The organism is Allobosea sp. BK604, assembly GCF_004341515.1.
Taxonomy (GTDB): Bacteria; Pseudomonadota; Alphaproteobacteria; order Rhizobiales; family Beijerinckiaceae; genus Allobosea.
The window spans coordinates 615450-842196 of the sequence record NZ_SLZF01000001.1 but is presented as its reverse complement, the minus strand read 5'-3'; the positions used below and the strand labels follow the sequence as shown (position 1 = coordinate 842196).

The window sequence follows — 226747 nt, the reverse complement described above, 5'->3', positions numbered from 1 at the left end:
GGTAGAGCACGAACTCGTCCTGCTGCGCCGGGTACTCCGTCGCCTCGCCGAAATCGCGGGCCTTCAGCGCCCTGTCGACCAGCGACATCGACATCGCCTTGCGCTCGCTATGGCCGAAGCAGAGCCCATAGCCACGGGTGAATTGCGGCGGCACGTCCTTCGAGCCGGCGAACTGGTTGACCATCTGGCATTCGGTCAAGGTGATCTCGCCGAGATCGACGGCGAAGCCGAGTTCCTCCGGCACGAATTCGACCGAGACCTCGCCGACACGGACCTCGCCGACGAACGGGTGGCTGTGGCCGTAGCCGCGCTGCACGGAATAGCCGAGGCCCAGCATGAAGCCCTCGTCGCCGCGCGCCATGGCCTGGAGCCGGACGTCGCGATCGGCAGGAAAGGAGACCGGCTCGCGGGTGAGATCGAAGGGACGCGGGTCGCCCTCGGGCGGGGTCTCGGGCTCCATCAGGCCTTCGGCGCCGAGAATGTCGGGCACGCGCGGCATGGAAGCGTCGAGCGGCTGTGCCGAAGGGCGGGCGCCATTCGGTGCGGCGGGAGCCGATGCCTCGTCCATCAGCGCGAAGTCGAAGAGGCGGTGGGTATAGTCATAGGTCGGCCCGAGCACCTGTCCGCCCGGCAGATCCTTGAAGGTCGCCGAGACCCGGCGGCGGATCGCCATTTTCGCCGTGTCGACCGGCTCGGACGAGCCGAAGCGCGGCAGGGTCGTGCGGTAGGCGCGCATCAGGAAGGCGGCCTCGATCGCATCGCCCTGCGACTGCTTCAGCGCCAGCGCCGCGAGATCGGGATCGTAGAGCGAGCCCTCGTTCATGACGCGGGCGCAGGCGAGCCCCATCTGCTCGCGGATCTGCGCCACCGCGAGTTCCGGCACGGCCTCATTGCCGCGGCGCGCCTCGGCGACGAGATCATGCGTGGCGAGGATGGCGGCCTCGCCGCCCTTGACCGCGACATACATCAGCGGGTCTCCACGATCTGGGTCGAGCGCGGCAGGCCGATGACGGCCTCGCCATGGCTCAGGATGACGTCGATTCCGAGCGGGTAGAGCTCGGCATTCTCAGTGAGCTCGGCCCAGAAGCCGGGGCGCAGACCGGTCGGGGCGATCTCGCGGCTTCCGGCGATGCCGGGGCCGGACAGGGTCACGCTGTCGCCACCGCCCAGGGCGGCGCATTGCACCAGCACGGTCGTGGAGCGGTCGGGGAACTGATCGGTGCCGGGGTTGAAATCGGCAAGGAGCGGGCTGGATGTCATGCCGTCGATCACCGCGAAGCTGGCCTGCGCCGGTTCGTCGACCAGGGCCGCGCCGCAATGGAAACGCAGCCAGGCGCCGGCCGGTCCGTCGCGCAGGGCAGGCGGCAGCCAGATCGGCGTTTCGTAATCGGCCAGCGTCAGCAGGGCGATGGCGGTGGCAGGCTCGAGGCCTTCCGGCGCGGCGAAGCCGGGCGCGACCTGCTGAACGAGGCCGGGCTCGGCCAGTGCATTCAGCAGCGCCCGGAAGGCGGCCTGCGACTGGAAGACCGGATCTGAAAAGCCGGGGGAGATCGTCACCTGCATCACTCGCCCCTGACCATGGTGAAGAAATCGACCTTGGTGGCAGCCGCCTTGCGCGAGGCGAGCTCGCGCGCCGCCTCCTGCCGCGCCGCCAGCTCGGCGATGCCGCCATGCAGCGGGCCGCTCTCGGCTTCGGTTTGCAGCAGCCCGTCGATCACCGCGGCGAGGCGCGCCTTGCGACCATCGCGGCCAAGGGCGTAGGAAAAGCCCATGGCACCATCAGCGAGTCGCACGACGCAGCGTGTCACCGTCGCCTCCCCGAGGTTGAAGCGGCGGCCGGCGCCGCCGGCGCGGCCCTCGACCATGACCGTGCCGGTTTCGGGCGCCTTGAGGATTTCATGGGACGGCACGTGACCGAGTCTGCTGGCAAGAACCTCGATCTCGCTGCGGGAGGCCCGGGCCAGCGTTGCCAGCCATCGCTGCCTGGTGGATGTTTCGCTCATCGAGACGCTCTCTGGTCAGGCTTAAAAGTCTAGACTAAGATAGGGGCGTTGACGGAAAAGGTCTATACATTTTGGATGAAATTTTGATGACGGATGCGACAGTCAGCGAGGCGGCGACGGCCTGGCGGCGCATTGCCGACGAGCTGGAGGCTGCGATCGGCCGCGGCGACTACCAGGAAGGCGCGACCTTGCCCTCCTCGCTGGCGCTGGCCGAGCGCTATGGCGTGCATCGGCATACCGTCCGCCAGGCCTTCCGGCATCTCGCCGACCGCGGCCTCGTCACCGTCTCGCGCGGGCGTGGCACGCAGGTGACGGCGCCGCGCTTTCCCTATCGCATTGGCCGGCGTGTCAGCATGCGCACCAATTTCGGCGCGGCCGGCATTTCCGTGGCGGGCTCGATGCTGGGGGCGGAGATCGTGCAGGGCGAGCCCGAGGCCTGCGCGGCGCTACGGCTCGAGACCGGCTCGCCGCTCTGGCAGATCGAGACGCTGAGCCTGGCCGGCGGCATTCCGGTCAGCACCGGCATCCATTTACTGCCGGTGGCGCGGTTCCCGAATTTCGACCAGGTGCTGGTCAAGGCCGGTTCGTCGATCACCGCGGCCTTCAAGGCGAGCGGCATCCCCGATTATGTGCGTCTCTCGACGCGGCTTTCGGCGCGGCTGGCGACCGAACGCGAGGCGCTGCTGCTGAAGGTCGAGCCGGGCGCGGCGGTGATGGTGTCGAAGGCCGTCGATGCGCTGCCGGACCTGACGCCGATCCATCTGATCGACGGCATTTTTGCCGGCGAGCGGATGGAGATGGTCGTAGAGCCGTTCGAGGACCGGTAGAGGCCGTTGCGAATTCTACTGGCGCGGCCGTCTGACGCGGTTGCCCGCGCTTCCGGTGCTCACGGACATTAGTCCGCTCCGCTCCGGTTCTCGACGACCAGGCCAGCCGACTCACGCCAGCGAATTCTCAATCGGCCTCTCAGACGGGCCGCCGTTCGGTCAGACGGCGCGCTTGCCGATGATGGCGAAGCGCAGCCTGTTCGAGATCAGGTCGATGACGCTGACCGCGACCAGCACGAGCAGGATGACGAAGGAGGCCTGCTGCCATTCGAGCGTGCGGATGGTCTCGGCCAGGTGCAGTCCGATGCCACCGGCGCCGACGATGCCGATGATGGTCGAAGAGCGGGTATTCGACTCGATGAAGTAGAGCACCTGGCTGGCGATGACCGGCAGGACCTGCGGGATCAGGCCGAAGCGGATCTCGTGCAGTTTGTTGCCGCCCGAGGAGGTGACGCCCTCGACCGCCTTCTTGTCGGCGGATTCGATCGCTTCGGAATAGAGCTTGCCGAAGGCGCCGAGATCGCTGGTCATGATCGCGAGCATGCCGGCGAAGGGGCCGAGACCCACGACATTGACCCAGATCAGCGCCCAGATCAGCGCATCGACGCCGCGCACCGTATCGAGCGAGCGCCGCGCCAGGAAATGCACGATGCGGTTGGCGACGACGTTCTTGGCGGCGAGGAAGCCGAGCGGGAAGGCCAGTATCGCCGCCAGGATGGTGCCGAGGAAGGCGATGGCGATGGTCTCGAACAGCGCCTTGACGAAGATGATGGCACGGGTGAGGGAGCCGGGATCGGGCGGCAGCATCAGCACGACGAATTTGCCGAGGCTGCTGAAGCCGTTGATGATGCGCCAGAAATCGAGCTCGAAAGTGGTCAGCGCGTAGACGAAGAGCGCGACCATGCCGGCGATGACGCCGATCGTGATGAGCTTGGTCTTGAGCGAGCCGTCGATCGCGCCCTGGTGCCGGGCGATCAGCTCGCTGCGCTCGGTGGTGGAGAGGGCGAGGCTCATTGGCGGTGCTCCAGGCTGAGCAGCGCGTGGCGCAGGCGCTCGGTGCCGTAATCGATCAGCATCACCGTGAGGATGATCAGGAACAGGATGGCGCTGACATCGGTGAAGTAGAACTTGCGGATGGCTTCGATCAGGTCCTGGCCGATGCCGCCGGCGCCGACGAAGCCCATGATCGAGGCGCCGCGGACGTTGATCTCGAAGCGCAGCAGCGCGTAGCTGGCGAAATTGGACAGGACCTGCGGCACCACGGCGAAACGGATGGTCTGCCACCAGGTCGCGCCGGTCGCGGTCATGCCGTCGACCGGCTTCATGTCGATATTCTCGACCACCTCGGAGAAGAGCTTGCCCATCGCGCCCATGGTGTGGATGGCGATGGCGAGCACGCCGGGCAGCGGGCCGAGGCCGAAGGCGATGACGAAGATCAGCGCGAAGACGATCTCCGGCACGGTGCGGCAGAATTCGAGGAAGCGCCGCGTGCCCCAGCGAACCCAGCCGGAGCCGAGATTGGCGGAGGCGGTGAAGCAGAGCAGGAAACCGCCGACGGCGCCGAGCAAGGTGCCGACATAGGCGATCAGCAGGGTCTGCCAGAGCAGCTTGAGCCAGCCGTTGAGGTTCCAGTACCATTCCTTCAGGTCGCTGAAGAAAGTCGCCGGGCGCAGCGTCGGCATGATCTCGAGAATATATTTCGGGAAGCGCCAGGCGTTCTCGGCGAACTTGGCCGGATCGACCTCGGCGCCATAGGCGGCGAGCAGGACACAGGCGATGAAGACCACGGCGCCGAGCAGCGTCTGGCGGCGCTTGGCCGCCATCTCGCGGCTGTAAGCCTCGGCGTGGCCGCGCAGGGTCGGGTCGTTATGGTCGATCGCGAGGGTCATGGACGGTCCGTCGCCGGGGAAATCTGTCAGCGGCGGGAGCGCCGCTCCCCGTCATGCTCGCCCTTGTGGCGAGCATCCACGTCTTGTGCCCGCGAGGGGCGAATACGTGGATGGTCGGGATGATCCTCGGGACAAGCCCGAGGACGACCATGACGGGCAGAGGGTGTGAAGTCTTACGAGGACTTCTTCTTGCGCAGTTCGTCGACGAACTTGTTCAGCTCGATGATCGGGTCGTAGGCCTTGTTGTCGACGGCGACGAGCGGGCCCTGCTTGCCTTCATAGATCTTGTCGAAAGCGGCCTTGTCCTTGGTCGCGATGTTGAGGACGGCGTCGCGGATCTTGGCGCGCAGAGCCTCGGGCAGGGTCGTGAGATACGCCATCGGCGAGTTCACGATCTGCTCGGACTTGTAGATGATGCGGAAGTCCTCGGCCTTGGCCATGTTCTTGCGGGCCATGCGCAGCAGGTTCGACTCCTGCTCGTCGTTCCACCAGTTGGCGGCGATGTCGACCGTGCCCTGCTGCAGGGCGATGATCGCGTTCTCGTGGCTTCCGGTATAGACGACCTTCGAGAAGAAGGACTCCGGATCGATCTTCATGCTGTTCAGCGCGAAGCGCGGCACATTGTTGCCCGAGGTCGAGTTCGGGTCGACGAGGCCGAGGTTCTTGCCCTTCAGGTCTTCGATCTTCTGGTAGGGCGAGTCCTTCTTCACGTAGAAGACCGAGTAGTAGCCCTTGGTGCCGTCGATGTTGGTCTCGATGGCGAAGGCGTCGATCTTGGCGCCGGTCATCAGGGCGCGGGCGAAGGAAGCGGGGCCGTACATGCCGATATGGATATTGCCGGCGCGCTGGCCCTCGATGATCGCCGCATAGTCATTGGCGATGCGCAGGGTGACCTTGGTGCCGAGCTCCTTCGAGAGGTAGTTGATGAAGGGGGTATAGCGCTCGACGACGCCCGAGGCGTTCTCGGCCGGGATGATCGCGAAGATCAGCTCCGGGTACTTGGCCTTCCAGTCTTCCTGGGCGAAAGCCGGGGCGGCGCTCGCGGCGAGGCCGGCGGCGGCCAGCTTGAGGGTATGGCGACGGGTCAGCATGGTCTGCTCCTTTGGATATGCTGCTAAACTTCAGGCTTAGGCGTTCCCGGCGGACTGCCCGCTCAGGTGACGTTCTGTTTGGCGCGCTTGGCCTCGGCCAGCGCGATCGCGTCGAGCGCATCGAGCGCCTCGGCGCCGGCATCCTTCGCCTCGATGCCGTAGAGCTCGGCCGCGACCTCGCGGGTAAGGGCCTGCGGCACGTCGTCGAACACGACCTTGCCGCCGGCCATGCCGATCAGCCGGTCGCAGTATTTCGCAGCGATATCGAGGTCGTGCAGGTTGCACATGACCGTGATCCCGTCCTCGCGATTGATGCGGAAGAGGGCGTCCATCACGACCTGGGTGTTGCGCGGGTCGAGCGAGGCGATCGGCTCGTCGGCGAGGATGATCTTGGGCTCCTGCACCAGGGCGCGGGCGATGGCGACGCGCTGCTGCTGGCCGCCCGAGAGCGTCTCGGCGCGCTGGGCGAGGAGATGGCCCATGTCGAGCCGCTCGAGCGCGGCGATGGCGCGGATCTTGTCGTCCTGTGAGAAGCTCTTGATCAGCGTCAACGGGACGGAGCGGTGGTTGAGACGGCCGAGCAGGACATTTGTCAGCACGTCGAGCCGGCCGACCAGGTTGAACTGCTGGAAGATCATCGCGGTGTCGCGGCGCCAGGCCCGCAGCGCCGCGCCCTTGAGGGCGGTGACGTCGCGTTCCTCGCAGATGATGCGTCCGTCGCTCGGCTCCGCCAGGCGGTTCAGCATGCGCAGCAAGGTTGATTTGCCGGCTCCAGAACGGCCGATGACGCCGATCATCTCGCCTTTCGGGATCGTCAGCGAGATGCTGTCCACGGCAGCCTTGCCGCCGAAGCGCTTGGTCAGGCCTTCGATACGCAGCATGAACGGTCTCTCGTCCGAAAATGACTAGGCCGACCAGTAGGCATGGCTGGTCGCTCTGTCCGAGGCTGTAACCTTAGCAGTGCGCAAAGCGGTATCGGCGGCAGATGACAGGGCAGTGACAGCAGCAACCAGCGCTTAACCATGAGGCTGCCGACGGAGCCGGAAACGCTCTGTTGACTCGTCCCGCGGGGCGGAGTCATAAAGAACAAAATAGGAACATATGGAGCTGGCGAGGTGAGCGAACAGGCCGTCACCGCGCTGCGGCGGAGCATTGCCGGGCTGGAGAGCGCGGCCTCGTCCCTGGGCGGGGAAGCGGCTTTCAGCCTCGGCCATGACGCCGCCGACGCGGCTTTGGGGCCCCTCAGGCGCCATGCGCTGCATGAGGTCATCGCGTCGCCGTCGCAGGCGCCGGCCGCCTCCGGCTTCATCGCCGGGCTGCTGGCGCGACTGGGACGGCGGCCGGTCGTCTGGCTGCGTCAGGATGCCGCCGGGGTGGAGGGAGGAGAACTGCATGCGCCGGGGCTCGCCGGTTTCGGGCTCGATCCGGCGCGGCTGCTTTCGGTGCGCGGGCGCGATGCGCTCGCCGTGCTGAAGGCGGCTCAGGATGCCTTTCCGCGCGGCAATGACCGGCGCTCCGGCATCGGCGCGGTGGTGATCGAGCTCAACGGCGCGCCGTCCTGCCTCGACCTCACCGCCAGCCGGCGACTGGTGCTGGCGGCGCGCGAGGCGGGGGTGACGGCGCTCCTGCTGCGGCTCGGGGACGGCATCGCGGCCAGTGCGGCGGTGACGCGCTGGGAGGTTTCGGCCGCGCCTTCGGCGGGCCGGGTGCGGGCGCATGGGCCGGGCCGGCCGAGCTTTGCGGTCACGGTCTCGCGCAACCGCCATGGGGCGACGGGGCGCTGGCTGATGGAGTGGGATAGTCATGCGTACAGCTTCCGCGAGCCGCTTCCTGTCGCTCTGGTTCCCACGCCTGCCCGTCGACCGGATCAGGCGCAGCCGGGGCGCATCCGCTCCGGCAACCTCGCAGAGGGGGCGTTCGCAGGAACTTGGCCCGCGGCAAGGAGGGTCTCCGGATGATCCTGGCCCTCTTGTTGTGGTGGGCAAGGAGAAGGGTGCCTTCCGCCTGACCTGCCTCGATGCGCGCGCCGAAGCGCTCGGTCTGGTCACGGGAAAGGCGCTTGCCGATGCGCGGGCAATGATCCCGCGCCTCGACGTGGTCGAGGAGGACCTCGTTGCCGACGCGGTCCTCCTCGGAGCCATCGCCGACTGGTGCGACCGCTATACGCCGCTGGTCGCGCTCGACGGCGGGGACGGGCTGCTGCTCGACATTTCCGGCTGCGCCCATCTCTTCGGCGGCGAGGCTGAACTGGGGCGCGACTGCCTGACAAGGCTGAAGCGGCAGGCTGTCACGGTCCGCGCAGCGATTGCCGGCACACCCGGCGCGGCCCGGGCCGTGGCGCGCTATGGGCGGGGCGGCATCGTCGCGCCTGGCGGGGAGGGGGAGGCGCTGCTGCCGCTGCCGGCGGCGGCGCTCGGCATCGCGGCGGCGCGCCAGCAGGGGCTCGCGCGCATGGGCCTCATCTCTATTGCCGATATCGAGACGCGACCGCGCGCGCCGCTCGCGGCTCGTTTCGGCGGCGATCTTCTGGACAGGCTGGACATGGCCATCGGCCGGCTGCCGGAGGCGGTTACGCCGCGCCGGCCGCTGCCGGACTGCATGGCGGAGCGGCGCTTCGCCGAGCCGCTGGCGCATGAGGCCGGCATCCGGCTGGCGCTCTCAGGGCTGGAGCAGAGTCTGTCGGAGATGCTGGAAGCGCGCGGCGAGGGCGCAAAGCTGTTCGAGGCGAGCTTCTTCCGAAGCGACGGCGCGGTGCGTCGCATCAATGTCGAGACCGGCATGCCGGTGCGCGAGCCGCGGGTGATCGACCGGCTCTTTGCCTTGAAGCTCGATGCGCTGGCCGACCCGCTCGATCCCGGCTTCGGCTTCGACCTGATCCGGCTCTCGGCCGGCGCGACCGGGCCGTTGCTGCCTGATCAGGCAGCGCTCGCGACCGGGAATGGCGATGATGTCGTGGATGAGATTGTGGCGGAGCGAGCCCTGGCCGAAGTCGCCAATGCACTCTCGGCCCGGCTCGGGCCGCAACGGGTGAGGCGGTTCCTGGCGCAGGACACACATGATCCGCTACGTGCCGCACTCTCTGTGCCGGCCCTGCGCTATGGCGAGATGATGGGGCTTGGCACTGCGCCGCCCTGGCCGGAACCTGTCGATCTGCCGGAACGGCCCTTGCGCCTGCTGACGCGGCCGGAGCCGATCGAGGTCCTGGCCGAGGTCCCGGACGGGCCGCCGACGCGTTTCCGCTGGCGCCGGGCCGTGCACGACGTCGCCAAGGCGGAGGGGCCAGAGCGGATCGCGGCCGAATGGTGGATTTCGACCGGCAGCCTCGCGCCCACGCGCGACTATTATCGTGTCGAGCAATCGGATGGACGGCGCTTCTGGCTCTATCGGGACGGGCTTTACGGGCCCGGAACCAGCCATCCGCCTTGGTTCATGCATGGGCTCTTCGCATGAGCGCGATCAACGACAACCAGGTGGCGACGCTCACAGTGGAGCAACCGGCGCGCTATGCCGAACTCGCGATAACCTCGAATTTCTCTTTCCTGCGCGGCGCCTCGCGGCCGGAGGAACTGGTCATTCGCGCCGCGGAACTCGGCCTGGCCGGGATCGGCATCGCCGACCGCAACTCGCTCGCCGGCGTGGTCCGTGCCCATGCGGCGATGCGCGAAGCCGGCATCGCCGAGACCGGGCTGAAATTCGCTGTCGGTGCCCGGCTGGTCTTTGCCGACGGCACGCCGGACCTGCTCGCCTATCCGCAGGACAAGGCGGCCTATGGCCGGCTCTGCCGGCTGCTCACCAAGGGCAAGATGAAAGTCGAGAAGAAGGGCGAGTGCATCCTCACCCTCGAGGATCTCGACGAATTCGCCGCGGGGCTGCTGCTGATCTTGATGCCGGAGCGGCGGCCGGAAGCCGAGATTACGGCGGCTCTCGCCAGCGTGACGGAGTTCGCTCGCGGCCAGCTCTGGCTCGGGGTCGACATGCCGCATCGCGGCGACGACCGGCGCCGCTGTGACCGGCTCGCCGTGCTCGCGGCCAAGGCGCACGTGCCCTGCATCGCCATCAACGACGTGCTCTACCATGTGCCTGAGCGACGGCCCTTGCAGGATGTGGTGAGCTGCATCCGCGAGCACGTGCCGATCGAGCGGGCCGGCCGCATGCTGGAGGCTCATGCCGAGCGCCATCTCAAGCCGGCGAGCGAGATGACAAGGCTGTTCAGGGATGCGCCGGAGATGGTGGCGGAGACGATCCGGTTTTTCGCACGCTGCCGGTTCTCGCTCGACGAGTTCCGCTACGAATATCCGGACGAGCCGGTGCCGGAGGGTCGTACGCCACAGGGGCATCTCGACCGATTGACCTGGGAAGGCGCGAAGGAGCGTTATCCCGAGGGCGTCCCGCATGACATCCAGGACCTCATCCGCAAGGAACTCGGGTTGATCGCGCGGCTTGGCTATGCGCGCTATTTCCTCACCGTCCACGATATCGTGCAGTTCGCCAAGACACGGGAGAAGCCGATCCTGTGCCAGGGGCGCGGCTCTGCCGCCAATTCCGCTGTCTGCTATTGCCTGGGCGTCACAGCGATCGACCCTCGGGAGGGCAATTCCCTGCTCGCCCGCTTCCTGTCCGAGGAACGCAAGGAGCCGCCGGATATCGACGTCGATTTTGAGCACGAGCGACGCGAGTTGGTCATGCAATATGTCTTCGAGCGCTACACGCGTGACCGCGCCGGCATCTGCGCCACGGTCATCTGCTACCGGCCGCGTAGCGCGATCCGCGAGGTCGGCAAGGCGCTTGGGCTCAGCGAGGATGTCACCGCCGCGCTCGCCAATACGGTCTGGGGCAGCTGGGGGGATGGTTTGCCGGAAAACCATGTCCGGCAGGCGGGGCTTGATCCGACGAATCCGATGATCATGCGGGCGGTGAAGCTGGCCACCGAGCTGATCGGCTTCCCGCGTCATCTTTCGCAGCATGTCGGCGGCTTCGTGCTGACGCGCGGGCGGCTCGACGAATGCGTGCCGATCGGCTGGGGGGGAATGAAGGACCGCAGCTTCATCGAATGGGACAAGGACGATATCGACGCGCTCGGGATGATGAAGGTCGATGTCCTGGCGCTGGGCATGCTGACCTGCATCCGCAAGGCCTTCGACATGATTGAGCAGCATACGGGCGAGCACTGGACGCTGGCGACGATCCCGCAGGAGCAGAAGTCAGTCTACGACATGCTTTGCCGAGCTGAGGCAATCGGTGTCTTCCAGGTCGAAAGCCGAGCCCAGATGAACATGCTGCCGCGGCTGAGGCCCCAGAAATTTTACGATCTCGTCATTGAAGTTGCGATTGTGCGGCCCGGGCCGATCCAGGGAGACATGGTGCATCCCTATTTACGGCGGCGAAACGGAGAACCCGTCCATTATCCCTCTCCCGCGCCTGAGCATGGGCCACGCGACGAACTGAAGAAGGTCCTGGAAAAGACGCTCGGCATTCCGCTTTTCCAGGAACAGGCGATGAGCATCGCCATGGCGGCGGCAAAATTCACCGACGACGAGGCCAATGGCTTGCGCCGCGCCATGGCGACGTTCCGCAATGTGGGCACCATCCACATGTTCGAGGAGAAGATGGTCGGGCGCATGATCGCGCGCGGTTATGATCCGGGCTTCGCCAGAGCCTGCTTCAGCCAGATCAAGGGCTTTGGCGAGTACGGCTTCCCGGAAAGCCACGCTGCCTCTTTCGCGCTTCTGGTCTACGCCTCGGCTTGGCTGAAGCATGAGCATCCCGCGGCCTTCAATGCGGCGCTGCTCAACTCGCAGCCAATGGGTTTCTATGCCCCGGCACAGATCATTCGCTCGGCACAGGATGCGGGCGTCGAGATCCTCCCGGCCGACATCAATCTCAGCGACCACGACAACACGCTTGAGCGGGGAGCGAATGGCAAGTTCGCGATCCGGCTGGGCTTCCGGCAGGTCGAGGGCATTTCGAAGGCACAGGGTGAGGCACTGACGGAGCGGCGCGGGCAGTCCTATGACAGCGTCGAGGCGCTGGCGCGGCGCTCGAAATTGCCGGCGCGGGCGCTGGTGGCGCTGGCCGATGCCGATGCCTTCGGCTCGCTCGGGCTCAGCCGGCGCGAGGCGCTCTGGCAGGTGCGGCGGCTGCCGGACGACAAGCCGCTGCCGCTTTTCGAGGCCAGCGACAGCGACGAGCTCGGCGCTGAGCCCAGGACCCTGCTGCCGCTGATGCAGGATTCAGAGCAGGTCGTGGCCGACTACCAGCATCTGCGCCTGTCGCTGAAAGGGCACCCGATGCAGTTCCTGCGCAGGCTTTTTGCCGGCGAGCGGGCCCTGACCTGCCAGGACCTGCTCGATGCGCGCGACGGCAGGCGCTGCCGGCTCGCCGGGATCATCACCGTGCGGCAGCGGCCGGGCAGCGCCAAGGGCGTGATGTTCATGACGCTGGAGGACGAGACCGGCATCGCCAATGCCGTGCTCTGGCCAAAAACCTTCGAGCGCTATCGTCGAGAGGCGATGGGCGCGCGGCTGGTGCTGCTCGAGGGGCGGCTGCAACGGAGCCCGGAAGGCATCGTCCATATGGTCGCCGAGCGGGTCGAGGACCGGACGCATGAGCTGGCGCGGCTCTCGGACGGGCTGTTGCAGCGGACATTGGCTGGGGTCGACGAGGCGCGCAGGCCGCTAACGGAAGGCCGGATGCCGCCGCGCCAGCACACGCATCCGCGCAATGTCAGGGTGCTGCCGAAGTCGCGGGATTTTCATTGAGCGCCTCGCCACTCCCGCATTGGAGCTTGGCGCCTAGCGCAATTTCGAGCGAAGTGGGCCCCCGTTCGTGTGAAGAAAATGCGATAAAACAAAAGCTTAGAGAATTTTTGCGATTTGAACAAACGCGGAAATGCTCTAGCCTCCGCGCAGCAGCAGCTCAACGCAGGAGCGCACATAGTCGCGGCGCTCCGCCACCGGAATCGCGTCCACGCCGAGCAGGCCGCGGATCTGGTGGAAGCCGCGGAGCATGCCGATGAACTGCTCCGCCATCACGCGCGCCTCGGCTTCGCCGAGCACCCTGGGCAATTCCTCACCCGATTGTGATCGTTGTGACAGCAACGTCGCCACGTCATCGATCATGCGCGCCGCACCGGCCTCATAGGCGGCGCGTCCCAATTCGGGAAAGCGGGCGGCGGCGTTCAGGACGAGCCGGTGCAGGTCGAGCGAGGCCGGGTGCAGCATCATCGCCAGCGCATCGTCGCCGAGCCGGATGAGGAGGTTGCGCAGGTCGGCGCCGTCCTTCTGGCGGGGCTGACGCAAGGGAATCGTCAGCTTTTCCGTCAATTCGACGCAAATTGCCTTGAACAGGGCTTCCTTGTCGGCAAAGTGGCTATAGATCGTCTGCTTGGAAACGCCGGCGCGATGGGCGATCTGGTCGAGGCTGGCACGCTCGAAACCCTCGGCCAGGAACATCTCGGAAGCAGCCTGGGTGATGGCGTGATGCTTGTCCGGGCGCGACTTCTCGGCCGGCATGCAACTTGCTTTGGCCGAAGCCGTTTCCGAACGCCGAACCTGGACCGTTTCCGTCATGTTTCCGCCTATGAAGCGGCCTATTAAAACTAGACCGTCCAGTCTTGTTCATATATCTAGTCTCGCCGCACCGGAGCGTCCAGTCTTATGAAGCGTCTCGTCCTTCTTCTCGTGATCGCCGGACTGGCAGGCGGAGGGTATTACGGCTACCGCAACTTCAAGGCGGCCCAGGTCTCCCCGGCGCGCGCCGCGACCAATCCGCAGGCTTCCGCCGTGCCCGTCGAGGTCGGCAAGATCGAGATCGCCAGCGTCAACGAAGAGGTCCAGGCGCTAGGCACGCTCGCTGCCGATGAATCGGTGGTGATCGCGCCGGAGATCGCCGGCCGCGTCGTCGCGCTCGGCTTCAAGGAAGGCGACCGCGTCCAGAAGGGCCAGGAGCTGGTCAAGCTCGACAAGGCCATCCTGGAAGCCGACCTGAAGCAGGCCGAGGCCGATGTCAGGCTGGCGCGCGACACGCATGAACGCAGCCGCTCGCTGGTGCAGCGCGGCTCGGGCACGCAGGTGGCGCTCGAACAGGCGACGGCGCAGCTCGCGGTCGCCGAGGCCCGGCTGCAGCTGTCGCAGTCGCGCCTGGCGCTGACCGCCATCGTCGCCCCCTTCACCGGCGTCGTCGGGCTGCGCTCGGTCGGCGTCGGCGACTATGTCCCGGCCGGCAAGGAGCTGATCACGCTGACCGCGATCGACCCGATCAAAGTCGATTTCCGCGTGCCTGAGCTGTTCCTGAGCAGCGTCAAGGTCGGCCAGACGATCGAGGTCAAGCTCGATGCCGTCCCAGACCGCACCTTCACCGGCCGGATCTTCGCAATCGACCCGGTGGTCGACATCAACGGCCGCGCCATCCGGCTGCGCGCGATGATCCCCAACAGCGATCTCGCGCTGAAGCCCGGCCTGTTCGCCCGCATCAACATCATCGTCAATCAGCGCGAGAAGGCGCTGATCGTGCCGGAGACGGCGGTGGTGCCAGATGGCATGAACAAGATGATCTACGTGGTTCAGGACGGAAAGGCCAAGCGCATGCCGGTCGAGCTCGGCAAGCGCATGCAAGGCAAGGTCGAGATCACCAAGGGCCTGAACCCGGCCATGCAGATCGTCACCACCGGCCAGATGCGCCTGCGCGACGGCGTCGCGGTCGCGATCAAGAACAGCCTACCGCCGGTGCAGACGAGCGCCACGGAATGAGCCTCTTCGCGCTCTTCGTCAAGCGGCCGGTCCTCTCGACCGTGCTGAGCCTGCTCGTGGTCCTGATCGGCTTCGTCTCCTATACGCGCCTGACGGTGCGCGAATATCCGAATATCGACGAGCCGATCGTCTCGGTGCAGACGGTCTATCGCGGCGCCAGCGCCGAGATCATCGAGACCCAGGTGACGCAGATCCTGGAGAACTCGATCGCCGGCATCGAAGGCATCGAGATCATCTCCTCGACCAGCCGGCAGGAGCGCAGCAACATTTCGGTGCGCTTCCGTCCGTCGGTGAACCCGGACGTGGCGGCTTCCGATGTGCGCGACCGCGTCAGCCGCGTGCGCGGCCGCATGCCGGATGAGATCGACGAGCCGATCATCGCCAAGGTCGAGGCCGATGCCCAGCCGATCCTCTACCTGTCGCTGACCAGCTCGCGCCACACTCCGCTCGAGCTGACCGATTTCGCCGACCGCTTCATCGCCGACCGTGTTCAGAACGTCACCGGCGTCGCCGAAGTCCGCATCATCGGCCAGCGGCAATACGCAATGCGCATCTGGCTCGATCGCGCCCGGATGGCGGCCTATGACGTCACCGTGCAGGAGATCGAGGCGGCGCTGGCCGCGCAGAATATCGAGATCCCGTCGGGCCGCATCGAGAGCAGTGACCGCGAGTTCACGGTGCTGTCGCAGACCAGCCTGAGCACGCCGGAGCAATTCCAGGAAATCGTCATCAAGGACGTCAGGGGCTTCCCGGTGAAGCTGAAGGACGTGGCGAAGGTCGGGCTCGGCGCGCGCGAGGAGCGCAACGCCGCCTGGTTCGCCAGCCGGCCCTCGGTCACGATCGGCATCGTCAAGCAGGCGACCGCGAATCCGCTCGACGTCTCCGAGGGCATCCGCGCCGCGCTGCCGGAGATCACCGAGGACCTGCCGGACGGCATGGGCATCGCCACCTCCTACGACACCTCGATCTTCATCGACCGCTCGATCCAGGCGGTCTATTCGACGATCGGCGAGGCGGTGGTTCTCGTCGTGCTGATCATCTTCATCTTCCTGCGCTCGGTGCGCGCGACGCTGATCCCGCTCGTCACCATTCCGGTCTCGCTGATCGGCGCCTTCGCGCTGATGTACATGCTCGGCTTCACCGTCAACACGCTGACGCTGCTTTCGATGGTGCTGGCGATCGGCCTCGTCGTCGACGACGCGATCGTCGTGCTCGAGAATGTACACCGCCATGTCGAGGACGGCATGCCGCCGACCAAGGCGGCGATCAAGGGCATCAACGAGATCGCCTTCGCCGTGGTGGCAATGACGCTGACACTGGTCGCCGTCTACGCACCGATGGCCTTCTCGACCGGCCGCACCGGCAAGCTCTTCATCGAATTCGCGCTGACGCTCGCTGGCGCGGTGCTCGTCTCGGGCTTCGTCGCGCTGACACTGACGCCGATGATGTGCGCCAAGCTGCTCAAGCACCACGACAAGCACAGCTGGCTCTACAACCTGCTGGAGCGCGGTTTCGACGGGTTGGCCCGCGGCTATCGCGCCTCGCTGCGCGGCGCACTGGCGATCCGCCCGGTCATCGTCCTGCTCGCGCTCTGCGTCGCCGGCTCGAGCTATTTCCTGTTCACCAACCTGCGCTCTGAGCTCGCTCCGGTCGAGGATCGCGGCACGATCAACGGCATCGGCGTCGCGCCCGAGGGGGCGACACTGAGCTTCACCGCCGACTATGCGCGGCAGGTCGAGAACTACTTCAGCAAGATTCCCGAGGTGGAGAGCTATCTCGTCATCGTCGGCTTCCCCGACGTGACGCGCGCCATCGCCTTCGCGCGGCTGAAGCCCTGGGAGCAACGCCACCGCAAGCAGCAGGACCTCGTTGCCGAGATCAACCGGGGCCTGTCGCAGATTCCCGGAATCCGGCTCTTCGCCATCAATCCGCCTTCGCTCGGCACGCCCGGCGGCGCCAACAGCAAACCAGTCGAGTTCGTGCTGCGCTCGTCGGAGCCCTATGCGCAGATCAAGGAATATGTCGATCTTGTCATCGCCGAGGCCTCGAAATCGCCGGCAATGACCAATCTCGAGAGCAATCTCATCCTCGACAAGCCGCAGATCAAAGTCTCCATCGACCGGCAACGCGCGTCGGATCTCGGCGTCGGCATCGACATCATCGGTCGCACGATGGAAACGCTGCTCGGCGGGCGGCAGGTGACGCGCTTCAACATGAACGGCGAGCAGTACGACGTCGTGCTGCAGGTCGCCGGTACCGATCGCGCGACGCCGCAGGCGCTGCAGTCGATCTATCTGCGTGGCCGCAACGGTGCGGTCGTCCAGCTCTCCAGCCTGGTGAACATTGAGGAAAATGTCGCGCCAAAGGAGCTGATCCGCTTCAACCAGCTGCGTTCGGCGACGATCACCGCCGTGCCTGCGCCCGGCTATTCGCTAGGCGACGGCCTCGCCGTTCTGGAGCAGGCTGCCGCCAAGATGCTGCCGAAGACGGTGCAGATCGACTATTCAGGCCAGAGCCGTGAGTTCAAGCAGTCCGGCGCCTCGATCTTCCTGGTCTTCCTGCTGGCGCTCGGCTTCATCTATCTCGTGCTCGCCGCGCAGTTCGAGAGCTTCGTCGACCCGATCGTGATCATGGTCTCGGTGCCGCTCTCGATCACCGGCGCTCTCGCCGCGCTCTATTACAGCGGCGGCACGCTCAACGTGTACAGCCAGATCGGTTTGATCACGCTGGTCGGCCTCATCACCAAGCACGGCATCCTCATCCTCGAATTCACCAACCAGCTGCGTGAAGAGGGACAGGAACTGCGCGAGGCGCTGATCAATGCGGCGGAGCTGCGGCTGCGGCCGATCCTGATGACCACGGGCGCGATGGTGCTCGGCGCCGTGCCGCTGGCGCTGGCGCATGGCGCCGGTGCGGAGAGCCGCTCGCAGATCGGCTGGGTCATCGTCGGCGGCATGACCTTCGGCACCTTGCTGACGCTTTACGTGGTGCCTGTGGTCTACACCTATCTCGCCCGCAAGCACCGGCCGGTGCATGGCGAGGACGAAGCGCACGGGCATGGCCACGCGCCCACACCGCATCCTGCCCCGGCGGAGTGATGCGCTGAGGCTTGTGAGCTGAGCGCGTCATCCTCGGGCGGAGTAAAGCGCAGTCCGGGGATCTCTTCCAGGACAAGTCACGGGTTCGGCCGTGAATATTTGCCTGCTGTCGTCATGGTCGCCCTTGTGGCGACCATCCACGTCTTCCCTCGAAGCACGGTGTTCAAGGGGCGGATGCTCTGGGCAGGCCCGAGCATGACGGAGGATCCGTGAGGGTGCCTTTGCGCCTTCGGCTCAGCGCCCCGTGCCCTATTGCAGCCGCACCGAGACGCTCTCGCTGGCGCCTGTCGCGTCGATCACCGAAATCCGGACAAAGCCCTTGCCGCTCGGTTGCCAGGCGGCTTCGCGCCGGCGCAGCGGCGGCGTCACCGGCGTGCCGTCGACCAGCCAGGTATAGGGCGGGGCGCCGCCATCGACCTTGAGGTTGAGCTCGGTCCTGCCATCGAGCGTCGAGGCGGCAAGGTCGATGCGCGCGCCCTCGGGCGGGAAGGCCAGCTTGAGGCCGGGCGTCGCCAGCGCGAGCAGCGTCTTCGGTACGTCCTGGCGGAGATGGCGCAGGGGCGGCGGCAGGTTCGACGTGCTCGCGACGATCGCGTTCGGCGGCTGCGGGAATGGCCGCGGATCGAGGCCGAGCCGGGAGAAGGCATCGAACAGGATCGGCGCGGCGCTGACGCGGCCGACGAGGCCGGGCACTGCGCCATTATCGGCACGGCCGACCCAGACACCGATCGTGTGCTTGCGGTCGTAGCCGACGGCCCAGGCATCACGGTAGCCATAGGAGGTGCCGGTCTTATAGGCGATGCGCCCGGGCACGGCGTTGAGCGGCGGCGGCGCGCCGAGCAAGGTGTCGGTGACGTACCAGGCCGCGACGGGATCGACGAGGCGGGGGGCCTCGCCGGTCGGGCCAGTGGCGGGCTTCACGCGCAGCGGCAGCATTTCGCCGCCGCGGGCAAGGCCGACATAGAGCCGGGTCAGGTCCTGCAAGGTGATGCCGAGGCCGCCGAGGCCGACGGCGAGGCCAGGCGCGCCGCCCTCCTTCGGCATGGCAATGCTGGCGCCGGCATCGCGCAGCCGCGACAGGAAGCGTTGCGGACCCAGCGAGGAGAGGACCTCGACGGCCGGCACGTTGAGCGAAAGCTGGAGCGCCTTGCGGGCCGAGACCATGCCCTGGAAGCCGAGATCGAAATTCTCGGGAACGTAGAGCCCGTAGCGAGCCGGCCGGTCCTCCAGCATCGTCTCGGGATGGGCGAGGCCGTTATCGAAGGCAAGCGCGTAGATGAAAGGTTTCAGCGCCGAGCCGGGCGAGCGCAGGGCGCGGGTCAGGTCGAGGGCGCCGGCGCGCTCGGCCGCGAAATAGTCGACGCCGCCAACCGAGGCGCGGACTTCGCCGGTGTCGTTGTCGACGGCGAGGATGGCGATCGAGACCTGGGGCGCGAGGCCGAGGCTGCGCTCGCGCGCGAGCTGCTCGAGATTGGCCTGCAGCCGGCCATCGAGCGTCAGCCTTTGGCTACGAAGCGCGGGCGCCTCGGCTACGACCTGCTCGGCGAGATGCGGGGCGAGCGCCGGAAAAGGCTTTCGTGCGCCAGGGATCGGCTCCTCGCGGGCGGCCGCGACCTCGTCCTTCGTGGCGAGGCCGGCGGCCTCGACGCGGGCGAGCACGCGGTCACGGGCCTTGCTCGCGGCCTCGACGGATCGGTCCGGCCGGCGCTGCTCGGGGGATTGCGGCAGGGCGACGAGAAGCGCGGCCTCGGCCGTGGAGAGCCGCTTCGGCTCCTTGCCGAAATAGGCGAAGCTGGCGGCGCGCACGCCTTCGAGATTGCCGCCGAAGGGGGCGAGCGTCAGGTAGAGGTCGAGGATCTCGTTCTTGCTGAAGCGGCGCTCCAATTCGACGGCGCGCACGGCCTGGCGCAGCTTGGCGGCAAGCGAGCGCTCCTCGCGCGGCTCCAGCAGACGGGCGACCTGCATGGTCAGGGTCGAGCCGCCGGAGACGATGCGCCCGCTCAGCAGCATCTGGCCGGCGGCGCGCAGCATGGCCCCAGGATCGATGCCGTGATGGCCGTCGAAGCGCTTGTCCTCGAAGGCCTTGAGCATGGCGAGATAGCGTGGGTCGACATCGTCGTGGCCGACCGGGAGCTTCCAGCGGCCGTCAGCGGTGAGGAAGGGGCGGAGGAGCTTGCCCTCGCGATCGAGAACCACGGTCGAGCGGTCGCGCGCGGCGGCGAAGTCGAGCGGCGGGAGCGTGGAAGCGTAGTAGGCGAGGGCCCCGGCAGCGGTTGCGCCGAGAGCGAGCGTGCTTCCGCCTGCGATGACGAGGCGCTGCCGCCAGATGCGCCTTCCTTCTCCCACCCATCTCGGGCTTGCCCGAGATGGGCAATCCCGAGTGTCAACCTCGGCAACAGCCGACTTTGACGCGGGAGAAGGCGGCTCCGCGGAGCGGAGACGGATGAAGGGTCGCGCGACCTTAGCCAAGACGGAGTTCGAAGCGAGGCGCAACCGGTCAAGGACAGCGCGACCCCTCACCCCAAGCCTCTCCCGCAGGGAGAGAGGGTGCTCGGCTGCGCCCGTCTCGTCGGATCGCGTCTTCACCTCTGGTTCTTGTCCTTACCTCGCCGAAGCGATGTCGACCGTGCCGAAGCCGGTGCGGCCGAAGCGATCCGGACGGTACATGTCCTCGATCACCGCAGCCGGCGCGACATAGCGGCCCGGCGAGACGGCCCGCACGATATAGCCGATCGTGAACACGCCCGGCTGGTTCGAGGAGCCGCTGCGCTCGAAGGCGGCGACATAGCGGTCGTCGCGCGCCTCGGTATGAACAGGGAACACCTCCTGCTTCAGCCAGGACAGGCCTTCGGTCGAGGCGCCTTCGGTGAGGTTGGCGTTCTCGATCTCGAGCCCGGCCGGCAGCGGGTCGACCAGCAGCAGGCGGCCGTAGCGGGCCGGGATCTCGGTCACGGTCAGCGCCACGACATAGCGCTCGTTCTGGCGCAGCCTGGCAGGATCGACCTTCTCGCCCTTCATCGAGTAAATCGTGCGCTCGACGCCAAAGCCCTGGTTCAGCGCCGGCTCGGGCGATGCCGGGATGCCGGAGACGGTGACCACGGCCTGGGCCGCGGCCGGACCGGGATTGGCGATGGTGAGGGGCTTGGCTTCCAGCGCCTCCTGCGAGAGCGTGCGGTAGAGCGCGCCCTTGCGCTCGGCGCCGTCGACCGTGAGCGTCATGCCCTCGGCCTCCTTGGTCATGGCCTGGGCGGCCAGCACCATCCACATGTTCTCCTGCGTCGAGGTGTAGCGCGAGGCGTTGCGGGCGCCCTCGACGATATTGGCGGCACGGCTGATATCGGCGCGCTCGCCATTGGCTTCGGCGATCAGTGCCAGCGCGCCGGTGCTGTCGCGCAGCCGCGAGCCGTAATCGGCGCGCGAGATGCCGTCGTCGCGGGTCTCCTGCAACTGGTTGAGCGCGCTCACGAAGGCAGCGCGGCCACGGCCGCGATCACCGAGCAGCGAGAGCGCCGCGCCGATCTGCGCGCGCGCCAGCGGCGAGGCGAAATCGGAGAGCTTGTTGTCGGCGAGATAGCGCAGGTCGCCCATCACCGGCCGGCCGTTGCGGGCGAGCACGTAGAGCGCATAGGCGATGCCGGAGGCCTCCTCCTTGTTGATCTCGGAGGTGTTGACGACCTGGTTGCGCAGCCGGTCGAGCGCCATGTTGAAGGCGATCTGCGGCACGGCGAACTGGCGCTCGCGGGCCCGGGTCAGGAAGTCGGTGACGAAGGCGTCGAGCCAGAGATCGTCGCCGCCGACGCTCCAGAGGCCGAAGGAGCCGTTGCCGCCCTGGCGAGCAAGCACGCGCTCGATCGCATTGGCGACGCGCTCGTCGGCATTGGAGTCGAGCGCCAGGCTCTCCATCGTGGCGAGCCGGTTGACATGGAGCAGCGGCAGCGCGCGGCTGACCGTCTGCTCGGTGCAGCCATAGGGGTAGCGGTCGAGCGCCTTCAGGATCGCCGGCACGTCGAGCGAGGCGAAGGGCGAGACCGAGACCGAGACCTGGCCGGAGCGCGGAACGAGATCCGCCATCAGATCGGCGGAGACGGTGAGCGCGCCGCCATTGCCGGGGATCGGCCGGACGACGCGACGCGCGATCGTGTTGGAGGAGGGCTGCACGCGCACGGCGAGGTTCTGCACCGTGGTAATGCCGTTCGGGCCGCTGACACGCACGTCGAACTCGGCGCGGCCGAGGCCGGCGGCGGTCACCGGGATGGTGAGCTGCGTCTTGGCGCCGGTCTGAAGGTTGAAGCTGCGGCGCGTCGCGTCGGCGGCGACGAGCACCGGACCCTTGACGTCGAGATCCACGGTATAGGTGCCGGGAGGGCCCTCGACATTGTCGATCTGCAGGTGAAAGCGGGACTGGTCGCCAATGGCGAGGAAGCGCGGCAGCGTCGCCTGCGCGACGATCTGGTCGCGGACGATGACATCGGCATTGGCATGACCGGTGCGGCCGGCCGACCAGGCCACGGCCATGACGCGGACCGAGCCGTTGAAGGCCGGCATGTCGAAATCGATCTTGGCCGTGCCATCCGGCCCGACCTTGACCACGCCGGAATAGCGCGCGAGCGGCTCCTGCGTCGGCTTCTCACCCGGGGTCGCGGCCGCACCGTCGCCGCCGGAGCGGATGGTGCCGCGCACGCCCTGCATGCCGTCGATCAGGTAGCCATAGAGGTCGCGCAGCTCATGGCCGAGCTGGCGCTGGCCGAAGAAATACTTGCCGGCATCCGGGCTTTCGTAGCGGGTCAGGTTGAGGATGCCGATATCGACGGCCGCGACCGTGACGAAAGCCTCCTCACCCGAGCGCGCGCCGGTGATCTTGACCGGCAGCGACAGCGTGGTGAGCGGACGCACCAGATTGGGCGCGCCGAGATCGACGCTGAGCGTGCGCTCGGCCTTGCCGATGGTGAACCAGGACAGGCCGATGGCGCGGCCGGGCAGCCTGTTGGCGGCAGTGTCCATCGGGCGATGAGCGAGCGCGACCAGATAGGCGCTGGCGCCCCATTCGGCCTTGACCGGGATCGAGGCGGTGGTGCCGTCGGCCGAGATATCGACGGTGCGGATCTCGTTGACGCGGTCGCTGATCACCGCGAGCGTCGCCTTGCCGCCGAAGCGCGGCGAGAGGCGCACCTGCATGGTGTCGCCGATGCCGTAGGACGGCTTGTCGAGCGCGACGTCGAGCACATCCGGCGTGTCGGCTGTCTTGTCGGTCTCGTAGCCGACCCAGAAGGAGACGCTGGTCTCGGTGGCGTCGCCACCGGTCGAGACGACGTCGAGCCGGTAATTGCCCCATTGCACCGGCGCGCTGATCTTGGCCGGAGCGGTCTCGCTGGTGGCGATCTCGCCATCGGACATGCGGCGGGTGGTATTCACGCCCTCATAGTTCCAGCGGCCGTCGCGGAAGAACCATTGATAGTTGCGCGTGACCTTGGAGAGCGTCCATTTCACGCCCTGGCGAGCGAGACGGCGGCCGTCGCCATTGGCCATGATCACGTCGAACGAGGCGTTCTGGCCGTTGCCGAGCGTGCTGTCGTCGAAGAGCTTCTTGACGCCGATGGCCGCGCCCTTGGGCACGATCGGCAAGGTGAGCGAGCGGGCGATGGCGCGTCCGCCGGGCTCGCCGACGCGCAGGGTGACCTCGACTTCGAGCGGGCGGTTGGCGTCGGGCTGCTGGATCGCGGCCGAGACCAGCGCCTTGCCCTGCGCATCGGTCTGCGTGCTCTCCTCGAGATCGGCCTGGACGGATTCGAAACTCTCGTCGGTGAGGCCGACCTGATAGCCGTCGAAGCCGGGAATGGCCGATTGCGCGGCGGCGCGGATCGTAGTCGTGCCGGTGACGTCGAGCTCGGAGCCCGGCGCGCCGTAGAGATAGCGGGCGGTGAGATCGATCTCGGCCGGCTCACCGGCCTGGAGCAGCGGCGCCTTGGGCGCGAGCGTCAGCTCGAGCCGCTCGGGCACGTAATCCTCGACGAGGAAAGAGGTCTCGCCGATGGCGGAGCCCTTCGGATCGGCATAGGCCTGGATGCGCCAGGTGCCGGTCTGCGCGCCCGAGAGCAGCGGGATCGAATAGGCGCGACCGCCGGCGCCCTGGTCCTCGACCTGGCGGCGGCGATACTCGACGCCGTCGGGCCGCTTGACGACGAGGGTCAAGGGCAGGCCGGTGACGGCTGTGGCCTTGGCGTCACGCAGCAGCGCGGTGAGGTAGACGGTCTCGCCGGAGCGGTAGACGCCGCGCTCGGTGTAGAGATAGGCGTCGAGCCCGCTCGGGGCGACGCGGCCCTGCACGCCGCGGTCGGAGAGGTCGAAGGCGGTCAGCTTCAGATCGAGGAAGCCGTAATCCTCACCTAGCGCGGCGGTGACCAGGCCGGGCGCGTTGCCGCCCTGGCCCTTGGCGAGGCCGGCATCGAAGCGGGCATAGCCGTTCGCATCGGAGCGGACGGTGGAGAGCACCTCGTTGTTACGGGCGATCAAGCGCAGCTCGGTATTGGCGAGCGGGCGGGCATCGGCGAGCGAACGCACCAACACATGCACGCCGTCAGGGCCGGTGAAGCTGGTCAGGCCGAGATCGGAGACGACGAACCACTGCGTCGCGCGGGTCGAGCCGTCATCGTAGGACTCGGTGTCGCTGTCGGAGGGGATCTGCGCCGCCGGGCCACCCGAGGGCTTGGCGAACATCACGTAGACGCCGGGCTGGAGCTTGCCGACCGCGTCCAGCACCGGGAAGGCGGTGATGACGTCCTTGTTCAGGTCGGGCTTCACATCCATCGTGCCCTTCCAGATGCTCTGGCCCTTGTCGGAGGCGATCTGGTTGGCGCTGTAGCTGCCGAGCTGGGTCAGGAAGTCCTCGGAATGGACCGAATTGATCAGGTTGCGGTCACCGATGCGCATGACCTCGAGGTCGAGCTTGGTGGTGTTGACCGAGACGACCGGGATGCCCTGCTGGCCGGTGCGCGGCAGCACGTAGTTCTTGCCGGTGAAGCGCACCGAGGGCGTGCGGTCGCGGACATAGACCTCGTAATCGGCAGGCTTCAGCAGCACCTCGTCGGGGATCGCCGAGGGCACGCCCTGGCGAATGACGAAGGCGTAGCGCTCGCCATGCCGGAGGCCGTCGACGCAGATCTGGCGGTCCTCGGCGCTCACGGCGAAATCGCCCTGGCCACCGGAAATGGCGACGTAAGGCGCGAAATCGACGCGGCCGCGGGAGAGCGGTTCGGAGAAGGTGAAGCAGGCGCGGGGCGTCGCCGAATCGGAATCGACATTGTTCGAGAGCAGGCGGAAGCCGCGCTTCTCGCGCAGGCTCTCATAGGCCGTGCGCAGCTGGGCATTGTCCTGGAGGTCGAGGCTGAGGCGGTAGGTGGTCAGCGCCGGGCGCCAAAGCTCGTTCTTCTCGAAGGTGCGGGCGAGCACGGCGAGCGAGGCGGCCTCGTCATTGCGGTTGGCCGAACGCTGATAGGCGAGATAGGCGGCAGTGATGGCACGCTCGCGCAATTCCCAGCGCTCGCGATAGTCGCGCGGCTCGATGGCGTTGGCGGCGCGCGCCATCAGGCGCCAGCCGGCGGCGCTGCCGGGCTCGGAGACGACGGCGGCATTGGCCTGGGGCAGGGCGGCGCGGGCATCGCCGCGGGCCATGGCCGCCTCACCGTCGCGCAGCGAGATCGCCGCGGGCCGGGGGGACGGGACGTCGCGCTTCAGCCTTTCCTCGAGCCGCTGGCCGTCGGCGGCGAGGTCGGTGCGGATATAGGCCTTCTGGGACAGGGCTGGCTGGGCCAGAGCCGGTGTTGCCGCCGAGAGTGCGAGACCGAAGAGCAGGGCGAGCCGGGCAAGAAAGGTCATGATCGTTCCCCCTTCGGTCAGTCAGGTAGCCTATCCTCGGGCCGTCGCGCGTCGCTGCGATGACGGCGCCGAGAATGCCGGCAGGCTATCGCGTCCCAGCGCAAGGTGGAAGGCCGGGAGCGAGGCGTCGTGCGCATGTCATCGCAGTTGCGGATGAGGCGCAGTTGACGCTCAATGCGGCGATCTTTCGGACGTTCCTTGCCGGCCTGGAGAAGACCCGATGGCGAATGCGCTCAGTTTCCGTCTGCGCTCCACGACGATGCGGTTTGCCGGCTTGGGATTGGCGGTGCCGCTGCTCGCAGCCAGCCTGCTGAGCGCTCAGGCGCAGGCTCCCGCCGCTCCCGCGCCGAATCCGCAGATGGTGGCGGCGCAGGCCGCTTTCGAGGCGCTGCCGGAGGCCGAGCGCCGGGCGATCCAGACCGACCTGATCTGGGCCGGCGCCTTCAACGGCGCGGTGAGCGGCTCCTTCGGGCCGCTGACCTTCCGGGGCATCAACACGATCAAGGCGGCCTCGAAGGGGACGTCGGACGGCATCCTCACCCCGGCCGAGCGCAAGGCGCTGGCGCAGCGCGCCGCAGCGGCGCGCGATGCCGCCGGCTTCCGGCTGATCGCCGACGAGCGCACCGGCGCGCGCATCGGCATCCCGATGAAGCTGCTGCCGAAGCGCGACGTCTCGCCAGGCGGTGGGCGCTGGCAGAGCGAGGATGGGCGCGTGACGCTCGACACCAACGCGACGCCGCCCGCAACCGATACGTTGGAGGCCCAGTTCGAGCGCGCGACCAGCGCCGCCGTGCAGGGCCGCAAGATCACCTACAAGCTGCTGCGGCCGGATTTCTTCGTCGTCACCGGCGAAACCGCGACCGGCAAGTTCTATCGCCGGCTCTCGTCGGGACCGGCCGGGCTGCGCGGCTTCACCATCGGCTATGACAAGGCGCTGACGCAGGCGGTCGATCCGCTGGTCATCGCGATCGCCGCGAGCTTCGATCCCTTCCCGACCGGGCCGATGCCGGCAGCGGGTACGGCCGTAGCCGGTCCCGCTCCGGCACAGGGCACGACCGCCGCGCCGCCGCCAGTCGCCGTCCGGGCGAGTGAGCGCTACGGCGCCGGCTTCGTGGTGGGGGATCGGCTGGTGCTGACCGCCAAGGCCGCGATCGAGCCGTGCAAGGCGGTCAATGTCGGCGGGCGGGCTGCCAAGCTGCGGGTCAAGGACGATGCCAGCGGCCTGGCGTTGCTCGATGTCGATGGTGTATCGGCGGCCGCGCCGGGCCTGCGCAGCGAGGCGCTGGGCGATCAGGCCGGGCTCGTGCTCGTCGCCTACGGCAATACGGGCGGCCAGCGCGCCGCGATGGCGCTGCCCGGTCAGGGCGTGAAGACAGGCTCAGGCACCGCCGTGTACGCGCCGCTTCAGCCCGGGCAGGTTGGCAGCCCGGCCTTCGATCGCCAGGGCCGGCTCGCCGGGCTGGTGACGGCCGATCCGTCCGACAAGTTCCTGGTCGCGGGCGTGGCGCCGCAGCGCGCCCATGCGATGGCCGACGGCGCGGCGATCGCGCCCTTCCTGAGCAAGGCCGGCGTGAGCCTGCCGACGGCGGCCGCGACCGTCGAGCTGAGCACCGGCGCCGTCGTCGACAAGGCCGGCAAGTCCGTGCTGCAAATTGTATGCACGCTGTGAACCGGAGCAGGATGCGAAAAAGTGGAAGCCGGCTCTTCGCAGGAATCCTGCTCTGATTTTAAGTGAGAGACGGATTCAGATTTCATCCGACTCTATCCGAAAAGCGCAGTTGTCTCAGCCGGTGCAATCGGCTCAGATGGTGCCGGACCGACAAGGGCGCCCCGCGCAGGCGGAGAAGCACCCGCGACCAAATCGATTGATCAGGGAGGTATGCAAGAATGTCTCGTATCATCACCAGACGTAACGTTCTGCAGGGCGCGGCTGCGGCCGGCGCCGCAGGGCTGATCGCCAAGCCGGCGATCGCGCAGGCGCAATGGCCGAGCCGGCCGGTGACGCTGATCTGCCCCTGGGGCGCGGGTGGCGGCACCGATGCGACGGCGCGAATCATCGCGCAGCTGCTCGAGAAGGAGCTCGGCCAGCCCTTCAACGTGGTGAACCGCACCGGCGGCTCGGGCGTCGTCGGCCATTCCGCCATCGCGACCGCGGCGCCGGACGGCTATACGATCGGCCTGCTCACGGTCGAGATCTCGATGATGCACCATCAGGGCCTGACCGACCTGACGCCGCGCAGCTATCAGCCGCTCGGCCTGATGAATGAGGATCCGCCGGGCGTGCAGGTCAGTGCGTCCAGCCCGCACAAGGACATCAAGGCGCTGGCCGAGGCGATCAAGGCTGCGCCTCCCGGCAAGCTCAAGGCGTCCGGCACCGGTCAGGGCGGCATCTGGCATCTGGCACTGGTCGGCTGGCTCGTCGCCATGGGCCTGAAGCCGGACCATGTCGCCTGGGTGCCGTCGAACGGCGCTGCGCCCGGCATGCAGGACCTCGCGGCCGGCGGCGTCGATATCGTCACCTGCTCGGTGCCGGAGGCGCGCGCCATGATCGATGCCGGCAAGGCCAAGTCGCTCGCCATCATGGCCTCCGAGCGCAACCCGCAGTTCAAGGACGTGCCGACGCTCAACGAGACGCTCGGGATCCATTACTCGGTCGGCGCCTGGCGCGGCATCGCCGGGCCGAAGAACCTGCCGGCCGACATGGCCAAGAAGCTCGAAACCTCGCTGAAGACCGCCTTCGACTCCAAGGAGTACAAGGACTTCATGAATTCGCGCGGCTTCGGCATGAAGTATGCCGACGCGGCCGGCTTCGGCAAGTTCATGGACGAGGGCGACGCCGCGATGGCGTCCGCGATGAAGGCGGCCGGCCTCGCCAAGGCCTGATCCGAGCTGACCTCGACACCGGAGCCGCCTTGCCGCGTCTCCGGTGTTTTCGTCTCTATCCCTATACCTAGACCAGTCGAGAGTTCGCCGTGACGCCACTCGCCGATCGCATCTCCGGTTCCTCCATTGCCCTGCTCGGAGCGGCCGCCTTTTTCTACGGATCGAAATTGCCGCCGGTGCCCGGCCAGCAGGTCGGTCCTTCCGCCTTCCCGATGGTCGTGGGCGCCGGGCTCATCCTGTGCGGCGGGCTGATCGTCTTCGGCATCGGCCGGCATTTCGAGGAGGTGGCCGAGGCCGATGTCGCCGAGCATTCGGCGCCGGAACTGCTCGAGCCCGTGCCGGCCTGGCGCAACTGGCTGGCGCTGGTGCCGCCGCTGCTGCTCTGCTTCTACGCGCTCGCCTCCGAGACGCTCGGCTTCCTGATCACGGCGGCGATCATGGTCTTCGTCGCCTCGACCGCCTTCGGCGCCAAGCCGAAGCTCTCGGTGCCGCTGGCGCTGATCGCGCCGTTCTGCGTCAACCTGATCTTCCTCAAGCTGCTCAGGGTGCCTCTGCCCAACGGGCTGCTGCCCTTCCCGTGGTGAGGCCAAGATGAACACCATCATCCAGGCCTTCGGGCTCGTCTTCGCCCCCGACGTGATGATCGCGATCATCGCCTCGGCCTTCTACGGACTGATCGTCGGCTCGCTGCCCGGCCTCTCGGCCACGATGGCGACGGCGCTGCTCGTGCCGGTGACCTTCTACCTCTCGCCGATCGCGGCGGTGGCGACGATCATCACGGCCTCGGCCATGGCGATCTTCTCAGGCGACATTCCGGGCTGCCTGCTGCGCATTCCCGGCACGCCGGCCTCGGCCGCCTATACCGATGAGGCCTATGCCATGACCCGCAAGGGTCAGGCCGAGACCGCGCTCGGCATCTGCCTGTGGTTCTCGGCGCTCGGCGGCATCGCCGGCACGCTCTCGCTGATGATCCTGGCGCCGGCGCTTGCCGAGATCGCGCTGTCCTTCTCGACCTACGAGAATTTCTGGCTCGCCATGCTCGGCCTGATGTGCGCGACGCTGGTGGCGCGCTCCTCGCCGATCAAGGCGATCGCCTCGATGCTGCTCGGCCTGCTGATCACCTGCATCGGCATTGACAATCCCGGCGGCGTCGCGCGCTTCACCCTCGGCTCGACCGACCTGCTCGGTGGCATCGAGCCGATCCCGGCCCTGGTCGGCGTCTTCGCGCTGGCCGAGGTGATGCGGGCGCTGACCGAGCGCGAGCCGCCGAAGCTGGAGCACCGCCGCCTCGGCTCGATCCTCAAGGGCCAGATCGAGCTGACCAAGCAATATCCCAAGCAGCAGATCCGCGGGAACATCATCGGTATCATCATCGGTGTGCTGCCCGGCGCCGGCGCCGACATGGCGGCCTGGGTCAGCTACGCCATGGCCAAGCGCTTCTCGAAGACGCCGGAGAAATTCGGCACCGGCCATCCGGAAGGTCTGATCGAGGCCGGCGCCTCCAACAACGCCTCGCTCGCCTCGGGCTGGGTGCCGGCGCTGCTCTTCGGCATTCCCGGCGACACGATCACCGCGATCGCGATCGGCGTACTCTACATGAAGGGGCTCAATCCCGGCCCGACCCTGTTCACCGACCAGGCGTCGAGCATGTACGCGCTCTACATCATCTTCATCCTCGGCAACATCATCATGATCCCGCTCGGCATCATCATGATCCGGCTGGCGAGCCGCATCGTCGGTGCGCCGCGCTCGGCGGTGATGCCGGTGATCATGGTGTTCTGCGCCGTCGGCGCCTTCGCCACCGCCGGCAACAACCTGTTCGCGGTCTGGTGCGTCGCCTTCTTCGGCGCCTTCGGCTACCTGATGGAGAAGAACGGCTATCCGGTCGCGGCCATGGTGCTCGGCATCGTCATGGGCACGATGGTGGAGCAGAGCTTCGTGACGTCGCTGATCAAGTCGGACGGCTCGCTGCTGCCCTTCTTCGACCGGCCGGTCTCCTCGGTCCTGGCGGCTATGACCTTTGCGGCGCTGCTCTGGCCGGTGTTCAGCTGGACGATGCAGAGGCTGCGCCGGCAGCGCGTAGCGGCGGCCTAGCCGTCGCCACCACCGTCATTGCGAGGAGCGCAGCGACGAAGCAATCCAGGGGGACTGGGTGCCCGGCCGCCCCTAGATTGCTTCGCGGAGCCTGTACTCGGGCTTGCCGAAGGCAAGACCCGGGTGCTCGCAATGACGTGGAGGCGTCAGCGGCGGGGTGCCGCTCCATCTCGTGCGCAGGGCAGTCCTTATCTCAGCGCTTGTTGAGGAAGGCGGCGAAGATCGCCTGCGCCTCGTCGGACAGGCGGCGCTCGGCGAAGTGCTTGGCCTCGACCATGATCGTCTCGGCCACGGTCGCCGCATTGCCGCGCTTCAGCAGCATCTTGGTCAAGGCAACCGATTGAGGCGGCAGGGCGGCGAGCGCGCTCGCCCGCTCCAGCGCCTTGGCGAGCGCGCCGCCCTCATCGGTGACGGCGTTGACGATGCCGGCCTCGAGCGCCTGACCCGGACCGAAGGGCTCGCCCAGCATCAACAGCTCGGCAGCACGCTTGGTGCCGGCGATCAGCGGCAGCAGGTAGCTCGATGCGCCCTCGGGGCAGAGGCCGAGCGTAACGAAGGGCAGGCGGAAGGTCGAGCCGCGCCCGGCATAGGCGAGGTCGCAATGCAGCAGCATCGTCGTGCCGATGCCGACCGCATAGCCCTCGATCGCGGCGACGATCGGCTTCGAGACCGTCGAGATCGTGTTCAGATAGGTGATGGCGATACTCGGTCCGTCGCCGGACGAGGCCTGGAAGCCCTTGATGTCGGCGCCGCTGGAGAAGCAGCCGGCCGCGCCGGTCAGCACGATGGCCTTGACGGTGGGATCGGCATCGGCGGCTTTCAGCGCCTCGATCAGCCCGGCATAGGTCGCGGCGTCGAGCGCGTTGCGGCGCTCAGGCCGGTTGATCGTGATCTGGGTGACGCCGGGCGCAGCGGTTTCGATCAGAACGGTCGTCATGCGGCTCTTGTCCTTGGCTGAACGTCTCATTGCCAGAAGTCTCATGAATCGCGCGTTCGGCAAGATCGAACTTCGCGCTTGTCGTCTGGCGCGATTGCGCGCATCGCGCTGCCATCGGTATCTATGTCCGCGCGGCAAGGCTTCTTGTCGCGGCGTGCAACAGCTTTCGCGGATTCCGCGCCGGCCGGCGTTCAGCGCGGGTTTCTGCGCCGCAGGCCACCTCATGCGTTACACCGCTTGCGCGTCTGCGCCTTGACACGGCGAGGGCCACGGCCTTCCTAGCGCCGGTCATTGGCTTGATATCGGGGACGACGCCTATGGAAACCGTCCGGCTCACCAATCGCGGCGCTGTTGCCATCGCGACGATCGACAACCCGCCGGTGAACGCACTCAGCGCCAATCTGCGCGCCGCCCTGCTGCAGGCGGTTACGAAAGCAGCGGCCGAGCCGGAGATCAGCGCCATCGTCATCGCCGCGGCCGGGCGTACTTTCGTCGCCGGCGCCGATATCAGCGAATTCGGCAAGCCGCCGGTCTCGCCGCTCCTGCCCGAATTGCTCGCTGCGATCGAGGCCAGCGCCAAGCCGGTCGTGGCAGCGGTCAACGGCGCGGCGCTCGGCGGCGGCCTGGAACTCGCGCTCGCCTGTCATGCGCGCGTCGCGGCTCCGGCCGCCAAACTCGGCCTGCCCGAGATCAGGCTCGGGCTGATTCCGGGCGCGGGTGGCACGCAGCGCCTGCCCCGTCTGATCGGCGGCGCCAAGGCCTTCGCAATGATGCTGAGCGGCGAATCCGTCTCGGCCGAGGAGGGCCTGGCGCTCGGCCTTGTGGACGGCGTCATCGCGGGAGACCTGCTCGATGCCGCCTGTGCCGTCGCGGAGATGCTCGCGGCCAATGGCAAGCCGGTTCCGATCAGCGCGAAGACCGACCGGCTGAATGCGGCCGAGCGCGGCGATTTCGAGCTCGTCGCCAAATCGGCGCTGGAGAAGGCGGCCGAGATGCCGAATGTCGCGGCGCTGGTCGAGTCCGTGCGCAACGCGTTCGACCTGCCTTTCGAGCAGGGGCTCGCGGCCGAGCGGGCACTCTTCGTCAAGCTGATCGCCGACGAGCGCTCGAAGGCGCTGCGCTATGTCTTCTTCGCCGAGCGCGAGGCGGCACGGGTGCCCGGCATCGATGCCAGCGTCAAGCCGCGTCCGCTGGCGCGGGCCGCGGTGATCGGCGCCGGCACGATGGGCGGCGGCATCGCGATGTGCTTCGCCAATGCCGGCATTCCGGTCACGCTGATCGAGACATCGCGGGACCTGGTCGAGAAGGGCTATGCCCGCGTCCGCGACACCTATGGCTTCTCGGTCAAGCGCGGCTCGCTGAGCGAGGCGGAGCGCGACGAGCGCATGGCGCTGATCGCGCCGGCCGTCGGGCTCCAGGCTGCGGCCGATGCCGATATCGTGGTCGAGGCGGCCTTCGAGGAGATGGGCGTCAAGCAGCAGATCTTCGGTGAGCTCGACAGGATCGCGAAGCCGGGCGTGATCCTGGCGACCAACACCTCCTATCTCGATATCGCGACGATCGCGGCTGCGACCTCGCGGCCCCAGGATGTGATCGGCCTGCATTTCTTCAGCCCGGCCAATGTCATGAAGCTCCTCGAGGTCGTGCGGCCGGCCGGCACGGCCGAAGATGTCGTCGCGACCGGGATCGCCCTCGGGCGCAAGCTCGGCAAGGTCGCGGTGGTGGTCGGCAATTGCTTCGGCTTCGTCGGCAATCGCATGCTGGCGCAGCGCACCCGCGCCGCGGAGCGGCTGTTGGTTGCCGGCGCCCTGCCGCATGAGGTCGATGCCGCTGTGACCGGTTTCGGCTTCAAGATGGGGCCCTTCGCCATGTCCGACCTCGCCGGTGGCGATATCAGCTGGCGGATGCGGAAATCGCTCGGACTGAAGGCCGCGGTGGCGGATGCGCTCTGCGAGGCCGGGCGCTTCGGCCAGAAGACCGGCAAGGGCTATTACCTCTATCCGGAAGGCGCCCGCGCCGGGCAGCGCGATCAGGAGGTCGAAGCGCTGATCGCGCGTATCTCGGCCGACCAGGGCGTGACGCGGCGTGCGTTCTCTGCCGACGAGATCGTGGCGCGGCTGTTGGACCCGATGGTCAACGAGGGCGCGCGCATCCTCGAAGAGGGCATCGCGGCGCGGCCGGGCGACATCGATATCGTCTGGCTCAACGGCTATAACTGGCCGGCCTGGCGCGGCGGGCCGATGCATTGGGCCGACACGGTCGGGCTCGCCACGATCGTGGGGCGGCTCGAGGCGCAGGCGGCCGAGACCGGCGATGCCTCCCTCGAACCGGCGCCGCTGCTGCGTCGACTGGCGGCCGAGGGCAAGGGCTTCTCCGACCTCAAGGCCAAGGCGGCGTGAGCCGGCGGCGCTGTTCCCAAGCGCCGGTTCAGTTCTATATGATAATCGACATTCAATAAGATATCGCAGGGACAAAACGCCCATGACCGAAGCCGTCATCGTCTCCACTGCCCGCACGCCGATCGGCAAGGCCCATCGCGGTGCCTTCAACCTGACGCGTGGGGCCGATCTCGCCGCTCATGCGATCAAGGCCGCCTATGGCAAGGCGGGGCTCGATCCGGCCGAGATCGAGGAGGTGGTGCTGGGCTGCGGCTATCCGGAGGCGGCGACGGGCGGCAATGTCGCGCGCCATTCGGCGCTGGTCGCGGGACTGCCGGTCGGCTCGTCCGGCGTCACGGTCAGCCGCTTCTGCGCCTCGGGCCTGGAGGCGATCGCGCATGCGGCTCGGCGGGTGGTGATGGACGGCGTGCCGGTCGCGGTCGGCGGCGGCGTCGAGTCGATCAGCCTGGTGCAGCCGGTGGTGCGGCGCGACCTCACGCAGAACAACTGGCTGATGAAACACAAGCCGTCGATCTACACGACGATGATCGAGACGGCGGACAATGTCGCCGAGCGCTACGGCATCTCGCGCGAGGCGCAGGACCAGTTCTCGCTGGAGAGCCAGCGCCGCACCGCATCGGCGCAGCAGCGCCAGCTGTTCGACGAGGAAATCGTGCCGATGAGTTCGGTCATGTCGGTGACCGACAAGGCGACCGGCGAGACGCGCCAGGAAGAGGTCACGCTCGCCAAGGACGAGGGTAACCGGCCCGACACCACACTGGAGGCGCTGCTCAAGCTCAAGCCGGTGCGCGGCGAGGACAAGTTCATCACCGCCGGCAATGCCAGCCAGCTCTCGGACGGCGCCTCGGCCTGCGTGGTTATGTCGGCCGACGAGGCCGCCAGGCGCGGGCTCTCGCCGCTTGGCGCCTTCCGCGGCTTCGCGGCGGCCGGCTGCGAGCCGGACGAGATGGGCATCGGCCCGGTCTTCGCCGTGCCGCGGCTGCTCGAGCGCAACGGGCTCACGGTCGGCGATATCGACCTCTGGGAGCTGAACGAGGCCTTCGCCTCGCAATCGATCTATTGCCGGGACACGCTTGGCATCGATCCGGAGAAGGTCAACGTCAATGGCGGGGCGATCGCGATCGGCCATCCGTTCGGCATGAGCGGGGCGCGGCTTGTCGGCCATGCCCTGCTCGAAGGCCGCCGCCGCAAGGCGCGCTACGCGGTCGTGACCATGTGCGTCGCGGGCGGCATGGGCTGCGCCGGATTGTTCGAGATCAACCAGGCCTGATTTCCGGCCCCGCGCTACTTGGCGCCGTAGAGAGGCCTTGTGCGCCTTGTTGCGGCGAAGTGTGCGGCTGGCTTTGCTTGTCATCTGCTGGCAACGTGCACTCGCTTTTCTGTAGCGACCCGATCCAGTCAGGAGGCGAGTTCGTGAGTTCCGGTCTGTTTGCTCTGCTTGACGACATTGCGGCCCTCGCCAAGGTGGCGGCGGCGTCGCTCGACGATGCCGCCGCGCAAGCCACCAAGGCCGGGGCCAAGGCGGCCGGCATCGTCATCGACGATGCGGCGGTGACACCGCGCTATGCCGTCGGCTTCGCGGCGGAGCGTGAATTGCCGATCATCGGCAAGATCGCGCTCGGCTCGCTCAAGAACAAGTTGCTCTTCCTGCTGCCGGGCGCGTTGATCCTGAGCCTGATCGCGCCCTGGGCGATCACGCCGCTCCTCATGATCGGCGGCGTCTATCTGTGCTACGAAGGCGCCGAAAAGGTTCTGGAACGCTTCCTGCCGCATCACGCGCATCATGACGACGATGCTCCGGGCGCGGCGGTTGATCCGAAGGCGCTGGAGAACGAGAAGGTCTCGGGTGCGATCAAGACCGACTTCATCCTCTCGGCCGAGATCATGGCGATTACGCTCGCCAGCGTCTCGGCCTCCTCGTTCTGGACGCAGGCGCTCGTACTCGCCATCGTCGGTATCGGCATGACCGCCTTCGTCTACGGCATTGTCGCGCTGATCGTGAAGGCCGACGATGCCGGCGTCGCGCTCGCCAACAACAACCGGCCGATGACGACCTTCTTCTATCTCGGCCGCAGCAAGGCGCTGGCCGCGCTCGGCACCGACCCGCGCATGCTCGATCGCTGGCTGAGCCCGCTGACCAAGCCGCTCGGGCGTGGGCTTGTCGTCGGCATGCCGGTCTTCCTGACCTTCCTCAGCGGCGTCGGTACGGCCGCCATGCTCTGGGTTGGCGGCGGCATCATCATCCACGGTTTCGAGGGCTATGGCTTCGGCTGGCTCGGACACCTGATCCATGACTGGGCTGCTGCCGTCGCCCATGGGGTCGCCATTCTGAGCGGACTGGTCGAATGGCTGGTCTCGGCGGCGCTCTCGGCCGTGGTCGGCCTGATGGTCGGCGCGGCCACCATCCTCGTGTTGCACTATGGCGTCTCGCCGATGGTGAAGCTGTTCAGGAAGAGCGCGCCGGCGGCTTTCGGCTTCGGCGCCGCGCTATCGGTGTTTGAGTTCGAGCGGCAGCTCCAGCTGCTGCTCTGACGCTTGGATCATCGGACCGGATTTCGTATCCGTTCCGATGATCCAGCTTCTCGTTTTCGCATCGGCTTTTCCGAAAACCGCAATCCACTTTTCGGGCCGATTTGCTAGTCCAGCCAGGTCGTGAAGCTCTCCACCGGCTCGCGCTCCGGCACGAGCCGGTTCGCCGGGGCGTTCCAGTCGGCATGGCCGAGCGCGATGCCGCAGACGACGATCTCCTCCTCGGGGATCGCGAGCTCGCTGCGCACGACCGGATGGAACTGGGCGAAGATCGCCTGCGGACAGCTGTCGAGTCCGTGGCCCTGGGCCGCGATCAGCAGGTTCTGGGTGAACATGCCGAGGTCGAGCCAGGAGCCGATCTCGAGCGAGCGGTCGATCGTCACCATCAGCGCGACCGGCGCGCCGAAGAAGCGCAGGTTATAGGCGACATGGCGCCTGGCGCCCTCGCGATCTCCCCTGGCCACGCCGATCAGGCCGTAGAGATCCCAGCCGACCTTGCGGCGGCGCGAGAGATAGGGCTCGGCGAAGCTCTTGGGATAGTAGCGGTATTCTTCTTCCGGCTTGAACTCCGGATCGTCGAGCGCCGCGAGCAGCGCAGTCTCGAGCCGCTCGCGGCTGTGCGGGCCGAGGACGCGCACCTTCCAGGGCTGCATATTGGTGCCGCTTGGCGCCTGCGCAGCAAGATCGAGCAGGCGTGAGACGAGATCCGGGTCGACGGGATCGGGCAGGAAGGCGCGGATGGCGCGCCGGCTGCGGATGGCCTGCTCGACTGCAGCCGCTGAGGGCGTCGTTGCTTCCATCCTCAGCCGCCCCGGCTCACGCCGCCTCGCGCGCCCGGAGGAAGGCCTCGTGCTCGCGGATCAGCTCGCCGTCGAGCGCCTTGGCGATCAGCTTGCGCGTATTGGCGATGCCGTAGATTGCGGCGAAGGAGCCGAAGCGCGGGCCCTGATCCTCGCCGAACATGACCTGGTAGATCGCCTTCCACCAATCGCCGCTGACGCCGGGGCGCTCGGGCGTCGCGCCCTTGGCGGCGAGGTTCTGGTAGCGCGGAATGGCGCGGGCGACGTCGAGCGCCGTGTCCTGCACCAGCTCCGGCGTGACCTCGGCGGGCAGCGCTGCCAGCGCCGCGTCGAGCGCGGTGAAGGCGGCCCGTTCGGTCTCGTCGGGTGCGCGGTAATTCTTCGCCGGCTTCACGAAGTCGCGGAAATAGGCGATGGCATAGCCGACCAGCGCATCGAGCCGCGGATGGGTCGCGGGCGAGATGCCGGGCGCATAGCGCTGCAGGAAGCCCCAGAGCACGCCCTTGTCTTCCGAATTCGCGACGGCGACCAGGTTCATCAGCAGCCCGAAGGTGACCTGCGTCTTGGCCGCGTTCTCGCCTTCGCCCGTGGCGATGACCTCCGGGGCCGGCGGCTCGCCATTGTGGATGTGCCAGACCGGGTTGCCGAGACGGTTCTTCCAGTCCTGGCGCTCATAGCCGCCGAGGAATTGCAGGTATTCGTCGATGGCGCGCGGAATGACGTCGAAATGCAGCTTCTTGGCCTCGCGCGGGCGCTGGAACATGTAGAGCGCCAGGCTTTCCGGCGGGCCGTAATCGAGCCATTCCTCGATGGTGAGGCCATTGCCCTTCGACTTCGAGATCTTCTGGCCCTGTTCGTCCAGGAAGAGTTCGTAGTTGAAGCCTTCCGGCGGCTGGGCGTCGAGCGCGCGCGCGATCGCGGAGGAGACCTTGACCGAGTCGATCAGGTCCTTGCCGGCCATCTCGTAATCGATACCGAGCGCGACCCAGCGCATCGCCCAGTCCGGCTTCCATTGCAGCTTGACGTTGCCGCCGGTGACCGGCGTCTCGAAGCGCTCGCCGGTCTCGGGATCGCTCCAGGTGATCGTGCCCTTCTCGACGTCGAGCTCGTCGATCGGCACCTGCATGACGATGCGGGTCTTCGGGTGGATCGGCAGGAAGGGGGAATAGGTCGCGGCCCGCTCCTCGCGCAGCGTCGGCAGCATGATCTTCATCACCGCATCGTAGCGGGTGAGGATCTTGAGCAAGGTCGCGTCGAACTCGCCGGCGCGGTAGCTGTCGGTCGAGGACTTGAACTCATAGTCGAAGCCGAACTGGTCGAGGAAGGCGCGCAGCCGGGCGTTGTTGTGGCGGCCGAACGAGTCATGGGTGCCGAACGGGTCCGGCACCTCGGTCAGCGGCTGGCCAAGATGCTTCGCCAAAAGCTCCTTGTTCGGGACGTTGTCCGGCACCTTGCGCAGCCCGTCGAGATCATCGGAGAAGGCGATCAGGCGGGTCGGGATCGTGTCGCCGGTCAGCACGCGGAAGGCATGGCGGACCATCGAGGTGCGGGCGACCTCGCCGAAGGTGCCGATATGCGGCAGGCCCGACGGGCCATAGCCGGTCTCGAACAGGATTTCCTTCTTGCCCGATTTCTCGATCCGGGCCACGAGCTTGCGTGCTTCCTCGAACGGCCAGGCGGCCGAACGCTGGGCGGCGTCCACGAGCGCGGGATCGAAAACGGGCATTTGGCTACAGGTCCTCGGATTTTCCCCAGATTAGGGAAAAGGGGCTTTCGCAGATCAATGCGGCCCACGTCAATGTTCGCGAGGGATGCGGCAGGATTGCGGTGGGGCCGTCCAGGCTCCATCGTCATGGTCGGGCCGGTCCCGACCACCCACGTCTGCGCTGCGCCATGGCAAGTCGCAACGCGGCAAGGCGTGGATGCTCGCCACAAGGGCGAGCATGACGGGGCGGCACGTCACTCGCGCATGGCCATCAGCGGGCGCGCATCGGCGGGACCGACGATCTCGCGCATTGCCACGATGGTGCGGAAGGCCTTCACGTTCGGATCGTCATGGAAGACCTGGCGGGCGAAGCGGTCATAGGCCTCCATGTCCGGCAGTTGCAGCAGCAGCACGAAATCGGCCTCGCCGGTGACGTACCAGGCTTGCCGGACCTCCGGACGAGCACGCGTCTTGCGGATGAAGGCGTCGAGCGCGACGGCGCTCTCGCGCTCGAGCGAGACCAGCACATGCAAGGTCAGCGGCAGGCCAAGCGCAGCGGGGCGCACCATCGCCCGGTCGGCGACGATGACGCCCTCGGCGCGCAGCCGGCGCAAGCGGCGCAGCACGGCGCTCTCGGAGAGGCCGATCTGCTCGGCCAGAAGCCGGGCCGGCATCTGGTTGTCCTGCTGGACCAGGACGAGCAAGGCATGGTCGAAACGATCGAGTGCAGCGGTTTTCGTCATGGCTGACGATGCTATGACGGAAACAGGCGTCTGCGCGATTAAATTCGGCGCCAACGGGCGTGCGATTTTAGGCAGGCTTTGCCCCATGACGATTCAGGCAAACCATTCTCCCGACCAGATCGCCGCGCTGCTGCAAGGCCTCTCGCCGCAATACGCGCAGACGCCTCTCCTCGACCTGCCAAGGCTCGCGGCCGAACTCGGTGTGGCCCAGGTGCTGGCCAAGAACGAGGCGCAGCGCGCGCTCGGCAGCTTCAAGTCACTCGGCGGCACCTATGCAGGCTTGCAGGCTCTGTCGCGCGCGATCGGGGGGAGCGTCGAGAGTTTGCTCGATCCGGCCCGGTCACGCGGGACATTACCGGCGCTGATCACGGCGAGTGCCGGCAATCACGGCCTCGCCGTCGCGGCTGCGGCGAAATTCGCCGGTGGGCCGGCGCGGATCTATCTCTATCCCGGCGTGCCCAAGGCGCGGGTCCGGCGCATCGAGGCGCAAGGCGCGGAGATCGTCTGGGTCGAGGGCACTTATGACGATGCGGTCGATCGTGCGGCTGCTGCGGCAAGGGCCGGCGAGGGCCTTCTGGTGGCGGATACCTCGGCCGATCCGGACGACCGGCCGGTGGCGGATATCGTCGCGGGCTATGGCGTGATGGCAGCGGAAATCCGGCGACAGGTCGGGGCCGGTGGTTCGTCGCGACCGACGCACCTCTTCGTTCAGGCGGGCGTTGGCGGCCTTGCAGCAGCCATGGCCGCCGGGCTCTCGGGCTGGCTGGCGGCGCCAGCGAAGATCGTGGTGGTCGAGCCCGCCGCAGCGGCTTGCGTCGCGGCGGCCCTGGCCGAGGGCGCTGTCGTCCGGATCGCGGGGACGCTCGACACCTCGGCCGGCATGCTGGCCTGCGGCGAGGCGAGTGCGCCGGCCCTGCGTCAACTTCAGGCGATCGGGGCGGAGGCGGTCGACGTCTCCGAGGCCGCGCTCAACGAGGCGGCGGCAGGGCTTGCGGCCGCCGGCGGCCCGGCCACCACGACCTCGGGCGCGACCGGCCTCGCCGGGCTGATGGCGGCGGCGCGCTCGCCGGGCTTGCGGGCACGCCTTGCGCTTTCGCCTGAGAGCCGCGTCCTCACGATCATCAGCGAGATGGCGCTGGACGACGCGCTGTAATGGACCTGATCTACCAGAGCCATTCGCCCTATGCCCGCAAGGTGCTGGTCTTCGCGCATGAGGCCGGGCTCGCCGGGCAGTTGCGCGTCATCCATCACGAGACCAGCCCGACCAGGCGCAACGACGCGGTCTTCGCGCTCAATCCACTTGGCAAGGTGCCGGTGCTGGTGCTGTCCGATGGTTTCGCTCTGATCGAATCCAGCGTGATCTGCGATTATCTCGGTGGGCTCGGCTCGAGGCGCCTTATCCCCGAGAGCGGCCATCCCCGCTGGTCGGCCTTGCGCCTGCAGGCTCTGGCGCAGGGGCTGTGCGATGCCGGGATCGCGCTGCGCTGGGAGACCGAGCGCCGGCCGGAGCCGCTGCGCTATCCGCCGCTGGCCGAGGGCCAGAAGGCCAAGCTGATCGAAGGCTATGATTTCATCGAGCGCGAGGCCGAGTTCGAGGGGCCGCTCGATATCGGCCAGATCGCGCTGGCGACGGCACTGGCCTGGCTGGAATTCCGCGGATTGCCGGGTTTCGCCGATGGGCGGCCGCGTCTGGCGCGCTGGTACCGCGAATTCTGCGAGCGGCCGTCGATGAAGGCGACGGCCTATGCCGGGCAGACGCATGATTGAGGGGAGAGCAATGGACCTGACAGCCCTGCACGAGGAGATGCGCAGCTGGCGGCATCATCTTCATGCCAATCCTGAGTTCGGTTTCGAGGAGAAGGGGACGGCCGCCTTCGTCGCCGCCAGGCTGCGCGAGTTCGGGCTGGAGGTGGCCGAGGGCGTCGGCGGCACCGGCGTGGTCGGCACGCTGAAGCGCGGCACGGGCAACCGGGCGATCGCCCTGCGCGCCGACATGGACGCGCTGCGCATCCCCGAGCAAGGCGAGCTGCCCTATCGCTCGCGCAATCCCGGCGTGATGCATGCCTGCGGCCATGACGGCCACACCGCGATGCTGCTTGGCGCGGCGAAGCTGCTCGCCGAGGAGGGCGGTTTCGACGGCACCGTGCGTTTCCTGTTCCAGCCCGCCGAGGAATGGGGCAGGGGCGCGCTCGCCATGCTCGACGATGGGCTGATGAGCCGCTTCCCGTTCGATGAGATCTACGGGCTGCACAATATGCCGGGCGTGCCGCTCGGGCATTTCGAGACCGCGCCGGGCCCGTTCATGTCGGCCGAGGACAATTTCGAGATCGTGCTCAAAGGACTCGGCGGCCACGCGGCCCGGCCGCAGGCGACGCGCGAGACATTGGTCGCGGCCTGTGCGCTGGTGATGGACCTGCAGACGATCGTGGCGCGCAGGATCGCGCCGACCGATATCGCGGTGGTCTCGGTGACGGAGCTTCTCACCGACGGCACGCGCAATGCCCTTCCGGGCACCGCGCGGGTGCTGGGCGATTGCCGGAGCTTCAAGGCCGAGGTGAGCGCCGAGATCGAGCAGCAGATGCGGCTCATCGCCGAAGGCGTGGCGCTGACCTATCGATGCGCGGTCGAGGTGACCTATACGCGCGAATTCGTGCCCCTGGTGAACGATGCCGAACTGACGCGCCATGCGCTTGCGGCCGCAGCCAAAGTGTTTCCGGTCGAGGCGATCCGGGCCGCGCGGGAGCCGGTGACGGCGTCAGAGGATTTCGCCCGCTTCCTCGATCATGTCCCGGGCTGCTTCGTCTATATCGGCAATGGCGAGGGATCGATGCCGCTGCATAATCCGCATTTCGACTTCAACGACGCGGCACTGCCGCATGGAATGGGCTTCCACGCGGCGATCGTGCGCGAGCGGCTGGCGGACTGAAGGACTGGAGATTCGCCGGCAGCCTGGAGTGACTTCGCTTTGGCGCGAGGGGCGGGTTACGCGCCCCTCGCACCGAAGCCGTGTTCAGTCGACCGAGACGATCTTGCCGTTGTCCCATTTGAACATGGCGAAGGCCGGAGAGGCGAGATCGCCATTCTTGTCGTAGGACAGCTTGCCGATCGCCGTCGTGACCTGCATGCCGGATTTCAGCGCCGTGCCGACCGCGGTCGCGCTGTCGGCCTTGCCAGCTTTCTCGATGCCGGCCTTGAGCACCTCGACGGCGGCATAGGCGTTGAGCGTGAAGGCTTCCGGCGGGATGCCCTTTTCCTTCAGCACTGCGACGGCCTCGGCCGAGTCGGGATTCTTCAGCGCGTCGGTCGCGTTGGTGAACAAGGTGCCGGCTGCGGTGTCGCCGCCGATCGCCCAGAACTCGGTATTGGACAGGCCCTCGCCGCCGATGATCGCGGCCTTGACGCCGGCGTCACGCAGTTGCCGGGAGAGGAGACCGCCCTCGGGGTGGTAGCCGCCGAAATAGATCAGGTCGACATTGCCGGACTTGAGCCTTGTGGTGATGGCCGAGAGGTCCTTCTCGCCGGGCGTCAGCGTCAGGTAGAGCACCTCGTTCAGGCCGCCGGCATTGATGCCCTTCTTGAAGGCGTCGGCGAGGCCTTTGCCGTAGGTGCCCTTGTCGTGGATGATGGCGATGCGCTTGTCCTTCAGGTTCTTCAGGACATAGTTGGCGGCGACCTCGGCCTGCTGGTCGTCGCGCCCGCAGGTGCGCAGGACGCTGGGCAGGCCGCGGGTGGTCAGCGCCGGCGTGGTCGCAGTCGGCGTCACCATCAGCACGCCGTTCTCGGCGAAGACGTCGGAGACCGGCATGGCGACGCCCGAGGTGACCGGACCGACGACGAAACGCACCTTCTCGCCGACCAGGAGATTGGCGGCTGAGACGCCCTGCTTGGGATCGCCGGCATCGTCGGCGAGCTTCAGCACGACCTTCTGGCCGAGGATGCCGCCCTTCTTGTTGATTGTGTCGACGGCCGCTTCGGCTCCGTTGCGCACCTGGTCGCCATAGGCTGCGATCGAGCCGGTCAGCGGCGCGACGAGGCCGATCACGATATCGGCGCGCGCAGCCGTCGCCGAGACGAGCAGGGCGGCAGCAAGCGCGGCGCCGACGGGGAATTTCAACGCGCTCATCTCAATCTCTCCTCCACTGGCACGCAGATCCGCGTGCGCTTCTTAAAGCGATGAGAGCAATCGACGACCTTGCCGCCGCGAACGGGCAGCGCCCTGCGCGGCACGCGCGTCGGATCGCTCGCGACCTGTATAGCGCGGCGGACCGGCGCGGGACATCGCGAGACGTGAATGGGAGATATCAAACTGCGAGATGATGAGCGGGCCGGACGCGCCGGCCACCACCGTCAGATCGCGGCGTCGACGATGCCGAATTTCTCGCGCAGCTGCTGGCGGTTCATGCAGGAGACGTCGTAGGTCACCTCGCGGCCCTTGAGCTCGAGCTGCTGACCGAGCTGCTTCGTCATCTTGCGGGTGACGTCGTCGATCCGCTCCTCGCAGGCCTCGAATGTGGTGAAAGAAGTCTCGTTGACCCTGGTCGTGGTGCAGGTGGGCTGTCCTGACACGCAAGCCAGGACAACCATGGTGAAGGCATCCATTCGTTCAGCCCTTCATTGCTACGATGCTGCTTTCCCCCAGCTCGGCGCAGCAATCCTAGCAAATCCCGGACCAATTTCATCAGTCGCTTGCGAGGTGCGACTGTATTTCCACCGTTGGTGTGGCGGGAGGGATACGGTCGGCGCCTCCGTTACTCGATGATATGGATGACGCGACGGGTCGAGGCTCGACGAGCACGACATTGTCGTTGGTGTAGACGTAACGATACCTGCTGACCGAGGGACCCCAGTCCGACGGGACGGGCGCGAGGTCGACATCTGGCGCGATAGTCGAGCCGATGGTGACCGTTCCTTGATGGCGTCCAGGCGGAACGAGAGACATTCGCGGCGTCGTGGCCCAGCTGCGCTAGGCCAGGCCCGCGCGAGCGCCTATCACCCGCGCGAGGGCCTATCAGAAGCCCGTCATCGAGGAGCCGCCAATGTCCACCTCCGCCGAGAGAAACAACTCGTCGAGCCGTGGCTCGTTGCCGAAGGGCGGCTTCAACGCGCTGGTGCCGGAGCTCGACGTCAGCGATATCGACATCAGCCTCGATTTCTGGTGCGGCCGGCTCGGCTTCGACATCGCCTATGACCGGCCGGCGGCGAAATTCGCCTATCTGCAGCGCGAGGGCGCGCAAATCATGCTCTGCCAGATCAACGGCCATTGGGAGGTCGGACCGTTGGAGCGTCCCTTTGGGCGCGGCATCAATTTCCAGTTCAAGGTCACGAGCCTGGCGCCCATTCTCGCGGCGCTGGCCGAGATCGGCTGGCCGCTGTTCCGCGAGCCCTATGAAGCCTAGTACCGCACCGGCGAGGACGGCGAGGGCGGCTCGCGCGAGTTCCTGGTGCAGGATCCGGACGGCTATCTGCTGCGCTTCGCCGAGGATATCGGCGAGCGCAGCGCGACCGGTTGATCCCTTCGAGGCTCCGGCGCTGCGCGCCGGAGCAGATGGCGGCCGGCGAAACGCCCGACGAGGCTATTCAGCCGGTACACCGCGGATGCCGTGCGTTGCCTGTGCCTGCACCTGGGCCCGGGCCACGACCCTGCGGCGCCAGGGCTTCAGCACGATGATCGCGAGCAGCGAGGCCGCGATATTCGCGCCGGCGGCGATCAGGAAGACGCCGTCCCAGGAATGGGCGGCCTCCTGGAGATAGTTCGCGAGCGGCACCAGCAGCGCGGCCGTGCCTTTTGCCGTGTAGAGCAGCCCGGCATTGGTCGCGGCGAATTTCGCGCCGAACGTGTCGGTGCAGGTCGCGGGGAAGAGCGAATAGATTTCACCCCAGGCGAAGAAGACGCAGCCCGAGAGCAGCACGAACCAGATCGGATCCGAGCCCCACAGGTAAAGCAGGAAGATGCCGAGCCCTTCCAGGCCGAAGGCGATGAACATCGTCTGCTCGCGTCCGATCCTGTCGGAGACCCAGCCGAAGAAGGGACGGGTGAAGCCGTTCAGGATGCGGTCCAGCGTGGCGGCGAAGGTGACCGTCGTCATGGTCAGGCCGAGAAGGGTGACGTCGATCTTGTCGATCTGCAGGTCGACCGCGATCGGCCTGAGATTGGCGGTGATCATCAGGCCGCCGGCGCCGACGGCGACGAACATTGCATACATCAGCCAGAAGATCGGCTGGCGCAGCACCTCCCCGGGAGCGTAGTCGCGGCGGCTCTGCACGTTCGTGCGCGTCACGGCCGGTGCCGGGACCTGGCCCGGCTTCGGCGCGAAGAGGAAGAGGGCCATGATGCAGATGACGATCGCCTGCCCGATGCCAAAATCGACGAAGGCCGTCTGATACCCGGATTCCGCGATCATCGACTGGATCGGCGCGACGGTGAGCGCCGAGCCGGCGCCGAAGCCGGCCGCGGTGAGGCCTGCGGCGAGGCCGCGCCTGTCCGGGAACCATTTCAGCGCATTGGCGACGCAGGTACCGTAGACAGCGCCGGCGCCGATGCCGGCGACGACCTGGCCGAGATAGAGCGCGTTCAGCGATCTGGCATAGCCGTTGATCAGCCAGCCTGCGCCGCAGAGCAGGCCGCCGAAGATGATGACGAGGCGGGGACCATACTGATCGACGAACCAGCCCTCGATCGGCACCAGCCAGGTCTCGAACAGCACGAACAGCGTGAAGGCCCATTGGATCGCGGCGCGATCCCAACCGAATTTCTGCTGGATATCGGGAACGAAGAAGGTCCAGCCATATTGGAGGTTGGCGATCATCACCATGCAGACGATGCCAATGAGCAGCTGCGTCCAGCGATAGGTATCGCTGACGCGGTGGCCGGGTTCTCCGGCCTGGAGCGCAATCGTCATGTTTCGTCCCTAAACGTTATAGCGGTTTGTGCGCCCCGCTTGAGCTTGAGTTGGTATCTGTGATGCCAGTGAACAAGCCGGCAAAGGTCCCGTCGCCGATACGCGTTCCAGCGTGACGTTCACGTCTTGGTGTGCGGGAGGTCTGCGCGCTGATACGCGCGAAGCCGCTAGAACGGGCTGACCGGAAAGAACCGCAAATACAGCCGGGCGTAGGTGCCGTCGTCCCAGAGCGTCTGGAGCGCATAGTCGATGGCACGGGTCAGCGCCGCGTCGTCCTTGCGCATCAGGAAGCTGACTCCCTCGCCGAAATAGCGGCTTTCGAGATAGGGGCCGCCGCTGAAGGCGAGCTCGTTGCCGCCGCGGCTGGCCACGAGCAGCGCCAGGGCGACGCCGTCGCCGAAGACATACTCGGCCTCGCCGCTGCGCAGCGCCGCGACGGCGGCGTTGAGATCGGGCGTCTCACGGCGCTGGGCGAAGGGCATCAGCCGCTCGAGAAAGGCCTGATGCGCGCTGCCGGCAACCACGGCGACGCGCTTGCCCTGCAGGCTGGCCGTATCGAGATCGGCGCGGGCATTGCCGCGAGTGGTGACGAAGCGAGCGGGCGAGCGGAAATAGAGATGGCTCGCGGCGAAGCGGGTACGGATCTGTGGTGTCACGTTCATCGCGGCCGCCAGGACGTCGCCGCGCGCCTCGGCGAGCGAATCGAGCAATGTATCGAAACGCCGAGCCTGGACCGTGCAGGTCCATAACAGCTTCTCACAAACGGCACGCGCCAGCTCGACCGAGAAGCCAGTCAGCGTGCCGTCCGGCGCAGTGAAATGCAGCGGCGGATAATCGTCGTCGGTGAGGAAGCGCACGACGCGTGGCGGCCCGGCATCCGGCTTGTCGAGCCTGATCCGCGGGTCCCAGAAATTGGGGATGGCGATGGATTGCGCCGCGGCCGCCACCGGAAAGAGGAGGCCGAGGCAGAACAGGTGGACGAGGACGGCCAGAGTATTTCCGCGTTTCTTCGAATCGCGAAAATTCTCCATCGTTTTGTTTTGACGCATTTTCCTCACGCGAACCGGTGTCCACTTCGCTCGAAAATGCTCAAGGCGCTTCATGGCCGCATCTCGCGCCAGAGCGGGCCGGGGATCAAGCCGGCATCGCCTCCGCCGTCGCGCGCGCGCCCTTCGCGAACAGGCTTTCGAGATGGCAGGCGACCGCCGAGGTGAAGGCGGCCTCGCGCGGCAGGTCGCTGCCGAAGATCGCCTCGATGCCGATCAGTCCCTGGCTCAGGGCCTGGGCATTGCGGCCGGCCGACGCGGCGATGCGGGCGAATTCGGCGGCGAGCGGATCGCGCACGTCGATCGCGGCGCCCTTCTCGTCAGTGCCGGTGGCGTAGCGCATCCAGGCGGCGACCCCGAGCGCGAGATGCTCAAAGGAGGCGCCGGCCTTGAGCCGGTCGCGGATCGTGCCGAGCAGGCGCTGCGGCAGCTTCTGCGAGCCGTCCATGGCGATCTGCCAGGTGCGGTGGCGAATCGCCGGATTGCGGAAGCGCACCAGCAGGGCGCGGGCATATTCGGCGAGATCGACGCCTTCAGGCGCCGGCACGGTCGGGATCACCTCGGACCAGAGCCCTTCGAGCATGCGCGACAGCACCGGGTCGGCGCTGGCCTCGGCGACCGTCTCGTGGCCGGAGAGATAGCCGAGATAAGCGAGGCAGGAATGGGCGCCGTTGAGCATGCGCAGCTTCATGAACTCGAAAGGCGCGACCTCCGAAACCATTTGCGCGCCGGCGACCTGCCAATCCGGCCGGCCGGAGACGAAGGTGTCCTGGATGGCCCATTGCCGGAAAGGCTCGCCGATGACCGGCGCCGCATCCTCCGCGCCGAGCAGCGAGGCGACCTCGGCGATGTCGGCGTCGGTGGTGGCGGGCACGATGCGGTCGACCATCGTCGCCGGGAAGGCGCCATTGGCCTCGATCCAGGCGGCGAGCCTGTCGTCGCGGAGCGCGGCGAAATCGCGGACCAGCCCGGCCAGCACCTTGCCGTTATGAGGGAGGTTGTCGCAGCTCAGCGCGGTGAAGGGGCCGAGTCCTTCGGCCATGCGCAGGCGCAAGGCGGCAACGAGCAGGCCGACGGCCGAGCGTGGCGCGGTCGGGTGCTCGAGATCGTGGATGATGTCGGGGTGGCTGTCCTTGAGCTTCCCGGTCGCCGGATCGTGGCAATAGCCCTTCTCGGTCACGGTCAGCGAGACGATCCTGGTCTCGGCGGCGGCAAGGCGGGCGATCAGCGCCGACGGGTTTTCGGGCGCTACGAGCACATCGAGAACCGAGCCGATGACACGCAGCTGCGGGCCCTCGGGCGCGCGCTTCAGAAAGGTGTAGAGCCCGTCCTGAGGCTTCAGCCGGTCGCGCTGGTCCGGCCGCTGCAAGCTGGCGCCGACGATGCCCCAGGCACCGAAAGCATGCTCCAGCGCGTCGTCGGTATATTCGGCGAGATGGGCGCGGGCGAAGGCGCCGAGACCGAGATGGACGATGCCGGGCTTCAGAGCGGCGCGGTCATAAGCCGGACGGCGGACCGAGGCGGGCAGGCCAGCGAGGCTCGTTGAGGACAATCTGGTCACGGGAACTCTCGACAGCCGGAGACGGGAGGATCAGGGCATAGGCCGGAGAGCGGGAGCCGGCAATGCCCTCGACAGGCCGCCGGCTCGGGTTGCTCCCTGGTGAGACCGGCTCGCGCCGGGCTCAGAGCTTGTAGGCTTCTTTCGCCAGGCGATAGGCGAGGTCGTGGGCGACCTCGGCGGCCTCGCCCTCCTCCAGCCGATGCTCGGCGACGAGCTTGGCGAGATAGGTGCAGTCGCAGCGGCGGGCGACGTCATGGCGCGCCGGGATCGAGAGATAGGCGCGGGTGTCGTCGTTGAAGCCGACCGTGTTGTAGAAGCCGGCCGTCTCGGTGCTCAGCTCGCGGAAGCGCAGCATCGCCTCGGGCGCATCGAGGAACCACCAGCCGGGCCCGAGGCGCAGGGCCGGGTAATGGCCGGCGAGCGGCGCGAGCTCGCGCGAATAGACGGTCTCATCGAGGGTGAAGGCGATGACCGTCAGGTTCGGCTCGTTGCCGACCGCGTCGAGCAGCGGCTTCAAAGCCGAGACGTAATCGGTCCGGCGCGGGATATCGGCGCCCATGTCGCGACCGAAGGTCTCGAACAGATAGGGGTTGTGGTTGCGATAGGAGCCGGGATGGATCTGCAGCACCAGCCCGTCATCGAGGCTCATCTTGGCCATCTCGGTCAGCATCTGGCCGCGGAAGAGGTCGGCATCCTCGGCCGAGAACTTGCCCTTCAGGATCTTGGCGAAGAGTTTTTCGCACTCGGCCTGGGTCAGGTTGGCGGTGCGGGCCGTCGGATGGCCGTGGTCGGAGGAGGTCGCCCCGCGCTCGATGAAATAGGCGCGGCGCTGGCGGTGAGCGGCGAGATAGCCGGTCCAGGTCGCGACATCCTCGCCGGTCAGCTGGCCGAACTGCTCGAGATTGCCGGCGAAGCCCTCGAACTCGGGATCGAGCACGCTGTCGGGCCGATAGGCGGTGACGACCTTGCCGCCCCAGCCGGAGGCGCGGGTCATGTCGTGCCATTTCAGGTCGTCGAGCGCGCCTTCGGTGGTCGAGATCGCCTCGATCTTGAAGCGCTCGAACAGGGCGCGCGGGCGCAGCTCCGGCGCGTCCAGCTTCTCGGCGATCCGGTCGTAGAGCTTGTCGGCATTCTCCGGCGAGAGCCGCTCGTTGATGCCGAAGATCGAGGAGAGCGAATGCTCGAACCAGAGCCGGGTCGGGGTGCCCCTGAACAGATACCAGTGCTTGGCGAAGAGGTTCCAGATCTTGCGCGGATCGCTCTCGACCTGGGCGCCGTCCTTGCGCGGGATGCCGAGCTGCTCGAGCTTGATGCCCTGCGAATAGAGCATGCGGAAGATGTAATGGTCCGGCTTGACGAAGAGCGTCGCCGGATCAGGGAAAGGCTTGTCCTCGGCATACCAGCGCGGGTCGGTATGGCCATGCGGCGAGATGATCGGCAGGTCGCGGATCGTGGCGTAGAGCCTGCGGGCGATGCCGCGCGTCACCGGGTCTGCGGGAAAAAGGCGATCATCATGCAGCAGCATCGGATTGGTCCCAACTGGAGGGTGTCCGACCTTAGGGACGGCAACCGGCAGGGTCAATATACTAATATACTAGTAAGGCAAGCGGCGGCGTGATAGCGCTATCGGGCGGCCGAGCTGATGATGCCGGCCGGAGCTCAGGACGAGGCCATGGCGATAGCCGAGCGGGACGAGAGCGGAGAGGGGCAGCGCCGCGAGCGACGTGCGCTGCCGGCCGCCCTCGCGCCGGCCGGGCGTGCGACGGCTGCCTCCTTCGTGCAGGACGAACTGCGCCGCGCGATTCTCGCGATGGAGCTGACACCGCGCACGCCGCTGATCGAGAAGGACTTGACGGCGCGCTTCGGCATCAGCCGCACGCCGGTGCGCGAGGCGCTGATCCGGCTGAAGGAGGAGGGGCTCGTCGAGATCTTCCCGCAATCCGGTACCTTCGTGGCGCGCATTCCGGCCGGTGCGATTCCAGAGGCCGTGTTCATCCGGCAAGCGCTGGAAGGTGCCGCTGTCGAGCTCGCGGCGCAGCGCGCGACCGAAGCCGATATCGCCCGGCTGGACGCGACGATCGCGCGTTCGCGCGATGCGCACCAGGCTGGCAACCAGGAAGGCTTTCACCTCGCGGATGAGGCCTTCCACGAGACGATCGCCGGCATTGCGGGCTTTCCCGGCGTGTGGCGGATCGCGCATGCAGCCAAGAGCCAGATCGACCGCTGCCGCCGCATGACCCTGCCAGTGCCCGGCCGCATGGAATCGGTGATCGGCGAGCATCTCGTCATCCTCGACGCGATGCGCCGGCGCGATGGCAAGGCGGCGGAAGCGGCGATGCGCCGGCATCTCGGCATGCTGCTGCCGGAACTCGCGACCATGCAGGCGCAGAATCCCGATTATTTCGTCTGATCGCCACCCCGTCATTGCGAGGAGGCGCAGCCGACGAAGCAATCCAAGGGGACATAGAGCGCTGCCGCCCCTGGATTGCTTCGCTGCGCTCGCAATGACGGGCGAGCGCTTTAAAGGGGCGGCGCATAGGCTTGCGCTCCGCCAGTCTCCCGCGCCATCTTGCGCCGCGAGGGCCAGGCTAGGAGCAACCGATGACGACGCGGCGCGATGTTCTTGCCGGAGCCGGCCTTGCCGCGCTCGCAGTCCAGCTGCCCGCCAGCGCCTTCGCCCAGGCCAAGGACAGCGTAATCATCGCGATGACGCTGGAGCCGCCGACACTCGACCCGACCTCGGGCGCGGCGCAGGCGATCCGCGAGGTGACGCTGCAGAATATTTTTGAGGGCCTGGTCAAGATGGACCGGACCGGCAAGCTCGTGCCTTGCCTGGCCGAGAGCTGGCAGATTGCGCCCGACAACGTCACCTACACGTTCAAGCTGCGCCAGAACGCGCGCTTCCATGACGGCACGCCGTTCACCTCGGAGCAGGTCAAGTTCTCGTTCGAGCGGGCGGTGGCGCCTGATTCGACCAACGCCCAGCGCCAGCTCTTTACGCCGATCGCCGAGATCGCGACGCCCGATCCGGCGACGGTGGTGATCAAGCTGAAGCAGCCGGCGGCTCTCTTCCTTTATGGGCTAGCCTGGGGCGATGCGGTCATCGTCGCCCAACAGAGTGCGGCCAACAACAAGACCAACCCGGTCGGCACCGGGCCGTTCAAGTTCGTGCGCTGGAACCGCGGCGACCGTCTCGAGCTCGAGCGCTTCGACGGCTATTGGGGTGAGAAGCCGGCGCTCGCCAAGGCGACCTGGCGCTTCATCGCCGATCCGCAGGCGCAGCTCGCCTCGTTGCTGGCGGGGGATGTCGACGCGCAGACCAATCTCGCCGCGCCGGAAGCGGTGGCGCAGCTCAAGGCCAATCCGAAGCTCAAGGTCACTTTCGGCAAGACCGAGGGCGAGGTCATCCTCGGCACCAACAATGCCAAGCCGCCGTTCAACGACCTGCGCGTGCGCCAGGCGATCGCGCATGTGCTCGACCGCAAGACGATCGCGCTCGGAGTCTACGGTTTCGATGTCGACCTGATCGGCAGCCATTTCTCGCCACTGCACCCCGCCTATATCGACCTGACCAATACCTATCCGGTCGATATTCCGAAGGCGAAGGCGCTGCTGGCACAGGCCGGCTTTCCGAACGGCTTCAACTGCACGCTCAAGCTGCCGCCGCCGGCCTATGCGCGGCGCTCCGGCGAGATCATCGCGGCGCTGCTGCAGCAGATCGGCATCAACGCATCGATCGAACCGCTCGAATTCCCGCAATGGCTCGAGCGCGTCTTCCGCGGCAAGGATTTCGACCTGACCGTGATCGCCCATACGGAGCCGCTCGATATCGGCATCTACGCCCGCGACGACTACTATTTCCAGTACAAGAACCCGGCCTTCAAGGAGCTGATGGCGAAGATCGACTCGACGCTCGACGAAGGCCAGCGCAACGAGCTCTACAAGGACGCCCAGCGCATCCTGGCACGTGACGCGGTCAATGGCTTCCTCTTCGTGCTGCCAAAGATCACGGTGACGGCGGCTGGGCTGGAGGGCGTCTGGACCGATTGGCCGCTGCCGATCACGCCGCTCGCCGAGGTGCGCTGGAAGTAGGTTTCGGAGCGCTCGCATGACCCTGCGTGCCGAGCCGGTCCTCCCGTCATGGTCGGGCTTGTCCCGGCCATCCACGGCTTCGCCTGTCGAGAACCGTGGCCGAGACGCGGATGCCCGCCGCAACGACGAGCATGACGGAGGAGCGCGGAGCGGCGCGACGCTCTTGGGCACGGGGCCGGCTGCGTGATTGCCTATATCCTGCGCCGTCTCTTCGCCCTTGCCGCCACCTTGGCGGGGGCGGCGCTGGTCATTTTCCTGATGCTGGAGATCCTGCCGGGCGACCCCGCGGCGGTGACGCTCGGGCTCAATGCCGCGCCCGAGGCGCTCGCGGCGCTGAGAGCTGAAATGGGGCTCGACCAGCCGGCGCCGATGCGCTTCCTGAGCTGGGTCGGTGGGCTGCTCACTGGCGATCTCGGCCTGAGCTACACCTATCGCGTGCCCGTGGCACAGCTCATCGGCGAACGCATGGCCGTGACCTTGCCCCTTGCCTTCATGGCGATCGCGCTGGCGACGCTGATCGGCGTGCCGCTCGGCATCCTTGCTGCCTCCCGACACGGCAGGCCGGAGGATGCGGCAGTGATGGTGTTCGCGCAGCTGGGCCTCGCCGTGCCGAATTTCTGGTTTGGCCTCCTGCTCGTGCTCGCCTTCGCGATCGGGCTCGGCTGGCTGCCGGCGGGAGGCTTTCCTGGCTGGCATGCCGGGTTCGCGCCGGCGCTGAAATCGCTGCTGATGCCGGCCTTTGCACTGGCCCTGCCGCAAGCAGCGATCCTGGCGCGGGTGACGCGCTCCGCCATGCTCGACACGCTGCAGGAGGATTTCGTCCGCACCGCCCGCGCCAAGGGGCTGGGCGAGCAGGTCACCATGCTACGCCACGCCCTGCGCAACGCGCTGATCCCGGTGGTCACCATCATGGGCCTGCAATTCTCGGTGCTGATCGCCGGTGCGATCATCATCGAGAATGTCTTCGCTCTTCCGGGGCTCGGTCGGCTCGTCTTCCAGTCGATCGCCCAGCATGACCTGATCGTGGTCAAGGACCTGGTCATGCTGTTCGCGGCCCTGGCGATCATCGTCAATTTCGCGGTCGAGTTGCTCTATGGGCTGATCGATCCCCGCCTGCGCGAGGCGTCATGACGGTGGCCGACGAGCCTGTGCGCACGAGGCGCTGGTGGCTGGGCGCCTCCTTCCTGATCGGCGCGGCGCTGACCGGACTGGTCGTCGCCGCGGCGATGGTCTCCTATGTCTGGACGCCCTATGCGCCGACGCAGATCGCGATACTCAACCGGCTGAAGCCGCCCTCTGCCGCGAACTGGTTCGGCACCGACCAGTTCGGTCGCGACGTCTTCTCGATGATCATGGTCGGCGCGCGCAACTCGCTGGCAGTGGGGCTGGGGGCGGTCGGCTTCGGCATGGTGGTCGGCACCACGCTCGGCCTCCTCGCCGCGATCAGGCGCGATGGCTGGCTCGACAACATCATCATGCGTGCGGCCGATTTCACTCATGCCTTCCCGGCCGTGCTGACCGCGATCATGATCACAGCGATCTACGGACCGGGGATGCTCAACGCGGTGATTGCGATCGGTGTGCTGAACCTGCCCTATTTCGCCAGGCTGGCGCGCGGCGTTGCGATCCAGATCTGGACGCGTGAATTCATCCAGGCCGCTCGTGCCGCGGGACTGACCAATTGGCAGATCACGCTGCGCCACGTCCTGCCCAATGTCGCTGGCGTGATCGTGGTGCAGGCGACGATCCAGTTCGCGCTGGCGATCCTGGCCGAGGCTGGGCTGTCCTATCTCGGGCTCGGCACCCAGCCGCCGAACCCGTCCTGGGGGCGCATGCTCAACGAGGCGCAGACCTTCATGGCGGCTCAGCCCTGGCTCGCGATCTTTCCCGGAGCGGCGATCGCGATCGCCGTGCTTGGCTTCAACCTGCTCGGCGACGGCCTGCGCGATGCGATCGATCCGCGCCTGCGGCGCAGCCGGTGATGTGAGATGCTGTTGAATGACGTTTGTTCTTGGCCCTCGTCATTGCGAGCGGAGCGAAGCGATCAGGAGCCGTCGCGCGAGCCTCCTGGATTGCTTCGTCGGCTTCGCCTCCTCGCAATGACGACGAGGCTGCCAAGATGAGGGCTGAGATTTGAGCCGAGGATATCGCCATGTCTGACGAGCTTGCCGATCTGAGCGCCGCGGAGTTGCTTGCCGCCTTCGCGGACAAGCGACTTTCGCCGGTCGCGGTGACGGAGGCGGTGATCGCGCGGATCGAGGCCTGCGAGCCGAGGCTCAACGCGCTCTATGCCTTCGATCCCGATGCGGCGCGGGCCATGGCCAAGGCGTCGGAGGCGCGCTGGCTCAGGGGCGAGGCGCTGCCGCTCGACGGCGTGCCCTGCACGATCAAGGAGAATATTGCGACCGAGGGGCTCGCCGTGCCGCTCGGAACGGCGGCGCGCGAGCATGTCGTCGCGGAGGAGGATGCGCCGCCGGCGCAGCGCCTGCGGGAAGCCGGCTGCGTCATCCTCGCGAAGACGACGATGCCGGATTACGGCATGCTCTCCTCCGGCCTCTCCAGCTTCCATCCGCTGACGCGCAATCCATGGGATCTCCGCAAGAACCCGGGAGGCTCATCGGCGGGCGCGGGCGCGGCCGGTGCCGCCGGCTACGGCCCCCTCCATATCGGCACCGATATCGGCGGCTCGATCCGGCTGCCGGCAGGCTGGTGCGGGCTCGTCGGGCTGAAGCCGAGCTTCGGACGCGTGCCGATCGACCCGACCTATTATGGCCGCGTCGCCGGGCCGATGACGCGGACCGTCGAGGACGCGGCGCTCATGATGCGGGAATTGTCCAAGCCCGATGCACGCGACGGCATGAGCCTGCCGCCGCAAGAAATCGATTGGCCGGCGCTCGACATCGACCTGGATGGCGTGAGGATCGGGCTGCTGCTCGATGCCGGGCTTGGGCTGGCGGTCGAGCCGCAGGTTCGCGCTGCGATCGAGGCCTCCGCGAATGCGTTCGAGATTGCGGGTGCCATCGTCGAGCCGGTGGCGCCGTTCCTGACGCGGGCGATGCTCGACGGGCTCGACGATTTCTGGCGCCAGCGCGCCTGGGCCGATATCGGGGCGTTGCCGCAGGAGCGTCAGGAGAAGGTGCTGCCCTATATCTTCGCCTGGGCAGAGGGCGGTCGAAACCTGGACGGTCTGCGCGTCTATCAGGGCCTGAGCCAGATGATGGCGATGCGCGATGCGGCGCTGAAGGCGATCGCTCCCTATGATTTCATGCTTTCGCCGGTCTCTCCGGTGGTGACCTATGCGGCGGAACTGGCCTCGCCGATCCATGATCCGGCGAGGCCATTCGAGCACATCGCTTTCACGGTTGCGGCCAACATGTCCGATCAGCCGGCGGTGTCGGTTCATGCGGGGCTGACGGCAGAGGGGCTGCCGATCGGCCTGCAGATCACCGGGCACCGCTTCGACGATCTCGGCGTGCTCCGCATGGCGAAGGCCTGGGAGCGCTTGCGCGGCAGCGGCGTGCCCTGGCCGCGTCTTTCATAACGGCTAGCGAGGAAGAGCTCATGGATCTGATGCTGAACGGCAAGCGCGCGCTCATCACCGGTGGCAGCAAGGGTATCGGCCGCGCCATCGCGCGGCAGCTGGCGCTGGAGGGCGTCGACCTCGTGATCGCCGCGCGTAGTGCCGGCGAGCTGGAAACGGCGGCGAGCGGGCTGGCGCGGGAGACCGGACGAAAGGTCGTCGGCCTGACCGTCGACACCAGCGATGACGCCTCGGTCAAAGCCGTGGTCGCAGGCACGGTCGCGGCGCTGGGCGGTCTCGACATCCTGGTCAACGCCGCCGCCAAGCCCGGCGGCCAGGCGCGGCCGCCGAAGCTGGCGGAGATCACCGACGCGCTGTTCTTCGACGACGTCAACGTCAAGGTGATGGGCTATCTGCGCATGGCGCGGGAGGCGGCGCCGCACATGGAAGCTGCCGGCTGGGGCCGGATCATCAATGTCAGCGGGCTCGCTGCGCGGCTGACCGGCTCGACCATCGGCTCGATCCGCAATGTCGCGGTGGCGGCGCTGACCAAGAACCTCGCTGACGAACTCGGCCCGAAGGGAATCAACGTCACCGTGGTCCATCCGGGCACTACCCGTACCGAGAAGACCCCATCGGTCGTGGCGGCGCGTGCGGCCGCCACGGGGAAGAGCGGAGAGGAGATCGAGCGGCGCATGGCCGCCAATGTCACGATCGGCCGGCTCGTCGACTCGGCCGAGGTCGCCGATATCGTCGCCTTCCTGGCCTCGCCGCGCAGCGTCGCGATCAATGGCGACGCCATCGCCTGCGGCGGCGGGGCGGCAGGCGCGATCCACTATTGAGGTCGGTCACGGAGCTTTCAAATGGAGCCCGGCCTCAATCGTCACTGCGAGCGCAGCGAAGCAATCTAGGGGCTGCCAAGCGCGCAGTCTTCCTGGATTGCTTCGTCGCTCCGCTCCTCGCAATGACGGACACAACTCAGAAGAGCGCAGTCGGCGCGAACTGCGCCAGCGCCATCACGATGAGGCCGAGCAGGCCGAGGCCGGCGCCGGTCCAGGCCAGCAGGGCCATGCCGGTGATGATCGCCGCGGAGGAGACGACGATGGCGATCTGGATCAGGCCCGAGGAGATGTCGAACTTGTCGTCGCGGGCGCCGGAGAGGTCGCGCTGGGCCTCGGCCGCCTTGGCGCGCGCCACCAGTTCCTTGCGGCCTTCGCCGGTTTCGGGCTCGGATTCGTAGCGCGCGACCGTTTTCTTCCAGTCGTCGACGCGCTTCTGCATGCGCTCGCGCGCGGCGGGATCGGAGACGGCGAGCATGGACACCTCCATCTCCTCGACGGCGGTGCGCAAGGTGGTGCTGCGGATGGTCTTGGCCTGGAAGAAGGCCCAGAGGTTCGACGCCTCGATATTGCGGGCGACGGAATCCTGCTCGGCGTTCTGGCCGAGAATCTCGGAGAAGGCCAGCATCAGCGCCAGCACGGCGATGAGCAGGGCAATCCGCTTGTTATTGCCGCCGGACGTCTCGGCGGCCTCTGCTGCTGGCGACGACATGATTCGCATCCCCCCGGAAAGTCGTGGGCGGGATGGCCGGACGGCATGACGAAATCAAGTCGATGCGAGATCACCGCGCGTCCAACCGGACGCCGAGCAGCGATCTGTCTTCGCTATCAATCCGATGTTCTAGCGCTGTGCCCGTGGATGGGCGGCGTCATAGGCTGCCATCAGCCTCGCCGAATCAATGCGGGTGTAGATCTGCGTCGTCGAGAGCGAGGCGTGGCCGAGCAGTTCCTGAATGGCGCGCAGATCGCCGCCGCGGCCGAGCAGATGCGTCGCGAAGGAATGGCGCAGGCTGTGAGGCGTTGCCGAGGAGGGCAGGCCGAGCGCGCCGCGCAGGCCCTCGACCGCGAGCTGGATGATGCGCGGCGAAAGCGGGCCGCCCTTGGCGCCGAGGAAAAGCGGCCCTTCCGGCGGCATTCGCCAGGGGCAGAGTCGGATATACTCGTCGATCGCCTCGATCACGACCGGCAGGACCGGGACCATGCGGGTCTTCTGGCCCTTGCCGATGACAGTCAGTGTGTCGCCGGCGTTTTTCGGCGCCTGGCCGCGGGACAGCGAGAGCGCCTCGGAGATACGCAGGCCGCTGCCATAGAGCAGCGAAAGCACGGCGGCGTCGCGGGCGAGGATCCAGGGCTCGCGCTCCTCACCGGCACGGATATCGGTCTGGGTGATCGCCTTGGCTGCCTTCGCCTCCAGCGGCCGCGGCAGCGACTTGCCGATGCGCGGTCCGCGCGTCGCGGCGAAAGCCGAGGCGGTGAATTTGCCGGTGCGCTCGCCGAAGCGGGCGAAGGAACGGAGCGCCGCGAGCTGGCGCATCAGGGTGCGGTTGCCGACGCCGTCGCGTCGGCGCTGGCCGAGGAAGGCGCGCAGGTCGAATGGTTTCAGCGCGGCGATATCGGCGAGGGCCGGTGCGCCGCCGAGATGGCCGCCGAGGAAGGCGGTGAACTGGCCGAGGTCGCGGCCATAGGCCTCCAGCGTCTTGGGCGAGAGACGGCGCTCGCTCGCCAGATGCGCGAGCCAGGCCTGGCGCAGGGTGTCGAAATCGGTCATCAGCGCGGAGATTCCTCGTCATGGTCGAGCCCGCCTCGTCATGGTCGGGCTTGTCCCGACCATCCACGCCTTCAGGCCGCGCATTCGCTGCTGCCGCCGCAAGACATGGATGCTCGCCACAAGGGCGAGCATGACGGCGTGACCTTAACACTCGCCGAATCGATGCTAGACACTGGCGCCATGAGCGACGAACAGGCGAGCGGGGAGGGCGGCGGCACGGTCGATGTGCTGATTCCGCTCGGGCTCGACCAGGCTTACAGCTATGCCGTGCCGCCAGGTCTCAGCCTGAAGCCGGGCGATGTCGTGCAGGTGCCGCTCGGCCCGCGCGAGACGGTCGGCGTGGTCTGGGAGATCGGCTCCGGCCGCGGCGGCAACCTGAAGCGCGTCAGCGGGCTCTACGACATGCCGCCGCTCGATCCGGCGCTGATGAAGCTGGTCGACTGGGTGTCCTGGTACACGCTCGCCGCCAAGGGCTCGGTGCTGGCGCTGGCGCTGAAGCGCCCGCCGGACGATACGCCCGAGCGACCGAAGCTCGGCGTCAGGCTGGTCGGTGCGCCGCCGGCGCGGATGACGCCGGCCCGGGCGCGCGCCATTGCCGCGGCCGAAGGCGGGCTGCTGATCGCGAAATCGGCGCTCGCGGAGGCGGCCTCGGTCAGCGCGGCGGTGATCGATTCGCTGGTCGATGCCGGCACTTTCAGCATCGAGGCGATGCCACGCGAGCAGATCGCGACGGCGCCCGATCCCGATTTCGCCCGGCCGGAGCTTTCCGAGGGGCAGGCGGAGGTCGCCGGTGCCTTGGCCGCTGCGGTGAGGGCGGCCGCCTATAACGTCACGCTGCTCGAGGGCGTCACCGGTTCGGGCAAGACCGAGGTCTATTTCGAGGCGGTCGCCGAGGCGATCAGGCTGGGGCGCCAGAGCCTGATCCTGATGCCGGAAATCGCGCTCACCGCGCAATTCATCGACCGGTTCGAGGCGCGCTTCGGCGTAAAGCCCGGCCTGTGGCATTCGGCCGTGACCGGGCGTCGGCGCGAGCGGCTGCAGGCCGCGATCGCGAGCGGCGAGGCGCGGGTCGTCGCGGGCGCGCGCTCGGCGCTGTTCCTGCCCTACAGGGATCTCGGCCTGATCGTTGTCGATGAGGAGCACGAGGCCGCCTACAAGCAGGAGGACGGCGTCAGCTATCATGCCCGCGACATGGCGGTGGTGCGCGGCAAGATCGAGAGCGCGCCGGTCATCCTCGCCTCGGCGACGCCCTCGCTCGAGACCCGCGTCAATGCCGAGCGCGGGCGCTACACACATCTGAAGCTGGAAGAGCGCTTCGGCGGGCGCGAATTGCCGGCGCTCGGGCTGATCGATCTCAGGCAGGACAAGCCGGAGCGCGGACGCTGGATCTCGCGCGGGCTGATCAAGGCGATCGAGACGAATCTGGAGGCGAAGGAGCAGTCGCTGCTCTTCCTCAACCGGCGCGGCTATGCGCCGCTGACGCTGTGCCGCGATTGCGGCCATCGTTTTCAGTGTCCGAACTGCACGGCCTGGCTGGTGGATCACCGGTTCCGCAGGGCCCTGGTCTGCCATCATTGCGGCCATGTCGAGCGCCGGCCGCAGGAATGCCCCGCCTGCCATGCACCGGAGAGCCTGACCGCCTGCGGACCGGGCGTCGAGCGCCTGGCCGAGGAGGTCGCGACGCTCTTTCCACAGGCGCGTTCGATCGTGCTGTCGAGCGATTTCCCTGGAGGTACCGAACGGCTGAAGCAGGAGCTGATGGCGGTGGCCGAGGGCGAATTCGACATCGTCGTCGGCACGCAGCTCGTCGCCAAGGGCCACAATTTCCCGGGCATGACGCTGGTCGGCGTGATCGATGCCGATCTCGGCCTGACCTCGGGTGATCCGCGTGCGGCCGAGCGCACCTTCCAGGTGCTGCGCCAGGTCACAGGCCGTGCAGGGCGGGGGGAGAAACCAGGTCGCGCCCTGCTCCAGACGCATGACCCTGGTCATCCCGTGCTGAAGGCGCTGATCTCGGGGGATCCGGAGCGGTTTTATGCCGCAGAGACCGCGGCGCGCGAGGCGGCGGGCTTGCCGCCCTTCGGCCGGCTGGCGGCGCTGATCGTATCCGGAAACACCCAGGCAGAGGCCGAAAGCCATGCCCGGGCCTTGGCGCGCTGCGCGGAAGCGCCGGGCGGAGTCATGGTGCTGGGGCCGGCGGAAGCGCCGCTCGCGGTGCTGCGCGGGCGCCATCGTATGCGTCTGATCGTGAAAACCAGCCGGGAGGTCAACCTGCAGGATTACCTGCGTAGCTGGCTGAAGCGGGCGCCGCGCGTGAAGGGTTCCGTGCGCGTCCAGGTCGATGTCGATCCGCAGAGCTTCCTTTGACGCGTTCCACAGGCGGGGAAATACGCCGCTTTGATGGCGATCTACGGATTGCGCCCCCCAAAACCACATGCTAGTGCACCGCCACATTCAGGCGTGGGGCCGCCTATAGGGCTCCTCGGCTGACGATACATCGCAGCGCCAGGACGATGCACTCCACCCTCGCTCCTGGGGGTCGCCGGTGCAGTCCTTTGAACGAGAGATGTCGAGCGTGGCTGAAGGCGGATCGGAACAGACGTTGGTGTCGGGCGTTGCCGGGCGCTATGCCACGGCCCTCTTCGAACTGGCCAGCGAGGCCAATGCCATCGACGCCGTCTCCGCCGACCTGAACAGCTTCAGCGCGATGATCGACGAGAGCGCCGATCTCAAGCGCCTGATCGAGAGCCCGGCCTTCTCCGCCGAGGAGCAGGTCGCGGCCATCAAGGCTCTGCTGTCGGCAGCGGGCATTTCCGGCATCGCCGGCAACTTCATCGGCTTCGTCGCCAGCAAGCGCCGCCTGTTCGCGCTGCCGGGCATGATCGCCGGCTTCCGGGCGCTCGTCGCCGAGGCCAAGGGCATTGTCAGCGCTCAGGTCACGGTCGCTGAGGAGCCCTCGGCCAAGCGCCTCGAGGAAATCCGCGCGACCCTCAAGGACGTCGCCGGCACGGATGTCGATGTCGCGATCAAGGTCGATCCGGCGATCATCGGCGGGCTCGTCGTCAAGATGGGCTCGCGCATGGTCGATGCGTCACTGAAAACCAAGCTCAATTCAATTCGTCTTGCCATGAAAGAGGTCGGCTGATGGAAATCCGCCCCGCTGAAATCTCCGCGATCCTGAAGGCTCAGATCAGCAATTTCGGGTCGGAAGCCTCCGTCACCGAAGTCGGTCAGGTTCTCTCCGTCGGCGACGGCATCGCCCGCGTCTACGGCCTCGACAAGGTCCAGGCCGGTGAGATGGTCGAGTTCGAGAGCGGCGTGCGCGGCATGGCGCTCAACCTCGAGAGCGACAATGTCGGCGTCGTCATCTTCGGCTCCGACCGCGAGATCAAGGAAGGCCAGACGGTCAAGCGCACCGGCGCGATCGTGGACGTTCCGGTCGGCAAGGAGCTGCTCGGCCGCGTCGTCGACGCGCTCGGCAACCCGATCGACGGCAAGGGCCCGATCAAGGCCAAGGCCCGCGCCCGCGTCGACGTCAAGGCGCCCGGCATCATTCCGCGCAAGTCGGTGCATGAGCCGATGGCGACGGGCCTCAAGGCGATCGACGCCCTGATCCCGATCGGCCGCGGCCAGCGCGAGCTGATCATCGGCGACCGCCAGACCGGCAAGACCGCCGTCGCGCTCGACACGATCCTGAACCAGAAGCCGCTGAACGAAGGCGATGACGAGAGCCAGAAGCTCTACTGCGTCTATGTCGCCGTCGGCCAGAAGCGCTCTACCGTCGCCCAGTTCGTGAAGGTGCTCGAGGAGCGCGGCGCGCTCGAATACTCGATCGTCATCGCGGCGACCGCCTCGGACGCCGCCCCGATGCAGTTCCTGGCCCCGTTCGCCGGCTGCGCCATGGGCGAGTATTTCCGCGACAACGGCATGCACGCCGTCATCATCTATGACGACCTGTCGAAGCAGGCCGTCGCCTACCGCCAGATGTCGCTGCTGCTGCGCCGCCCGCCGGGCCGTGAAGCCTATCCGGGCGACGTGTTCTATCTCCACTCCCGCCTGCTCGAGCGCGCCGCCAAGATGGGCGACGCCGCCGGCAAGGGCTCGCTGACGGCGCTGCCGGTCATCGAGACCCAGGCCAACGACGTCTCGGCCTACATCCCGACCAACGTCATCTCGATCACCGACGGCCAGATCTTCCTGGAGACGGACCTGTTCTACCAGGGCATCCGCCCGGCGGTGAACGTCGGTCTCTCGGTGTCGCGCGTCGGCTCCTCCGCCCAGACCAAGGCAACCAAGAAGGTCGCGGGCAAGATCAAGGGCGAACTCGCGCAGTATCGCGAGATGGCCGCCTTCGCCCAGTTCGGCTCGGATCTCGACGCCGTCACGCAGCGCCTGCTCAACCGCGGCGCCCGCCTGACCGAGCTGCTGAAGCAGGCGCAGTTCTCGCCGCTGAAGATGGAAGAGCAGGTCGTCGTGATCTATGCCGGCGTCAACGGCTATCTCGACCCGCTCCCGGTCAACAAGGTCCGCGCGTTCGAGGACGGCCTGCTCTCGCTGGTCCGCACCAAGCACGCCGACCTGCTGAACGAGATCGGCTCCTCGAAGGACCTTTCGGACGCGAATGCCGCGAAGCTGAAGAGCGTCGTCGAGGATTACGCCAAGGCGTTCGCCTGATCCGCAGGCGTCATGGTCGGGTCTGTCCCGACCATCCACGTCTTCGCAGCGAATGCGGCGGGCGTGGCAGGTGAGATCGAGGTTCAAGACGTGGATGGTCGACGCAAGGTCGACCATGACGGAGTGAGAGCGCCAGATGCCTTCTTTGAAGGACCTTAGAAACCGCATCGCCTCGGTGAAGGCGACGCAGAAGATCACCAAGGCCATGCAGATGGTCGCGGCCGCGAAGCTGCGCCGCGCCCAAGCCGCGGCCGAGGCGGCACGCCCCTATGCCGAGCGCATGGAACAGGTGCTGGCCAATCTCGCGGGCGGCGTCACCGGCAGCAGCGCGCCGAAGCTGATCGCCGGCACGGGCGCCGACAAGGTGCATCTGCTGGTGGTCTGCACGGCCGAGCGCGGCCTGTGCGGCGCCTTCAACTCGTCGATCGCCCGTCTGGCGCGCGACAAGGCGCTGGCGCTCAAGGCCGAAGGCAAGACGGTCAAGATCATCTGCGTCGGCAAGAAGGGCTATGACATCCTGCGCCGGCAGTTCAGCGCGGATATCATCGAGGTCGTCGATCTGCGCGGCTTCAAGCAGGTCGGCTTCGTCAATGCCGAGGCGATCGCGCAGAACATCCTCGCCCGCTTCAATGCCGGTGAGTTCGACGTCGCGACCCTATTCTTCTCGAAGTTCAGGTCGGTGATCTCGCAGATCCCGACGGCGCAGCAGATCATCCCGGCGCAGATCGAGGCGGGCACCGCCAAGAGTGAGTCGGTCTATGATTACGAGCCCGACGAGACCGAGATCCTCGAGACGCTGCTGCCGCGCAACCTGACCGTCCAGGTGCTGCGCGCCATCCTCGAGAATGCCGCCTCCGAGCAGGGCGCGCGCATGTCGGCGATGGACTCCGCCACGCGCAACGCCGGCGAAATGATCAAGAAGCAGACGCAGCTCTATAATCGCTCGCGTCAGGCGATGATCACCAAGGAACTCATCGAAATCATCTCCGGCGCGGAAGCGCTGTAACGCCTAGGCCTGCGGCGCCGTCGCCCGCAGGTCGTCCGAAACGCTTAAACGCGCATCCGAGGTTCGAACCATGGCCAAAGCCGCTACCAAGACCACCAAGACGAAGACCGACGAGAAGCCCGCCAACACCGGCACCGGCCGCGTCGCGCAGGTCATCGGCGCCGTCGTCGACGTGCAGTTCGACGGCGAGCTCCCTGAGATCCTCAACGCGCTTGAGACGCAGAACCTCGGCAACCGCCTGGTCCTCGAGGTCGCCCAGCATCTCGGCGAGAACACCGTCCGCACCATCGCGATGGACGCGACCGAAGGCCTGATCCGCGGCCAGGAGGTCACCGATACCGGCGCGCCGATCGCGGTTCCGGTCGGCGACGAGTGCCTGGGCCGCATCATGAACGTCATCGGCGAGCCGGTCGACGAGGCCGGCCCGATCCTGACCACCAATACCCGCGGCATCCACCAGCCGGCTCCGTCCTACGCTGAGCAGGCCACGGAAGCGCAGATCCTGGTCACCGGCATCAAGGTCGTCGACCTGCTGGCCCCCTACGCCAAGGGCGGTAAGATCGGCCTGTTCGGCGGCGCCGGCGTCGGCAAGACCGTGCTGATCATGGAGCTGATCAACAACGTCGCGAAGGCCCATGGCGGCTACTCGGTGTTCGCCGGCGTCGGCGAGCGCACCCGCGAGGGCAACGATCTCTATCACGAGATGATCGAGTCGGGCGTGAACAAGAAGGGCGGCGGCGAGGGTTCCAAGTGCGCCCTGGTCTACGGCCAGATGAACGAGCCTCCGGGCGCCCGCATGCGCGTCGCGCTGTCGGGCCTGACCGTCGCGGAAGATTTCCGCGACCGCGGCCAGGACGTGCTGTTCTTCGTCGACAACATCTTCCGCTTCACACAGGCCGGCTCGGAAGTGTCGGCTCTGCTGGGCCGCATTCCCTCGGCGGTGGGCTATCAGCCGACGCTCGCGACTGACATGGGCAACCTGCAGGAGCGCATCACCACAACCAACAAGGGCTCGATCACCTCGGTGCAGGCGATCTACGTGCCCGCAGACGACCTGACCGACCCGGCCCCGGCGACCTCCTTCGCCCACCTGGACGCCACGACCGTGCTGTCGCGCTCGATCGCGGAAAAGGGCATCTATCCGGCGGTCGATCCGCTCGACTCGACCTCGCGCATGCTGTCCGCCGCGATCGTCGGCGAGGAGCACTACGCCATCGCCCGTCAGGTCCAGCAGATCCTCCAGCGCTACAAGGCCCTGCAGGACATCATCGCGATCCTGGGCATGGACGAGCTCTCGGAAGAGGACAAGCTCACCGTCGCCCGCGCCCGCAAGATCGAGCGCTTCCTGTCGCAGCCGTTCTTTGTCGCCGAAGTCTTCACCGGCTCGCCGGGCAAGCTCGTCGCGCTCGAGGACACGATCAAGGGCTTCAAGGGCCTGGTCGAGGGCAAGTACGACCACCTGCCGGAGGCGGCCTTCTACATGGTCGGCTCGATCGACGAGGCGGTCGAGAAGGCTCAGCGCCTGGCCGCCGAGGCGGCGTAAGGCTTACAGCCACGCCTCTCGGGCTGCCGCAGGCGGAACTTCGGGGCGTAGCAAACGTCATTCTCGGGCTTGTCCCGAGAATCTCCGGACAAGAGAGCACTGGTCTCAGAGATGGTCGGGTCAAGCCCGACCATGACGAGCCTGGGAGAGATCGCCGATGGCCACCTTCAAATTCGAACTCGTCTCGCCGGAGAGCATCCTGTTCTCGGGTGAGGTCAACAGCGTGATCGTGCCGGCGGTCGAGGGCGAGATGACGGTTCTGGCCGGTCATGCCCCGGTCGTCGCGACGCTGAAGCCCGGCATTCTCGTGCTGATCAAGACCGATGCCAGCAATGGGAAGGAATTCTTCGTTTCCGGCGGCATCGTCGAGATCAACCCGACCGGCATGACGATCCTGGCCGAGCAGGCCAAGTTCATCGAAGATGTCGACACCGCAGTGCTCGATCAGGAAATCCTGACCGCCGAAACGCGCCTCGCGGCTGCGCCGGAGGACGAGAGCGAGCAGCGCCGCCTGCACGACCAGCTCGTACAGCTCAAGGAATTCCGCGCGGTCTTCGAAGAGCGCCGGGCGAACTGATCTCAGCCACCATCCGCTGTATTGAAAAGGCCGCGTGAGCGGCCCTTTTGCTGTTCGCGTCTCCACGAGAGACGGATCCGAGGGAACGCGTGGTCCGGGCTGACGCAACGGCGATCGCTGCGCGCTGCGCAAAGTTCCCTACTCATAAGATCCGTAGACGGCGGCGATACGCCTTGTAGTCTTCGCGTGACTGCATATCCGCGCGAGGTCGACATGAAAGCTTATCTCCACGCCGACGGGAATCATTTCGACATCTTGTGGAATGTGGACTGCTCCGTCGGAAAGGGCGGGCAGAACAATATCAGGACCGATGTGCTCTACATCCAGTGGTACTATCGGCTCGCCACGGACCAGGCGGAGACGCCGCCCGATCGCAAGGAGATCTACCGCCAGGTCGCGCTGAGCGGTGCCTGTACCGGCATGGATTCAGATCCGCTGGTTCGGGCGATCACGCTGCACCAGCGCTCGATCAACCATCCGCAGGTGGACGGACGCGTCAGCGTCGCGACCGGCAACGGCAAGCTCGGCGGCAGCGCCTTCTTCGTGCTTCGGCTGGGCGCGCGCATCGCGAACATGTATCCGGAGCTGTGGCCCCGACTCGACAAGATCCCGCATTGCCCGCTCGAGGTGGCCGGGGCCGTCAAACAGACGATCCCGCATGTCTGACGGACCGCCTCATTCCCCCATTGCGATCAGGCTGGCATTTCCGCCGGCGGCCGCAGTGTTGATCGTAACGGTCTGCTCGGTGGCGAAGCGGGCGAGGTAATGCGGGCCGCCGGCCTTGGGGCCGGTGCCGGAGAGGCCGTGGCCGCCAAAGGGCTGCACGCCGACGACCGCGCCGATGATGTTGCGGTTCACATAGACATTGCCGGTGGAGAGCCGCTCGGCGACGCGCTCGACCGTGGTCTCGATCCGCGAGTGGACGCCGAGCGTCAGGCCGTAGCCGGTCGCGTCGATCTGCTCGATCACCTTGTCGAGCTCGCCGGCCTTCCAGCGCACGACGTGCAGGATCGGTCCGAAATGCTCCTGGGTCAGGTCTGCGACCTTGTCGAGCCTGACGATATGTGGCGCGACATAGTTGCCGCTCAGGCCGGGCTCGGAGCCCGCCCATTCGAGCCGGCCGAGCTTGCGCATCGCCGCGACATGCGCGTCGAGCCGCTGCTTGGCGGGCGCGTCGATGACAGGGCCGACATGGACGTCGAGCGCGCGGGGATCGCCGAGCTTCAGTTCCTTGGCGGCGCCCGTGATCATCTCCAGCACCTTGTCGGCGACGTCCTCCTGCACGACGAGCAGACGTAGCGCCGAGCAGCGTTGGCCGGCGGAGCGGAAGGCGGAGGTCACGACATCGTCCGAGACCTGCTCGGGCAGGGCCGTCGCATCGACGATCATGGCGTTGAGGCCGCCGGTCTCGGCGATCAGCGGCACGATCGGGCCGTCCTTGGCGGCGAGCGTGCGATTAATGTTGCGCGCGGTCGCAGTCGAGCCGGTGAAGGCGACGCCGGCCACGGCGGGATGGGCGACGAGCCTGCCGCCGACATCGCCGCCGCCGGGCACGAGCTGCAGCGCGGTCACCGGTACGCCGGCCTCGTGCAGGAGCTTCACCGCGACGGTCGCGAGCAGCGGTGTCTGCGGCGCCGGCTTGGCGACGACGCTATTGCCGGCGACGAGGGCGGCGGCGACTTGCCCGGTGAAGATCGCGAGTGGGAAATTCCAGGGCGCGATGCAGAGGAAGGGGCCGCGGCCGCGCAGGATCAGCCGGTTCTCCTCACCGGTCGGGCCGGGCAGGACAAGCGGCGTGGCGAAATGCGCCTCGGCCTCGGCCGCGTAGTAGCGGCAGAAATCGACGGTCTCGCGCACTTCGGAAATCGCGTCGTCGAGCGTCTTGCCGGCCTCGGCCTGAAGCAGGGCGAGAAGCAGGCCGCGCCGCTCTTCCATCAGGTCGGCGGCCTTGCGCAGGGCGGCTGCGCGGCTGCGGGCCGGCGTCTCGCTCCAGGCGCGGAAGCCGGCCTTGGCGGCGAGCATGGCGCGGTCGGCCAGCGTCTCGTCGGCTTCGGCGACAGTGCCGATCTGCTTGCCGTCGATCGGCGAGAGGACCGGGCACGGCGGCTTGCCCTCCGGCTTGCCATCGATCAGCGCGGTTGCAGGTGGGAACGGCTTGCCCGCGGCAGTGGCGATCTCGGCCTCGAGTGCGGCGAGGCTCGCGGCATCGCCGAGCTCCGTGCCGGCCGAGTTCCGGCGGCTCGCGCCATACATGTCGGCGGGCAGCGGGATACGGCGATGGCGCGCGCCGGCAGGCGAGCCGATCAGATCGGCCGGCGGCACCAGCAATTGCGCGATCGGCACGTCGGGATCGCCGGAGACGCTGACGAAGGAGGAATTGGCGCCATTCTCGAGCAGGCGGCGCACGAGATAGGCGAGCAGGTCCTGATGGCCGCCGACCGGCGCATAGGTGCGGCAGGCAAAGCCGGCATTCTCGGTCAGAAGCTTTTCGTAAAGCGCCTCGCCCATGCCGTGCAGGCGCTGGAACTCGAAACCCTCGGCATTTCCCGCCATCTCGGCGACTGTGGCGACGGTGAGCGCGTTATGCGTGGCGAATTGCGGGATGATGCGCGGTCGTAGCGCCAGAAGCTGCCTGGCGCAGGCCTCGTAGTTCAGGTCGGTCATCGCCTTGCGGGTGAAGACCGGATAGTCGGGCAGGCCGCGCTCCTGGGCGCGTTTCAGCTCGGTATCCCAATAGGCGCCCTTGACGAGGCGGACCATCAGGCGCCGGTCATGGCTCTCGGCCAGCGCCGCGATATGATCGATCACCGCGGAGGCGCGCTTCTGATAGGCCTGGATGGCGAGGCCGAAACCGTCCCAACCGGCGAGCGAGGGATCGGCCATCACGGCGTCGATGACATCGAGCGAGAGTTCGAGCCGGTCTGCCTCCTCGGCATCGACGGTGAAGTTGAGATCGTAGGCCTTGGCCTTGCGCGCGAGATCGATGACCTTGGGAACGAGTTCGCTCAGCACGCGCTCATGGCTCGTGGCCTCGTAGCGCGGGTGCAGGGCCGAGAGCTTGACCGAGATGCCCGGCCGGTTCGGCAGCGGCTCGTTGCCGGCGGAGCGGCCGATGGCGTCGATCGCGGCGGTATAGGAGGCGAAATAGCGGTCGGCATCGGCCTGCGTGCGAGCGCCTTCGCCGAGCATGTCGAAGGAATAGCGGTAGAGCTTGCCGGAGCCGGAGCGGGCGCGCTTCAGCGCCTCCTCGATGGTCTGGCCGAGCACGAAATGATTGCCCATGACGCGCATCGCCTGGCGCGTCGCGGTGCGCACGGCGGGCAGGCCGAGACGCTTGGAGAGATTGCCGATGATGCTGGTCGGGGTCTCGCCGGGCTGGATGATGCGCGAGGTGATGCCGAGCGCCCAGGCCGAGGCCGAGACCAGGAAGGCGTCCGACTTGGATTCGTGATGGGCGAAATCACCCTGGCCGAGCTTGTCCTCGATCAACCGGTCGGCCGTGGCGGCATCGGGCACGCGCAGCAGCGCCTCGGCCAGCACCATCAGCGCCAGGCCCTCCTTGGTCGAGAGCGAATATTCGCGCAGCAATTCCTCGATGCCGCCCAGGCCGACCTTGCGGTTGCGGATCGCCTCGATCAGGCCGGTGGCACGCTGGTCGATCCGGGCTTTGGCAGCAGGCTCCCGCTTTGCAGCAGACAGCAGTCGACCGGCAATCGCGGCGTCATCCTCGGCATAGGGCGCGCGGAAGGCGGCCACTGGATGAGCGGCTGGGCGAGGGGCGGGGGCGGCCATGACGAGCTCCAGACGAGGAAGCGGGATGATCTGCAGAATCGTTCCGAGTTCGCGGGATATCAATAGGCATTTCAGCCCGTTTGGCGTAAGAGTCTCTACAGGAGTCTCAATCAATAGAGAATTATCCTGTGTTAGATCGCACCGACCGCCGCATCCTCTCGCTGCTGCAATCGGACGGCCGCATTGCCGGCGTCGAGCTTGCCGAGAAGGTCGGGTTGTCGCCGACCGCGACGGGCGAGCGGCTGAAGCGGCTCTCCCGCGACGGCTACATCACCGGCTATCGCGCCACGCTCGATCCGCTGAAGCTGGGCTTGAACCTGCTCGTCTTCGTCGAGGTCTATCTCGACAAGACGACGCCGGACGCGTTCGAGCGCTTCGCCAATTCCGTGAAGCGGGCGCCGGAGGTGCTGGAGTGCCATATGGTCGCAGGCGGTTTCGATTATCTGGTCAAGACCCGCGTCGCCGACATGAACGCCTATCGCCGTTTTCTCGGCGAAGTGCTGCTGGCGCTGCCGGCCGTGCGGGAAACGCGGACCTATGCGGTGATGGAGGAGGTCAAGACCGACGGGGCGCTGCCGCTCTGATAGGATCTACACTGATTTTGGAGCGCGTCGCGACGCGTTCAAGACCAGTACGGACCGTAGCCCTCGAAGCTGGCTTAATGCCGCGTTCATGTGGGTCCTGCATGATCTGCACCAGGCCCGTTCGAACGAAGGATGTTGCGTCCACTCGAGCGCATAAGCTTCTCGGCATGGGCCTTGCTGGGCTGGCGGCAGCCTCGCTGCCCACCCCGATCTTTTCGCCTGAGCCGAAGCCGGAGCTGTGATGTCTGCGCCGAATATCCAGAGAGCGAATGGCCCGCGCCGCTGGCTGCAACTGGTTGGCGCACTCATCGCCGCGATGCTCGGTCTCAGCGGCCTGCATTCGGCCTCGGCCCAGACGCCGGTGCGCTTCACGCTGGACTGGCGCTTCGAGGGTCCGGCCGCCCTGTTCCTGATGGCGCAGGAGAAGGGCTATTTCCAAGCCGAAGGGCTCGACGTCACCATCGATGCCGGCAACGGCTCGCGGGAGACGATCCCGCGCGTGGCCTCGGGCAATTACGACGCCGGCTTTGGCGATGTGAACACGCTCATCCGGTTTCGCGACGAGAATCCGAATATCGACATGAAGGCGGTGATGATGGTCTATGACCGCCCCGCTTTCTCCATCGTCGCCCGCAAGAGCCGCGGCGTCACCAACGATGTGAAATCGCTCGAAGGCAAGAAGATCGGCGCTCCGGCGCTGGACACGGCCTTTGCACAATGGCCGATCTTCAAGGCGGTCACCAAGCTCGACGACAGCAAGATCCGGCTGGAGAATGTCGGCTTCCCGGTGCGTGAGCCAATGCTCGCGGCGGGAGAGGTCGATGCCGTGTTCGGCTTCGCCCATTCCTCGTATATCACCCTCAAGTCGCGCGGCGTGCCAGCCGAGGACATCGTCACCATGCTGATGGCGGACTACGGCGTGGAACTCTACGGCAATGCCGTGATGGTCTCGCCAAAATTCCTGGCCGAGAAGCCGGATGCGGTGCGCGGGCTGCTGCGGGCGATCGCAAAGAGCATCAAGGCGGCGATTGCCGATCCCGATCTGGGCGCGAGGCTGGTGGTCCAGCGCAATGACATCGCCAGGCCCGAGGTCGAGGCCGAGCGGCTGAAGATGGCGATCGACCAGAATGTCATGACGCCCTGGGCCAAGGCCAATGGTCTCGGCGGAATCGATCCGGCGCGCTGGGCGCGGGCGCTTGACCAGCTCGCGCTGGCAGCCCCGTTCAGGGACAAGGAGAAGGCCGGCGCGGCCTTCACCGGCAGCTACCTGCCGGCTCCGGCCGAGCGCGGCTTCTGAGAACCCAGGGGCCGCGAGCGCTCGCTCGCGGCGAATGGCTGCAGGGCGGCAAGCGAATGGCGGGCGGCGAAGAGCGGTGCTAGAAGCGTGACGCTTTGACGACGGCGCCAGACCGTCCCCCGTATCACTCTCGCTTCAGACCCGATGCTGCCAGACTTGCGCGATTACGACAGCCTGCGCGCCGCGTTCCGCTGGCGGATTCCCGAGCGCTACAATATCGCCGCCGATGTCTGCGACCGCTGGGCCGAACACGAGCCTGAGCGGACCGCGATCATCGAGGTCGCACCTGGCCAGAGCGCGGCGCCGGTCACGTTCGGCACGCTGAAGGCACAGTCGAACAGGCTCGCCAATGCGTTGCGGGCACGCGGTATTCGTGCCGGTGACCGGGTCGCGATCCTGCTTCCGCAGGGGCGGGCGGTGCTGGTCTCGCATCTCGCCGCCTATAAGCTCGGTGCGATCGCCGTGCCGCTGGCGGCGCTGTTCGGCGTCGATGCGCTGGCCTATCGCCTCGGCGATTCCGGCGCCAGGGCGATCGTGACCAACGCTGCCGGCCTCGCCAAGCTGAGGCAGATTGCCGAATTGCCGCGCGAGTTGGAGCTGATCGTCTCGACCGACGGGGCCGATACCGGTGCCGAGGATTGGGAGCGCCTGCTCGCGGCGGCGAGCGCGGATTTCGCGCCAGTCGCGACCGGTCCCGACGATCAGGCGCTGATGATCTACACCTCCGGCACGACCGGCAATCCCAAGGGCGCCTTGCACGGCCATCGCGTCCTGCTGGGGCATTTGCCGGGCGTGCAAATGGTGCACGAGTTCCTGCCGCAGCCCGGCGACCTCGCCTGGACCCCGGCCGACTGGGCCTGGGCCGGCGGGCTGCTCAACATGCTCTTGCCGGCGCTGCATTTCGGCGTGCCGGTCGTGGCCTGGCCGCAAACGAAGTTTGATCCGGAGGCAGCTTTCGGGCTCATGGCCGAGCTCGGCATCCGCAATGCCTTCATCCCGCCGACGGCGCTGAGGATGCTGCGTGCGGTCGAGCGGCCGCGAGAGCGCTTCGCCCTCAAACTGCGCACCATCGCCTCGGCTGGCGAGGCGCTTGGCGCCGAGACGCTGGAATGGGGCCGGGAGGCGCTCGGCCTCACCATCAACGAGGCCTATGGCCAGACCGAGTGCAACCTCGTGCTCTCCTCCTGCGCCGCGATCGGCATCAGCCGGCCGGGCTATATCGGCAAGGCGACGCCCGGCCATGAGGTCGCGGTGATCAGGCCGGACGGCTCGCCCTGCGCGCCGGAGGAGGAAGGGCAGATCGCGATCCGGAGGCCGAACCCGGTGATGTTCCTCGGCTATTGGAACCGGCCCGAAGCGACGGCGGAGAAATTCATCGGCGACTGGATGACGACTGGCGACCAGGCGGTCAGTGATGCGCAGGGCTATGTCCATTTCGTCGGCCGCGACGACGACGTCATCACCTCCTCGGGCTATCGTATCGGCCCGGCCGAGATCGAGGATTGCCTGCTGCGGCATCGCGCAGTCGCGCTAGCGGCGGTGGTCGGCAAGCCGGATGCGCTGCGCACCGAGATCGTCAAGGCCTTCATCGTGCTGAAGCCGGGCATCTCGCCTTCGCCGGAGCTGGTCGGCGAGCTTCAGGACTTCGTGCGCCAGCGGCTTTCGGCCCATGAATATCCGCGCGAGATCGCCTTTCGCGAGGAGCTGCCGCTGACCACCACCGGCAAGATCATCCGCCGGCTACTGCGCGCCGAAGCCTGAGACCGCGCCAGCGCAGCGCGTCGCGAGCGCGCAAGGCGATGTGCTTCGGTGAGTGCTCGACCGCTGCGCTCAGCGTCAACGTGCCGATCGGCACCGACCCGTTTCCCGAAAACGCCTCTCCTCTGCGTCGCAGGATCTGGCGCGATGGCGTCGCCTGCTGCATCAGCGCCAGCAAAAGGCGCTCAGGCTCGAAGAGCGCATAGGCCTCGTCCTGCGTCGAGGTGTAGAGCCAGCTGCGCTGCGCCTTGCCGAGGATGATGGCGCCGGCGATCGGCCGCTCGTCCAGCATCAGCAGGCCGGTGCGGCATTGCCGGATGCGGGCGAGGCCGCGCGTCATCGCCCGGACGAAGCCGACCTCGCGTGTATCCTGCAAGGTCGCGCTGCGGGCGCGGGCGCGCGAGCCCGAGGCTTCGATCGCCAGCACGAGCTCGATCGCGTCGCGGATGTCGCTGCGCGCGCCGGCCTCGACCAGCGTGACCTTGCCTTCGCGGGCGAGCGCGTCGCGCAATGCGTTGGGATTGCCGGGTTCGGCGCGGCGCCGGGCGAGGGAGGGCGTGGCCGGTTCCGGCTTGAGCGGCAGGCCGAGCCGCTCGCTGCTGGCGCGCAGGGCTTGGGCGAAGGCGCCATCAAGGTCGATCGCACGCAGGATGAGGCCGCGCCTCGCCGGCTTGCGGGTCATGATCGCGTCGAGAACTGCGCCGCCGCGCTCGCGGTCGATCAGCGGTGCGCCGCTGAAGACGCGCGCGTCTGCAAGCGCGGTGAGCATGTCGGGGCCGAAGAGGCGGCCTTGCGGCAGGCAGGGCAGGAAGCCCATCAGCCGGCGTGCCGGGCTGGTCTCTCCGCCCTGCCAGACGAGGATGGCAGCGGCATCGCGGAAGGCGACGAGATGCTGCGCGGCCGCCAGCGCGAAATCGGGCTCGAAGAACGGATTGGGTTCGAGCGCGCGGGCGGCGAGATTGCTCCAGGCGGTCCTGATCTCCGCGCAGTCCAGAAGTGGCTTGAATTCGAGATGGAGCGGCCCGTCCGGTGCGGGAGCCGCAATCGAACCCGCAGGCAGCGGCGAGCTGCCGGCGCTCAAGCCTTTCAAAGCAACGATCCGGTTCATCCGACCCTGCCTGTTCGTGCTGGATCGTCCCGGTGCGGTTCCGTGCCAGTTTGGCAAGAGAACGGGTGCCGGTCGGGCGATCAGCCTTCAGGCTTCAAGATCGGGGCCAGGAGCGGCTGTCTCAAGCCATGGCGGGCTTGGCCGCCTGGCCGAGGAAGGCGGCCCAGAGTCGCTGGACCATGGTCTCGTCGAGATCCTTGACGATCAGGACGAGGCGCGAGCGCCGGTCGGCATCGGGCCAGCGCTCTAGCAGGAGGGGCTCGTGCAGGATCTGCTGCACGGCATGGACGAGGAGCGGCTGGTCGGGGTTCTCGCTGAGTGCGACCAACCCCTTCAGCCGAAGCAGCTTCGAGCCATGGGTCGAGCGCAGCAGCGTCCAGAACAGCTCGAAGCTCGCGAGATTGATCGGCGTCTCCGCGGTCAGCGCGAAGGCGCGGATGTTTTCATCATGGCGGTTGACGTCGTGCTGATGGTGGTGCGCGTGGCCATGGCCGTGATGGTGATGCCCATCATGCTGGTGCGCATGGTCATGCTCGTGATGGCCATGATCATGGCCGGGGCCGCCCAGGGCCTCGACGGCGAGCCAGTCCCTGACCGCTTCGGGCCTCTCGCCGAGATCGTAGAGCCCGGCGCTGATCAGGGTGTCCGCGGCGGCGTCCGGGCTGAGCAGCCTGATGCCGGGATTGAGCGCCGCCAGGCGCTGCCGCAGCGCCTCGGCCTGAGCGGGATCGTCGAGCAGGTCGGTCTTGGTCAGGACGATGCGGTCGGCGGTAATGACCTGCTTGCGCGCCTCCTCGTGCGCATCGAGCGTCGCCATGCCATTGACCGCGTCGACCAGCGTGACGACGCCGTCGAGCCGGAAGCGCAGGGCGAGATAAGGGTGGTTGATCAGGACGTTGAGGATGGGAGCCGGATCGGCGAGGCCGGTCGTCTCGATCACCACGCGCTTGAAGCGCGCGACGCGGCCGTTGTCGAGCCGGCGCAGCAGATCCTCGAGCGTGATGATCAGGTCGTCGCGGATGGTGCAGCACAGGCAGCCCGAGGCGAGCAGGATCATGTTCTCCTCGACACCCTCGATCAGCTGGTGGTCGAGGCCGATCTCGCCGAACTCGTTGACGATGACGAGCGTGTCGGACAACCCCGGGTCCTTGAGCAGGCGGTTCAGCAATGTCGTCTTGCCGGCGCCGAGGAAGCCGGTCAGCAAGGTGAGCGGGATCGGGGTAGGTTTCTCGGTCATGCGTCGCGCCGTCTTGGTCGGCGCTCAGCGCGCCCGATTTTGTTCTAATATTACATTGGCCATGATGGCGCCGACGACAAGGGCGCCGCCTGCATATTGCATCAGCCCGAGACGCTCGCCGAGGACCAGGGCGGCGATCAGCACCGAAAAGACCGGCTCGGCGCAGAACGCAAGTGCCGCCGGCCCGGGAGCGACGCGCGTCAGCGCCATGACCTGGAGCAGGAAGCCGAGCAGATAGCTGCCGGTCGTGATGGCGAAAGCGATCGGGGCCGCTGCGACCGCCTGCGGCGGCTGGAAGCCGGCGGCCAGCCAGAGGATCGCGATCGTGACCGGCAGGATCAGCAGATGCGTCCAGAACAGTTTTGGCGCGAGCGGCGTCGGCGCGCAGGCCGAGGCGGCGAAGAACTGCGCCGCCGCCAGCATGGCGGCGGCAAAGGCGAGAGCGAGGCCGCGCGGATCGAGACTGTCCAGGCTGGGACCGACCACGAGCGCGACGCCGAGGAAGGCGATGAGCGCGACGACGAGCCTGCCCGGGCTGAAGCGGGCGGGCATCAGCACGGATTCCGCGAGCACGATCAGCACCGGGTAGGTGTAGAACACCACTGCAGCGATGGTGACGGGTACGAAGGCGACCGAGGAGAGATAGGCCGAGCCGACCAGCGCGCTGGTCAGGCCGAAGGCGATCAGCGGCCTGACCTGGCCGGGTGGGATCTTCCAGGATACGCGCAGCACCGCAGCGGCGGCGATGACGAGCGCCAGCATGATGAAGACGCGGTAAAAGACCAGCAACGGGCCGCTCAGCCCGGCCTGGCCGGCGAGCTGGGCGCTGACGATGTTGCTGCCATAGGCAGCCGCCGAGGCGAGGGCGAGCGCGATGCCTTGCCGCCGTGCGGCGCTGTCGCCCCCCATGATCCGTCAGGCTCAGGCGTCGGTGTTCGGCTTGGCCTTGGGCTTCGGCGCCGGCTTGGCGGCGGGCTTTGCTGGCGGCTTGGCCGCGGCATGGCTCGGCTTGGCCTTGCTCTCGGCCTTGGCCTTGCCATCAGCCTTGGCCTTGGACGCCTCGGGCTTGGCGAGAAGCGGCCTGGCAGGGGAACGCGCCGCCTGCTTGATGCCGGCGGCTGCGCCGGGGCGCAGGCTGGTCGCGGTCGCGGCGCCGGGCTGGATCGCGCCCTGCAGTCGCAGCGGGCCGCGATCGGCCGTGCCGTTCGTCTGCGGCTGCTGATTATCCTCGGCGGCGCCGGTCGGGGCGAAGGCCCGGGTCGTGCCGGAGATGCTGCCATTGCTGGATGGCGTACGGGCCGAGGGGCTGGCGAAGAGGCCGGCCGCAACGGGGGCGCCCGGCGCGATCGTGGGTACTGCTCCGCGCGCCACCTGGGTGTCGGCCCGGTTGGCGACATTGGCGGCGAGCGGCGCCGTCGCCGAGCCGGGCGAGCGCCCGAAGGCGACCGGGATCGGCGCCACCTGGGCGCGCGGCCCGAGCGAGATACGGCCTGAGCTCGAGCGGCTCAGCATAGCGCCGGTCGCGGCCGGCTGCGCGCCGGCGATCGGAAAGCGGTCGGAGGTGCCTTCGGCATTGCCGCCAACGGCCTGAACGGCGGCGCTGGTGATTGGCCCGGCGGATTCGGCATCGTCGGCGAGCGGAGCGCCACCGCCCCGGCGACGGATATCGTCGCAGACGCTATAGGCCCGGCCGCCACTACCGGAGGGAAGGCTGGCGATCGTATAGCCGCTGCCGCCCCATTTCGAGAAACCGTCGTCGAGGAGCTGCGCCGCCTTGACCGTGCGTTCGGTCCCGGAGGCCGCGCCGAGCACGATGGCGATCAGCGTGCGGCCGCCGCGGTTCGCCACCGCCACGACATTGAAGCCTGATGGGCAGGTGAAGCCGGTCTTCATTCCGGTAATGCCGGAATAGCGGCCGACGAGCCCGTTGGTGTTGTGGATGATCTGCCGGCCGAGCTGAAGCGCGCCGATATTCCAGTAGCCCGCATATTCCGGGAAATCATGCATCAACGCCATGGCGAGCACGGCGAGGTCGCGGGCGCTGACCTGCTGGTTCGGGTCGTGCCAGCCATTGGGATTGGTGAAATGCGTGTCGCGCATGCCGAGCCGCTGGGCCTCGGCATTCATCATCGAGACGAAGGTCGGCACGTCGCCACCGACGCCCTCGGCCACGACATAGGCGATGTCGTTGGCCGATTTGACCATCATGATGCGCAGCGCGTTGTCGAGCGTGATCTCCTGGCCCGGCTTGATATAGACCTTCACGCGCGGCTGGCTGGCGGCGAGCTTCGAGGCCGGGATCGCGGTCTCGAGCCCGAGACGACCCTCGCGCACGGCTTTCAGCGCCAGGTAGATCGTCATCATCTTCGTCGTCGAGGCCGGGTGCCAGGCCTGGCTCGGATTCTCGCTCGAGAGCACTTCACCGCTATTGGCATCGACCACGAGACTGGTGCCCGCGAGCGCCGGAGCTGCGGCTGCAAGGCCAAGGGCAAGGGTGAAGGCGAAGCGGGATGCGATCATCGGGCGGGTCTTGAACCTGTCTTGGACGAGGGTTGAGGGTTCAACGCGACGCGTGCGGCATTTTCGAGACGGCGGGTTCGGCAACTCCGCCCGTTTGTGCATACCTACCCTTTGCTGAGCGATTTGCCTAGTCGGGCAGCCAGGTTCAAAAGCCGGGACAGTATTCGCAACCTCTGGACGCTCGCGTGGGCTTCACACTTTTCTGGATTCCGGCGACGATCCTCGCCGCCCTGCTGCAGACCGCGCGCAACCTGACCCAGCGCTCGCTGACCGATCTTATCGGCGTGATCGGCGCGACGCAGGTGCGGTTCCTGTTCGGCCTGCCCTTCGCATTGCTCTTCCTCGTGCTGGTCTGCATCGTCTCGGAACGGCTGCCCCCCGCGATCAGCCTTGCGACGCTCGGCGTCACCGCCTGGGGTGCCCTGACGCAGATCGCGGCGACGGCGCTGATGCTGGCCGCGATGCGCGAGCGTTCCTTCGCAGTGACCACGGCCTATACCAAGACAGAGCCGGTGCAGGTCGCGGTGTTCGGCGCGCTGTTGCTCGGGGATGCGCTGAGCTTCTGGAAATTCGTCGCGATCGTGGTGGCGACAGCCGGCGTCGTCGTGGTCTCGTGGAAGCCGGGCGAGAAATTGTCGCGGGCGGGCCTGCGCCCGGCCATGCTCGGCATCGGGGCAGGGGCTTTCTTCGCGCTTTCGGCGATCGGCTATCGCGGCGCCATCCAGATGTTGCCCGAAGGCAGTTTCGTCATGAAGGCGACGACGATCCTGGCGCTCGGCCTGTTCCTGCAGACGCTGCTCCTGATGGTCTACATGCTGATCGCCAACCGCAAGGCGCTGGTTTCGATCTTCAGGAACTGGCGGCCTTCACTCGCCGCCGGCTTCCTTGGCGCCGCGGCTTCGCAATTCTGGTTCATCGGCTTCTCGCTGACGACCGCGGCCAATGTGCGCACGCTCGGGCTGCTGGAGGTGCCGCTGGCGCAAATCGCCTCGCGCCGGATCTTCTCGGAAGGCACCAGCCGGCGCGAGCTCGCGGGCATGGCGATGATCGTCGGCGGGGTCGGGCTGCTGCTGATGCTGGCGATCTGATCGGCGGGTTCTCGCTTCCGCGCACGCCCGAAATGCGCGTCTCCCGCTTGCGAGATGGCCGTCGAACGCGCAAGTAAACGTGTAAACACACGACATGCGGAGAGAGACGTCATGAGCGCTGCGATCGTCGGCTGGGCCCATACGCCGTTCGGCAAGCAGGATGCGGAGACCATCGAAAGCCTGGTGGTGAAGGTCGCCACGGAGGCCATGGCCGATGCCGGGATCACCGCCGACCAGGTCGACGAGATCGTGCTCGGCCATTACAACGCCGGCTTCTCTGCCCAGGATTTCACCGCCTCGCTCGTGCTCCAGGCCGACCCGGCGCTGCGCTTCAAGCCGACCACCCGGGTCGAGAATGCCTGCGCCACCGGGTCGGCCGCGGTGCACCAGGGCGTGCGCGCCATCAAGGCGGGTGCGGCCAGGATCGTGCTCGTCGTCGGCGTCGAGCAGATGACCAAGACGCCGCCGGCCGATATCGGCAGGTTCCTGCTGAAAGCCTCCTACCTGCCGGAGGATGGCGAGACGCCCAACGGCTTCGCCGGCGTTTTCGGCAAGATCGCCTCGGCCTATTTCCAGCGCCATGGCGACCAGTCGGACGCGCTCGCGCTGATCGCGGCGAAGAACCACAAGAACGGCGTCGAGAACCCCTATGCCCAGATGCGCAAGGATCTCGGCTTCGCCTTCTGCCGCGAGGAGAGCGAGAAGAACCCCTATGTCGCCGGGCCGCTGAAGCGCACCGATTGCTCGCTGGTCTCGGACGGCGCCGCCGCGCTGGTGCTGGCCGACGAGGAGACGGCGCTCTCGATGCGCCGCGCCGTCGGCTTCCGCGGCATCGCCCATGTCCAGGATTTCCTGCCGATGTCGAAGCGCGACATCCTGAAGTTCGAGGGCGGAGCGCTCGCCTGGCAGAAGGCGCTGGCCGCAGCCGGAATCGTGCTGGAAGACCTCTCCTTCGTCGAGACGCATGACTGCTTCACCATTGCCGAACTGATCGAATACGAGGCGATGGGCCTGACCAAGCAGGGCGACGGCGCCCGCGCCATCAAGGAAGGCTGGACGCAGAAGGACGGCAAGCTGCCCGTCAATGTCTCCGGCGGCCTGAAGGCCAAGGGCCACCCGATCGGCGCGACCGGCGTCTCGATGCATGTGCTCAGCGCCATGCAGCTCACCGGCGAGGCGCCGGAAGGCATGCAGGTCAGGGATGCGCGCCTCGGCGGCATCTTCAACATGGGCGGGGCGGCGGTGGCGAATTACGTCTCGGTACTCGAGCGGATCAGATAGGCGCCCTTCACGTGATCGCCCTGTCGTGATCGTCTTTCTGGCACTGCTGCCGGCCTATATCCTGTCGATCTTCTATCGGTCGTTCCTGAGCGTCATCGCCAACCCGGTGATCGCGGATCTCGGGATCGGTCCGCGCGAGTTCGGCGTGCTGGGCGCGGCCTGGTTCATCACCTTCGCGCTGGCGCAGTTTCCGGTGGGCTGGGCGCTCGACCGGCTCGGCCCGCGCCGGACGGTGGCGGCGCTGATGGCGCTCGGCTCGGTCGGCGCGTTCCTGTTCGCGAACGCGACCAGCGCCTTCACCGGCACGCTGGCGATGGCGCTGATCGGCCTCGGCTGCGCACCGATCTTCATGTCCTCACTCTTCCTGTTCGCCCGCAACGAGGCACCGGCGCGTTTCGGGCTGCTGACCTCGATCTTCATCGGGCTGGGCTCGATCGGGAATCTCGTCGGGGCGGCGCCGCTCGCCATCGCCGCGGCGCATTTCGGCTGGCGCGGCGCCATGCTCGCCATGGCCGTGTGCTTTCTGCTCGCCACCGTGCTGGCGGCCGCCCTGGTGCGCGATCCGCCGCATGCCGAGGCTTCGTCCGGCAAGCAGGAAGGGCTGTGGCAGGGGCTGCGCAGCATCGCCCGGGTCAGGCCGCTCTGGCTGCTGGCGCCGATCACGCTGACCGGCTACGCCATCATCGCGACCGAGCGGGGATTATGGATCGCGCCCTTCATGAGCGCCGTCCACGCCTTCGACCCGATCAAGAGCGGCCATGTCGCGACAGTGATGGCGGTGGCGATGGTCGTCGGTGCCTTCGCCTATGGCGGGCTCGAGCAATGGGCGCGCCGCAGCAAGCCCCTAGTGCTCTGGGGCACGCTCCTGACCGGGCTCGCCTTCGCGGCGCTGGCGTTGAGGGGCGGCAGCGATCATGCCCATGCGATCGGTCTTTTTGCCCTGATCGGGGCGGCCGGCTTCACCTATGCCATCCTGATGGCGCATGCGAAACTGTTCTTCCCCGGGCATCTGATCGGCCGCGGGATGACCTTCGTCAATTTCCTGTTCATCGCCGGCGCTGCCGCGATCCAATACGGCTCGGGCTGGCTGATCGCTGCGCAGGGCGAGGCCGGGCTCGACAAGGCGGCGACCTTCGCCAACCTGCACTGGATCTTCGCGGCGTTGCTGCTGGCCTCGGCCGCCATCTATGCCTTCACGCCGGAACGTCCGGCACGGGGCTGAGACGCCTCAGGCCTCGCCGGGCGCCCTGGCCGCGATCGCGAGCGCATGGACGCGCTCGGCCAGTTCCTGCGCGAGGATGGTGTTGACCATGCGATGGCGCTCGACCCGGCTCTTGCCAGAGAAGGCGTCCGACACGATATCCACCCTGAAATGAGTCTCGCCGCCCTCGCGCCAGCCGCCATGGCCGTGATGCAGGTGCGACTCGTCGATCACGTCCAGCCGCTGTGGCGCAAGTGCCTCTTCCAGCTTCTTCGTGATTCTTTCAGCCATTGCGGTCATGATCGCGACACGGTCCTGATCGTCACTCGTCGGCCCGGCATGCTGCGTCGCACTTGCCGGTTTCGTTCCCGCGTCTCATAAACATTCGACCATGAACTTCAACTCGCCCCTTTTCGATCGCATCAGGATCGGCCCTTCCGAAGCGGAAGAGGTCACCGACAATGATGCGCCGCGCTGCGACCATGCCGGTTGCATCCGTGCGGGCGAATTCCGCGCGCCGATGGGCCGCGGCAAGGAGGGCCGCTTCTTCCGCTTCTGCCTGGAGCATGTGAAGGAGTACAACGCCTCCTATAACTATTTCGCCGGCATGAACGACGATGCCCTGCGCGACTACCAGAAGCAGGAGGAGATCGGCCATCGGCCGACCTGGAAGCTCGGCGTCAACTCCAAGGCGGCGCGCATGGCGCAGCGCGGGCGCGTCGGTCGCGGCGAGGCCGGGCCGGACGTGCAGGATGCGTTCAACATCTTCGGCGCGCGCACGGCGCAGCAGGCGGCACAGCCGCAGCCGCGCCACAGCGCGCTCGCCCGCAAGGCGCTGGACACGCTCGGCCTCGACGAGAATGCCGATTCCGCCGCGATCAAGGCGCGCTACAAGGAACTCGTGAAGCGCATGCATCCCGACGCCAATGGTGGCGACCGCTCGCGCGAGGCGGCCCTTCAGGAAATCCTCAAGGCCTATCAGCAGCTCAAGACCACAGGTCTGGTATAGGCCTTTAAGGCCGTCTTACCTGGTTGAGCCGAACCATTCCGCGCCTGAGGCGTTGTTCAGACATCCCGTTTCACCGATGGAGATGTCCGATGGATTGGAACCGCGTCGAAGGCAACTGGAAGCAGCTCAAGGGCAAGGTCAAGGAACAGTGGGGCAAGCTCACTGACGACGATCTCGATGTGATCGCCGGCAAGCGCGACCAGCTCGAGGGCAAGATCCAGGAGCGCTACGGCATCGCCAAGGACCAGGTCCGCTCCGATGTCGATACCTGGTACACCCGCCAGGACTGGAAACACTAGCAACCGGTGCGTTGCGTCGTGTACGGCCCCGTCAGCGCGAGCTGGCGGGGCTTTCGTTTGAGCCGCGTCGAGGACCTCAGGCTGCCGGGAAGGTTTGCGCGAACCAGTCCCGCCAGCGCGGCTCGCTCGCCGCCACGCGTGTCTCGGCATCGTCACCATAGAAGAACAGGCTGGCGCTGACATTCACCGCTTCGCCCATCCGGCAGGTGCTGACGAAGCCGACGCCCGGCCCCGGTTGATCGAGCCGCAGCAACACGAAACGCACCTTGCCGTCCTGGTGGACCTGCTCGACTGCGCCGGAGAGGGGCTCCGGCCCCGCCAGCGCACGCAGCTCCCCGACATTGGCGCCAGCGAGCCCCAGCCTGTCGACCAGCCGCATCCAGACTGCAAGGTGATCGTGCTCGGCCTTGGCCATGACCTGGAACGATGCGCCCTTCTGCCCACCGAAATGCTGCAAATAGATGCGAAGCACCGCAAAGAAGCCGGGCCAGCCGCTCTCGAATCCCTCCATCTGATCGTCCCATTCATCGGAGGACGAAAACAGCGAATGCACCATGCGAACCAGGCATTCGCCGCCGGAGCGGCTGGTGATGGTGATCTCGGTCGCAATCGGGGGCGCATCGCCGTTCCATTCCTTCTCGACATAGCCGAAGCGATGCGGCGGCTCCCAGGTCGTGACCTCGCCCGACGAGAACATGTCTTCCCCGAAGGCGAAGCGCAGCTTGCCGCCGACCCGCTCCTCGATCTGCGTCCGGGTGAACCAGGCGGTGTTGCCCGGCCCGGTCGCCACTGCCTGCCAGATCTGTTCCGGCGTGCCGGGTGCCAGGAATTCCATTTCGACCCAGCGTTTTCCGGTTCCGTCCTTCTTGATCGGCATCGTCTTCCTTTCAGGGTTGGGTTTCTGCGGGGGCTGGATAGGACGCGACGACGAGCCGGTGCGGCCGTCCGCCCGGCGTGGTCTCGTCGTGGTAGCGCGCGGCGAGCCCGGCGATCGCGTTCGCGAGATCGGTCGTGAAGGCGGCGCGCTCGGCCGGCGATCGGAAACGGATCACCGTGTCGAGCGAAAGCGTCGCCAGCCGCCTGTCTGTCAGCCGGGCCTTGGTCCATAGCGCGCCGACCTCGCGCACGATCCGCGCCGCGAGCGCGACCAGATAGCTCGCCGACAGCCGGTCACCCGCCCGCGCTGGGTCCGAGGCGAGCGGCCCGAGCGCTGCCGGCGAGACGACATAGGAGGTCGCGGTCGCGACCATGATCCGCTCCGTCAGGCCGCCCCAGTGGCGCTCCTCCGCCGGCTCGACGAGCTTGTGCTCCTCGAGCGCACGCAGGTGATAGTTCACCTTCTGGCGGCTGAGCCCGATCCGCGCTGCGAGCGCGGCGGCAGATGCCGGCTTCGCCAGTTCGGCCAGCAGGCGCCGCTTGATAGGGTCGAGCGCGAGCGCGGCGCGTTCGGGATCGTCGATGATATCGAGGTCGAGCATTGGGCAACTCTGCATTGACAAAAAAATTTGTCAATGCAGAGTTGCCAGTGCCGCGTTGAAGCGGTCGAAGTCCAAACGGGAGAAATCAGACCTTCGTCTTCGCCGCCAGCCCGGCGACGTCGCTGATGATGCCGTCCAGCGCAAAATCCTTGGGCGTATAGACCGCTGCGACGCCCATGTTCCTGAGCGCGTTCTCGTCGTCGGGCGGGATTATGCCGCCGACCACGACCGGCACATTCATGCCGGCGACGCGCAGGCGGGCGGTGACGTCGCGCACCAGCGGCAGATGCGAGCCGGAGAGGATGGAGAGGCCGATGATATCGGCCTCGGTCTCCCGCGCTTGCGTCACGATCTCCTCCGGGGTCTGGCGGATGCCGCCATAGTTCACCACCATGCCGGCGTCGCGGGCGCGCACGGCGATCTGCTCGGCGCCGTTCGAGTGTCCGTCGAGGCCCGGCTTGCCGACAAGGAAGCGCGGCGCGCGGCCGAGCTTTTCGGTGGCGCGGGCGACGGCGGCTTTGACCGTGGCGAGACCGGCATCGTCAGCGGCCTTGCCGGTATCGACGCCGGTCGGGGCGCGGTATTCGCCAAAGATCTCGCGCAGGGTCTGCGCCCATTCGCCGGTGGTGACGCCGGCCTTGGCGCAGGCGATCGAGGCCGGCATGACATTGCGCGCTTCCCTGGCGGCTGCAGAGAGCTCGGCCAATGCGGCCTCTGCTGCCTTCGTATCGCGAGCCGAGCGCCAGTCCTTGAGACGCGCGATCGCTTCCAACTCGACCGAATCCGGCACGGTGACGACCGCGCCTTCGCCGGCCGAAAGCGGGGAGGGCTCGCTATTGGTGAACTTGTTGACGCCGATCACGACCTGCTCGCCGCGCTCGATCGCCTCGATCCGGCGCGCGCCGTTCTCGACCAGCGCCTGCTTCATGTAGCCGCTCTCGACCGCGGCAAGCGCGCCGCCCATGGCGTCGATCCGCGCGAGTTCCTCGAGCGCCGCCGCCTTCAGCTCCTCGACCTTGGCGTCGATTTCGGTCGAGCCGTTGAAAATGTCGCCGAATTCGAGCAAGTCGGTCTCATAGGCCAGGACCTGCTGCATGCGCAGCGACCATTGCTGGTCGAAGGGGCGAGGCAGGCCGAGCGCCTCGTTCCAGGCCGGGAGCTGCACCGCGCGGGCGCGGGCCTTCTTCGAGAGGGTCACGGCCAGCATTTCGATCAGGATGCGGTAGACGTTGTTCTCCGGCTGCGGCTCGGTCAGGCCGAGCGAGTTGACCTGCACGCCATAGCGGAAGCGGCGCATTTGTTCGTCGGTGACGCCATACCTGCCTAGTGTGATCTCATCCCAGAGATCGACGAAAGCCCGCATCTTGCAGAGCTCGGTGATGAAGCGCATGCCGGCATTCACGAAGAAGGAGATGCGCCCGACAATGCCGGGGAACTCCGCCTCGCTCACCTCGGGCTGGGCCTTGATCGAGTCGAGCAGCGCGATCGCGGTCGCCAGCGCATAGGAAAGCTCCTGCACCGGCGAGGCGCCTGCCTCCTGCAAATGGTAGGAGCAGACATTGGTCGGGTTCCATTTCGGCAATTCGCGCGCCGTGAACACGACGATATCGGTGGTGAGTTGCATCGAGGGGCGCGGCGGGAAGACATAGGTGCCGCGCGACAGGTATTCCTTGACGAGATCGTTCTGGGTCGTGCCCTGCAGCACCTGGCGCGGCGCGCCCTGCTCGTCGGCGACGGCGATATAGAGCGAGAGCAGCCAGGCTGCCGTCGCGTTGATCGTCATCGACGTGTTCATCTGCGCCAGCGGAATCTGGTCGAACAGCGCCCGCATGTCGCCGAGATGGGAGATGGGAACGCCGACCTTGCCGACCTCGCCGCGCGAGAGCACGTGGCCGGGGTCATAGCCGGTCTGGGTCGGCAGATCGAAGGCGACGGAAAGGCCGGTCTGGCCTTTGGCGAGATTGGTCCGATAGAGCCGGTTGGACTCGGCCGCGTCGGAATGGCCGGCATAAGTCCGGAAGATCCAGGGCTTGTCGCGCGGCGGAGCCTCGCCGCGCTCACCCTGCTTACCGCCGGTCGGATCGATCGCGCTCATCGCCGCTCCCTGCCGTCCTCGCATACGCGCAATCTTAGTGTTGCACTGCAGCGAAGATAACGCCAGAGGCGCGGGGAAGTCGTGTCAGACGTTGGGATGAGGCGGCTTTCCTTATCCCCTTGCGGGCGAAGGCGCCCCGGAAGGGCGGACGAGGTGTCGCTCCGCCCCTGGATGTTGTTCGAGGTGCCGCGCGGTCATCGTCGCGCGACCCCTCATCCGTCCCGGCTTCGCCGAGCCACCGTCTCTCGCAAGCGGGGAAGGGCGAGAGAGCTACTCCGCCAGCTCGCGCATCACCTTGATCAGGTCGCTCTTGCCCTCGAAGCCGATGCCCGGCAGGTCCGGCATGGTGATGTAGCTGTTCTCGACGCGGACCGTGTCGGGGAAGCCGCCATAGGGCTGGAACAGGTCGGGATAGCTCTCGTTGCCGCCGAGGCCGAGGCCGGCGGCGATGTTGAGCGACATCTGGTGGCCGCCATGCGGCACGCAGCGATCCCAGCCCCAGCCGGCGACCTTCAGTGCAGCCAGCGTGCGCTGGTACTCGCAGAGCCCGTATGACAGGGCGCAATCGAACTGGAGCCAGTCGCGGTCCGGCCGCATGCCGCCATGGCGCAGCAGGTTGCGAGCGTCCTGGTGGCTGAACAGGTTCTCGCCCGTCGCCATCGGGCCGGGATAGAACTCGGCGAGGGCGGCCTGCAGCGCGTAGTCGAGCGGATCGCCAGCTTCCTCGTACCAGAACAGCGGATACTCGCGCAGCGCCTTGGCATAGGCGATGGCGGTCTCCAGGTCGAAGCGGCCATTGGCATCGACGGCGAGCTGCGCGTCCTTGCCGATCTCCTTCAGCACCGCCTCGATGCGGCGGCGATCCTCGGCGAGCGGGGCGCCACCGATCTTCATCTTCACGACGCGGTAGCCGCGGTCGAGATAGCTGCGCATCTCGGCGCGCAGCGCATCGTCATCCTTGCCGGGATAATAGTAGCCGCCGGCGGCGTAGACGAAGACGCGCGGATTGGCCTGAAGGCCATGGCGCTCGGCAAGCAGGCGGAAGAGCGGCTTGCCGGCGATCTTCGCCGTCGCGTCCCAGATCGCCATGTCGAGCGTGCCGACGGCGACCGAACGCTCGCCATGACCGCCCGGCTTCTCGTTCATCATCATCGCCGCCCAGGCGCGATCGGGATCGAGATTGTCGCCCGCGTCGTTGAGCAGGCTCTTGGCATCGGCTTCGAGCAGGCGCGGCGCGAAACGCTCGCGGATCAGCCCGCCCTGGCCGTAGCGGCCATTGGAGTTGAAGCCGTAGCCGACGACGCGGCGTCCGTCGCGCACCACATCCGTGACCACGGCGACGAGGCTCGTCGTCATCTTGGTGAAGTCGATATAGGCGTTGCGGATCGGCGAGGCGATCGGTTGGGTGATTTCGCGGACGTCGACGATGCGCATACGGAACTCCTCTGGATATGCGGCGCTTATGCCTTGCGAAAAGTTGTATGACAACTTTTTTGTGGAGGTTCAGCGCTAAGTTCCCGCAAGCGCCTGCCGGCCTGCGATATCCAACAAGCGGCAATGCCGCATGCAGGAGCTGCGGGTTTCGCTTGCGCCCGAGGCCCGATAGCGTGCGGACCCGATTGCAGCCAGGGTCGAGATGATGTCGTTTCAGAAACAGAGCCCGAAAGCGCGGCCGGCCTTTGCGCGCTGGATGTCCTCGGGCAACGACATCACCCAGCAATTCCTCTCGATCGGCGGACGCCCCGACATGGTCAGCCTCGCCGGCGGGTTACCGGCGGCCGAGCTCTATCCTGTCGCGGAGATCGCCCAGGCGAGCGAGCGTGCGCTCGCTCGCTTCGGCTCGGTCGCGCTGGAATACGGGCCCTGCGAAGGCCTGCCGGCCCTGCGCGAGGCGATCGCGGCGCGGATCTCGGCCAGCGCCGGGCGGCGCTTCGGTCCGGAGAACGTGCTGCTCACCACCGGCGCGATGCAGGGGCTCGACCTGCTCGGCAAGGCGCTGATCGATCCCGGCGATCTCATCGTCGCGCAGTTCCCGACCTATCTCGGTGCGCTCGATGCCTGGCGGCCGCGACAACCGCGCTATGAAAAGCTGGACTGGTCCTGCGAAGGACAGGGTTTCGAGGCGGCGCTGAGGCAGGCCAAGTTCGTCTATGCCGTGCCGAATTATTCGAACCCGACCGGCGTGCTCGTTCCGCAGCAGCAGCGGGCGGCCCTGCTCGACAAGGTGCTGGCGGCGGGAACCTGGCTGGTCGAGGACGATCCCTATCTGCCGCTCCAGCTCGATGGCGAGGCGGGGCCGAGCATCCTCGCGGCGCATGCCGCGAGCCATCCGGAAGGTCCCTATGACGGGCCGGTGGTCTATCTCGGCACCTTGTCGAAGAGCCTGGTGCCCGGGCTGCGCGTCGGCTGGGTCGTGGCGGAAGCCGGCATGATCGCGACGCTCGCGCTCGCCAAGCAATCGACCGATCTCAGCAGCAGCATGCTGACACAGGCCGTGGCGCTTGAACTGATCGAAGGCGGCTTTAAGGCCGGGCATATCCCGCAGATCGTCGCGACCTATCGCGACCGCCGTGACGCGCTCTGCGCCGCCGCGAGCCAGCATCTGGCCGAATGGTTCAGCTGGGAGATTCCGCCCGGCGGCATGTTCGTCTGGATGAAGGCGCGCTCGCCGGAGATCGACACGAACGCGCTTTATGCCTTCGCGCTGGAGGAGAAGGTCGCCTTCGTGCCGAGCAGCGTGTTCGATCCCGATGGCGGGCTGACCGACGCGATGCGGGTCAATTTCACCCGCTCCTCGCCGGAAGTCATCGTCGAGGGCGTGCGCCGGCTGGAGCGGGCGGTTAGGCGCTATCTTGCCGCGCGCCCCGGGCGGGCGGCCTGAACCCGCAGCTTGTCCGGACTGTCCCCGTCATGGTCGGGCTTGTCCTGACCAGCCACGTCTTCATCGTTCGAATGCGGTGTTCGAGACGTGGATGCTCGCCACAAGGGCGAGCATGACGGCCAGCTAATCTTCGACGAATAAGAATCTCATCAGAGGAAACGCCAATGCCGACTCGTTTGGACACGCCCCGCAACCAGCGCCTGCCTGCCGATCTCATCGATGCCTGGCGGGCAGTGCCGAGCTCGGTGATCGCCGATCAACTCGGCGGTGCCGGCCATGCCGATCCGCGCATCCGGCCGATCCGCCCCTTCGCGCCGGGGCAGCGCCTGACCGGCTCGGCCATCACCGCTTGGTGCGAGCCGGCCGATTACGGCCCGGTGCATCACGCGATCGCGGTGGCCGAAGCCGGGGACGTCGTGGTGGTCGCGGCCGACGGCCGGCGCGATGCGGCGATGATCGGCGATCTGCTCGGCGGCGCGGCGCGGCTGAAGGGCATTGTCGGCGTAGTCGTCGATGGCGCGGTGCGCGATATCGGGCCGGTCTCGCAATGGCCGGATTTTGTGATGTTCTCGCGCTGGGTGATGCCGCGCGGCCCGTCCTCGATGGAGCGTGGCATCGTCAACGGGCCGATCGTGTTCGGCGGCGTCGTCGTGAATCCCTATGATCTCGTCATCGGTGATGATGACGGGCTCGTTTTCGTGCCGCATGCGCTGGCCCAGACCAAGCTCGAGCCGAGCCTGACCCGGGTGCGCAACGAGGCCGAGTGGGAGAAGGTGCTGGCGAGCGGCAAGACGACGGTCGAGACCTTCAAGGTGCCGGCGATCGAGCCGCTCTGACGTTAGAGCATTTTCGAGCGAAGTGGACACCGGTTCGCGTGAAGAAAATGCGTCGAAACAAAGGGATAGAGAATTTCGCGATTCGGAGAAACGCGGAAATGCTCTGGCTGCTAGCCTCAACCCGCCATTGCGAGGAGCGTGAGCGACGAAGCAATCAAGGGGGACCTAGGGCATCGGTCCGAAAAGTGGGTTGCGGTTTTCGGGAAAAGCCGATGCGAAAACAAGGAGCTAGATCATCGGAGCGGATCCGATATCCGGTCCGATGATCTAGAGCGCTGCCGCCCCTGGATTGCTTTGCGGAGCCTGTACTCGGGCTTGCCGAAGGCAAGACCCGGGTGCTCGCAATGACGGTGATTACGCCGCGAGCGGACGCTCGCCGCGCAGGCCGGCAGCGTCGATCCGCTCGATCACGCCAGGCAGGTCGGCGAGGCTGTCGATCACATGGTCGGCGCCTGCGGCCTTGAGCCGCGCGGTCGCGTCCGCGCGCAAGCGCTCCTGCTCGGCCGGTGGCAAGGCTTGCCATTCCGAGAGCGACAGGCCGACGAGATTGCCGGAAACCGCGAGCCCGACCGTCCAGGTACCGGAGGCGACGCCCTCGGCTATGCCGGGCTCGGTATCGTCGACCTTCACCACCGCTCCGGGCGGGAAGACGCCGAGATCGGCGAAGGTGCGGTACATCATCAGCGGCGTCGGCCGGCCGGCGGCGAGATCGCCGGCGCAGACGAGGTTATCCGGCTGGTAGCCCTGTGCGGCGGCGACCGGCAGCAGCCGCTCCATGATCTCGCGCGTATAGCCGGTGGTCGAACCGATGCGGGCGCCGCGCCGGCGCAACAGCGCAATGGTCTCGGCCGCGGCCGGGATCAGCGTCGAGAAATCCGGATCGGTGACGACCGAGGCGTTGAGCGGCACGAACTGCTCGTAGATGGCATCGATCGCCGCTTCGTCGGGACTGCTGCCGCGCGCCTCGCGCCAGCGGGCGGCGATGCCGGGCTCCGCCATCAGCGCGGCGATATGGTCGCGCTTGGGCAGGCCCATCGGCACGCGCGCCTCGGCGACCGAGATCGCCACGCCGAAGCGATGGAAGACCTCGACGAAGGCGCCCATCGGTGCGCGCGAGCCGAAATCGACGACCGTGCCGGCCCAGTCGAGCACGACGGCCTTGATCGTCCGGAAAGGCGCATCGGTCTGCATGATCGTGGTCTCCGCTTTCGTCTCAGCCGAAGAGTTCTGCGATGGTTTCCTCGCCGATGGCGAAGGAGGTCGAGGCGCCCGTACCCGAGGTGACGATCACGAGCCGCACGCGCTCGGCCGGCGCCATCCGCAGCATCGGCCGGTCCGGCAGGCTGGCATAGGTGCCGAGCCAGCGCGCCGTGATCTCGGGACGAGAGCCGAGCACGGCCTCGTATTCGTCGAGCATCAGCTCGTCGACGGCATCGCTGGCGAACGGGTCTGGCGTCGCGGCGTAATGGTGGGAATCGCCGACGACCTGGGTGCCGTCGGCCGAGGCGACAGCGATGAGATGGATGCCGTTTTCGAGTTGCGCAGCCTGCTCGCTTTCGAGCCGTTTCCTCAACGCCGCGGCCTCCGGCAATTCGGCATAGCCGAGATAGCGCACCAGCGAGAGGTCCGACATCACGGAGCAGGGCAGGTTTTGGCCCGAGGCCGGCTTCACCCGCAACATCTGCAGCTTGCAGCGCGTCAGCCCGGGATAGGCCTCGCGCAATTGCGCGCCGAACAGCCCGCTGAAATCGTCGCCGGGGCAGACCACCACGGTCTCGGCCCGGATCGTCCCGCCGGAGGTCGCGACCATGGGCGGGGCGACCTCGTGCACCGTGCTCTGGCGCCGGAAGGCCACGCCCCAATCGCGTTCGAGATGGGCGGCGAGCCTGGGGATGGCGTCCTTCGATTCGACGCGCAGGTCGTGCGGGCTCCACAGGGCCGCCTCGTTCCGCCCGGCCAGGAAGGGAAAGCGCTCGCGCAGCGCCGCGCGCGAGACCAGCGCGCAGCCCTCGCCCATTTCGCTTGCGAGAAAGGCTTCGAGCACTGCCGTCGCCTCCGCTCGCCGGGAGGCCACGGCGAGGCCGCGATGCTCGATCCGGATGCCGGCCTTCGGTGCCACCTCGTCCCAGATTTGCGCCGAGCGCTTCGCCCGCTGCCAGGTCGCGCCGGCTTGCTGGCCGGTTACGGTGATGAAGCCGAAATTGCGGACCGAGGCGCCATTGGCCTGCGCATCGCGGTCGATGACGACGGTCTTCAAGCCACGCCGCACTCCAGCGAGGGCATGGGCGAGGCCGGCAATGCCGGCCCCGACAATGGCGAGATCGTAATCGGCGGCCAAGTCGATTCTCCTGTCGGGAGAAACCTAGCCGGCGATTGTGAAGGTTGAGCTGCGTCGTCTCAAGCCGCCTTCGCAACCGGCAGGTCGACCTTGGCGCGCAGCGTCACTGCGAAGGCCGCGGCGAAGAGGCAGAGCCCGCCGGCGATGAAGAAGGCCGGCAGGTAGCTCTCGTAGACCGTTCGGCTGAAGCCCGCGCCATAGGCGGCGAAGGCCGCGCCGAGCTGGTGGCCGGCGAAGACCCAGCCGAAGACGAGATTGGTCTTCTCGCCAAAGCGATCGGCCGCGAGCTTCACCGTCGGCGGTACGGTCGCGACCCAGTCGAGCCCGTAGAACACCGCGAAGAGCGAGAGGCCGTAGAAGGAGAAATCGGTGAAGGGCAGGTAGAGCAGCGAGAGGCCGCGCAAGCCATAGTACCAGAACAGCAGCCAGCGGCTGTCATAGCGGTCCGAGAGCCAGCCCGAACCGACCGTGCCGGCGAAATCGAAAATGCCGATGACCGCAAGGACGCCGGCCGCCGTCACCGCCGCCATGCCGTAATCGCCGCAAAGCGAGATGAAATGCGTCTGGACGAGGCCGTTGGTGCTGGCGCCGCAGACGAAGAAGGTGCCGAACAGCACCCAGAAGGTCCGCGAGGTCGAGGCTTCGCGCAGCGCGACGATGGGCGAGGCGAGCATGGTCAAAAGGCTCGCGGGCGTCGCCGGGGCCGGGACGATGCGGGTCTCGCCATAGGGCGCAAGGCCGACATCGGCCGGCCGGTCACGCATCAGGAGGAGCACGCCGATCGCGGCGACGGCGATCATCGCGAGAACGAAGACCATGGCATAGCGCCAGCCGACACGATCGGTCAGTTCGGCGAGCAGGGGGAGGAAGACGAGCTGGCCGGTTGCCGTGCTCGCCGTCAGCAGTCCGACGACGAGGCCGCGGCGATGGGTGAACCAGCGGGTCGCGACGGTGGCGCCGAGCACCATGGCGGTCATGCCGGTGCCGAGCCCGAGCACGACGCCCCAGAGCAGCATCAGGTGCCAGAGCTGCGTCATCGCGAAGGAGCCGAGCACGCTCAAAGCGATCAGGGTCAGGGCGACGCTGGCGACCGGGCGGACACCGAAGCGGTTCATGAACGCGGCGGCGAAGGGGCCCATCAGCCCGAAGAGGGCAAGGCGGATCGCCAGCGCCGAGGAGATTTCGGAGGTGGCCCAGCCGAACTCCTTCTGCAGCGGGCCGATCAGCACGCCCGGCGCGCCGACCGCGCCGGCAGTGACCAGCATGGTCAGGAAGGTGACGGCGGCGACGACCCAGCCATAATGGATGCCGCGACGGGCGAGGGCGGCGGCGAGGCCGGTCGGAGCCGGCGGCTCAAGCGTATCTGTCGGCATGCGAAGCTCCTGGTTGCGGGTATATGCCCGCATTTGGTGAAAATCAAAGCGAATCGAGCAGCGTGCGCAGGATCCGCATCGTGTCGGCGCCGAGCCGCTCGTCGAGCGTCTGCTGGGCGCCGTCCCAGAGCGGTGCGCCATCGTCGAGCACCTTCTGGCCGGCTTCTGTGATCTGGACCACGGCCTCGCGCTGATCCTTGCCGCGGCCGAGCGTCACCAGCCCGAGCTTCTCGATGACCCGGACATTGCGGCCGATGGTCGAGCGGTCGAGTTCGGTCAGGCGGCCGAGCTCGGTCAGCGTCACCGGCTCGGCGCGCTTGATCGTCCGCATCAGGCTGAACTGCGCGATGTTGACGCCGACCGGGGCCATCACCTCGTCATAGAAGGCGGCCATGCGGCGCGAGGCCGAGCGCAAGGTCGTGCAGATGCAGGGACTGGACATGGATGCGGGTATATGCCCGCATCAGAGAATTCGCAAGAGGGAAGCAGTGCTGCGCCAGCGTCATGCTCGCCCTTTTGGCGAGATCCATTGTCTTGGACTCCGCCCCTAGGACGAAAGGCGTGGATGGTCGGGACAAACCCGACTATGACGGAAATATCGGTGTGAAGACTAGTTTCGCCCGCCCGGCAGGCGGGGCAGGGGCATGAAGTCGACGCCTTCCTCATGCAGGAGACGAGTATCCTCGGCCGTCGCCTCGCCATAGATGGCGCGCTCGTCGGCTTCGCCATGATGAATCTTCAGCGCTTCCTCGGCGAAGCGCGGGCCGACATGCTCGGCAGTCTCGGTGACGTGCTTGTGCAGCGCCTCGAGCATCTGCCGGAAGGCGACCTCCTTCTCGCCCATCAGCGCCATCGGTGTCGCGGGCGCCGCCGCAGGAGCGCTGGGCGTTTCCGCCGCCGGCTCGGCCGGGCGCGGGCCGAGATCGGTGCGCGCGACGTTCGGCGCCATGATGGCGCGCTCGACCTTGGCGCTGTCGCAGATCGGGCAGGTCACCAAGCCGCGGGCGGATTGGTCCTCGAAGCTGGAGGAGGTCGCGAACCAGCTTTCGAATTCATGTGCGTTGTCGCAGACGAGGGCGTAGCGGATCATTCTGGCTTCAAACTCGATTTAGTCCCGGCAAATAATCTGCCCTCTCGCCTGCGCAAGGCTTACTCGGCCGCGTCGAGGCGCGACTTTTCGGCGCGATAGGCCGTAACCGGCGTCGGCTTCGTGTGCTGCATGGTCGGGATGCGCTGGCGCGCATCGGCGACGAGCGCAAGATCGATCTCGGCCAGGATCACGCCCGGTTCGGCCTGGGCCTCGGCAAGGACGCGGCCCCAGGGATCGACAATGATCGAATGGCCATAGGTCTCGCGGCCGTCCTCATGCGTCCCGGCCTGCGCGGCCGAGATCATGAAGGCGCCGTTCTCGATGGCGCGGGCCCGCTGCAGCACCTGCCAATGCGCCTCGCCGGTCTGGCGGGTGAAGCAGGCGGGAGCGGTCAGCATGACGGCGCCGGCTTCGGCCTCGGCCCGGTAGAGATAGGGGAAGCGGATATCATAGCAGATCGACAGGCCGACGAGGCCCCAGGGCGTCTCGACGACAGCCGCGCTCTCGCCGCCGGTATAGGTCGCCGATTCCCGCCATTTCTCGCCATTCGGCAGGTCGACATCGAAGAGGTGGATCTTGTCGTAGCGCGCCGCGATCTGCCCTTTCGGGTCGATCATATAGGCGCGATTGGCGACCTTCTCGCCGACCTTGACCGAGAGCGAGCCGATATGGAGCCAGATCTTCCGCTCGCGCGCCGCCTCGCGCAGCCCGGCGAGGACGATGTGCCTGTCTTCGGCCTCGACGACCTCGCGCAGGCGCGTGGTGCTGCGCTCGACCAGATTGGTCATTTCCGGTGTCTGCACGAACAGCGCGCCGGCCGTGGCCGCCTCGCGGATCATGCGGATGGCATCGTCGCGATTCTGCGCCTGGTCGCGCGTCGAGCGCATCTGGACGCAGGCCGCGGTGAAGCTGGTCGAGGTCATCATTTGGCTCCTTCTGCGCGGTCCGGGCGGTCCCAGTGGGCCGCTCGGAGGGATTCGCGCCGGTCTGTCTTTCGGCAAGTCCCCGGGGCGATAGCGGTTCCCGGTGTCCCGGAACCGGCCTCAGGCCGCGATCAGCAGCTTGTCGAGCTCGCCGCGTGCATCGAGCGCGTGCAGGTCGTCCGAACCGCCGACATGCGTCGCGCCAATGAAGATCTGCGGCACCGAGGTGCGGCCGCCAGCGCGCTCGGTCATGGCCTTGCGCAGGTCGGGCTTGCCGTCGACATCGATCTCCTCGAAGGCGATGCCCTTTTTCTTGAGAAGCGATTTGGCAGCGGTGCAATAGGGGCACCAGCTGGTGGTGTAGAGCGTGACCTGCGGCATGGTGAACTCGGCATCGTTACGTTGCACTGCAATCTAGTGTGCCGTCATGCATCCGTCACCACCCGGGCGAAAGTCAGCATGTCGACCTGCCTCGCGCCGGCCCGCAGCAGGGCGCGGGCGGCGGCGTTCGCGGTTGCCCCGGTCGTCAGGACATCGTCGACGAGCAGGATATGGCGGCCCTCGACCGTTGGCCTCATTGCTGGCAGGACCTTGAAGGCGCCCTGCAGGTTGTCGGCGCGTTGCGGCCGGGTCAGGCCGACCTGCTGCGTCGTGCGCTTGACGCGGGCCAGCGCCGTGGGGGCGAGCGTGACGCCGCTGTGCTTCGCCAGCACCTGCGCCAGCGCCGCCGCCTGGTTGAAGCGGCGGCTCCACAGCCTGGTGCGATGCATCGGAACGGGCACGATCAGATCGGCCTCGCCGAGCAATTCGTGGCCTGCTTGCGCCATCATCCGGCCAAGCGTCAGCGCGAGTTCCGTGCGGTCGCCGTATTTCAGCCGATGCACGAGCTCGCGCGCTGTCCCGTCGAAGCGGCAGACGGCGCGTGCCCGTGCGAAGACCGGCGGATCGGAGATAGCCGCGGGCGAGACCAGCCCGGCGCCGAGATCGACCTCGAAGGGCGTGCCGAGCCTTTCGCAATAGGGCCGTTCGATGAAACCGATACCGCTCCAGCAGCGTGCGCAGAGCGCCTGCGCCTGCGCTGTCGCGCCCTTGCAGGCGATGCAGCTCGGCGGATAGACGAGGCCGATCGCGCCATGCAGGCCGCGCCGGGACGCCGTGCGCAAGGCGCCGAGCCAGCGGCGTGGTGCAGAGGAGATTTTTCGACTTTCGATCTCCTCCGCAGTCATTTCATTCCGTTCCGGCCCGGCTTGGGAGAGGCCCGTTTTCTTCACGGGCAGTTGATATTTGTGCCCCTGTCATTCCGCAGCGCAACACCTATCTCGACCAGCGTCAGGAGCATGGCGGGAGCAGGTTTCGCGTGCTTTCATGCTCCAGCTTCATTTCCTCCGGCGCCTGCCGCGAGTTTCACAAGGACCATCCCGATGAGCCGTTCCGACGATCAAGCCGCCCTGCTGTTCGAGCCCTTCCAGCTCGGCGACATCGCGCTCAGCAACCGCGTCGTCATGGCGCCCCTGACGCGCAACCGCGCCACCCGCGGCAGCGACGCGCCGAACGCGCTCAATGTCGAATACTACCGGCAGCGCGCCGGAGCGGGCCTGATCATCAGCGAAGGCACCCAGATCTCGCAGCAGGGCCAGGGCTATGTCTGGACACCTGGCATCTACTCGTCCGAGCAGATCGCCGGCTGGAAGGCCGTGACCGACGCGGTGCATGCCGAGGGCGGCAAGATCATCGCGCAGATCTGGCATGTCGGGCGCGTCAGCCATGTCTCGCTGCAGCCGGGCAACCAGGCGCCGATCGCGCCTTCGGCAATCCCCGCCAACACCAAGACCTATATCGAGAACGGCTTCACCGAGGTGTCGCAGCCGCGCGAGCTCGCGCTCGAGGAGATTCCCGGCATCATCGGCGATTATGTGAAGGCGGCCGAGAACGCCAAGGCGGCCGGCTTCGACGGCATCGAGCTGCACGGCGCCCATGGCTACCTGCTCGACCAGTTCCTGCGCGACGGCTCGAACACCCGCAACGACATCTATGGTGGGCCGATCGAAAACCGCGTGCGGCTGGTGCTCGAAGTGGTCGACGCCGTCTCGAAGGTGTTCGGCAAGGGCCGCGTCGGCATCCGCATCTCGCCGGTGAGCCCGGCCAATGATGCGCGCGACAGCAATCCGCAGGCGCTTTTCCTCCACCTCGTGGAAAAGCTGAGCGAGGCCGGCATCGCCTTCATCCATGTCGTCGAGGGCGCGACGCGCGATGCGCGCGACTATCTCGAATTCGACTACGCGCCGCTGCGCAAGGCCTTCAAGGGCGCCTATATCGCCAATAACAGCCTGACCCGCGAGCTGGCGATTGAGGCGCTCGCCGAAAAGCGCGCCGATCTCGTCGCCTTCGGCCGGCTCTTCATCGCCAATCCGGACCTGGTCGAGCGCCTGCGCCGCGACGCACCGCTCAACACGCCGGATGTCGCGACCTTCTATGGCGGCGACGCCAAGGGCTATATCGACTATCCGTTCCTGACCGAGAAGGCGGCCTGAGCGGGGTGAAGGATACGCGGCGAGCAGCCGCACGCGCGGCCGGCGCCTTTTCGAGCGAGGCGGTTGCCGGCTCGCGCTAGGGACAATCGGGGGCGTCGGGACGGTTCGAGCCGCCCCGATCGGATCGATGTTCTCCCGGTCTGGAAGGGAGGGCGACAGCGTCGGCCTCCCACTCTTTTTGGCCCGGCAACGATTTTTGCGACAAAACAGTTGCGGTCGCGGGTAAGCCCGACTAAACAGCGCCTCTGCCGCGCTGCTCCCTTCGTCTAGCGGTCTAGGACGTCGCCCTCTCACGGCGAAAACAGGGGTTCGAGTCCCCTAGGGAGCGCCATCGGCCCGCTAAGCCCTTGAAGGGCTTAAACTCCCGGTAAATCAACGGTTTCCTTGGCTCCGCCGCCGGCCGATGCTTCGGCAACTCGGCATTCGTCTGCTGCACGGACATCCGGCGGTTCTGTCCTTTGCTTGGCTGTCCCCGTCAGAGTTGAATGCGCGCCACAATCGGACGATGAGTGGTGCATGCTGGATCTGAACGATTTCTTCTTTTTCGTGCAGGTGGTCGATCGGGGTGGGTTCACGGCTGCGGGCCGGACCTTGCGCGTTCCCAAATCGACACTGAGTCATCGCATTCAGCAGCTCGAAAGCAATCTCGGCGTCCGTCTGCTCAACCGGACCTCACGCCGCTTCGGCATGACCGATGCGGGTGAGGATTTCTACCGTCATGCGGTGGCGATGCTGCGGGAGGCCGAACTCGCCGAAACGGCAATCCGTCATCGGCTCACCGAGCCGACCGGCACGGTCCGGTGCACTGCCGGTATCGCGACGATGCAGTTCGCCATGTCCGACATCATCGCCGATTTCCTGGTGAAATATCCGAAAGTGAATGTCGTCGCACATGCCGCCAACCGGACGGTCGACATTGTCGGCGAGAACTACGACATCGCGATTCGCGCGCATTCCGAGCCGCTGCCCGATTCCAACCTGGTCCAGCGGACGCTCGCCCCCGCTCCTTGGTTCCTGTTCGCTGGCGCGGCTTATCTCGACGCAAACGGCGTGCCGGAGACGCCGCAGGATCTGGAAAGCCATGCTTCGCTTTTCATGATGAGGACGGGTGTGGCCCCGGTCTGGCGGCTTCGCCACGCCCGCGAGGCGCGAGACGAGATCGTCATGCCGCTGACCCCGAGATTGCTCGGCGACGACATGATCGGCCTCCAGCAGGCGGCGATCAAAGGCCTCGGCGTGGTGGCGCTGCCGGGCTATGTCTGCCGCTCGGCGGTCCGATCCGGCGCCTTGCGGCGCGTGCTGCCGGACTGGCTCGCCGGGGATTCCACGATCACCGCATTGATCCCTTATCGGCAGGGGCTGCTGCCATCCGTACGGGCCTTCCTCGATCATCTCGCCGCGGAATTCCCCAAGACGGTGCTGATGTAGATCGTCCACCAACCTGGACGCTAAGTCTCAATAGCGGCGACTTCTCGGCTGGTGGCTTGGCTCCTAGTTTGCGCTCCAACGAAGCGATCTGGAGCGAACGAGCCATGCCCAGCACTGCCAAGCTGACAAAAGCCGAGGCGGTCGCTGAAAGGCCCGGAGCGGCCGTTTCGGGCATTCCGGGCGTACCGGTCCGGCCGTAGCCCGACCTGATTCCCACCCAATCGAAATCCTTGCGCTGCGCGGCCCGGAGCACCGCGCGGACGGTCGAATCTTGCTCCGCAAAGCGGTGTCCCATGTCGAAGCCCAAGATCCTGATCGCCTTCTATTCCCGCAAAGGCTCCGGCGAGGCGCTCGCGCTCGCCATTGCCGAGGGCGCCCGCGCAGCCGACGCCGAAATCCGCCTGCGCCGCGCCCGCGAAGTGGTTGGCCCGGAAGCGATGGCGCTGGCGCCCGGCTGGGCCGAGGCGGCCGCGGCGATGAACGAGAGATATCCGGCGCCCACCCCTGATGACGCGGTCTGGGCCGATGCGATCGTGCTCGGCACGCCGACGCGATTCGGCAGCGTCGCCTCCGAGCTCAAGGCCTATATCGACGGGCTCGGCGGCGTCTGGTTTCAGGGCAAGCTCAACGGCAAGCTGGGCAGCGTCTTCGGCTCGAGCTCCTCGAAGCATGGCGGCAACGAGTCGACGCTCCTGTCACTCTACAATGTGCTCGCCCATCTCGGCCTGATCATCGTTCCCCTCGGCTATTCGCACCCGTCCCTGTCCAAGGCCGGCACCCCCTATGGCGCGACCTTCGTCTCGCAGAAGGACACGCAGAAGCCGGGTGAGGACGATCTCGCGGTGGCGCGCTACCAGGGCGAACGTGTCGCGACCATCGCAAGCCGGATGATCCCGTCAACCGCCGAAGCGGAACTCGTCGGCGCCTGAAGGCCGCTGATGACGGGGGACTGACGATGTCCCCCGCCAAAGGCGCTGCAATCACGACAGACGGCGGTCGCGAATATCGGCAATCCGCAGGCAGATTTCGTGATGATCGGCGAGCAGGTCCTGCAGGGGCGTCAGCTGACGAAAGGCGCGAAGGTCGAGCTCAGCTTCCAGCTCCACGCTCCATGCGTCGATCGCTTCGTCCGCGGCCGCGAGTTGGCCTTCGGAGGGCGCAGGGCCGACCTTGTGTCCCGCTTCTTCGGCGATGCGCAACGCGATCTGCTGGCGCAGATCCTGCTCGCGGCTGATGAGCGGCTCGAGCTCGTCAGTATATCTCGGCATCAACTCGCTCTGACTGTGAACGTCCGCTTGGTCCGCCCAGGATAGAGCATTTCCGCGTTTCCTCGAAACGCGGAAATGCTCTATCTCTTTGGTTTAACGCATTTTCTTCACGCGAACCGGTACCCACTTCGCTCGAAAATGCACTGGGACAAAGCGAGCTGAGCTTCGACGCCGACGCGCTTGCGCTGTTGCCTCGCCTACCAACCGAAGCCGCGCTAGTGCAGCGCGCCGTCCTTGCGCTTGCCGCCCTGCATGACCAGCCGCACGTCGCGCAGCCTGGCGAGATCGTCGAGCGGGTTGCCGCCGACGACGAGCACGTCGGCCGCCAGGCCGGGCGTCAGCGTTCCCAGCTTGTCCTCGACGCCCATCACCTTGGCGGCAAAGCCGGTCGAGGCGGTGATCGCCTCCAGCGGGCTCATGCCGCCTTCGTGCACCAGCGCGATTTCCAGCGGCTGGTCGTCGATGCGGGTGAAGCGCCAGCCCGCATCGGTGCCGGCGACGAAGGTGACGCCCGCCGCGCGCAGCTTGCGGAACTGGTCGAGATTTGTCGCGTGGGTCTTGGTCCAGCGCGCGAAGAAGGCTTCTTCCGTCGGGGTGAAGCTCGTCTTCGACGCTTTCTCGCGCATGATCGCGCCGCCGACGGCGAGCGTACTCGTCACGGGAATGCCCGACTTGGCCAGCTTGTCCGCGACGGCCGGATCATAGGACTGGTTGCCCTTGCCGTCGGTGATGAAGCCGGCATGCTCGATCTGGTCGAAGCCGGCCTCGATCACGTCGAGGATCGACTGGGCGCAGAGGCAATGCGCGGTGATCTTGCGGTCGGCGCGATGCGCCTCCTCGACCAGCACGGCGAGCTCGCGCTGCGTATAGGCCGGGTTCCAGGACTGGGTGCCGACGGTGCCGCCGCCGCTCGCCATCACCTTGATGAACTCGGCGCCAATCCTGACCATCTCGCGCACCTTGCGACGCAGCCCGTCCTCGCCATCGGCCTCGCCGCCGAAATACCAGGTATGGCCGCCTGTGATCGTGATCGGCTGGCCGCAGGCGATGACGCGCGCGCCCTCGCCATGGCCGAGCTGGAGCGCGCGGCGCACCGCGATCGAGGTCGAGCCGTAGGCGCCGACATCGCGCACCGTGGTGATGCCGGCCTTGAGCGCCTTGCCGACCGCAAGCGCCGAGGTCGCGACCAGCACGTTCTCGGGCTCGCGCATCGCCTCTTCGAGCAGTGAGCCGTCGCCCGGCAGGTTGAGATGGACATGGATGTCGATCAGGCCGGGCAGGATGGTGCAGCCGGTCATGTCGATCGTCTCGGCCTCGCCCTTGACCACGCCTTCGGGCACCTTGCCGGAATGGACCGAGGCGATCTTGCCGTCCTCGACGACGAGGATGGCGTCGCTCACCGGCGCGGCGCCGGTGCCGTCGATCAATCTGTCTGCCCGGATGAGCGTGGTCATGGCGAACTCCTGTCGTGGTCGGCAAGGCAGGCGGCCGCGATCAGCGCGCCCGGGAAAGCTGCTGTTGTCCTGCGAGGGGGCAAAGCCGCGCCGGGAGGCGTCCTCCCGGCGTGGACGAAGCGGGCGGTCAGTCCGCCAGCGAGGCGGCGCCGAGATATTCGTAGCCGCCGCCGATATAGGTGACGCCGGTCAGCTTCTTGCTGGTCATGACCAGGTCGATGTTCTGGCGCAGCGGCAGCATCACGGCCTGATCCATGATGATCTTCTGGATCTCGTGATAGATCTTCAGGCGCTTGTCGGGATCACGCTCGCGCTGGCCGTCCTGGAACAGGCCGGTCAGCTTCGGGTCGTTGAAATGGCTCCAGTTGAAATACTGGCCGGGCGTGAACCAGTTCGAGAGCGCATCCGGGTCGATGCCGACATATTGCAGCGGGGTCAGCGACATGTCGCCGTTGATGTTGGAGGCGAGCCAGGCCGGCGTCGCGAGCTGGGTGATGTTGGCTTCCATGCCGACCTTCTGCAGGTAGCCCTGGATCGCCTGCGCCAGCAGCGGGTAGGAGGTCGAGGTCGAGATAGCGGTGATGTTGAGCGAGAGCCGCTTGCCATCCTTCTCCCAGAAGCCGTCCTTCTTGGTCCAGCCGCCGTCCTTGAGCGTCGCCTCGGCCTTGGCCGGGTCGAACGGATACATGTCCTCGAGCGACTTGTCGTAGCCGATCATGCTCGGCTGCAGGGGCGTCAGGCTCGGGGGGAAGGCGCCGGCCTCGGCGAGCTGGATCACGCCCTTCTTGTCGACGGCGTACTGGATCGCCTTCCGCACGGCGAGGTCGTTGGTCGGGAACTTGCTGGCGTTGACCGGCGCGAAGATGCCGAGCCCGGTGATCGGTACCGGGATCGCGGTGAAGCGATCCATCTTCTGGAAGGTGTTCCAGTAGACGCCCGGCGTCTGCTGCATCATCTGCGACTGGCCGCTCTGGAACTGGTTCACGCGGGCCTGTGCGTTCGGCACGATCTGGAAGGTGATCTCGGCAATGTTCGGCGGGCCCTTATGGCCGACCGAGGCCGGGTTCCAGGCATAGGCCTCGTTGCGCTTGAGCACGAGGCTCTGGTTCGGCTGGTAGCTGACGAAGGCGAAGGGCCCGGTGCCGGTCGGGTGCAGGCCGATATCCTTGCCGTATTCGGCGAGCGCCTTGGGCGACTGCATGCCGAGATACGGCACGCCGAGCTGCGCCAGCAGCGGCGCATAGGGCGTCTCGCACTTGAACTCGACCGTGTACTTGGCCGTGGCGGTCGCGGTCTTGCATGGGCCGAGCAGGCTGAGCGCGACCTTGGCCTGGGTGTTCTTGTCGGTGATGTACTTGATGTTGGCGACGACGGACTCCGCGTCGAAGGGCGTGCCGTCATGGAACTTCACGTCCTCGCGCAGCGTGAAGGTGTAGGTCTTGCCGTCCTCGGAGATCGTCCACTTGGTCGCCAGAAGCGGCTCGACCTTGAAGTCCGGTGTCAGCCAGACCAGCGCGTCGAAGATATTGGCGAGCAGCGGGCCCTGATTGCGCGCGCCGGTCGTGACCGGGTCGAGCGTGTCGATCGGCTCGGCCCAGCCGACGACGAGCTTGGCGTTCTTGTTCTGGGCCTGCGCGCCGCCCGCGGCGAGCGCGAGCGCGCCGGCTGCCAGCACTGTCTTGATCAAGCGATGCTTTCGTCCTGCGGACATGTTGTTCTCCCCTTTTGAGACTGCGTTGCCGCGCTAACTATTTGTTTTGACGCATTTTCTTCACGCGAACCGGTGTCCACTTCGCTGGAAAATGCTCTAGAGGCGGTTCAAGGTCGGATCGAGCTCGTCCCTGAGCCCGTCGCCGATCAGGTTCACGCTGATCACGAAGAGGGACAGGAACAGGCCGGGGAAGACGGTGATCCACCAGGCCAGCATGATGTAGTTCTGGCCGTCGTTGAGGATCGCGCCGAGCTCGGGCCGCGGCGGCTGCACGCCGAGGCCGATGAAGCCCAGCGCCGTGATCCAGAGCGCGGCGATGCCGAGCCAGGTCGTCGTCAGCACGATGACGCCCGACATCACGTTGGGCAGGATGTGCTTGAAGATGATCCTGGCCGAGGAGGCGCCGGCGGCGGTCGCGGCCTCGACATAGGGCAGGTTGCGCACCTCGGCGGTCGCGCCCTCGACCAGCCTTGCGAAGATCGGCACCAGGATGGCGGCGATCGCGATGACGCCATTGGTCAGGCCGGGCCCGAGAATGGTCGTGACGGTCAGCGCCAGCAGGATGCCGGGGAAGGCGAGCAGGAGATCGATCAGCCGCATGATGCTGAAGCCGAGCGTCCCGCCGAAATAGCCGGCGACCAGGCCGAGCACGGTGCCGACGATCGCGCCGAGCACGACGACACTGATGCTCGCCAGGATGGTGGTGCGGGCGCCGAAGAGAACGCGCGCGAACAGGTCGCGGCCGAAAGCGTCGGTGCCCATCAGATGCACACCGCCCGGTGGCGTGAAGGTCGCCATCGGCTCCTGCGCCGTCGGGTCGAACGAGGTCAGCCACGGCGCGCTGAAGGCTGCGAGCACGAGCAGGATGAACAGCACGAGGCCGAGCGAGAGGCTGCGGTGCCTGAGGGCGCGGAGCACGGCCTTGCGCCGCGACCAGGCCGGGCGCGCGGTGCCGGCGATCTCGGCTGCGGTGGCGGGTGAGGTGATGTCCGACATCGTGCCAGGGTCCCGCTAGCGGCTGCCGACGCGCGGATCGAGCACGGGGTAGAGGATGTCGACGATGAAATTCGCGACGGCGTAGATCAGCGCGATCATCATGATCAGCGCCTGCACGGTGGTGTAGTCCTTGGCGAGGATGCCCTGGATCAGCAGCCGGCCGATGCCCGGCCGTGAGAACACCGTCTCGACGATGACCGAGCCGGAGAGCAACTGGCCGATCTGCAGGCCGGCAATGGTCAGGATCGGCAGCAGCGAGTTGCGCATCACGTGCCAGAGGAAGAGCTGGCCTTCGGGCACGCCCTTGGCGCGGGCCGTGGTCACGTGCTGCTGCGACAGCGCGTTGATGACGCTGGAGCGGACGAAGCGGGCGTTGAAGCCCATCGTGCCCAGCGCCAGCGTCACCGCCGGCAGCACGAGCCCCTTGAGCGAGGTGCCGCCGACCACGTCGAAGATCGGCCAGGTCACGGCGAAGGCGAGGATCAGCAGCAGGCCGAGCCAGAAGCTCGGGATCGACATGCACGCAAGCGCGAAGCCCATGCCGGCCGTGTCGGCGAGGCTGTTACGCTTCAGCGCCGCGAGCACACCGAGCGCGGTTCCGAAGGTCAGCGAGAGCGCGAGGGCCGCGAGCGTCAGCTGGGCCGTCGCCGGGAAGCTCGAGGCGATCAGCGAGGAGACGCTCTGCTGGCTGGCGTAGGAATAGCCGAAATCGCCGCGCAGCACATTGGCGATCCAGACGAAATACTGGGTGTAGAGCGGCTGGTTCAGGCCGAGCTGCTCGCGCAGCCGCTCGATCAGCGCCTTGTCGCCGGCGCTGGTGCCGAGCATGGCGATGACCGGGTCACCCGGGATCAGCCGGATGATCAGGAAGGCGACCACCGTGATGCCGAAGGTGAGGGCGACGATCGCGACGAGCCGCTTCAGGATGTAGCTGCTCATGGCCGGAGGGCTCGCAGACGGCTCGCGCGCCGCAAGCCCACTCCCCCTTTCGATGAGGAGGGCGAGATTTGGAGCGCGGGCTGACGAGGCAGCGTCGACATTGGCGGTTCGGTCTTCGCGGCTTAAAGTGTATTAGCGTACTATAACGCTTGCACCGCCATCCCGGCAGGTCAATGGGGAATCTCGTTCCAAATGGGACGAAATCACCGGCTGTTCGCGCCGGGCCCGAGCGTGTAGTTGCTGCGGCGGGTTGTGACACCGATAGCGAGTGGAAGGGTATGGATTTTCAGATAGATCGGTCCCTGCCGATCTCCATTCGCCAGCAGATCAAGGGCATGATCGAATACGGCATCGTCTGCGGCGATTTCGCCGCCGGCGAGATGCTGCCTTCCGTCCGCGATCTGGCGACGACGATCGGCGTCGCCCCGATGACGGTCAGCCAAGTCTATCGCGAGCTGAAAGGGCAGGGGCTGATCGAGACCCGCACCGGCGCCGGGACCATCGTCGCCGATGGACGGAACCGGCAGGCGGCGAACCAGGGCATGGCCGGGTTGCACAAGCGCATCGATGCGCTGATCGACGAGGCGATGGCGGCCGGCCTGCGTGCGTCCGATCTCGCTTCGCTGATCCATGCCCGCCTGGCTACGCGCACGCGCCTGGGGCGCGGCGCCAATATCGTCATGGTCGGCCTCTTCGTCGAGGCGACGGTCCGCTATGCCCGGGCCATCGCGACCCAGCTCGGCGCCGCGGCCACGGTCGAGGCGATGACGATCGACGCGATCCAGCGTGACGCGGCGGTGCGGGCACGGGCGGCCTCGGCCGATGTCGCGATCACCTTCGTCAATCGCCGTCGCGAGGTCGAGAGCCTCCTTCCAGGCGCGAAGGTGATGACGATCCGCTTCATTCCGTCGGAGGAGACCAGGCGGGCGCTCGCCTCGATCGAGCCGATGGCGAAGGTCGTGCTGGCGGCGCGGTTCTCGGAGTTCCTGCCGATCATGAAGGTCGGTGTCCGGCGCTTCGCGGCGCATGTCGCGCAGGTCGATGCCGTCCGGCTCGACCAGGAGGATTGCGCCGCCATTCTGGCGCAGGCCGATGTCCTGATCTTCGCCTCCGGCACGGAGATGGCGCTGGCGCAGGTCAGGCCGGGCGTTCCAACCATCGAATACAAGCACAGCCCGGACCCGGCGGATGTCGAGCGGCTGCTGGCGCCGCTGCTGCGGACCGATTGACGTCGTGAGCGTGGGGCCGGACCTTAGTGCCACGCGCCTGCTTTTGACGCGAGCCAAGCTTCGGCCCCTATGCTAGGTTCGCGCGGGCTCAAGCTCGGTCACCAGGAGGCGGTCGATGCCGACGCATCAAGCCATGGCTGCGCGCAAAGACCGCCAGCACAGCCGCTCACGATAGCTCGTTCACTGCCGCCGCGCCCGCAAGGCGGGTGGCGCGATGTTTCAGCTTGCCGCCGACCGGCGGTGACCCTGCGCCCTGCCCATGCCTGACTGATCCGCCGTCCTCAAGCACCCAACCCAAGGAGTTCGACATGAGCGATACTCAGGTGCGCAGCGAGACCGCCGACAAGGCTAAGGGAACCCGGACGAATGACCTTAAGCTCGAGGTTGTGAGCATTCCGGTTTCGGATGTCGATCGCGCCAAGCATTTCTATGGCGCTTTGGGGTGGAGGCTCGATGCGGATATTGCGGGCGAGAATTTCCGGGTCATCCAGGTCACGCCGCCGGGCTCGCCCTGCTCGGTCATTTTCGGCAAGGGGAACACGGTCGCCCCCTATCTCATCGTGTCCGATATCGAGGCGGCGCGGGCCGAACTCGCGGCTCTCGGCGCCGAGGTGAGCGAGGTCTACCATTACGCCGAGAACGGAGAGCGCCGCAGCGGGCGGGAGCCGGCACGGCGCAGCTACGCCTCCTGGGTCGCGTTCAAGGATCCGGACGGCAATGACTGGCTGCTCCAGGAGGTCACCAACCGCCTGCCCGGGCGCATCGACACGGGCGAGACGAGCTTCAGCTCGTCCAGGGATCTCGCGGCCACGCTCCGGCGCGCGGCAGCCGCGCATGGCGAACATGAGAAGCGAAACGGCGGCCAGCACGACGAGAACTGGCCGGACTGGTACGCCGAGTACATCGTCCGGGAGCAAGCGGGCCAACCCCTGCCGTCATAAGGCGGGCAGTTCGTCTGCCGCTGCCGGCCGGCGAGCACGATCCTTGCGCGTGAGCGTCGATGGGCATGCTCATCCACGCACACGCGCTTCGGGACTTGGTCTCTCGGGATCGCGACGGAATCGACGCGTGCCTCCGGCGCGAGGATAGTCGTCGTATCGCTCACCACGGGGCTCTTCGCCATGACCCAGGAATTCGACGCCATCGTCATCGGGGCCGGACAGGCCGGCCCGTCCCTCGCCGGGCGGCTGACCGCTGCCGGGATGAAGGCCGCGCTGATCGAGCGTAAGCTCTTCGGCGGCACCTGCGTCAATACCGGCTGCATGCCGACCAAGACGCTGGTCGCGAGCGCCTATGCCGCGCATCTTGCCCGGCGGGGCGCCGACTATGGCGTCGCCATCGAGAGCCCGATCAAGATCGACATGAAGCGGGTCAAGGCCCGGGCCGATACGGTCTCGACCAATGCCCGCACCGGCGTCGAAAAATGGCTGCGCGGCATGGACGGCCTGACCGTCATCGAAGGACATGCCCGCTTCGAGGGCCCGGATCTCGTGCGGGTCGGCGAGAGCCTGCTCAAGGCGCCGCGCATCTTCATCAATGTCGGCGGGCGCGCGAGCGTGCCGGACCTGCCGGGTGTCGGCGACGTCGCGTATCTCACCAACACCTCGATCCTGAAGCTCGACACCGTCCCGAAGCACCTGGTCGTCGTCGGCGGAAGCTATATCGGGCTCGAATTCGCGCAGATGTACCGGCGTTTCGGCGCGGAGGTCACGGTCATCGAGAAGGGGCCGAGGCTGGTCGCCCGCGAGGACGAGGATGTCTCCGAGGCGATCCGGCAGATCCTCGTCGACGAGGGCATCACCGTGCGCACCGATGCCGCCTGCATCGCGCTGGCGCCGCATGCGGATGGCGTGTCGGTCAGCGTGGATTGCGTATCGGGAGAGCCCGTCGCGGTCGGATCACATGTCCTGCTCGCGGTCGGACGGAGGCCCAATACGGACGAGCTCGGACTCGAGCAGGCGGGGGTCAAGCTGGATGGGCGCGGCTATATCACCGTGGATGACGGGCTCGCGACCAATGTTCCCGGCATCTGGGCGCTCGGCGATTGCAATGGCCGCGGCGCGTTCACCCATACGTCCTATAACGACTACGAGATAGTCGCCGCCAATCTGCTCGATGGCGAAAGCCGCCGGGTCGGCGACCGGATTCCCGCTTATGCGCTTTATGTCGATCCGCCGCTCGGCCGCGTCGGCCTGTCGGAGACGGAGGCGAGGAGGCTGGGCCGCGAGCTCCTGGTCTCGAAGCGCCCGATGACGCGGGTGGGGCGGGCAGTCGAGAGGGACGAGACCAAGGGCTTCATGAAAGTGGTCGCGGATGCGGAGACGAAGCAGATCCTCGGCGCCGCCATCCTGGGCGTCAGCGGCGACGAGGCGATCCACGGCATCCTCGACATGATGAACGCCCGCGCGGCCTATCCGGTCCTGCAATGGGCGGTGCCGATCCACCCGACCGTCTCCGAATTGATCCCCACGGTTCTCGGAGACCTGAAGCCGGCCGGATGATGTTCTTTCGGGCCTTGAAGGGGGCGTTCCGCGGTCAATGAGGCGCGAGCCGGGCTGCGCCGTTCGAGCGCAGCGTGTCCAGGCGGGGATCGGCATGCACCGGGCGGCGCCAGTTGACCATGGCGCTGGGGATCTCGACCTCGAACTGGCGCCGGCCGAGCAATGCGTTGGCGATGACGGCGCCGCGCCATGCCATCAGGCTGAGCTGCGGCTCGGCAATGCCATGGCTGATCAGGCCGGCATTCAGGGCGAAAATCCGGTTCGTGTCGGGGCCGTCCCAGGCGATGGCGAAATCGGCATCCGGCACGGGGCGGCCGGTGCGATCGACGGCGATGCGGCTGCTCAGCGGGGCGAGACAGTCCGGAAGCTCGTAGCGATAGCCGGTCGCCAGGATGACGATCTCGGCATGGCCGATCTCCATCATCCCATCCATGCCGTTGCGCATGATGAGCTGATAGCTGCCCTCGCGTGGCTCGGCATTGACGACATCGCGGTGCGGCAGGAGCTCGATCTCCGGGCCGGAACTTTCCAGGTGCCGCAGCACATAGAGCCGGCGATAGATCGCGGCGAGCGTCTCGCTCGAGACACCGTCGCCCGCGAGCTTCTCGCGCTCGACGATGGCGTGGCGGCGTGGCTCCGGCAAGTCGCGGAAGCTCTCGACATAGGGCGGCGTGAACAGCTCGTTGGTGAAGGGCGTCTCGTCGAGCGGCAGGAAATTGGGGCGCTGGCTGATCCAGGCGATCTGGCTCGGTGCGTCCTCTTTCGATCGGTTCAGCAGGTGGAGCAGGATCTCGGCGCCGCTCTGGCCGCCGCCGATCACCGCCACGCGCTTGCCGGCGCAGGCGCCAAGCCGGAACCGCGCCTGCGAGGAGTGGAAATGGTCATCCTCCCTCAGCCGGGCGGCGAAGGAAGGCAGCGCCGGCTTCAGCCCGACGCCGAGCGCGATGTTGCGGGCGCGCTGCTCGCGCGTGCCGCTGCGCAGGACGAAGCAGCGGCCATCGAAATCGACCGCGTCGATGCCGGTGCCGAAGCGCAGGGTCGGCAGGCCTTGCGCCGCCCAGGCGAGGTATTGCGCGAATTCCTGGCGCGGGATCGCGCCGAAATCGGCGTTGAGGAAATCATAGAAGCGCTTCTTCGCCACCAGGAAGGAGAGGAAGGTCCAGGGGCTCGATGGATGGGTGGCGCTGACCAGGTCCTTCAGGAAAGAGGTCTGCAGCGTCACATCCGGCAGCATCATGCCGGGATGCCAGTCGAACGCGGCCCGGCGCTCGAAGAACAGCGCCTCGACGCCCTCGGCCGCATCGAGATGCGCGGCGAGGCTGAGATTGAACGGGCCGATGCCGATGCCGGCGAGATCGAGCGGATGGTTGGTCATCATGGCTGAGCTCCGACGAGATTGCCCGCCGGTTCAGCGCTGGCGCGCTCGGCGAGATGAAGAGGGTTGTCGAGATCGGTTCCGAGGCTCGGCGCCGGCCGGCGGTTGGCGTCGCCATAGCCGATGGCCAGCCGCACCCGGTTGATGCAGATGCGCGGCACCTTGGCGGTGAACAGGTCGAACAGGGCGAAGCGTTCGCTCATGTCCGGATGGGCGCCCTGATAGCGCCGGAGGCTGCGAGCCAGTGCGGCGTAGAAGCGGATCTCGGGGAAGCCGTCATGCGCTTCCAGCGCATCCGAGAGGAAGCGCAGGACGCTGGCGAAATGACCGGTCTGGAGATGCTGCTGGAGATGCGCGGCAGGCCGGCGCAGCAGCACCGCCTTGATCTCCGCTCCAAGGTCCTCCGCCTCCGGAAAATCCCGGTCGACCAGGTCGGCATCGCCCTGCAAGTCCTTGAGGGCCACGCCTACGGGCGTGAATCCGTCGAGGACCAGCGTGACGTTCTGGCCATGGGCGATGAAGCCGACGCCGTAACAGCAGAGGAAGTGGTAGAGCGGCACCGCCACGGCATCGAAGAGCCGTTCCAGCCAGGCTTCATGCGAGAGGCCGGAGCGGGCGATGAGGGCGCTCACGATGGGCCGGCCGGCCGAAGTGGGCTTGGTCAGGGCGCCGAGCATCATGGCGCTCTGCCCGGGCTTCAGATGGGTCTCGATCGATTCACGCCAGATGACGCCGAGCATCTCGCGGAACTGGTAGGGCACGTCCTCGATCTGCTCGTAGAGCGGATGCGGATAGAAGGCACCGGCCGGCTCGCGCAACACGATGGCGGGCGCGAGGGCGGGGTCGGCCGCCGCCTTCTCCGCGAGCCAGGCCGAGAAGCGCGGCCCGATCGCCATGTACTTGCCGGGCACGCCGCGCCAGGCCGAGGTGTTGAGGATGGTGAGCGAGAGCTTGAGATGCAGCGCCTGCGGCGAGCGGGCATTGGCGAGGGTGCGCAGCGATTGCTGCGGCAGGTAGCCGTCGCCGAACAGGCCGAGGGGCAGGAGCCGGCCGGCGGCGATCTCGTTGGCGAATTGCGGCGCGATCATATGGTCCCATTGCCAGGGATGGATCGGCAGCAGCAGGTAGCCGGCGCGATCCATTCCGATTTGCCGGCAGGCCTCGGCGCAGGCGTCTTCGATCCGGCGCCGTTCGGCGGGGTCGAGCGAAGCGGAGAGGAGATCCTCCTCGGCGATGGCAGGATCATGTGAGAGGCGGCAGGCGTCGCGGGCGGCCGCGACCCAGAACGGCCTGAGCTCGGCCTGGAATTCCGGCGCATAGGCTTCGGCATCGGCAAGCCCCCAGCCGATGCGGCCCTTGGCGGCCGGCGCCTTGGGATGCCCGTCGAGATATTGCTGGAGCAAATGGTCGGGCAGGGCGATCAGCGCGTCCTCGCCGATCGTGGCGCTGATCGCCGCGACCCGCGCGTCGGAGAGGAGCGTGCTGGAAAGCTCCTTGATGTAGATCGCGAGCGTGTCGGGCTCGATCTCGAGCACTGCCCGGGCGTCGATCATGAAGCGGGCGACATCATCCACAGGCGCGGCAAGCGCCCCCTCCTGGCGGAACAGGCTCGCCGGCTCGACCGCGAGATTGCCCCAGATGCGCCGCTTCGCCTTGAAGCGGTAGCTGACGTCTTCAGCGAGCCGCAGCGTCCAGAGGCCGTTCCTATGGTCGGGTGCTTCGGGCTTCAGGCCTTCCTCGAAGGAAAGTTCAGCGATCGCCCGGGCGATCAGCGCCTGGTTGAGCTCGCGCCACAGCCTGGCCTCGACCGGCCGTCCGCCGGGCAGGGGGCCGAGGCTCACAGTGCGATCTCCCGGAAGAAGCGCTCGCGCTCGCAGCAGACCAGGGCGGCGCGCTTATGCGGGAAATCGAACTCCTTGACCTTCTCATAGGCCACATCCGCGCAATAGCTCAGCATCTTATGGTGCGAGGCGCGCGGCTCGCCGACGATGCGCTGCGTGCGCGGCTCATCGAGGAAGAGATAGTGGGTCAGCGAGCGGAACCAGGCCAGCGTCTTGGCCCGGCCGAGATGGTGGGGATTGCCGATCAGGCCATGCCAGCCCCGGTCGAAATCCTCCGGTTCGTAGTGGGGGCCGAGCCGATCCTCCTTGGCCCAGTAGAACTCGAAATAGCCGACGGGCTCCTCGTCGAAGCTGCCGATCACGCCGAAGAGATGCGGATCGGCCTCCTGTGCGGCGAGATAGCGATCGAGCTCCTCGCGGGATTGCGCCAGCTCCCAGAAGAAGGCGACGCGCGGCTGGTTCATCCAGTGATGGAACAGGTCGAGGTCGCGGCGGCGGTCGATCGTGCGCAGCGAGAGCGTCATGCCGAGATGCGGCAGCCAGCGCTTGTAGATCTCGCCATTCGGCTGTGCCGGCCGCAGCGGCGGCTGGCGATCGACCGGCCCGAGCCCGGAGCGGATCGCCGGATAAGCCACATGCCGGCCCGCCTGCCGCCAGAGCAGCGGGAGCTGGTAGAAGAGGCTGCGCGTGACGATGGCATCGGCGGCTCCTTCCGTCCCGCCGCTCTCGATCGACAGCCCGGCCAGGGCGGGCTTGCCGGCGAAGTCCGGAAGCTCCAGCCGCAACAAGGCCGAGCGGCTCTGGAATGCCGCCTCGATCAGAGCCGCGAGCACATCGGCCTCGGCCGGGTGGAGGCCGTCCGGCTGCGTGATGGCGAGGCGGCCCGACACCCCGTCAGCCGCGAGCGTGAGCTCCGCCTCGGCGGAAAGACCTTCACGGCCGGCAAGCCGCAGCCTGTCACCGTGACCGTCGATCTCGATGAGGAGCGGCGCATCGCCGCGAGCCGGGAAATGGCGACTGGTCGTCTGTGTCGCCAGCGGGGTGGCGCCGGCGGCGTCGATCTTCGGAGCGATCGTCATGACCGCGCTCCCGGGATCGGGTTCGGCAACTCGACATAGCCGGCGAGCGGGTCCGTCACATCGGTGTTTTCGTTGATGTTGCGGAAGCAGATCATGAAGTTGCCTTTGCTGACCAGGGTTGGCGAGGTGAGGAGGTAGTCGAGGCAAGTGCGGTCGCGGAGCGGCTGCGCGGCGAGCTCCGAGAGCGCGATGCGCAGGGCCGCGAGCAGGCGCTTCTCCGTGGCGAGGCGGGCGATCGCGAGCGCGCCGATGACCGAGAACACGCTGTTGACGATGAGGTAGTAGCCGGCGAGCCTGGCCGCGTAGCCGGTATCGAAGATATGCCCGGCCTCGAGCCGCACGTCGGGCGCCAGCTCGGAAAGGCTCGGCAGGAATTCGCGGACATAGCCGGTGCCCTGGCAGTCGCGGAAGTGCAGCCGGGCGGGCCAGCCGTCGTCGAGGCCGACGACGATATTCTGCTGATGCGCGCCGAAGAGGAGGCCGTAATCGGCCTGGACGCCAAGCAAGGGCATGGCGACGATCTGCAGGAAGCGCTCGAACCAGGGCAGGGCGATCTCTCCGGGATCGCTGCCCTCACGTGCAGCAATGCGCCTGACAATGGCTGCGAGCGCGCTCTCGCGGCCATCGGGGCCGATCTCGCACAGCCCGGCGAGCACTGCCGCCGAGGGGCTTTCCCCGCTGCCAAAAGGATTGTCGCGGAAGACGACGATAGTCGAGCGCAAGGGCGCGCCGTCCTCGTCGCGCAGGGCGAGATAGCCCGGCTCGCCCATGACCTTGAAGCTCGGGAATTGCGTCGCGATCCTCTGCCCAACCGCCCCGGCCAGCAGCTTGTCGATCTCGATCCCGCGCTCGCATTCATAGGGCTCGATGAGGCGCTGCGAATTGGTCAGCCGCAGGCTCAGCGACATCTTCAGCATCCAGGCGGCGTGCGGTGCGTAGATGCTGCGCAGCGACGAGGTCGCGTACCAGGGCGAGCCGGCCGGCCCGAGCGTGCGGATATGGCCAGCCTTCATCAGGCGCGCGATCGCCGGATCGAGCATGAGCCGCGAGGCCTGCCAGGGATGCATCGGCAACAGCACACGTCCGCTGGCCGCCTGGTCGCGAATGGCAGCTTCCATCACGGGGTCGTCGGTCGCTAGGCGGGCGGCCATCTCCGATGCCGCCAATTCGCGCGAACTGCCCTGCAGAACGATCTGCGGCGAGACCGACCACCAGTGCAGCGCAAAGCCCCGGCCGTATTCGCCTGCGAAGCGTCGCGAATCCTCCAGGGTGAATTCGTCGCGGCTGCGTGGTGTCGGGTGGACATTGTGGCCGAAGCGCAGCGCCTGTTCCGCTTCGATGAAGCTGGGATCGCGCCCGGAGAAAACGACCTCGTCAAGGGTGGGACGCTTCAGCGTGTCTTCGACATTCGCGAGGCTGTCGAGCGCGCGGCGCAGGAAGACGAGCGCCTTCGCGCCTGCATCCGGTCCGGCGATGTCCGGTTCCGACGCGACGAGGTTCGCCAATTCGGGAAAGCCGACGACGCGCACCGAGCCATCCGGGCCGATCTCGTAGAAGGGCGGGCGGATGCCGTGGCAACCGACCTGCGAGGCATGGGTCAGCGCCACGCGGATGTCGCGACCGGCCAGCGGTAACCTGAGAACCCGACGCGGCCGCGCAGAGTCCGAAGGCAATGCCACCTCACTCTCGATGGACCAGCCGCGCCATTCCCGCATCAGGCTGAGTAGAAATGCACGGGATGATACTCGCTCGGCGAGCTCAATCGTTCCCATTTTTGTCTCTAGCATCTCATTTTCTCGCCAGTTCGACAGAAGTAATATTCACAGTTATTTTTGAGGCATTCCAATCTATGCGAATTTATATTTATTAAAATCTGTGTCGTGCGATTGATTGACGGAATGAATATTCATAAATGGCTTTATGATGACGGTTTCTTTGGAGATTTGCGCATGAGAGGCAGAGAGGTGAGCGGGCTCTCGCTGATGGCAGCGACCGTCGGCTTCGGCCAATCGGCATTGCTGGCGCTGGTGCCGATCGTCTCGGACGCGACGGGCCTGGGGGCGCCGGCGATCGGCGCGATCGGCTTTCTCGGAGCGCTCGCCTTTCTCGTTGCCGCACCCGCCTGGGGCTATCGCGAGGGTCGGCTGCGTCGCCGTTTCATGCTGCTGGCCTGGCTGATGGCGGGCGCGCAGCTTCTCTTCCTGGGTGTGCTGGCGGCCGGCCCCATGCCGGCCGCCGCCGCTTTCGCGATGCTCGCACTCGCGCGCATCGTCTACAGCGCGGCCGCCGCCGGCGTGATGCCGCATGCGCAGGCGGCGGTCGTGCGGATGAGCACTCCGGAGAAGCGCCCTGCCGCCCTGGCCCGCCTCAGCGCCGGACTCGGCGTTGGCCGCGTTCTCGGTCCGCTCGTCACCTTGCCCGGTGCCGCTGGTCTCATGCCCGCGCTCGCGGCCATGGTGGCGATGCCGCTCATCCTGCTCGCCGCCCCAGACGTCGCGCCGGCCGAGAAAGGCGAGCAGAGCCAGCGGAAACGCGACCTCGCCCGCGCCGCCTTGCCGCTTCTGGCGATCGGTTTCGTCCTGACGCTCGGCTTCGGCCAGATCCAGATGGTGCTCGGCCTCTTCCTGCAGGCGCGCTTCGGACTTGACGTCCATGCCGCAGCCCGCTGGGGCGGGATAACCTATGCGCTGGTCGCCATCGGCATGATCGCCGTGCAGGTCGGCCTCGTGCCTCGCCTGGGAAACAAGCTCGCGCGAAACCTGCGGATCGGCCTCGGCGCCTTCGCTCTCGGAAGCGTCGCGATGGGCCTTGCGCCCTCGATCGCCATGCTCGTGTTCGGCGCCGTGATCGCCGGCGCCGGGATCGCGCTCGCGACGCCGGCCTATACGGCCTGGCTGGTCGATCGTGTTGCGCCACAGCAGCAGGCCGTTGCCGCAGGCTGGCTCGCCAGCCTGCACGTTCTTGGTCAGGGTGCTGGCGCGCTGACCGGCGGCTTCGCCTTCGCGCTCTCGCCGCAGACGCCCTTCATGCTTTGTGCTGCGCTCGGCATCGCAGTCATGCTGGTGCTGTCCGCTATCGGCCAGCCGCGCGGTCACGATGCCGCTCCATAGCTTCGCCGTGCGCCGCGAATGGAAGAAGACAGAAAAATCGCCAGCGGTAAGACTATCGTGCGCATGTTAATCCTCTCGTCTTCGTAAGTTCTCTTCTCTCGCAAGAAGGAGAGGGGAGGGCTTTCTTGATTAAATTTGGAAATATATCTGAATAATCTTCCAGTTTGAAATTGGTATAAATTACGATTCATGCCAATCTTCGTTGGGTGAGTCTTTGTCGGCATTGAATTTCATCGGACTTGTTTGCATAATCGGTCCGATGATTTCTTGGACGGATGCGAAGTGACTAGCGGACTCAGGCGCAGTGACCCAGAGGCGGCTCAACGACCTGCGCCGACGCCGCAGGCTTCGATGGCGCGCGAGGGCGGACCGGTCTGGCTCCTGTCCAGGGACATGCCGCAGTCCGATATCGACCTTCATGTCGATGGCAGGGCGGCGCGCCGCACGGTGTTCGACCGGACCAATCCGGCGCCGTTTGGCGCCGGGGCGATGCTGCGGCTCGAGCCGGATATTGGCCTCGTCTCGCTCTTCGCCCCGAGCGCCGCGGTTTCGCTGCCGCTGCCGGGCCTGATCGAGGAGGGCTCGGCCCTGCTGCTGCGCCCCGCCGATGGCGCGCTCGTCGTGACCCGCGGCAGCCGGCGTGCGATCGTGGGTGGGCGCGAGGCCATTCTGCTGACCGAGCTTGCAGGCATCGGCCTGTTGCCTGTTCAGATCAGCCGGCTCGATTGTCTCGTCATGCCCGCCGATGCGATTGGCGAGCGCGCCTGTGGGCATGCCGCGGAGCTGCGCGTGTTCGGCGCCGGCAACGACGCCCTGCAAATGCTCGGGAGCTATGGTGCGGCGCTCCTGCGCGGAATGGCGCCGGTCCGGACGCCCGAGCTTTGCGATCTGGCGCGACAGTTCATGTGCGGCCTCGTCAACATCATGTCACCCGAGAGCGCTCCCCCGGGCCAGCCCAGGCATCGTCCGGACGACCGGATGAGCGCCATCAAGTCGGACATCGAAGCCCGGTTGACGGAGCGAGGGCTCGGCGCGCGGCAGATCGCCGACCGGCACGGGATCAGCCTGCGCTATCTGCAAAAGCTGTTTGAGGACGAGCAGACGACCTTTTCGGAATTCGTGCTGCAGCGCAGGCTGGATCGCGCGCTGCGCCTGCTGCAATCAGCGGAGGCCTTCGAGACCAGCATCAGCGAAATCGCCTTCGGCGTCGGCTTCGGCGATCTCTCCTATTTCAACCGGTCGTTCCGGCGCCGCTTCGGTGCAGCGCCGCGTGAGATCAGGACAAGCCAGCGCGCCATCGTCTCGGCGCAGGCCTGACGCAATCGGAAAGTCGCAGCGCGGGAGCGCCGAATGGGGCTCCCGCTCTCTCCTATCGGATTGGCGACGTGGCCGCTCAGAAGGTTTCCGGCACGTACATCTCGGCCGGGACCGGCTTGCGCAGGTAGTCGGCGTGGCGGACACGCTCCGGCAGCTCGATTTCGGGCTTCGGAACGTCCTCATAGGGGATCTGGGCCAGCAGGTGCGAGATGCAGTTGAGGCGCGCCCGCTTCTTGTCGACCGCCTGCACGACCCACCAGGGCGCCTGCTCGGTATGGGTCCGCTCCAGCATCTCTTCCTTGGCGTGGGTGTAGTCCTCCCAGTGGACGCGGCTCTCCAGGTCCATCGGCGAGAGCTTCCACTGCTTCAGCGGATCGTTGATGCGCATCTGGAAGCGGAATTCCTGTTCCTCGTCGGTGATCGAGAACCAGTACTTGATCAAGATGATGCCGGAGCGCACGAGCATGTGCTCGAAATCCGGGGTCGAGCGGAAGAATTCCTCGAGCTCGTCCGGGGTGCAGAAGCCCATGACGCGCTCGACACCGGCGCGGTTGTACCAGCTGCGGTCGAACAGCACCATTTCGCCGGCGGTCGGCAGATGCGCCGCATAGCGCTGGAAATACCACTGGTTGCGCTCGCGCTCGGTCGGAGCGGGCAGGGCGACGACGCGGCAGACGCGCGGGTTGAGGCGCTGGGTGACGCGCTTGATCGCGCCGCCCTTGCCAGCGGAGTCGCGGCCCTCGAACAGGACGACGACCTTGAGCTTCTTGTACTGGATCCAGTCCTGCAGCCGGACGAGCTCATGCTGCAGGCGGAAGAGTTCGCGGAAATAGACCTTGCGATCCAGCGTGGCACCGGCGGGCTCCAGGCCCTGGGCGACGAGTTCGTCAAGCCGGTCCTCTTCGAGCTGCGTCTCCAGCTCTTCGTCGAAGCTATCGGCGATCTCGGCTTTGATGCGATCCAGATCGGGGGTCATAAAACCTGTCCTATTCAGTTGGCACTTGGTTGCAGGTCAAGCCTGGGCGTTGACGAGGTGGATGGCGGCCTGCGGCGTCAGCAGCTGCTGGGTGTGGCGCGCGATCATCAGCTCCTCGTTGGTGCGGATGATGAAAGCCCGGACCCGCGACCGATCGGACGAAATCACATCGGCGCCCTCCCGGTTGCGGTCGAGATCGAGCTCGATGCCGATCCATTCCATCGCTTCGAGCGCGGATTCACGGATCAGGCGCGAATTCTCGCCGATGCCTCCGCAGAAGACAATCGCATCGAGGCCGCCGAGCACGGCCGCCATGGCGCCGATCTCACGACGCAGCCGGAAGACGAAATAGTCGATCGCCTGCTTCGCGCGCGGATCGTCCGAGGCCTCCAGATCGCGCATGTCGTTGGAGATGCCGGAGAGGCCCTTCAGTCCGGAGGACTTGTAGAGCAGGTCCGAGATCGCCTTCGCGTCCATGCCCTTCTGGTCCATCAGATAGAGCAGGACGCCCGGATCGATCTGGCCCGGGCGCGTGCCCATCGGCAGGCCGTCAAGCGCGGAGAAACCCATGGTCGAGGCGATCGAATAGCCGTTGCGGATCGCGCACATCGAGGCACCGGAGCCGAGATGGCAGATAATGACCCGGCCCTTGGCGTGGAACGGCGCGATCTCGGCGAGGCGGCCGGTGACATATTCGTAGGACAGGCCATGGAAGCCGTAGCGCCGCACGCCCTCGTCATAGAGCGAGCGCGGCAGGGCGAAGGCGTCGTTGACGAAGGGATGGGCGCGGTGGAAGGCCGTGTCGAAACAGGCGACCTGCGGCACGCCGGGGAAGGCGACCTGCGCCGCCCGGATGCCGGAGAGATTGTGCGGCTGATGCAGCGGAGCGAGCGGGACGAAGCCGGTCAGCTGTTCCAGGATCTCGTCATCGACGAGTACCGGCGCCGAATAGGCCATGCCGCCATGAACCACGCGATGGCCGACGGCGGCGATCCTGGCCTGGGGGAACTGCCGCGCCAGCGCGTCGAGGACCGTGCTGAGCGCGCCATGGTGGTCGGCAACGAAGCGCTCGCCTTCGAGCGGATCGGAGAGCAGCTTCTGGCCCTTGCCGTCCTTCATCACGAAGTTCGGGTCGGTGCCGAGGCCGTCGATCATGCCGATCGCGACGCAGTCCAGCCTGGACGTCGCGAACAGGGCGAATTTCAGCGATGACGAGCCGGCATTGACGGTGAGGATGTGCTCGGACATTGCGCCTTACTCCGCTGCCTTGAGCAGAGGCTGGTAGGCCAGCGGCTCGCCATTCTGCCGCCAGTAATCGTAAAGCTGCGCCACCGCGCAGGAAGCCAGCCGCGCCTTGTCGTTATCGGCGCGCGAGGTGAGGATCACCGGCGCCTTCGCGCCGACGACGAGGCCGGCGGCCTCGGCCCGGGCAACGAAGGTGAGCTGCTTGGCGAGCATGTTGCCGGCTTCGAGGTTCGGCACGATCAGGACATCGGCCTGGCCGGCGACCGAGGAGACGATGCCCTTGGTGCGGGCCGCCTCGATATCGACGGCATTGTCCATGGCGAGCGGGCCGTCGACGAGCGCGCCGGTGATCTGGCCACGATCGGCCATCTTGGCGAGCGCGGCCGCCTCGAGCGTCGAGGGCATGTTGATGTTGACGGTCTCGACGGCGGCGAGGATGCCGACCTTCGGCTTGGCGAGCCCGCAGGCGATGGCGAGGTCGATCGCGTTCTGGACGATGTCGACCTTGGTCGTGAGGTCCGGCGCGATATTGATCGCCGCGTCCGAGATGAAGAGCAGGTTCGGCTTGGTCGGTGCGTCCATCACGAAGACATGGCTGATGCGCCGCGAGCCACGCAGGCCGCCATCCTTCTTGACGACCTGGCCGAGCAACTCGTCGGAATGGACATTGCCCTTCATCACCGCACGGGCCTCGCGGGCATGGACCATGGCGACGGCCTGCCTGGCCGCCTCGGAATGGTCGGCGATGTCGATCAGCCGCAGTGCCGAGATATCGGCGCCGGCAGCATCGGCCGCGCGCAGGATCTTGTCGCGCGAGCCGATCAGGATCGGCTCGATCAGGCCTTCGCGCATCGAGAGCACGGCGCCGCCGAGCGAGTTGGCATCGTCGGGGCAGACGATCGCGGTCGGCATAGGCGGCAGGCGGCGGCAGCGCGCGACCAGCGCGCCGAAATGATCATGTTGGTCGAGCAGGAGCAGCGGCAGCTCGCGCTTCTCCTGCACGATCGAATGCGTGGGGGCGCTGACCTCGGCAATGCCTTCGAGCACCAGCGTGCCGTCGGCCTTCTCGACCCGGGTCTCGAACACGGCGAGCGGCGCCTCACGCTTCTCGATGCAGCGCACCGAGACGGTGAGCCGGTCGCCCATCAGGGCGCGGCCGGGAAAGCGGAAGGTCTGGCCGTGATAGAGCGTGCCGGCGCCGGGCAGGATGGTGCCCAGCACCGAGGAGACGAGCGAGCCGACCCAGAGCGAGGGCGCTACGGTGTCGGACGCCCCGTCCTTGTCGAGATCGGCGCCCGGCATGTGCAGCGGGTTGGTGTTGCCCGAGACGTGAGCGAACACATAGAGGTCGTTGGCCGTGACCGGCCGCTCGACGCTTGCCGTTTGTCCGACGATGAGCTCGTCGAACGTCGTGTTGCGATGCGACAAAGCACTCATGGTTGCGCTCCTATACGGATCGTTGGCGCGGCCCCGGCTTATGCCGAGAGCCGCCCATCGTCATTGGCGGCCGGGGCGGCCTTGGCGCGGCGTCCGAGCATCGCCTCGAACTCGCGATAGAGCGCGAGGGCGTTCGGATGCATGGTCTCGATCGGCCCGGCGACCTTCATCACCAGATCCAGGGCGCGCTCGCGCTCTTTGGCCGTGTCGAGCAGCTTCGGCAGGCTGGCCTTGGCCTTTTCCGGCGCGAACTGCACGATCAGCGCCTGCTCATGGATGAGCCTGGAGCGCTTCTCCTCGTCCATTGTCGAGAAGGGCTTCTCGGTCGCGAAGATCTGGAGTTCGCGCTCGAGCCGCGAGCGGCGGACATAGCCGCGCGCCTGCGACAGGAGCTCGAGCATGCGGACCATACCCTCGGCCTCGCCACCCTGCTCGATATGGTCGAGCGCGGCGCGGATTTCCGGTAGCATCAGCAGGTTCTCGGCAGTGGTTTGATCGCGGCCGACCAGCCCGTTGGCGCCGATGGCGCGCATGAAGGGCGAGCCGTAGATGGCGTTGAAGGAGATTTCCTGCATCGCGTCGCGAAGGTCGCGGTAGAGATCGAGGTTCTGCTCGATCGCGTCCGACATCAGCCGCTCCATCGCGAGGAACGGATTGTCGGCCTTGACGGGCTGGCGCTTGGTCCGCGCCTGCTCGGCCAGCGCCTTGACCGATCCCAGCAGCGGGTTCTGATCGGAGAGCAGCGAGCGCTCCAGCCGCATCGGCCGGGTCTTGAAGAACTGCCTGGCAGTCTCGTCATTGACGATGGCGCGCACGAAGGGACGCATCAGGTTCTCGTAGACGGTCGCGCCGACCTCGGAGACCTTGGCCACGGCCGAGAACATCTCCTCGTCCTTGCGGCCATCGTCGAGCTTCATGATGTCTTCGACGGTGCGCGGCGCGAATTTGATGTGCAGCCGGTCGTCGCCCTGCTCCAGCTCCATCTCGTAGAGGCCGGGCGGCAGCGCCTCGATCGCGCGCATCGTGTCGGTGATCGCCTCATGCTCGCGTCCGGCGATCTTGGCGGAGACGAAGATGCCGAGATGGCCGATCGTATCGTGCAGCAGATAGACGATGCGCTGGCCGCGCGCCTTGATCTCGTTGACGTCGTGATAGGTGTCGGCGATCCAGTTCAGCGCCTGCTGCGGCGGGGTGATGTTGTCGCCATGCGAGGCGAAGACGATGATCGGCGAGCGGATATTCTTGAGGTCGATACGCTCGTCGCCGAAATAGGCGTGGCCATGGGCGAGGCGGTTGCCGACGAATAGGTTCTCGATGATCCAGCGGATCTCCTCTTCATTCATCATGAAGAAGCCGCCCCACCAACGCTCGAATTCGAGGAAGCGCTCGGCCTCGGTATCGACCTTCGAATACAGGCCGTAGAGCTTCTTCCAGTAGGTGTTGGCCGGATTCAGCGTCTCGAAATTCTGCACCAGCAGCGAGCCGTCGAAGACGCCGTTGCCGAGATCGGCCATCAGCATCGCCGGCCAGACGCCGCCGACGCGGCCGCCGGTATAGCGCATCGGGTTCTTGCCGGTCGTGCCGGCCCAATAGGCCATCGGGGCGCCGTTGATGGCGATCGGGCCGACCTTGTCGGGATGGGAGGCTGCGAGCAGCATGCAGCCCCAGCCACCCTGGCAATTGCCGATCACGACCGGCTTCTCGACATCGGGATGGCGGCGGCGGATCTCTTCGAGGAAGGCGGCCTCGGCGTCGCGGACATCGGCCAGAGTCTGGCCGGGCTCCGGCCATTGCCGGAAGATCACGAAATAGACGGCATGGCCTTCGTCGAACGCGTCGCCGACCTGGCTCTCGGGCTTGAAGCCGCCGATGCCGGCGCCATGGCCGGCGCGCGGGTCGACGATCATGAAGGGGCGGCGCTTGGGATCGATCGCGACGCCCTTCGGCGGCGTGATCACGACGAGCGAATAGTTGACCGGCCGCGGCAGGTCGCGACCGTCGATCACCAGTTCGTAGTCGAAGTCGAGAACGGGCGGGATATTGCCGTCCGCCTGCTCATTGAAGGCATTGCCACGCTGACGCAGGACGTCGAGGACGAGGGCGGTGCGCTGGCCGGCATCGGTCACGTAATCGGTCCAGGCCTGCCAGGGATTCAGGCCGGGCGCGAAGGTGAAGGCAGACGAGGCCTTGGCCGTGCGCTCGCTGGCGAGCGCGATCTGCTCATCCGCGATGCGGCGGGAATGGTCGAACCACAGGCGCGACAGCGCGGTCGCGTTCTCCAGGTTCATGGCGAGCGCGTCGTTTACTGCTTTCAGATCCATGGATGTCTCGCTCATGAAAGGCTCGAGGCCGATAACGCCCTTCACCGGAGCGCCCTGGACAGGACGACCGAGCCAGGATCCCTGGCATGGTCGGCTGCCGGCACGCCCAAGTCGCTGTGTTTGCACGAGATGCAGTGCCTCTCGCGCTGCGGCGCAATATCGAGGGCTCAAATGACGGGCTGATGAACAATTCTGAGCGGGCGAAACGTGCTCACGTGACGGTTCCGACACCGATGTGTCACAGCCGCGCAAAATAGATCGTCGAAATAGCCGGCTGCGCTGCCGTAAAGTCAGTGGCGGTGCGACCTTCCGAAGGGATTCCTCAATGTCGACCGGCATTTCTCGCATCGGCGTCGTCGGCGCCGGCACCATGGGCAACGGCATCGCCCAACTTTGCGCCTCCGCCGGTTACGCGGTCACGATGCGCGACCTGAAGCCGGAATTCCTCGATCGCGGCATGGCGACGATCGGCAAGAATCTCGAGCGCTTCGTCAGCAAGGGCAAGCTCAGCGCCGAGGAGCGCGAGGCCGCGCTCGGCCGGATCAAGCCGACCATCGAGATCGGCGATCTCGCCGAATGCGACCTCGTGATCGAGGCCGTGCTGGAGAATTACGAGATCAAGGCGACGCTGATCCGGGAACTCGACGCGATCTGCCGCGACGGTGCGATCCTGGCGACCAACACCTCCTCGATCTCGGTGACGAAGCTGGCGGCGACCTCGAAGGATCCGAGCCGCATCATCGGCATGCATTTCTTCAATCCGGTGCCGCTGATGCAGCTCGTCGAGATCATCCGGGCGCTGCAGACCAGCGACGCCACCTGCGATGCGATCGTCAAGCTGACCGAGTCGCTCGGCAAGACCGCGCATGTCTCGAAGGACAGCTACGGCTTCGTCGTCAATCGCGTGCTCGTGCCGATGATCAACGAAGCAATCAATTGCGTGCATGAAGGCGTCGCGCCGGCAGAGGATGTCGATGCGATGATGAAGCTCGGCGCCAACCATCCGATGGGGCCGCTGTCGCTCGCCGATCTCATCGGTCTCGACGTGGTGCGCAACATCATGGAGACGCTGCATGACGGATTCGACGATCCGAAATTCCGTCCGAGCCCGCTGCTGAAGCAGATGTGCGACGCGGGCTATCTCGGGCGCAAGTCGGGTCGCGGTTTCTTCGTCTACGCCAATTAGGCTCAAGACCGCCTTGAGCTGGTCCATGGCGCCGAAGTCGGCCCGATCGCGCAACGAAAGGTTGCGATCTGGCTGGTGCCCGGGCGCATAGGTATGAACTGCCTAACTTTTTGGAGGCAATAGCAATTCTGATTTGCTGAGAAATCGAGGTACTCGAGCCTCCGCCGGCAATTGCGTTCAACTTCCGTCTATTCGATAAAAATAATTGATTTTATTCAATAATAGCCGATTATCCGCACAGCGGATTGCCTCGATTTATTGATCGTAAACCGAGATTTGAGTGCTTGTCACTCCCGTGACGCAGTGCCGTCAAAATTTGTGCCGCCGGTAATCTGCGCAGGAGCAGGTCCGGATTTCATATGATAGAGTGAACACGTCTTTATCATTCAAGCTGGCGCGGGCGCTGCTCCGCCGGCTCGAAGGATTTTGGCACGTCTCTCCGGCCTCTGTGGGTTTCAACCTTGTCGCGCAGTATTGCTTCCACGTCCGCGCCTGCTGGCTCGATCGTCGGCTCAGCGCTCGCCTCCTGCCGCGGAGCGTTCATGGCGGTCGGATTGTTTTCCGGCATCATCAACGTGCTGATGCTGGCCGGCTCGTTCTACATGCTGCAGGTCTATGACCGGGTGCTCAGCTCGCGCAGCGTGCCGACGCTGATCGGGCTCTCGCTGCTGCTGCTCCTGGCCTATGCGCTGCAGGGCTTCCTCGATGCGGTCCGGGTCAAGATGCTGGCGCGGATCGGAGCACGGTTCGACGAACAGGTTTCGCCTGCAGCCTTCGCTGCGGCGCAGCGCCTGCCGCTACTCGGGCTGCGCTCCGAGCAGGTGCTGCAGCCGATCCGTGACCTCGATCAGATTCGCGGCTTCCTCGCCTCGCTGGGGCCGACGGCTCTGTTCGACATGCCGTGGATGCCGCTGTTCTTTGCCGGCTGTTTCCTGCTGCATCCCTGGCTCGGCTGGCTCGCAGTCGCGGGCGGCGTCGTCATCCTGATCCTGACCTATGTCAGCGAGCGCGGCAGCCGCGCGGCGAACAAGGCGCTGATGGCGAGCGGGACCGGCCGCCTGGCGCTGGCCGAAGCGGCACGGCGCAATGCCGAGGCGCTGACGGCGATGGGCATGGCGCCGGCCTTCCAGCGCAAATGGCACGAGATCAATCTGCGCCATGTCAGCGACTGGCTCGCGGGTTCGGATGCGGTGAGCGGCCTCGGCGCCTTCGCCAAGATCTTCCGGATGCTGCTGCAATCGGCCGTGCTCGGCCTCGGCGCCTACCTCGCCATGCACAACGAGATCTCGGGCGGTGCGATGATCGCCGCTTCGATCATGACCTCGCGGGCGCTCGCGCCGATCGAGATCGCGGTGGCACATTGGCGCGGCTTCGTCGCCGCCCGCGAAGGCGTCGCCCGGCTCAAGCAGATGCTCGATCTTCCGAGCTTCAACGAGCGCGAGCGCACCGCCCTGCCCATGCCGAAGCGCGATCTGACGGCGGATGGTCTGATCGTCGCTGCGCCCGGCCGCCAGGCGCCGATCCTGCAAGGCGTTTCGCTTCGGCTCCAAGCCGGCCAGGGGCTCGGCATCGTCGGGCCGAGCGCTTCGGGCAAGTCGACCTTGGTGCGATCGCTGGTCGGGGTCTGGCGTCCGCTCAAGGGCGAGGTCCGTCTCGACGGCGCAGCGCTCGAGCAATGGGGCCCGGCCGGGCTCGGCCGCCATATCGGCTACCTGCCCCAGGATATCGAGCTGTTCGATGGCACGGTGGCGGAGAATATCGCGCGCTTCCTGCCCGATGCCGCGGACGAGGCGGTCGTCGCGGCGGCACAGGCCGCTGGCGCGCATGAGCTGATCCTCAAGCTGGAAAATGGCTACGACACCCGCATCGGCGAGGGCGGCGCCTCGCTCTCCGGCGGCCAGCGCCAGCGCATCGGCCTGGCGCGGGCGCTCTATGGCGATCCGTTCCTCGTCGTGCTCGACGAGCCCAATTCCAATCTCGACCAGGATGGCGACGAGGCCCTGACGACGGCGGTCAAGGGCGTGCGGGCGCGCGACGGCATCGTCATCGTCGTGACCCATCGGCAGACCGCGATCGCTGGCGTCGACCAGATCGCGATGATGGCCGAGGGCCGCATCCAGGCGATGGGCCCGAAGGACGAGATCCTGCAGCGTATCGTCAAGCGGGGCGGCATGCCGAGCGTGCAGCGCCAGACGGTGGCGTCATGAGCGCGGCGGATGAAAGGCAGCCGGATTTCCGGCGTTCGCTGCGCAGCCTGACGCTGGCCGGGACGGCGGCGGCGGCGCTGTTCGCCGGGACCGTCGGGGTCTGGGCGGTGGCGACGACGCTGGCGGGCGCGGTCGTGGCATCCGGCCAGTTCGTCGTCGATGGCAATGTCAAGAAGATCCAGCACGCGACCGGTGGCATCGTCGGCGAGCTCAAGGTGCGCGAGGGCGACCGCGTCGAGCAGGACGCGGTGCTGATCCGGCTCGACGACACTGTCACCCGGGCCAATCTCCAGGTGCTGGTCAAGCAACTCGACGAGTTTTCCGCCCGGCGGGCGAGGCTCCAGGCCGAGCGCGACAAGCGCGACAGCGTGACCGTCGCGCCCGAGCTCGCAAGCCGGATGAGCGAGCCAGAGATCGCCGAACTGGTTGGCGCGGAGGCAAGCCTGTTCGAGGCACGCCGGGCCGCGCGCGACGGCCAGAAGGCGCAGCTCTCCAAGCGGGTCGGCCAGCTCCAGGACGAGATCGAGGGCTTGAAGGCGCAGCAGAGCGCGCTCGATCGCCAGGCGGTGCTGATCAGGGAAGAGCTCGGCGCCGTTCATGATCTCTACGCCAAGAACCTGGTCTCGCTGAACCGCAGGGCCGCGCTCGAACGCGAGACGGCGAGGCTTGACGGTCAGAAGGGACAGCTCATCGCCTCCGTCGCCCAGTCCGAAGGCAAGATCGCCGAGACGCAGCTGCAGATCATCCAGATCGACGACAGCCTGCGCGAGGAGGTGATGAAGGAGCTGCGCGAGATCCAGGGCAAGACCGCCGAGTTGAGCGAGCGCCGCATCGCCGCGGAGGACCAGCTCAAGCGCGTCGAGATCCGGGCGCCGAGTGCCGGCTTCGTGCATCAGCTCGCGGTCCACACCGTCGGCGGCGTGATCTCTCCGGCGGAGCCCGCCATGCTGATCGTGCCGGCCGAGGACAGCCTGCAGGTCGAGGCGCGGATCAATCCGCCCGATATCGACCAGGTCGCGCTCGGCCATGCGGCGCAGGTCAGGCTTCATGCCTTCAACCAGCGCACCACGCCGGAACTCACCGGAACGGTGACGCGCATTTCGGCCGATACCAGCCGCGACCAGCAGACCGGCGCGGCGTTCTACACGATCCGCATCACGGTTCCGCCGGTCGAGTTTGCCCGCCTCGCGCCGCATCGCGTCACGGCGGGCATGCTGGCCGATGTCTTCGTCCGGACCGAGGATCGGACCCCGCTCGAATACATCATCAAGCCGCTCAAGGATCAGATCGCCAAGGCGTTCAGGGAAAGGTGAGCCTCGCTGCCACGGGGCAGGGCCAATAGAGCATTTTCGAGCGAAGTGGATACCGGTTCGCGTGAAGAAAATGCGTCGAAACAAAGGGATAGAGCATTTTCGTGTTTCAGAGAAACGCGGAAATGCTCTACGTGCTCACGCCGCGCGCAGATCAGCCAGGAAGCGCGCGACGAGATCGCCGATCCTGCCCGCCGATGCCTCGACCTGGACGGCGGCGCCGTCGAGCTCGACCGACATCGAGGTGACCTCACCGATCGCGCTGCGCGCGGCCTGGGCCGATGAGAGGCCCTCCTGAGTCAGTGTCGCGACCTCGCGGGTGTTGACGGCCATCTGGCTGGTCGCGGCGAGCTGCTTCTTGACGGTCTGCGCGATCGAAGCGGCCGAATGCTCCAGCTGCGTGATCGTGCTGCTGATCGAGTCGACATGCATGACGCAGGATTCCGCTGCGGTCTGGACCTCGGCGATCTGCGAGGAAATCTCGGCGGCTGCCTTGCTCGTCTGGTCGGCAAGGCTCTTCACTTCTCCGGCGACGACGGCGAAGCCCCTGCCGGCATCGCCAGCCCGCGCCGCCTCGATCGTCGCGTTGAGCGCGAGCAGGTTGGTCTGGTTCGCGATCTCCTGGATCAGCGTCACGATCGAGCCGATCAGCCGCGCGGCATCGGCAAGGCCGGCAATGGCGGCCGTGACTTCCCTCGTGTCGACGACAGCCTGGCCGGTCATGGCGGCGGCCTCCTGCGATTCGCTCCTGACGAGGTCGAGCGCGCGCACCAGGTCCTGCGTCGCCTCAGCCGTACGGTCGATATGCTGGGAGCAATTGCGGGCGGCGTCCTCCGCGATCGTGGCCTCGTGCCCGGCGCGGCCGCTGCGATCGAGGTTGGCGGCGGCGCTGCCGCGCAGCATCGTGGCGGCGGTGCGCAGGCTTTCGGCGAGTGCGGCGACGCTGTCCTGGAAGGTGGTCGCGGCGAGATGGAGTTCGTTCTCGCGCCGCTTCAGGCCGGTCCGGCTGGCGCGCTGGTGGCAGGAGGTCGCGGCGATGGCGTCGCACAGGATCAGCCGGGCGATCGCGGCGCAGTCCTCGGCCGCTTTCCTGCCGCCGAAGCGGCGGCGCCGGCCGATCTCCTTGAAGAGCGGGTCGATCAGCCGCAGCGTCGTGGCGAGACGGGTGCGGATGCCGAGCATGTCGCCATATTCGGTCTCGGTCGCCCCGGTCATGTCCTTGATGTAGTCCTCGCCGAAGGAACCGCGGAAGACGAGCTGGAGATGCTTCTCCTCGGCCGCGACGATATCGTGCCGGTGGCGCTCGACATGCGGCTTCATGTCGGCGACGGAGCGTTCGAGATGGTCGCAATAATCGTGGCAGGCGGCGTTGGTCCTCGCCGTGACGATCGGCAGGAGCGTGCGCGCGATCTCCAGGGTGGCTTCGTCGACGGCGCAGGCTTGAAGAAGACGCTCCACCGCAGTGCCGGTGATGGCGACCGGGCGTGATTCGGGAGGGGTATGCGCCGGAGGCTGGCCCAAGAACCACGTCCCGTTGCTCGAGAAGCCAGCAGCGTCACATAAGAAGCTTAAGAAATTCACGCGGCTGCGCGGGCCGACAGCAGCCGCGCTACCTGCCCGTGACCGTCGTCGCGATATCGGTTCCCTCTTTCAGCGTCAGCGTGACCGGCGTGCGTTCGGCGATTTCGGCGAGCCGCGTGCGCTGCTCTTCCGAAAGTTCCCCGTGCAAATGGATGCTGCGGGTGATCTGCGAGCGCTTGTCCTGCTTGGCATGGTGCAGCTCGATATCGACCGCCGTCAGCCTCCAATCCTTCCGCTCGGCATACATGCGCAAGGTGATGGCAGTGCAGGAGCCAAGCGCCGCGAGCAGGAGATCATAGGGCGCCGGACCGGCATCCTGGCCGCCGAGTGCCTTCGGCTCGTCCGAGACGATGGTGCGTTCGCCGATCCTGATCGTGGTGGCGAAATTCGTCGTGCCGATATGCGCCGTCGCGCGAGCCATGGCGATCCTCCGATGCGAGCTGGAGCTTCGCGCCCCTGATGTGCTGGTGATCCTGCCGGTTCGGCGGCTGGACCGCCAGCCCCGCGCGCATGGCCGGGCCTCATGCCTTCGGCCAGCTTGCGCACCCCCTGCCGCCCGCTTCTATGCTGGGGGCAGCGACAGGAGGATGAGGCCATGACGAATGAAGCGGTCGGAGAGCACGGTCCGCGCTCGATCCGCACGCCGACCGGCCATCTGATGGTGCTGCGGCAGGGCGCGGATGTGCTGGCCGAGCTCGCGGATCTGGCCGAGCGCGAGGCCATCCCGAGCGCCAGCTTCGTTGGTATGGGCTTCCTGAGCGAGGTGACCTTCGGCTTCTACGATTTCGGCAAGAAGGCCTTCGATCCGAAGACCTTCCACAATGTCGAGCTCGCCAGCATGACCGGCACGATCGCCTGGCAGAACGGCAAGCCCTCGATCCATGCGCATGGCATCGTGGCCGGCGCCGATTTCGCCGGCGTCGGCGGTCATCTGCTCGGCCTCAAGGTCGGCACCGGCTCGCTCGAGATCACGATCGCCGTTCACGACACGCGGCTCGAACGCATCGTCGATCCCGGAATCAAGGCCAATATCCTGCAGCTTTGAGGCCTAGCTCCCCGTTTTGCACCGGCTTTTCCGAAAGCCGCAGGCCACTTTTCGGGCCGGCGCGCTAGAGCATTTCCGCGTTTCTTCGAATCGCGAAAATTCTCTATCTACTTGTTTTGACGCATTTTCTTCACGCGAACCGGTATCCACTTCGCTCGAAAATGCTCTAGCCGGGCTCGCCGGTGATCACGCCCTTACGCAGCAGGAAGCAGCCATAGGCGCGCGGATCGCCAGCCTGCACCACGGCGAAGCTCGCCTTGGCCGCCTTGTAGAAGGCGAAGCGCTCGATTCCGGCGGCGGGCGAGGGCTGACCGAGGGCCCGGTCGATCTCGGCCTGGGCCTCGACCTGGACGACGGGGATTTCGGCGGGATTGCCGACGACCTCCATGCGGCGGATCGGAGCCGGCTCGAAATCGTCGATCGGCAGCACTGAGAGGATGGCGCGGGCGGCTCGCGCGATGCTGAGACCGGGCAAGGTGATCAGCTTGCCGCTGGTCGTGGCGCGCGCGATCGTTTCGGCCGGGTGATTGGCATCGACCAGGGCGAGGTCGTCGCCATGGCCCATGGCCGCGAGCACCCAGAGCAGATCGGCGCTCAGCACCGGGTCGAGCCCCTTCAGCATGTCAGTTGCGTCCTCTGTACGAGAGATAGAAGCGGCGGGCATTGCCGCCCATGATCGCGGCGCGGTCGGCTTCCGGCAGATCGGCGATGAGTTCCTCGACGGTGCCGACCCAGCGTGCGTAGCCGGCGCGCAGCGTCAGCACCGGCCAGTCGCTGCCGAAGATCAGGCGGTCCGGACCGAAGCTGGCGAGGAGATGGTCGAAAACCGGGCGCAATGTCTCGATCGTCCAGTCCTCGTTCGCCTCGGTGGCGAGGCCGGAGAGCTTGCAGAAGACCTGCTGATGCGTCGCAACCGCGCTGATGTCCTGGCGCCAGGCAGAGATCTCGCCGCTGACGAGGTTCGGCTTGGCGGCGTGGTCGACGACGCAGGCGAGCGTGGGATGGCGTGCGAGCAGTACGCACAGCGGCTTCAGATGCTGCGGCCGCAGCAGCGCGTCGAAGGTGAGGCCATGGGCGATCAAGGCCGCGAAGGCCGGGGCGAGATCCGGCCGGGCCAGCCAGTCGGGATCGGCGATATCATGGACCATGGGGCGCAGGCCGACGAGCAGCGGGTCGGCGCTCAGTCTCGCGATGCGTTCGGCCGCGTCCGGCGCCTCGAACTCGCACCAGCCGACGACACCGGCGACGAAGGTCGTGCGTGCGGCGACGGCGAGCATGAACTCGGTTTCGGCCTCGGTCGGCGCGGCCTGGACCAGGATGGTGCGGTCGATCCGCTGCTCGGCGAGCAGGGGAGCGAGGTCCGCCGGGCCGAAATCGCGGTGGATCGGGCCGAGAGCCGGCGTCAGCCAGCCATAGTCGCCGCGTGCGAGCGTCCAGAAATGCTGGTGGGCGTCGATCCTCATTGCCGTCATGCCTCCCGCCTCATGTGCTTCCGAAATCGGTCCGCCTCGTCATCCCCTGCAAGCCGCGCTGCGGCGCCGCTCCGGGATCAATCGTAGACTGCCGAGCCCTACGATGGATCCCGGCGCTCCGCTACGCCGCGGCCGGGATGACGAGGGAGGGAAACGGCACGGTGACGATGTGATCAGTGGGCATGGAGGCGCATCCAGGCGAGTCTGCAATCACTATGTGCACGCCAACATGTTAGCTTGCAACCGGCTTGAAAGCAGATTAGCGTCACGCCCGAATTGAGCGGGTGGCCGGTCTCTGGAAGGATGGCTCTCGCCGACAAGCAACAGGCCCGAGAACGGGCCGTGGCCTCGAGTCCATTAGGGAGGACATCATGACCGATACGTTTCTGAAGCCGAGCCGGCGCGCGCTGTTGCGCGGGGCTGCTGCCCTGGGTGCCGCGGGAGCGATCGGCTCGCCGATGGTGCTGCGCGAGGCCCGCGCTCAGGCGCCGTTCAACTGGAAGCGCTTCTCCGGCACGACCATCGACGTGCTGCTGGTGAAGAACCCGCGCTCCGACCTGATGCAGGCGGCCGAGAAGGAGTTCACCGAACTCACCGGCATCAAGGTCTCGGCCGAGCAGGTGCCGGAGCAGCAGCAGCGCCAGAAGGCGGTGATCGAATTCGCCTCGGGCAAGCCGAGCTTCGACGTCAGCGGCATCTCGCTGCATGTCCAGAAGCGCATGGCCGCCAAGGGCAAATGGTTCGAGGATCTCCGGCCCTATATCGCCGATGCCTCGCTGACCGCGCCCGACTTCAATTTCGAAGACTTTGGCGCAGGCCCCGTGGCCTATGCCCGCCAGGCCGATGGAGCGCTGGATACGATCCCGTTCTTCGTCGACTACTGGATGATCTACTACAACAAGGAGCTCTTCGACGCGAAGGGCGTGGCCTATCCGAAGACGATGGACGAGATCGCCACCGTCGCGGCCAAGCTGCACGACCCGGCCAAGGGCATCGCGGGCTTCGTCTCGCGCGGCCTGAAGAACGCCAATGTCCCGGTCTGGACCAGCCTCGCGCTCGGCCAGGGCATCGAGACGGTCTCGCCCGAGGGCAAGCTCGTCACCGATACCCCGGAAGCGATCTGGGCAGGCGAGCTCTACAAGAAGCTCAACAAGGATACCGGCCCGACCGGCGCCGTCGGCTTCAACTGGAACGAATGCCAGACCACCTTCATGCAGGGCCGCGCCGCGATGTGGCTCGACGGCATCGGTTTCGCGACGCCGCTGGAGGATCCGTCCAAGTCGCGGATCGTCGGCAAGGTCGGCTACGGCATCACGCCGCCGGGACCGAAGGCGCATCATGCCGGCATGTTCGCCGACGGCATGGGCATCTCGCGGGGCTCGCAGAAGAAGCAGGCAGCCTGGCTCTATCTCCAGTTCATGACCAACAAGGCCAACCAGATCGCGATGCTGAAGGCGGGCGCCGGCGCGCCGGGCCGCTCCTCGGCCTATCTCGACAAGGAGACCATCGCCCAGTCGAAGTTCAGCCAGCAATATTTCGAGTGCCTGCTGGGCTCGGCCAAGATCGCGCGCGCCGGCCTGCCGCAGATCGTCCCTGTCACCGAGTTCCGCGACGTCTTCGGCGTGGCGCTGACCAATGCGATCGGCGGCGCCGATGTCGCGAGCGAGCTGAAGAAGGCGACCGAGACCTTCGCGCCGGTGCTCGTGAAGAGCGAGCAGGGCTGACGGGCCTTTCCCGTCATGGTCGGGCTTGTCCCGACCATCCACGCCTTCGTTGATCGAAGGCGGTGTTCAAGACGTGGATGCTCGGCACAAGGCCGAGCATGACGGAAACGTATCGAACGAAGCATAGAGCATGACCAGCACCACCGCCCTGCGAGCGGACCTCGCGACGCCAACGTCGCCGGCCCGACAATCAGCGGATTTCACGCCGCGCTACTGGCTGTTCTCGCTGCCGGCGGTGCTGGTCATTCTCGGCGTGATCGTCTTCCCGTGGGTGTTCACGCTCTACATGTCGACCCATGACTGGAAGATCGGCGGCGGGCCGGAATTCGTCGGCGCCCAGAACTATGCCGAACTCTTCCGCGATACCCGCTTCATCGAGTCGATGGGGCACACCGCCTATTTCACCATCCTGGCCGTGGTGCTGCCGATCCTGTTCGGCACGGCCGCCGCGCTGGTCTTCCATCGCGAATTCCCGTTCCGCGGGCTGCTGCGCACGATCTTCGTGATGCCGATGATGGCGACGCCGGTCGCGGTGGCGCTGGTCTGGACGATGATGTTCCACCCGCAGCTCGGCGTGCTGAACTACCTGCTCTCCCTGGTCGGCATCGGCCCGCAGCCCTGGGTCTACGATCCCAACACGGTGATCCCGACGCTGATCCTGGTCGAGGTCTGGCACTGGACGCCGCTGGTCATGCTGATCGTGCTCGGCGGCCTCGCCGGCCTGCCGCGCGAGCCCTATGAATCCGCGCTGATCGACGGCGCCAATGCCTGGCACATGTTCCGGCACATCACGCTGCCGCTGGTCTGGCCCTTCATCATGGTCGCGATCGTGATCCGGACCATCGACGCGCTGAAGGCCTTCGACACGATCTTCGTGATCACCCAGGGCGGGCCGGGCACGGCCTCGGAGACGCTGAACATCTTCCTCTACCTGCAGGCCTTCCAGTTCTACAAGATCGGCTACGCCTCGGCCGTCGTGGTGATCTTCTTCGTGATCATCATCATGCTCTCGCTGCTGCTGCTCTACGCGCGCCAGAAGTCGAAGTGGAACGCGTGATGAGGGGCGAACTTTCCATGCGGTCATTGCGAGGAGCACAGCGACGAAGCAATGCAGAGGCAGCCGGGCACCCAGTCGTCCTGGATTGCTTCGCTGCGCTCGGAATGACGGGGAGGGCCTGCGCATGAAGCGGCTCGCCTCCAAGATCGGCTTTGCGCTCTCGGTCTTCGTCCTGGTTTCGCCGGCCGTGCTCGTCTTCCTCTGGATGCTGTCGCTCTCGCTCAAGAACGAGCTCGACAACACCGCCTTCCCGCCGGTCTTCATCCCGGACCCGCCGACGTTGAAGAACTATCTCGACGTGTTCGAGAAGAACAACTTCGCGCTGTACCTCTGGAACTCGATCCTGGTCACCGGCGGTGCGGTCCTGATCGGGCTCGCGATAGGCGTGCCTGCCGGCTACGGCATCGCGCGTGGCAAGTCGGCCAAGTTCGCGATCCTGATCCTGATCGCACGCATGACGCCGGCGCTGTCCTACCTGATCCCGCTCTTCCTGCTGTTCCAGATGAGCGGGCTCGTCGGCACCATCACGGCACTGGTGATCACGCATCTCGTCATAACCATCCCGATCATCGTCTGGATCATGATCGGGTATTTCGAGAACGTCCCGATCGAACTCGAGGACGCGGCGCGGATCGACGGCGCCACGACCTGGCAGGCCTTCCGTCATGTCGCGCTGCCGCTGGCGCGGCCGGGCATCGTCGTCGGTGGCATCCTCGCCTTCATCTTCTCCTGGAACAACTTCATCTTCTCGGTCGTGCTCGGCGGCAAGAACAGCCGGACGCTGCCTTCGGCCGTCTACAATTCGCTGACCTTCGAGCAGATCTCCTGGGGGCCGCTCGCCGCCGCCGCGCTGCTCGTCACCTTGCCGGTGCTGCTGCTGACCGTGCTCGCCCAGCGCGAGATCGTCGCCGGCCTCTCCGCCGGAGGGCTCAAGGATGGCTGAACCTTCGCATTGCCGCGCCTTGCGGCATCCGTAACCCGCTTCACGCCTTACTCGTTCACAGCTCCGGAAAGACATCTGCAATGGCCCTCGACCAGAACCGCTTCGGCCTCTCCTGCGCCATCACCACGCCGATGCGCGCGGGCGGCGACATCGACCTGCCGCGCCTCGTCAAGCATGCGCGCCATGTGCTGGCGCAGGGCTGCGATTCGGTCACGCTGTTTGGCACCACCGGCGAGGGCGCCGCGCTCGGCCTGCCGGCGCGCACCGCGATGCTCGGTGCGCTGGTCGGCGCCGGGATCGACCCGGCGACCAAGATCTATGCCGGCGTCGCCGCCGCCTCGCTGCATGAATCGATCGAGCAGGCCAAGGTCGCACTCGGCATCGGCGCGAAGGGCCTCCTGGTCGCGCCGCCCTTCTACTTCAAGGGCGTGAGCGACGAGGGGCTCTATGCCTGGTTCTCGCAGTTCTTCGAGAAGCTCGGCCCGGCCGCGCGGAACACCGTGCTCTACCATATCCCCTCGGTGACCGCGGTCGATATCAGCATCGACCTCGTCGAGCGGCTGAAGAAGGCGTTCCCGGGCATCGTCATCGGCGTCAAGGATTCCTCGGGCGACTATTCCAACACCGAGGCGTTGCTCAAGGCTCATGGCGAGCTCGCGATCCTGGTCGGCGACGAGCGCCAGCTCGCCAAGGCCGTGCGGAACGGGGCGCAGGGCACGATCTGCGGCCTCGCCAACCTGACGCCGCACCTGCTGCGGCCGATGGTCTACGAGGGCGCGGAAAGCGCGGTGGTGAACAAGCTGGTCGACGAGATCGTCAGCTATCCCGTGCTTGCGGCGGTGAAGGCGCTGGTCGGGCATCTGCACGGCGATGCCGGCTATGGCGCGATGCGCCCGCCGCTGGAGCCGCTCAGCGAGGCGCAGCGCCAGCGCGTGATCGCGGCCTTCGACAGCATCACCCAGGCCAAGGCGGCTTGAGAGGGGCAAGGATCATGCAAGCCGTCATTGCGAGGAGCGCAGCGACGAAGCAATCCAGGGGCCGTCGGGCTCTACGAGTCTGGATTGCTTCGCTCTGCTCGCAATGACGAGGAGGAGGACGGCTTGAGCGAGAGCGAGCAGGAACGCGATGGCGAGCCGCTGAAGCTGCGGGAAAAGGCCTATGTCAGCTTCACCGAGCGGCTGCTCGCGCGTGAGATCAAGCCGGGTCAGTTCGTGACCCAGCGCGAGCTCGTCGCCATGACCGGCTTCCCGCTCGGCGCGATCCGCGAACTGATCCCGCGGCTGGAGGCCGAAGGGCTGATCAAGACCGTGCCGCAGCGCGGCATGCAGGTCGCCCATGTCGATCTCAACCTGATCCGCAACGCTTTCCAGTTCCGGCTCCTCCTCGAGAAGGAAGCGGCAGCCGCCTATGCCCGCGAGGCGACCGAGGCCGAGATCGCCGAGCAACGGCAGCGCCACGAGGCGATCGTGCGCCGCGCCGAGGCGGGCGAGCAGGGCGAGGCGCTGATCGAGGACGCCGAGGATGTCGATCGCCTGATGCATGAGGCGATCATCGACCATCTCGACAACGACATCGTCAGCCAGGCCTTCCGCGTCACCTGGCTGAAGATCAGGCTGATCCGGCAATACGAGACCCGCATCCATAACAGCATCATCGTGCCGGTCATGCAGGACCATCTGAAGATCATCGCCGCGATCGAATCGCGCGACCCCGAGGCCGCGGCCGAGGCGATGAGCGAGCATATCACCAACGCCCGCAACCGGGCACTGCATTACTGACGGAGTCTGCGACAGCCGGCCCGCGACGGGGCGGAATCTTGAAGCATGGCGAGCCGGAAAACCGGCCGTTCTGGGAGGAGACATCGATGACGAAACTGACGAAACGCGAGTTCCTCGCAAGTTCCGCCGCGGCCGGCACCGCCGTGTTCATGCCGGCGATCGCCCGTGCGCAGGCGACTGTGATGCGCTGGGGCGAGATGCTGCCCACGACGCACCCGCAGGTGCAGATGGTCGAGCGCATCGCCAAGGAGGTGAAGGAGAAGACCTCCGGCCGTGTCGAGATCCAGGCCTTCCCGGCCGGGCAACTCGGCTCCGGCAAGGACATGATGGAGGCGGTCGCCTCCGGCGCCCTGACCATGACGACGGACGGTGCCGCTGCGCTCGGCACGTTCCTGCCGCAGCTTTCGGTGATCGAGGCGCCTTATCTCTGGCGCGACGCAGCCCACATGGCCAAGGTCGCCAATGCGCCGATCTTCACGCAAATGAACGGCGATCTCTCGAAGAAGCGCGGGATGCGCATGGTCGCTGTGACCTATTACGGCAAGCGCCACCTCACCAGCGGCTCACGCGTGGTCAAGACCGTCGCCGACATGAACGGCTTCAAGCTGCGAGTGCCGCCGGTCGACACATTCCGTGCCATGGCCGAGGCCTGGGGCGCCAAGGCGACGCCGGTCAATTTCAACGAGCTCTACCTCGCGCTCAGCCAGGGCGCCGTCGACGGTCAGGAGAACCCGCTGCCGACCATCCACAGCGCGAAGCTGCAGGAGGTGCAGAAGAACCTGATCCTGACCGGCCACATCATCACGCCGCGCCTGGTCATCGTGAACGAGGATTTCTGGAAGGGGCTGAAGGATGCCGATCGCAGCGCGCTGGAGGCCGCGATCGCCGGTGGTGTCGCCTGGCAGGACAAGGAATTGTCGAGCCAGGAGGACGGGCTCGTCGCTACGCTGAAGGGCGCCGGGATGACCGTAACCGAGCCCGATGTCGAGAGCTTCAGGAAGCCCGTGCTCGCGACCCTGCCCGGGCAGTTCGAGAGCAAATGGGGCAAGGGCACCTGGGATACGCTGGCGGCGCTGTGAGCGCCGCCGGCCGTCCCTGAGGGCGGCTCAATCCCGTCATGGTCGGGCCTGTCCCGATCATCCACGTCTCCGCTTTCCAGCGGGCGGTGCCTAAGCCGTGGATGCTCGCCAAAAGGGCGAGCATGACGGGAAGAGCGGTCTCGCGCACGAAGCAAACAAGGGAAGCCAGGTGAAAGCGCTCGTCCATCTCGCAGACCGCCTCGTCCATTGGACGGCTGTCGTGCTGCTGCTAAGCCTGCTCGTCACGGTGGTGCTCGGCGTGCTGTTCCGTCAGCTCAACAACCCGCTCGCATGGTCGGACGAGTTGGCGCAATACCTTCTGGTCTGGACCGGCTTCGTCGGCTGGATCATCGCAGCACGCCGGCGCACGCATATCCGCATCACCGTCTTCGCCGACCTGCTGAAAGGCGTGCCGCGCCGAGTGCTGGAAATCCTGATCCAGGTTTGCGTCATCATCTTCGCGGCCGTGCTGATCCGGTACAGCTTCGGGCTGATCGAACGGAACTGGGACGTCGAGTCGATCAGCGTGCCGTTCTCGGCGGCGGCGCTCTACATCGTCATGCCGCTCGCGGGCCTTGCGTTGATCCTGCAGGCACTGGCCGAGATCGCCGAGGCGCTGGCCGGGCGCGAGCCCGTGGCCGCCGAGCCGGGAGCGCAGCCGCTATGAGCGCGATCATGTTTCAGATCCTGCCGGTCTGGTTCGCCGCGCTATTGATCGGCGTGCCGCTCTTCGTCTCGATGGGGCTGGCGGCCGTCGCCTTCGCACTGATGGGCGGTTTCCCGATGGGGATCGTGCCGCAGAAGATCGCACAATCGGCCAATTCCTTCCCGCTGCTGGCGGCACCGCTCTTCATCCTGATGGGCAACATCATGAATTCGGCGGGGATTACCGACCGGATCTTCGCCTTCGCCACGGCCTGCGTCGGCTGGCTGCGCGGCGGGCTCTGCCACGCCAACATCCTCGCCAGCGTGATCTTCGCCGGCATGTCGGGCTCGGCTGTGGCCGATGCCGGCGGCGTCGGCACGCTCGAGATCAAGGCGATGCAGGACGAGGGCTACGACGCGGAGACGGCCGCCGCGATCACTGCCGCCTCCGCCACGATCGGCCCGATCATTCCGCCGTCGCTGCCGATGGTGATCTATGGCGTCTCGGCCGATGTCTCGATCGGCGGACTCTTCCTCGCCGGCGTCATTCCCGGCCTGCTGATGGCCGGCGCGCTGATGGCGATGGTGGTCTATGTCGCGAAGAAGCGCGACCTGCCGCGCCACCCCTTCCCAGGCAGCCGCCAGCTCTGGATCGCCTACAAGGAAGCCCATTGGGCTCTGATGACGCCTGTCATCCTGTTCGGTGGCATGATGGGCGGCATCTTCACGCCGACCGAGGCGGCGGCCGTCGCGACCGCCTACGCTCTTGTGCTTGGCCTTTTCGTCTATCGCAGCTTCGACCTGAAGGAACTGCCGGAGATCGTGGTCAACACCGTCGAGACCACCGGCGTCGTGCTGGCGCTGGTGATGGCGGCGGCGGCGCTCGGCTGGTGCCTGTCGATCTCGCGGATTCCGCAGACGGTCGGGCCGATGCTGGTCGATCTCGCCGGCAACCCCTTCGTCTTCCTGCTCATCGTCAATCTGCTGCTGCTCTTCGTTGGCTGCTTCATGGAGGCGCTGGCGGCGATGCTGATCCTGATCCCGATCCTGACGCCCGCGGCGGCGCAGTTCGGCATCGACCCGATCCAGTTCGGCCTGATCTTCGTTCTCAACCTGATGATCGGGACGATCACGCCGCCAGTCGGGGTGGTGCTGTTCGTGACCTCAAAGATCGCGAAGATCTCCTTCGAGGCGATGTCCCGTGCAATCGTGCCCTGGCTGCTGCCGCTGCTCGCAGTGCTCGCAGCCATCACGCTCTGGCCGCCACTGACGACCTGGCTGCCGAATCTGGTGTTGGGGAAGTAGCCTCTTTTCCTTCTGCCCCTGCGGGAGAAGGTGGCGCGTAGCGCCGGATGAGGGGGCGCCCTGTCCTACATTGTTGAGCTGAAAAAGGGGTCGCGCGGCAATCGTCGCGCGACCCCTCATCCGTCTCGGCTTCGCCGAGCCACCTTCTCCCGCATCAAAGTCGGCTGCTGCCGACTTTGACACTCGGGTTTGCCCATCTCGGGCAAGCCGGAGATGGGTGGGAGAAGCAAAGAAGCGCTCCTCAGCTCAGGCTGCCGCCGACGGCCTTCTCGAGGATGCCCCAGGCTTCGTCGCCGTATTTCTTTTTCCACTCGGCATAGAAGCCGGCCTTGCGCAGGGCGTCGCGGAAGGGCTCGGCCTTGGTCTCGTTATAGACCATGCCCTTGGAGACGAGCTCGTCCTTGAGGCCGGCATTGAGCTTGGCGACATCCTCGCGCTCGAGCATCGCGGCAGCGTTGATGTTCTTGGCGACGACGGCACGCAGGTCTTCCGGCAGGCGCTCCCAGGCGCGGCGATTGGCCAGGAACCAGAAACCGTCCCACATGTGGTTGGTCGCCGAGAGGTATTTCTGGACCTCGAAGAGCTTGGCGGTCGAGATGATCGCGAGCGGGTTCTCCTGGCCGTCGACGACCTTGGTCTGCAGCGCGGTGTAGACCTCGGCGAAGTTGATGCTGGCCGGGGCCGACTGGAAGGCGGTGAACATCGAGGTCCAGAGCGGGGAGACCGGCACGCGGATCTTGAAGCCCTTGAGGTCGTCGGGCGTGTTGATCGCGCCTTTCGAGCTCGTCATCTGGCGGAAGCCGTTGTCCCAGATCTTGTCCATGACGACGAGGTTGGACTTGGTGATCTGGCCGCGGACATAAGCGCCGAGCTCGCCGTCCATCGCCTTCCAGACGGCGTCGTAATTCGGGAAGGCGAAGCCGATGCCGCTGACCGAGGCATTCGCCACCAAAGTCGAGAGGATCAGCGGCGAGAGCGTGAAGAACTCGACGCCGCCGGAGCGGACCTGGCTCAGCATGTCGGTGTCGGAGCCGAGCTGGTTGTTCGGGAAGATCTGGATCAGGACGCGGCCCTTGGTCTCGTCCTTGATCTTCTCCACCGCCTCGTTGGCGCGGATGTTCATCGGGTGCGCGACGGGCAGGTTATTGGCGTATTTATAGGTGAATTCGGGCGTCTGCGCGCTGGCGCGGCCGATATGGAACGAGCCGATCGCGGTGGCCGCGGCCGTGCCCTGCAGAAGCGTGCGGCGTGAGATGCTCATGGACGTTTCTCCTGATGGTCCTTGCTCTTGGTGCTTGAGGTCATTGCGAGGAGCGGAGTGACGAAGCAATCGGGGACGGGGAGCGGGTCCCCGCTGGATTGCCTCGCTGCGCTCACAATGAGGTTTGGTGGCTTTCACGTAGGGCCCGCGCTCCTCACAGGACCCAGGTGGACAGGCCGGGTATGACGGCGATGATCACGAGGCCGATGATCAGCGCGACGAGATAGGGCCAGATCGCGCCCATCGCCTCGTCCGGCGAGACATTGCCGATCTTGCAGGCGATATAGAAGCCGATGCCGATGGGCGGGGTCATCAGGCCGATATTCATCGCGGTGACCACGACCATCGAATAATGCACGTCGTTGATGCCGAGATTCTTGGCGATCGGGAACATCAGCGGCGCCATCAGCACGATGGCCGGCAAGCCCTCGAGCATGCAGCCGAGGATGAGGAAGACGACGATCGTCACCGCCATGAAGCTGAGCCAGCCGCCCGGCAGCCCGGCCATGAAGTTGGCGAGGTCGCGGGCAAAGCCCGTCTGGGTCAGGGCCCAGGCCATGGCGAGCGCGGTGCCCAGGATCAGCAGGATCGCGCCGGAGAGCGCCGCGGTCTCGACCAGCATGGCGTAGCAGCGCCGCGGGCTGATGCCGCCATAGAGGATGATGCCGATGATGAAGGCGTAGAGCACCGCGATGGTCGAGACCTCGGTCGCGGTGGCGATGCCGCCGCCGACGACGCCACGGATCAGGAAGGGCAGGACGAGTGCCGGCGCCGCGATCAGCGCGGTGCGGCCGATGACGGTCAGCGGCGCGCGGCGCACGCCCTTCAGATCCTCGCCGATCGCCTTCCAGCGCGCGAGCAGGGCGAGCGAGAGCAGGAGCACCATGGCAATGGCGAAGCCGGCATTGAACAGCCCGGCAATGGAGACGCCGGCGACCGAGCCCAGCACGATCAGGACGATCGAGGGCGGCACCGTGTCGGCCATGGCGGCGCCGGTCGAGAGCAGGGCGATCAGTTCCTTCGGCTGGTAGCCGCGGCGCTTCATCTCCGGGAAGAGGGCAGGCGCCACTGTCGCCATGTCCGAGACCTTCGAGCCCGAAATGCCGGAGACCAGGAAGAGCGAGCCGAGCAGGACATAGGACATGCCGGCGCGGACATGGCCGAGCAGCGACGCCAGGAAATCGACGATCGCCTTGCCCATGCCGGTGGCGTCGAGGATGCAGCCGAGCAGCACGAAGATCGGCACCGAGAGCAGGATGATGCTCGACATGCCCTCATCCATGCGTCCGATCATCACGATCATCGGCACCGTCGTGGAGAAGGCGAGGAAGCAGAGCGTGCCCATGCCGAAACAGAAGGCGATTGGAACGCCGGCCACGAGGCAGAGCGCGACGATGATGACGAGGAAGATCAGGATATTGCCGTAGCCGAGCGTCTTGAAGCTCGGCATCAACAGGTAGAAGGCGCCGGCAAGCGCCGCGATCACGAGCGCGGCGAGCAGCAGATCGCCGATGCTGCTGGTCCTCACGGCATAGCGCAGGGCGAGCACGAACATCGCCGCGATGCCGGCGGGCAGCGCCGAGGTGCGCCAGCTATTGGGAATGTTGAGCGCGGCCGAGGTGACGTAGGATTCCTCGATCGCATAGTCGATCGCGGGATAGATCAGCCCTGCCAGGAAGGCGGCGACGATCAGCATGGCCAGCGCGTTGACGAAGTCGCGCAGGCGCTGCGACATCATGCCGATGAAGAGGGTGAGCTTGAGATGCTCGTTGCGGTCGATCGCGATGGCGGCGCCGAGCATGGCGAGCCAGAGGAAGGAGATCGAGGCGACCTCGTCGATCCAGACCACCGGCAGCGAGAAGACATAGCGCGAGGTCACGCCGAGCAGCAGCACGCCGACGATGACCAGCAGCAGGATGGCGCAGACGAATTCGACCGGCCGCATGAAGGCGGAGCCTGGCCGGGCGCCTTCATTGTCGAGCGGATCATCGGGCAGGGTCAGGGTGTTGACGACGTCAGCCACTGCATCGCCTCATGGCAGTCCCGCGCCTTGGCGGCGCGATGGTGGAGACGGCATGGGCGCGGCGCGCCGAACGGGCGCTTCCTGCAACGACATCAATTTCCTCCCGGGCGCCGTGGGTTCGCTTGTTGGTCAGCATTCGGCGCCGTCCCTGTCGTGGACCAGGCCACGCGGACGAGACAAGGCTTTGCATGGGCCAAGTTTCATTGCAATCGGGTAGGGTGCAAACTACGGTTTAGACAGAAGAATAAGGTTCAGAGCCAGGCGCGGGGAGGTACAGGAGGAGCGGTGCGTTCCGGGGCTGGCCGTTCCCTCGCGGCACGCGCCGCGGCCTGTCCAAGGAGAGCAGCAGCGTGACCGAAACCTCCGCCAGTGAAAGCGCGCCGAAGGGCGGCCTCGTGCCGATGACGCGGCGGGTGATGAACCTCGCCCATATCGTCTCGCAGAACGCACGCCGGCTCGGCGACAAGGCCGGCTTCATCTGGGGCGAGCGCAGCTGGAGCTGGGCCGACATTGAGGCGCAGGTCTCGGCGCTTGCCGCAGGTCTCAAGGCGCGCGGCATCGGCAAGGGCGACCGGGTCCTCGTCCATTCGAAGAACTGCGAGATCATGTTCTTCTCGATGTTCGCGACCTTCCGGCTGGGAGCGATCTGGGTGCCGACCAATTTCAGGCTGCTGCCGGACGAGGTCGCCGCTCTCGCCGAGGTTGCCGGGCCGAAGGGCTTTCTCTGCCATGGCGATTTTCCCGAGCACGCCAAGGCGGTCGCAGGCGCGGGTCCTGCGCCGGAGTTCATCTGGCGGATCGGGCAAGGCGCGTTCGGCGAGGCCGATGTCGCGGAGATCGTCGCGCGTCATCGCGGCGAGAGCGTCGTCGACGCCGCGGTCGAGCGCGACGATCCGTGCTGGTATTTCTTCACCTCGGGCACGACCGGCCGTTCGAAGGCGTCGGTGCTGACCCATGGCCAGATGGGCTTCGTCATCACCAACCATCTCTGCGACCTGATGCCGGGCACGACCGATGCGGATGCTTCGCTCGTCGTCGCCCCGCTCTCGCATGGCGCCGGCGTGCATCAGCTCGCGCAGGCGGCCAAGGGGGCGACGACGATCCTGCTGCCCTCCGAGCGCTTCGATATCGACGAGGCCTATCGGCTGATCGCGCGCTACCGGGTCACCAATATGTTCACGGTGCCGACCATCCTGAAGATGCTGGCCGAGCACCCGGCGGCCGACCAGCACGATCACTCCTCGCTGCGCTACATCATCTATGCGGGCGCGCCGATGTATCGCGAGGACCAGAAGCGGGCGCTGGCCAAGCTCGGCAAGGTCCTGGTGCAGTATTTTGGCCTCGGCGAGGTCACCGGCAACATCACCGTGCTGCCTCCCGCCCTGCATGATCCCGAGGACGGACCCAATGCGCGCATCGGCACCTGCGGCTTCGAGCGCACCGGGATGCAGGTGCAGATCCAGGGCGATGACGGGCAGGAGCTGCCCTTCGGCCAGCAGGGCGAGATCTGCGTGATCGGCCCGGCCGTCTTCGCCGGCTATTACGACAACCCCGACGCCAATGCGAAAGCCTTCCGCGACGGCTGGTTTCGCACCGGCGATCTCGGCCATATGGACGCGCAGGGCTTTGTCTACATCACCGGCCGGGCCTCGGACATGTACATCTCCGGCGGCTCGAACATCTATCCGCGCGAGATCGAGGAGAAGATCCTGACGCATCAGGCGATCGTCGAATGCGCGGTGCTCGGCGTGCCGGACCCGGTCTGGGGCGAGATCGGCGTCGCCGTCTGCGTGCCCAAGGAGGGCGCGACATTGGCGGAGACCGAGCTCGCCGAGTTCCTGTCGGCGAAGATCGCGCGCTACAAGATGCCCAAGCGCTTCTTCTTCTGGGAGGCGCTGCCGAAATCGGGATATGGCAAGGTGCCGAAGCGTCTGGTGAAGGACGAGCTGGAGAAGCGCGGCGAACTGGACTGGCTGCGGAGCGCTTCGTGAGGCAGATCAAGCAGCCGGGCATCGGCCCGGCAGAGCGCGTGCAATGGGTCGAGTGCCACGGGCGTCGCTTCGAGATGCCGCTGGCGGCCGGGCTGCCGCTGCTCGAGGCCGTCAGGCGCGGCTTCGCAGCGGCGGGCTTCACCAGCGGTGTGCTGCGTGTCGACGGGCTGGCGCTCGGGCCTTTCGCCTATGTCATGCCTGCCCTGGCCAAGAACCGCGAGCACGCCGCCTTCTACAGTGAGACGTTCCGCCCCTTCGGCGTCACCCGAATCGAGCGTGGAGCGATGACCTTCGGCCAGCGTGACGGGATGCCCTTCTTCCATTGCCACGGGGTCTGGACGGAGGCAGGCGGCAAGCGCAGCGGCGGCCATATCCTGCCCGACGACACGGTTCTCGCCGAAGCGATCACGCTGGAGGCGGTCGGGCTCGATGGGGCGGCCTTCGTCGCCGAGGCGGACCCGGAGACGAATTTCAAGCTGTTCGGACCGGTGCCGGCCGCGTTCCACGGCACCTCGCTGGAAGGGCGCTTCTATGCCCTGCGCGTGCGGCCCAATGTCGACCTGGCCGAAGCGCTGGAAAGCTTCTGCGCCGCGCGGGGCATCAAGCGAGCGGTGATCCATGGCGGTGTCGGCAGCACGATCGGAGCGCATTTCGAGGATGGCGGCGTGGTCAAGAATTTCGCCACCGAGGTCGCGATCGGCCGTGGCGGCGTCACAACCGTCCAGGGGGCCGAGATCGATGTCGCGCTGGTGGATTTTTCCGGCGCGACTGCGGCGGGGGCGCTGAAGCGCGGTGACAACCCGGTGCTGATGACCTTCGAGCTGGTGCTCGAGGCGCGCTAGACCATCGGACCGGATATCGTACCCGGTCCGGGACAAAGCCTACGTCCGAGACCGTAGCGTTCCGAACTGTCTCAAGGCGCGTCGTGCGGCAATGTCCCGCCTCCATGGCAAAGACCGGGAGACGGGAATGGATGCGGTTGTTGAAAAGAACAAGGGCGCGGCCGGCGAGGTCAGCCGCCTCGCAGGCGGAGCGGACGAGCCAACGATCCTGATCCGGCACGCGTCGGGGGCGGGTCCGAGCGTGGTCTATGTCCATGGCGCGACGTTTCCATCGGCCCTCTCCGTCGCCTATCGGTTTGGCGGCCATTCCTGGATGGATGATCTGCAGGAGCGTGGCTTCGACGTCTGGAGCTTCGATTTCGCCGGCTATGGCGGCTCTGACCGACCCGCGGCATTCGCCGAGGCGGCCGAGCGTGGCGAGCCCACCGGTCGCGCTCCTGATGCAGCCGGGCAGCTCGCCAGGGTGGTCTCGCATGTGCGTCTCACCACCGGGCACCAGCGCGTTTCGCTCGTCGCGCATTCCTGGGGCACGATCGTCGCCGGACTGTTCGCCTCGCGCCAGCCCGAGCAGATCGAGCGGCTGGTGCTATTCGGGCCGATCTGTCAGCGCGTCGGCCCCCGACCTGCGCCTGCAAATCCCGGCGCGTGGCGCCTCGTCCCGATCGCCGCGCAGCTCGCCCGCTTCGTCGAGGATGTGCCGAAAGGGCATCCGCCGGTCCTGATCGAGCCGGAGCTGCAGGATTGGGGCCCGGCCTATCTCGCCAGCGATCCCGAGGCCGCCGCCCGCATGCCGGTACCTGCGGTCAAGATCCCGTTGGGGCCCTCAGCCGATATCGGCGCGGCATGGTCGGGCCGGCTCGGCTACGATCCGGCCGCGGTCACGGCGCCGGCGCTGATCGTGCGCGGGGCCTGGGACAGCCTGACGACGGATGCCGATGCGCATTGGCTGCGCGAGCGCTTGGGTTCGGCCGAGACGCGCGATGTCGTCATTCCCTGCGGCACGCATCTGATGCACCTTGAATATGCGCGTGAAGGGTTGTTCGAGGCGACGGCGGCTTTCCTGATGAAAGCGTGGCTCTAGACCATCGGGCCGATTCGCTAACCGGGCTTTGCCTGTTTGCGCGCGATCTCCCGGTCCCGGAGGTCCTTCCGCCGGATCTTTCCCGTCGCGGTCATCGGCAGTTCCGTCACGAACTCGATCTCGCGCGGGTACTGGTAGGCGGCGAGGCGCGCCTTGACGAAATCCTGGATCTCGGCGGCGAGTGCATCCGAAGGCGCGATGCCGGGTTTCGGCAGCACGAAGGCCTTGACCACCTCGGTGCGGACCGGGTCGGGGCTGCCGACCACCGCGACCATCAGCACGGCCGGATGGCGAATGACGCAATCCTCGATATCGCCGGGGCCGATGCGATAGGAGCCGCTTGAGATGATGTCGTCGTCGCGGCCCTGGAACCAGAAATAGCCGTCCTCGTCGCAGGCGCCGGTATCGCCGGTGACGAGCCAGTCGCCGACGAATTTCGCCGCGGTCGCCTCCGGTTGGCGCCAGTATTCCAGCATCATCACGGGATCGGGCCGGGCGACCGCGATCAGCCCCTGCGTACCCGGCGGCAAGACCTCGCCCTCGGGCGAAATCACCGCGAGGCGATGGCCCGGGACGGCGCGGCCCATCGAGCCCGGCCGGATCGGGAAGAGGCTGGCGCAGTTGGAGACGATCAGGTTCGCCTCGGTCTGGCCGTAGAACTCGTTGACCTCGAAGCCGAAGGTCTGGCGGCTCCAGTCGAGCATATCGGCGCCGAGCGTCTCACCGCCGGTGCCGATCGAGCGCATGGCGTAGCCGAAGCGCCCGCGCGGATTCTGGACCTGGCGCATCAGCTTGAGTGCCGTCGGCGGAATGAAGGCATTGCGGACCTTGTGGCGCGCCATCAGGTCGAACGCGGCTTCGGGATCGAATTTGCGGGCGCGCGAGGCCAGGACCGGCACGCCGAAATAGAGGCTGGGCAGCAGCACGTCGAGCAGCCCGCCGGCCCAGGCCCAGTCGGCCGGCGTCCAGAACAGGTCGTCAGCCTGCGGGAAGAATTCCTGTGGCAGCTGGACCCCGGGGACATGGCCGAGCAGCACGCGATGCGCGTGCAGTGCGCCCTTGGGCTTTCCGGTGGTGCCGGATGTATAGATGATCAGAGCCGGGTCCTCCGCGCCCGTGTCGGGCGGCGTGAAGGCGTCCGAGGCTTTCGCCAGCTCCGCCGCGAAATCGAGATGGCCGCTGCCGCCGATGACGAAGATTCGGCGCAATTCCGGCAGCGCGTCGCGGATCGTGTCGATCTTGCCGATATTCTCGGCATCGGTGATCAACGCCGCGGCGCCGCTGTGCTGGAGGCGATGTTCGAGCGCGTCCGGCCCGAATTGAGTGAAGAGAGGCAGCGCGATCGCGCCGAGCTTGTAGATGCCGAGATGGGCTATCGCCGTCTCCGGCCGCTGCGGCAGCAGGATGCCGACGCGCTCGCCTGCGCCGATGCCATGAGCGCGCAGCATGTTGGCGAGGCGGCCCGTGGCGCGCTTCAGCTCGTCGAAGCTCAGCGTGGCAAGGCCATTCTCGCCCTCGTAGAGCAAGGCCGGCTTACCCGAGCCGTCGGCATGGCGGTCGCAGCAGGCGATGCCGATATTGAAGCGTTCCGGGATCTGCCAGCGGAAGCGATCGAAGGTGTCCTCATAGGTGGCGTGGCGGGCGAGCATCAGGCTGCCTCCGCCGGCTTGCGCTTCATCAGCAGCTTGAGATGGCCGGTCTGGATATGCTCGCCGCGCTGGTTCAGCACCTCCAGCCGCAAGGTGAGGACGCCACGGTCGGGCTTGCGGCTCGGCTTCTTCTCGACGGCGGTGACGACGGCATGGACGGTGTCGCCGATCCTGACCGGGCCGGTGAAGGACCAGTGCAGATCGAGCAGGCCCATGGTCGTGCCATCGATCAGGTTTTGCTGCGACATCAGCCCGATCGCCATAGCGAGCGTCAGCGGTCCATGGGCGATGCGCTCACCGAACTGCGTGCCGGCGCAGTACTCGCTATCGACATGGAGCGGATTGAAGTCGCCGGAGAGGCCGGCAAAAAGCGTGACGTCGCCCTCGGCCACCGTGCGCCCGCGCGTGGTGATGCTGTGCGCGAGGTCGAAATCCTCGAAATAGAGACCCAAGCATTCCCTCCCGCTTTTTATTCAGTTTAACGCGCCCGAGACCATTTGTGACAAGGGTGCGAGCCCCTGCATTTACTCACGGCCAGGTTGCGGAGATGATGGTTGAAAGGGGCTCGCCAAAGGACAGGTCGAGCCGGATTGGGTCAGGCTGGTTCAGGCCGCAGGCGGCTGAGCGGGCTCGGCTTGAGGACGGGAGGTCGGGGCGAGTGGGGGACAGGGTCGGAGCGGACTATCCGTACGGCTCGGCGCCGCTACTACCGCAATGGCGCGACCGCTGGGCGCAGGGCCTCGCGCTTCTGACCGCTGCCTGCATGAGCCTCTCGCTGCTGACCCACGGTCCGGTCTGGCCGGTCGAGCGCATCGCGCTCCTGGTCGTCCTGCCGGCGCTGTTAGGTGTCACGCTGGCATTCGCGCCCGATCCCCCAGCCTTTGTCTCGCGGCTGGCGAAGCGGCTGACCGTCGTCGGCTGCGCTGCCGGCACGCTCGCCGGCCCCTGGCTCGCGCCGATGATCATGGCCGTGCCGGCGCTGCTCGCGCTTTCGGTGGCGATAGGCTGGTGGCGGGAGCGGAGCGGCAATGACTGACGGTCTCGCATCCGAATTCGTCGGCCTGGCCCGCGCCGCGCTCCTGCTCGGCCCCGCGCTGCTGAGCATGCTGCTGCTCATCCTGATCCGCTCGACGCCCCGTCAGGCGACGGCGGTGATGCTCGCGGCCCTGTGGCAATTGCCGGCGCTGCTGCTGCTCAACCTCGTCGCGACGCTCATGGGCTGGTGGCGCTTCCAGGAGGATGCGGCTGCGGTTCTCGGGCTGCCGATCGACCTTTGGCTCGGCTGGTCGCTCTGGTGGGGGCCCGTCGCCGTCCTGGCTTCGCGCAAGCTGCCATGGTGGCTGGTGGTCGCCGGCATGGTCGCGGCGGATCTGGTGTCCATGCCGTTGCTGAAGCCGCTCGTCGTGCTGGGCGAACATTGGCTGATCGGCGAGGCGGCCGCCGTGCTGTTCGTGCTGCTTCCGGCCCTCGTTCTCGCCCGCCTGACGGAGGCGGACGAGAGGCCCGTGCTCAGGACCTGCTTTCACGGACTCGGCTGGGGCGGCTATATGCTGCTGGTGCTGCCGGCCTGCGTCCTCGCCTGGGAAGGGCGCGACTATCTCGACGCGCTGGCGCAGGCATCGCCGCTGCGCTGGGGGCTGGCATTGGCCGTCGGCCTGCCGTCGCTGCTGATCGGCTGGGCCGCGGCGCATGAATTCGCGCTTGTCGGACGCGGAACGCCGGTTCCCTATGATCCGCCGAAGCGCGTGGTGACGAGCGGGCCCTATGCCACGATCGCCAATCCGATGCAGGTGACATCTGCCCTCGTGATGGCGTCCCAGGCGCTGCTGGTCGGGTCGACAGCCGCCTGGACGATCCCGCTGACCTTCCTCGTCTTCGACGGCATTTTCGCCGCCTGGTACAACCGCGCCCATATCGCGCTCGCCCTGCCTGAGGATTGGCAGCGCTATCGTGCCGCTGTCGGCGACTGGCTGCCGCGACGGCGCCCCTATGTGGCGCGTGAGGCGGTGCTCCATTTCCCCGATGCGGGCCGGGATGCGCGCGTGCTCGCCTGGCTGATGCGCCATGCCGCCGACGGCCTGACGATCGAGATCGGGCCGAGCCAGCCGACGCTTCGCCGCCAGCGCCTGATTTATGCCAGCAGCGATCCCGATCTCGATGCTATCGGCATCGCTGCGCTCGGCCGCGCGCTGGAGCATCTCGGCACCGTGCCGGCGCTGATCGGCTGGACGCTGCGGCTGCCGGGCGTGAACCATCTGGTCGAGTTCGCGACCTGGCTGCTGCCGCTACGCCGGTTGGCGACGCGCGGCGCCATGGTCCTGGACGCGACCGACCGCCGCTGAGGCGGTTGGCTCACCGCGACAAGAGGCGGACTGGCTTTAGCGAAACGAGGCCCTACATCCTCAGCACGACCCCGTCGCCGAACCAGCGAGCCCCCATGTCCGACCGTGACAGCGAAGCCAACCGCTTTTCCGCCCGCGCGGCGCGCTATGCCCGGGTCGGGGCCAATGTCGGTGGGGTGGCGGCGCGGATCGCGGGCACCCGCCTGTTCGGGCTCGAAGGCCGCACAGCTTCCAATGCCGAGGCCCTGGCGAAGGCGCTGGGCGGACTCAAGGGGCCGATCATGAAGGTGGCGCAGCTCATCGCCACCATTCCCGATGTCGTGCCGCCGGAATACGCCGCCGAGCTGCAGAAGCTGCAGTCACAGGCGCCGCCGATGGGCGCAGCCTTCGTCAAGCGGCGGATGATGGCGGAGCTCGGCGCGAATTGGCGCGAGCGCTTCGGCGAGTTCGACCTGAAGCCGGCCGCGGCGGCCTCACTCGGGCAGGTGCATCGCGCGACGACGCTCCCTGGCATGCCAGTCGCCTGCAAGCTGCAATATCCGGATATGGAATCGGCCGTGGAGGCCGATATCGCCCAGCTCGACATCCTGTTCGCGCTGCACCGCCGCATGGAGCCGGTGATCGATACGACCGAGATCGCCAAGGAAATCGGTGCCCGCGTCCGCGAGGAACTCGATTACAAGCGCGAGGCCAGGCATATCGCACTCTATCGCGAGATACTGGCCGGAACGCCGGAGGTGCGCGTGCCGGCACTGGAGGCGGAGCTGTCGACGCGCCGGCTGCTGACCATGCACTGGCTCGACGGCAGCAAGATCCTGGACCACAAGCAGGATGGCCAGGCTGCGCGCGACCGAATCTCGACCGCGATGTTCAAGGCGTGGTGGAGGCCATTCAGCCACCACGGCGTCATTCATGGCGATCCGCATCTCGGGAACTACACGGTCTTCTCGGAGGCTGGCGCGCCCCAGGGCATCAACCTGCTCGATTATGGCTGCATCCGCATCTTCCCGCCGAGTTTCGTCGGCGGCGTGGTCGATCTTTATCGCGGGCTGCTGGAGGATGATCCGGCCCGCGTCGTCCACGCCTACGAGACCTGGGGTTTCAAGGGCTTGACCAAGGACCTGGTCGAGACGCTGAACATCTGGGCGCGCTTCATCTACGGGCCGCTGCTGGAGGACCGCACCCGCCGCATCGCCGAGGGCGTCAGCCCGGCGGAGTATGGCCGCAAGCAGGCTTTCCAGGTCCATACCGCGCTCAAGAGAAAAGGTCCTGTGACGGTGCCGCGCGAATTCGTCTTCATGGACCGGGCTGCGATCGGGCTCGGCGGCGTCTTCCTGCATCTCGATGCCGAGCTGAATTTCCACCGGCTGTTCGAGCATGAGATCGAGAATTTCTCGGTCGAAGCCGTCGCGTCCCGGCAGAGCGCCGCCCTCGCCACAGCCGGATTGCAGCCGACAGGCTGAAACCGGCCTATTTGCCGTTGGTTTCGCCTTCACCGCCATCGGTGCCGGGGGAGCCGGCGGGGCCTGCGCCATCCCGGCCGTTCCAGCGCCGGCGGTTCCAGGCGTCGGTCTCGCCAGCGTCGCGGGCGCTCTGGGCGCGCGCTTCGGCGAACCATTGCCGGCCCTGTTCCCTCAGCGAAATGTCGGCATCTGCGGGCGCGCCGGAGGTCGGTTTCGGCGGGGGGCGTTTGCCCGACTTCATGCCTACCCCCTTGCAATGTAATCTGGCATGCCAGATAGATAGTGGCGATACTGTGACGCGTTGCCGACCCTGCGCGTCTGCGCTACAGGACTGCCGGACTTTCTGAAGCGGGAATCTTATTCATGGCCGACCACGGACACAGCGCGACCGACATCCCCGAGATGGACTACCCCGCGCATGAGGAAACCTATCGCGGCTTCATCCATTTCGCCGAGGTCGGCACCGTTGCCTGCCTTGCCATCGTGGCGGCGCTCGCGGTCGGCGGCACCAAGCATGCCTGGGGCACCGCGCTGGTCGGCACGCTGCTGACGCTGGTCGGCACCGGTGTCGGCATCGCCTCGACCTCGATCGGCTGGCGGGCGCCTGCGGTTGCGCTCGTGCTGATGCTGCTTGCGCTGATCCTTCTCTAAAACATGCTCTCATAACGCCGGAAAGGCCTCGCCCGCCATGCGCATTGCTGTCCCAGCCGAAACGCAAGGGGCGGAAACCCGCGTCGCCGTGACGCCGGAAACCGTCCGCAAGTTCATTGGCCTCGGGGCCGAGGTCGCGGTGGAGAAGGGCGCGGGGCTGGCCTCCGGCATCACAGATGCCGATTACGAGGCGGCGGGCGCGAGCATTGCCGCCAGTGCCGGAGAGGCGCTCAACGGCGCCGCCATCGTGCTGAAGGTGCGCCGCCCCTCCGAGGCGGAGGCCGCGTCCCTGCCGGCGGGCGCGCTCGTCATCGGCATCATGGACCCCTATGGCCACGAGGCCGCGGTCGAGGGGCTGGCCAGAGCCAATGTCGCCGCCTTCGCCATGGAGTTCATGCCGCGTATCACCCGTGCTCAGGTGATGGACGTGCTCTCCTCGCAGGCCAACCTCGCCGGCTATCGCGCAGTGGTCGACGGCGCGGCCGAATATGGCAGGGCGCTGCCGATGATGATGACCGCGGCCGGCACCGTCCCTGCCGCGCGCATCTTCATCATGGGCGTCGGCGTCGCCGGCCTGCAGGCGATCGCGACCGCGCGCCGGCTAGGAGCCATCGTCACCGCCACCGACGTACGCCCGGCCACCAAGGAACAGGTCGAATCGCTCGGCGCCAAGTTCCTCGCGGTCGAGGATGACGAGTTCAAGCAGGCGCAGACGGCCGGCGGCTACGCCAAGGAAATGTCCAAGGAATACCAGGCCAAACAGGCCGAGCTGACCGCGAGCCATATCGCCAAGCAGGACATCGTCGTCACCACCGCGCTGATCCCGGGCCGTCCGGCGCCGAAGCTGATCACGGCGGCGATGGTCGAGAGCATGAAGCCGGGCTCCGTCATCGTCGATCTCGCGGTCGAGCGCGGCGGCAATTGCGAGCTCGCCATGCCGGGCGAGGTCGTGACCACGCCGAACGGGGTCAAGATCGTCGGCCATCTCAATGTGCCGGGGCGCCTCGCCGCGACCTCGTCGAGCCTCTACGCCAAGAACCTCTTCGCCTTCGTCGAGACCCTGATCGACAAGGCCGAGAAGAAGCTCGCGGTGAACTGGGACGACGAACTGGTCAAGGCGACCGCGCTGACCAGGGACGGCGCCGTCATCCATCCGAATTTCGCGCCGAAGGCCTGACGCAAAAGGCGAGGGGAGTGTCAGACAATGGCTACTGCGACACCTGAACAAGCGGTCGAACAGGCCCGTGCCGCCGCGACCCTCGCCAAACAGGCGGCGGAACTGGCCGAGCGCTATGCCGAACAGGCGGCGACCGCGGCGGGCGTCGCGACGGGCGTCGACCCGACGGTCTATCGCCTGGCGATCTTCGCGCTCGCCGTCTTCGTCGGCTATTACGTCGTCTGGTCGGTGACGCCGGCACTGCACACCCCGCTGATGTCGGTCACCAACGCGATCTCTTCGGTCATCGTCGTCGGCGCACTGCTCGCGGTCGGCGTCTCGGCGGCGGAGCAGATGGGCGACGGCCCGCTCTGGGCCAAGATCTTCGGCTTCATCGCGCTCGTGCTCGCCTCGGTGAACATTTTCGGCGGCTTCCTCGTCACCGAGCGCATGCTCTCGATGTACAAGAAGAAGGGCTGAAGCGCATGGCCGCCAATCTCTCGGCTCTTCTTTATCTCGTCGCCGGCGTCCTGTTCATCCTGGCGTTGCGCGGCCTGTCGCACCCCACCACCTCGCGACAGGGCAATCTCTACGGCATGATCGGCATGGCGATCGCCATCCTGACCACCGTGGTGTTCTTCCCGCCGGCCGGCTTCTCCGGCTGGCTTCTGGTCCTGGTCGGCATCGGCATTGGCGGAGGCATCGGCGCCTTCATGGCCAAGCGCGTGCAGATGACGCAGATGCCGCAGCTCGTCGCCTTCTTCCACTCGCTGGTCGGCCTCGCCGCGGTGCTGGTCGCGGCTGCTGCGCTCTATGCGCCGGAGGCCTTCGGGATCGGCCATGGCGGCTCGATCCACGGCTCCAGCCTGTTCGAGATGGGGCTCGGCGTCGCCATCGGCGCGATCACCTTCACCGGCTCGATCATCGCCTTCCTCAAGCTCGACGGGCGCATGAGCGGCAAGCCGATCCTGCTGCCGCAGCGCCACGGCATCAATATCGGCCTCGGCGTCGCGCTGGTCGTGCTGCTGCTGATCTTCCTGAAGAGCGAGAGCCATGTCGTCTTCTGGCTGATCGTGCTGGTTTCCTTCGCACTCGGCGTGCTGCTGATCGTCCCGATCGGCGGCGCGGACATGCCGGTCGTCGTCTCGATGCTCAACTCCTATTCGGGCTGGGCGGCGGCGGGCATCGGCTTCACGCTCGGCAACATGGCCCTGATCATCACCGGCGCGCTGGTCGGCTCCTCCGGTGCGATCCTGTCCTACATCATGTGCAAGGGCATGAACCGCAGCTTCATCTCGGTCATCCTCGGCGGCTTCGGCGGCGAGACCGCCGCTGCGGCGGGCGGAGCGGTCGAGGCGCGGCCGGTCAAGCAGGGCTCACCTGACGATGCTGCCTACATCATGAAGAATGCCGCCAAGGTCATCATTGTGCCGGGCTACGGCATGGCGGTGGCGCAGGCGCAGCACGCCCTGCGCGAGATGGCCGACGGCCTCAAGAAGGAGGGCGTCGAGGTCAAATACGCCATCCATCCGGTCGCTGGCCGCATGCCCGGCCATATGAACGTGCTGCTGGCCGAGGCCAATGTGCCCTATGACGAGGTCTTCGAGCTCGAGGATATCAACTCGGAGTTCGGCCAGGCCGATGTCGCCTTCGTCATCGGCGCCAATGACGTCACCAACCCGGCCGCCAAGACCGATCCGCAATCGCCGATCTACGGCATGCCGATCCTCGACGTCGAGAAGGCCAAGACCGTCCTCTTCATCAAGCGCGGCATGGGCTCGGGCTATGCCGGCGTCGAGAACGAGCTGTTCTTCATGCCCAACACGATGATGCTGTTCGGCGACGCCAAGAAGGTCACCGACGAGATCGTCAAGGCGATGGCGCACTGAGCGTATGCCGCTCGGCCTGGCCGACTCCGTCCTTGAGCCTTTGCCAGAGGTGGAGGCTCGCGATCGGTTTATTGAAAGCGGGGTCGCCGTTGTCGGCGGAGTCGTCGACGAGACGATCGTCGGGGCCTGCCTGAGCGGTTTCGAGGCACTCGATCCTGCCTTGCCAGGGCAGCGGGTCTTCAATCTCGATCCCGCTTCCGCGGCGCTTGTCGGACCCGCGGGGGCTCTCGGCCGGCTCGCCCGTGCGCTGATGGGGCCGCAAGCCCGGCCGGCGCGCATCCTCAAATTCGATAAGACACCTGAATCCAACTGGCGCGTGCCCTGGCACCAGGATCGCGTCATCGCCGTGGCGGAACGGATCGAGGTAGCGGGCTTCGGTCCGTGGAGCGAGAAGGGTGGCGTCGCGCATGTCGAGCCGCCCGAGGACATGCTGCTCGGCATGGTCGCGCTGCGCCTGCATCTCGATGACTGCCCTGTGGAGAACGGGGCTCTCGAAGTTGCTGCCGGCAGCTTCCGACGCGGCCGCGTGGTGACAGGAGAGATTGCCGGGATCGTCGAGCAGTCGTCGCGGCATATTTGCGTGGCGCGGGCCGGCGATGTCGTCGCCATGCGCGGCCTGTCGATCCATGCCTCGGCCAAAGCGGCGCAGCCGAGCCGCCGCAGGGTCCTACATGTCGACTATGCGACGATGCCGTTGCCCCAGCCGCTACGCTGGGCACTGCCTGATGGCGCCTTGTAGAAGAAGCGCGAGGGGCTGGTCGCTGCATTAGCGTCACGGGGGCGTCGCAAAGGGCAGGCCCTCTATCAGGCGTCTGGTGTCATTCCCACGTGAACGAGACGGTCGAACGACTGCGATGAAGCGCTTTCTCCTGATAATCCCGGCCGCAGCGCTGGCCGGCTATGTCGCCATTCTCGGACTGCTCTACGTCTATCAGCGCGACCTGATGTATCCGCGCAATCCGGCCAGGGCCGAGGTCGCGGGCGTCAACCTGCCGGGCCTCGAGGAGACGACGCTCACGACTTCCGATGGCGAGCGGCTGGTCGCCTGGATCGTGCCGCCGCGCGAGGGCAAACCCGTGCTGCTGTTCTTTCACGGCAATGCCGGCAATTTCGGCCGCGCGATCCGGCAGGCGCGCTTCCGTGCCCTGACCGAGGACGGTACCGGGCTCTTCGCGGTGAATTATCGCGGCTATGGCGGCTCGACCGGCTCGCCGACCGAGGAGGGGCTGCTGCTCGATGCGCGCGCTGCCTATGCGGCGGCTGCGGCGCGGTTCGGGCCGGAGCGGCTGATCGGCTATGGCGAATCGCTCGGCACCGGTGTCGTGCTCAAGCTCGCGGCCGAGCAGAAGCTGCCGGCGGTGATCCTGGAGGCGCCCTATCTCTCGACCGCCTCGGTGGCGCAACTCGTCTACCCGTTCGTGCCGATCGCGCTGCTGATGAAGGACCAGTTCCGCTCGGACGAGGTGATCGGCAAGGTTCATTCACCGCTGCTGGTGCTGCATGGCGAGCGCGACAGCGTCATTCCCTTTGCGCAGGGGCAGGCGCTCTACGAGATGGCGAACCCGCCCAAGCGCTTCATCCGCTTCCCCGAGGGCGACCATGAGAACCTCCCGGCCCATGGCTCGGTGCCGGAGATCAGGCGCTTCCTGGCAGATGTCGCGGCGGGCCGCGTGAGCGCCCAGGAGAGCCGGATCGTCAGTCAGCAGCCTTAGAGCCGATCCGATCAGATCGGCACGTGCTCTAGCGGAAGATGCCGGCGACGCCACCGCCGCCGAGCCTGGACTGGCCGGCGCGGGCGGTCGAGTTGTTGCCATCGATGCTCAGAGCGCGCTGGTAGTTCTCGGCTGCCTCGGTCTTCTTGCCGAGCTTCTCATTGGCAAGGCCGCGTCCTGCCCAGGCCTCGGCATTACGGTTGTCGACGTTCAGCGAGGCGGTGAAGTCCTCGAGCGCCTGGTCGAATTTGCCGAGCGCGATCAGGCTTTGGCCGCGCGCCGTATAGGGAGCGGCGTTGTAGGGATTGCGGTCGATCACCGAATCGAAATCGGAGACCGCGTGCTGGTGCTGGCCTTCCTTCTGGTAGACCAGTCCGCGGGCATGGAAGGCCTCGGCGGATTCCGGATTCAGGCGGATCGCGGTGTTGAGATCGGCCAATGCCTGCTGGCTGTTGTCCTGCTGGCGCAGCAGGTTGGCGCGGGCGATATAGGCTGGCGCGTAGTTCGGGTTGGCCGTCGTGGCGCGGTTGAAATCGGCCAGGGCCGAATCGTTGCGGCCACTCTGGCGCAGGGCCAGGCCGCGATTGGTGAAGGCGGCGGCGTTGTTCGGGTCGAGCTGCACCGCCTTGGTGAAATCGGCGATGGCGTCGGAGAAGCGGCCGATGCGGGCATAGGCCGCGCCGCGGGTATTATAGGCCTGCGGGTCGTTGGGATTGCGGTTGATGACATCGCTGAGCGAACCGATATTCACGCTCGCATTGGCGGCGGATTTCTCACCGGTTTCGATCTCGGCGACGGCAGGGCCGGAGCTCAGGTTGGAGACGGTGTCACACCCCGCCAGCGCAATGGCCAGGCCCATCACGGCCAGCCAGCTCTTGCCTCGATCCATGCTCTGCCTCATCAGTCCGTCTGCTGTCCAATCTGTCGCACGGCAGGTTAAAGCTGTTGCGACCTGCTGCGCCCCCCAGCTGACAAGCGCCCTTTTTAAAGGACTACATCCTGCCAAGACTTGGTTAACGGCATGAATAAGGCGCGCGGAAGATCGCCGCGCGAAAAAACAACAACGCCCGGAGATGACTCCAGGCGTGCTGTGGAAAGATGAGCTGACGGCAGGGCAGGCCCCCGCCGAGCTGCCCGATCAGGGACGCTTCGGCTTGACCGGCGCGGGCAGGAGGCCTTCACGCTGCAGCTTCTTGCGGATCAGCTTGCGAGCGCGGCGAACGGCCTCGGCCTTCTCGCGCGCCTTCTTCTCGGAGGGCTTCTCGTAATGGCCGCGGAGCTTCATCTCGCGGAAGATGCCTTCACGCTGCATCTTCTTCTTGAGGGCGCGAAGAGCCTGGTCGACATTGTTGTCGCGAACGAGAACCTGCACGTGTTTGTCCGTCTCTAGCGGTTGGTCAAAAATTCGGGTCGGCTAAGCCGCTCAAGCTTGCCGGAAGGGTTGTGCGGATAACAGAATTCATTCTGGCTGTCCACGCCGAAACACGCTGGAAACGCAAGGCTAGCCCCGAATTTTCGTAGGCTGCGCCCCGGAGGCAGTTTCGCTACGGCTTCACCCGCGTGACGTGGCCCATCTTGCGGCCGGGCCTGGCGTCACGCTTGCCGTAGAGATGCAGATGCGCTCCTGGTTCGGCGAGGAGCTCGCGCCAGCGCAGGGCTGCATCGCCGATCAGATTCTCCATCTCGACCGTGCCGCGTCGCCCCGTGGAGCCGAGCGGGAAGCCGCAGACGGCGCGGACATGCTGGTGGAATTGCGAGGTCTCGGCACCTTCGCTGGTCCAGTGTCCGGAATTATGCACGCGAGGGGCGATCTCGTTGACGATCACGCACTCGTCCTCCCCCTCGCCGACGACGAACATCTCGACGGCGAAGACGCCGATATAGCCGAGCGCCTCGCCGATCCGGCGCGCCGCATCGATCGCCTTTTTGGCCGCGCCGGCGCCGAGATCGGCCGGGATGCGGGTGAAGGCGAGGATATGGTCGCGATGCTCGTTCTCGCAGACGTCGAAGGCCGCGAAGGAGCCGTCGGCGCTGCGGGCCGCCACGACCGAAACCTCACGTGAGAAGTCGACATAGCCTTCGAGGATCGCGGGGAAGTGGCCGATCACCTCATAGGCCTCGGCGAGGTCGCTCTCGGGTGCGATCTTGACCTGGCCCTTGCCGTCATAGCCGAAGCGCCGGGTCTTCAGGATGCTCGGCCGGCCGAGCTCGGCGACGGCGCGCTCGAGATCGGCGAGCGAATCGACCTGAGCGAAGGGCGCGACCTCAAGTCCGAGACCGGCGACGAAGCTCTTCTCGCTGAGCCGGTCCTGCGTCACCGCCAGCGCGCGGGCGCCGGGATGGAGCGGCGTGCGCGCTGCGAGGAAGGAGGCGGTCGCGGCCGGCACGTTCTCGAATTCGTAGGTCACGACATCGACCGCGTCGGCAAAGCGGGCGAGCGCCGCCTCGTCCTCGTAATCGCCGATCGTGTGGCGCGCGGCGACGTCGAAGGCGGGGCTGTCGGCCTCCGGTGCGAAGATATGGGCACGGATGCCGAGATCGGCCGCGGCGAGCGCGATCATGCGGGCGAGCTGGCCGCCGCCGAGGATGCCGAGCATGGCGCCCGGAGCCAGGCCCGTCGGATCAGGCGTGCTCATGCGTCGTCCTTGGGACGCTCGTTCACGGACTCGGTCAGCTTGGCGCGCCAGGCATCGAGCCGTTCGGCCAGGGCCTCGTCCGAGAGCGCCAGCACGGCGGCTGCGAGCAATGCGGCATTGATCGCGCCGGCCTTGCCGATCGCGAGCGTGCCGACCGGGACGCCGCCCGGCATCTGCACGATCGAGAGCAGGCTGTCCTGGCCCGAGAGCGCCTTCGATTCGACCGGCACGCCGAAGACCGGCAGCGAGGTCAGCGAGGCTGTCATACCGGGCAAATGGGCGGCCCCGCCGGCGCCGGCGATGATGACCTTGAAGCCCTCGGCCTTGGCGCCCCTGGCAAAGACGAACATGCGGTCCGGCGTGCGATGCGCGGAGACGATGCGGGCATCGTAGGGAACGGCGAGCGCATCGAGCGTTTCCGCGGCATGGCGCATAGTCGCCCAGTCGGACTGGCTGCCCATGATGATGGCGACGGGCGGGATGGATGCACGCAGGCTGGGCTGGGCCATGAAACACTCGCTTCCGGAGCGGTGAGGAAGCGCGCGATCTAGACCGGCCGGCAGGTCGTAAGCAAGCGGCGAATCACAGTGTTTACTCAAACATCATCCAAAGACGGCTCAGGCGATGATGTCCGGCGTCAGGGCATCCTCGATCTGGGTGATGCGGTCCTTGAGATAGAGCTTGCGCTTCTTCAGGCGCTGCACCTGGATCTGGTTGACCGCACCCATGCGCTCGAGCGCGTCGATGGCGCTGTCGAGATCGCGGTGCTCCTCGCGCAGCCGTGCGAGCTCGGCCGTGAAGGCCTCGATCTCCTCTGCGCTCAATTCGAATCGCATGAAGCCGTCTCATCATCGCCGCGATCGGGCGCGACTATGCTCAGACGCGGGCGGCCCTGCAAGAGCATCGGGGCCGTGGATAGCCAGAGCGACGCGTCGCATTCGCGCCGCTCGGGAAAGGAGTCGGAGAGGATCACAGAATCTCATGGTGCAGCGCACGGCTACGCCAGAGACTTGAAGCCGGCTCTATGCCAAACTTCCCTGTCAACTGCTCATCAGGAGGATCCAGATGTCGCTGCAGACCCATCTCGCGGAGCTCGAACGCAAGCATCGCCAGCTCGAGGAAGCCATCGCCCAAGCCGTGGCGAGCCCCTCGTCCGATACGCTCAGCGTCGTGGAGCTCAAGCGAAAGAAGCTGCTGCTGAAGGAAGAGATCGAGCGCGTCAAACTGACGATGCCGAAGCCGACCCTGCATTGAGTTGCGTCGCGGGCGGCAGGCTCGCTAAGTTCAAGGAATGCTAGCAAGGCCGGTCCTTCAGGGGGCCGGCTTTTTGTTTTTTGCTGGGGCCATTCGGATGCGATCGGCGCGTCCGCCATTGGGCGCTCCGAAGCTGATGATCCCTCAAGCCGAAGGCCGATACCGTGATCCATGTCACGGTACATCGATCTTGTTCGGGTTGTATTGTCTTGCTGGGCCAGCCAGCCTTTTCATGTCATGATTTGAGCAGCAGAACGCAGTTTCCGAGATTTGACAATAAACCGGGGGAGAGCGCGATGTCGTTTGCCGACAAGTATCCGGAGCTTGTGAAGTATCTCGACAACACGGATGATTACGAGAATTCTTCGTTTGAATTTGATGAAAATGGTAATCGCAAATTGATGGTCATCCAGCGCGGCCCGATCGATTCGGGCTCTGTGCTGTTCGAGATGACCGAGCGGGGCTGGCAACCCGTTGATGCGGATACGTTGCTCGACACGGCTGTCCCCTCGCTGGAGCGGGCGGAGATCGAGGCTGTGTGCTCGGTGTCATCAGCCGAGGACCACGTGATCGTCGCGGCCGAGATCAAGGACCAGGTCGACCAGTTCTCATCGGCCACGGGGCCCGATGGCGGCAACCTGGCCTGTGTCTGGGCGGTCAGGCATATCGTCGAAGCGGTGCTGGATCGCTGGATCACCAGGACGGACGGAACCGCGGTGTTCGATCCGGAACTGCGCCAGTGCTTCAGCCCGTCGCTCGACGGCGTCGGCATTCCCGCGGGCGGAATCATCATCTCTCCGACGGAGACCAATGCCTCGGGCCAGAGAAATATCGGCCATATCGGCCTGCTCGGCCCGGAAGCCAGCGACGACAGGCGGCTGATCTATTCGAACTCCAGCTCAGCCGCGATGTGGAAGCAGAATTTCACCGTCAAGTCCTGGAAGGCGAAGTACCAGACGCAAAAGCAGCTGAAGGTCCATTTCTACCCGCTGCCGCTGAAATAGGCGCGCGAAGGTTTTAGAGCATTTTCGCGTTTCTCCGAATCGCGAAAATACTCTATCTCTTTGTTTTGACGCATTTTCTTCACGCGAACCGGTGCCCACTTCGCTCGAAAATGCTTTAAGCACCGCGTCAGAGGCCCCGCGCCGTCTCGCGCAGCCGGAATTTCTGGATCTTGCCGGTCGAGGTTTTCGGAATCTCGGCGAAGAGCACCGTCTTCGGGCATTTGAAGGCGGCAAGATGCTCGCGGCACCAGGCGATGATCTCGGCCTCGGTCGCGCTGCGGCCGGGCTTGAGCTCGATGAAGGCGCAGGGCGTCTCGCCCCATTTCTCGTCGGGCTTCGCGACCACCGCGGCGGCCTGCACGGCTGGGTGCTTGTAGAGCGCGTCCTCGACCTCGATCGAGGAGATGTTCTCGCCGCCGGAGATGATGATGTCCTTCGAGCGGTCCTTGAGCTGGACATAGCCGTCGGCATAGCGCACGCCGAGATCGCCGGAATGGAACCAGCCGCCGGCGAAGGCGGCCTGCGTCGCCTTGGGGTTCTTGAGATAGCCCTTCATCACGACATTGCCGCGCATCATGACTTCGCCGAGCGTCTCGCCGTCGCGTGGCACGGGCTGCATCGTCTCGGGATCGAGCACCTCGAGCCCTTCCAGCGCCGGGTAGCGCACGCCCTGGCGCGCCTTCAGCGCCGCCTGCTCGGGGCCGGAGAGCGCGTCCCAGTCGCGGTTCCAGTCGTTGACCACGGAGGGGCCGTAAGTCTCGGTCAGCCCGTAGAGATGCACGACCTCGAAGCCGGCCTGCTTCATCGCGGCCAGCACGGCCTCGGGCGGAGGGGCGGCGGCGGTGAAGAACGAGACCGTGTGCGAGAGCTCGCGGCGCTCCTCGGGCGGGGCGTTGACCAGCAGCGACATCACGATCGGGGCGCCGCAGAGATGGGTGACGCCATGATCGGCGATGGCGTCGTACATCGCCTTGGCGCGGACCTGGCGCAGGCAGACATGGGTGCCGGCGAGGATCGAGATCGACCAGGGAAAGCACCAGCCGTTGCAATGGAACATCGGCAAGGTCCAGAGATAGACCGGGTGCTTGGCCATGGAGCAGGTCACGACATTCGAGGTCGCGAGCAGGCTGGCGCCACGATGGTGATAGACCACGCCCTTCGGGTCGCCGGTGGTGCCCGATGTATAGTTCAGCGTGATCGCGTCCCATTCATCATCCGGCATGGCCCAGGCATGGTCCTGGTCGCCGGTGACGAGGAAATCCTCGTATTCGATCGTGCCCAGCCGCTCGCCCGGCCCGTCATAGACCGGGTCGTCATAGTCGATGACCAGGGGCTTGACCTTGCAGAGGGCGAGCGCCGCCTTGACCGTACCAGAGAATTCGCGGTCGGCGATCAGCACCCTGGCCTCGCCATGGTCGAGCGAGAAGGCGATGATCGCGGCGTCGAGCCGGGTGTTCAGCGTGTTGAGCACGCCGCCGGTCATCGGCACCCCGTAGTGGCATTCGAGCATTGCGGGCGTGTTGGGCAAGAGCGCCGCAACCGTGTCGCCGCGGCCGATGCCGTGCCTGGCAAGCGCGGAGGCGAGGCGGCGCGAGCGGGCGTAGAACTCGGCATAGGAGCGCCGCAGCGGGCCGTGGATGATCGCGGTGTGATCGGGGAAGACGGCGGCTGCGCGCTCGAGGAAGGTCAGCGGCGTCAGCGGCTGGAAATTCGCCGGATTGCGGTCGAGGTCGATATCATAGGCCGTGCTCGTCATCGGGGCGCCCCATGCCGTCTTCTGCAGCAGGATTAGCTGCTTGCGGGTTCAGGGGTAATCCATCCCTTTTTCCGATAGGGCGCAATCGGCGCCGGCATCGCGATCACAGGTGGAAGCCGTGAAAGCCGTCGAAGATCAGCTTCACTCCGACGGCGATCAGGAGCCAGTAGATGATCGTGTAGAATCGCTCTGCCGGCACCCGCCGCACCAGCCAGACGCCGGCCAGCGTCGACAGGATCGCGAGCGGAAAGAGCGCCGCGGACGCGGCGAGATTCTCATGGGTGAACTGGCCGAGCGCGATATAGGGGCCGACCTTCATCAGGTTGAGCAGCGCGAAGAAGATCGCGCCCGTGCCGACGAAGACCGGCGGGGAGAGGCGCTGCGGCATGACATAGATCTGGAAGGGCGGACCGCCGGCATGGGCGATCATGCTGGTGAATCCGCAGACCGCGCCCCAGATGGTGCCGGGCAGGAACGCGGCTTTCCTCACCGGCCGAGAGGTCTTGCCATCGGCGAAGAGCCGGCGGGCGGCGAAGGCGATCGAGATGACGCCGACGGCGAGGCCGACTGCGGCATCCGAGACCCGCGACGCCAGCAGATAGCCGGCGAGCACGCCGATGAGGGCGCCCGGCATCAGGGTGATGAGATTGCGCTTGTCGAACTCGCGGCGATAGGCCCAGACGCTGACCATGTCCTGGACGATCAGGATCGGCAGCATGATCGCCGCCGCCCGGACCGGCGAGACCACGAGCGCCATCAGCGGCAGCGAAAGCAGCCCGAGCCCGGAGAAGCCGCCCTTGGCCAGGCCGAGCAGGATGACGGCGGGCACCATGGCGGCGAGATAGGCGGGATCAAAGCTCATGGCCGGTTCGGGATTCCGGCCTGCAACGGCCGCAAGAGGAGAGGCGAAAGTTTTACGGCGCACGCGCTTGCACGGGCTGGGGCGAGCGAGCACGATCCGCCCAAAACGCCCCTGCCGGAGCCGGCATGCCGCAAGGGGTTTAGGTCAGAATCCGGCGAAGAGGAACACGTCCGATGAATGCCCCGCATGCAAGCCGCTACCAGGAGACCTATGCGCTCTGGCAGCGTGACCCGGCCGCGTTCTGGGCTGAGGCCGCGCAGGCGATCGAATGGATCAGGCCGCCGCAGCAGATCTTCGATGGGCAGGCCGGCGTCTATGGCCGCTGGTTCCCGGACGCGACCTGCAATACCTGCTTCAATGCGCTCGACCGACATGTGCGCGATGGCCGCGCCGCTCAGCCGGCGCTGATCTATGACAGCCCGGTCACCGGGACGAAGGCGAGCTACAGCTACGCGGACTTGCTCGGCGAGGTCGCAGCGCTTGCCGCCGTGCTGCAGGATCTCGGCGTCGGCAAGGGCGACCGGGTCATCATCTACATGCCGATGATCCCCGAGGCGGTCTTCGCCATGCTTGCCTGCGCCCGGCTGGGGGCGGTGCATTCGGTGGTGTTCGGCGGTTTCGCCGCCAAGGAACTGGCGACGCGCATCGACGATGCCGCGCCCAAGCTGGTGCTGACCGCCTCATGCGGCATCGAGCCGACGCGCGTCGTCGAGTACAAGCCGCTGCTCGACGGGGCGCTATCGCTCGCGTCGCATAAGCCGGAGGCCTGCCTCGTACTGCAGCGGCCGCAGGCGGAAGCCTCGATGCATGTCACGCGCGACCGGAACTGGCGGGCGCTGGTCGCTGCCGCCAAGGCCAATGGGCGCAAGGCCGATTGCGTCGAGGTCGCCGCCACCGATCCGCTCTACATCCTCTACACCTCCGGCACGACCGGGCGGCCCAAGGGCGTGGTGCGCGACAATGGCGGCCATCTCGTCACCCTGAAATGGACGATGGAGAATCTCTATGGCGTCAAGCCGGGCGAGGTCTTCTTCACCGCCTCCGATGTCGGCTGGGTCGTCGGCCATAGCTACATCGTCTATGCGCCGCTGCTGCATGGCGCGACCTCGGTGCTCTATGAGGGCAAGCCGGTGGGCACGCCCGATCCCGGCGCCTTCTGGCGGGTGATCGAGGAGCACAAGGTCGTGGCGCTGTTCACCGCGCCGACGGCTTTCCGCGCCATCCGCAAGGAAGACCCGCAGGCAAAGCACCTCGCCGGGCGTGACCTCTCGCATTTCCGCGCGCTCTTCCTCGCCGGCGAACGGGCCGATCCCGACACGCTGAAATGGGCCGAGGAGGTGCTGAAGGTCCCTGTCATCGACCATTGGTGGCAGACCGAGACCGGCTCCTGCATCGTCGGCAATCCGCTTGGCCTCGGCCTGCTGCCGATCAAGCACGGCTCTCCGACCGTGCCGATGCCGGGTTATGAGATCTCCTGCCTGGATGAGGCTGGCAAGCCGGTTCCCGCCGGCACGATGGGCGCGATCGTGATCAGGCTGCCGCTGCCGCCGGCCTGCCTGCCGACGCTCTGGCAGGACGACCAGCGCTTCCGGGAAGCCTATCTCTCGGCCTTCCCCGGCTATTACACGACCTCGGACGCCGGCTATATCGACGAGGACGGCTATGTCTTCATCATGGGCCGCACCGACGACATCATCAACGTGGCCGGCCACCGGCTCTCGACCGGCGGCATGGAGGAGGTGCTGGCCTCGCACCCGGCCGTGGCCGAATGCGCCGTGGTCGGCATCAGGGACGCGCTCAAGGGCGAACAGCCCTGCGGTTTCGTGGTGTTGAAGGCCGGCGTGAGCCTGGCCCCGGCGGAGATCGAGCGCGAACTCGTCGCGCTGGTGCGCGACAAGATCGGCCCGGTCGCCGCCTTCAAGCTGGCGCTCACGGTGAACCGTCTGCCGAAGACCCGCTCCGGGAAGATCCTGCGCGCGACGATGAGGAAGATCGCCGATGGCGAGGATTATGCGATGCCGGCGACGATCGACGACCCGGCTGTGCTGGACGAAATCGGTGTGGCCCTGAAGGGCAGGGGGCTGGGGTAGAGCTTTTGCTTTATCGCATTTCCTTCACGCGAACCGGTGCCAATTTCGCTCGAAAATGCTCCGGAGCCGGATCCGATCAGGTTGAAGCAACCTGATCGGTGAATCCGCCTCTCAACGATCGATAGAGAACGCAAACGGGCCGGAGGAGTGCTCCGGCCCGTCGGCATTTTCAGCGCTTGGTGAGGTTCTCAGTCCTCGTCGTCCTCGTCTTGCGGCGAGCGCTTGAGCTGCTTCAGCTTGGCGAAGACGGAATCGACGTCGATCTCCGCCTCTTCCTGGCGCTTCGGCTTGCTCATGTCGGCGAAAGGCTGGCTCGCGGGAGCGGCCGGCGGCTCGGGAGCGGTCGTCTCCTCGGCCGAGAGCAGGGTCGAGCCGGCTTCCGCCAGCGCGGCCGGGCGGTCCTTGGCGGCGCGGCCGACCTCGAAATCGAGATCGATCTGCGAGCACAGGCCGAGGCTGACCGGGTCGATCGGCGTCAGCGTCTGGGCGTTCCAGTGCGTCCGGTCGCGAATCTGGGCGATGGTCGACTTGGTCGTGCCGATCAGCCGGATGATCTGGGCGTCCTTCAGCTCGGGATGGTTGCGCAGCAGCCAGAGGATCGCGTTCGGGCGGTCCTGGCGCTTCGAGACCGGGGTGTAGCGCGGGCCCTTGGCGCGCTTGATCTCCGGCACCTTGACCTTGCGCTCGGCGAGCCTGAGGTGGTGGTTCGGGTCCTTGGCGGCGCGCTCGAGCTCCTCGCGGGTGAGCTGGCCGGAGGTGATCGGGTCGAGGCCCTTGATGCCGGCGGCGACTTCGCCATCGGCGATGCCCTTCACCTCGAGCGGGTGCAGTTTGCAGAACTCGGCGATCTGCTCGAAGGTCAGGGACGTGTTTTCCACCAGCCAGACCGCAGTGGCTTTCGGCATCAGCGGGGTTTGTGACACGGATTCTCTCCTGAATCTCGAATGCCGGCCGTCAGGGCCGGAACAGCGTCGCAGACAATAGCTTTCATGCGCCGACCGGCCTCCCCGGCCGGCCATCCAAATCATCGACGATGAGTGGGATAGCCCGGGTTATAGGCAAAGCCGTGATGGCTGTCCACGAAAAGCGTGCGGACGCGCAGGGCAGGTGGCTTCGTCACGTTTCCCGCGAACAGTCCCCGGCTCGCCTGTGATTGCAGCGGCAGAATGGCGCCTCGTCGCCCGAGGCGTCGACAGCGACGTCGACGAAGGTCTAACCTGCAGCAGGTGAAGGACGCTGGGCAGACCTCGAAAGCGGGAGGTTAGATTGCGCAACAACCTAAAGCTGAAATCGCTATTCCTGTTGATCGCCTTCATGGCGAGCCTGGTTCCGCCTCTCGTCGGACTTGGATCGGCGGAGGCGCAGGGTCGCTCCTCCGGACGGGATATCTCGCGCGGGCGGGATGTTTCACGTCAGAATGTCCGCGGCGCCCGGCAGGGGAACGTTCAGCGGGCGCATCGGGGCAGCCGGCAGCAGGTGAACCGCTCCCGCCGCCCGCCCTCGCATGTCTATCGTGGCCATAGGGGTCGTACTGTCGTGCGGCACAGGCCAGGGCGTGTGGTCGTGGTCAATCCCCGTCGTCACTGGAGCCGAGGCGGCGCGGTGGCGGCAGGAGCGGCAATCGGTTTCATGGCGGGTGCGGCCGCGGTTTCGCTGGCGGGGCCCGCTCCGCGGGCCGGATATTGCTGGTACTACACCACGCCGGCACGGACGACGGGGTTTTGGGACTGGTGTCCTCGCTGAGACCGAATGCGACTGGGCAGCCGGGCTCCGAATAGTCGGGGCTCGGCCTGCCAGGTCATCATGGCGCCGGATGCGCGGGTCGTTCAGACCGTCAGCACGATCTTGCCGATATGGGCGTTGCTCTCCATCAGCCGATGGCTCTCGGCCGCCTGGGCCAGCGGGAAGGTCTGGTGGATCACCGGCTTGCAGCGCCCTTCCGCAAGAAGCGGCCAGACCTTCGTCTCCAGCTCGGCGGCGATGGCGGCCTTCTCGGCGATGGTGCGCGGGCGTAGCGTCGATCCGGTATGGACGAGGCGCTTCAGCATCAGGCGGCTGAAATTCACTTCGCTCTTGGGGCCGTTGAGGAAGGCGATCTGGACGATGCGGCCGCTATCGGCGGCGGCTTCGTAATTGCGGTTGATATAGTCGCCGCCGACCATGTCGAGGATTACGTTGACCCCGCGCCCTCCCGTCGCCGCCTTGGCGGCGGCGACGAAATCCTCGTTGCGGTAGTTGATGGCATGATCGGCGCCGAGCTCGCGGCAGGCGGCGCATTTGTCATCCGATCCGGCGGTTGCGAGCACGGTCGCGCCAAAAGCCTTGGCGAGCTGGATCGCTGTGGTGCCGATGCCCGACGTTCCGCCATGGACCATGAAGCTCTCGCCGGCCTTCAGCCCGCCGCGCTGGAAGACATTGGTCCAGACGGTGAAAAAGGTCTCCGGGATGGCGGCCGCCTCGGTCAGCGTCAGGCCGGCCGGGACGGGCAGGGCGTTGCTCTCGTGCACGACGGCATATTGCGCATAGCCGCCGCCGGCGACGAGGCCGCAGACCTGATCGCCCAGCTGCCAGCGCCGCACGCCGTCGCCGAGCGCGACGACCGTGCCGGCGAATTCGAGGCCGGGAATATCGGAGGCGCCGGGCGGCGGATTATAGCCGCCGAGCCGCTGCAGCACGTCGGGCCGGTTGATGCCGGCTGCCGCAACCGCGACGAGGATCTCGCCCGCGCCGGGCTTTGGCACGGGGCGCGTCTGCGGCTTGAGCACGTCCGGCCCGCCGGGGGCGTCGAAGCCGATCGCGGTCATGGTCTCGGGCAGGCTGGTCATCTCGGCAATCCTGTTTTCTGGCGTGATATCGCCCGGCGCGGCCGGCTCGTTCGGCTGGCATAATGCTCATATGCCAGCGCCGCCGCCAGAGCGCGACCGTTCGCGTTCGCGCAAAGTCGCTCAGGTTCCTTGCCGTAACGGCCAGCCTGAATTGCAGCCCGGGTGATTTCACCTTGGCGCAGAGCGTTCTAGTATGGCCGCCGTCATTGTCCAGAAACGAGGCAGCCATGTCGATATTCTCAGATGACGACCGGCCAGCGCCGAAGCCGCTCCACCAGCTCGGACAGGACCTCTCAATGCTGTCGCTCTCGGAGATCGACCAGCGCATCGAAGCGCTGAACGCCGAGATCGAGCGGCTCAAGGACATGCGGACAAAGAAGGATGCTTCGCGCTCAGCCGCCGACTCCTTCTTCCGCAAGCTGGGTTGACCCGAAACGGGGCAAACATTTCGACAACCGAACGAAGGCGTTAACCGGCGCTTAACGATTCCAAAGTATGAATCGCATTGTCCAGTTTGTCTGGATGTCGAGTGGCTCCTGCCCACTCTGTTTGACGCCTCCCTGTTGACCTTCGAGCCGCCTTCGGGGCGGCTCTTTTTTCGTCTCCTAGCGCCGTTAAGGTTAACAACACCTTACCGTATCTCCGGCGCGCAGCGGCGCTATCCTTGCGGTGTTGGCGGCATCTGGCTGAGCGGCGTACCGGACGCGCACAGCCGCGTGCCGATTGGAGACACCGCGATGAACGACATGACGCTGCTGAAGCCCGATCAGGATGAGGGGGCGATCTCTTTCGCGCGCGGCTTCGTCAAATCGGATGCATTCATGCTGCTGTTCCGCGAGGGGATGGGGCTGGTCGAGCAGACCGCGAGCTATCTCGACGGTCCGGGCCGGTCCGATTCCGCTGCGCTCCCGCGCGAGGTCGCGCTGACCTATGCGACCGAGAGCATGCGCCTGACCACACGCCTGATGCAGATCGCCTCCTGGCTGCTGGTCCAGCGCGCCGTCGCCGAGGGCGAGATGACGGCCGAGCAGGCGCGCACCGAGAAGAACAAGGTCAAGATCGCCGAGCCGCTGCTGACGCCAGCCCATGAGGCGGATCGCCTGCCGCAGGCGCTGCGCGACCTGGTCGCCCATTCCGTGCGCCTGCAGGACCGTATCCGCCATCTCGAAGGGCTGATGTCGGGCACCGTGAAGGAAGAGCGGCCCAACCCGGTGCAGAGCCAGCTCGAGAGCCTCCAGGCCCGGCTGGGCATGTTGCGCTGAGCCATGGCGCCGCGACCAATCGCCGCCCGAAACGCAAAAAGCCCGGCCGATGAGGCCGGGCTTTTTGTTGTCGAAGTGGCGCGATCGACGAGCGATCGCGTCCGAATTACTTCTTGCCGAGGGCGCTCAGCGCGCCGAAGCGCGAATTGAAGCGCGAGACGCGGCCGCCGCGGTCGAGCAACTGAGCCGAGCCACCGGTCCAGGCCGGGTGGGTCTTCGGGTCGATGTCGAGGTTGAGGGTGTCCCCCTCCTTGCCGAGCGTCGAACGCGTGAAGTATTCGGTGCCATCGGTCATGACGACCTTGATGGTGTGGTAGTCGGGATGGATGCCGGTCTTCATGGCGAAATCCTCAATCGTAAGCGGGCACGGTCTTAACCAGGCAGAGCTGGCCGGCCCGTCGAACAATTCGTATGAGCCTGTCGTGAAGTCGCGTGCCCATAGCGCAGGCGAGCCGGCAGCGCAAGCATGACAGGATAATGAAGCGTGGCCGATAGCCCCGAAAACGAGAAAAAGACGCGGCCCGATTTCCGCTCGCTCTCCGCCTTCTGGCCCTATGCGCTCGCCCAGAAGGGACGGATCGGCCTCGCCATCATCGCGCTGATCGTCGCCTCCTGCGCGACGCTGGCCTTGCCGCTGGCAGTGCGACGCGTCATCGATGTCGGCTTTTCCGGCGGCGACCAGCATCTTGCCAACAGCTATTTCATCATGCTGGTCGGTATCGTCGCCGTTCTGGCGCTGGCGAGCTCGGCGCGCTTCTATCTCGTCATGACGGTCGGCGAGCGCATCGTCTCGGATGTGCGCAGCGACGTCTTCACGCATCTGACCAGGCTTGAGCCGGCTTTCTTCGATTCGAGCCGGGCAGGCGATCTCGTCTCGCGCCTGACCGCCGACACCACGCAGATTAAATCGACCTTCGGCTCGACCGCCTCGATCGCGTTGCGCAACGGCATCATGGTGCTCGGCGCCATCGGGCTGATGATCGTCACCAGCCCGCAGCTCTCGGCCATCGTCATCGCGGCAATCCCGCTGATCGTGGTGCCGCTCGTGCTCTCCGGGCGCTCGGTGCGCAAGCGAGCGCGAGCAGCGCAGGATCGGCTCGCGGATACCTCCGCCTTCGCCTCCGAGGCGGTCGGCGCGATCCGGACCATGCAGTCCTTCGGGGCCGAACGGCAGACAGCCGGCGCCTTCACCAAGGCTTCGGACGAGGCCTATGACGCCTCGCGTTCCGCCACCGCCTCGCGCGCCATCCTCTCGGGCGTCGCGATCTTCCTGGTCAGCGCCAGCGTGGTCTGGGTGCTCTGGACCGGCGCGACCGAGGTTTTCGCCGGCCATATGACGACCGGGCGGCTGTCGCAGTTCGTGCTCTATGCGGTGCTGGCGGCAAGCTCGCTCGGCCAGCTCTCCGAGGTCTATGGCGAGTTCTCTGCCGCTGCCGGTGCCGCCGGGCGGCTCGGCGAGATCCTCGCCACCAAGCCGGTCATCGCCGCGCCGCCGAACCCCAGGCGCATGCCGGATCCGTCGCTTGGCGAGCTCGCCTTCGAGCATGTCTCCTTCGCCTATCCGAACCGCACGGCCTCCGCGCTGCATGATCTCTCGTTCAGCATCCGGCCCGGCGAACGCGTCGCGCTGGTGGGCCCGTCCGGAGCCGGCAAGAGCACGGTGCTGCAACTCGCCCTGCGCTTCTACGATCCCGCCTCCGGCCGCGTCACGGTCGATGGCGTCGCCGGGCCCGAGGCCGATCCGTCCGCCTGGCGCGAACGCTTCGCCCTGGTGCCACAGGAGCCGACAGTGTTCGGCGTCTCCGTGCGCGACAACATCGCCTATGGCCGGCCCGATGCCAGCCGCGAGGAGGTCGAGCAGGCGGCACGCCTGGCCGCTGCCGACGGCTTCATCCGCGACCTGCCCGATGGCTATGACACGATCGTCGGCGAGCGCGGCGTCACGCTTTCGGGCGGCCAGCGCCAGCGTCTCGCGATCGCGCGCGCGGTCTTGAAGGACGCGCCGATCCTGCTGCTCGACGAGGCGACCTCGGCGCTCGATTCCGAGAGCGAGCGGGCCGTGCAGGATGCGCTCGATCGCTTGATGCAGGGCCGCACCACGCTGGTCGTCGCGCATCGCCTTGCCACGATCCTCTCGGCCGACCGCATCCTGGTGATGGACGAAGGCCGCGTCGTCGAGGAGGGCAGCCATGCCGAGCTCAAGGCCCGCGGCGGGCTCTATGCCAGGCTGGCGGCTCTGCAATTCGGGCTCGAAGCCGCTTAGAGCTTTTCCGCGCTTCTTCGAAACGCAGAAATACTCTATCTCTTTGTTTTAACGCATTTTCTTCACGCGAACCGGCATCCACTTCGCTCGAAAATGCTTTAACGTCCCACGCAATTGCTCGGCGGCGGCCGGCCGGCGAAGCGATCGGCCATCCAGGCGACAGCGGCATCGGCACTGTCGCGCGCGGCGAAGAGATGGCCGACATCGGGCAGCCAGTCGAGCTCGACGGCGCGCCCGGCCCGGCATTGCCTGGTGGCGTAGTCGCGCGTGACCTGGGGGCGCACCAGCGTATCGGCAGTGCCCTGGGCCAGGAAGAGGGGCACGCCGCGCGGCAGCAAGCCAGGCGTGTTGCGGGCGAGCAGGGAGCGCCAGGGCTCCTGCGTGGCGAAGCTCTCGGATTTGAGGAAGCTGCGCTCAAGTGCGCTGGTCGGGGTCAGGCGGGCGAAGACGTCGAAGATGCGCTCGATGCACTCACCCGCCAGCTCGTCGACGACCGGGATGGCCTCCGGCGTGACCACGGCGGTGATCGGCGCGTTGTAGACGCGCGACCAGGACCAGAGCGTCATCGCCGTGAGGTTCCGCCCGCCGGAGGTGTCGATGTCGGCGGCGAGCAGGGGGGCGAGCTCGGTTGCGGGCGCGGCGGCGGCGACGCCGACGAGCTTCAGTTCAGGCGCGTATTGCCGTGCCAGGGTTCCGGTGAAGAGAGCGGCCTGGCCGCCCTGCGAATGGCCCCAGACGGCAAAATTGCTGCCGGCCTGAGCCCCCGGCAGCGCGCGGGCGGCGCGGACCGAATCGAGTACGGCCCGGCCCTCGCTGATGCCGACCAGATAAGGATGCGGGCCGGGCATGCCGAGGCCGGGATAGTCGGTGGCGGCGACGACATAGCCGCGCGCCAGCATGGCACCGAGACCCTGGACCGTGTTGAAGAAGATGTTGGCGCGCGAGGGGGCGCATTGATCCTCGACGCCGGAGGTCGGATGGGCCCAGGCGACCACTGACCGTCCTCCGGCCGGCGCCGGCGTGGCGGGCACGATGACGACGCCCGAGACCGGGATAGGCCGGCCGTCGAGCCTGGTCGAGCGGTAGATGATGCGATAGGCGCTGGCGCCGTCCGGCGCGCCCGGCAGGGGTTGGATACGCAGCAGGGTCCCGGGGCGCCCTGACCTAAGGTCGAGGCCTGACGGCGCATAGAAATCGGACTGTGCCCGGGCATTCGAAGGAGCGCTTATCTGGACAAGGCAAAGCATCAGCGCGAAGACGAGTTGGCGCATCGATTGTCTCCGGGCGTCCGGCCATGTCCTGAGCAGTGCAGCTTGAGGATGAGGGCTGCAGGTCCATTGCGACCCTGGCATCTTTCCGGATCGATGGCCATGCGCCGCCTCCCGGACGAAAGGAACGCGTCACATGTCTGAGGTGCTCTCGGCCCTGATCTTCTGCGGGTTGCTCAGCGCCAGCGCGATCTTTGGCGTGCTGCTGCGTGGCTGGCTGCCCGAGGAGCACCTCACCGAACGCAACATTGAAGCGCTGCGGCTGGTGACGAGCCTGCTCGTCACCTTCGCGGCGCTGGTGCTCAGCCTGCAATTGTCCAGCGGCAAGGCCGCTTTCGACATGTCCTATCGCGACCGCAACGCCGATGCCGGGCAACTCGCCCAGCTCGACCAGTGCCTGCGCGAATATGGGCCTGAGGCCGAGCCGACCCGCCAGAAGCTGCGCAGCTACACCGCGGCGGTGATCGCCAGCACCTGGCCGGACGAGCCGAAGCCGCAGGGCGTCAGCTACCCCGACACCTCCACCATGCCGCGTCAGGGCGAGAGCTCGGCGCTGACCGTGCTCATGCGCGAGATCAGCCGGGAGATCAACGCGCTCGACGCGCCGGATACGCTGCGCCGCAACCTCGCTGCGGAGTGCCGCGACAGTTTCGCCGAGTTCCGGCAGAAGCGCTGGGCGGTGATCGAGGACGGGCACGGCACGCAGACCAACATCTTCATCAATGTCGTGGTCTTCTGGCTGATGCTGGTCTTCGTCTCCTTCGGCCTGCAGGTGCCGCGTAAGCTTCTGGCGGCCGTGGTGCTGGCGATCGGCGTCGTCTCGATCTCGAGCGTGATGTTCGTGATCGTCGACCTGGAATGGCCCTATAGCGGCCTGTTCGGCATTCCCAGCGACTCGATGCGCAATGCGCTGGCGGCGATGAGCCGGTAGCAGCCTGCCGGTCCTTTGCGGGCTTCGCCCGTGCTTCCCGGCATTGTGGTGCGCTGCGCCGGTGTTCAGAAGCGTTGTCGAGAGAGCGGGGACTCAACGCATCCGCTGGAACGAGGCATCATCCGGCTTCGGAGCAGCCCAGTCACCCTGTCCATTCCGCATGCAATTCGCGAGGCGCATGATGTTGAGAGGCAGAAGCAGGCAATGGAGCAAGAGCACCGGCAAGAGGTTCAATAGCGCGCCATAGGCGATGAAAAGCAGGTTGGCGAGGATGGCGGCCGCGCGCAGCGACCTCATTCGCCTGCAGGAAAATGCCGCCAGAGTCATGCCGGATGCGAAAAAGCCGATCGCATCGGCGATACCATCCGGCGCGGTCACTGCTGATACCCCTGGTCGCTCAGCGCTTCCAGAACGACGGCGAAGAGGTGCAGCATCCGCTGCGGATCGTCACCGCCACAGCGCTTGCCGAGTATCTCGGTGAGCCCGTTCATCGCCGATGCGTCGTCGGCCGACAGAACGCCGGTTCCGCTATTGAGTCGGACCGCGTTCAGCACATGGTCACGCCAAGCGTAGCAGGCTGTCGCAAATTGCTGCTGATCGAGTGGAGCGGCGGTTTGGGCGTGGAGCAAAGAGCTGCACGCGGCAAGCGAGACAAGTGCAGCAGCGAGACGGCGCATCGGTCTCTCCTGAATGCTGGCTTGGCTGGAGCTCGGATTAAATCGGGTGGTTCCGGCAGGCCCCACCAACTTCGTGCTCCCGTCCGTGCTGACGCTCCTGGGCGGATGACAAGCCAATCGTCCAGGCGCTGCGTTGCATAGCCGGATTGGCCGAGGGCTGACTGTGTTTCGGGTCACAGACAGTCGTTGCGGTGGCGGTTCCCGTCATCGCCGCGATGTGCTTGAAACCACTGCAGCAGGCTTGTCTATCGTCGCTCAAACGGCAGAGTCATGCCGTAGAAGGTTGAGGACCTGAGCGATCGGCAGGTAACAGGTGCCTGGAGCTCGGGGGCCTCAGCGCTCCGTGATCTTGAACTCGATCCTGCGGTTGCGCCTGTAGGCGTCGTCCGTCGTCGCGACGTCGAGCGGCTGGAATTCGCCGAAGCCGGTTGCGGCGATGCGGTCGGCCGGGAGGCCGCGGGAGATCAGGTATTCCACCACCGAGACGGCGCGCGCCGTCGAGAGCGCCCAGTTCGAGGGGAACTGCGGCGAGCGGATCGGACGGGCGTCGGTATGGCCGTCGACGCGCAGGATCCAGGGGATGTCGGGCGGCATCTCGCGGCCGAGATCGGTCAGGATCGACGCGAGCTTGTCGAGCTCGGTCTTGCCCTCGGGCTTCAGGACAGCCTGGCCGGCGTCGAAGAAGACCTCGGACTGGAAGACGAAACGGTCGCCGACGACGCGGATGTCAGGCCGGGTGCCGAGCACCTGGCGCAGCCGGCCGAAGAAGTCGGAGCGATAGCGCGCCAGTTCCTGCACGCGCTGGGCCAGCGCGACGTTGAGGCGCGAGCCGAGCTCGGAAATGCGCGTCTGCGATTCCTTGTCCTTGGCCTCGGAGGCGGAGAGGGCCTCCTCAAGCGCCGCGAGCTGGCGGCGCATCGCGGAGATCTGCTGGTTGACGAGATCGACCGTCGACTGGGCACGGGCCGAAAGCTGCTTCTCCTGATCGAGCGCCTTTTGCTGCTCGGCGAGCTGGGCCGGATAATTGCCGTTCTGGGCGGCGAGCTGGTCGGAGATGCGGCTGCGCTCGGCCTGCTCGCGCGTCAGCGTCGACTGCATGAGCTGCAGGCTCTCCTGCGCCTGGCGGTTGGAGGAGCGCTCCAGGGCGAGCAGGTCGGTCAGCTCGGAGATCTGGCGGTTGAGCCGCTCGAGCGCGCTGTCCTTGCCGGTCAGCTCCTGCGACAGGAAGAACTGTCCGAGCACGAACACCGAGAGCAGGAAGACGATGCTGATCAGCATCGTCGAGAGCGCATCGACGAAGCCGGGCCAGAAATTCGGCTGCTCACGGCGATGGGCGCGCGACAGGGCCATTGCTATCGAAGCTCCACGAGGTCAGGGGCGATCATCGACGGGGTCCGTGGCGCGATCATGGCTCGTTGACATGGCTGGAGGTCAGGCGCTCGATCAGGCGCTTCAGGTCCTTCTCGCGGGCGGCCTGGGCCTCGACCCAGTCGCGGATCAGCTGCTGCTCGGCGCGCATATGCTGTACGAGGCCCTGCACGCCCTCGGCGAGGTTGGAGAGGGCCTGGGTGGCGGCGCGGTTGTTGGGGCCGTCAGCGAGCGCCGCGGTGAGCTGGTCGAGCCGCTCGCCCAGCGCATTGTCGATCGCAGCGGCGGCGGCCGGCGCGGCCACCAAGCTGCGCGTCCCGAGCCAGCTCTCGACCTCGTTGCGAAAGCGGCGCTGCGCCTGGCCGACCTGCAATTCCAGGAAGCCGAGGATGAGCGAGCCGGCGATGCCGAAGAGCGAGGCCGAGAAGGACAGGCCCATGCCGGCGAGAGGCTTGGACAGGCCGGCCTTGAGCTCGTCGAAGAGCACGCCGGCCTCCGCACCGGTGCGCAGGCCGTTGATGACGCCGCCGACCGAGCCGACCGTGTCGAGCAAGCCCCAGAAGGTGCCGAGCAGGCCGAGGAAGACGAGCAGGCCGGCGAGATAGCGCAGCACTTCGCGGCCGTCGTCGAGCCTGACTGCGATCGATTCGAGCACGGTCGCGGCCTGGGCCGGGGCGAGCGTGCGCTTCTCCAATGCCGGCAGGACCGAGCCGAGCGGCGCGATGACCTGGCTGCGCTCGACCTCGGCATGGGCCGGGTTCTGGGCGAGGATGGTGGCGGCGCGGGCCTCGCTATAGAGCCGCCAGAATTCGCGCAGCGCGACCAGGATGCCGACTGCGAGCGCGCCGACGATCAAGCCGTTCAGGCCGGGATTGGCCATGAAGGCGTCGACCAGACCGCGATGCAGGATATAGCCGAGGAAGCCGATCAGGGCGAGAAACAGGACCGCGCGAACGACGTAACGCACCGGACGCGAGAAGCGGGTGGTATCCCGAGCTATCGCGGCCATATCGGCCGCGCTGTCCGCTTTCATCATGCCCCGTCTTCCGTTCGCCACAGGCCGGACCGGATCCGGCTCTCAATCATGCCTTGCCGCGCCAGGAGACTGTCGCCTCCCGTCACGTCAGGATCAAGCGCGAAAGAACAAAGATATATGTCAACCGCTTGTATCGACTTGGCCGTGGCGGCCCGGGGGACGCCTCAGATAGCCTTCAGCGCGGCGCGCAGGGCCTGCTCGCCGGCCTCGTTGCCGCAGATCACGTCCTTCGCGCTGGTCGGCTGCTTGCCGTCGAGCGTGCCGAAGGTGCCGCCCGCCTCGCGGATCATCACCGCGCCGGCGGCGAAGTCCCAGGTGTTGAGGCCGCGTTCCCAGTAGGCATCCATGCGCCCGGCCGCGACATAGGCGATGTCGAGCGCGGCGGAGCCCATGCGGCGGACATTGGCGAAGCGTGGCATCACGGCGGCAAGCTCGCGCAGGAAGAGCGGGTGGCCGCCCTTGCCGATATGGGGCACGCCCATGCCGATCAGCATCTCGGCGGGCTCGCGCCGGCCGGAGACGCGCATGCGGCGGTTGTTGACATAGGCGCCCTTGCCCTTCTCGGCGATGAAGAGCTCGTCCTTGGCGGCATCGTAGACCACGCCGGCGATGAACTGGTTGTCGCGCTCCAGCGCGACCGAGATGTTCCAGTGCGGGATGCCGCGCAGGAAGTTGTGGGTGCCGTCGAGCGGGTCGATATGCCAGCGGTTGCTCTCGTCCGTGCCGTGGACGACGCCGCTCTCCTCCATCACGAAGCCGTAGCCGGGCCGGGCCTTCTCCAGCGACTCGCGCAGGATCTGCTCGGCCTTGTGGTCGGCCTTGGAGACGAAGTCGCCCGGCCCTTTGGCGAGCACCTGCAGGTTCTCGACCTCGCCGAAATCGCGCTTGAGCGAGCGGGACGCCTTCATCACGGCGTCGGTCATCACGGTCATCAGGGGGGAACGGATCATGTCATACCTCAAGCGCACATCGGCGCAGGATCGTGCAGGCAGCAGGGCCAACGGGTTTCAAAAAGCGGTCGGGTCCACGCGATGGCGCGGACCCGCTTGTTCCGCAGTCACTTGCTTGGCTGGCTCGGTGTAGTCAAGGCCGTGGTCAGCGAGGTGCTCTCGATACGCTGGGCGGCGAGTTGCGCGGCGCGGTTGAGCTGCTCGGGCGTGAGGCCGTCGATGAGTTTGTCGAGCGTCTCGTCGTTCAGGCCCTGGGCGCGGGCCGCAAGATGCCAGGCGGCGGCCTCGGCGGTATCGGGATTGATGCCGCGGCCGGCCTGGTAGAGCCGGGCCAGGCGGTTCTGGGCGATGGCGTTGCCCTTGTAGGCGGCGCGCAGGAAGAGCTTGGCGGCGCCGGTCTCGTTCTTGGCGACGCCGACGCCGTTGAAGAGCATGATCGCGTATTCGACCTCGGCCGCGACGACGCCGTTCCTCACGGCCTTGGCCATCCATTCGGCCGCCTTCGTCTCGTCCTGCTCGACCCCGCGCCCCTGGCGGTGGAGGATGCCGAGAGCATATTGCGCCTCGCCGATATCGGCATCGGCGGCGATCTGCAGGCTGGCGATGGCGCGTTGCGCGTCCGTGCTCTGGCCCGTCGCAAGCAGGGCGAGGGCGAGATTGTAGTTGGCGAAGGGGTGACCGGCCTTGGCGGCGCGCTCCAGCAGCATGCCGGCGCGCGTATCGTCCGGCTGGGTGCCGCGGCCCTCGAGCAGGGCGAGGGCCAGCGCATAGGCGGCATTGATGTCGCCGAGCGCGGCTGCGCGCTCGTACCATTCGGTCGCGGCCTTCTGGTCGGGTGCGATGCCGAGGCCCTGGCGGTAGATCTCGCCGAGCAGGGTCATGGCGGCGGCGTCGTTATGGTTGGCCTCGACGCGTTTCAGCGCCTCTTCCTGGGCGCGGCGGTAATGGCCGGTCTGATAGGCGCCATAGGCGAGGTCGGCATTCGGCCCGGCGGTCGTCGCCGGTGCAGGCGCGGATGGAAGCGTCGGAATTTGCGCGGCCGCGGCCTGAGCCAGCACGAGCCCGGCGAGCACCAGCGCACGCCGCAGCCCGTTCATCGCGCCGCCGCCTTGCGGGCCGCAAAGGCGGCGATGGCGGCATTGGCCTGCTCGACCAGCGCGCGGATGTCCTGGCTCTCGTCGAAGGCCCATTCGCCGAGTGCGACGAATTCGGCGCCGGTCTCGACCAGCGGCGTGATCGCGTCGGCAGCGGGCACATAGGCGACGCAGGGGGTCTCGAAGATCTCGGCCCACCAGGCGGCGCGCTCGATCACCGCCGGCAGCGGCGGCATCGTGCCGTCCGGGCGCGGCTCGCCGAACATGACGTAGTCGACGCCGGCCTCGCCGACATCCATGGCGTCATGGCGGGCGCGCAGGCCGCCGGCGCCGATGATGCGCTCGTCGCGCAGGCTCGAGCGGGCCTCGGCCACGGCTTCCGGTCCCTCCGTGAGATGGACGCCGTCGGCGCCGCCGCGCGTCGCGATCACCGCCGGTCCCTCGACGACAAGGGCGACATTGTTGGACTGGACGGGGCCGCACAGGCGCTTGACGCGCTCGATGCGGCTGCGTTCGTCGCCCTCGGCCAGGCGCAGCAGCACGGCCGCGACATCGCCGCCGGCGAAGGCCTGCATCAGGCGAAAGGAAATGGCCTCGGCATCCGCCACCGGGGGCGTGACGAGCATGAGTCGGGTCGGTGCGGTTGTCGTTGTCATGATCTTGCGCGCAAACGGCCCGCCAGCGCGTCCAATGTCAAGACCGCAAGCCCTGCAACCAGACTCCAGAAGGCCGAGCCTATGCCGAACAGCGAAAGACTGGAAGCGGCGACGGAAAAGGCGATGACCGCGGCGAAGCGCTCGGCATCCTTCGCCATAGCCTGGGCGAGGGCGCCGGTGAGCGAGCCGACGAGGCCCAATCCGGCGACCGCGACGATCAGCGGCTTGGGCATGGCGACGATCAGCGCCAGCAGCAGGCCGGCGGTCGCGGCGATCAGCAGGTAGAGGCCGCCATAGACGATGCCTGCCTTCCAGCGCTGCTTCGGATCGGGATGGGTGTCGGCGCCGGTGCAGATCGCAGCGCTGATCGCCGCCATGTTGACCATATGGGCGCCGGTCGGGGCGGTGACGAAGGACATCAGCCCGGTGACGAACAGGCAGGATGATGTCGGCGGGTTGTAGCCGGCGGCGCGCAACACGGCGAAACCGGGCAGGTTCTGAGCGGCCATGGTGACGAGATAGAGCGGGATGCCGATGCCAATGATCGCCGTCGCATCGAAACGCGGCCAAACGAGGACGATCTCAGTCAAGGCCGGCAAGCCGGGCAGGGTGGCGGCGCCCGTGCCGAAGCTGAAGGCCAGCCCGGCGAGCAGGGCTGCGATGACCCCGAGAAACGGATTGAGCAGGCGCGCCAGCAGGAAAACGCCGAGCGGCAGCAGGACGAGCACGGGCGCCAGCCGCATCTGGTCGAAGACGGCGACGACGAAGCGGAAGATCACGCCGGCAAGCATGGCGGAGGCGATGCTCATCGGGATGCGCTCGATCAATGTGCCGAGCGGCTTGAAGGTCGCGGTCAGCATGATCAGGGCCGCGGCCGCGAGGAAGGCGCCGACTGCGGTCGCAAGGTCGAAGCCGCTCACAGCCGCGATCAGCGCCGCGCCCGGCGTCGACCAGGCGCAAATGATCGGCAGGCGGTGGCGCCAGGACAGAAAGATGCTGGCGAGGCCCTGGGCGATGGCGAGCCCGGCGACCCAGGACACGGTCTGGGCTTGCGTCGCGCCGATGGCCTGCGCGGCCGAGAGCACGACGGCGACAGAAGCGGCGAAGCCGACAAAGGCCGCGACAATGGCGGAGAAGACGATCGTCATGGCTGTTCTTGCGGTCGTGGCGCTGCTGGCAGCGTCTGAAGGGCCGTAGAGCACCGCCCTTCAATCAGAAAAGCCGTTCGTCCGGAAGAGGATGAATGAAGCCGGCTCATGCAGCTGGCGTCTGTCACCGACCTGTCAAGGCGCGAATCTAGTTTCGATTCGGTCTAATCGTAATCCTATAACATAACCGAAAAGGGACGCGACCATGAGCGCCGACGACATCCCGGAATCCCGCTTTGCTGCCAGCATGCTCGAGCATGCCGATGCTCCGCCGCAGAACCCGACCGACAACGCCACGATGGGCGAGCTGATCTCGCTGCGCTTCTCGCGCCGTGGCCTGATCAAGGGCGCGCTGGCTGTCTCGGCGATCTCTGCGACGGTCGGCACCGTGGCGCTGACCAGCGCCGAAGAAGCCAAGGCGCAGGCCGGCGGCTCGGCCTTCGCCTTCAAGGAGGTCGAGGCCGGCGTCGACGCCAACCATCATGTCGCCGAGGGCTATGACGCCAACATCCTGCTGCGCTGGGGCGACCCCCTCTTCCCCGACTCGCCGGCATTCGACCCGGCCAAGCAGACGCCGGAGGCCCAGGCCAGGCAATTCGGCTACAATAACGACTATGTCGGCTATACGCCGATGCCGGGCACGGCCGATCCCGCCGGCCACGGCCTGCTCTTCGTCAATCACGAATACACCAACCCGCATCTGATGTTCCCGGGCGTGGTGACGATCAAGGACGGCAAGCCGGTGCTGGCCAACGCCACCAAGGAGCGTGCGGCGATAGAGATGATGGCGCATGGCGCGACCGTGGCCGAGATCCGCAAGAGCAACGGCAAATGGGCGCTGGTGAAGGATTCGCCGTATAACCGGCGCATCACGGTCGCGACCGAGATGGAACTGACCGGTCCGGCCGCCGGTAGCGAGCGCGTCCGGACCAATGCCGACCAGAGCGGCAAGAAGGTGTTCGGCACGCTGAACAACTGCTCGGGCGGCCTGACGCCCTGGGGCACGTTCGTCACCGGCGAGGAGAATTTCCACGGCTATTTCTCCGGCCAGCTACCGGAGGGCCATCGCGAGGCGGCCAATTACAAGCGTCTCGGCCTGCCCGATTCGACCTATGCCTGGGGCCGGTTCGAGGACCGGTTCGACCTCGCCAAGGAGCCGAACGAGGCCAACCGCTTCGGCTGGGTGGTCGAGGTCGACCCGCTCGACCGCAACTCGGTGCCGAAGAAGCGCACCGCCCTCGGCCGCTTCAAGCATGAAGGCGCCGACAATGTCGTGGCCAAGGACGGTCGCGTCGTCTTCTATCTCGGCGACGATGAGCGCTTCGACTATGTCTACAAGTTCGTGACCGCCGGCCGGTTCGATCCGAACGACCGCGCCGCCAACATGAGCCTGCTCGACACGGGCACGCTCCATGTCGCGAAGTTCTCGGCCGATGGCGGCGTCGAATGGCTGCCGCTCGTCTTCGGCCAGGGACCGCTGACCGCGGCGAACGGCTTCCAGAGCCAGGCCGACGTGCTGATCGAGACCCGCCGCGCCGGCGACCTCTTAGGGGCGACCAAGATGGACCGGCCGGAGGACATCCTGCCCAACGGCGTCACCGGCAAGGTCTACGTGATGCTGACCAACAACACGGCCCGCACTGACGCCCAGGTCGATGCCGCCAATCCGCGCGCCAAGAACGCCTTCGGCCATATCGTCGAGATCATCGAGGACGGCGGCGATTTCACCGCGCTGAAGGGCAGGTGGGAGATCCTGCTGAAATGCGGCGACCCTTCCGTCGCCGCGGTCGGCGCCACCTTCTCGACCGAGACGACCAAGAACGGCTGGTTCGGCATGCCCGATAATTGCGTGACCGATACGGCCGGCCGGCTCTGGGTCTCGACCGACGGCAATAACCTTCGCGAGACCGGCCGGACCGACGGGCTCTGGGCGGTCGATACCGAAGGTGCGGCGCGCCGGACCTCGAAGCTGTTCTACCGTGTGCCGCATGGCGCCGAGCTCTGCGGCCCCTGCTTCACGCCGGACGACACCACTGCCTTCGTCGCCGTGCAGCACCCCGGCGATGACGGCCCGGACTGGCCGGCCTTCGGCCGCCGTTCCTATTACGAGGATCTCTCGACGCGCTGGCCGGACTTCAAGGACGACATGCCGGTCCGGCCGTCCGTGGTGGCGATCACCAAGCGCGGCGGCGGCAAGATCGGCGTTTGACCTCCGACCGTCTGCTGAAACGAGAACGCCCGGCGCTAAGCCGGGCGTTGCATTTCAACGGCAATCTCACCCTGTTGGGCCGTCCTTGGCGCTCGACCATCAGGGCAGCAAGCGGCCAACCTTGTGTTCGAGCAGACGAACAAGGGCCGGATCCATGAACTCGTAGTCATCCGGAATATCGAGACAGACGAGCCGCGCCTTGAGATGTTTCTTGAAGCGCCGCTGCAGCTTGTTGCGATGCTCTTTCTCCATGACGAAAATAATGTCGGCCCATGCCACGAGCTCGGCCGTGAGCGGTGTCTCGGCATCGTTGTTCGTTCCGGCCGACGCGACCTCGATGTCGCTCCGTGTCGAGAAGACCTGCTCGGCCGTCGGGCTGCGCAAACGATTCTGGCTGCAGACGAACAGCACCTTCTTCATCGCCGAAGGCCGTCCCGGTGCAGGCTACGGCAGGACCGGGACGGCATCTTGATCAGGCCGCCTTCTGCTTGCCGAAGGTCGGGTCGAGCTCGCCCTTGGCGTAGCGCTTGGCCATCTCGGCGGTGGTCGCGATGCGCTTGATCTTCGAGGCCTGGCCGGCGGTGTTGAATTCCTGCAGGCGCAGGGTGCAGAGCTTGGTCATGGCCTCCATGGCCGGCTTCAGATACTTGCGCGGATCGAACTCGCCGGGGTTCTCGGAGAGGATCTTGCGGATCTGGCCGGTCATCGCCATCCGGTTGTCGGTGTCGATGTTGATCTTGCGGACGCCGTGCTTGATGCCGCGCTGGATCTCCTCGACCGGCACGCCCCAAGTCTGGGGCATCTTGCCGCCATACTGGTTGATGATGTCCTGGAGGTCCTGCGGCACCGAGGAGGAGCCGTGCATGACGAGGTGCATGTTCGGCAGCTTCTTGTGGATCTCCTCGATGACATGCATCGCCAGGATCGCGCCGTCGGGCTTGCGGGTGAACTTGTAGGCGCCGTGCGAGGTGCCCATGGCGATGGCGAGCGCGTCGACCTTGGTCTCGGCGACGAATTTCACGGCCTCGTCCGGGTTGGTCAGGAGCTGGTCATGGCTGAGCTTGCCCTCGAAGCCGTGGCCGTCCTCCTTCTCGCCCTCGCCGCTCTCGAGCGAGCCGAGCACGCCGAGCTCGCCCTCGACCGAGATGCCGCCGAGATGGGCCATGTCGGTGACGGTCTTGGTGACGCCGACATTGTAGTCCCAGTCGCCCGGGGTCTTGCCGTCGGCCTTGAGCGAGCCGTCCATCATCACCGAGGTGAAGCCGGCTTGGATCGCGGTCATGCAGGTCGCGGGCTCGTTGCCATGGTCGAGGTGAACGCAGACCGGGATATGCGGGTAGATCTCGGTGACCGCGTCCATCATGTGCTTGAGCATGATGTCGTTGGCGTAGCTGCGGGCGCCGCGCGAAGCCTGGATGATCACGGGGGCGTCGGTGGCGTCGGCCGCGGCCATGATCGCCAGCGCCTGCTCCATGTTGTTGATGTTGAAGGCAGGCACGCCGTAGTCGTTCTCGGCGGCGTGATCGAGCAATTGGCGCAGGGTGATGCGGGCCATGTGGTCCTCCCGGTTCGGCTCAAAACGTCAGGGAGGGTTTAGTGCGAATATGCGGCAATCGTAAAGCGGGGGCGCAGCATCATCGCCCGTTCACGGTTAAGCGTGGTTCAGGATTAGCCTTCAGCTCTTCCAATGGCTTGGCGCGAACGTCTTGGCGCGGGCTGCCGTTCTTCATAGGCCAGGCCAAGGCTGCCGGCGCCCAGGAATGCAGCGCCCGCAGCCTCATGGCCTGAGACGGCTTCAGTCCTTCCGCAGCGCCTCGACGCCCGGCAGTGCCTTGCCTTCCATCCATTCGAGGAAGGCGCCGCCGGCGGTTGAAACATAGGAGAGGTCGTCGGCCACGCCGGCATGGTTCATGGCCGCGACGGTGTCGCCGCCACCCGCGACCGCGACGAGCTTGCCGGCCTTGACGCGCTCAGCCACGGCCTTGGCGACGGTGACGGTGGCCGTGTCGAAGGGCTTGAGCTCGAAGGCGCCGAACGGGCCGTTCCAGACCACGGTCTTGACGTGGTCGAGCTTGAGCACGACCTCGGCGACGCTGAGCGGGCCGGCGTCGAGGATCATCTCGTCGGCGTCGACCTCGGTTACGGGCACGACGCGATGGCCGGGATTGGCCTTGAATTCACGCGCGACCAGCGCGTCGACGGGCAGCAGGATCTCGCAGCCGGCGGCCTTGGCCTTCTCCTCGATCTCGCGGGCGGTGCCGACGAGGTCATGCTCGCAGAGCGACTTGCCGACATCGACGCCGCGCGCAGCGAGGAAGGTATTGGCCATGCCGCCGCCGATGGCGAGGACATCGACCTTCCTGACGAGGTTGCCGAGCAGGTCGAGCTTGGTCGAGACCTTGGCGCCGCCGACGATCGCCATGACCGGGCGGGCGGGATTATCGAGGCCGGCGGAGAGTGCCTCGAGCTCGGCCTGCATGGTGCGGCCGGCATAGGCCGGCAGGACATGGGCGAGGCCCTCGGTCGAGGCATGGGCGCGATGGGCGGCCGAGAAGGCGTCGTTGACGAAGAGATCGCCATTGGCGGCGAGCGCCTTGACGAAGTCCGGATCGTTCTTCTCGTCTCCGGCGTGGAAGCGGGTGTTCTCGAGCAGCAGCACCTCGCCGTTCTTCGCGGCTGCGATGGCCTTGGCGACGTCCTCGCCGATGCAATCGTCGACGAAGATCACGGGCTGGCCGAGCGCATGGGCCAGAGCGGGCACGACCTGCTTCAGGCTGTTCTTGTCGTCGCGGCCCTTGGGCCGGCCGAAATGCGCGAGCAGGACGACCTTGCCCCCCTTTTGCGAGATCTCGCGGATGGTCGGCAGGATACGCTCGATGCGGGTGGCGTCGGTGACCTTGCCGTCCTCCATCGGGACATTGAGGTCTACGCGGGTGAGGACGCGCTTGCCGGCGAGCTGGGCGTCGTCGAGGGTCCGGAAGCCGCTCACGGCAGCAGCTTCTGCATGACGCCCGGCACGCCGAATTTCAGCACCAGGATGGTCAGGATGACGGTGAGGACCGCAGTGATGATCGCCGTGGTGAAGAGCGTGGCGGCGCGCGGCGTGGCATCGACCCGGCTGCGCAGGGAGGCGACCTCGTCGCGGATGCTGGCGAAATCCATCGTGCCGGCGGCGGCGTCGACCTTGTGGGCGCTGCGCTCCAACGAAGCCTCGGCGCGGGTCAGCACCGCCTCGTAGCGGGCGAACTTTTCCTCGATCCGGGCCGTCTTGTCCTCGATGCGGGAGAGCTGGTCGAGCTTGCGCGGCTCATTGACCACCGGCGTGACCTCGACTGCAGCCGGCTGGGTGAAGACGGGCGGTGGCGAAGGGGGCGCAGCAGGCGGGGGAGCGGCCGGCTCGACAGGGACTGGGGCAGGGGCGGCGACGGTCGGCTCGATCTTGGTCATAGGCTCTCCGCTCATTCGGGGAGGATGGCGCCCGGCCGCGCGGTCAAGGCGCGGCCGGGCACTCTTGGAACGGTCAGAGCAGCTTCGCCATGGCGACGGCGGTGTCGCTCATGCGGTTCGAGAAGCCCCACTCGTTGTCGTACCAGGAGAGGACGCGGACGAATTTGTCGTCCATCACCTTGGTCTGGTCGAGGGCGAAGGTGGACGAGGCCGGATCGTGGTTAAAATCCATTGAGACATTGGGCTGATCCGTGACGGCGAGGATGCCCTTCAGCGGGCCACGCTTGCTGGCCTTCAGGATCGCCTCGTTGACCTTCTCGACCGTGGTCTTGCGCTTGGCCATGAACTTGAAGTCGACGACCGAGACGTTCGGGGTCGGCACGCGGATCGAGGTGCCATCGAGCCGGCCCTTGAGCTCGGGGATGACGAGGCCGATCGCCTTGGCCGCGCCGGTCGAGGTCGGGATCATCGAGAGCGCTGCGGCACGCGCCCGGTAGAGATCGCGATGCATCGTGTCGAGCGTCGGCTGATCGCCGGTATAGGCATGGATCGTGGTCATGAAGCCCTTGTCGATGCCGATCGCGTCATGCAGCACCTTGACCACCGGGGCGAGGCAGTTGGTGGTGCAGGAGGCGTTGGAGACGACGAGGTGATCGGCGGTCAGGGCGTCATGGTTGACGCCGTAGACGACCGTGAAGTCGGCACCATCGCAGGGGGCCGAGACCAGGACGCGCTTGGCGCCGGCGGCGAGATGGGCGGCGGCCGTATCCCGCTTGGTGAAGATGCCGGTGCATTCCAGCGCGATATCGACGCCGAGCGCCTTGTGCGGCAGCTCCTTGGGATCGCGGATGGCGGTGACCTTGATCGGGCCGCGGCCGACATCGATCGTGTCGCCGGAGACGGTTACCGTGCCGGGGAAGCGGCCGTGGACGGAGTCGAAACGGAAAAGATGGGCATTGGTCTCGACCGGGCCGAGATCGTTGATCGCCACGACCTCGATATCCTTGCGCTTCGATTCGATGATCGCACGCAGGACGTTGCGCCCGATGCGGCCGAAGCCGTTGATCGCCACCTTGACCGTCATCTCAATCCTCTCCTTCGTCATTCACGATCGATATCGTGCATTCACGCGGGCAAATCGGCCAAACTAGGGCCGAGCGCAAGCGTTCTGCTCAAAAATCTCAGAGATTGTGGCGCTTGACCGCCGCCTCGACCACTGCCTCCGGCGTAATGCCGAAATGCTTGTAGACGTCCTTGTAGGGGCCGCTGGCGCCGAAGGAATGCATGCCGACGAAGACGCCGTCATGGCCGATCACCGCATCCCAGCCGAAGCGCACGCCGGCCTCGATCGCGATCTTGATCGAGGCGTTGCCGATGACCTGGGCCTGGGTCGCCTCGTCCTGCTGCAGCAGCAACTCGAGCGAGGGCACCGAGACGACGCGGGCGCGCATGCCCTTCTCGGCCAGCTGCTTGCGAGCCGTGACGGCGATCTCGAGCTCCGAGCCGGAAGCGAAGAGCGTGACCTGCGCCTTGCCGCCTTCGGCCGGCAGCAGCTCGTAGGCGCCCTTGGCCGAGCGGTTGGTGGCGGTGCCGTCGGTGCGCAGCTGCGCGAGGTTCTGGCGCGAGAGCGCGAGCACGGTCGGGCCGTCGGTGCGGTCCAGGGCGAGCTGCCAGGCTTCCGCCGTCTCGATCGCGTCGGCCGGGCGGAAGACCCGCATCTTCGGCATGGCGCGCAGCGAGGCGATATGCTCGACCGGCTGGTGGGTCGGGCCGTCCTCGCCGAGGCCGATCGAGTCATGGGTCATGACATAGATGACCGGCAGGCCCATCAGCGCGGCAAGGCGCATCGAGGGGCGGGCATAATCGGCGAAGACGAGGAAGGTACCGCCCGCCGGCCGGAAGCCGCCATGCAGGGTGATGCCATTCATCGCGGCGGCCATGCCGTGCTCGCGGATGCCGTAGCGGATGTAGCGGCCCTTCGGGGTCTTCGGGGTGAAGTCGTCCAGCCCCTTGACCTTGGTGTTGTTGGAGGGGGTGAGATCGGCCGAGCCGGAGACGAGCTCGGGCATCACCGGCACGATGACGTCGAGCGCCAGCTCGGAGGCCTTGCGGGTCGCGACCGTAACGGGGTTGGCGATCAGCGCCTTCTTGTGGGCGACGATCGCCTTGTCGAGCTTGGCCGGGATCTTGTGGGCGAGGCGGCGCTCGAATTCGGCGCGCTTGCGCTCGGAGAGCGTCTCGTAGCGGGCCTGCCATTCCTTGCGCGCGGCGGCGCCGGCCGCACCGAAATTGCGCCAGGTCTTCAGCAAATCGGGGGCGATCTCGAAGGCGCCGCCGGTGATGCCGAGCGCCTTCTTGGCGGCGGCGAGCTCTTCCGCACCGAGCGGCTCGCCATGGGCCTTGGAGGTGCCTGCCTTCTTCGGAGCGCCGAAGCCGATCACCGTCTTGCAGGCGATCATGGTCGGCTTGTTCGATTTCTGGGCGCGGCGGATCGCGGCCTCGATCGCATCGGGATCATGGCCGTCGACGCGCTCGGAGCGCCAGCCGCAGGCCTTGAAGCGGGCGACCTGGTCGACCGAGTCGGAGATGGTCAGCGGGCCGTCGATCGAGATGCCGTTGTCGTCCCAGAACACGATCAGCTTGTTGAGCTTCTGATGGCCGGCGAGCGCGATCGCCTCCTGGCTGATGCCCTCCATCAGGTCGCCGTCCGAGGCGAGCACATAGGTGTGGTGGTCGACGACCTTCTTGCCGAACTCGGCGGCGAGCATGCGCTCGGCCATCGCCATGCCGACCGAGGTGGCGAGACCCTGGCCGAGCGGGCCGGTGGTAGTCTCGACGCCGGCCGTCTCGAAATTCTCGGGATGCCCGGGCGTGACCGAGCCGAGCTGGCGGAACTTCTTGAGGTCGTCGAGCTCCATGCCCGGCGTGCCGGTGAGATAGAGCAGGGCGTAGAGCAGCATCGAGCCATGGCCGGCCGAGAGCACGAAGCGGTCGCGATCGGGCCAGCGCGGCTCGGCCGCGTCGTATTTCAGGACGCGGGTAAAGAGGACGGTCGCGACATCGGCCGCCCCCATGGGCAGGCCGGGATGGCCGGACTTGGCCTGCTCGACCCCGTCCATCGCGAGCGCGCGGATGGCATTGGCGAGCTTGTCGTGCTGGGCGCGGTCTAGGGTCATGGCGTCATCGACTCCGGCTGGGGTTCCGGCCTGCGGAAGGGGGCGCGACCGCGATCAGATCCTGCCCGGCGGCAGGTTTTGACGACGGTCCGATGGTCTTTTCGGGGCAGCGTTGCGTGCGGTGCTCGATTAGGCTGCCGGCTCTGCCGGAGTCAATTCGCCTCGATGCGCGGCGGCTGCGACCGGGACGCTGTTTCGGCCATGGCGGCGCGCTTTCGTCAAGGGAACGGCCGGATAAGCCAGTGCGCCAACGTTCGCGGGCATGTGCTTCCGGGAAAACCGATTTCCACTTATCCGGAACTTGCTCTAGGTTGACGAATCGTAAAGCCGGCTTCGATCTGGAAAAGGAGAGACGACGGTGGCGAGCCTGATGCTGGACAATGCACTGGCGCGACTGGATGGCGCACTGGCGCAGCTCGAAGGCGCGGCGCGGCGGCGCGTCGAGGCAGAGCGGGGACGGGCCAATCTCGAAACCGAGCTGACCCTGATGCAGGATGATCGCGCGCGGCTGGCGGCCGAACTCGACGGGACCATGGCCCGGCTCGACCAGGTCGAGAGCGCTGCCGGCGATGTCGACCGGCGGCTTGAGCGGGCGATCGGCGCCATAGGCGGCGTGATAGCGCGCGTGCAGGCGAGAGAGCAATAACGAGACCCGGGGAAGGCGATGCCGCAAGTCAATGTCACGATCGCCGGCAAGGCCTATCGCATGGCCTGCGGCGAGGGCGAGGAGGCGCATCTGGAGGGGCTCGCCAGCCTCTACGACGCCAAGATCGAGGAAATGCGCCAGGCCTTCGGCGAGATCGGCGACATGCGGCTGCATGTCATGGCGGCGCTGATGGTCGCCGACGAGATGTCCGAGCTGCGCCAGCGCGTCGCCTCGCTGGAGACCGCGCTCGCCGCGGTGAAGGGCGACGCGGGCTCGGCCGACCAGCGACTCGGCGAGATCGAGGAACGCGCGGCGGAAGCGCTGGTCGCGGCGGCCGAGCGGATCGAGAGCGTGGCGCGCAGCCTCGTGCCGGCGCCGGTCGGGTAGCGCGCCAGCTGAATCGGGCCCAAGGTTTAGAGAGCCAGAATGCCTCGTCTCGGCCTGCAGGCGGTCAAGGAGATCGTCGATACCTTGGCTCGCGGGATTGGCGCGCCCGATGACATTTTGCCGACCTACGGCGTTTCCGAGCAGTCGGGCCGGCCGCATATCGAGGTGAGCCAAGTCTACCATTATGCCATGGCGGAGCGCGGCAAGGAGTTCAGCCGGAAATTTACCGCTGAACTCGACCTGTTTCTCTATTGGGTCTTTGCCGACGTCACGTCCCAAATGGCGGGGCGCCATGAGCTGCAGAACCGCAGGCCCGACGAGGATACCAGGCGGCAGCGCTTTGCCAAACAGGCCGAGCTCATGGGAGCGATCTCGTGGGACTGGGCCGTGAAGATGCGGGCCGAGCACGCCGGCATCCTGATTCTTCACCCTTTTCGGGATTGATAGCGGGCCCAGACCAGGCGATCACCCGCCTGTATCCGATGAAAGACATTCGATGACCGACAGACTGCGCGTCGCCATTCTCCTGGGCGGGCAATCCGCCGAGCATGAGGTCTCGCTCATGTCCGCCGGCAATGTGGTGAAGGCGATCGACAAGGCGACCTATGATGTCGTGCCGATCCTGATCACGAAGAGCGGGCAGTGGCGATTGCTCGAATTGCAGAACGGCGTCCTGCCCGATCCGATCCCTGGGGACGGCGCCGAGATCTGCCTGCTGCCGGGCGGACGCGGACGTCTGGTCAGCTTGTCGGAGGGCGCTGCGCCCGCGACATTGCCGGCGATCGACATCCTGTTTCCCGTGCTGCACGGGCTCGATGGCGAGGACGGCTCGGTTCAGGGCCTCGCCCAGGTCGCGGGCGTGCCGCTGGCGGGCTGCGGCATCGTCGGCTCGGCCAATGCGCTCGACAAGGACATCGCCAAGCGCTTGCTGCGGGAGGCCGGGCTCGCGGTTGCGCGCTCGCTGACGCTGCGGCGCGGCGAGAGCCTGTCCTTCGAGGAGGCGAGCAAGGCGCTCGGCCTGCCGCTCTTCATCAAGCCGGCCCGTCAGGGCTCGTCTGTCGGTGTCAGCAAGGCGAGCAATGCGGAGGAATTCGCCGCTGCGCTGGCCGAGGCCTTCAAGCATGACCAGAAACTGCTGGTCGAGGAGTTCATCCAGGGCCGCGAGATCGAGTGCAGCGTGCTGGAGCAGGCCGCTGGCGAGACCATCGTCTCTGTGCCCGGCGAGATCGTCACCGCGGCGAGCCATGGCTTCTACACCTACGAGGCCAAATATCTCGACGAGAGCGGCGCCGAGGTCATGGTGCCGGCCGACCTGCCGCAGGAGGTGGCGGATAGGGTGAGAGCGCTCGCCGAGAAGGCCTTCTACGCGCTCGGCTGCGACGCCATGGCCCGCGTCGACTTCTTCCTGCGCCCCGACATGAGCGCGGTGGTGAACGAGATCAACACGATCCCCGGCTTCACCAATATCAGCATGTACCCGAAGGCGCTGGCCGCGACCGGCATCGCCTATCCCGACCTGATCGACCGTGTGATCCGGCACGGGCTTGCACGGGCAAAGCGCTGAGGTTGTCAGCAGATCGACAGACAGATGCGGCATGATCTGCAGCGGGCGGGAGATCGGCGAGCCCGGAAAGAGTGTGATGAACCGGGCCGTGACGATCACGCTCGTCGAGGCTGATTACGTCGCCGCGAATCGGCTGCATCTCCTGAACCAGTACAAGGGACGCGGTCCGGTCGCCGTGCTCTGCGTCCTCATCGCCAGCTACATCCTCGTCCTCGCCGCCAGCTTCGCCGAGCTGGCGCTACCGGAGATGCTGAATCTCCTCATTCCCGCGCTGCTTCTCTGGCTGCTGGGCGCGCGATGGCTCAACTATCTCTGGTTCGTGCCCCGCGCGACGCGAAGGCTCTTCCGGCAGCAGAAGACGCTGCATCGTCCGATGAGTTATTCGTGGTCGCAGGCCGGCCTGAAAGTCAGCAGTGAAAATGGCGAGTGGCTCTTCGCCTGGGCCGACTATCTCGAGCTGGCCGAGAACGGGACGATCATGCTGGTCTACGAAGGGCCGCGCCTGTTCCAGATGCTGCCGAAGCGCTTCTTCACGTCGGAGCAGCTGGCGGATTTGCGGCGCCACGCAGGAAAGCTCGCCGCGTGACGAGCGATTGCCCTGGATCATGCCCGAGCTGCGGCATTCGCCTCTGGCGCTTTGCCGGCGCTCATCCTAAATACGTCCGGCGGGGCTGCCTGGTGCGTGAGAATATGTATTCCCGGGCCCATACGATCTCCTCGGGAGCTGTCCCTGACCGGGTCCCTGGACCCGGACATATGGCGCCCACCTACTTAGTAGGTGTCCCGGGATCGAAAATTCCACGGCCAAGGTGGCTCCGCACTTTCCATGACATCTGACTTTCCGACCGCCGCGCAAACCAAGCAGGAACTGCGCCTCCAGGCGCTGGAACGCCGCGATGCGCTCGAGATCGACGACCGGCTGATCTGGGACGAGGCCATCGTCGAGCGCGTGCTGGCGCTCCCGGCCTTCGAGACTGCCGGCCCGGTCTCGGCCTATTGGCCGATGCGTTCGGAAGCCGATCCGCGCCCGATCCTCGAAGCGCTGCACGCGAAGGGCACGGCTTTGTGCCTGCCGGCCATCGTCAAGGGCGCGATGCTGTTCCGGCGCTGGGCGCCGTGGGAGCCGATCGTGCCGGGCGGGTTCGGTACGCTGGTGCCCGCTCCCGAGCAGCTGCAGGTGAAGCCGACAATCCTGATCGTGCCGATGGCCGCCTTCGACCGGCGCGGCTACCGCATAGGCTACGGCAAGGGCTATTACGACAAGGCGCTCGCCGAGCTCGGCCCGGTGACATGCGTCGGCATCGCCTATGGTGCGCAGGAGATCGCCGCCGTTCCGGACGAGCCGCATGACCAGCGCCTCGACTGGATCGTGACCGAGGCCGAAGCCATTCACTGCGGTTGATTCGGGGGCGGGTTCGCGTCAGTGAGAGGGCAAGTGGGCATTCTCGCCCCTTGCTATTTGGTTTTGAGGCGGATCCTGCCCATGCGTTTCCTCTTTCTCGGCGATGTCGTCGGCCGCCCCGGCCGGCTCGCGGTGCAGGATCAATTGCCGGGCCTGCGTGAGCGCTGGAAGCTCGATTGCGTCGTCATCAACGGCGAGAACGCGGCGGGCGGCTTCGGCATCACCGAGACGATCTGCGACGAGCTGCTCGAAGCCGGCGCCGATGTGGTGACGCTCGGCAACCATTCCTGGGACCAGCGCGAGGCGCTCGTCTTCATCGAGCGCCAGCCCGCCATGATCCGCCCGGCGAACTATCCTGCCGGCACGCCCGGGCGCGGCGCGGCCGTGATCGAGGCCAGGAACGGCGCGCGCGTGCTGGTGGTCAATGTCATGGGCCGGCTGTACATGGACGCGCTCGACGATCCCTTCGGCGCGGTCGAGCGCGAGCTTGCGGCCTGCCCGCTTGGCGAGGTCGCGGACGCGGTGATCGTCGACGTCCATGCCGAGGCGACGAGCGAGAAGCAGGCGATGGGCTATTTCCTCGACGGCCGTGCCAGCCTCGTCGTCGGCACGCATACCCACGTGCCGACCTCCGATACGCGCATCCTGCCGGGCGGCACCGCCTATCAATCCGATGCCGGCATGTGCGGCGACTATGATTCGATCCTCGGCATGCATCGCGAGGAGCCGGTCAGGCGCTTCCTGCAGAAGACCCCGGGCGCGCGGCTGGAGCCGGCATCCGGCACCGGCACGCTGTCGGGCGTCGCGGTCGACATCGACGATGCGACCGGGCTTGCGAAAGCCGTCTGGGCTGTTCGAGTCGGTCCCAATCTCAGCGAGGCGCTGCCGACCGGCTGGGAAGCCTGAAGCCGGTTATGCCGCGCGGCTCTGCCGGACCAGGCTGTCGAAGGACGCGCTGAGCGACGAGGCCTGCCTGGCCAGCGATTCGGCGACGCTAAGCACATCGGTGACATTGGCGCCGGCGACCAGCGCCATCTCGCTGACGCCCGAGACGGCCTGCGCCACTTCCTGCGTGCCCATGGCGGCGAGGTTGACGCTGCGGGCGATCTCCTGCGTGGCGGCGCGCTGCTCGTCGATCGAGCTCGCGATCGTCACCGTGGTCCGATCCATCTGGGTGACGAAGGCGACGATGCTCTCGATCGCGGCGACGGCCTCGCGGGTCGCCTCCTGCATGGCCGGCACCTGCGCGGCGATCTCGTCGGTCGCCTGGGCGGTCCGGGCCGAGAGCTGCTTCACCTCATTGGCGACGACGGCGAAGCCGCGTCCGCTTTCGCCGGCGCGGGCCGCCTCGATCGTGGCGTTCAGCGCGAGCATATTGGTCTGGGCCGCGATCGTCTTGATCATCTCGACGATGGAGCCGATCGTCTCGGCCGAATGAGCCAAGCTCTTGACGATCACGTCGGTCTTGAGCGCGGCGGCGTTCGCGTCATGCGCCATGTTGGCAGCCCGCGCGATCTCGGAGGAGACCTCGTTCAGCGCGATCGAGAGCTCCTCGGTGGCGCTGGCGACATGCTGGACGTTGAGCGAAGCCTCGTCCGAGGCGCGCGCGGCGACGACGGCCTGGGTGCCGGTATCCTGCACGACTCCGTTCACGGTGCGCGCCATGCTCTCGACCTTGTCGGCGCCATTCGTGACCGTGTCGACGACACCGCGCACGGTATGCCCGAGGGCGGCGATCTCGGCCTGGGTCTGTTCGCGATTGTGGCGCTGGACCTCGGCATAGGTCTCGAGCAGCAGTTCCAGCCCGAATTGCACCACCTTGTTGAGCGCGGCGCGCAGCGCGATGCGCCGGCCGAGCTCGCGCCGCTGCCAGAACCGGTTCAGCGTCTGCAGGCTGTCCCGGTCGATGCCGAGCTCGGCGCCGATCCGGCTCGTCAGCACGGCATGGCCGATCGCCACTGCATAGGCGGGCACGTCATGGCGATGGAAGGCGCTCGCCAGGCGGTGGGCCGAGTTCAGCGAGGCTTCGCCGAGATTTCCGGAGATCAGATTGGTCCAATGCGCGAGGCGCAAGTCGTAGACCTCGCCGATCTCGATCGCGAGCTTGATCTCCGGCCAGGGATTGAACTGGTCGTGCATCTCGTTGAGCAGCGCCGGCAGCCGCGCGCGAGCGAATTCGGCCTGGCCGCGCAGCAAGGCGAGATCGCTTTCCTCGATCTGGAAGGCGCGGAGCCGCAGTTCCTGCTTGGCGATCGTTGGGCTCGACACGGTCGTCATGGGGTCCGGGCTGCTGCCGGCGCGCGGCCGGATTCCGTCGTTACTGCTACAATGTGCATAATTCTCGCAAAGAATGGCTTAACGCTGCGTCAGGCGCATGAGCCGGGAGCGATGAAATTTCCGGCAGCCGCTTCAAATGCAGTGCTGCTTGCCTGCCGGCGAGGCGCGCGCCTATAAGGCCCGATCTTCGCCCTTCCCGATCGTTTCGGCCGGCCGGGCGCTATGACAGCAGGAACAGAGGCTCACGTTTCCATGGCCGGGCATTCCCAGTTCAAGAACATCATGCACCGCAAGGGCAAGCAGGACGCGGTGCGCTCCAAGCTGTTCTCGCGGCTCGGGCGCGAAATCACCGTCGCCGCCAAGATGGGCTTGCCCGATCCCAACATGAACCCGCGCCTGCGCATGGCCGTGCTGGCGGCACGCGCTGAAAACATGCCGAAGGACAATATCGAGCGCGCCATCAAGAAGGCCGCCGGCAATGACGGCGAGAACTATGACGAGGTGCGCTACGAGGGCTACGGCCCGGGCGGCGCGGCCGTCATCGTCGAGGCGCTGACCGACAACCGCAACCGCACGGCATCCGCGGTGCGCTCCTATTTCACCAAGGCGGGCGGGGCACTGGGCGAAAGCAACTCGGTCTCGTTCATGTTCAACCGCGTCGGCGAGATCACCTATCCGCCCGAGGCCGGCGATGCCGACAAGGTGATGGAAGCGGCGATCGAGGCCGGCGCCGACGATGTCGCAAGCGACGAGAACGGCCACACGATCACCTGCGGCTTCGACAGCCTGAACGAGGTGTCGAAAGCGCTCGAAGCCGCGCTCGGTGCTCCCGCCTCGGCCAAGCCGGTCTGGCGCCCGACCACGACCGCTCCGCTCGACGAGGAGAAGGCCGCCTCGATGATGCGGCTGATGGAGGCGCTCGACAATGACGACGACGTCCAGAACGTCTTCGCCAATTTCGAGATCGCCGACGAGATCATGGCGAAGCTGAGCGCCTAACCCTCACTCGCGAAGCGACTTGCCTCTTTCGCTATGGTCGGGCCTGTCCCGACCATCCACGTCTTGGTCGATGCAAAATGGCGTGCAAGACGTGGATGCTCGGCACAAGGCCGAGCATGACGGCGCGATGGTGCTCTATCTATCTGTGTTGCCGCATTTTCTTCACGCGAACCGATCTCCACTTCGCTCGAAAATGCTTTAGCGCCCGAGCAGCCCGTCCCAGAGCGGCAGGCTGATCAGCGCGCTCAGGAAAATCACCAGATAGGCGATCCGCCGGAACGTCTGTTCCGAGGCGATGCGGAAGGCATGCGTGCCGATCCACAGGCCCGCGCCATAGATCGCGAAGAGCGGCAGCGCCATCGCCAGGGAGGCGGCGGTGATGATGCTCTTCAGCCAGAGCATGATGCCGCTGACGATGGTCGAGAGGCCGAAATAGGTCTGCAGGTTGGCGCGCGCCTTATGGCGGTCATTGCGCTGGGCGCCGAGCCAGAAGACGGCGAGCGGCATGCCGCCGATGCTGGAGAGGCCATTGAACAGGCCGGACAGCGAGCCGACGCCGAGCGACAGCGGAATGCCGGGGCGGCCGTGATAGCGCCAGCCGGAGGCCATGAGCGTCACCGCGGCGAGGACGAGCAGGGCGACGATCCAGCGCATCGTCTTCGGCTCGAGCCAGGTCAGCAGCCAGAGGCCGAGCGGCAGCGTCAGCGTGGCGGCGATCAGCAGCGGAATGACCTCGCTCCATTCCGCCCGCTTGGCCGAGCGTGCGGCGAGCGGCAGCGCGAAGGGCAGGTCGATCACCCAGATCAGGCCGAGTGCCGCGACGGGCCCGAGGACAAGGCTCGCCAGGGGCATGAACACCATGGCGAAGCCGAAGCCGGTGAAGCCGCGCACCAGCCCGCCGAGCAGGGTGGCACCCAGCATGGTGGCGATGCCGGAAGCGGTCAGATTGGGGAAGAGCAGGGCGAGGGTCTCGGACATCGAACCGGGCAGGCGGAGAATATTCTCCCCACCAACGGGAAAGATGCAGCACGATCAACCCCCGTCATCGTGATGGCATCGATGAACCGGGGACATCGATCAGGCGGTAACGGACAATTTCGCGCCGAATCAAGCTGAGAGCGCGTTCTCACCGCAAAAGTGGTGCCCACTTTTGCGGAACGCGCTTTAGAGTACAAACCATGACCATGGCGATTCGCATCCTCGGCATCGATCCGGGCTTGAGGAAGACCGGCTGGGGCGTGATCGCCTCGGAAGGAACCAAGCTCTCCTTCATCGGCTGCGGCTGCATCGAGAGCGACGACAAGCGGCCGCTGGCCGAGCGGCTGAAGCAGTTGCACGAAGGCATCGCCGGCGTGATTTCCGCGTTCGAGCCGGACGAGGCGGCGGTCGAGGAGACCTTCATCAATCGCGATCCGCAATCGGCGCTGAAGCTCGGCCAGGCCCGCGGCATAGCCCTGGTGGTGCCGGCGATCGCAGGCCTGAGCGTCGCCGAATATGCCGCCAACCTGGTCAAGAAGACGGTGGTCGGCGTCGGCCATGCCGACAAGAAGCAGGTCCAGATGATGATCCGCGTGCTGCTGCCGAAGGCCGAGACTAGGAGTGCCGATGCCGCCGACGCGCTCGCGGTCGCGATCTGCCATGCGCAGCATCGTGGCATCAGGACGCTGACGGCGCAGATGCGGGCAGCCTCGTGAAAGGTTGGCGCGCGAGCATGAGAACGAGGCGGAGCGGACGATGATCGGCAAGCTCAAGGGGCTGATCGATTCCTATGGCGAGGATCATGTCATCCTCGATGTGCAGGGCGTCGGCTACGTCGTGCAGTGCTCGTCGCGGACCTTGCAGCGCCTGCCCAAGCCCGGCGAGGCGGCGGCGCTCTCCATCGAGACGCATGTGCGCGAGGATGCGATCCGGCTCTACGGCTTCCTGTCGGATGTCGAACGCGACTGGTTCCGGCTGATGCAGGTGGTCCAGGGCGTCGGCGCCAAGGTGGCGCTCGCCATTCTCTCGACACTCGATCCCGGCGCGCTGGCGACCGCGATCGCCACCAATGACAAGGCGGCGGTGGCGCGCGCGCCCGGCGTCGGGCCGAAGCTGGCGCAGCGCCTCTGCGCCGAGCTCAAGGACAAGGCGCCGGCCTTCGGCCATATCGACCCCGGCGTGGTGCAACTCGCCGGCGCTCTGGAGGACAAGAAGCTGCCTCAGGCCTTGAGCGATGCCGTCTCCGCGCTGGCCAATCTCGGCTATCCGCAGGCGCAGGCGGTGGCGGCAGTCGCGGCGGCCGCGAAGGCGGCGGGCGAGGGGGCCGGCACGGCCCAGCTGATCAAACTCGGCCTGAAGGAGCTGGCGAAGTGAAAGCCCCGCATGGCCGGGGGTGGGCGCTGCGCCTGAGCCCGTTGCAACTCGACATGAAAGGCGAGGCAACCGGATGAGCGAGCCTTTCGATCTCACCCTGCGCGTCGTCACGGACAAGAGCCAGCTCCTGGCGGTGATGATGCGCGCCTGGGGCTCCTACAAGATGATGATCGGGCTCCATACCTACGATGTTTCGGAGATCGACGCGCTCGGCCTCTATACGCCGGAGGGCGAGACGGCGGCGCTGGCGAGTTGGACGCTGCGCGAGGGAACGGCCTATCTCTGCGCGCTGCATTCGTTCAGGCCGGGCGAGGGCGTGGCGATCAGGATGCTGGATGAGGTCCGGCGCGCGGCCAAAGCCGCCGGCGCCTCCAGGCTCAAGGCGATGCTGACCAATGACAACATGCCGGGCCTGACCTTCTACCAGCGCCAGGGCTTTCGCCTGTCCGGGCTCTATCTCGAAGCGATCGACACCTATCGCTCGGTGATTCCGACGATCATCAAGACCGGCTACAGGGATATTCCGGTGCATGACGCGCTGGAGCTGGAGATCACGCTTTGACCGAACCTCGCCGCCTCGTGACGGCCGAACGCCGCGACGACGACAGCGACGCCTCGCTGCGGCCGCTTTCGCTCGCCGATTTCACCGGGCAGGCGGCGGCGCGTGCCAATCTCCAGGTGTTCATCAACGCGGCGCGCTCCCGCGGCGATGCGCTCGACCATGTCCTCTTCGTCGGCCCGCCGGGCCTGGGCAAGACGACGCTGGCGCAGATCGTGGCGCGCGAGCTCGGGGTCAATTTCCGCTCGACCTCGGGCCCCGTCATCGCCAAGGCCGGCGATCTCGCGGCGCAGCTCACCAATCTCGAGGAGCGCGACGTGCTCTTCATCGACGAGATCCACCGGCTCAACCCGGCGGTCGAGGAGATCCTCTATCCGGCGATGGAGGATTACCAGCTCGACCTGATCATCGGCGAGGGGCCGGCGGCGCGCTCGGTCAAGATCGACCTGCCCAAGTTTACGCTGGTCGGCGCCACCACCCGTGCCGGGCTGCTGACGACGCCGCTACGCGACCGCTTCGGCATCCCGGTCCGGCTGCAATTCTACACGGTCGAGGAGTTGCAGGGCATCGTCGCACGCGGCGCCCGCGTGCTTGGCGTGCCGATGTCGGATGACGGCGCCAACGAGATCGCCAAGCGCTCGCGCGGCACACCGCGCATCGCCGGGCGGCTGCTGCGCCGCGTGCGCGACTTCGCGATCGTCGACGCTGATCCGATTGTGACGCGCAAGGTCGCCGACAAGGCCCTCGGCCTGCTCGATGTCGATGCGATCGGCCTCGACCAGATGGACCGGCGCTACCTGACCACGGTCGCGGTCAATTTCGGCGGCGGGCCGGTCGGGATCGAGACCATCGCCGCCTCGCTCTCCGAGCCACGCGACGCGATCGAGGAGATCATCGAGCCCTTCCTGCTGCAGCAGGGTTTCATCCAGCGCACGCCGCGTGGGCGCCTCCTGACCCCGCATGCCTTCCGCCATCTCGGCATGCCCGAACCGAACCGCGAGACGGCGCAGTTCGGGCTGTTCGGGGACGGGGAGGAGGAGGCTTGAGCCGTCGGAGCCCGTTCCTTGGCTTTGCCGGACTCGTCGCGCTCGCGGTCGTTCCCGCCCATGCCGACGACAGCACGCCACGCGGGCCGGTCGCCGAGGGCTATGCCGTTACGATCAAGACGCTTGCCGGGCGCGGCCAACCGGCCTGGCGCTCGCCGCATCGCGACCGGCTGATGAGCCGCAGCCTCGCTGAGCTCTTCGCTCGCGACGATCTCTATCAGAAGGAGAGCGGCGATATGGGCAATATCGGCGCCGACCCCTTCCTCAACGGCCAGGACGGCGAGATCAAGAAGCTCAGCCTGGATACAATTCCCGTCGCGGCGGGCAAGGCAACGGTGGCGGCCAGCTTCCGCAGCCTCGGCAGGCCGGTCACCGTCCACTTCCAGATGATCCGCGAGAACGGCGGCTGGCGCATCGACGACATCGTCGACCAGATCGACGGCAAGGCCTATTCGATCCGTGAAGGGCTCTCGCAGCCCTATGATTGCGGCTCCTTCATGGGCAAGCCCTGCAAGCGTTGAGCCGGCGGCTATAATATTTCCGCGATTCTCGGAATCGCGGAAATACTCCATCCCTTTGTTTCGACGCATTTTCTTCACGCGAACCGGTAGCCACTTCGCTCGAAAATGCGCTAGCGCGCGAATTTCGCGCGGTGCATCGCCGAGCGCTGGCCGGCATGGTCGAGCGCGCCTGATTTTCCGGCTTTTGGGTTCGGCACCGATTTCATGCCTTTGCCCGCCTGACGGCTCGCCGGAGGCTTCTTGGCGGCCGCCTCCCGCTGCTTCAAGGCGAGCGCCTTGCGGGCCAGGCTGCGCTGGCTCGGTGCCTTCAGCTTCTCGGCGCGGCGCGTGCGCTCGGCACCGACACGCTTCAGTGCGGCCGTCAGCGCGTCGGCCTTGGCCTTGGTGCCGCTATTGTCGGAGGCCGGGCGCGTTCCCTGCGGCTCGGCCTTGCGCCTCATCTCGCGCCGCTGCTGGCGGGCGATGCCGCGGGCGCGGTCGCGCCGTTCGCGGATCTGCCTGGCGAGGTCGGTCAGCTCGGCGTCGCTTGCCGCGTCGATCGTGCTCCGGCGGGTGCGGGCGAAGAGCTGAAGCTCCGATTTATCGAGAAGACGTTCGATTGCCTTGAGCGAGATGGCCATGCCGTTTCTCCTTGCGGGGCTGTCGATCATGGCAGCTTAGCCGGCGATCTGGGTCGAGGGTAGGGCGGAGAGCGGGTTGTCCTCGCAGCGCCGGCCGGTCAAAAGGGCGCTTCGAATTCAATCAGGCCTGCGGAGCAACATGAGCGCCGTCCACCAGCTTTCCATCCGCGTCTACTATGAGGACACGGATTTCTCCGGGGTCGTCTACCACGCCTCCTATCTCCGCTTCATGGAGCGCGGCCGCACCGAGCTGATCCGGGCGCTCGGTGTCGAGCAGCGCGAACTGTTTGACGGCGATGCCGCGCTCGGCTTCGCCGTGCGGCATATGGCGATCGATTTCCTGAAGCCCGCGGTGATGGACGACATGCTGCTCGTCGAGACGCAGGCCACGGCCGCGCGCGGTGCGACCATGGACGTCGCCCAGCGCGTGCTGCGCGGCGAGGAGGTTCTCGTGACCGCTCAGGTCAAGGTCGCCTGCGTCGGCGGCGGGCGGGCAAGACGCATTCCTGATGGGCTGCGCCACCGCCTCGGACTCGAGATCATCTGACGGACCGAGCTGGCATCGACGCTGGCCCATGCCCATGTTAGGGGCCTTAACATGAGCTGGAAACGCGACGATTCCGGGCAGCCTCGCGGCTACCATCACGGCAACCTCAAGGAGGCGCTGATCCGGGCGGCGCTCGGGCTGATCGGCGAGAAGGGGCCGAGCGGCTTCACCTTCGCCGAGGCCGCGCGCATGGCCGGCGTCAGCCCGGCCGCGCCCTACCGGCATTATCGCGACCGCGACGAATTGCTTGCCGATGTCGCCGTGCGCGGCTTCAGCGCCTTCGAGGCCGATCTGGTCAAGGCCTGGGATGGCGGCAAACCGGATGCCGAAACTGCGTTTCACCGACTCGGCCGAGCCTATCTCGCCTTCGCGCATGACCAGCCCGCCTTCTATTCGGCGATGTTCGAGGCCGGCGTGCCGCTCGATGCCAATGCCGAATTGCGCGCGGCGGCCGACCGCGCCTTCCTGGTCCTGCGCAATGCGGCAGAGACGCTGATCGCCGCCCTGCCGCAGGGAGAACGCCCGCCCGCGCTGATGATGGCGCTGCATATCTGGGCGATGTCGCATGGCGTCGCCGCCCTGTTCGGCCGCGGCGATGCCGGCAGGCGCCCCCTGCCGATGTCCGCCTCCGATCTGCTGGAAGCCGGAATGCTGATCTATCTCAAGGGTTTGGGACTTCCACCCGACAAGGCCGGCTGAGTTCTCGCGCAAAAATTCGCTCAGGCCGTCTTGAAAGGCTTGGCAGTCGCGGCCAGATATGTAAATGTGATTTACATTCACAACGATCGGCGCTGCCGATCGGGGAGGTTGGCCCGGCAGCGGCACCCGTCGCTGCCATCAGTTCGAGAGGGATCGATGCCGATCGTTGCCAAGCTTGATGAATACGGAAAAGGCGCCTGGCTCGCCTTCGCCGTGCTCGGCTTCATCGTCTGGTGGCCATTGGGTCTGGCGACCCTGGTCTTTCTGTTTGGGAGTGGACGCATGGGATATGGTTGCGGACGTGAGCGGTATGAGCACCGCATGAGCCGCTTGCAGGACAAGATGGAGCGCCTGCGCGAGCGCATGGGTGGCGGACAGCCCGGGAGCTTTGGTGGCGGCTTCGGCGGCTGGGGCCGCGGCCCGTCCAGCGGCAATCGCGCCTTCGACGAATACCGCCAGGAGACGCTGCGCCGTCTGGAGGAGGAGCAGCGCGAGTTCCAGGACTTCCTGGGCAAGCTGCGCATGGCCAAGGACAAGGCCGAGTTCGACCAGTTCATGGCCCAGCGCCGCTCGGGCGGCGACGAGAGCCCGGCGCCCAACGCCTGACGCTTTCAGCTCAAGCCTGCCAAAGATAACAGCCCGCCTCGGCAACGAGGCGGGCTTTTCGTTGCAGCCTATGGTCTTGGCGGTTCGTGCGGCTACGATGCGATTCTGCCTGCCAGTCTTCGCGCCAGGACGACGCCGTGAGCCTTCGTGACATCCGAAATCTCGACTACACGGTCATCCTTTGCCGCAAGCTCGCGCAGACGCGGGCCTTCTATCGCGACGTAATGAAATTCCCCATTGAGACGGACCGCGAGACCTGGGTCGATTTTCGCATCGGCTCCTCGCTTCTGGCGCTGCGGCCGCGCGGCGTCTGGGCGGTGTGCGACGATGGCGAGATCCTGCCCGGCGCGGCGGCGATCCAACTCGCCTTCCGCGTCCCGCCTGCCGCGTTCGACACCTGCCATGCCGAGCTGATCGCCGCCGGCGTGCCGATCCTCCGGGAACCCACGGACCTGCCGAGCTGGCGCCACCGCACGCTGTTCTTCCGCGACCCGGAGGAGAACATCATCGAGATCTACGCCGAGTATTGATGGCGGCCGGCCGGTAGGAGGGGAAGGGGCATGGCCTTCGCGATCAAAGCCGAGATTAGCGATCCACTGGCGGAGACCTTTGCCTTCACCGCGCAGAAGACGATGTATGGCGGCAAGCTGATAGCCGCGGGCGACGAGATCTTTCTGTTCGCGAGCGAGAACGAGGGTGGGCGCGGCCTCGTTGCGCGCGGGGTCGTCACCTCGGTGGAGGCGCTCGCGAAGAAGCCCGGCACTATCAGGCAGACGCCGCGCATCAGCCTGTCGATCAGGCGCACGGGACTCGCCAGGCAGCCACTGGGGCGGAGCGAGCTGAAACGACTCACGGACTGGGACGATGGCCAGCCGGGAACGGAGCTCAATTTCAAGTTCTACCGCCAGGCCACGAACAAGATCGTCGGTCTCTCCGGCGAGGCGGCTGCGTTCCTCGATCGGCTTTTCTAGAAGAATGGTGGGTCCCGCCTGCGGCAGGTTACCGCTGCGGCCGCGCTTAAACCCGGCATTAACCTTGCCGGGTGCTTAACTCGAAAGCGAGCATGCGCTTCGCAGGAAACCCCGTTTCGGCCCATCTTTCGCCGGATTCACAGGCGATTGACGCTATCGGCAAATTCCCCGGATCGCGGATCGGGCGGCGGCGCGGGTTTCCCGCGACGCGTGCGGCGGGGCTGTGTGGGGCTTCATCAGGAAGCGCCGGACGCCCAGGCAGAAGGAAGACAGGATGAACCCCGCTGACGTTGCGCAGGCCGCGCCGCAGATCGACATGTCGTTCTGGACGCTGTTCTGGCACGCCCATATCGTCGTCAAGCTGGTCATGCTGGGGCTGATCAGCGCCTCGATCTGGTGCTGGTCGATCATCATCGACAAGACGCTGCTCTACCGCCGCACCCGGCGCGACATGGACGCGTTCGAGGAGATCTTCTGGTCGGGACGTTCGCTCGAGGAGCTCTATCGCGATCTCGCCAGCAAGCCGGTCAACGACATGGCGGCGGTCTTCGTCGCGGCGATGCGCGAGTGGAAGCGCTCCTTCGAGAATGGCGGGCGCTCGGTCGCCAGCCTGTCGCAGCGCATCGACAAGGTGCTCGACGTCACCATCCAGCGCGAGACCGAGCGGCTCGAATCGAAGCTGCTCGTGCTTTCGACCATCGCTTCGGCCGCCCCGTTCATCGGCCTGTTCGGCACGGTCTGGGGCATCATGCATTCCTTCACCGCGATCGCGGTCTCCAAGAATTCTTCGCTCGCGGTCGTCGCTCCCGGCATCGCCGAGGCGCTGTTCGCCACCGCGATCGGCCTCTTCGCCGCGATTCCGGCGCTGATGGCCTATAACAAGCTGCAGGCCGAGGTCGCCCGGGCGCAGAACCGGCTCGAGGCCTTCGCCGACGAATTCTCCGCGATCCTGTCGCGGCAGATCGACGAGCGGCTGGCGGCATAAGGGGGCTGACGGAATGGGAATGTCCGCAGCAGCCGGCGCCAAGGCCGGGGGACGACGCGGGAGACGTGGCCGGCGCCACGGCGCCATCGCCGAGATCAACATGACGCCGTTCATCGACGTCATGCTGGTGTTGCTGATCATCTTCATGGTCGCGGCGCCGCTGATCGCGACCGGCGTGCCGCTCGACCTGCCGCAGACCGGCGCGAAGCCGATCAATGTCGACCAGAAGCCGATCACCATCGCCATCGACAGCAAGGGCCAGATCTTCCTGCAGGATCAGCCGACGCTGGAGCCGGACCTGGTGACCAGGCTGCAGGGGCTGGCGAAGCAGGGCTTCGACGAGCGGATCTATGTGCGCGGCGACAAGCTGGTCGATTACGGGCGTGTCGCCTCGGTGATGTCGACCATCACCTCGGCAGGTTTCAAGCGCGTCGCGCTCGTCACCGAGCCGGCGACGCGCTGAATACGGTTTAGGCGAGGGCGGTTAAGGCGTGAAGCTTTCGAGCTCCGAACCGGGATTGGCGGTCTCTGCCTTTGGCCACGTGGCGTTCCTCGTCGCGGGGCTGCTGGCGTTTTCGTCGCCGACGCCCCTGCCGGAGAACGAGGAGGCGATCGCGGTCGAGGTGATCGATCCGAGCGCGCTGAACCAGGTCACGCGCGGCGAGCGCAAGGCCGAGAAGGTCCAGGAGCAGCCGCTGCCGCGCGCCGAGCGCCAGTCCGAGATCGTCGAGCGCAAGGAGCAGGGCGAGGCCAAGCAGGACACGCCGGCGCCACCGACCCGCCCGCCCGAGCTCAAGGTCGCCGACGACAACGCCTCGGCGCCGATGCCGCCGCCGCGGCCCACGCCGCAGCCGCCCAAGCCCGAGCCCAAGCCTGCTCCGGAGGCGGCCAAGGCGCCGCCGCAGAAGAGCGAGGCCCAGGCCGCGCAGGAAGCCGAGCAGAAGCGCGAGGAACTGGCCAAGCTCGCCGAGGAGGCCGAACTCGCCTCGAAGGCGAAGAAGGCCGAGGAAGACGCCAAGGCCGCAGCGAAGGCGAAGGCCGACGCAGAGGCGAAAGCCAAGGTCGAAGCGGCGAAGGCCAAGGCGCAGGCCGAGGCCAAGGCCGCCGAGGCGGCCAAGGAGAAGGCCGAGGCCGAGGCGGCCAAGGTCGCGGCTGCCCAGGCCGCCAAGGAAAAGGCCGAGGCTGACGCCAAGGCCAAGGCCGAAGCGGAAGCCAAGGCCAAGATCGCCGCGGCCGCCAAGGCGAAGGCCGAGGCCGAAGCCAAGGCCAAGCGCGAGGCCGAGGTCGCCAAGAATTTCAACGTCAACGCCATCGACAAGCTGCTGCAGTCGAAGGAGCCGGCGCAATCGACCGGCTCGGCCGCGCCGCAGGTCAACCGCACCGCGTCGCTCGGCACCGAGCGCGGCTCGTCGCAGAAGCTCAGCCCGTCCTTGCGGGCGCAGCTCATCGGCATCATCCAGGACCAGCTGCTGAAGTGCTGGAACGTGCCGATCGGCCTCGCCAACGCCAAGGGCGCGGTCGTGCCGGCCGTGCGGATGAAGCTCAACACCGACGGCTCGCTGATCGGCACGCCCGGCGTGATCAACTCCTCCTCCGACCCGCTTTTCCGGGTCGCTGCCGATTCCGCACTGACCGCGACGCGCCGTTGCGCACCGCTGCGGATTCCGGCCCAATTCGCCTCATTTTATGACGACTGGCGCGACGTCGTCGTCAATTTCGACGCAAGGGACGTGCTGTGACCCTGACCCATCGCACCGTATTGACCACCGGCGCTCGCCCGTCCTCTCATAAAGGGTTGACGCGCCGTAGCGCGCTGGCGCTCGCCGGCTCGGCGGTCTCCGCATCGCTGTTGGTGCCGGCAGCAGCACGCGCCGAACTCGTCATCGACCTGCGCAAGGGCACGTTCCAGCCCATGCCGATCGCGATCGCCGATTTCGGCGGCGAGAGCGGTGTGCTGGTCTCGGGTGTCATCACCAACAACCTGAAGCGCTCGGGCTATTTCCAGCCGATCGACAAGGCGCGCCATCCCGACAAGAACCCGCCCTTCGATTCCGTGCCGCAATTCGACGCCTGGAAGGCGGTCGGCGTGCAGGCGCTGGTCACCGGCCGCGTCTCGCGCGACGGCAGCGGCAGGCTCAAGGCCGAGTTCCGACTCTGGGACGTCGTCACCGGCGAGCAGATCGACGGGCAGCAGTACTTCACCGATCCGAACAACAGCCGTCGCGTCGGCCACATCATCTCGGATGCGATCTACACCAAGGTCACCGGCGTTGGCGGCTTCTTCGACACGCGCGTCGTCTTCGTCGACGAGTCGGGCCCGAAGGAGAATCGCCGCAAGCGCCTCGCGATCATGGACCAGGATGGCGCCAATGTGCGCTACCTGACCAACGGCGACGTCTCGGTGGTGACGCCGCGCTACTCGCCGGTGGGGCAGGAGGTGGCCTACATGTCGCAGCGCATGGGCGAGCAGCCGCGCGTGCATGTGCTCAATATCGAGACCGGCCAACGCCAGATCGTCGGCAATTTCCCGGACATGACGACGAGCCCGCGTTTCTCGCCGAATGGCGCGCGTATCGCTCTCAGCCTGCAGCAGGGGGGCAATGCCAATCTCTACGTCATCGATATCGGCTCGCGGACCACGACGCGGCTGACCTCTACCGCGGCGATCGACACCTCGCCCTCGTTCTCGCCGGACGGCGCACAAATGGTGTTCGAAAGCGACCGCGGCGGCTCTCAGCAGCTCTATCTGATGGGTGCCGGCGGCGGGGAGGGCAAGCGCATCTCCTTCGGCCAAGGCTCCTATTCGCAGCCTTCCTGGTCGCCGCGCGGCGACCTCATCGCCTTCACCCGCCAGGGCGGCGGCGGCTTCGCCATCGGCGTGATGCGGCCGGACGGCTCGGGCGAGCGCATCCTGACCGAGGGCTTCCACAACGAGGCGCCGAACTGGGCGCCGAACGGCCAGTACCTGATGTTCTTCCGCGATCCCGGCGGACAGTCCGGCGGCAAGCTCTACATGGTCGATATCACCGGGCGCGTCGAAGTGCCGGTGCCGACGCCGGCCTTCGCCTCCGATCCGAGCTGGTCGCCGCTGCTGACGAGTGCTCGCTAACGGCTGCCTTGCCGACCCGCCGGAACTGACGTCGGCGGGTATCGTTGACGGGAAAGGGCGGCCCTTGCCGGCCGCTGCCCGTCGCGTCAGGAGCTTGGATGCCCATTTCTACTGGCGAGCCCGAGCTGAGCCGGCCGGTTCGTCCGCGGCGCCGATTTGGCAGAATCCTAGCTGCCGTCATCCTCCTGGCCGGTTTGGGCTACTGGATCTCGCCCTATGTGGCGGTTGCCCGTTTCGCCTCGGCGGCCCATGCGGGCAGGACGGAGGCGGTTCTCGCCCGGATCGATGTCGACGATCTGCGCGCCAGCTTCGCGCGCCAGATCGTTCGGGCCTTTGTCGCCCGGAATCCACAGGCACGCGGCCTCGACCCGATGAGCCGCCAGATGGTGGCGAGCGTGATCGGCGGCTATGTCACGGCGATCGTCTCGGACCACCTGACGCTTGACGCGATCGCCGGATTGGTGACCAGGCAGCGGGTCTCCACCGGAGCGGGTGACATCCTGGGGACCGGCTCCGCGTTCCCCAGACTCGAGAGCTGGCGCGACGTCTGGGCGGCATTCGGCGCGGCAGGCTTTACGGGCCCGACCCGCTTCTCGCTGGAATCGGACATGGCGGCCGCGCCCGGCGAACGGTTCCGGCTGCATTTCGGACTGAAGGAGTGGAGCTGGCTGCTGCGCTCGGTCGAGTTGCCTGAGAGCGTGTTGAATCGGCTTGCCGATGAATTGAAGACGCGGATCGACCGGCAAAACTGATGCATTCATGCAACGCGGCCGGAAATGCAGCATTTCGCTGCAATTGGTTAACCATACGCCGCAATGCCGCCACTTCGCCTTGTTCTGGCAAGGTCTCGTTTAGGTTGACGCATCATTGATGAAATCTACGCGAGGCCCTCTGGCCCGCTCCCTATTTCGACGCCCTGGAGACGAACCATGCTCTCATCCATGCTTGCCAGCGGTCGTGCCGTCCGCTTCGCCGGAGCCATCGCCGCGACGCTTGCGCTCGGCGCCTGCGCCAAGGACCAGAACGCCGATGGCAGCGGGTTCGGCGCCGGCGGCGCTGCGACTCCGGGCAGCACCCAGGACTTCGTCGTCAATGTCGGCGACCGCGTCTTCTTCGAGACCGACCAGACCGATCTGACCTCGACCGCGGTCGCGACGCTCGACAAGCAGTCGGCCTGGCTGCAGCGCTATCCGCGCTACACCTTCACCATCGAGGGCCATGCCGACGAGCGCGGTACGCGCGAGTACAACTACTCGCTCGGTTCCCGCCGTGCCCAGACCGTGCGCGACTATCTCGCCTCGCGCGGCATCCCGGCCAACCGAATGCGCATCGTCTCCTACGGCAAGGAGCGCCCGGTTGCGGTCTGCAACGACATCTCCTGCTGGTCGCAGAACCGCCGCGCCGTGACGGTTCTGGACGGCGCCGGCGGCGTCTGAGCCCGTTTTCGATTTCGACTGGCGAGGTCGTCTGCCTCGGACGGTCTCTGCCGGCGCACGAACTTGAGATACTGAAGAGATGCCTGCGCTTTCCTCAGCGAAAGCGTAGGCTTTTTCATATTTTGGCCGTGGTGACGGGCTGTGATAACGCATCGTACACGGGGGCAACGCGGTTTTCATGATGGCTAGAGACGTCCGACTTCTTGACTGCACGCGGTCTCGCGCGCGCAGCGTTCTCGCGGCGCTGAGCTTTGGCCTGGCGGCCTCGGTGATGGCGGTGCCGGCATCGGCTCAGGATGCCGCCGAACTGACCGTGCGCACAGGCCGGCTTGAAAACCAGGTGCGGCAGCTTTCCGGCCAGATCGAGCAATTGCAGTTCGAGAACCGCAGGCTGACCGAGCAATTGCGCAAGTTCCAGGAGGATGTCGATTTCCGCCTGAACGAGCGCGGTGGCGGCGGCCGTTCGGGCAATGCAGCGCCGCCGCCTGCGGCGCAACCGCCGGCGGCCCAGCCCGGCCGTCAGCGCCGCGGCGACGCGTTCGATCCCAATGGGCAGCCCCAGGCCGCTGGCGCGCCGCGGCCACTCGGCGGCGGAGTCGAGGGGATCATCGAGGAGGACTATGCCGGCGGTGGCGGGCAGGGCCCGCTCGACATCCAGGGTGTGGGCCGGCCCGTGCCGCAGGGCGCGCTGGCGCCGGCCCAGCGCGGCGGCGCGCCGAGCGTGGCCGCAACCGGCGCGGCGCCGAGCCCGAAGGAAGCCTATGACACGGCCTATGCCTATGTGCTGCGCAAGGAATACGAGCAGGCCGAGATGGGCTTTCGCCAGTTCCTGCAGAGCTATCCGCGTGACCGGCTTGCCGCCGACGCGACCTACTGGCTCGGCGAGAGCTATCTGCAGCGCCAGCGCTATCGCGAGGCGGCCGAGCAGTTCCTGAAGATCTCGCGCGACTACCCGAAGGCCGGCAAGGCCGCCGACAGCCTGCTCAAGCTCGGCGTCGCGCTGAACGGGCTCGGCGCACGCGACCAGGCCTGCGCGACCTTCGCCAAGGTCTCGGTCGATTATCCCGGCGCTTCCAACTCCGTGCGTCAAGGTGTCGAGCGCGAGCAGCGCCGCGCCCGCTGCGCTTGAGCGCACTGGTCCAGGAGCATCCTGGCAACGAGCCGGTCCCGGCCGGCGAAGCGGCGAGGCTGTTCGCCGGGCTGGCCGATGAAGCGCGCCTGCTCGTCGCCGTTTCCGGCGGGCCGGATTCGGTTGCGCTGCTGGCTCTGCTGAGCGAATGGGCCAGGCGGCCGGGCCGCCCCGCACTTTACGCCGCAACGGTCGATCATGGCCTGCGCGAGGCTTCCGCGGCCGAGGCCGAAGCGGTCGCCGCGCTCTGCCGCAAGCTTGACGTGCCGCATGCCATCCTGCGCTGGAGCGGACCGAAGCCGGCCTCCGGCATCCAGGAGCGCGCCCGCAAGGCCCGCTACAGCCTTCTCGCCCAGCATGCCCTGAGCCTGGGAGGAGCGGTGCTGGTGACGGCGCACACATTGGACGATCAGGCCGAGACCATGCTGATGCGGATGGCGCGCGGCTCCGGTCCGGCCGGACTCGTCGGCATGCGGGCGCGGGTCCGCAAGGGCGCGGTCGAACTGGCCCGGCCGCTGCTCGGCCTGACGAAGGCGCGGCTGATCGCAACAGCCGAGAGGCACGGGCTGTCCGTCATCCAGGATCCGAGCAATGCCGATGCCCGCTTCGAGCGAGTGCGCTGGCGGGGGCTGCTGCCGCTTCTCGCCGAGGAGGGCTTGAGTTCCGAGCGGCTCGCGACCCTGGCGTCGCGCCTCGCCCGCCTGGAAGCAGCGCTGGCGCATCGCGTCGTGTCCCTGCTGCCGGGCCTGAGGCCATCCGGTGCCGGGGACAACCTCCAGCTCGATCTGGCCGCGCTCGCTGACGAGCCGGAGGAAATCGTGCTGCGCCTGATCGCGCGCGGGCTCGAGACCGTCGCGGGTACGGAAGGCAGGAATCTGCCCCGTCTCGAGCGGCTGGAGGCCTGCGCCGGCGCGCTGATCGCCGCTGCTGGCCGGGGCGCGGCCATGACACGGACATTATCGGGCTGTGTATTGGCTCTCGATCGCAAGGGCGTGCTGACGCTGTCGCGGGAGCCTTTGCGCAGACGTGGTATTCACTCTGCCGCACGCTGAGCCTGTTTCCGGCCTTTTGTTCACTTGGCAAGGGGACTTGCCGCTCCTAGATTAATGCCTGAAACCCTTGGCCTAGACCGGTTGGACCGGGCGGCCCGATCGGACTGGTGATGAATCCGAACTTCCGTAACTTCGCCCTCTGGGTGGTGATCTTCCTGCTGGTCCTGGCGCTCGTGACGCTGTTCCAGAGCCCGAGCCAGCGCACCAGCACCAACGAGATCCCCTACAGCCAGCTCATCAACGAGTCCGAGGCTGGACGCATCTCGAATGTCGTGGTGGCGGGACCGGAGATCTCCGGCACCTTCTCGGATGGCCGCAGCTTCGTGAGCTACGTCCCCTATAGCGACCCGGCGCTGCTGAAGACGCTGGCGCAGAAGGGCGTGCAGGTCTCGGCTCGCGCGCCGTCGGAAGGCACGCCCTGGTTCATGGCGCTGCTCGTCAATTCGCTGCCCTTCGTCATCTTCATCGGCCTGTGGATCTTCATGTCCCGCCAGATGCAGAACGGCGCCGGCCGCGCGATGGGCTTCGGCAAGTCGAAGGCCAAGCTTTTGACCGAGGCGCATGGCCGCGTCACCTTCGAGGATGTCGCCGGCATCGACGAGGCCAAGGAAGATCTGACCGAGATCGTCGAGTTCCTGCGCGACCCGCAGAAGTTCCAGCGCCTCGGCGGCCGGATTCCGCGTGGCGTGTTGCTGGTCGGCCCTCCCGGCACCGGCAAGACCTTGACCGCGCGCGCTGTCGCCGGCGAGGCCAATGTGCCCTTCTTCACCATCTCGGGCTCCGATTTCGTCGAGATGTTCGTCGGCGTCGGCGCCAGCCGCGTCCGCGACATGTTCGAGCAGGCCAAGAAGAACGCGCCCTGCATCATCTTCATCGACGAGATCGACGCGGTCGGTCGTCATCGCGGCGCCGGTCTTGGCGGCGGCAATGATGAGCGCGAGCAGACGCTGAACCAGCTCCTTGTCGAGATGGACGGCTTCGAGCCGAACGAGGGCGTGATCATCATCGCGGCGACAAACCGGCCCGACGTGCTCGATCCGGCGCTGCTGCGCCCGGGCCGCTTCGACCGCCAGATCGTCGTGCCGAACCCCGATGTCGCCGGCCGCGAGAAGATCCTGCGCGTCCATGTCCGCAAGGTGCCGATGGCCCCCGATGTCGACCTCAAGGTCCTGGCCCGCGGCACGCCCGGCTTCTCCGGCGCCGACCTGATGAACCTCGTCAACGAGGCGGCCCTGTTGGCGGCGCGCCGCGGCAAGCGCATGGTCACCCATGCCGAGTTCGAGGACGCCAAGGACAAGGTCATGATGGGCGCCGAGCGCAAGTCGATGGCCATGTCCGAGGAGGAGAAGAAGCTGACCGCCTATCACGAGGCCGGTCACGCCATTGTCGGCCTCTACGTCCCCGCAGGCATCCCCGTGCACAAGGCGACGATCATCCCGCGCGGCCGCGCGCTCGGCATGGTCAAGTTCCTGCCGGAGGGCGACCGCTATTCGATGAAGTACAAGGAGTTCACCTCGCAGCTCGCGGTCGCCATGGGCGGGCGCGTCGCGGAGGAGCTGACCTTCGGCAAGGAGAACATCACCTCGGGCGCCACCGGCGACATCCAGCAGGCCACCAAGATGGCCAAGGCGATGGTGACGCAGATGGGCTATTCCGACGAGCTCGGCCTCGTCGCCTATGGCGACAACCAGGAAGAGGTCTTCCTGGGCATGTCGATGGGGCGGACCCAGAGCGTTTCAGAGGCGACGGCGCAGAAGATCGACAGCGAAGTGCGCAAGCTCGTGCATCAGGGCTATGTCGACGCTAAGGCGATCATCACCGAGCACCATGAAGAGTTCGTGCAGATCGCCGAGGCGCTGCTCGAGTTCGAGACGCTGACCGGTGACGAGATCCGCGACCTGATCGCCGGCAAGCGGCCCTCGCGCGATATCGACGAGACGCCGTCCGGCCCGCGCCACTCGGCCGTGCCGAGCGCCGGTCGTGGCCGCAAGCGCGACGAGCCCGATGCCGGGCTGGAGCCGCAGCCGCAGGCCTGAGACTGCTCGTGAATTCTACCGGCTGGCGCGCTCGTTCTGACGCGCCAGCGAATTCTCGAATGGCCTCTTCTCGGCTCAGCCGGGAACGCATCGGAGGCGGCCTCGCGGCCGCCTTTCGCTGTTCGGGTCGTCGCTATTGCGCGGGACGCGGCGAGGAGTGGTGGTGGGCGATGCGCCAGGCGCCGTCCTGTCTGATCAGGACGAAGGTGTAACGGGCCGGAGCTGTGAAGGCCTGGCCGTCCGGGCGCGTTCCGGAGAATTCGTAGAAGCCGGCCGCGACGACCTGATCGTCACCAAGGGCCGTCATGGCCTCGGCGCCATCTTCTGCCAGCTTGACCTGGCTGCGGCGGCGGGCGGCAGGTCCGAAATAGGCGCGCAAGGCGTCGGGTCCCACGGCCAGGCTGGTACCCATGGTGCCGTGTACCGAGGCTTGCGGCGTATAGGCCGCGATGATCCTGTCGACATCGCTGGCGTTGAATGCTGCCGCCCAATTCCGGACCGCCTCGAAAGCGTCCTCCTTTGGGCCGGCGAACGCGCCCGATGTGGAAGCCAAGATCAGAGGCGGCATCGAAGCCATGATTGCCATCGCGCGCCGCATCTGGAGCCTCATGTCGATCCAACCGCGGCCAGTCTGCCCCCGGTTCGCCTCGGGATGCCGTGATCTGGATCACATTGCGAATGGCGGTGCGGGCAGGGCGAGTCGGGTTCCTCTTCAGCCGGAATCAAGAAAAGATTCGTCACAAATTGTGAGAAGGCGGAAACCCATTTCCGCTATAGAAACGCTCAATCGTAGCGATTTACGCGGGTGATCTGCCCGATCTGGATCCAAGACACATGACGCGCAAATATTTCGGAACCGATGGCATTCGCGGCCGCGCCAATGGCGTGATCACACCCGACCTCGCGATGAAGGTCGGCCAGGCGACCGGCATCGCCTTTCATCGCGGCGACTATCGCCACCGCGTGGTGATCGGCAAGGATACCCGCCTTTCCGGTTACATGATCGAATATGCCATGGTCGCGGGCTTCACCTCGGTCGGCATGGATGTGATGCTGCTCGGCCCGATGCCGACGCCGGCGGTCGCGATGCTGACGCGCTCGATGCGCGCCGATCTCGGCGTGATGATCTCGGCCTCGCACAACCCCTATGAGGATAACGGCATCAAGCTGTTCGGCCCCGATGGCTACAAGCTCAATGACGAGGTCGAGACCGAGATCGCCAGGCTGATCGATTCCGACCTGTCGCAGCATCTCTCGACCTCGCCGCTGCTTGGCCGAGCCAAGCGCATCGACAGCGTCCATGCCCGCTATATCGAGTTCGCCAAGCGCACCTTGCCGCGCAATCTCAGCCTCGAGGGCCTGCGCATCGTCGTCGATTGCGCCAATGGCGCCGCCTACAAGGTCGCGCCCGAGGCGCTCTGGGAGCTCGGCGCCGAGGTGATCGCGATCGGCGTCGAGCCCGACGGCTTCAACATCAACAGGGATGTCGGCTCGACCGAGCCGGAGGCGATCAGTGCCAAGGTGCGCGAGCTGCGCGCCGATATCGGCATCGCGCTCGACGGCGATGCCGACCGCGTGCTGATCATCGACGAGCGGGGCCATGTTGTCGACGGCGACCAGCTCATGGCGGTGATCGCGCGCAGCTGGCAGGAAGATGGCCGCCTGTCGCAGCCGGGCATCGTCGCCACCGTAATGTCGAATCTCGGGTTGGAGCGCTATCTCGCCGGCCTCGGCCTGTCGCTGGCGCGCACCGCGGTCGGCGACCGCTACGTGCTCGAGCATATGCGCGCGCATGGCTACAATCTCGGCGGCGAGCAGTCCGGCCACATCATCCTCTCCGACTACGCGACCACCGGCGACGGCCTCGTCGCGGCGCTGCAGCTCCTCGCCGTGGTCAAGCGCATGGACAAGCCGGTTTCCGAGGTCTGCCATTGCTTCGAGCCGCTGCCGCAGATCCTGAAGAACGTGCGCTACAAGCAGGGCCAGCCACTGACGGAAAAGCCGGTCGTCAACGCGATCGAGGCGGCCAAGCAGATGCTTGGCGAGAGCGGCCGCCTCGTCATCCGCCCGTCCGGCACCGAGCCGGTGATCCGCGTCATGGCCGAGGGCGACGACCGTGACCTGGTCATGCGCGCCGTCGACGATGTCGTCGAGGCGGTGACCAAGGCTGCGGCCTGAGGCGGCAACCTGAAAGCCGGGTAGTACGGAGGCCGGTTCGCCGGCCTCATTGCTTTCTAGACCTTGCGAAATCTGCCCTTGGCGAGGCTGTGGAGATGCCACCTTGCCAGCCGGCAATATAATTTTCACGAAAAATCGTGGTTAAGCGGTAAGGTTAAGTCTCGTTTAAGAAATCGCTGGCAACGTCCTTCCCATTGGTAACTCGCGCGCGCTGCGTCCCGCTCGCGCAAACTCGAAGGACACTGCCATGGGCAGCCTGAAAACTTTTGCGCTTGCCGGTGCTATGGCGCTCAGTGCCGCCACCATGGCCAATGCTGCCGATCTGGCCTCCCTGCCGCCGCCCCCGCCCGAGCCGCTCGGCCTGAAGGGCACGATCAGCTCCGGCTGGTACCTGCGCGGCGATATCGGCATCGGTGTCCAGTCGGTCGACAAGTACGAGCAGGCCGATACCATCGCCTATGGCGGCAGCTTCTTCGGCAAGACCGACCAGACCGCGTTCTTCGCCGGCATCGGCGCCGGTTATCGCTTCAACAACTGGTTCCGTGTCGACGGCACGCTCGAATATCGCGGTGGCGGTTCGATCGGCGTCAACGACACCATCTACAATCCCTTCGCGTTGGGTAACCAGACCAACACCTACAAGGGCAACCTCTCCTCGATGGTCGCCCTGTTCAACGCCTATGTCGACCTCGGCACCTGGAACTGCCTGACCCCCTATCTCGGCGCCGGTATCGGTGTGGCGCGCAACCAGATCAGCGGCCTGAGCGACCAGGGCATCGTCTTCGCCAACCAGCCGTTCGGCCCGGTCTCTCCAACGCTCGGCGTCGCCAGCAGCGGCGACAAGACCGGCCTCGCCTGGGCGCTCATGGCCGGTGTCGGCTACGAGGTGAACAAGAACCTCACCCTCGAAGTCGGCTACCGCTACCTGAACCTCGGCGACGCCCAGTCCGGCCCGATCCGCAACGCCTTCCTGGCGGAGTCCTATGCCCCGCTGAAGGCCAAGTCGATCGACAGCCACGATTTCAAGATCGGCATGCGCTGGAACTTCGGCGATCCGGATTGCTGCGCCGTCGAGCGGCCGGTGTATCAGCCGCCGGTCGTGCGCAAGTACTGATCGCCTGATCTGATCACTATTCGGAGAGCGGTGCGGATCGAAAGATCCGCGCCGCTCTCGCTTTTCAGATGCCGGTTCAATGCGCGCGGGCGCATTGACAAAGGCGCCATGTCTTCGCCCTATCGCGCATCGGATCAGCGCCGCTTCGGCGATCGTGCGAGGAGATCACCATGAAGACACGTGCCGCCGTCGCCTGGGAGGCTGGCAAGCCGCTGACGATCGAGACCATCGAGATCGGCGGGCCGAAGGCGGGCGAGGTGCTGGTCGAGGTGATGGCGACCGGGATCTGCCATACCGACGCCTATACGCTCTCAGGCATGGATTCCGAGGGCAAGTTCCCGGCGATCCTCGGTCATGAGGGCGCCGGCATCGTGCGCGAGGTCGGCGCCGGCGTGACGACGCTGAAGGTCGGCGACCACGTCATCCCGCTCTACACGCCGGAATGCCGCAATTGCAAAAGCTGCCTGTCGCGGCGCACCAACCTGTGCACCGCGATCCGCGCCACGCAGGGCCAGGGCCTGATGCCCGACGGGACCTCGCGCTTCTCCTGCGATGGCGGTGAGGTCTTCCACTATATGGGCTGCTCGACCTTCGCGAACTTCACCGTGCTGCCCGAGATCGCGCTGGCGAAGGTCCGCGAGGACGCGCCCTTCGACAAGATCTGCTATATCGGCTGCGGCGTGACGACCGGCATCGGCGCGGTGATCTACACGGCGAAGGTCTGGCCCGGCGCCAATGTCGTGGTCTTCGGGCTCGGCGGCATCGGGCTCAACGTCATCCAGGGCGCGCGCATGGTCGGAGCCGACAAGATCATCGGCGTCGATATCAACCCGGGCAAGCGCGCCATGGCCGAGAAATTCGGCATGACCGACTTCATCAACCCCAGCGAGATCGGCACCGACAAGGTGGTGCAGGCGATCGTCGACCTGACCGGCGGCGGGGCCGACTTCTCCTTCGACGCGACCGGCAACACCAATGTGATGCGCCAGGCGCTGGAATGCTGCCATCGCGGCTGGGGTGAATCGATCATCATCGGCGTCGCCGAGGCGGGCAAGGAGATCGCGACGCGGCCGTTCCAGCTCGTCACCGGCCGGGTCTGGAAGGGAACGGCTTTCGGCGGCGCGCGCGGGCGCACTGATGTGCCGAAGATCGTCGACTGGTACATGGAGGGCAAGATCAATATCGACGACCTGATCACCCACAAGCTCTCGCTCGAGGAGATCAATCACGGCTTCGACCTGATGCACGAGGGCAAGTCGATCCGGTCCGTCGTCGTCTATTGAGGTGGCCGTCGCCATCTTTTTGCTCGATAGCTCCGCCGTGATTGGGGCCAACTAGCCTTCCTCGTCATGGTCGGGCTCGTCCCGACCATCCACGCCTTCTCTTTTCGATCGAGATGTTCAAGACGTGGATGCTCGGCACAAGGCCGGGCATGACGGAGGCGAAGCAGCGCGAAGGGAGATATGCGGATGGAATTGCTCTCGTCCTCGAAGGCCTTCGGCGGCCAGCAGCGCGTCTATCGCCATGACAGTTCGTCCTGCGCCTGTCCGATGACCTTCGCGATCTACCTGCCACACCAGATCGAGGACGGGCCGGTGCCGGTGCTCTGGTATCTCTCGGGCCTGACCTGCACTCACCAGAATGTGGTCGACAAGGGAGAGTACCGGGCGGCCGCGGCTGCGAACGGCATCGCCATCATTTGTCCGGATACCTCGCCGCGCGGCGAGCATGTGCCCGACGAGCCGGAGAACTGGCAGTTCGGCTCCGGCGCGGGCTTCTATCTCGATGCGACGCAGGAGCCCTATGCCAAGAACTACCGCATGGAGAGCTATGTCCTGCACGAGTTGCCGGAGCTGGTGGCGCAGAGTTTTCCGGTTGATATGAGCCGGCAAAGTATTTTCGGCCATTCGATGGGCGGGCATGGCGCGATCACGCTCGCCCTGAAGAATCCGGAGCGCTATCGCTCGGTCTCGGCCTTCTCGCCGATCGCGCAGCCGTCGACCGCAGGCTGGTCGCGGCCGGCCTTCGAGAAATATCTCGGGCCGGACGAGACGACATGGCGGGCCTATGACAGCACGGCGCTGATCGCCGATGGGCACCGGATCAAGGAATTGCTGGTGGATCAGGGCAGTGCCGACGGCTTCCTGCAGGAAGGCTTGCGGCCCTGGCTGCTGGAAGTAGCCTGCGTCAGCTCGGGCATCCCGCTCGAATTGACCATGCGCGACGGCTACGACCATTCCTATAATTTCGTCTCGACCTTCATGGCCCAGCACATCGCCTGGCATGCCGAACGGCTGAAGGCCTGAGAGCCGAACCCCTGCGCGGAACGCATCGCCCGGTCGAGGGTTACGATGCGTGTGACTGCCAGGGGGATGCCATGTCGGCCTATGATCAAGCGCCGTCCAAGCGCTCATTCTTCACGCGCCTGTCGCAGGCGGTGGCCCATTGGGCCGGCAAGCCGCAGACCTTCTTTCTGGCGCTAGCGGTCATCGTGATCTGGGCGATCTCGGGGCCGTTCTTCGGCTTCAACGACACCTGGCAATTGGTGATCAACACCTCGACGACGATCGTCACCTTCCTGATGGTCTTCATCATCCAGAACAGCCAGAATCGCGACACCGCCGCCATGCAGATCAAGCTCGACGAGTTGATCGTGCGGCTCGAAGGCGCGCGCGAGGAGTTGCTCGACCTCGAGGAACTCGACGAGGAGAAGCTGGAGGCGATCCGCACCGAGTTCGAGAAGCGGGCGGCGAAGGCGCGCGGGGCCCTGGAGAAGAGCCTCGACGAGAATGCGGAACGGGACGGCTGAGCGAAACGGGGTCCGCGTTCATTCTGATGACCGGGGAGGCACGAAGCACCGCGCTTTGCCTTGGCGTGAAAATCGATTCATGCCATTAGTATTCATGGGTGCCCATTTTTTCCTTCGCGGCCTGATCTTGCCAGATCGTCCGCGTGCCGCGGCTTTTTGACGCCTGATACCCACTTAAATCTTCGGAGTCTTCCCCGAGTTGTTTCCCTTTTTGGGAATCATGACTTTGTTGGAGGAATGCGATGACTAGCGATCTCAAAGACGCTCCCCTTCAAACACCGACGACCGAGCCCGATACACAGGTTGATCGA

Annotated in this window: 205 protein-coding genes, 1 tRNA gene, 1 other RNA gene and 1 pseudogene (2 of these 208 only partly in view); 116 read left to right on the top strand and 92 right to left on the bottom strand. The window is 66.7% G+C overall.

All coding sequences use genetic code 11. The features are described from left to right. The 3 genes in view from EV560_RS04075 to phnG are tightly spaced (each overlapping or abutting the next) and all read right to left on the bottom strand, a layout consistent with a single transcriptional unit that may run on beyond the window. A protein-coding gene (locus EV560_RS04075; RefSeq protein WP_131854225.1) for a carbon-phosphorus lyase complex subunit crosses the window boundary here: on the bottom strand, nt 1–967 show its 5' portion. The gene continues 158 nt to the left of window position 1, outside the view; 967 of the gene's 1125 nt are visible here — the first part of the coding sequence; it begins with the start codon at nt 965–967; its stop codon lies off the left edge, out of view. Next, nucleotides 967–1563 (bottom strand): phosphonate C-P lyase system protein PhnH, encoded by a 597-nt coding sequence (gene phnH, locus EV560_RS04070; protein WP_131854223.1) that lies wholly within the window; start codon nt 1561–1563, stop codon nt 967–969. Before phnH ends, EV560_RS04075 begins: the two co-directional genes overlap by 1 nt. Beyond that, nucleotides 1563–2003 carry a phosphonate C-P lyase system protein PhnG gene (gene phnG, locus EV560_RS04065; RefSeq protein WP_131854221.1) on the bottom strand — a complete coding sequence of 147 codons (441 nt, stop codon included), beginning with the start codon at nt 2001–2003 and terminating at the stop codon, nt 1563–1565. The genes phnH and phnG overlap by 1 nt, the downstream gene beginning before the upstream one ends. An 86-nt stretch (nt 2004–2089) precedes the next feature. On the opposite strand from phnG, the gene phnF reads away from it, so the two are divergent. After that, on the top strand, nt 2090–2830 hold the full coding sequence (gene phnF / locus EV560_RS04060) for a phosphonate metabolism transcriptional regulator PhnF (protein WP_131854219.1): 741 nt from the start codon (nt 2090–2092) through the stop codon (nt 2828–2830). Nucleotides 2831–2989: 159 nt separating this feature from the next. Here phnF and phnE (EV560_RS04055) read toward each other — a convergent pair whose 3' ends face one another. The 4 genes from phnE (EV560_RS04055) to phnC all read right to left on the bottom strand — a co-directional run bounded on the left by phnE (EV560_RS04055) (nt 2990) and on the right by phnC (nt 6691). Beyond that, entirely contained in the window at nt 2990–3844 is an 855-nt protein-coding gene (phnE, locus tag EV560_RS04055; protein WP_131854217.1) for a phosphonate ABC transporter, permease protein PhnE, read from the bottom strand. Next, on the bottom strand, nt 3841–4719 hold the full coding sequence (gene phnE, locus EV560_RS04050) for a phosphonate ABC transporter, permease protein PhnE (protein WP_131854215.1): 879 nt from the start codon (nt 4717–4719) through the stop codon (nt 3841–3843). The genes phnE (EV560_RS04055) and phnE (EV560_RS04050) overlap by 4 nt, the downstream gene beginning before the upstream one ends. 173 nt (nt 4720–4892) lie before the next feature. Next, nucleotides 4893–5810, bottom strand: a complete 918-nt coding sequence (gene phnD, locus EV560_RS04045) for a phosphonate ABC transporter substrate-binding protein (protein ID WP_131854213.1) — start codon at nt 5808–5810, stop codon at nt 4893–4895. Between the two features lie 62 nt (nt 5811–5872). Beyond that, a complete protein-coding gene (gene phnC, locus EV560_RS04040; RefSeq protein ID WP_131854211.1) occupies nt 5873–6691 on the bottom strand; it encodes a phosphonate ABC transporter ATP-binding protein in 819 nt (272 codons plus the stop codon). Nucleotides 6692–6925: 234 nt separating this feature from the next. On the opposite strand from phnC, the gene EV560_RS36205 reads away from it, so the two are divergent. The 3 genes from EV560_RS36205 to EV560_RS04025 are packed head-to-tail and all read left to right on the top strand — an operon-like array spanning nt 6926 to nt 12568. Next, complete coding sequence (locus EV560_RS36205; protein WP_248311876.1) at nt 6926–7768, top strand: ImuA family protein; 843 nt, start codon at nt 6926–6928, stop codon at nt 7766–7768. 19 nt (nt 7769–7787) lie between these two features. Next, nucleotides 7788–9260 carry a DNA polymerase Y family protein gene (locus tag EV560_RS04030; protein ID WP_248311875.1) on the top strand — a complete coding sequence of 491 codons (1473 nt, stop codon included), beginning with the start codon at nt 7788–7790 and terminating at the stop codon, nt 9258–9260. After that, nucleotides 9257–12568 carry an error-prone DNA polymerase gene (locus EV560_RS04025; protein WP_131854207.1) on the top strand — a complete coding sequence of 1104 codons (3312 nt, stop codon included), beginning with the start codon at nt 9257–9259 and terminating at the stop codon, nt 12566–12568. The genes EV560_RS04030 and EV560_RS04025 overlap by 4 nt, the downstream gene beginning before the upstream one ends. A gap of 135 nt (nt 12569–12703) precedes the next feature. Here the strand turns inward: EV560_RS04025 and EV560_RS04020 are convergent, their stop codons facing one another. After that, on the bottom strand, nt 12704–13321 hold the full coding sequence (locus EV560_RS04020) for a TetR/AcrR family transcriptional regulator (protein WP_165923305.1): 618 nt from the start codon (nt 13319–13321) through the stop codon (nt 12704–12706). 144 nt (nt 13322–13465) lie between these two features. Between EV560_RS04020 and EV560_RS04015 the strand changes: the two genes are divergently transcribed. Both EV560_RS04015 and EV560_RS04010 read left to right on the top strand, forming a co-directional pair. Continuing rightward, the gene (locus EV560_RS04015; RefSeq protein WP_131854203.1) at nt 13466–14557 is read left to right on the top strand and encodes an efflux RND transporter periplasmic adaptor subunit; all 1092 of its coding nucleotides are present in this window, start codon (nt 13466–13468) and stop codon (nt 14555–14557) included. Then, nucleotides 14554–17655, top strand: coding sequence for an efflux RND transporter permease subunit (locus EV560_RS04010; protein ID WP_131854201.1), 3102 nt, complete (start codon nt 14554–14556; stop codon nt 17653–17655). Before EV560_RS04015 ends, EV560_RS04010 begins: the two co-directional genes overlap by 4 nt. Nucleotides 17656–17904: 249 nt before the next feature. Here the strand turns inward: EV560_RS04010 and pbpC are convergent, their stop codons facing one another. After that, nucleotides 17905–20001: a penicillin-binding protein 1C gene (pbpC, locus tag EV560_RS04005; RefSeq protein WP_131854199.1), complete on the bottom strand. Its 2097-nt coding sequence runs from the start codon at nt 19999–20001 to the stop codon at nt 17905–17907. A 255-nt stretch (nt 20002–20256) separates the two neighbouring features. Beyond that, nucleotides 20257–25527 (bottom strand): alpha-2-macroglobulin family protein, encoded by a 5271-nt coding sequence (locus tag EV560_RS04000; protein ID WP_131854197.1) that lies wholly within the window; start codon nt 25525–25527, stop codon nt 20257–20259. A 220-nt stretch (nt 25528–25747) separates the two neighbouring features. On the opposite strand from EV560_RS04000, the gene EV560_RS03995 reads away from it, so the two are divergent. From EV560_RS03995 to EV560_RS03980, 4 genes are all read left to right on the top strand, one after another. Next, on the top strand, nt 25748–27196 hold the full coding sequence (locus EV560_RS03995) for a S1 family peptidase (protein WP_131854195.1): 1449 nt from the start codon (nt 25748–25750) through the stop codon (nt 27194–27196). Between the two features lie 218 nt (nt 27197–27414). Next, nucleotides 27415–28410, top strand: a complete 996-nt coding sequence (locus tag EV560_RS03990; RefSeq protein WP_131854193.1) for a tripartite tricarboxylate transporter substrate binding protein — start codon at nt 27415–27417, stop codon at nt 28408–28410. A gap of 89 nt (nt 28411–28499) precedes the next feature. After that, nucleotides 28500–28994: a tripartite tricarboxylate transporter TctB family protein gene (locus EV560_RS03985; RefSeq protein WP_131854191.1), complete on the top strand. Its 495-nt coding sequence runs from the start codon at nt 28500–28502 to the stop codon at nt 28992–28994. 7 nt (nt 28995–29001) lie between these two features. Further along, entirely contained in the window at nt 29002–30504 is a 1503-nt protein-coding gene (locus EV560_RS03980; protein WP_131854189.1) for a tripartite tricarboxylate transporter permease, read from the top strand. A gap of 193 nt (nt 30505–30697) precedes the next feature. Here EV560_RS03980 and EV560_RS03975 read toward each other — a convergent pair whose 3' ends face one another. After that, a complete protein-coding gene (locus tag EV560_RS03975) occupies nt 30698–31441 on the bottom strand; it encodes an enoyl-CoA hydratase-related protein (protein WP_131854187.1) in 744 nt (247 codons plus the stop codon). A gap of 317 nt (nt 31442–31758) precedes the next feature. Here EV560_RS03975 and EV560_RS03970 point away from each other — a divergent pair, with 317 nt between their 5' ends. The 3 genes from EV560_RS03970 to EV560_RS03960 all read left to right on the top strand — a co-directional run bounded on the left by EV560_RS03970 (nt 31759) and on the right by EV560_RS03960 (nt 36372). Next, on the top strand, nt 31759–33840 hold the full coding sequence (locus EV560_RS03970; protein WP_131854185.1) for a 3-hydroxyacyl-CoA dehydrogenase NAD-binding domain-containing protein: 2082 nt from the start codon (nt 31759–31761) through the stop codon (nt 33838–33840). 82 nt (nt 33841–33922) lie between these two features. After that, nucleotides 33923–35110 carry an acetyl-CoA C-acyltransferase gene (locus tag EV560_RS03965; protein WP_131854183.1) on the top strand — a complete coding sequence of 396 codons (1188 nt, stop codon included), beginning with the start codon at nt 33923–33925 and terminating at the stop codon, nt 35108–35110. 143 nt (nt 35111–35253) lie between these two features. Beyond that, nucleotides 35254–36372: a DUF808 domain-containing protein gene (locus EV560_RS03960; RefSeq protein WP_131854182.1), complete on the top strand. Its 1119-nt coding sequence runs from the start codon at nt 35254–35256 to the stop codon at nt 36370–36372. Between the two features lie 104 nt (nt 36373–36476). Here the strand turns inward: EV560_RS03960 and EV560_RS03955 are convergent, their stop codons facing one another. From EV560_RS03955 to EV560_RS03945, 3 genes are all read right to left on the bottom strand, one after another. Further along, nucleotides 36477–37169 (bottom strand): nitroreductase, encoded by a 693-nt coding sequence (locus EV560_RS03955; protein WP_131854180.1) that lies wholly within the window; start codon nt 37167–37169, stop codon nt 36477–36479. Nucleotides 37170–37185: 16 nt separating this feature from the next. Continuing rightward, a complete protein-coding gene (locus EV560_RS03950; RefSeq protein WP_131854178.1) occupies nt 37186–38895 on the bottom strand; it encodes a lysine--tRNA ligase in 1710 nt (569 codons plus the stop codon). A gap of 233 nt (nt 38896–39128) precedes the next feature. Further along, entirely contained in the window at nt 39129–39617 is a 489-nt protein-coding gene (locus EV560_RS03945) for an Lrp/AsnC family transcriptional regulator (protein WP_131854176.1), read from the bottom strand. Nucleotides 39618–39702: 85 nt separating this feature from the next. Between EV560_RS03945 and EV560_RS03940 the strand changes: the two genes are divergently transcribed. The 3 genes from EV560_RS03940 to EV560_RS03930 are packed head-to-tail and all read left to right on the top strand — an operon-like array spanning nt 39703 to nt 42543. After that, on the top strand, nt 39703–40770 hold the full coding sequence (locus EV560_RS03940; RefSeq protein WP_131854174.1) for a pyridoxal-phosphate dependent enzyme: 1068 nt from the start codon (nt 39703–39705) through the stop codon (nt 40768–40770). After that, a complete protein-coding gene (locus tag EV560_RS03935; protein ID WP_131854172.1) occupies nt 40770–41384 on the top strand; it encodes a glutathione S-transferase family protein in 615 nt (204 codons plus the stop codon). The genes EV560_RS03940 and EV560_RS03935 overlap by 1 nt, the downstream gene beginning before the upstream one ends. 10 nt (nt 41385–41394) lie before the next feature. Further along, nucleotides 41395–42543 (top strand): M20 aminoacylase family protein, encoded by a 1149-nt coding sequence (locus EV560_RS03930; protein WP_131854170.1) that lies wholly within the window; start codon nt 41395–41397, stop codon nt 42541–42543. Between the two features lie 84 nt (nt 42544–42627). Here the strand turns inward: EV560_RS03930 and EV560_RS03925 are convergent, their stop codons facing one another. From EV560_RS03925 to EV560_RS36815, 3 genes are all read right to left on the bottom strand, one after another. Then, complete coding sequence (locus tag EV560_RS03925; RefSeq protein ID WP_131854168.1) at nt 42628–43740, bottom strand: branched-chain amino acid ABC transporter substrate-binding protein; 1113 nt, start codon at nt 43738–43740, stop codon at nt 42628–42630. Between the two features lie 224 nt (nt 43741–43964). Next, a complete protein-coding gene (locus EV560_RS03920; protein ID WP_131854166.1) occupies nt 43965–44201 on the bottom strand; it encodes a hypothetical protein in 237 nt (78 codons plus the stop codon). A gap of 94 nt (nt 44202–44295) precedes the next feature. Further along, nucleotides 44296–44556 carry a DUF1236 domain-containing protein gene (locus tag EV560_RS36815; protein ID WP_131854164.1) on the bottom strand — a complete coding sequence of 87 codons (261 nt, stop codon included), beginning with the start codon at nt 44554–44556 and terminating at the stop codon, nt 44296–44298. Between the two features lie 97 nt (nt 44557–44653). On the opposite strand from EV560_RS36815, the gene EV560_RS03910 reads away from it, so the two are divergent. Then, a complete protein-coding gene (locus EV560_RS03910) occupies nt 44654–45013 on the top strand; it encodes a VOC family protein (RefSeq protein ID WP_348982184.1) in 360 nt (119 codons plus the stop codon). Nucleotides 45014–45190: 177 nt separating this feature from the next. Here the strand turns inward: EV560_RS03910 and oxlT are convergent, their stop codons facing one another. The 4 genes from oxlT to uxaC all read right to left on the bottom strand — a co-directional run bounded on the left by oxlT (nt 45191) and on the right by uxaC (nt 50648). Further along, nucleotides 45191–46516, bottom strand: coding sequence for an oxalate/formate MFS antiporter (gene oxlT / locus EV560_RS03905; protein WP_131854162.1), 1326 nt, complete (start codon nt 46514–46516; stop codon nt 45191–45193). Nucleotides 46517–46683: 167 nt separating this feature from the next. Further along, the gene (locus EV560_RS03900) at nt 46684–47565 is read right to left on the bottom strand and encodes a transporter substrate-binding domain-containing protein (protein WP_131854160.1); all 882 of its coding nucleotides are present in this window, start codon (nt 47563–47565) and stop codon (nt 46684–46686) included. A gap of 85 nt (nt 47566–47650) precedes the next feature. Continuing rightward, the gene (locus EV560_RS03895; RefSeq protein WP_131854158.1) at nt 47651–49123 is read right to left on the bottom strand and encodes a mannitol dehydrogenase family protein; all 1473 of its coding nucleotides are present in this window, start codon (nt 49121–49123) and stop codon (nt 47651–47653) included. A gap of 121 nt (nt 49124–49244) precedes the next feature. Beyond that, nucleotides 49245–50648, bottom strand: a complete 1404-nt coding sequence (gene uxaC, locus EV560_RS03890) for a glucuronate isomerase (RefSeq protein WP_131854156.1) — start codon at nt 50646–50648, stop codon at nt 49245–49247. Nucleotides 50649–50795: 147 nt separating this feature from the next. Here uxaC and EV560_RS03885 point away from each other — a divergent pair, with 147 nt between their 5' ends. The 6 genes from EV560_RS03885 to EV560_RS03860 all read left to right on the top strand — a co-directional run bounded on the left by EV560_RS03885 (nt 50796) and on the right by EV560_RS03860 (nt 57577). Further along, on the top strand, nt 50796–51533 hold the full coding sequence (locus tag EV560_RS03885; protein ID WP_131854154.1) for a GntR family transcriptional regulator: 738 nt from the start codon (nt 50796–50798) through the stop codon (nt 51531–51533). A gap of 191 nt (nt 51534–51724) precedes the next feature. After that, nucleotides 51725–53215, top strand: coding sequence for an ABC transporter substrate-binding protein (locus EV560_RS03880; RefSeq protein WP_131854152.1), 1491 nt, complete (start codon nt 51725–51727; stop codon nt 53213–53215). Between the two features lie 183 nt (nt 53216–53398). Beyond that, complete coding sequence (locus EV560_RS03875) at nt 53399–54346, top strand: ABC transporter permease (RefSeq protein WP_131854150.1); 948 nt, start codon at nt 53399–53401, stop codon at nt 54344–54346. Then, nucleotides 54343–55197 (top strand): ABC transporter permease, encoded by an 855-nt coding sequence (locus EV560_RS03870; RefSeq protein WP_131854148.1) that lies wholly within the window; start codon nt 54343–54345, stop codon nt 55195–55197. Before EV560_RS03875 ends, EV560_RS03870 begins: the two co-directional genes overlap by 4 nt. 170 nt (nt 55198–55367) lie before the next feature. Beyond that, on the top strand, nt 55368–56756 hold the full coding sequence (locus tag EV560_RS03865) for an amidase (protein WP_131854146.1): 1389 nt from the start codon (nt 55368–55370) through the stop codon (nt 56754–56756). 20 nt (nt 56757–56776) lie between these two features. Further along, nucleotides 56777–57577, top strand: coding sequence for an SDR family NAD(P)-dependent oxidoreductase (locus EV560_RS03860; protein ID WP_131854144.1), 801 nt, complete (start codon nt 56777–56779; stop codon nt 57575–57577). A 136-nt stretch (nt 57578–57713) separates the two neighbouring features. On the opposite strand, the gene EV560_RS03855 is transcribed toward EV560_RS03860, so the two are convergent. Continuing rightward, entirely contained in the window at nt 57714–58286 is a 573-nt protein-coding gene (locus EV560_RS03855; RefSeq protein ID WP_248311874.1) for a DUF4337 domain-containing protein, read from the bottom strand. Nucleotides 58287–58415: 129 nt separating this feature from the next. Beyond that, entirely contained in the window at nt 58416–59342 is a 927-nt protein-coding gene (locus EV560_RS03850) for a tyrosine recombinase XerC (RefSeq protein ID WP_131854141.1), read from the bottom strand. 180 nt (nt 59343–59522) lie between these two features. On the opposite strand from EV560_RS03850, the gene EV560_RS03845 reads away from it, so the two are divergent. From EV560_RS03845 to EV560_RS03815, 7 genes are all read left to right on the top strand, one after another. Next, the gene (locus tag EV560_RS03845; RefSeq protein ID WP_131854139.1) at nt 59523–61709 is read left to right on the top strand and encodes a primosomal protein N'; all 2187 of its coding nucleotides are present in this window, start codon (nt 59523–59525) and stop codon (nt 61707–61709) included. Between the two features lie 208 nt (nt 61710–61917). Further along, nucleotides 61918–62487, top strand: coding sequence for a F0F1 ATP synthase subunit delta (locus EV560_RS03840; RefSeq protein ID WP_131854137.1), 570 nt, complete (start codon nt 61918–61920; stop codon nt 62485–62487). After that, complete coding sequence (atpA, locus tag EV560_RS03835; RefSeq protein WP_131854135.1) at nt 62487–64016, top strand: F0F1 ATP synthase subunit alpha; 1530 nt, start codon at nt 62487–62489, stop codon at nt 64014–64016. The genes EV560_RS03840 and atpA overlap by 1 nt, the downstream gene beginning before the upstream one ends. A gap of 136 nt (nt 64017–64152) precedes the next feature. Next, nucleotides 64153–65022, top strand: a complete 870-nt coding sequence (locus EV560_RS03830; protein WP_131854133.1) for a F0F1 ATP synthase subunit gamma — start codon at nt 64153–64155, stop codon at nt 65020–65022. Nucleotides 65023–65092: 70 nt separating this feature from the next. Further along, nucleotides 65093–66565 (top strand): F0F1 ATP synthase subunit beta, encoded by a 1473-nt coding sequence (gene atpD / locus EV560_RS03825; protein WP_131854131.1) that lies wholly within the window; start codon nt 65093–65095, stop codon nt 66563–66565. Nucleotides 66566–66722: 157 nt separating this feature from the next. Further along, a complete protein-coding gene (locus EV560_RS03820; RefSeq protein ID WP_131854129.1) occupies nt 66723–67142 on the top strand; it encodes a F0F1 ATP synthase subunit epsilon in 420 nt (139 codons plus the stop codon). 213 nt (nt 67143–67355) lie between these two features. Further along, nucleotides 67356–67808 carry a hypothetical protein gene (locus EV560_RS03815; RefSeq protein WP_131854127.1) on the top strand — a complete coding sequence of 151 codons (453 nt, stop codon included), beginning with the start codon at nt 67356–67358 and terminating at the stop codon, nt 67806–67808. Between the two features lie 9 nt (nt 67809–67817). Here the strand turns inward: EV560_RS03815 and putA are convergent, their stop codons facing one another. Continuing rightward, the gene (gene putA / locus EV560_RS03810; protein WP_131854125.1) at nt 67818–70934 is read right to left on the bottom strand and encodes a bifunctional proline dehydrogenase/L-glutamate gamma-semialdehyde dehydrogenase PutA; all 3117 of its coding nucleotides are present in this window, start codon (nt 70932–70934) and stop codon (nt 67818–67820) included. Nucleotides 70935–71062: 128 nt separating this feature from the next. Here putA and EV560_RS03805 point away from each other — a divergent pair, with 128 nt between their 5' ends. The 3 genes from EV560_RS03805 to EV560_RS03795 all read left to right on the top strand — a co-directional run bounded on the left by EV560_RS03805 (nt 71063) and on the right by EV560_RS03795 (nt 74576). Next, nucleotides 71063–71518 (top strand): Lrp/AsnC ligand binding domain-containing protein, encoded by a 456-nt coding sequence (locus EV560_RS03805; RefSeq protein WP_131854123.1) that lies wholly within the window; start codon nt 71063–71065, stop codon nt 71516–71518. Nucleotides 71519–71759: 241 nt separating this feature from the next. After that, nucleotides 71760–72815: an ABC transporter substrate-binding protein gene (locus EV560_RS03800; RefSeq protein WP_248311873.1), complete on the top strand. Its 1056-nt coding sequence runs from the start codon at nt 71760–71762 to the stop codon at nt 72813–72815. Nucleotides 72816–72959: 144 nt separating this feature from the next. Beyond that, nucleotides 72960–74576 (top strand): acyl-CoA synthetase, encoded by a 1617-nt coding sequence (locus EV560_RS03795; protein ID WP_131854121.1) that lies wholly within the window; start codon nt 72960–72962, stop codon nt 74574–74576. Here EV560_RS03795 and EV560_RS03790 read toward each other — a convergent pair. The 4 genes from EV560_RS03790 to EV560_RS03775 all read right to left on the bottom strand — a co-directional run bounded on the left by EV560_RS03790 (nt 74545) and on the right by EV560_RS03775 (nt 79438). Beyond that, entirely contained in the window at nt 74545–75681 is a 1137-nt protein-coding gene (locus tag EV560_RS03790; protein ID WP_131854119.1) for a GNAT family N-acetyltransferase, read from the bottom strand. The genes EV560_RS03795 and EV560_RS03790 overlap by 32 nt on opposite strands. A gap of 121 nt (nt 75682–75802) precedes the next feature. Beyond that, on the bottom strand, nt 75803–76918 hold the full coding sequence (locus EV560_RS03785) for a CobW family GTP-binding protein (protein WP_131854118.1): 1116 nt from the start codon (nt 76916–76918) through the stop codon (nt 75803–75805). A gap of 24 nt (nt 76919–76942) precedes the next feature. Beyond that, on the bottom strand, nt 76943–77827 hold the full coding sequence (locus tag EV560_RS03780; RefSeq protein ID WP_131854116.1) for a DMT family transporter: 885 nt from the start codon (nt 77825–77827) through the stop codon (nt 76943–76945). A 12-nt stretch (nt 77828–77839) separates the two neighbouring features. Continuing rightward, nucleotides 77840–79438: a D-alanyl-D-alanine carboxypeptidase family protein gene (locus EV560_RS03775; RefSeq protein WP_165923304.1), complete on the bottom strand. Its 1599-nt coding sequence runs from the start codon at nt 79436–79438 to the stop codon at nt 77840–77842. 185 nt (nt 79439–79623) lie between these two features. On the opposite strand from EV560_RS03775, the gene EV560_RS03770 reads away from it, so the two are divergent. From EV560_RS03770 to EV560_RS03760, 3 genes are all read left to right on the top strand, one after another. Further along, entirely contained in the window at nt 79624–80526 is a 903-nt protein-coding gene (locus EV560_RS03770) for an EamA family transporter (protein WP_131854112.1), read from the top strand. Between the two features lie 111 nt (nt 80527–80637). Beyond that, a complete protein-coding gene (locus tag EV560_RS03765; RefSeq protein WP_131854110.1) occupies nt 80638–81807 on the top strand; it encodes an acetyl-CoA acetyltransferase in 1170 nt (389 codons plus the stop codon). A 25-nt stretch (nt 81808–81832) separates the two neighbouring features. Continuing rightward, nucleotides 81833–83029 (top strand): MFS transporter, encoded by a 1197-nt coding sequence (locus tag EV560_RS03760; RefSeq protein WP_165923303.1) that lies wholly within the window; start codon nt 81833–81835, stop codon nt 83027–83029. Between the two features lie 6 nt (nt 83030–83035). Here the strand turns inward: EV560_RS03760 and EV560_RS03755 are convergent, their stop codons facing one another. Further along, on the bottom strand, nt 83036–83299 hold the full coding sequence (locus EV560_RS03755; protein ID WP_465246969.1) for a BolA family protein: 264 nt from the start codon (nt 83297–83299) through the stop codon (nt 83036–83038). 100 nt (nt 83300–83399) lie between these two features. Here EV560_RS03755 and EV560_RS03750 point away from each other — a divergent pair, with 100 nt between their 5' ends. Both EV560_RS03750 and EV560_RS03745 read left to right on the top strand, forming a co-directional pair. Further along, complete coding sequence (locus EV560_RS03750) at nt 83400–84017, top strand: J domain-containing protein (protein WP_131854104.1); 618 nt, start codon at nt 83400–83402, stop codon at nt 84015–84017. Between the two features lie 89 nt (nt 84018–84106). Beyond that, a complete protein-coding gene (locus EV560_RS03745; protein WP_131854102.1) occupies nt 84107–84316 on the top strand; it encodes a CsbD family protein in 210 nt (69 codons plus the stop codon). 76 nt (nt 84317–84392) lie between these two features. Here the strand turns inward: EV560_RS03745 and EV560_RS03740 are convergent, their stop codons facing one another. The 4 genes from EV560_RS03740 to EV560_RS03725 form a co-directional block, all read right to left on the bottom strand. Beyond that, nucleotides 84393–85193 (bottom strand): SRPBCC family protein, encoded by an 801-nt coding sequence (locus EV560_RS03740; RefSeq protein WP_131854100.1) that lies wholly within the window; start codon nt 85191–85193, stop codon nt 84393–84395. Between the two features lie 10 nt (nt 85194–85203). Continuing rightward, on the bottom strand, nt 85204–85794 hold the full coding sequence (locus EV560_RS03735; protein ID WP_131854098.1) for a helix-turn-helix domain-containing protein: 591 nt from the start codon (nt 85792–85794) through the stop codon (nt 85204–85206). Nucleotides 85795–85879: 85 nt separating this feature from the next. After that, complete coding sequence (locus EV560_RS03730; RefSeq protein WP_131854096.1) at nt 85880–87889, bottom strand: protein meaA; 2010 nt, start codon at nt 87887–87889, stop codon at nt 85880–85882. Between the two features lie 270 nt (nt 87890–88159). Further along, complete coding sequence (locus tag EV560_RS03725) at nt 88160–89323, bottom strand: mandelate racemase/muconate lactonizing enzyme family protein (RefSeq protein WP_131854094.1); 1164 nt, start codon at nt 89321–89323, stop codon at nt 88160–88162. 205 nt (nt 89324–89528) lie between these two features. On the opposite strand from EV560_RS03725, the gene EV560_RS03720 reads away from it, so the two are divergent. Both EV560_RS03720 and EV560_RS03715 read left to right on the top strand, forming a co-directional pair. Continuing rightward, entirely contained in the window at nt 89529–90770 is a 1242-nt protein-coding gene (locus EV560_RS03720; RefSeq protein ID WP_131854092.1) for an aminotransferase-like domain-containing protein, read from the top strand. A gap of 164 nt (nt 90771–90934) precedes the next feature. Continuing rightward, nucleotides 90935–91606 carry an RraA family protein gene (locus EV560_RS03715; protein WP_131854090.1) on the top strand — a complete coding sequence of 224 codons (672 nt, stop codon included), beginning with the start codon at nt 90935–90937 and terminating at the stop codon, nt 91604–91606. A gap of 354 nt (nt 91607–91960) precedes the next feature. Here the strand turns inward: EV560_RS03715 and phnX are convergent, their stop codons facing one another. The 8 genes from phnX to EV560_RS03675 form a co-directional block, all read right to left on the bottom strand. Next, complete coding sequence (gene phnX, locus EV560_RS03710; RefSeq protein ID WP_131854088.1) at nt 91961–92797, bottom strand: phosphonoacetaldehyde hydrolase; 837 nt, start codon at nt 92795–92797, stop codon at nt 91961–91963. Between the two features lie 22 nt (nt 92798–92819). After that, the gene (locus EV560_RS03705; RefSeq protein WP_131854086.1) at nt 92820–93944 is read right to left on the bottom strand and encodes a TIGR03364 family FAD-dependent oxidoreductase; all 1125 of its coding nucleotides are present in this window, start codon (nt 93942–93944) and stop codon (nt 92820–92822) included. Between the two features lie 59 nt (nt 93945–94003). Beyond that, nucleotides 94004–95317, bottom strand: a complete 1314-nt coding sequence (locus tag EV560_RS03700; RefSeq protein WP_131854084.1) for an MFS transporter — start codon at nt 95315–95317, stop codon at nt 94004–94006. Between the two features lie 43 nt (nt 95318–95360). After that, nucleotides 95361–95759, bottom strand: coding sequence for a MarR family winged helix-turn-helix transcriptional regulator (locus EV560_RS03695; protein ID WP_131854082.1), 399 nt, complete (start codon nt 95757–95759; stop codon nt 95361–95363). Nucleotides 95760–95927: 168 nt separating this feature from the next. Beyond that, nucleotides 95928–96407 (bottom strand): DUF1178 family protein, encoded by a 480-nt coding sequence (locus tag EV560_RS03690; RefSeq protein ID WP_131854079.1) that lies wholly within the window; start codon nt 96405–96407, stop codon nt 95928–95930. Between the two features lie 59 nt (nt 96408–96466). Continuing rightward, nucleotides 96467–97330, bottom strand: a complete 864-nt coding sequence (locus EV560_RS03685) for a carbon-nitrogen hydrolase family protein (RefSeq protein WP_131854077.1) — start codon at nt 97328–97330, stop codon at nt 96467–96469. Between the two features lie 120 nt (nt 97331–97450). Beyond that, a complete protein-coding gene (grxC, locus tag EV560_RS03680; protein ID WP_131854721.1) occupies nt 97451–97711 on the bottom strand; it encodes a glutaredoxin 3 in 261 nt (86 codons plus the stop codon). 44 nt (nt 97712–97755) lie between these two features. Next, nucleotides 97756–98556, bottom strand: coding sequence for a ComF family protein (locus EV560_RS03675; protein WP_131854075.1), 801 nt, complete (start codon nt 98554–98556; stop codon nt 97756–97758). Between the two features lie 195 nt (nt 98557–98751). Between EV560_RS03675 and EV560_RS03670 the strand changes: the two genes are divergently transcribed. From EV560_RS03670 to wrbA, 4 genes are all read left to right on the top strand, one after another. Continuing rightward, nucleotides 98752–99861 carry an alkene reductase gene (locus EV560_RS03670; protein WP_131854073.1) on the top strand — a complete coding sequence of 370 codons (1110 nt, stop codon included), beginning with the start codon at nt 98752–98754 and terminating at the stop codon, nt 99859–99861. A gap of 255 nt (nt 99862–100116) precedes the next feature. Further along, nucleotides 100117–100192 (top strand) — tRNA-Glu (locus EV560_RS03665). Nucleotides 100193–100245: 53 nt separating this feature from the next. Then, nucleotides 100246–101289 carry a LysR substrate-binding domain-containing protein gene (locus EV560_RS03660; protein ID WP_248311872.1) on the top strand — a complete coding sequence of 348 codons (1044 nt, stop codon included), beginning with the start codon at nt 100246–100248 and terminating at the stop codon, nt 101287–101289. A gap of 293 nt (nt 101290–101582) precedes the next feature. Next, complete coding sequence (gene wrbA, locus EV560_RS03655; protein ID WP_131854071.1) at nt 101583–102218, top strand: NAD(P)H:quinone oxidoreductase; 636 nt, start codon at nt 101583–101585, stop codon at nt 102216–102218. 51 nt (nt 102219–102269) lie between these two features. On the opposite strand, the gene EV560_RS03650 is transcribed toward wrbA, so the two are convergent. The 5 genes from EV560_RS03650 to EV560_RS03630 all read right to left on the bottom strand — a co-directional run bounded on the left by EV560_RS03650 (nt 102270) and on the right by EV560_RS03630 (nt 107657). After that, the gene (locus EV560_RS03650) at nt 102270–102488 is read right to left on the bottom strand and encodes a hypothetical protein (protein ID WP_131854069.1); all 219 of its coding nucleotides are present in this window, start codon (nt 102486–102488) and stop codon (nt 102270–102272) included. A 284-nt stretch (nt 102489–102772) separates the two neighbouring features. Then, complete coding sequence (locus EV560_RS03645; protein WP_131854067.1) at nt 102773–104011, bottom strand: amidohydrolase family protein; 1239 nt, start codon at nt 104009–104011, stop codon at nt 102773–102775. A gap of 127 nt (nt 104012–104138) precedes the next feature. After that, entirely contained in the window at nt 104139–105722 is a 1584-nt protein-coding gene (locus EV560_RS03640; RefSeq protein ID WP_131854065.1) for an ABC transporter substrate-binding protein, read from the bottom strand. Between the two features lie 96 nt (nt 105723–105818). After that, nucleotides 105819–106718, bottom strand: a complete 900-nt coding sequence (locus tag EV560_RS03635; protein ID WP_131854063.1) for an ABC transporter permease — start codon at nt 106716–106718, stop codon at nt 105819–105821. Between the two features lie 15 nt (nt 106719–106733). Next, nucleotides 106734–107657, bottom strand: coding sequence for an ABC transporter permease (locus EV560_RS03630; protein ID WP_131854061.1), 924 nt, complete (start codon nt 107655–107657; stop codon nt 106734–106736). A 278-nt stretch (nt 107658–107935) separates the two neighbouring features. Between EV560_RS03630 and EV560_RS03625 the strand changes: the two genes are divergently transcribed. From EV560_RS03625 to EV560_RS03615, 3 genes are all read left to right on the top strand, one after another. Beyond that, nucleotides 107936–108886: a GntR family transcriptional regulator gene (locus tag EV560_RS03625; protein WP_165923302.1), complete on the top strand. Its 951-nt coding sequence runs from the start codon at nt 107936–107938 to the stop codon at nt 108884–108886. A 308-nt stretch (nt 108887–109194) separates the two neighbouring features. Continuing rightward, on the top strand, nt 109195–109827 hold the full coding sequence (locus EV560_RS03620; protein ID WP_131854057.1) for a VOC family protein: 633 nt from the start codon (nt 109195–109197) through the stop codon (nt 109825–109827). A 180-nt stretch (nt 109828–110007) separates the two neighbouring features. Beyond that, on the top strand, nt 110008–111387 hold the full coding sequence (locus EV560_RS03615; RefSeq protein ID WP_131854055.1) for an FAD-containing oxidoreductase: 1380 nt from the start codon (nt 110008–110010) through the stop codon (nt 111385–111387). Nucleotides 111388–111421: 34 nt separating this feature from the next. Here the strand turns inward: EV560_RS03615 and EV560_RS03610 are convergent, their stop codons facing one another. The 4 genes from EV560_RS03610 to EV560_RS03595 are packed head-to-tail and all read right to left on the bottom strand — an operon-like array spanning nt 111422 to nt 117289. Then, entirely contained in the window at nt 111422–112762 is a 1341-nt protein-coding gene (locus tag EV560_RS03610; RefSeq protein WP_131854719.1) for a SidA/IucD/PvdA family monooxygenase, read from the bottom strand. Then, nucleotides 112762–114603, bottom strand: a complete 1842-nt coding sequence (locus tag EV560_RS03605; RefSeq protein WP_131854054.1) for an IucA/IucC family protein — start codon at nt 114601–114603, stop codon at nt 112762–112764. Before EV560_RS03605 ends, EV560_RS03610 begins: the two co-directional genes overlap by 1 nt. Further along, on the bottom strand, nt 114600–115682 hold the full coding sequence (locus EV560_RS03600; protein WP_131854052.1) for a GNAT family N-acetyltransferase: 1083 nt from the start codon (nt 115680–115682) through the stop codon (nt 114600–114602). Before EV560_RS03600 ends, EV560_RS03605 begins: the two co-directional genes overlap by 4 nt. Further along, complete coding sequence (locus tag EV560_RS03595; RefSeq protein WP_248311870.1) at nt 115679–117289, bottom strand: IucA/IucC family protein; 1611 nt, start codon at nt 117287–117289, stop codon at nt 115679–115681. Before EV560_RS03595 ends, EV560_RS03600 begins: the two co-directional genes overlap by 4 nt. A 342-nt stretch (nt 117290–117631) precedes the next feature. On the opposite strand from EV560_RS03595, the gene EV560_RS03590 reads away from it, so the two are divergent. After that, nucleotides 117632–118792, top strand: coding sequence for an MFS transporter (locus EV560_RS03590; protein ID WP_131854048.1), 1161 nt, complete (start codon nt 117632–117634; stop codon nt 118790–118792). A 351-nt stretch (nt 118793–119143) separates the two neighbouring features. Beyond that, entirely contained in the window at nt 119144–120109 is a 966-nt protein-coding gene (locus tag EV560_RS03585) for a helix-turn-helix transcriptional regulator (protein WP_131854046.1), read from the top strand. Between the two features lie 76 nt (nt 120110–120185). On the opposite strand, the gene ppk2 is transcribed toward EV560_RS03585, so the two are convergent. The 4 genes from ppk2 to EV560_RS03565 are packed head-to-tail and all read right to left on the bottom strand — an operon-like array spanning nt 120186 to nt 126103. After that, nucleotides 120186–121085, bottom strand: a complete 900-nt coding sequence (gene ppk2 / locus EV560_RS03580) for a polyphosphate kinase 2 (protein WP_131854044.1) — start codon at nt 121083–121085, stop codon at nt 120186–120188. 36 nt (nt 121086–121121) lie between these two features. Then, a complete protein-coding gene (locus EV560_RS03575) occupies nt 121122–122333 on the bottom strand; it encodes an acetate/propionate family kinase (protein ID WP_131854042.1) in 1212 nt (403 codons plus the stop codon). A gap of 6 nt (nt 122334–122339) precedes the next feature. Next, entirely contained in the window at nt 122340–123767 is a 1428-nt protein-coding gene (locus EV560_RS03570) for a bifunctional enoyl-CoA hydratase/phosphate acetyltransferase (protein WP_131854040.1), read from the bottom strand. Nucleotides 123768–123805: 38 nt separating this feature from the next. Further along, nucleotides 123806–126103 carry a DUF3141 domain-containing protein gene (locus tag EV560_RS03565; RefSeq protein ID WP_165923301.1) on the bottom strand — a complete coding sequence of 766 codons (2298 nt, stop codon included), beginning with the start codon at nt 126101–126103 and terminating at the stop codon, nt 123806–123808. Nucleotides 126104–126413: 310 nt separating this feature from the next. Between EV560_RS03565 and EV560_RS03560 the strand changes: the two genes are divergently transcribed. The 3 genes from EV560_RS03560 to EV560_RS03550 all read left to right on the top strand — a co-directional run bounded on the left by EV560_RS03560 (nt 126414) and on the right by EV560_RS03550 (nt 130794). Continuing rightward, entirely contained in the window at nt 126414–127274 is an 861-nt protein-coding gene (locus tag EV560_RS03560) for a 3-hydroxybutyryl-CoA dehydrogenase (protein ID WP_131854036.1), read from the top strand. A 461-nt stretch (nt 127275–127735) separates the two neighbouring features. Then, nucleotides 127736–129481 (top strand): type I secretion system permease/ATPase, encoded by a 1746-nt coding sequence (locus tag EV560_RS03555; protein ID WP_282568829.1) that lies wholly within the window; start codon nt 127736–127738, stop codon nt 129479–129481. Next, nucleotides 129478–130794: an HlyD family type I secretion periplasmic adaptor subunit gene (locus EV560_RS03550; RefSeq protein ID WP_131854032.1), complete on the top strand. Its 1317-nt coding sequence runs from the start codon at nt 129478–129480 to the stop codon at nt 130792–130794. Before EV560_RS03555 ends, EV560_RS03550 begins: the two co-directional genes overlap by 4 nt. 135 nt (nt 130795–130929) lie before the next feature. Here the strand turns inward: EV560_RS03550 and EV560_RS36630 are convergent, their stop codons facing one another. Both EV560_RS36630 and EV560_RS03540 read right to left on the bottom strand, forming a co-directional pair. Then, nucleotides 130930–132312 carry a methyl-accepting chemotaxis protein gene (locus tag EV560_RS36630; RefSeq protein ID WP_131854030.1) on the bottom strand — a complete coding sequence of 461 codons (1383 nt, stop codon included), beginning with the start codon at nt 132310–132312 and terminating at the stop codon, nt 130930–130932. Between the two features lie 88 nt (nt 132313–132400). Continuing rightward, nucleotides 132401–132793, bottom strand: coding sequence for an OsmC family protein (locus tag EV560_RS03540; protein WP_131854028.1), 393 nt, complete (start codon nt 132791–132793; stop codon nt 132401–132403). Between the two features lie 174 nt (nt 132794–132967). Here EV560_RS03540 and EV560_RS03535 point away from each other — a divergent pair, with 174 nt between their 5' ends. Continuing rightward, complete coding sequence (locus tag EV560_RS03535) at nt 132968–133417, top strand: PPC domain-containing DNA-binding protein (RefSeq protein ID WP_131854026.1); 450 nt, start codon at nt 132968–132970, stop codon at nt 133415–133417. A gap of 166 nt (nt 133418–133583) precedes the next feature. Here the strand turns inward: EV560_RS03535 and EV560_RS03530 are convergent, their stop codons facing one another. Together EV560_RS03530 and EV560_RS03525 are read right to left on the bottom strand one after the other, a co-directional pair. Continuing rightward, the gene (locus tag EV560_RS03530) at nt 133584–134039 is read right to left on the bottom strand and encodes an RbsD/FucU family protein (protein ID WP_131854024.1); all 456 of its coding nucleotides are present in this window, start codon (nt 134037–134039) and stop codon (nt 133584–133586) included. A 1-nt stretch (nt 134040) separates the two neighbouring features. After that, complete coding sequence (locus EV560_RS03525; RefSeq protein WP_348982183.1) at nt 134041–134889, bottom strand: amidohydrolase family protein; 849 nt, start codon at nt 134887–134889, stop codon at nt 134041–134043. A 371-nt stretch (nt 134890–135260) separates the two neighbouring features. Here EV560_RS03525 and EV560_RS03520 point away from each other — a divergent pair, with 371 nt between their 5' ends. The 8 genes from EV560_RS03520 to EV560_RS03485 all read left to right on the top strand — a co-directional run bounded on the left by EV560_RS03520 (nt 135261) and on the right by EV560_RS03485 (nt 143420). Next, nucleotides 135261–136613: an ABC transporter substrate-binding protein gene (locus EV560_RS03520; protein WP_131854022.1), complete on the top strand. Its 1353-nt coding sequence runs from the start codon at nt 135261–135263 to the stop codon at nt 136611–136613. Between the two features lie 130 nt (nt 136614–136743). After that, on the top strand, nt 136744–137670 hold the full coding sequence (locus tag EV560_RS03515; protein WP_131854020.1) for a carbohydrate ABC transporter permease: 927 nt from the start codon (nt 136744–136746) through the stop codon (nt 137668–137670). Between the two features lie 124 nt (nt 137671–137794). After that, complete coding sequence (locus EV560_RS03510; protein ID WP_131854018.1) at nt 137795–138613, top strand: carbohydrate ABC transporter permease; 819 nt, start codon at nt 137795–137797, stop codon at nt 138611–138613. Between the two features lie 80 nt (nt 138614–138693). Continuing rightward, nucleotides 138694–139590, top strand: coding sequence for a dihydrodipicolinate synthase family protein (locus tag EV560_RS03505; RefSeq protein WP_131854016.1), 897 nt, complete (start codon nt 138694–138696; stop codon nt 139588–139590). Nucleotides 139591–139674: 84 nt separating this feature from the next. Further along, complete coding sequence (locus EV560_RS03500; RefSeq protein ID WP_348982182.1) at nt 139675–140391, top strand: GntR family transcriptional regulator; 717 nt, start codon at nt 139675–139677, stop codon at nt 140389–140391. Nucleotides 140392–140477: 86 nt separating this feature from the next. Next, on the top strand, nt 140478–141470 hold the full coding sequence (locus EV560_RS03495) for a sialic acid TRAP transporter substrate-binding protein SiaP (protein WP_131854014.1): 993 nt from the start codon (nt 140478–140480) through the stop codon (nt 141468–141470). Between the two features lie 169 nt (nt 141471–141639). Further along, entirely contained in the window at nt 141640–142137 is a 498-nt protein-coding gene (locus tag EV560_RS03490) for a TRAP transporter small permease (RefSeq protein WP_131854012.1), read from the top strand. An 8-nt stretch (nt 142138–142145) separates the two neighbouring features. Then, entirely contained in the window at nt 142146–143420 is a 1275-nt protein-coding gene (locus EV560_RS03485; protein WP_348982181.1) for a TRAP transporter large permease, read from the top strand. A 241-nt stretch (nt 143421–143661) separates the two neighbouring features. Here EV560_RS03485 and EV560_RS03480 read toward each other — a convergent pair whose 3' ends face one another. Both EV560_RS03480 and EV560_RS03475 read right to left on the bottom strand, forming a co-directional pair. Beyond that, on the bottom strand, nt 143662–144681 hold the full coding sequence (locus EV560_RS03480) for a TRAP transporter substrate-binding protein (RefSeq protein ID WP_165923300.1): 1020 nt from the start codon (nt 144679–144681) through the stop codon (nt 143662–143664). Nucleotides 144682–144835: 154 nt separating this feature from the next. Then, nucleotides 144836–146683 carry a TRAP transporter large permease gene (locus EV560_RS03475; protein ID WP_248311905.1) on the bottom strand — a complete coding sequence of 616 codons (1848 nt, stop codon included), beginning with the start codon at nt 146681–146683 and terminating at the stop codon, nt 144836–144838. A 371-nt stretch (nt 146684–147054) separates the two neighbouring features. Between EV560_RS03475 and EV560_RS03470 the strand changes: the two genes are divergently transcribed. The 3 genes from EV560_RS03470 (at nt 147055) to EV560_RS03460 (ending at nt 150618) form a co-directional block, all read left to right on the top strand. Further along, complete coding sequence (locus tag EV560_RS03470; RefSeq protein WP_131854009.1) at nt 147055–148695, top strand: acyl-CoA synthetase; 1641 nt, start codon at nt 147055–147057, stop codon at nt 148693–148695. Further along, the gene (locus EV560_RS03465; protein WP_131854007.1) at nt 148692–149537 is read left to right on the top strand and encodes a PCC domain-containing protein; all 846 of its coding nucleotides are present in this window, start codon (nt 148692–148694) and stop codon (nt 149535–149537) included. Before EV560_RS03470 ends, EV560_RS03465 begins: the two co-directional genes overlap by 4 nt. Nucleotides 149538–149664: 127 nt before the next feature. Next, complete coding sequence (locus tag EV560_RS03460) at nt 149665–150618, top strand: alpha/beta hydrolase (RefSeq protein WP_165923299.1); 954 nt, start codon at nt 149665–149667, stop codon at nt 150616–150618. Nucleotides 150619–150635: 17 nt separating this feature from the next. Here EV560_RS03460 and EV560_RS03455 read toward each other — a convergent pair whose 3' ends face one another. Together EV560_RS03455 and EV560_RS03450 are read right to left on the bottom strand one after the other, a co-directional pair. Further along, entirely contained in the window at nt 150636–152267 is a 1632-nt protein-coding gene (locus tag EV560_RS03455; protein ID WP_131854003.1) for an acyl-CoA synthetase, read from the bottom strand. After that, complete coding sequence (locus EV560_RS03450; RefSeq protein ID WP_165923298.1) at nt 152267–152719, bottom strand: MaoC/PaaZ C-terminal domain-containing protein; 453 nt, start codon at nt 152717–152719, stop codon at nt 152267–152269. Before EV560_RS03450 ends, EV560_RS03455 begins: the two co-directional genes overlap by 1 nt. A 206-nt stretch (nt 152720–152925) precedes the next feature. On the opposite strand from EV560_RS03450, the gene EV560_RS03445 reads away from it, so the two are divergent. The 3 genes from EV560_RS03445 to EV560_RS03435 all read left to right on the top strand — a co-directional run bounded on the left by EV560_RS03445 (nt 152926) and on the right by EV560_RS03435 (nt 156072). After that, entirely contained in the window at nt 152926–153303 is a 378-nt protein-coding gene (locus tag EV560_RS03445) for a hypothetical protein (RefSeq protein WP_131853999.1), read from the top strand. Continuing rightward, on the top strand, nt 153296–154609 hold the full coding sequence (locus tag EV560_RS03440) for a methyltransferase family protein (RefSeq protein WP_131853997.1): 1314 nt from the start codon (nt 153296–153298) through the stop codon (nt 154607–154609). Before EV560_RS03445 ends, EV560_RS03440 begins: the two co-directional genes overlap by 8 nt. A gap of 95 nt (nt 154610–154704) precedes the next feature. Further along, a complete protein-coding gene (locus EV560_RS03435; protein ID WP_131853995.1) occupies nt 154705–156072 on the top strand; it encodes an ABC1 kinase family protein in 1368 nt (455 codons plus the stop codon). 7 nt (nt 156073–156079) lie between these two features. Here EV560_RS03435 and EV560_RS03430 read toward each other — a convergent pair whose 3' ends face one another. Then, nucleotides 156080–156313: a hypothetical protein gene (locus EV560_RS03430; protein WP_131853993.1), complete on the bottom strand. Its 234-nt coding sequence runs from the start codon at nt 156311–156313 to the stop codon at nt 156080–156082. A 122-nt stretch (nt 156314–156435) separates the two neighbouring features. On the opposite strand from EV560_RS03430, the gene EV560_RS03425 reads away from it, so the two are divergent. From EV560_RS03425 to EV560_RS03400, 6 genes are all read left to right on the top strand, one after another. Beyond that, entirely contained in the window at nt 156436–156723 is a 288-nt protein-coding gene (locus tag EV560_RS03425) for an aa3-type cytochrome c oxidase subunit IV (protein WP_131853991.1), read from the top strand. A 37-nt stretch (nt 156724–156760) separates the two neighbouring features. Continuing rightward, nucleotides 156761–157900, top strand: a complete 1140-nt coding sequence (locus EV560_RS03420) for a Re/Si-specific NAD(P)(+) transhydrogenase subunit alpha (protein WP_131853989.1) — start codon at nt 156761–156763, stop codon at nt 157898–157900. A gap of 27 nt (nt 157901–157927) precedes the next feature. Further along, nucleotides 157928–158359, top strand: coding sequence for an NAD(P) transhydrogenase subunit alpha part 2 (locus EV560_RS03415; protein WP_131853987.1), 432 nt, complete (start codon nt 157928–157930; stop codon nt 158357–158359). A 5-nt stretch (nt 158360–158364) separates the two neighbouring features. Beyond that, nucleotides 158365–159768, top strand: a complete 1404-nt coding sequence (locus tag EV560_RS03410) for an NAD(P)(+) transhydrogenase (Re/Si-specific) subunit beta (protein WP_131853985.1) — start codon at nt 158365–158367, stop codon at nt 159766–159768. A 4-nt stretch (nt 159769–159772) separates the two neighbouring features. After that, nucleotides 159773–160507 (top strand): phytanoyl-CoA dioxygenase family protein, encoded by a 735-nt coding sequence (locus EV560_RS03405; protein ID WP_131853983.1) that lies wholly within the window; start codon nt 159773–159775, stop codon nt 160505–160507. Between the two features lie 115 nt (nt 160508–160622). Further along, a complete protein-coding gene (locus EV560_RS03400; RefSeq protein ID WP_131853981.1) occupies nt 160623–161480 on the top strand; it encodes an alpha/beta hydrolase in 858 nt (285 codons plus the stop codon). A gap of 28 nt (nt 161481–161508) precedes the next feature. Here EV560_RS03400 and EV560_RS03395 read toward each other — a convergent pair whose 3' ends face one another. The 5 genes from EV560_RS03395 to EV560_RS03375 form a co-directional block, all read right to left on the bottom strand. After that, on the bottom strand, nt 161509–162369 hold the full coding sequence (locus EV560_RS03395; RefSeq protein WP_248311869.1) for a tetratricopeptide repeat protein: 861 nt from the start codon (nt 162367–162369) through the stop codon (nt 161509–161511). A gap of 249 nt (nt 162370–162618) precedes the next feature. Then, the gene (gene rpsU / locus EV560_RS03390) at nt 162619–162852 is read right to left on the bottom strand and encodes a 30S ribosomal protein S21 (protein ID WP_131853979.1); all 234 of its coding nucleotides are present in this window, start codon (nt 162850–162852) and stop codon (nt 162619–162621) included. Between the two features lie 172 nt (nt 162853–163024). Continuing rightward, complete coding sequence (locus EV560_RS03385) at nt 163025–164116, bottom strand: 5-(carboxyamino)imidazole ribonucleotide synthase (protein ID WP_131853977.1); 1092 nt, start codon at nt 164114–164116, stop codon at nt 163025–163027. Then, nucleotides 164113–164625 carry a 5-(carboxyamino)imidazole ribonucleotide mutase gene (gene purE, locus EV560_RS03380; protein ID WP_131853975.1) on the bottom strand — a complete coding sequence of 171 codons (513 nt, stop codon included), beginning with the start codon at nt 164623–164625 and terminating at the stop codon, nt 164113–164115. The genes EV560_RS03385 and purE overlap by 4 nt, the downstream gene beginning before the upstream one ends. 108 nt (nt 164626–164733) lie before the next feature. Beyond that, nucleotides 164734–164952, bottom strand: a complete 219-nt coding sequence (locus tag EV560_RS03375) for a YdcH family protein (RefSeq protein WP_131853973.1) — start codon at nt 164950–164952, stop codon at nt 164734–164736. 229 nt (nt 164953–165181) lie between these two features. On the opposite strand from EV560_RS03375, the gene EV560_RS03370 reads away from it, so the two are divergent. Next, on the top strand, nt 165182–165370 hold the full coding sequence (locus EV560_RS03370; RefSeq protein ID WP_131853971.1) for a DUF465 domain-containing protein: 189 nt from the start codon (nt 165182–165184) through the stop codon (nt 165368–165370). 296 nt (nt 165371–165666) lie between these two features. Further along, nucleotides 165667–166374 carry a hypothetical protein gene (locus EV560_RS03365; RefSeq protein WP_131853969.1) on the top strand — a complete coding sequence of 236 codons (708 nt, stop codon included), beginning with the start codon at nt 165667–165669 and terminating at the stop codon, nt 166372–166374. Between the two features lie 127 nt (nt 166375–166501). On the opposite strand, the gene EV560_RS03360 is transcribed toward EV560_RS03365, so the two are convergent. Together EV560_RS03360 and EV560_RS03355 are read right to left on the bottom strand one after the other, a co-directional pair. Continuing rightward, nucleotides 166502–168130: an acyl-CoA synthetase gene (locus EV560_RS03360; RefSeq protein ID WP_131853967.1), complete on the bottom strand. Its 1629-nt coding sequence runs from the start codon at nt 168128–168130 to the stop codon at nt 166502–166504. A 103-nt stretch (nt 168131–168233) separates the two neighbouring features. Continuing rightward, the gene (locus EV560_RS03355) at nt 168234–168992 is read right to left on the bottom strand and encodes a sulfite exporter TauE/SafE family protein (RefSeq protein WP_131853965.1); all 759 of its coding nucleotides are present in this window, start codon (nt 168990–168992) and stop codon (nt 168234–168236) included. 173 nt (nt 168993–169165) lie between these two features. Between EV560_RS03355 and EV560_RS03350 the strand changes: the two genes are divergently transcribed. Further along, entirely contained in the window at nt 169166–171082 is a 1917-nt protein-coding gene (locus EV560_RS03350; RefSeq protein WP_131853963.1) for a propionyl-CoA synthetase, read from the top strand. Between the two features lie 188 nt (nt 171083–171270). Here the strand turns inward: EV560_RS03350 and EV560_RS03345 are convergent, their stop codons facing one another. Continuing rightward, the gene (locus tag EV560_RS03345) at nt 171271–172005 is read right to left on the bottom strand and encodes a DUF1013 domain-containing protein (RefSeq protein ID WP_131853961.1); all 735 of its coding nucleotides are present in this window, start codon (nt 172003–172005) and stop codon (nt 171271–171273) included. A gap of 604 nt (nt 172006–172609) precedes the next feature. Here EV560_RS03345 and EV560_RS36195 point away from each other — a divergent pair. Further along, nucleotides 172610–172825: pseudogene (locus EV560_RS36195) on the top strand (hypothetical protein); the annotation flags it as partial. A gap of 83 nt (nt 172826–172908) precedes the next feature. Here EV560_RS36195 and EV560_RS03335 read toward each other — a convergent pair. Further along, nucleotides 172909–173907 (bottom strand): NAD(P)H-quinone oxidoreductase, encoded by a 999-nt coding sequence (locus EV560_RS03335; RefSeq protein WP_131853959.1) that lies wholly within the window; start codon nt 173905–173907, stop codon nt 172909–172911. Nucleotides 173908–174134: 227 nt separating this feature from the next. On the opposite strand from EV560_RS03335, the gene EV560_RS03330 reads away from it, so the two are divergent. Together EV560_RS03330 and rcdA are read left to right on the top strand one after the other, a co-directional pair. Continuing rightward, nucleotides 174135–174335, top strand: coding sequence for a DUF1192 domain-containing protein (locus EV560_RS03330; protein WP_131853957.1), 201 nt, complete (start codon nt 174135–174137; stop codon nt 174333–174335). Between the two features lie 309 nt (nt 174336–174644). Then, on the top strand, nt 174645–175169 hold the full coding sequence (rcdA, locus tag EV560_RS03325; protein WP_131853955.1) for a protease adaptor protein RcdA: 525 nt from the start codon (nt 174645–174647) through the stop codon (nt 175167–175169). Nucleotides 175170–175275: 106 nt separating this feature from the next. Here the strand turns inward: rcdA and rpmE are convergent, their stop codons facing one another. After that, nucleotides 175276–175509, bottom strand: coding sequence for a 50S ribosomal protein L31 (rpmE, locus tag EV560_RS03320; RefSeq protein ID WP_131853953.1), 234 nt, complete (start codon nt 175507–175509; stop codon nt 175276–175278). Between the two features lie 144 nt (nt 175510–175653). Here rpmE and EV560_RS03315 point away from each other — a divergent pair, with 144 nt between their 5' ends. Then, a complete protein-coding gene (locus EV560_RS03315; protein ID WP_131853951.1) occupies nt 175654–177432 on the top strand; it encodes an ABC transporter transmembrane domain-containing protein in 1779 nt (592 codons plus the stop codon). 98 nt (nt 177433–177530) lie between these two features. On the opposite strand, the gene EV560_RS03310 is transcribed toward EV560_RS03315, so the two are convergent. Continuing rightward, complete coding sequence (locus tag EV560_RS03310; RefSeq protein ID WP_131853949.1) at nt 177531–178703, bottom strand: alpha/beta fold hydrolase; 1173 nt, start codon at nt 178701–178703, stop codon at nt 177531–177533. 133 nt (nt 178704–178836) lie between these two features. Here EV560_RS03310 and EV560_RS03305 point away from each other — a divergent pair, with 133 nt between their 5' ends. Continuing rightward, complete coding sequence (locus tag EV560_RS03305) at nt 178837–179631, top strand: bestrophin-like domain (RefSeq protein ID WP_131853947.1); 795 nt, start codon at nt 178837–178839, stop codon at nt 179629–179631. 93 nt (nt 179632–179724) lie between these two features. On the opposite strand, the gene EV560_RS03300 is transcribed toward EV560_RS03305, so the two are convergent. The 8 genes from EV560_RS03300 to EV560_RS03265 all read right to left on the bottom strand — a co-directional run bounded on the left by EV560_RS03300 (nt 179725) and on the right by EV560_RS03265 (nt 186560). Further along, on the bottom strand, nt 179725–180009 hold the full coding sequence (locus EV560_RS03300) for a hypothetical protein (protein ID WP_131853945.1): 285 nt from the start codon (nt 180007–180009) through the stop codon (nt 179725–179727). Further along, on the bottom strand, nt 180006–180308 hold the full coding sequence (locus EV560_RS03295) for a hypothetical protein (protein WP_131853943.1): 303 nt from the start codon (nt 180306–180308) through the stop codon (nt 180006–180008). Before EV560_RS03295 ends, EV560_RS03300 begins: the two co-directional genes overlap by 4 nt. A 333-nt stretch (nt 180309–180641) precedes the next feature. Next, nucleotides 180642–181658 (bottom strand): peptidoglycan -binding protein, encoded by a 1017-nt coding sequence (locus EV560_RS03290; protein WP_131853941.1) that lies wholly within the window; start codon nt 181656–181658, stop codon nt 180642–180644. Between the two features lie 55 nt (nt 181659–181713). Continuing rightward, entirely contained in the window at nt 181714–182712 is a 999-nt protein-coding gene (locus tag EV560_RS03285) for a flagellar motor protein MotA (RefSeq protein ID WP_248311868.1), read from the bottom strand. Nucleotides 182713–182876: 164 nt separating this feature from the next. Next, on the bottom strand, nt 182877–183662 hold the full coding sequence (locus EV560_RS03280) for an inositol monophosphatase family protein (protein WP_131853939.1): 786 nt from the start codon (nt 183660–183662) through the stop codon (nt 182877–182879). A gap of 107 nt (nt 183663–183769) precedes the next feature. Then, on the bottom strand, nt 183770–184759 hold the full coding sequence (locus EV560_RS03275) for a tetratricopeptide repeat protein (RefSeq protein ID WP_131853937.1): 990 nt from the start codon (nt 184757–184759) through the stop codon (nt 183770–183772). Then, complete coding sequence (locus EV560_RS03270) at nt 184756–185412, bottom strand: thiamine phosphate synthase (protein WP_131853935.1); 657 nt, start codon at nt 185410–185412, stop codon at nt 184756–184758. The genes EV560_RS03275 and EV560_RS03270 overlap by 4 nt, the downstream gene beginning before the upstream one ends. Next, entirely contained in the window at nt 185409–186560 is a 1152-nt protein-coding gene (locus EV560_RS03265) for a benzoate/H(+) symporter BenE family transporter (RefSeq protein WP_131853933.1), read from the bottom strand. The genes EV560_RS03270 and EV560_RS03265 overlap by 4 nt, the downstream gene beginning before the upstream one ends. Nucleotides 186561–186765: 205 nt before the next feature. On the opposite strand from EV560_RS03265, the gene EV560_RS03260 reads away from it, so the two are divergent. After that, entirely contained in the window at nt 186766–188769 is a 2004-nt protein-coding gene (locus tag EV560_RS03260) for a PhoX family protein (RefSeq protein ID WP_131853931.1), read from the top strand. A 99-nt stretch (nt 188770–188868) separates the two neighbouring features. Here EV560_RS03260 and EV560_RS03255 read toward each other — a convergent pair whose 3' ends face one another. The 6 genes from EV560_RS03255 to tkt all read right to left on the bottom strand — a co-directional run bounded on the left by EV560_RS03255 (nt 188869) and on the right by tkt (nt 195392). Then, complete coding sequence (locus EV560_RS03255; RefSeq protein WP_131853929.1) at nt 188869–189189, bottom strand: low molecular weight protein tyrosine phosphatase family protein; 321 nt, start codon at nt 189187–189189, stop codon at nt 188869–188871. 52 nt (nt 189190–189241) lie between these two features. After that, nucleotides 189242–190324 carry a class II fructose-bisphosphate aldolase gene (gene fba / locus EV560_RS03250; RefSeq protein ID WP_131853927.1) on the bottom strand — a complete coding sequence of 361 codons (1083 nt, stop codon included), beginning with the start codon at nt 190322–190324 and terminating at the stop codon, nt 189242–189244. Between the two features lie 240 nt (nt 190325–190564). Beyond that, a complete protein-coding gene (locus EV560_RS03245) occupies nt 190565–191758 on the bottom strand; it encodes a phosphoglycerate kinase (protein ID WP_131853925.1) in 1194 nt (397 codons plus the stop codon). Then, nucleotides 191755–192216, bottom strand: coding sequence for a hypothetical protein (locus EV560_RS03240; RefSeq protein WP_131853923.1), 462 nt, complete (start codon nt 192214–192216; stop codon nt 191755–191757). Before EV560_RS03240 ends, EV560_RS03245 begins: the two co-directional genes overlap by 4 nt. 73 nt (nt 192217–192289) lie before the next feature. Next, nucleotides 192290–193300 carry a type I glyceraldehyde-3-phosphate dehydrogenase gene (gene gap, locus EV560_RS03235; RefSeq protein ID WP_131853921.1) on the bottom strand — a complete coding sequence of 337 codons (1011 nt, stop codon included), beginning with the start codon at nt 193298–193300 and terminating at the stop codon, nt 192290–192292. Nucleotides 193301–193397: 97 nt separating this feature from the next. After that, on the bottom strand, nt 193398–195392 hold the full coding sequence (tkt, locus tag EV560_RS03230) for a transketolase (protein ID WP_131853920.1): 1995 nt from the start codon (nt 195390–195392) through the stop codon (nt 193398–193400). 358 nt (nt 195393–195750) lie between these two features. Between tkt and EV560_RS03225 the strand changes: the two genes are divergently transcribed. The 8 genes from EV560_RS03225 to EV560_RS03190 all read left to right on the top strand — a co-directional run bounded on the left by EV560_RS03225 (nt 195751) and on the right by EV560_RS03190 (nt 200297). After that, nucleotides 195751–196038, top strand: coding sequence for a DUF4164 family protein (locus EV560_RS03225; protein WP_348982180.1), 288 nt, complete (start codon nt 195751–195753; stop codon nt 196036–196038). An 18-nt stretch (nt 196039–196056) separates the two neighbouring features. Next, nucleotides 196057–196425 (top strand): cell division protein ZapA, encoded by a 369-nt coding sequence (locus EV560_RS03220; RefSeq protein WP_131853918.1) that lies wholly within the window; start codon nt 196057–196059, stop codon nt 196423–196425. Nucleotides 196426–196464: 39 nt separating this feature from the next. Beyond that, nucleotides 196465–196869 (top strand): Imm63 family immunity protein, encoded by a 405-nt coding sequence (locus tag EV560_RS03215; RefSeq protein WP_131853916.1) that lies wholly within the window; start codon nt 196465–196467, stop codon nt 196867–196869. Between the two features lie 52 nt (nt 196870–196921). Beyond that, nucleotides 196922–197989, top strand: a complete 1068-nt coding sequence (locus EV560_RS03210) for a D-alanine--D-alanine ligase family protein (protein WP_131853914.1) — start codon at nt 196922–196924, stop codon at nt 197987–197989. Between the two features lie 76 nt (nt 197990–198065). Beyond that, nucleotides 198066–198575 carry a YcxB family protein gene (locus EV560_RS03205; RefSeq protein WP_165923297.1) on the top strand — a complete coding sequence of 170 codons (510 nt, stop codon included), beginning with the start codon at nt 198066–198068 and terminating at the stop codon, nt 198573–198575. 79 nt (nt 198576–198654) lie between these two features. Beyond that, a non-coding RNA gene (ssrS, locus tag EV560_RS03200) (6S RNA) lies at nt 198655–198809 on the top strand. A 6-nt stretch (nt 198810–198815) separates the two neighbouring features. Then, a complete protein-coding gene (locus EV560_RS03195) occupies nt 198816–199391 on the top strand; it encodes a 5-formyltetrahydrofolate cyclo-ligase (RefSeq protein WP_131853910.1) in 576 nt (191 codons plus the stop codon). Between the two features lie 81 nt (nt 199392–199472). After that, entirely contained in the window at nt 199473–200297 is an 825-nt protein-coding gene (locus EV560_RS03190; RefSeq protein WP_131853908.1) for a TIGR00282 family metallophosphoesterase, read from the top strand. A 6-nt stretch (nt 200298–200303) separates the two neighbouring features. On the opposite strand, the gene EV560_RS03185 is transcribed toward EV560_RS03190, so the two are convergent. Beyond that, complete coding sequence (locus tag EV560_RS03185; protein WP_131853906.1) at nt 200304–201668, bottom strand: globin-coupled sensor protein; 1365 nt, start codon at nt 201666–201668, stop codon at nt 200304–200306. A 252-nt stretch (nt 201669–201920) separates the two neighbouring features. Between EV560_RS03185 and EV560_RS03180 the strand changes: the two genes are divergently transcribed. Then, the gene (locus EV560_RS03180) at nt 201921–202667 is read left to right on the top strand and encodes a YebC/PmpR family DNA-binding transcriptional regulator (RefSeq protein WP_131853904.1); all 747 of its coding nucleotides are present in this window, start codon (nt 201921–201923) and stop codon (nt 202665–202667) included. 198 nt (nt 202668–202865) lie between these two features. Here the strand turns inward: EV560_RS03180 and EV560_RS03175 are convergent, their stop codons facing one another. Further along, the gene (locus EV560_RS03175; RefSeq protein ID WP_131853902.1) at nt 202866–203645 is read right to left on the bottom strand and encodes a sulfite exporter TauE/SafE family protein; all 780 of its coding nucleotides are present in this window, start codon (nt 203643–203645) and stop codon (nt 202866–202868) included. Between the two features lie 200 nt (nt 203646–203845). On the opposite strand from EV560_RS03175, the gene ruvC reads away from it, so the two are divergent. From ruvC to EV560_RS03150, 5 genes are all read left to right on the top strand, one after another. Beyond that, a complete protein-coding gene (gene ruvC, locus EV560_RS03170; RefSeq protein ID WP_131853900.1) occupies nt 203846–204361 on the top strand; it encodes a crossover junction endodeoxyribonuclease RuvC in 516 nt (171 codons plus the stop codon). A gap of 40 nt (nt 204362–204401) precedes the next feature. After that, nucleotides 204402–205019 (top strand): Holliday junction branch migration protein RuvA, encoded by a 618-nt coding sequence (gene ruvA, locus EV560_RS03165; protein ID WP_131853897.1) that lies wholly within the window; start codon nt 204402–204404, stop codon nt 205017–205019. A 73-nt stretch (nt 205020–205092) separates the two neighbouring features. After that, on the top strand, nt 205093–205581 hold the full coding sequence (locus EV560_RS03160; RefSeq protein WP_131853895.1) for a GNAT family N-acetyltransferase: 489 nt from the start codon (nt 205093–205095) through the stop codon (nt 205579–205581). Then, nucleotides 205578–206624: a Holliday junction branch migration DNA helicase RuvB gene (gene ruvB / locus EV560_RS03155; RefSeq protein WP_131853893.1), complete on the top strand. Its 1047-nt coding sequence runs from the start codon at nt 205578–205580 to the stop codon at nt 206622–206624. Before EV560_RS03160 ends, ruvB begins: the two co-directional genes overlap by 4 nt. Next, nucleotides 206621–207145, top strand: coding sequence for a DUF3828 domain-containing protein (locus tag EV560_RS03150; protein ID WP_131853891.1), 525 nt, complete (start codon nt 206621–206623; stop codon nt 207143–207145). Before ruvB ends, EV560_RS03150 begins: the two co-directional genes overlap by 4 nt. 110 nt (nt 207146–207255) lie before the next feature. Here the strand turns inward: EV560_RS03150 and EV560_RS03145 are convergent, their stop codons facing one another. After that, nucleotides 207256–207765 carry a hypothetical protein gene (locus tag EV560_RS03145; protein ID WP_131853889.1) on the bottom strand — a complete coding sequence of 170 codons (510 nt, stop codon included), beginning with the start codon at nt 207763–207765 and terminating at the stop codon, nt 207256–207258. Nucleotides 207766–207904: 139 nt separating this feature from the next. On the opposite strand from EV560_RS03145, the gene ybgC reads away from it, so the two are divergent. The 14 genes from ybgC (at nt 207905) to ftsH (ending at nt 220335) form a co-directional block, all read left to right on the top strand. Further along, nucleotides 207905–208312, top strand: coding sequence for a tol-pal system-associated acyl-CoA thioesterase (ybgC, locus tag EV560_RS03140; RefSeq protein WP_131853887.1), 408 nt, complete (start codon nt 207905–207907; stop codon nt 208310–208312). 51 nt (nt 208313–208363) lie between these two features. Beyond that, nucleotides 208364–209011 carry a TetR/AcrR family transcriptional regulator gene (locus tag EV560_RS03135; protein ID WP_131853885.1) on the top strand — a complete coding sequence of 216 codons (648 nt, stop codon included), beginning with the start codon at nt 208364–208366 and terminating at the stop codon, nt 209009–209011. Nucleotides 209012–209167: 156 nt separating this feature from the next. After that, complete coding sequence (locus EV560_RS03130) at nt 209168–209617, top strand: DUF2852 domain-containing protein (protein WP_131853883.1); 450 nt, start codon at nt 209168–209170, stop codon at nt 209615–209617. A gap of 137 nt (nt 209618–209754) precedes the next feature. Next, nucleotides 209755–210147 carry a VOC family protein gene (locus EV560_RS03125; RefSeq protein ID WP_131853881.1) on the top strand — a complete coding sequence of 131 codons (393 nt, stop codon included), beginning with the start codon at nt 209755–209757 and terminating at the stop codon, nt 210145–210147. A 30-nt stretch (nt 210148–210177) separates the two neighbouring features. Further along, nucleotides 210178–210588, top strand: a complete 411-nt coding sequence (locus tag EV560_RS03120) for a hypothetical protein (RefSeq protein WP_131853879.1) — start codon at nt 210178–210180, stop codon at nt 210586–210588. Nucleotides 210589–210862: 274 nt separating this feature from the next. After that, nucleotides 210863–211573, top strand: coding sequence for a protein TolQ (gene tolQ, locus EV560_RS03115; protein ID WP_131853877.1), 711 nt, complete (start codon nt 210863–210865; stop codon nt 211571–211573). A gap of 13 nt (nt 211574–211586) precedes the next feature. Beyond that, the gene (locus tag EV560_RS03110; protein WP_207907936.1) at nt 211587–212036 is read left to right on the top strand and encodes an ExbD/TolR family protein; all 450 of its coding nucleotides are present in this window, start codon (nt 211587–211589) and stop codon (nt 212034–212036) included. Between the two features lie 28 nt (nt 212037–212064). Next, on the top strand, nt 212065–213312 hold the full coding sequence (tolA, locus tag EV560_RS03105; protein ID WP_207907935.1) for a cell envelope integrity protein TolA: 1248 nt from the start codon (nt 212065–212067) through the stop codon (nt 213310–213312). 56 nt (nt 213313–213368) lie between these two features. Beyond that, nucleotides 213369–214682, top strand: a complete 1314-nt coding sequence (gene tolB, locus EV560_RS03100) for a Tol-Pal system beta propeller repeat protein TolB (protein WP_131853873.1) — start codon at nt 213369–213371, stop codon at nt 214680–214682. Between the two features lie 44 nt (nt 214683–214726). Then, nucleotides 214727–215434 (top strand): DUF2939 domain-containing protein, encoded by a 708-nt coding sequence (locus EV560_RS03095; protein ID WP_131853871.1) that lies wholly within the window; start codon nt 214727–214729, stop codon nt 215432–215434. A 177-nt stretch (nt 215435–215611) separates the two neighbouring features. Continuing rightward, nucleotides 215612–216118, top strand: coding sequence for a peptidoglycan-associated lipoprotein Pal (pal, locus tag EV560_RS03090; RefSeq protein WP_207907934.1), 507 nt, complete (start codon nt 215612–215614; stop codon nt 216116–216118). A gap of 271 nt (nt 216119–216389) precedes the next feature. Further along, complete coding sequence (ybgF, locus tag EV560_RS03085) at nt 216390–217247, top strand: tol-pal system protein YbgF (RefSeq protein ID WP_248311867.1); 858 nt, start codon at nt 216390–216392, stop codon at nt 217245–217247. Continuing rightward, on the top strand, nt 217244–218299 hold the full coding sequence (tilS, locus tag EV560_RS03080) for a tRNA lysidine(34) synthetase TilS (protein ID WP_131853867.1): 1056 nt from the start codon (nt 217244–217246) through the stop codon (nt 218297–218299). The genes ybgF and tilS overlap by 4 nt, the downstream gene beginning before the upstream one ends. Before the next feature lie 110 nt (nt 218300–218409). Beyond that, complete coding sequence (gene ftsH / locus EV560_RS03075; protein ID WP_131854709.1) at nt 218410–220335, top strand: ATP-dependent zinc metalloprotease FtsH; 1926 nt, start codon at nt 218410–218412, stop codon at nt 220333–220335. A gap of 133 nt (nt 220336–220468) precedes the next feature. Here the strand turns inward: ftsH and EV560_RS03070 are convergent, their stop codons facing one another. Beyond that, nucleotides 220469–220933 carry an SgcJ/EcaC family oxidoreductase gene (locus EV560_RS03070; RefSeq protein WP_165923296.1) on the bottom strand — a complete coding sequence of 155 codons (465 nt, stop codon included), beginning with the start codon at nt 220931–220933 and terminating at the stop codon, nt 220469–220471. Between the two features lie 236 nt (nt 220934–221169). Here EV560_RS03070 and glmM point away from each other — a divergent pair, with 236 nt between their 5' ends. The 6 genes from glmM to EV560_RS03035 all read left to right on the top strand — a co-directional run. Further along, nucleotides 221170–222513, top strand: a complete 1344-nt coding sequence (glmM, locus tag EV560_RS03065) for a phosphoglucosamine mutase (protein WP_131853863.1) — start codon at nt 221170–221172, stop codon at nt 222511–222513. 247 nt (nt 222514–222760) lie between these two features. Next, the gene (locus EV560_RS03060) at nt 222761–223627 is read left to right on the top strand and encodes an outer membrane protein (RefSeq protein WP_131853861.1); all 867 of its coding nucleotides are present in this window, start codon (nt 222761–222763) and stop codon (nt 223625–223627) included. Between the two features lie 170 nt (nt 223628–223797). Then, entirely contained in the window at nt 223798–224910 is a 1113-nt protein-coding gene (locus EV560_RS03055; RefSeq protein ID WP_131853859.1) for an S-(hydroxymethyl)glutathione dehydrogenase/class III alcohol dehydrogenase, read from the top strand. Between the two features lie 186 nt (nt 224911–225096). Then, entirely contained in the window at nt 225097–225933 is an 837-nt protein-coding gene (fghA, locus tag EV560_RS03045) for an S-formylglutathione hydrolase (protein ID WP_131853855.1), read from the top strand. Between the two features lie 71 nt (nt 225934–226004). Continuing rightward, nucleotides 226005–226436 carry a low affinity iron permease family protein gene (locus EV560_RS03040; protein ID WP_131853853.1) on the top strand — a complete coding sequence of 144 codons (432 nt, stop codon included), beginning with the start codon at nt 226005–226007 and terminating at the stop codon, nt 226434–226436. A gap of 242 nt (nt 226437–226678) precedes the next feature. Further along, nucleotides 226679–226747, top strand: the 5' portion of a protein-coding gene (locus tag EV560_RS03035; protein ID WP_131853851.1) for an arylsulfatase. It continues 1566 nt past the right edge of the window; 69 of the gene's 1635 nt are visible here — the first part of the coding sequence; its start codon is at nt 226679–226681; the stop codon falls past the right edge of the window.

What these genes read in the sequence shown, in the direction of transcription:
- phnH (WP_131854223.1), bottom strand. Translation starts at nt 1,563, where the DNA reads ATGCAGGTGACGATCTCCCCCGGCTTTTCAGATCCGGTCTTCCAGTCG.
- phnG (WP_131854221.1), bottom strand. Translation starts at nt 2,003, where the DNA reads ATGAGCGAAACATCCACCAGGCAGCGATGGCTGGCAACGCTGGCCCGG.
- phnF (WP_131854219.1), top strand. Translation starts at nt 2,090, where the DNA reads ATGACGGATGCGACAGTCAGCGAGGCGGCGACGGCCTGGCGGCGCATT.
- phnE (WP_131854217.1), bottom strand. Translation starts at nt 3,844, where the DNA reads ATGAGCCTCGCCCTCTCCACCACCGAGCGCAGCGAGCTGATCGCCCGG.
- phnE (WP_131854215.1), bottom strand. Translation starts at nt 4,719, where the DNA reads ATGACCCTCGCGATCGACCATAACGACCCGACCCTGCGCGGCCACGCC.
- phnD (WP_131854213.1), bottom strand. Translation starts at nt 5,810, where the DNA reads ATGCTGACCCGTCGCCATACCCTCAAGCTGGCCGCCGCCGGCCTCGCC.
- phnC (WP_131854211.1), bottom strand. Translation starts at nt 6,691, where the DNA reads ATGCTGCGTATCGAAGGCCTGACCAAGCGCTTCGGCGGCAAGGCTGCC.
- EV560_RS04025 (WP_131854207.1), top strand. Translation starts at nt 9,257, where the DNA reads ATGAGCGCGATCAACGACAACCAGGTGGCGACGCTCACAGTGGAGCAA.
- EV560_RS04020 (WP_165923305.1), bottom strand. Translation starts at nt 13,321, where the DNA reads ATGCCGGCCGAGAAGTCGCGCCCGGACAAGCATCACGCCATCACCCAG.
- EV560_RS04015 (WP_131854203.1), top strand. Translation starts at nt 13,466, where the DNA reads ATGAAGCGTCTCGTCCTTCTTCTCGTGATCGCCGGACTGGCAGGCGGA.
- EV560_RS04010 (WP_131854201.1), top strand. Translation starts at nt 14,554, where the DNA reads ATGAGCCTCTTCGCGCTCTTCGTCAAGCGGCCGGTCCTCTCGACCGTG.
- EV560_RS04000 (WP_131854197.1), bottom strand. Translation starts at nt 25,527, where the DNA reads ATGACCTTTCTTGCCCGGCTCGCCCTGCTCTTCGGTCTCGCACTCTCG.
- EV560_RS03995 (WP_131854195.1), top strand. Translation starts at nt 25,748, where the DNA reads ATGGCGAATGCGCTCAGTTTCCGTCTGCGCTCCACGACGATGCGGTTT.
- EV560_RS03990 (WP_131854193.1), top strand. Translation starts at nt 27,415, where the DNA reads ATGTCTCGTATCATCACCAGACGTAACGTTCTGCAGGGCGCGGCTGCG.
- EV560_RS03980 (WP_131854189.1), top strand. Translation starts at nt 29,002, where the DNA reads ATGAACACCATCATCCAGGCCTTCGGGCTCGTCTTCGCCCCCGACGTG.
- EV560_RS03975 (WP_131854187.1), bottom strand. Translation starts at nt 31,441, where the DNA reads ATGACGACCGTTCTGATCGAAACCGCTGCGCCCGGCGTCACCCAGATC.
- EV560_RS03970 (WP_131854185.1), top strand. Translation starts at nt 31,759, where the DNA reads ATGGAAACCGTCCGGCTCACCAATCGCGGCGCTGTTGCCATCGCGACG.
- EV560_RS03965 (WP_131854183.1), top strand. Translation starts at nt 33,923, where the DNA reads ATGACCGAAGCCGTCATCGTCTCCACTGCCCGCACGCCGATCGGCAAG.
- EV560_RS03955 (WP_131854180.1), bottom strand. Translation starts at nt 37,169, where the DNA reads ATGGAAGCAACGACGCCCTCAGCGGCTGCAGTCGAGCAGGCCATCCGC.
- EV560_RS03950 (WP_131854178.1), bottom strand. Translation starts at nt 38,895, where the DNA reads ATGCCCGTTTTCGATCCCGCGCTCGTGGACGCCGCCCAGCGTTCGGCC.
- EV560_RS03945 (WP_131854176.1), bottom strand. Translation starts at nt 39,617, where the DNA reads ATGACGAAAACCGCTGCACTCGATCGTTTCGACCATGCCTTGCTCGTC.
- EV560_RS03940 (WP_131854174.1), top strand. Translation starts at nt 39,703, where the DNA reads ATGACGATTCAGGCAAACCATTCTCCCGACCAGATCGCCGCGCTGCTG.
- EV560_RS03935 (WP_131854172.1), top strand. Translation starts at nt 40,770, where the DNA reads ATGGACCTGATCTACCAGAGCCATTCGCCCTATGCCCGCAAGGTGCTG.
- EV560_RS03930 (WP_131854170.1), top strand. Translation starts at nt 41,395, where the DNA reads ATGGACCTGACAGCCCTGCACGAGGAGATGCGCAGCTGGCGGCATCAT.
- EV560_RS03925 (WP_131854168.1), bottom strand. Translation starts at nt 43,740, where the DNA reads ATGAGCGCGTTGAAATTCCCCGTCGGCGCCGCGCTTGCTGCCGCCCTG.
- EV560_RS03920 (WP_131854166.1), bottom strand. Translation starts at nt 44,201, where the DNA reads ATGGTTGTCCTGGCTTGCGTGTCAGGACAGCCCACCTGCACCACGACC.
- EV560_RS36815 (WP_131854164.1), bottom strand. Translation starts at nt 44,556, where the DNA reads ATGTCTCTCGTTCCGCCTGGACGCCATCAAGGAACGGTCACCATCGGC.
- EV560_RS03910 (WP_348982184.1), top strand. Translation starts at nt 44,654, where the DNA reads ATGTCCACCTCCGCCGAGAGAAACAACTCGTCGAGCCGTGGCTCGTTG.
- oxlT (WP_131854162.1), bottom strand. Translation starts at nt 46,516, where the DNA reads ATGACGATTGCGCTCCAGGCCGGAGAACCCGGCCACCGCGTCAGCGAT.
- EV560_RS03900 (WP_131854160.1), bottom strand. Translation starts at nt 47,565, where the DNA reads ATGCGTCAAAACAAAACGATGGAGAATTTTCGCGATTCGAAGAAACGC.
- uxaC (WP_131854156.1), bottom strand. Translation starts at nt 50,648, where the DNA reads ATGCTGCTGCATGATGATCGCCTTTTTCCCGCAGACCCGGTGACGCGC.
- EV560_RS03885 (WP_131854154.1), top strand. Translation starts at nt 50,796, where the DNA reads ATGGCGATAGCCGAGCGGGACGAGAGCGGAGAGGGGCAGCGCCGCGAG.
- EV560_RS03880 (WP_131854152.1), top strand. Translation starts at nt 51,725, where the DNA reads ATGACGACGCGGCGCGATGTTCTTGCCGGAGCCGGCCTTGCCGCGCTC.
- EV560_RS03870 (WP_131854148.1), top strand. Translation starts at nt 54,343, where the DNA reads ATGACGGTGGCCGACGAGCCTGTGCGCACGAGGCGCTGGTGGCTGGGC.
- EV560_RS03865 (WP_131854146.1), top strand. Translation starts at nt 55,368, where the DNA reads ATGTCTGACGAGCTTGCCGATCTGAGCGCCGCGGAGTTGCTTGCCGCC.
- EV560_RS03860 (WP_131854144.1), top strand. Translation starts at nt 56,777, where the DNA reads ATGGATCTGATGCTGAACGGCAAGCGCGCGCTCATCACCGGTGGCAGC.
- EV560_RS03855 (WP_248311874.1), bottom strand. Translation starts at nt 58,286, where the DNA reads ATGTCGTCGCCAGCAGCAGAGGCCGCCGAGACGTCCGGCGGCAATAAC.
- EV560_RS03850 (WP_131854141.1), bottom strand. Translation starts at nt 59,342, where the DNA reads ATGACCGATTTCGACACCCTGCGCCAGGCCTGGCTCGCGCATCTGGCG.
- EV560_RS03845 (WP_131854139.1), top strand. Translation starts at nt 59,523, where the DNA reads ATGAGCGACGAACAGGCGAGCGGGGAGGGCGGCGGCACGGTCGATGTG.
- atpA (WP_131854135.1), top strand. Translation starts at nt 62,487, where the DNA reads ATGGAAATCCGCCCCGCTGAAATCTCCGCGATCCTGAAGGCTCAGATC.
- EV560_RS03830 (WP_131854133.1), top strand. Translation starts at nt 64,153, where the DNA reads ATGCCTTCTTTGAAGGACCTTAGAAACCGCATCGCCTCGGTGAAGGCG.
- atpD (WP_131854131.1), top strand. Translation starts at nt 65,093, where the DNA reads ATGGCCAAAGCCGCTACCAAGACCACCAAGACGAAGACCGACGAGAAG.
- EV560_RS03820 (WP_131854129.1), top strand. Translation starts at nt 66,723, where the DNA reads ATGGCCACCTTCAAATTCGAACTCGTCTCGCCGGAGAGCATCCTGTTC.
- EV560_RS03815 (WP_131854127.1), top strand. Translation starts at nt 67,356, where the DNA reads ATGAAAGCTTATCTCCACGCCGACGGGAATCATTTCGACATCTTGTGG.
- putA (WP_131854125.1), bottom strand. Translation starts at nt 70,934, where the DNA reads ATGGCCGCCCCCGCCCCTCGCCCAGCCGCTCATCCAGTGGCCGCCTTC.
- EV560_RS03800 (WP_248311873.1), top strand. Translation starts at nt 71,760, where the DNA reads ATGTCTGCGCCGAATATCCAGAGAGCGAATGGCCCGCGCCGCTGGCTG.
- EV560_RS03795 (WP_131854121.1), top strand. Translation starts at nt 72,960, where the DNA reads ATGCTGCCAGACTTGCGCGATTACGACAGCCTGCGCGCCGCGTTCCGC.
- EV560_RS03790 (WP_131854119.1), bottom strand. Translation starts at nt 75,681, where the DNA reads ATGAACCGGATCGTTGCTTTGAAAGGCTTGAGCGCCGGCAGCTCGCCG.
- EV560_RS03785 (WP_131854118.1), bottom strand. Translation starts at nt 76,918, where the DNA reads ATGACCGAGAAACCTACCCCGATCCCGCTCACCTTGCTGACCGGCTTC.
- EV560_RS03780 (WP_131854116.1), bottom strand. Translation starts at nt 77,827, where the DNA reads ATGGGGGGCGACAGCGCCGCACGGCGGCAAGGCATCGCGCTCGCCCTC.
- EV560_RS03775 (WP_165923304.1), bottom strand. Translation starts at nt 79,438, where the DNA reads ATGATCGCATCCCGCTTCGCCTTCACCCTTGCCCTTGGCCTTGCAGCC.
- EV560_RS03765 (WP_131854110.1), top strand. Translation starts at nt 80,638, where the DNA reads ATGAGCGCTGCGATCGTCGGCTGGGCCCATACGCCGTTCGGCAAGCAG.
- EV560_RS03755 (WP_465246969.1), bottom strand. Translation starts at nt 83,299, where the DNA reads ATGGCTGAAAGAATCACGAAGAAGCTGGAAGAGGCACTTGCGCCACAG.
- EV560_RS03750 (WP_131854104.1), top strand. Translation starts at nt 83,400, where the DNA reads ATGAACTTCAACTCGCCCCTTTTCGATCGCATCAGGATCGGCCCTTCC.
- EV560_RS03745 (WP_131854102.1), top strand. Translation starts at nt 84,107, where the DNA reads ATGGATTGGAACCGCGTCGAAGGCAACTGGAAGCAGCTCAAGGGCAAG.
- EV560_RS03740 (WP_131854100.1), bottom strand. Translation starts at nt 85,193, where the DNA reads ATGCCGATCAAGAAGGACGGAACCGGAAAACGCTGGGTCGAAATGGAA.
- EV560_RS03735 (WP_131854098.1), bottom strand. Translation starts at nt 85,794, where the DNA reads ATGCTCGACCTCGATATCATCGACGATCCCGAACGCGCCGCGCTCGCG.
- EV560_RS03730 (WP_131854096.1), bottom strand. Translation starts at nt 87,889, where the DNA reads ATGAGCGCGATCGATCCGACCGGCGGTAAGCAGGGTGAGCGCGGCGAG.
- EV560_RS03725 (WP_131854094.1), bottom strand. Translation starts at nt 89,323, where the DNA reads ATGCGCATCGTCGACGTCCGCGAAATCACCCAACCGATCGCCTCGCCG.
- EV560_RS03720 (WP_131854092.1), top strand. Translation starts at nt 89,529, where the DNA reads ATGTCGTTTCAGAAACAGAGCCCGAAAGCGCGGCCGGCCTTTGCGCGC.
- EV560_RS03715 (WP_131854090.1), top strand. Translation starts at nt 90,935, where the DNA reads ATGCCGACTCGTTTGGACACGCCCCGCAACCAGCGCCTGCCTGCCGAT.
- phnX (WP_131854088.1), bottom strand. Translation starts at nt 92,797, where the DNA reads ATGCAGACCGATGCGCCTTTCCGGACGATCAAGGCCGTCGTGCTCGAC.
- EV560_RS03700 (WP_131854084.1), bottom strand. Translation starts at nt 95,317, where the DNA reads ATGCCGACAGATACGCTTGAGCCGCCGGCTCCGACCGGCCTCGCCGCC.
- EV560_RS03695 (WP_131854082.1), bottom strand. Translation starts at nt 95,759, where the DNA reads ATGTCCAGTCCCTGCATCTGCACGACCTTGCGCTCGGCCTCGCGCCGC.
- EV560_RS03690 (WP_131854079.1), bottom strand. Translation starts at nt 96,407, where the DNA reads ATGATCCGCTACGCCCTCGTCTGCGACAACGCACATGAATTCGAAAGC.
- EV560_RS03685 (WP_131854077.1), bottom strand. Translation starts at nt 97,330, where the DNA reads ATGACCTCGACCAGCTTCACCGCGGCCTGCGTCCAGATGCGCTCGACG.
- grxC (WP_131854721.1), bottom strand. Translation starts at nt 97,711, where the DNA reads ATGCCGCAGGTCACGCTCTACACCACCAGCTGGTGCCCCTATTGCACC.
- EV560_RS03675 (WP_131854075.1), bottom strand. Translation starts at nt 98,556, where the DNA reads ATGACTGCGGAGGAGATCGAAAGTCGAAAAATCTCCTCTGCACCACGC.
- EV560_RS03670 (WP_131854073.1), top strand. Translation starts at nt 98,752, where the DNA reads ATGAGCCGTTCCGACGATCAAGCCGCCCTGCTGTTCGAGCCCTTCCAG.
- wrbA (WP_131854071.1), top strand. Translation starts at nt 101,583, where the DNA reads ATGTCGAAGCCCAAGATCCTGATCGCCTTCTATTCCCGCAAAGGCTCC.
- EV560_RS03645 (WP_131854067.1), bottom strand. Translation starts at nt 104,011, where the DNA reads ATGACCACGCTCATCCGGGCAGACAGATTGATCGACGGCACCGGCGCC.
- EV560_RS03640 (WP_131854065.1), bottom strand. Translation starts at nt 105,722, where the DNA reads ATGTCCGCAGGACGAAAGCATCGCTTGATCAAGACAGTGCTGGCAGCC.
- EV560_RS03635 (WP_131854063.1), bottom strand. Translation starts at nt 106,718, where the DNA reads ATGTCGGACATCACCTCACCCGCCACCGCAGCCGAGATCGCCGGCACC.
- EV560_RS03630 (WP_131854061.1), bottom strand. Translation starts at nt 107,657, where the DNA reads ATGAGCAGCTACATCCTGAAGCGGCTCGTCGCGATCGTCGCCCTCACC.
- EV560_RS03625 (WP_165923302.1), top strand. Translation starts at nt 107,936, where the DNA reads ATGGATTTTCAGATAGATCGGTCCCTGCCGATCTCCATTCGCCAGCAG.
- EV560_RS03620 (WP_131854057.1), top strand. Translation starts at nt 109,195, where the DNA reads ATGAGCGATACTCAGGTGCGCAGCGAGACCGCCGACAAGGCTAAGGGA.
- EV560_RS03615 (WP_131854055.1), top strand. Translation starts at nt 110,008, where the DNA reads ATGACCCAGGAATTCGACGCCATCGTCATCGGGGCCGGACAGGCCGGC.
- EV560_RS03610 (WP_131854719.1), bottom strand. Translation starts at nt 112,762, where the DNA reads ATGACCAACCATCCGCTCGATCTCGCCGGCATCGGCATCGGCCCGTTC.
- EV560_RS03600 (WP_131854052.1), bottom strand. Translation starts at nt 115,682, where the DNA reads ATGACGATCGCTCCGAAGATCGACGCCGCCGGCGCCACCCCGCTGGCG.
- EV560_RS03590 (WP_131854048.1), top strand. Translation starts at nt 117,632, where the DNA reads ATGAGAGGCAGAGAGGTGAGCGGGCTCTCGCTGATGGCAGCGACCGTC.
- EV560_RS03585 (WP_131854046.1), top strand. Translation starts at nt 119,144, where the DNA reads ATGGCGCGCGAGGGCGGACCGGTCTGGCTCCTGTCCAGGGACATGCCG.
- ppk2 (WP_131854044.1), bottom strand. Translation starts at nt 121,085, where the DNA reads ATGACCCCCGATCTGGATCGCATCAAAGCCGAGATCGCCGATAGCTTC.
- EV560_RS03575 (WP_131854042.1), bottom strand. Translation starts at nt 122,333, where the DNA reads ATGTCCGAGCACATCCTCACCGTCAATGCCGGCTCGTCATCGCTGAAA.
- EV560_RS03570 (WP_131854040.1), bottom strand. Translation starts at nt 123,767, where the DNA reads ATGAGTGCTTTGTCGCATCGCAACACGACGTTCGACGAGCTCATCGTC.
- EV560_RS03565 (WP_165923301.1), bottom strand. Translation starts at nt 126,103, where the DNA reads ATGAGCGAGACATCCATGGATCTGAAAGCAGTAAACGACGCGCTCGCC.
- EV560_RS03560 (WP_131854036.1), top strand. Translation starts at nt 126,414, where the DNA reads ATGTCGACCGGCATTTCTCGCATCGGCGTCGTCGGCGCCGGCACCATG.
- EV560_RS03550 (WP_131854032.1), top strand. Translation starts at nt 129,478, where the DNA reads ATGAGCGCGGCGGATGAAAGGCAGCCGGATTTCCGGCGTTCGCTGCGC.
- EV560_RS03540 (WP_131854028.1), bottom strand. Translation starts at nt 132,793, where the DNA reads ATGGCTCGCGCGACGGCGCATATCGGCACGACGAATTTCGCCACCACG.
- EV560_RS03535 (WP_131854026.1), top strand. Translation starts at nt 132,968, where the DNA reads ATGACGAATGAAGCGGTCGGAGAGCACGGTCCGCGCTCGATCCGCACG.
- EV560_RS03530 (WP_131854024.1), bottom strand. Translation starts at nt 134,039, where the DNA reads ATGCTGAAGGGGCTCGACCCGGTGCTGAGCGCCGATCTGCTCTGGGTG.
- EV560_RS03525 (WP_348982183.1), bottom strand. Translation starts at nt 134,889, where the DNA reads ATGACGGCAATGAGGATCGACGCCCACCAGCATTTCTGGACGCTCGCA.
- EV560_RS03520 (WP_131854022.1), top strand. Translation starts at nt 135,261, where the DNA reads ATGACCGATACGTTTCTGAAGCCGAGCCGGCGCGCGCTGTTGCGCGGG.
- EV560_RS03515 (WP_131854020.1), top strand. Translation starts at nt 136,744, where the DNA reads ATGACCAGCACCACCGCCCTGCGAGCGGACCTCGCGACGCCAACGTCG.
- EV560_RS03510 (WP_131854018.1), top strand. Translation starts at nt 137,795, where the DNA reads ATGAAGCGGCTCGCCTCCAAGATCGGCTTTGCGCTCTCGGTCTTCGTC.
- EV560_RS03505 (WP_131854016.1), top strand. Translation starts at nt 138,694, where the DNA reads ATGGCCCTCGACCAGAACCGCTTCGGCCTCTCCTGCGCCATCACCACG.
- EV560_RS03495 (WP_131854014.1), top strand. Translation starts at nt 140,478, where the DNA reads ATGACGAAACTGACGAAACGCGAGTTCCTCGCAAGTTCCGCCGCGGCC.
- EV560_RS03485 (WP_348982181.1), top strand. Translation starts at nt 142,146, where the DNA reads ATGTTTCAGATCCTGCCGGTCTGGTTCGCCGCGCTATTGATCGGCGTG.
- EV560_RS03480 (WP_165923300.1), bottom strand. Translation starts at nt 144,681, where the DNA reads ATGAGCATCTCACGCCGCACGCTTCTGCAGGGCACGGCCGCGGCCACC.
- EV560_RS03460 (WP_165923299.1), top strand. Translation starts at nt 149,665, where the DNA reads ATGGATGCGGTTGTTGAAAAGAACAAGGGCGCGGCCGGCGAGGTCAGC.
- EV560_RS03455 (WP_131854003.1), bottom strand. Translation starts at nt 152,267, where the DNA reads ATGCTCGCCCGCCACGCCACCTATGAGGACACCTTCGATCGCTTCCGC.
- EV560_RS03440 (WP_131853997.1), top strand. Translation starts at nt 153,296, where the DNA reads ATGACTGACGGTCTCGCATCCGAATTCGTCGGCCTGGCCCGCGCCGCG.
- EV560_RS03435 (WP_131853995.1), top strand. Translation starts at nt 154,705, where the DNA reads ATGTCCGACCGTGACAGCGAAGCCAACCGCTTTTCCGCCCGCGCGGCG.
- EV560_RS03430 (WP_131853993.1), bottom strand. Translation starts at nt 156,313, where the DNA reads ATGAAGTCGGGCAAACGCCCCCCGCCGAAACCGACCTCCGGCGCGCCC.
- EV560_RS03425 (WP_131853991.1), top strand. Translation starts at nt 156,436, where the DNA reads ATGGCCGACCACGGACACAGCGCGACCGACATCCCCGAGATGGACTAC.
- EV560_RS03420 (WP_131853989.1), top strand. Translation starts at nt 156,761, where the DNA reads ATGCGCATTGCTGTCCCAGCCGAAACGCAAGGGGCGGAAACCCGCGTC.
- EV560_RS03415 (WP_131853987.1), top strand. Translation starts at nt 157,928, where the DNA reads ATGGCTACTGCGACACCTGAACAAGCGGTCGAACAGGCCCGTGCCGCC.
- EV560_RS03410 (WP_131853985.1), top strand. Translation starts at nt 158,365, where the DNA reads ATGGCCGCCAATCTCTCGGCTCTTCTTTATCTCGTCGCCGGCGTCCTG.
- EV560_RS03405 (WP_131853983.1), top strand. Translation starts at nt 159,773, where the DNA reads ATGCCGCTCGGCCTGGCCGACTCCGTCCTTGAGCCTTTGCCAGAGGTG.
- EV560_RS03400 (WP_131853981.1), top strand. Translation starts at nt 160,623, where the DNA reads ATGAAGCGCTTTCTCCTGATAATCCCGGCCGCAGCGCTGGCCGGCTAT.
- EV560_RS03395 (WP_248311869.1), bottom strand. Translation starts at nt 162,369, where the DNA reads ATGGATCGAGGCAAGAGCTGGCTGGCCGTGATGGGCCTGGCCATTGCG.
- EV560_RS03385 (WP_131853977.1), bottom strand. Translation starts at nt 164,116, where the DNA reads ATGAGCACGCCTGATCCGACGGGCCTGGCTCCGGGCGCCATGCTCGGC.
- purE (WP_131853975.1), bottom strand. Translation starts at nt 164,625, where the DNA reads ATGGCCCAGCCCAGCCTGCGTGCATCCATCCCGCCCGTCGCCATCATC.
- EV560_RS03375 (WP_131853973.1), bottom strand. Translation starts at nt 164,952, where the DNA reads ATGCGATTCGAATTGAGCGCAGAGGAGATCGAGGCCTTCACGGCCGAG.
- EV560_RS03370 (WP_131853971.1), top strand. Translation starts at nt 165,182, where the DNA reads ATGTCGCTGCAGACCCATCTCGCGGAGCTCGAACGCAAGCATCGCCAG.
- EV560_RS03365 (WP_131853969.1), top strand. Translation starts at nt 165,667, where the DNA reads ATGTCGTTTGCCGACAAGTATCCGGAGCTTGTGAAGTATCTCGACAAC.
- EV560_RS03360 (WP_131853967.1), bottom strand. Translation starts at nt 168,130, where the DNA reads ATGACGAGCACGGCCTATGATATCGACCTCGACCGCAATCCGGCGAAT.
- EV560_RS03355 (WP_131853965.1), bottom strand. Translation starts at nt 168,992, where the DNA reads ATGAGCTTTGATCCCGCCTATCTCGCCGCCATGGTGCCCGCCGTCATC.
- EV560_RS03350 (WP_131853963.1), top strand. Translation starts at nt 169,166, where the DNA reads ATGAATGCCCCGCATGCAAGCCGCTACCAGGAGACCTATGCGCTCTGG.
- EV560_RS03335 (WP_131853959.1), bottom strand. Translation starts at nt 173,907, where the DNA reads ATGACCAGCCTGCCCGAGACCATGACCGCGATCGGCTTCGACGCCCCC.
- EV560_RS03330 (WP_131853957.1), top strand. Translation starts at nt 174,135, where the DNA reads ATGTCGATATTCTCAGATGACGACCGGCCAGCGCCGAAGCCGCTCCAC.
- rcdA (WP_131853955.1), top strand. Translation starts at nt 174,645, where the DNA reads ATGAACGACATGACGCTGCTGAAGCCCGATCAGGATGAGGGGGCGATC.
- rpmE (WP_131853953.1), bottom strand. Translation starts at nt 175,509, where the DNA reads ATGAAGACCGGCATCCATCCCGACTACCACACCATCAAGGTCGTCATG.
- EV560_RS03310 (WP_131853949.1), bottom strand. Translation starts at nt 178,703, where the DNA reads ATGCGCCAACTCGTCTTCGCGCTGATGCTTTGCCTTGTCCAGATAAGC.
- EV560_RS03305 (WP_131853947.1), top strand. Translation starts at nt 178,837, where the DNA reads ATGTCTGAGGTGCTCTCGGCCCTGATCTTCTGCGGGTTGCTCAGCGCC.
- EV560_RS03295 (WP_131853943.1), bottom strand. Translation starts at nt 180,308, where the DNA reads ATGCGCCGTCTCGCTGCTGCACTTGTCTCGCTTGCCGCGTGCAGCTCT.
- EV560_RS03290 (WP_131853941.1), bottom strand. Translation starts at nt 181,658, where the DNA reads ATGGCCCTGTCGCGCGCCCATCGCCGTGAGCAGCCGAATTTCTGGCCC.
- EV560_RS03285 (WP_248311868.1), bottom strand. Translation starts at nt 182,712, where the DNA reads ATGATGAAAGCGGACAGCGCGGCCGATATGGCCGCGATAGCTCGGGAT.
- EV560_RS03280 (WP_131853939.1), bottom strand. Translation starts at nt 183,662, where the DNA reads ATGATCCGTTCCCCCCTGATGACCGTGATGACCGACGCCGTGATGAAG.
- EV560_RS03275 (WP_131853937.1), bottom strand. Translation starts at nt 184,759, where the DNA reads ATGAACGGGCTGCGGCGTGCGCTGGTGCTCGCCGGGCTCGTGCTGGCT.
- EV560_RS03270 (WP_131853935.1), bottom strand. Translation starts at nt 185,412, where the DNA reads ATGACAACGACAACCGCACCGACCCGACTCATGCTCGTCACGCCCCCG.
- EV560_RS03265 (WP_131853933.1), bottom strand. Translation starts at nt 186,560, where the DNA reads ATGACGATCGTCTTCTCCGCCATTGTCGCGGCCTTTGTCGGCTTCGCC.
- EV560_RS03260 (WP_131853931.1), top strand. Translation starts at nt 186,766, where the DNA reads ATGAGCGCCGACGACATCCCGGAATCCCGCTTTGCTGCCAGCATGCTC.
- EV560_RS03255 (WP_131853929.1), bottom strand. Translation starts at nt 189,189, where the DNA reads ATGAAGAAGGTGCTGTTCGTCTGCAGCCAGAATCGTTTGCGCAGCCCG.
- fba (WP_131853927.1), bottom strand. Translation starts at nt 190,324, where the DNA reads ATGGCCCGCATCACCCTGCGCCAATTGCTCGATCACGCCGCCGAGAAC.
- EV560_RS03240 (WP_131853923.1), bottom strand. Translation starts at nt 192,216, where the DNA reads ATGACCAAGATCGAGCCGACCGTCGCCGCCCCTGCCCCAGTCCCTGTC.
- gap (WP_131853921.1), bottom strand. Translation starts at nt 193,300, where the DNA reads ATGACGGTCAAGGTGGCGATCAACGGCTTCGGCCGCATCGGGCGCAAC.
- tkt (WP_131853920.1), bottom strand. Translation starts at nt 195,392, where the DNA reads ATGACCCTAGACCGCGCCCAGCACGACAAGCTCGCCAATGCCATCCGC.
- EV560_RS03220 (WP_131853918.1), top strand. Translation starts at nt 196,057, where the DNA reads ATGCCGCAAGTCAATGTCACGATCGCCGGCAAGGCCTATCGCATGGCC.
- EV560_RS03215 (WP_131853916.1), top strand. Translation starts at nt 196,465, where the DNA reads ATGCCTCGTCTCGGCCTGCAGGCGGTCAAGGAGATCGTCGATACCTTG.
- EV560_RS03210 (WP_131853914.1), top strand. Translation starts at nt 196,922, where the DNA reads ATGACCGACAGACTGCGCGTCGCCATTCTCCTGGGCGGGCAATCCGCC.
- EV560_RS03205 (WP_165923297.1), top strand. Translation starts at nt 198,066, where the DNA reads ATGAACCGGGCCGTGACGATCACGCTCGTCGAGGCTGATTACGTCGCC.
- EV560_RS03195 (WP_131853910.1), top strand. Translation starts at nt 198,816, where the DNA reads ATGACATCTGACTTTCCGACCGCCGCGCAAACCAAGCAGGAACTGCGC.
- EV560_RS03190 (WP_131853908.1), top strand. Translation starts at nt 199,473, where the DNA reads ATGCGTTTCCTCTTTCTCGGCGATGTCGTCGGCCGCCCCGGCCGGCTC.
- EV560_RS03185 (WP_131853906.1), bottom strand. Translation starts at nt 201,668, where the DNA reads ATGACGACCGTGTCGAGCCCAACGATCGCCAAGCAGGAACTGCGGCTC.
- EV560_RS03180 (WP_131853904.1), top strand. Translation starts at nt 201,921, where the DNA reads ATGGCCGGGCATTCCCAGTTCAAGAACATCATGCACCGCAAGGGCAAG.
- EV560_RS03175 (WP_131853902.1), bottom strand. Translation starts at nt 203,645, where the DNA reads ATGTCCGAGACCCTCGCCCTGCTCTTCCCCAATCTGACCGCTTCCGGC.
- ruvC (WP_131853900.1), top strand. Translation starts at nt 203,846, where the DNA reads ATGACCATGGCGATTCGCATCCTCGGCATCGATCCGGGCTTGAGGAAG.
- ruvA (WP_131853897.1), top strand. Translation starts at nt 204,402, where the DNA reads ATGATCGGCAAGCTCAAGGGGCTGATCGATTCCTATGGCGAGGATCAT.
- EV560_RS03160 (WP_131853895.1), top strand. Translation starts at nt 205,093, where the DNA reads ATGAGCGAGCCTTTCGATCTCACCCTGCGCGTCGTCACGGACAAGAGC.
- EV560_RS03145 (WP_131853889.1), bottom strand. Translation starts at nt 207,765, where the DNA reads ATGGCCATCTCGCTCAAGGCAATCGAACGTCTTCTCGATAAATCGGAG.
- ybgC (WP_131853887.1), top strand. Translation starts at nt 207,905, where the DNA reads ATGAGCGCCGTCCACCAGCTTTCCATCCGCGTCTACTATGAGGACACG.
- EV560_RS03135 (WP_131853885.1), top strand. Translation starts at nt 208,364, where the DNA reads ATGAGCTGGAAACGCGACGATTCCGGGCAGCCTCGCGGCTACCATCAC.
- EV560_RS03130 (WP_131853883.1), top strand. Translation starts at nt 209,168, where the DNA reads ATGCCGATCGTTGCCAAGCTTGATGAATACGGAAAAGGCGCCTGGCTC.
- EV560_RS03120 (WP_131853879.1), top strand. Translation starts at nt 210,178, where the DNA reads ATGGCCTTCGCGATCAAAGCCGAGATTAGCGATCCACTGGCGGAGACC.
- tolQ (WP_131853877.1), top strand. Translation starts at nt 210,863, where the DNA reads ATGAACCCCGCTGACGTTGCGCAGGCCGCGCCGCAGATCGACATGTCG.
- EV560_RS03110 (WP_207907936.1), top strand. Translation starts at nt 211,587, where the DNA reads ATGGGAATGTCCGCAGCAGCCGGCGCCAAGGCCGGGGGACGACGCGGG.
- pal (WP_207907934.1), top strand. Translation starts at nt 215,612, where the DNA reads ATGCTCTCATCCATGCTTGCCAGCGGTCGTGCCGTCCGCTTCGCCGGA.
- ybgF (WP_248311867.1), top strand. Translation starts at nt 216,390, where the DNA reads ATGGCGGTGCCGGCATCGGCTCAGGATGCCGCCGAACTGACCGTGCGC.
- ftsH (WP_131854709.1), top strand. Translation starts at nt 218,410, where the DNA reads ATGAATCCGAACTTCCGTAACTTCGCCCTCTGGGTGGTGATCTTCCTG.
- EV560_RS03070 (WP_165923296.1), bottom strand. Translation starts at nt 220,933, where the DNA reads ATGCGGCGCGCGATGGCAATCATGGCTTCGATGCCGCCTCTGATCTTG.
- glmM (WP_131853863.1), top strand. Translation starts at nt 221,170, where the DNA reads ATGACGCGCAAATATTTCGGAACCGATGGCATTCGCGGCCGCGCCAAT.
- EV560_RS03060 (WP_131853861.1), top strand. Translation starts at nt 222,761, where the DNA reads ATGGGCAGCCTGAAAACTTTTGCGCTTGCCGGTGCTATGGCGCTCAGT.
- EV560_RS03055 (WP_131853859.1), top strand. Translation starts at nt 223,798, where the DNA reads ATGAAGACACGTGCCGCCGTCGCCTGGGAGGCTGGCAAGCCGCTGACG.
- fghA (WP_131853855.1), top strand. Translation starts at nt 225,097, where the DNA reads ATGGAATTGCTCTCGTCCTCGAAGGCCTTCGGCGGCCAGCAGCGCGTC.
- EV560_RS03040 (WP_131853853.1), top strand. Translation starts at nt 226,005, where the DNA reads ATGTCGGCCTATGATCAAGCGCCGTCCAAGCGCTCATTCTTCACGCGC.